Source organism: Streptomyces sp. CNZ301, assembly GCF_004217425.1.
In genome coordinates, this window is the sequence record NZ_SHLG01000001.1 from 4,167,401 (window position 1) to 4,398,086 (window position 230,686).

Below are 230,686 nucleotides of genomic sequence, written 5' to 3' on the forward strand. Positions count from 1 at the left end.
GCTCGAGACGGAAGTTGTGCAGACGCGTTGCCAACTCCTCGTGAACACCGAGGTCGCCGGGATGTTCTATGTGTCCGTCATGGAGATGCTTGGGGAAGACCAGGGGCACCGGGCCCTCTGGCGTGCGTCGCCGCGTGGGTAGCCGGGTATACGAGGGGCCCGCCTGGATCTCACACAGTTGCGATAGCGCCACCCACCCCCCGGCGCGTCCGAGAAGATCAGGATGGCCCTGCTCAACGATGGAGACGGCCGCGTCCGCGGACTCCAGCTCCCCTTTGGCCCGCTGCATGTCTTGCCATGCCCCGGTGAAGGCCTTCATCACTGCCACGGGGTCGTCCTGCGGTGCGCCGAGGTGGTCCAGGGGACTGAGCGAGCAGCCGCGCTCCCGGAGCGTCCGCCGAGAAGCGTGCGTGAACGGCACGCTGGCGTTTGGCGCGGTCGCTCCTCCGGGATCAGCAGCGCGGTAGGCGTCGAGGATGGCGCGAACATCCTCCTCGTTGAGGACACGCTTGCTTCCACGCATGGTGCCCAGACTGCGGGCGTCCACGAAGCGCACTGCCTCGCACGGGGTGTCCGGGTGGCCGAGGAGCCACACCGACACCGGCACCGAAGTGGAGGAGAAGAGACGGTCAGGCAGCGCGATGACACCTTGCACGACGCCCCGGTCGACCATGGCGCTGCGGATCTTGGTCTCTGCGGCGTTTGCCGAGTTACCGGCCTTGACTGGCATCACTACCGCGGCGGTTCCTCCTTCCTCCAGCGATACGAGCGCATGCTGGACCCAGGCGAAATTGTCATTGCCGACCGGCGGGGCCCCATAGGGCCACGTGCCCGCCCGTTGTTCCGCGTCGGCTGAGTCGCTCATGTTGAACGGGGGATTGCACAGCACCCACGTGAAACGGCGGGGGGAGGTTGTCTTGGCATTCCAAGGCGCACCTCGGGTGAGCTGCACGATGGAGCGAGCCCCGTGGAGGGCCAAGTTCATGCTGGCCAACCGCGCGGTGTCATGGGCATTGCTGAACCCGCTGACCTGGATCCCCTCCGCCCCATGGACGTTCACGGCCCCTATCAGGAGCTCGCCGCCCCGCGCGTACGGGTCATAGACCGAGCCGCCGTACCTTTCCCCACGGGCGAGCTCAGCCATGACGCGCGCCACGCCGCGCGGAGTGAAGAACTCTTCGCTCCTCAGGCGTGCGCGCATCTCGTACTCGTCAAGAATGAACCGGAATGCGCCCCGGCCCAGCTCCCCCACCTGCCGCACCACATTCTGAAGATCCTGGTACTTGCGCGGCTCCAGCCGCACCAGCGTCTCCTGCATGCCTGGCCGAGCTCCAAGGCGTTTCAGGCGCTCGTCCACAACCGAACCGATATGCAACAGCAGCTTGCCGGCCCCGTCCGCTCCGGTGCTCCCCTGAGCCTGCCAGAGCACCTCATCCCACTCCTCACGCCCAGCAAGCCGCAGGAAGTGCAAGGAGAGCAGAAGGTTCATGTAGTCGACGACCGAGCCGGCCCCCCGTACCCGGTCTGCCAGTGCCCCCATCAACTCCTGGACACGAGCACGGTCGAGGGCATCTCGCCGGTCGGAACGGAACTGGGACTCGGCAGTAACCGGTGCGGCAGGCACGGCAGCGTCAACAGCGCGGGAAGCTCCGCCGCGGAGGAGCGCCTGGCGCACGCGGTAACCGAAGGTGGCCTCCTCAGGCTCCGTCGCTTTCCGGTGCTGCTGGGGGATACGGCGGGCATCCAACCACGTCAGGACCGCGGCCTGACGGAAGAGCTCTTCGCCCCCGGCCCGCTCCGGAACAGGAAAGTCGGGGGCACGCCCCCAGGCTGTGACAGTCGGCCTGCGGACCTCGGCTAGACGCGCGATCTCCGCTCTGGTGATGAGCGGGTCGGCGGGCGGCGTACGACTCGGCATCTCTCAACTCCCTCGCAGAATGGCTCGGTTGAGCCCTTCTCATGCGCAGGACAATAGAGGTGCACAGGGGTCACGACAAAGTGCGCACTGCCAATGCGCATCTAACCCCTTCGAACCGTTAACCAGGAACACGGATGCTCCGCATTGCCCATCATGCCTGTGTTCATGGGGTTCGATGAGTGAGTCATCGCCGATGGAGACCCCTTGTACAGCCTAATAGGCTTGTCCAATTCTCTCGGAAGTACGCCCAACAGCGTGATCAATTGCGATGGGTTCAGGAGTCAGCGTGATCTTCGATGCGGGACGGGTGTTGCCCAGGCTGGCTGTGGGCGAATCCGGACTAGGGCCGCTCCGCAGCGGGCAACAGGGATCGACTGGTTGGGGTGCCCCGTGGAGGCGCGTGGATCAGAAGCCATGGGCTATCTGTTCGCAAACGAGAGGCGAAACGGCTCCGGGAGCCTTCCAGCACAGCAGCGAAGTACTGCAATCTCATCAACCGGTGAGATTCCGTAGCACACCCCGGCGGTCGCTGCATAGCGAGAATGACCCTCACCGGACCCACCTTGATAGAGCTACCGATCAGGTGGACGCGTGCCACACCCGTGCCCCATCCACCGGGAAGTCACAGGACCACGATCACCGTCGGGCACCACCCACGACAACGGCCCCCGACCAACTTCCCCGGTCGGGGGCCGAGTTGCCTGCTCTCAGCGCGGAGGCGGTGGGATTCGAACCCACGGTGAGGGATCACCTCACGACGGTTTTCAAGAAGGCTGTGGGTCTGATGCCTTTCATGCCTCTGACCTGGTGCTAACGCCTACGCTGCTCTGGCCCATGAGGCTCGTGGTCCAGAGTGGGTCCACTGGCGCCCGAGCGCTACGCCACGGAGTCTTCGATTGTCTCGAAGACGTCAGAGTCCGTCTCCTTCTGCCAGTCCGGTAGGTCTGGCCAGTCGGCAACGTAGGCGGGCTTGGGGTCCCCGAAGTGCTTGTACATCTGGGCCGTCCAACTGATGGCGACGAAGCGGCCCTTCTGCTCGCGGGACAGCCGAGACGCGCTGCCATCGCTCAGGGCAAGCAACTGGCGCACCTGCTCGTATACGGCTTGGGCCGCCTGGCGTTCCCATTCGGGGGTCTCGTCCCACGGCGTCACGTAGCCGGGCTTTGGCTCACCAGGGAAGTGCTTCCGCACGCCGGCGATCCACGCCTCCCGGAACACTCGCGCGCCATCGGTCTGGGACATGCCAGCTCCTTTCAATGGGTCGTGCTCAGCGCGGCGATCTCGTTGCTCAGCTCAGCCACTCGACCATTGCGGCTGACGGGGCCGAGATCGTCTCGTAGCTTCTGGAGTCTACGGGCGACGTATCCGGAGGCGGACTCGCGAGCCAGTTTCACTGCCTCGTACCCATACGTGATCACTTGGTCCGGGTCTTGTCGTTTGGCACCGATCGCTGCCAGGTCGGTCAGGACTGCCCCGCGTCGGCGGTAGGAATGCCCTTGGGCCAGGGCCCCTTGGTTCAAGGCGTCGGTGAGGGCGCGCTCTGCAAGATCCAGTCGGCCGAGCTGTACGTAGCGGGCACCGCGCTCCTCCGCCAGGCGGGAACCGTCGAACCGGAGCCAACCGCCGTTGTGGGCCGAGCTGTCCAGGTGGGCTACTTCTTCGGCCTTGTTGAGTGAGCGCTCGCAGGAGTCCAGATCGTGGAGACCTGCATACGCTTCGGCCTGAACTGAGGCGACCCAGTGGCGTGTTGAGAGCGCACTGTCTCCTCGCCGGGCGACACGCTCCGCTGCGGCCAGTGTGTCAGTAGCCCTCTTCGTACTGGCCGCCAGACATGTCCACGTACGCATGCCGGACCAATGCGCACGCCCAGAGATCGAAGGCGTCTGCATCCTTACTCGCGGAAGCTGCGACGGAGTATGAAGCTGCGGCATCTGTGTAGCGACCGCCATCGAAAGCCAGCTCCCCGGCAAGCTGGAAGAGGTCTCCTGCCGCGTTGCACATCGGCCCGGCTTGCGTGCTGGAGGCGGTGTGCAGTGTACGGCTCAGGGACGAGAGCTGTTCCCTTACGACCGGGTAGACCCTGCTTTTCGTGCGGGCAAGTTGGTAGACCTGCCACAGGTGTTCGTTCATCCGGAGAAAGTCCGTGGAGGCGCCCCGGCATGCTCCTTCGGCCAGTGCTCCGGCCTCTTCCGCAGGCAGGGCGACGAGAGTGCCCGTCACGGCGATAGCGCGAAGGAAGTTGCGTCGGATCATGTCGTCGATGCTCCCCGAGGCGCTGTCGTCGCTGAGCGGTGGGCCCGCGGCCCCCTGGGGGAATGGTTGTGGCTGCATCAACAGGGTGTCGAGCTCAGCAAGAGTGACGTGCAGCACTCCGGCCAGCCTGCGCCGCAGAGGCGGCTGAATCTCTGAATCCCCCCGCTCCCAACGGCCCACGGTGCGCCGATCGACGCCCACCGCATGCGCCAGTTCCTCTTGGCTGTAGCCCCGAGCTTTCCGCGCCTTTGCAAGGCCCATGCAGACCACCTTCCCCGTCGCACCTGCCCCTGCCCAGTCCACATGTCCCAACAATGTCCCAAGCCTGCCCCACGGATGACGTGGTTCGCGCCAGCTCCAGACGGTTCCATGGCTGTTGTCACCGACAGAACGGGGCCTGCAAGTGAGAGGTGCGGCCATGGAGATGCAGAGAGCCAGAAAGAGCGACACTTCTTCGCACATGTCGATCCGGGTGTACGCCCTCGAACCGGCGCTGTTGGATGCGGGTGGATACTGCGATTTCGTGCGCATACCCGCGTACCTCGGTGACCGCGTCCTGGCCGAACTCGCCGACGAATGCGGCGCAGTGATCCGCGACCCGTACGCGCATCTCTTGTATTGGCTGATCCGGCCCGGTGCCGCCGACGACTGGACGTTTCCTGGCGAGGCGCACGTGCGCATTCTCGGCAAAGGTAGTTCCGTCCTTGTGCCGCCGGTGCACTGCGAGCGTTCGGCCGCCGTCTTCTGGGTGCGGCCCGTCGTCGGTGGCCGTGTGCTGACGCGATCGAAGCGGCTGCACGCCGTGATGCGGGCCGTGATCGGTGAGGCGGTGCCGCAGTGAGGGCCGTGAGCGGCGCGTGGCAGAGGGATCTGCGTCTCGCGATCGACGACCAGGTGAGTGCGAACAACGCGGAGAGAGAGCGCCGTGGGTCGCGCAATCGGTAGATGGGCCGGCCCGCTAACGGGACTCATGTTGGCGGGGAGCACTGCCGTGGTCGTTGTGATCTTGTTGTGGCCGCAAGTCGTGCCATGGCCGTAAGCCCCCGACTCCGCACCGGATGCGTGCCGTACTGGGTGATCTCCCGGTACGGAGTCGGGTTTCCAAGAAGATGCGAACGAGGAGTTCTGAATGTCGTGTCTCCAGTTCCAGGCTGCGGAGGAACGATGGCGCAAACCCCCGATGGGCGCCGGATTGAGTGCACCACCTGTGGGCCGGTGACGACTGCTGAGGGGTTGCGCCCGATGGCGAATGCGCCGAGGCACCGCGGCCAACCGATGAAGCGCATTCCCGCTGGCAGTGGCGTGCTCTACAAGTGTCTGCGCTGCCACCGCACCAAGACGGGCCGGAAGTGACGGCCGATCAAGCTCCCGCCCCGGGACTTGTGGGGACATGTCCCCGGGGCGGGTTCAACAGGGCACCATCAACACGAGGGAGGCAAGCATGATTACGTGCACGACTGCCGCAGATGGCGGCAAGCACGGAGGCGGCACGTCCGACAAGCCGTGGACCCCGCCGCCCGAGCCGCCGTCGCCCGACGGCAGCGGCCCCAAATACGCCGCCGGGGCCTGAACATGAACCTTGCCCAAGACCATCCCGGGCACACCGCGCTCGTCCGCCTCCTGGCCGGGCGCGGCCTCCTGGCCCCGGAGTGGCGCAAGGTATGGGAACAGGTGCCGCGCGAGCTGTTCATCCCGCCGCAGATCTGGCGGCAGGGGCCGGAGTGCTGCACCCCGGTACGGTACGAGGCTGAGCGCATGGCTCTGATCTACAGCGATCAGCCGGTGGTGACGCAGATCGACGACGGGCAGGAAGGCGGGCCCGGCGTCGCCACGTCGTCGAACAGCATGCCGTCGATGGTCGCCCGCATGCTCGATCTCCTCGACGTCCACGACGCTGACAGGGTGTTGGAGATCGGCACCGCTACCGGGTATGTGGCGGCGCTGCTGTGCGAACGCCTCGGCGACGAGCAGGTGTTCAGCATCGAGCTTGACCCGAGTCTGGCAGCCGAGGCGCAAGCGCATCTGGCGTTGGCGGGCTACGCGCCCACGCTGCTGTGTAGTGACGGCGAGCAGGGCTGGCCGGAGGCAGCACCGTACGACCGGTTGATTGCCACGTGCGGGCTGCGGCACATTCCGCTGACGCTGGTGAGCCAAGTTCGGCCAGGCGGCGTGCTCGTGGCGCCGATGGTCCGGGAATTCTGGTCCGGCGCCGTGGTGCAACTCAGGGTCCAGGACGACGGCACCGCCTCCGGGCACTTCCGCGGCGGCGCCTCATACATGCCGATGAAGTCGCACCGGGCCCCGGCTGCTGCTCCGGTGGATCAGGACTCGGCACGCGTAAGGGGGTCCGACCTCGACCCGCGCTCGCTGCTGACGCTCGGCTTCGCCCTGTATGGCGGGGCGCGGCTGCCGGATGTGAAACTCGTGCAGGGCGACGGCCAGGACGCCGTGCGTGTGTGGCTCATGGACCGGCACGGTTCCGGCGCTATCGCCGATGTGGGCGAGCCTGTTGTGCAGTACGGGCCCCGCGATCTGTGGTCCGAGGTGGAGGCGGCGCACGCGGAGTATGCCGACCTCGGCAAACCCGACCCGGAGGCTTTCGGACTGACGGTCAGCCCGCAGGGTGAACAGGTCTGGTTCGGCGCGCCGGACGCGGTGGTCCGGCCAGCCACGTAATACCGGCTCCGGTCGTCGCCCCTGGCAGCTCGGCGGCCGGAGTCTTCAGGCCCGGCTGTCCGTCCCTCCCCGTGGCGGACGGCCGGGCCATTCCCATATCAATCTCACCTGGCTGCCACTGTGATGCATGTACTCCGATAATCACAGAATTTACTTCCCATAAACGTGCGCCGTCCTCACACTCCTCATATCCAGTGATTCCTCCGTCTCTTCCAGGGCGAATCTGTCGGCGAACGACGTGACTCGGTACTGTTTCCTCCGGCCAGCATTGGCATCCGTTCCGCCCGAGCAAAGGATTTCCCTCCAGGAGGGCAAGTGCGCAATGTATTGGACAGACGCAGAGGTACGGGAACGGTGAGAAAGGCGAGCCGGTCGATTGCCATGCTCGCCTCAACAGTCATCGTGGCCGCCATCAGCGCCTCAGGCGCCGAGGCACAGGTCCTCCCTGACATCGCCTCCCCACAAACGTGTATCAGTGGCCAGAACGGTGAGGGCAACAAGTTCCAAGGAATCCAGCACAACGACTGCCACCAAACCTCGACAAACGGGATCACCGGAAAATTCTTTGCTCCTCAAACGTGTGTCAGCGGCCAGAACGGTCAGGGCAACAAGTTCCAAGGAATCCAGCACAACGACTGCCACCAAACCTCGACGAGCGGACCACCGACACCACCACCACCGCCGCCCGAGCCCGAGAGCATCTACAACTCGATCCCGGACGAACTGCCCGGGAATGTAGGCTCCCTTGCCTACGAGGCGACCAGAACCAGCGAATTCGGCGATGAAGTGGAGTTCGACTCCGGCACCAACCGTGACCTGAACTCGATGGAAGTCGTGCTGTCGAGCAATGCGTGCCAGACCGGCAGCGGCAACGACACAACCTGCACGACCACACCGGGCGCCACGTTCAACCACCCCATCACGATGAACATCTACGCGGTGAACGACTCCGGCACCGAACCGGCGCCGGGCGCCCTGCTGGCCACCAAGACCGAGAACAGCAGCATCCCTTTCCGTCCCTCGGCGGACACCACGAACTGCGGCAACACCGGCCGGTGGTTCGACGCGGCCAGCAGCACCTGCTTCCGTGGCTTCGCACACCGGCTCAAATTCGACTTCGGAGACAGCATCTCCCTGCCGGACAAGGTCATCTGGACGGTGGCGTACAACACGACGAACGCCGGCGCCAATCCGATCGGTACCGGGGCAGCGTGCTACAGCACGCCGAACGGATGCCCCTACGACGCGCTGAACGTAGGAGCACAGACCTTCCCCGGAGCGCCGTTCGAAGGCATCGACGTCGACCCGGACGCGGTGTTCCTCAACTCGAACAACGGCTCGACCTACTGCGACGGCGGAGCCGGCGGCACCGGAACCCTGCGATTCGACTCGCCCTGCTGGACCGCCAACAAGCCCCTCGCCAAGATCGACGCCACATAGCAGAACCGGGGCATCCCGATCCTGCGTAGGTCAGCACCTGCAACCCGCGAACCTCGCGGCTGGCGACCTGATCCGGTCTCGTATCGAGGGAACTCACCCAGTTCTACAGCTCCTTGGTTCGCTTGGCAGGCGGACGACATGCAGAATGCGCGCTGGAGATATACCTCCCGCTCACGAGTCAGGCCCACGAGATGGACTTCGAGATCCGCAAGGACAGAAGTGGTGGGGCCGGCCGTCGACCTACGGCAGGCCGAAGCCACCGATCTCGGCCGGCTCCCCGGCTGCTGGCCCCTCCCGCTACCTCCGGGAAGCGGACCGCATCCACATCGCCGACCGGCTGCGGGAGAAGGCATCCGTCCGGCAGATCGCCGCTGAGCTGGGCCGCAGCCCCTCGACCATCAGCAGGGAGATACGCCGCAACGGCGCGCTCTGGCGAGGCAAGGACTGGGTCTATCGGCCTCACGCAGCCCATCGCCGGGCCGAACAGCGCCGCCCACGGCCCAAGTTCGGGAAGATCGCCCAGAACACCGAATTGCGGGAGTTCATCCAGCACCACCTGCACCTACGGTGGAGTCCGGAGCAGATCTGCCAGGCTCTGCGGGCCCGCTTTCCCCATCGGCCGGAGATGCACGTGGTCCACGAGACGGTCTACCAGGCCCTCTACGTCCAGGGGCGGGGAGAACTCCGCCGGGATCTGACCCGGGCCCTGCGTACCGGACGCGCCTGCCGCAAACCGCGACGCCAGGCTCAGCAGCGTCAGCCGCGGTTCCCCTCACCGATGGTCATGATCAGCGAACGCCCCGCCGAGGCCGCTGACCGTGCCGTTCCCGGTCACTGGGAGGGCGACCTGATCATCGGCAAGGACAGTCGCTCCGCCATAGGCACCCTGGTGGAGCGGGCCACCCGCTACGTGATGCTCGTGCACCTGCCGAACGGCCGGAACACCGAACTGGTCCGCGACGCGCTCGTGGAGACCGTGAAGACCCTGCCGGCCCACCTGAAGCGGTCCCTGACCTGGGACCAAGGCAGCGAGATGGGCCGCCATCACGAATTCACGCTCGCTACGGACATCCCCGTCTACTTCTGTGATCCGGCCAGCCCCTGGCAACGCGGCTCGAACGAGAACACCAACGGCCTGTTGCGGCAGTACTTCCCCAAAGGCACCGACCTCTCCCGTCACCCGCGCGAGCACCTGGACGCCGTGGCCACCGAACTCAACGGCCGCCCACGCAAAACACTCGGCTGGGAAACCCCAGCCGAGCGCCTCGCTAAGCTCCTGGCAACAGCCAGTTGATCAACTTGTGTTGCAACGACTCCTAGAATCCGCCAACTCACGGCCGGGGGCGCAATGCTGCGTATCGCAGGGCAGTTTCCTCCGAGCGTGGACACTCGGCCGGCCGGAGAGGGTTGGGCCGGTGTCCTGCCCGGGCTGGGGTCGGGCATGGCCAGGGGGCCGTACGCTGCGCTCGCGAATCGGGCTGGCTGCTGCCTGCCCGCGTTTTGGCCCGATTGGCCCCCTGGGCTTGCCCGACGCGGGTCCCGGTCCGGGGAGGTGGCTCAAGCCTCGTAGGCCGGCCCCAGCCATCTGGTCGCCCGGTGCCGTGTCGGCGGGTGGTTCGCGGCCTGGCCGCGATGTGTGCTGCCGCCGTGACGAGCACTCAGTGACGGTCCGGGGCGTTCAACTTCGGTGCGGTGCTGGCTGGTTGCTGGTATGGGCTTCGCGGCGCGAGCGGCGGGGGTGCCGCGAAGTGGGGCGGTAGACAGGAGCAAGCGGCGGCACCGCCGCCGCGCCGCGCGGCCCGCCTTCGGCGGGCCGCCTTGATCCAGTAGGGAAAGTTGTCACAGCACCAGGACCGGAGCTGTTGTCCTGTCCCGGTAGATGCTTGACGCTTCGGTCCCAGCTGATGGTTGACAGTGGCCGTGATCGGTCTTTCTGTGCGCGTCGTTGCGGCGCGTGTGGGGAGGCTGGGATTGGCGCTGGTGGAGTTGTCGGTCGTCGAGCAGAGATACCGGGCTGTCCTGGCCGTGCTGGCGGGCGCGACGGTGACGGAGGTTGCCGCTGGGCTGGGGGTGTCGCGGCAGACGGTCAGCGGCTGGAAGTCGCGTTATGCGGCCGCGGGGTTGGCGGGTTTGGTGGACCGCTCGCGCAAGCCGGTTTCGTGTCCGCATCAGGCTTCCGCGGAGGTGGAGGCGGCGGTGTGTGAGCTGCGGCGCAAGCATCCTCGGTGGGGCCCGGTGCGGATCGCTCATGTGCTGGAGCGGGCCGAAGCGGTGAGCCCGGCGCCGTCGCGGATGACGGTGTATCGGATCTTGCTGCGGCATGGGCTGGTGGAGCCGGGGGCTCGGCGACGGAAGCGGTCGGATTACAAGCGCTGGCAGCGGGATCGTCCGATGCAGTTGTGGCAGATGGACATCGTCGGCGGGGTGATGCTGGTCGACCCGCTCACGGGCGAGTTGTCCGAGGCGAAGGTCGTGACCGGTGTAGATGATCACTCCCGGTACTGCGTGATCGCGTGCGTGGTCGGGCGGGCGACAGGACGGGCGGTCTGCGCGGCCTTCGCTCGGGCATTGCAGAGGTTCGGAGTGCCCGAGGAGGTGCTGACGGACAACGGCAAGCAGTTCACCGACCGATTCGGGCAGGGCGGTGAGGTGCTCTTCGACCGGATCTGCCGGGAGAACGGGATTGCGCACCGGCTCACGCAGCCGGCGTCCCCGACCACAACGGGCAAGGTGGAGCGGTTCCATCAGACGCTGCGGCGTGAACTCCTCGATGACTGTGGCGTGTTCGAGAGCATCGAGTCAGCTCAGATGGCGCTGGATGCGTGGGTGGAGGAGTACAACACTCTCCGGCCGCATCAGGCGTTGGAGATGCAGTCTCCGGCAGACCGGTTCGCTTCGGTTCCCGAGCAGGAGCGGGGTGTCCTGGGAGTGCGGGTGCCGGGCGCGCTTGCACTGGCGCCGCAGCAGCAGTCTGCTCCTGTGATCCCGGATCCGGTGGAGGTGGTGGTGTCGGCGCCGGCCGATCCCCCGGAGACGGCGCCGTGGGAGCACGGTGGTCCCGTGGAGTTCGAGCGGGTGGTGCCTGCGAGCGGGAATCTGCAGGTGGCGGGCAAGCAGTTCTGGCTGGGGCCGGCCCGGTCGGGGCTGACGGTGACGTTCTGGGCCGACACCCAGGTGATCCATCTACTGATCGCCGGGGCGCGGATCAAGACGGTGCGTTCGCACTTGTCGGTGGCCGATCTGGGACAGCTGGCGGCCCGGGGCGGGCGTGCTGCGGGGCCGGCACCGCTTCCGGCTGAGGATGCGGTGGCTTTCGAGGTGGACCGGTTGGTCAACAACAGCGGAGTGGTGAGCCTGGGCGGGCATCAGGTGCTGGCGGCGGAGATTCTGGGTGGTCGGCAGCTGAGCGTGCGGATCGAGGGGGAGACGTTGTCGTTCTTCGATCCGTCCTCGCGGGAGCTGCTGCGGGTGCGGCCCAACCCGCTCAGTCCCGGGGAGGTCCAGCGGCTGCGGGGGCTTCGTCCGGCCGGTCCGCCGCCCCGGCCGCGAGTGGAGCCGGTGCGTGTACAGCGGCGGATCAGCAGCCAGGGCACGATCATGGTCTGCCGTCAGGTGGTCTCCCTGGGACGGACGTATGCAGGGCAGACCGTGACCGTCCATGTGTCGGAGTCCACGATCACTGTTGAGCTGGACGGCCAGGCCCGCGTGATCCGGCGCACCACCGACCTCCCCGTCCGCCACATCAAAGCGGACAAGCCCTACCAAGGCAGTGATGTTGTCTAGGCCCACCGTCAAGCATCACCCGGGATCAGAACGTCGCGCATCACCTGGGACTAGACACAGGACCGGAGCTGTCGAGTCTCAGGTGATGGTTGACGGTTCGGCGTCAGGTGATGCTTGACGTCTGTCCTAGACGATCTTGCGTCGTGTGTGTTCTCCGGAGTTGGTGACGACCACCTCCTTGGTGGTGACGCGGGGGACGGTGGTGATGAGGTCTTCGCCGTGGAAGACGCGGATGACGTCCTCGTCCAGGTGGGCGGTGACGATTCGGCGGGCGAAGGCCTTGCCCGCTTGGATGCGTTGTCCGGCGATGACGAACCCGCCTGCGCTGCTGACGGTGCGCTCGGCGATCTGCGGTGCCGGTGGCGGGATGACCGGCGGCGGGCCGCCGGGGCGGGCGCCTCTCAGGCGTGCGCATCGGGTGGCCGGCAGCGGGCAGGGCAGAGACGCCAGCAGGATTCGTTCGTTGTTGAGGACCTGCATGAGGGTGCCGTCCAGCCGCAGTGTGACCCGCTGGCCGGTGAATGCCCAGCCGATGTTGACCTTGTCGCCGCCCAGGCCGACGTAGCCGACCGGGTTGACGGTGCGGTCCACCTCCACCGCACCGCTGGTCTGGTCGACGGGGCCGGGTTCCTCCGGCCACGGTCCGGCAGGAACGGGTGTGTACAACGAACGGTGGAACTGCCGATCATGGAGTGACACCGGATGACTGATGTTGTGAAGAACGGGGCCGAGGCCGCCGAGGAGCCCGCCAAGCCGTCGGAGCCGGCGGCCGGAGCGGGTGCTGGGGTGGTGGATGAACAGCTGGTCGGGATGCTGGTCGACCGGGCTCGTGCTGAGGGGCTGCAGCTGACCGGTGAGGGCGGGCTGTTGCAGCAGCTGACCAAGCGGGTGCTGGAGTCCTCGCTCGAGGGTGAGATGACCGACCATCTCGGCTATGAGAAGCACGATGCGGCCGGGAAGAACGGAGGCAACTCCCGCAACGGGCGCCGGGCGAAGACGGTCACCACTGACGTCGGTCCCGTGGAGATCAGTGTGCCCCGCGATACCGACGGCAGTTTCGAGCCGGGCATCGTGCGCAAGCGGCAGCGTCGCCTGTCCGGGGTGGATGAGATGGTGCTGTCGCTGTCCGCGAAGGGCCTGACCCACGGGGAGATATCGGCCCACCTGGCCGAGGTCTACGGCGCCAGTGTGTCCCGGCAGACGATCTCCACCATCACCGACTCGGTGATCGACGGCATGTCAGAGTGGCAGAACCGGCCCTTGGACCCGGTCTACCCGGTGGTCTTCGTGGACGCCATCCACGTGAAGATCCGCGAAGGCCAGGTCGCCAACCGCCCCATCTACCTCGCCATGGGCGTCACCGTCGACGGGCACCGCGACATCCTCGGCATCTGGGCCGGCGACGGCGGCGAAGGCGCCAAATACTGGCTGCAGGTCTTCACCGAGATCAAAAACCGCGGCGTCGAGGACATCCTGATGCTCGTCTGCGACGGACTGAAGGGACTGCCGGACGCGGTGGAGACCGTCTGGCCGGCCACGATCGTACAGACCTGCATCATCCACCTCCTGCGCAACAGCTTCCGCTACGCCTCCCGCGCGGACTGGGACAAGATCTCCAAGACGCTCAGGCCCGTCTACACCGCACCGAGCGAGGAGGCCGCCACCGCACGGTTCGGCGAGTTCTCCGAAACCTGGGGGAGGAAGTACCCGGCGATCATCCGGTTGTGGAAGCACTCCTGGGCCGAGTTCGTGCCCTTCCTCGCCTTCGACGTGGAGATCCGCAAGGTCATCTGCTCGACCAACGCGATCGAGTCCGTCAACGCCCGCATCCGCAAGGCGGTGAGGGCTCGTGGGCACTTCCCCAACGAGCAGGCCGCGCTGAAGTGCGTCTACATGGCACTGATGTCTCAGGACCCCACCGGCAAGGGCCGCCGCCGCTGGACCATGCGCTGGAAAGCGCCGCTGAACGCTTTCGAAATCGCCTTCGAAGGCCGGCTCTCCGCAGCCCGCCGCTGACCAACCAACAACCACAGATCAACCGTTCGTTGGACACGCCCCACTGAGGCGAGCCTCTACGATCATGGCCCAGATCGGGCTATTGCGGGCAGGCGAGGAGCCAGCCCGATTCGCGGAAGCGTAAGGGCCATGATCTCTCGCCCCAAGCCAGCTCCACCCCAAAGCCGCTCCGCCGACCTCGACTTCACCTGCGACGCCCCACGTGACACGAGGTTTGCACACGCCGCTTGCGACTGGCCTAGGCAAGTGTATGGTTGAGGAAACACATCCTGGGATATCCCAGAGGCGGAATCGTGGGATTGCAGCCCACGACCCCGCCGATCGCAGGATTGAGTCCGGTCTGGTGACTAGCTGGGCCCTTGCCAGATGGATACGCCAAGGTGGGCCGTACTGAGCGCAATCAGTACATAGCTAGCCCAGCCCGGACCTTCTCTTTTTTTCTGTGTTTGCCGCGTGCCATGCCTCACCCCCTTCCACGGCACGGAAGTTGACCGGGTGATCGCGCATCATCGTACCCGGTAGCGACCACTGTTCGAGTACAAGCGGTTACTCTCATGTGGTCTCGGGAACGACGCCCGTGCCCCTCGCGTGCCCCATCCAGCGGGAAACAGCGGGGACTCACGGTCACCGACGGGCAGCACCCCACGACGACGGCCCCCGACCAACTTCCCTGGTCGGGGGCCGCTTTCACTGCTCAGCGAGCGGAGGCGGTGGGATTTGAACCCACGGAGACATCGCTGCCTCGACGGTTTTCAAGACCGTTCCCTTCGGCCGCTCGGGCACACCTCCCCGCGCCGCCCGTCATGGGTCGGCGCGGGGGTCAGCCTAGCGAATGGCCGGGGCCGTTACTGATCGCCCTTGCGGGAGCCGAGGGTCACCTCGGTCGTGGACTCCTTTCCGTCCCGCTTGTAGGTGATCTCGACCTTCTCGCCCGGGGTGTGCGTCCAGATCGTGCCGATCAGGGTGGGTCCGCTGTCGATCGTCGTGTCGTCGAGTTTGGTGATGACGTCGCCGGGCTTCAGGCCGGCCTTGTCGGCGGGGCCGCCCTTGGTGACCGCGCTCTGGCCGTTCTCGCCGCGGTCGGAGATGACCGCGCCGCCGCCCTTCTGGTCCATGGTGACCGTGGCGCCGATGACCGGGTAGACGGGCGTGCCGGTCTTGATCAGCTGCTGGGCGACCCGCTTGGCCTGGTTGACCGGGATGGCGAAGCCCAGGCCGATGCTGCCGGACTGGCCCTGGCCGAGTCCGCCGTCGCCGCCGCCGGCCGACTGGATGGCGGAGTTGACGCCGATGACCGCGCCCTGAGCGTTCAGCAGGGGGCCGCCGGAGTTGCCGGGGTTGATGGAGGCGTCGGTCTGCAGCGCGTTCATGTAGGAGGCGTTGCTGCCCTGGCCGTCGCTGGAGGCCACCGGGCGGTTCTTGGCGCTCACGATGCCCGTGGTCACGGTCCCGGAGAGGCCGAAGGGCGCACCGATGGCGATGGTGGCGTCGCCGACCTTCACCTCGTTGGACTTGCCGAGCGGCAGCGGTGAGAGCTTGCGGTCGTCGGCGTTCTTCAGCTTGATGACCGCGACGTCGTATCCCTGTGCCTTGCCGACGACCTCGGCCTCGTACTTCTTGCCGTCGGAGAACGTCGCCGAGAGGCCGCCCCCGTCGGCGGAGGAGGCCACGACGTGGTTGTTGGTGAGGATGTGGCCCTGCTTGTCGAAGACGAAGCCGGTGCCGGTGCCTTCCTCGCCGCCGCCCTTGGTCTCGATCGTCACGACGCTGGGGAGGGTTTTGCCGGCTATACCCGCGACGGACTTGGGGGAGCGGTTGAGTGCACTGGAGTCCGAGCCGGAGCTGATCGTCGTGGACGAGCCGTCCTGCTCGTTCGCAACCCACTGGCCGATGCCGCCGCCGATGCCGCCTGCGACGAGAGCACCGACGAGGATCGCTGTGACGAGCCCGGTCGAGACGCGCTTGCCGCCCGGAGGCGGCCCCGGCGGCGCCGGCGGGGCGCCCCAGGGGTACTGCGGTCCGCCGGCGCCCGGGCCGCCCGGGCCGGAGTCGCCCGCCCCGGCACCGCCGTACGGGGAATGGCCGGAAACGCCGCTGCCCCAGGGGCCGCCGGGGGGCTGGGCGCCCTGACCGTGGCCGCCGCCCGGTGTGCCCGCGTCGCCGAAGCCGGCCAGCGGCTGCGTCGGCTGCCCGGAGGGCGCGGGGGAGGCGGGAGGCGTCGGGGGTCCGGCGGGTGCGGACGGTGCAGGCGGAGTGGACTCGGATTTGCTCATGCTCTGCCCCTGACGGTCGGCGGCTTCGGGCTCGGTGGCGCCGGCAGCAGCTCGGTGCGCGTCTCTGTCCTGCACCGTGGGGGGCGTGGGTTCAGGCCCCGCCGCCGACGTGGCGGCAGCGCCCTCGTTCTCGGTGCTCACAGGTATCTCCTCATCAGCTACACGCCGTCGCAAGCCGGGACTGTCCGCATCCCGGCTTCCGTGTCCACAGGCTTTCCCATGGTGCGTCAGACGGGCGTAAGACGCCGCCCGGGCCGGGGAAGCCGTCCCTTACATGCAGACATTACGGGCACACCCTTGGCCAGAGCCCCCCGCGGCCGCCTCTGCCCGGGTGGCACGATAACCCGGTGAGCAATGACAGCAGCCCCGGGTCTCGACTCTCCCCCTCGCGCCCGGTCGCCGTCATCGCGCACCGTGGTGCGTCCGAGGCGGCTCCCGAGCACACGCTTGCCGCCTACCGCAAGGCGATCGAGGCCGGCGCGGACGCCCTGGAGTGCGATGTGCGGCTCACGGCCGACGGTCATCTCGTGTGCGTCCACGACCGCAGGATCAACCGCACCTCCAACGGAAAGGGCGCGGTCTCCGCTCTCGAGCTCGCCGATCTGGCCGCCCTCGACTTCGGCTCGTGGAAGAAGGAAGGTCCGGACGAGGACCCGTACGAGTCTCCGGACCAGGAGACCGGTGACCGTACCTCGGTGCTGACTCTTGAGCGTCTGCTCCAGCTCGTGGCCGAGGCGCCGCAGCCCGTCGGTCTCGCCGTCGAGACCAAACATCCCTCGCGTTGGGCCGGACATGTGGAGACCCGCCTGCTGCAGCTGCTGGAAAAGTACCGGGACGTCGTCCCGTCCGTGCGCGTCATGAGCTTCTCGGCGCGCTCGCTGCATCGCATAAGGGCCACCGCACCGCACATCCCGACCGTCTACCTCATGCAGTTGCTGCTGCCGCGGCACCGTGACGGACGGCTGCCGCCCGGCGTGGGGATCGCCGGGCCGAGCCTGCGCATCCTGCGAGCGCGCCCCGAGTACGTCGAGCGTGCCCACCGGCAGGGCAACGAGGTGCACGTGTGGACGGTGAACGAGCCCGAGGACGTCGAGCTGTGCGTGCGCCTCGGGGTGGACGCCGTGATCACGAACCGGCCACAGGAAGTGCTCTCCCAACTGCGCTGAGGCACCGAATTGTCGTCTTCGTGTTATGTGCGACACACACCGCACTCGGCGGCGGGTGCCCGGCCGGACTCAATTCGCCCTCATTCCATGCCTCTTACCTGCGGCGCACCGGTGCATTCCGCCTGTATTCGATCCCGCGAAATGCGTCAAGCAGCCTTGCGTGGCCGGTTTCCGCCAGACGTTCGGTGGGCATCCATCGAATTGGCGTGGGGCAAAGGAGGTCTCGGGGGTGGCGTTCGTTATGGCACAGAACGTGCCTGCTTCGTCGACGATGGCCGTGCCTCACGGTCCCGCCGGAGTGGGAGCCGCTCGGCGCAGGATGCGCGCCGATCTGCTTGCGAGCGGGGCGGCGGAGTCGGTCGTCGACGATGCGGTCCTTGTCCTCTCAGAACTGCTCAGCAACTCGTGCCGGCACGCGAGGCCGCTGAGTCACGACGATTCCGTACGGGCGAGCTGGAACCACGGCGGCGACGGCGAGTTGACGATTTCCGTCACCGACGGCGGTGGTCCCACCCGGCCTCTTCCCGCGACTCCTTCGGTCAGTGCCCGGGGCGGCCGCGGTCTCGCCATCATCGGCGCTCTCGCACGTGATTGGGGTGTGCGGGAGGAGCGGCACGAATTCGCGGGCGGAATGCGGCAGTCGGAGACCGAACCGTCGAGCGGGGTCACCGTGTGGGTGGTGCTGCCGGCGGGTTCCGGCGTCGGCCGGGGCCTGCTGGAGGAGAGCCTGGCGTTCGACATGGCGGCGGCCGACGAGGTGCGCTGACCGCGACGAGGCGCACCGGGTGCGACGTGCGACCCCTCCGTAGCGATCCCGGCCGTCCGGTCGATCCCGGCCGTCCGGCCGGTCCAGGCGGTCCCGGTGCGGCCTCGTGTCCCGACGGCGGCGCACACAGCACCGACACGCGGAACGCCTTACGCACCGGAGCCCACCGGCTAGGCTCGCGGCGAAAGTTGGCGCACGTCTCCCGCGCGTGCGGGCACCGGTCGCCCGCCACGGCCCCGCGGCCCGGGCACGGACCGGATGCGGACCCGACGCGAGCCGCAGCGAGCCGCGTGCGGAGCGAGAGCGCCGAAAGCACAGACCGAGCAGACCGAGCAGACGAACCGACCCGCAGACCGAGCACCGAGAACCGAGCAGACCGAGCAGCAAGGACACCGGCGCCGAAAGGTCCCCACCGGGCCCGAGGCGGCCCCACCCGACCACCGCAGACCTGGAGAACCGCACGCCATGGCCAAGAAGCGCCGCCCCCAGTCCAAGGCGACAGCACCGCAACTCGTCGACGGGGACGTGCCCGTCGTCGGTGCGCGCGAGCCCTGCCCCTGCGGTTCAGGGCGCCGCTACAAGGCGTGCCACGGGCGCGCCGCCTCGCACGCCGCCACGGAGCTGGTGCAGCGTCCCTTCGAAGGGCTGGCCGGCGAGGCCGACTGGGTCGCGCTGCGCGAGCTCGTGCCCGCGGCCACGGCGCAGCTCACGCTCAAGGGCGGCCTGCCTGAAGGGGTTCCGGCCGTGACGCTGGCGACGGTGCTGCCGATGGCGTGGCCCGCGCTCCGCCGGGACAACGGCGAGGTGCTGCTGGGTCTGCAGAACGACACCTCTTCCGGCGACATCAGCCGCGACCTGGCGGACACTCTCACCCGGGCCTTCGAGGCCGAGCCGGGCTCGCCCGTCGATGCGGGACGGGCCGCCCCGGACGGGCCGCGGCTTCAGGATCTGCTCGATCCCGAGGCCCCCTTCGCACCGGAGGTGCACAGCGGCTTCGAGTTCTGGCTGGGGGACGGCTCGGACAGCGCGGCGGGCGAGGTCGCCGCCTCCCTGGAGCGTGCCAATTCGGCCGCGATCCCGACGGCCCGGCTGTCGGTGGCGCAGGGCGCGTACTGGTGCGAGACGCCGGAGAAGAATCATCTGCGCTGGGTGATGACGCACCCGGAGGAGAAACTGCTCGACGCACTGGCACGTCTGCACGCGGCGGGTGCCTCCTCGCTGGGTGAGGACACGCGTCTCGTCGGCTCCTTCCGCGCGCACGGTCTGATGGTGCCCGTGTGGGACCTGCCGGGCAGCATGACCTCGGAGGACTGCGAGAAGCCGGCGGCCGGGTTCAGCGAGCGGCTGACGGAGGCGCTCTCCAGCGACGCGGCGCTGACCGCGGACGAGCGGCGCGCCCGCAGTGGTCTCATGAACCGGCAGATCACTCTGAGTTGACGGAGGCGACCGTTCCGCAATGAGGTCAGGGAGAAAGTGTGACGTGACACGCGTCACAACTGACTTATGAATGCGCATACCGGCAGGTAAATCGACGTCCGGATCTGCGCGATCGAATTTGCTAACGCCGGATCTCTTGTTACCTTTCTAGGAGCCCGGTCGCTGGTGCATCCCCCGTCGCCAGCGACCGGGTTCTTGCATGTGCGCTTCCGGCGCCGGTGCTCCCGCCTCCCCAACTCGCTCAGCCTGCAACGGGGTTGCTCGCCGAACGCAGCAGCAGCCGGTCCCCGTCGGCGGAGCCCGCCTCGCCGGTCGCGGCGTACGGACGGCCGCCCGCGCGGCTCCGTTCCCGAGGCGTCTCGCACACTCCGGGCCTCCCTCCGGCCGGCATGGCACAGCGGGCACTCAGTGCGCTCCCGTCGGGGCGCGTGAGCGTGAGAGCGGCACTCAGCGGCGAGCCGGTGGAGTTGCGGTAGTACGTCCGCGCCCACGTACGGCCGCCCTCCGACAGGACGCAGGTCTGCGCCGACAGCCTTTCCGGAGTGCTGAGTTCGGGACCGCACGACGCGGACGCCCGGCTCGTGGACTCCCCGGAAGCGGCCTCAACCCGACCTGGTCCGACAGCACGGACGTGGTGCCCCCTACGGCCCCCCAGCAGGGGCCCGCGCGGCGGGGACGCCGCCTGGGTGTGCTCTGCTGCCGCCGGGCCCGCCTCGTCCGGGCCGACGGCGGGCCCGGCGGTGGCCACCGCGACGGGCAGTACGCCGGCGAGCACGACCGCGCAGGCGAGTGCGATCAGGGAGAGGTGCGACGCAGGCGTACGGCACCGCAGCTGCTGCTGAAGCATGGGGGAAGGCTCACTGGCGGGAGAGGAGGGACCGGTGCCGGCCGGAGTGGGCAGGGAGCACCGGAGACGGTGAGGCGAACATATCGGGCGGAAGCGACCCGCTCCCCCGCGTGACCGTCCATTCCCCGTACGGCGTCTGCCAGTTCGTACCCGTACGAGTGAAGCGGACCGGCCGGCCGCACCGCGCTCCGGGGAGCGGGGCGGCCGGCGCCGGCCTCAATACGTAAGGCTCGTCCCGGAATCGGGTGCCGTGGCGCTCGCCTCGACGAGGACGTCGAGCACGCCCTCCATGCGGGGCAGAAACGGAACGGCGGTCGTGAGGCCGCCGCGCCGCGCGGCCCGCGAGCCGCGGAAGGTGCCCCGCCGGGCCGCCTTGCGGACTGCGCCGTCCCGGCCGTCCTTGCCCTCCGCCGCCACGGGCTCCCGCTCCCACCGCACCCGGCCCGCGCCCGTGTGGGACGGCGGCAGCGCGATGTAGCCGCCCTCGCCGTGGAACCGGAGCGAACTCGGCACCCAGTCATGGGCGTAGAGCCGCTCGCCCAGTTCCTCCAGGCCGTACGGCGCGACGAGAAGCGTGAAGCGCGTGGGCGTCGCCACGACCGGTCCGAGCCGCTGCCCGCGCCGGTCGAGCTCGGCGAGCGCGCGGGCGCCCGCGATCGCCGGCAGGCTCAGCGCGGAGGGCGCGCGGCCGCCGGTGGCCAGAATCAGCGGTGCCGCGGGCCTGTTGGTCCACCACCAGTGGATCATCCGCGGGTCCGTGGTCGCGGCGAGGAGCACGGGGTCGAAGGGGTGCGCACCGGGTACGACACAGTCGGCGTCGGGGCACGAGCAGACCGTGGTGAGCGGACGTTTGGAGTGGTGCGCACTGCCGGACGAGGAGGACGAAGCGGAGGAGGGAGGGGTAAGGGTCGCTCCGGGCAGTACGGGCCACTGCCAGTGAGTGGCACAGTGCAGCGCCGCATTGCGCAGCGAAGACCGGTTCATGCGTCGCCTTCCGAGGATCTCGCGCATATGCGCTCGTTCCTTTCCGTGAACGCCAACAGATCGTCCCGACAGAGATCGTTCAGCCCATCACAACACGTCACTCACTACTCACTGCGCGTAGGAAAACCGCGGTCATGCCGTAGTCCGAGCGTGAAACACGGCGGTGGGCGATGCGACGTCCGAGCTCGCGCGCCCTGCCGCCACCTGTGCTGGTGCCCTGGATAACGCTTGGTATTGCGCCTGTGCTGGCCGTGCTGGCTGTGCGTGTCGCCGACCGGAAAGGGGGAGGCCAACTGCCTCGTAAGACGTGCTGCTCCCTCACCGGGTTCCGTACCCGCGACAGCTGTGCCGATGCTCCGGCCTGCGCTTCCTCGGGGTCGTGGAAGCGAGCAGATGTGCGGGGCTGCTCCAGTCGACAGCAAATGCCGTCTCTCACAGGCGATTTTACGCCAACCTCGTGCAACCGCGGCCCGCCCCCCTTAAGTCAACAACGGCAAGCGGACACCATTCGTAGTGCAAGGACGATGCTGGACATCCTGTTATCGCTACGTGTACATCTTGTGCATTGCCAGCGGAGCAGCGTGACATGGGGGTTTGCGATGCAAAGCAGAGAGAGGAACCACTGCGGGAGAACGCACCCATGAGCGCCCCGCAGCGGTCGAAAGTGGCCGGATTCAAACCCGTGATCTCCCCGCCACAGCAAACTGCGCCCCCCGCATCGGACGCGTCGTCGGAGCAGCTCGCCGCCGTCCACGACCGCTTGGCCAGCTGGGTCACTGATCTGACGACTCTTCAGGAACTCGCGGAACGGCTCTCCGGCACCCCCACACTCGACGACGCACTGCGCGAGACTCTCCGCGCCGGAGCAACCCTCGTCGGGGCCCAGCGAGGGCTCGTCGCACTCGATTCCGTCGACAGCGAAAGCCCCGAACGCACCATCGGCCTCGGGCTCGGCCGCGCCGACATCGGAGAGCTGGAGACCGTGCCGCGCAGCTCGTCCTCCTACGCGCGGATCCTCGACGGCCTCCCGTCCCTCCCGGAACCGGCCGACGGCATCCGCGCACGCGACGCGGGCGCCCCCACCGACGACGACGGCGACCCCGTCCCCGACCGCGAGGGGAACAGGGGCTACCCCGAGATCACCCACCCCGACATCGCCACCGACGACACCCTCGACCCCCGTCACCGCGAGGTCGCCGCCCGCCTCGGCTACGCCGCCAGCTACGCGACCCGCATCGCCACCTCCGACGCCCCGCGCATCGGCGCCGCCGTCTGGCTGTACGACGAGCCCGCCGAACCGACCGCGCGCCAGCGCCATCTGCTCGGCCTCTACCTCCGCTGCGCCAGCGAGCAGATCGCCCGGCACCTCGAACTCGCCCGTACGCGCGCGGAACTGACCGCCCTGCGGGAAGGGCTGCTGCCCAGCAGGCTCCCGCGGGTTCCCGGCGTCGCGATGGCCGTCCGGCACTTGACCGGGCCGGGCGGCGGAGGCGACTGGTACGACGCGCTGCCGCTTCCCGAAGGGGCCCTCGGGCTCTCGGTCGGCGGCGTCACGGGCAGCGGCCCCGGCACGGTCGCGGCGATGGGGCGGCTGCGCGCCTCGCTCCGTGCGTACGCGGTGATGGAGGGAGAGGACCCGGTCGCCGTCCTCTCCGACCTGGAGCTGCTCCTGCGCCTGACGGAACCCGCCCGGTCCGCCACGGCGCTCTTCGCCTACGCCGAACCGTCGGTGCGCCGGATCCTGCTCGCCGGCGCCGGCCACTGCCCGCCGCTGATCGTCGGGCAGCACCGCACCGAATACGTCGAGACGACGCTCTCCGCGCCGCTGGGCATGCTGGCCTGCTGGGAGGCACCGAGCGTCGAGCTGTCGCTGTACGAAGGAGAAACGCTGCTGCTGTACAGCGACGGGCTGCTGCACCGCACCGGCGAGGAGATGGACCGGGCGTTCGCGCGGCTGCACTCCGCCGCAGCGTGCGCGCCTCCCGCCGCACGCTCCGACCCCGAGGCACTCGTCGACCACGTCCTGCGCACGGCCCTGCCGGCCGGCGGGACACCGGACTCCGGCGGCACCGCACAGCCGGGCGGGCCCGGCGGCGGGGCCGAGGACGTCGTCCTGCTCGCCGCACGCTTCTGAGACAACGCCCACGCGGACCCACAACCGGCCCGCACAGGGCGCCGGGCGCCTCCCCCGGCCACGCCCTCGGGCCCCCCTGACCAGCTTCCGCGCACCCCCGGGCCCCCATACGATGGAAAGCGGTCGAAACACCGGAATCAGGAGGCAGACGTGGCGGAATCCGCCGACGAGCAGCCGATCAAGCAGCGGAAGAACGGCCTCTACCCGGCCGTATCCGACGAGCTCGCCGAGAACATGAAGAGCGGCTGGGCCGACACCGAGCTGCGCGGGCTCGAACCCGTCCCGCAGGCCGGGCACACGGCGGACCGGCGTGCCCGCCTCTCCGCCCGCTTCCCCGGTGAACGACTGGTGATCCCCGCGGGCAACCTCAAGACCCGCTCCAACGACACCGAGTACCGCTTCCGTGCGTCCGTCGAGTACGCATACCTCACCGGGGACCAGACGGAGGACGGCGTACTCGTCATGGAGCCCGACCCCGCGGGGAGCGGACACCAGTCGACGCTCTACCTGCTTCCACGTTCGGACCGCGAGAACGGCGAGTTCTGGCTCGACGGCCAGGGCGAGCTGTGGGTGGGCCGGCGGCACAGCCTCAGCGAGGCCCAGCAGTTGTACGGGATCCAGTGCGCGGACGTGCGCGAACTGACGGCCGAGCTGCGCACGGCCACGGGCCCCGTGCGGGTGGTGCGCAGCTACGACGCGGCGGTGGAGCAGGCGCTCACCGACAAGGTCACCGCCGAGCGCGACAACGAGCTCCAGATCTTCCTCTCCGAAATGCGCCTGGTGAAGGACGAGTTCGAGATCGGGGAGATGGAGAAGGCCTGCGCGTCGACCGTGCGCGGCTTCGAGGACGTCGTGAAGGCGCTGGACAAGGCGGAGGCGACGTCCGAGCGCTACATCGAGGGCACGTTCTTCCTCCGCGCCCGCGTCGAGGGCAACGACGTCGGCTACGGCTCGATCTGCGCCGCCGGCCCGCACGCCACCACGCTGCACTGGGTGCGCAACGACGGCTCCGTCCGCTCCGGCGAACTGCTGCTGCTGGACGCGGGGGTCGAGACGGACACCCTCTACACCGCCGACGTCACACGGACCCTGCCGATCGGCGGGAGCTTCACTCCGCTCCAGCGGAAGATCTACGACGCGGTCCACGAGGCCCAGGAAGCGGGCATCGCGGCCGTCAAGCCCGGCGCGAAGTACCTCGACTTCCACCTGGCCGCGCAGCGCGTCCTCGCCACGAAGCTCGTGGAATGGGGCCTGCTCGAGGGTCCCGTGGAGCGCGTTCTGGAGCTGGGGCTCCAGCGCCGCTGGACGCTGCACGGCACCGGTCACATGCTCGGCATGGACGTGCACGACTGCGCCACCGCCCGCCGCGAGAGCTACGCCGAGGGCACGCTGGAGCCGGGCATGTGCCTGACTGTGGAGCCCGGCCTGTACTTCCAGCCAGATGACTTGACAGTTCCGGAGGAATACCGCGGAATCGGTGTACGCATCGAGGACGACATCCTCGTCACCGCGGACGGCAGCCGGAACCTCTCGGACGGACTGCCGCGCAGCAGCTCGGACGTGGAGTCCTGGATGTCGCGCCTCAAGAGCTGACCCTCGCCGGGCCGGGGCCGCCGACCGCCGCGCAGCGGCGCCGGAGGCCCGGCGGGCGGCCGGCACAACCGTTTCCGTACCCGGTTCGTCACATAGAGGTCCGGAATCGGGGTCAGATGCCTAATGTTGCACGTGTCGGGCATCCGTCTCGACGGGGGAGGAGAGCTCACGGTGGTCACGCTTCAGTTCCGGCCCCGGCTGCTGGCTGCGCTCCCCTACGTCGCCATGGGGATCGTCGCCGTCATCGACTTCACCTCCGGCCCCGCGGTCGGCTTCCTGCCGATGATGGCGCTGGGGCCGGCGTTCGCGGGGCTCATCGGGAACGTGCGCCGCAGTGTGGTGATCGGCGCGGTCGCGCTGGCCCTGACGCTGATGCTGAGCATCTACAACTCCCAGGTGGACAACCGTCGCGGCTACACGACCCTCATCGCCGTCACGGGGGTCGCCGTCGCCGGTGTCGCCGCGACGTCGATGCGCAAGCGGCGCGAGGCCGAACTGGCCAGCGTGCGCTCCATCGCGGAGGCCGCGCAGCGCGTACTGCTGCGCCCCGTGCCGCGCAACGCCGGTCAGCTGCGCGCCGCCGTCTCCTACACATCGGCGATGGCCGACGCCCGTATCGGCGGTGACCTGTACGAGATGGTGACGTCGCCGACGGGCGTGCGGATCATCGTGGGCGACGTACAGGGCAAGGGCCTGGAGGCCGTGGAGACCGCGGCGGTCGTGGTGGGCGCCTTCCGCGAGGCCGCGTTCGACGAACCGGATCTGATGGCGGTCGGCAAGCGCCTGGAGCGGGCGCTCGCCAGGCACCTGCTCGGCGAGAAGTTCGTGACGGCGGTGCTGGCCGAGGTGCGGGAGAGGGACGGTGCCACCCTCCTCAACTTCGGCCACCCCGCGCCGTTGATCATCCGGGCCGACGGCTCCGTGGACTACGCCGACCCTCCGGAACGTGCCCTGCCGCTCGGTCTGGACCTCGAGGACGGCCCGGCGCCGGTACCCCACGACGTGCCGTTCGTCCCCGGCGACCAGTTGCTCTTCTACACGGACGGAGTGAGCGAGGGCCGCGACCGCGCCAACCGCTTCTACCCGCTCGAGGAGCGCGGCGACCTGCTCAAGGACCCCGATCCGGACGCGGCGTTGACGGCCGTGCGACTGGACCTCGCGGATCACATCGGCGGCCCGCCGCACGACGACGCCGCGATGCTGCTGCTGCGCTACCGGGGCCGGTGACGTCGCCCGGGCACGGTCGCGGTCCCGGGCGTGCCCGAGGCCCTGTCGTTTGGATCTCCGCGGGCCCGCGACGACAGCTACGGCACCTCGCTGCGTTGTCGGGATCGCCCGAGTACGCCCAGTACGAGGACGGTCCTCCGCCTTGCGATGCACCGCATCTGACGCCGTGGGCCGATCCACGAAGATCCAAGCGACAGGACCTACGCGCGCGCCGGTCCGCCCCCGGCCGTCGGTCTCACCCCGCCGCGAGCAGCGGGCTTCCTCCGCTCCCGGCCGCGCGGGCCCCGCTGCCCGGACCTCCGTCAGCGTGCTGCCACTTGAGGGTCTTGTCGAACGTGACGACGGCTCCCCCGCGGCCGGGGCGGTTCCGTACGCGTACGTGGTCGGCGAGGGACGCGATCAGAAACAGCCCGCGGCCGTTCTCGGCGTCCAGGGGCACGCTGGGCGACGGGGCGGAAGTACGGAAACCGGGGCCGGAGTCGGCGACCTCGATGCGGCACCGGTCGCCGTCGAGGTAAGCGGTCACGCAGTAGGCGTCCGAGTGTTCGCCCCGGCCGTGCTCGACGGCGTTGGCACACGCCTCGGAGAGCGCGATCGACAACTCGAACGAAACCTCGCTGTCCACGCCGGCGCTGTCCATGGAATCCAGAAGCAGCCGCCGGGCGAGCGGCACGCTGGCAGCTTCGCGCCTCAATCGGAGACACCACCACATGCTCATGCTCAACCCTCCACAGGCCGAGGCTCGACGGTTCGGCCCCCGAAGAGACCACCCCGGCCATGCGCATACGTATTGCCGGTTGTGCGGGCAGTACGCACCCGTGTCTGCGCATGCCGTTCGTTCGGAGGACGCGAAGCCCTCCGGCTGAGCCGCCGCGCTCCCGCGCGCGGGCGGAAGGCGCACGATTCCGGGCGTTTCGACCCCTGGCGGATGGGGGCGCGGGCACGGTGAGATGATGACGCCGCCATGACTGCCGGGGCGGATCTCAGACTCCTGCGGGCCGCGGTCTTCACCGCGGTCTGCGTGGCGTTGTCCGCGGCCGGTCACTCGCTGACGGGCGGGCACAGCATGCCGCTGTGGTCCCTGGGCCTCGGCTTCGCCGTCGTCTTCGCGGTCGCGGCGCCGCTGGCGGGGAGGGAGCGCTCCCTTCCGGGGATAGCCGCGCTGCTCGCGGCGGGCCAGGTCGCCCTGCACACCCTGTTCGCCTGTGAACGCCCGGTCGCCGGGACCGTCCGGGCTGCTGCCGCCGCGACGCCGCCGGCGCACGGGGCTCACGCGGGCGGTCGGGGAGCCGAGTTGCGCAGCCTCGCGGCGCGGCTGCTGTGCGACGAGCAGTCCGCGGGGCGCTTGAGCGTCTCGCGGGCGCGGCAGATCGTCTCCGAGGCCGGGCTCGACTCCGGCCGGTTCGGGAGTCACGCGGCGCAGGCGGGGCACGCAGGCAGCGCCGGGCACGAGGCGGCCGGCGGCGCCGCCTCGGCCGACAGCCCTCTGGAGTGCCTGCGCACCGCCGCGCACGCCGCCATGAGTCTGATGGACGGCCCGATGCTCCTGGGCCACGTCCTCGCCGCCCTCGCACTCGGCTGGTTCCTGCACCGCGGTGAGGCGGCGCTGTGGCAACTCGTGCGGCTCTCGGCCCGGACGTACCGCACGGCCGTCCGCCACGTGCGGGCGTCGCTCGGTGCCGCGCTCGCGCACGTGCGGGCCCTGCGTGGCGGACCGGTCCCGGAGATGCCGGCCGGGACCGGCCTCCTGGACGCGCACCGACACGGAACGGCTTGTTCCGTTCTGCTTCAGCACTCGGTCAACAGGCGAGGTCCGCCGCGCAGTCCGCAGCAGGAGAACCTCGCACTCGCGGCCTGACGCACGGCGCCCAAGGACGGAACGACGGCGTGCGGCCCTGCCGCGCACCCACTCGTGCGCCCGGATACGTCCGTCACGCGTTCCGTCCTGTCATTCAGGAGCACCCACCATGCAGACCAGTACGCGCCGCCGCCTGACCGCGGCAGGCACCCTCGCAGCCACAACCGTTCTGCTGTGCGCGGGGCCCGCCTTCGCGCACGTGTCGGTCGACCCGGAGACCGCCGCGCCGGGCGGCTACAGCGTCGTGAACTTCAAGGTCCCCAACGAGCGCGACGACGCCTCGACGACGAAGCTCGAAGTCAGCCTCCCCACCGACCACCCGCTCGCGTCCGCGATGCCGCAGCCGGTGCCCGGCTGGGACGCCAAGGTCACCAAGTCCAAGCTGGACAAGCCGATCGAGGTGCACGGCGAGAAGATCGAGGAGGCCGTCACCAAGATCACTTGGACCGGGGGGGAGGTGAAGCCGGGCGAGTTCCAGCAGTTCCCCGTCTCCATGGGCGAACTGCCCGAGGACGCCGACCAGCTCGTCTTCAAGACCCTCCAGACCTACGACAACGACGAGGTCGTGCGCTGGATCGAGGAGCCCAAGGAAGGCGCACCCGAACCGGAGAGCCCGGCTCCGGTGCTGAAGCTGACGTCCGCGGCGGCCGGCGACGCCAAGGGCGGCGACGGCGGAAGCTCGGAGAAGGCCTCGGCGCAGAGCGGTTCGGACGACGAAGCGGCGGCCGGCGGCGGGACGGACACCACCGCCCGCGTGCTCGGCGTCGTCGGCATCGTCGCCGGGGTCGCCGGCGTCGCCTTCGGCGTGCTCGCCGGACGGCGCCGCAGCTCATAGGGCTTCTCCGGCCGGTCTTCGACAACCGGCCCGCGGCGTCGCGGGCTGGGGGACCGGCCAGAGCGGGCCCAACCGGGCCGGTGCGGGTGCCCGTGCCCACGCGGTACGGGCACCCGCCTCACCGGTCGACCGGTCCGTACGGCGAGCTCCCAGGGGCCGCGGCCGTGCGGCGTCAGTGCTGCCAAGCAGCGACAAGTCAGAAAGCCAGTGCTCTATGCGTAACACCACAACCATCGGTGCCGTGGCTCTCGCCGCGGCCGGCGTCCTCGCCCTGGCGGGATGCGGCGGCAGCGCCGAGGAAGGCGGCAACGACAAGGCCGTCGCCTCCGGCGCACCGCAGAAGAAGGGCGGAGTCGTGCTCGACAAGCCCTTCGAGAAGCCTGACCTCACCCTCACCGACACCAAGGGAGAGAAGTACGACCTGGTCGAGGAGACCAAGGGCAGGCCGGTGCTGCTGTACTTCGGCTACACCCACTGCCCGGACATCTGCCCGCTGACGATGAGCAACATCGCCGTGGCCAAGTCCAAGCTGACCGCGGAGCAGAAGAAGAAGCTGCGGGTCGTCTTCGTCACCTCCGATCCCAAGCGGGACACCCCGAAGGAGCTGGGCAGCTGGCTGCGCGGCCAGGACCCCTCCTTCACGGGTCTGACGGGCGACTTCGACACCATCCAGGCAGGGGCGCGCACGGTGGGCGTCAGCATTGAGCCTTCCTACAAGAAGAAGAACGGCGATGTGGTCTCCACCCACGGCGCGCAGCTTCTCGCCTTCTCGCCGAAGGACGACAAGGCGCACGTCCTCTACACCGAGGGCAACACCACGCCGCAGATCCTGGAGAAGGAACTCCCCGCGATCATCAAGGGGGAGAACCCGTGACGCACAGCTCCCGCTGCCGCCTCGCCGCCGTGCTGCCCGTAGCGGCGGGACTGCTCGCGCTCAGCGCCTGCGGCTCAGGCCAGGACCCGGCTTCCGGTTCCGGTTCCGGAGACTCCGGGCCGAAGTTGTCCGTGAGCGGCGCCTACATGCCGGAGCCGGTAACGAAGGACATGGCGGGCGGCTTCCTCACGGTGAAGAACACCGGCGGCACCGCCGACAGGCTGACCTCCGTGAAGAGCGGCGCCTTCGGCGAGGCGCAGTTGCACGAGACCTCCGGTCAGCAGATGCAGCGCGTGAAGTCGCTGAAGGTGCCCGCGGACGGAACGCTGCGGCTGAGCCGGGGCGGAAACCACATCATGTTCCTCAATCCGGAGCGGAAACCGGTGGAGGGCGAGAAGGTGCGGGTGACGCTCCACTTCAGCAAGTCCGGCGACATCGACGTCTCGATGCCGGTCGAGGCGACGAACTTCGTACCGAAGAAATGAGGGACTGACCCGTGCCGCTCACCACCAGGCGTCCCCGCCCGCGTCAGCACGCGGCCGCGCGCCGCGCCACACCCGCCGCGCTGTTCCTCGCGCTGCTGGGCACGGCGCTGTGCGCGCTGCTCACCGTGGTCGTCACCGCCGGTCCGGCAGCGGCCCACGCCGTGCAGACCGGCAGCACGCCGGCGGAGGGCCGGGTGGTGAGCAGCGCCCCCGAGCAGGTCACCGTGACCTTCTCCGAGGGCATCTCGATGTCGGACGGTTCGATACGCGTGCTGGGACCGGACGGCAAGCGCCTCGACACCAACAAGGTCCGCGAGGTGCCCGGCAAGGCGAACACACGCGCCGTCAATCTGAAGCCCGACGGGCCGAAGGGCACCTACACCGTCGCGTGGAAGGCCGTCTCGGACGACAGCCACCCCGTCGCCGGAGCGTTCACATTCTCCGTCGGACACCCGTCGCAGACGTCGGCGAACGTCGCGGACGAGAGTCAGGGGACGGGCGGCGGCCCGGCCGGTGCGCTCTACCAGGTGGGCCGCTACGCCGCGTACGCGGGCTTCATCCTGCTCGTCGGCGGGGCCGCCTTCGTCCTGGTGTGCAGGCCCGGGAAGACCGCGGTGCGGCGGCTGCAACGGCTCGTCGTGACGGGGTGGCTGACGCTCACCGGCGCCACCCTGCTGATGCTCCTGCTGCGCAACGCCTATACGGGCACAGGCCAGTTGAGCGAGGTCTTCGATCTGGGCGGGCTGAAGGACGCGCTCGGTTCGAAGCCCGGAGCCTCTCTCGCCGCCAGGCTGCTGCTGCTGGGGACGGCGGCAGTGATCATCTCGGTGCTCTTCGGCTCGTACGGGTCCGGCAGTGAGGAGCGGACGTCCGGAGGACGCCCCGAGGAGCAGCGCGAGGGACAGCCCGGGGGCGAGCGCGAGGCACGCTCCGAGAAGCGGCGTGAAGAGCAGCACGAAGAGCAGCGCGGGGCGCGGGAGGAGCAGGACCGCGGACGGGACGTCACGCTGGGACTCACCCTCGGCGGCGGCGTCGTCGCCGTCGGGCTCGCGACGACATGGGCCGTCGCCGAGCACGCCTCCACGGGTCTCCAGCCTCAGGTCGCGATGCCCGTGGACGTCGTCCATCTGCTGGCGGTCGCCACGTGGCTGGGCGGGCTGGCCTCCCTGCTGACGGTGCTCCACCGGGGGCCGTCCCCCGAGCGCACCGTCGTGCGGCGCTTCTCGCAGGTCGCGTTCGGCAGCGTGGTGGTGCTGGCGGTGACGGGGCTGTACCAGTCCTGGCGGCAGCTGGGCACCTTCACCGCGCTCACCGGTACGTCGTACGGGCGGCTCCTGCTGGCGAAGGTGGGCCTCGTCGTGGTCCTCGTCGGCCTCGCGTACGTGTCACGGCAGTGGACGTCTCGGCTGGGCGAGGTGCGCGGCGAGACGGGCACGGACGCCGCGGCCGGCGGCGTCGGGGCCGAAGCCGGCGGGGACACCGCCGTACGGGAGGAGGTACGGGCGACCGTCGGCGCGGCGGCGCACAGCACCACCTCCGGCACGCCCCCCAGGACCGGCGCCCGCGAAGAGGCGGACGCAGCCGGTGACGAGCACGGTTCCGGAACGGGTTCCGCCGGTGCCGCGGCGGACGCCGGCCCCGGCGACGCGGCCGAAGAGACGGCCGGAACCGCCGGAACCGCCGCAACCACGGCGTCCACCGATCGTGCCGCCCAACTCGCCCGCCAGCGCGCAGCCGTGGCCCGCGAGCGCCGCAGGAAGGAGCGCGAGGCGGACCCCGAACGTGCCGGTCTGCGCCGCTCCGTACTCGCCGAGGCAGCCGTTGCGGTCGTGCTGCTCGTCGTGACGACGGCCCTGACCGTCACCGAGCCCGGCCGCACGGAAGAACTCACGAAGGCCGGGGGCGCCCCGGGTGCCGGCACCGGGCAGGTGAGGGAAGGCCTCACCCTCAAGCAGAAGATCCCCTTCGACACCGGCGGCCCGAACGGCAAGGGCACGGCTCTGCTGTGGATCACGCCCGGCCAGGCGGGGGGCAACTCCCTGCGGATCATGACGGACGACCCGGACGGGAAGCAGCTGCGCACCGAAGAGGTGAAGGCCTCGCTCACCCTCCCCGAGCAGAACCTCGGCCCGTTCAAGGTCGAGTTCGAGCGGATCAACGACGCGAAGGGCCGCTGGCGTTCGGAGATCGTCCAGCTGCCGGTGGCGGGACGGTGGAAGGCCTCCGTCACCATCCGCACCTCGGACATCGACCAGGTCACCGAGAGCAAGACCGTGCAGCTCGACTGAGGCGGCACCGGACGCCGCCACCCCGACACACACGGACGAACCATGTGAACTCCGGCTGGTTCCGAGATATAGCTGAACATCACGAGCGCGATGTTCAAGGTGCGCGATATCCGAAGTGCGCGATGTTCAGGCGCCGGCCCAGCACGAGGAGAGAAGCAGGTGCACACATGAACAAGCGCGGTCCACGCCCCCCACCCGTACACACCTCCCCCGCACACACGCCGGACGACGACGCCAGGAAGCAGTCATGACACAACACGACCACGAACCTCAGGGCGTCTCGCGCCGCCGGCTCGTCAGCACGGTCGGAGCCGCGGGCGCCACCGGCCTGGCCGTCGGCGCGACAGGCGGCGCGGTCGCACAGGCCGTGGCCCGGGACGCCCGCGCGGCCCCGACACCGCTCACGTCCGTCGGCTCGACGCGCGTGGCCTTCCACGGAAAGCACCAGGCCGGCATCCTCACGCCGCTGCAGTCCATCGGCCATCTGCTCGCCTTCGACCTCGTCGCCGGCGCCGGGCGCAAGCAGGCCGCCGCGCTGCTGAAGCGCTGGTCGAGGACAGCACGCGAACTCATGGCGGACGAGGCGACCGCGAACCCGACGGGCATCTCCTACGACGCCGGGCCCTCCTCGCTCACCATCACGTTCGGCTTCGGCCGCTCCTTCTTCTCCCGCACCGGTCTGGAGAAGCAGCGGCCCCGCGAGCTGGCGCCGCTTCCCGACTTCTCCGGCGACGCCCTCGACAAGACCCGCTCCGACGGCGACCTGTGGGTGCAGATCGGCAGCAACGACCCGCTGGTCGCCTTCGACGCGCTGCGGGAGATCCAGCGTCAGGCCGAGGGAACGGCACGGGTGCGCTGGCAGATGAACGGCTTCACCCGCACTCCCGGAGCCACCCGCCGTCCGATGACCATGCGCAACCTGATGGGTCAGGTCGACGGCACCAACAACCCCAAGCGCTCCGAACCGGACTTCGACAGGCGCATCTTCGTACCGTCCTCGGGGTCCCCGGCGTGGATGGCGAACGGCTCGTACGCCGTCGTGCGCCGCATCCGGATGCTGCTCGACGACTGGGACAAGAAGTCGCGCAAGGAGCAGGAGAAGGTCATCGGCCGTCGCAAGTCCGACGGTTCCCCGCTCAGCGGCGGCACCGAGGACACCGATCCCGATCTCGAGGCGCGGGGCGCCGACGGCAGCCCCGTCATCGCCGCCGACGCCCACGCGCGCGTCGCCGCGCCCGAGACGAACGGGGGAGCGGCCATGCTGCGGCGCCCCTTCTCGTACCACGACGGCTTCCGCGACGACGGCGCGCCGGACGCCGGTCTGCTCTTCATCGCCTGGCAGGCGGACCCGCAGCTGGGCTTCGTGCCCGTGCAGCGGAAACTCGACCGCGGTGACGCGCTGTCGCGGTTCATCCGGCACGAGGCCAGCGGACTGTTCGCCGTCCCGGGCGGCCCCGCCAAGGGCGAGTACGTCGGGGAGCGCCTGCTGGAGGGATGACCGCAGCGCGCCGGGACGGCCTGTCCAGGGTTGCCGTCCCGGCGCGTTGCTCTGCCCGTCCGTCCCGGCGCGTTGCTCTGCCGCTCTGTCCCCGCGCTACGGACCGTGCCGCCCCCGCGGCTGCTCCCGGGCCAGGGGCACGTGGTGGAAGCGGAAGAGGTTCGACGGGTCGGCCGACGCCTTCTGCGCGGTGAGACGCGCGCGGTCGCCCGGCGAGAACGCGGCTGCCGTTCCACCGGGCACGGCCCACGCTGAACGCCCGTAGCGGAAGTTGAGGTTCGAGCCGACCGTCCACGGTGCCACCGCTGCCAGCACCCGCTCCTGGACCCGGCGCAGCTCGCCGGACGGGGAACCGGCCGGGACCGCCAGCACCACCAGCAGATAGCCCGCGTCGCGTCCTCCCACGGCGTTCGGCACCGCGGGCTGCCGCGAGAGGGCGCCGCCCATGTGGCGCAGGCCGAGCACAACCATCGCCGGCGCCTCCGGGCCGGTCGCCTCCAGCACGGAACGCAGTGTCGCCCGGTCCGGCAGCTCCTTCCCGAGCAGCGCGTTGGCGCCCTCGTAGGAGTGCGGCCGGTCCGGTTCTTTGTAGACGCTCCAGGATTCGGTGTACGGCATCGTCCGCAACGTCTCCGCGATGCGCGGGCCGGCCGCGCGCAGCGGTGCGATCAGCCGCTCACCGTCCGCCTCGTCGCCGTCGTACGCGATCTGCACCTGCGCCACGTGTCTGCCGCGCAGATGGCCGGGGAGAACCGGGATGTCCGGGTAGGTCATCACGGTCACCGACGAGGTCAGGCGTTCCGGAACGGTCGCCGTCCACTCCCGCCACGCCTCCATCACGTCCTCCGCCGACCCGCCGTCGAACATCAACTGGCCGCCGTAGAACCGCTCGACGGGTACCAGCCCGATCTCCAGGCCTGTCACGACACCGAAGTTGCCTCCCCCGCCGCGCAGCGACCGGAAGAGTTCCGGATCGCTTTCCGCGGTGACGTGCCGCACCCGCCCGTCGGACGTGACGACCTCGGCGGCGCTCACATGGTCGGCGGCGTACCCGAACTCGCGGGCCAGCAGCCCGACGCCGCCGTGCAGGGTGTACGAGACCGCGCCGACCCCGGGACCGGAGCCGCTCAGCGGGGCGAGCCCGAACCGTCCGGCCTCCTCGACGACTTCGCCCCAGCGCACCCCCGCTCCGATCCACGCGGTGCGGGCACCGGCGTTCACACGCACGTCCGTCATGCGGCGGGTGCTGACCAGCACACCGCCCGGCAGCGGCACGGACAGACCGTGGCCGGTCGCCTGCACGGCCAGAGGCAGCCGGTGCTCGGCCGCGTACTCCACCGCGGCCGAGACATCGGCGGCCTCCGTCGCGCAGACGACCAGGTCCGGGTGGTGCCGGTAACCCGACTGGAAGCCGGAGACCTCGCCGAGGTACCGCTCGTCGGAGGGCAGCAGGAGCGGGCCGCGGACGCGTCCGGCGGGGAACGCGGGAACTGCCGCCCGCGATGCGGCCGTTGGCGAACCGTCACCCACGCGCGCCGTCCTGCCTCTCCTCCGGGGGGACGGCCGGGCCGTCGCCGCCGGTCCTCGCGCCCGCATCCCATTCGCGGCCCAGCCAGGCAGCCAGGCGGCTGTAGTCGTCCGCGTCCTCGGGAACGCTCACCGGAGGCCCGAACGGCACGCCCTCACCGCGCTCCTCCGGGACCGCCCGACGGGCCACGCCCAGCGCGAACGTGCCCAGTGCAGGGTCCAGCAGATCCTGCCGTCCGAGCGCCTGCGCCAGGTCCCAGGAGTGCGTGACGACTTCCATCACGCAGCCCGCCAGCGCGAACCGGCCCGGCATGGTGCCCCACGGGACGGTGACCGGCGCGTCGAGCTTCGCGTCGTCGGCCCAGGCTGCCGCGAACCGCTCGCGGGCCTGCGCGTACGGCTCCCGCCAGCCCTTCTCCGGTACGCCGGAGAGCCCCGAGTCGACCCGGGCGTCCGGGTCGACCTCGCCGGGACCGCCGCCCTCACCGGCCTGTGCGGTGCGGAGCGTGCCTCCCACCACGTGGCTCAGCAGGCTGCCCACATCGAACCCGGCGCACGGGGTGGGAGTGGTGAGGGCTCCGGGCCCGACCGCGTCGAAGAGGCGGGCCATCTGTTCGGCTGCCCGTTCGTGGACGGGCCGGGGATCGATCGCGGGGTCCGGGGTGGCGGCGGACGGATCGGCGTTCATGGGAAGGGCTCCGTTCGGACTCGGGAGGTCAGGCGGCACGGGCAGGCGGACCGGACGCATCAGGTGTGCCGGAAGCCGGGGCACGGACTCGGCCCCCTCCGGTCCCGGGACGCGCAGGCGCACACCACGGGCCCGGGGCGGCCTGCGGTGCCGGCCGTGCCGGCGGCGTGGCCTGCGTACGCAGAGACCTTCCCGCCTTTTCCTGACACCGGCCGTCAGGTTTTCCGGCATGCTGGCGAGTGTGAAGTCGGACCGCCTGCTCTCGATCCTCCTGCTTCTCCAGACCCGTGGCCGCGTGCCCGCCGACGAACTCGCACGCCGCCTGGAGGTCTCCACGCGCACCATCTACCGCGACATCGAGTCCCTCTCCACCGCCGGCGTCCCCGTCTACGCCGAACGCGGCAGGCATGGCGGCATCTCGCTGCTCGCAGGGTTCCGCACCGACGTCACCGGCCTCACCTCGGACGAGGCTCGCGCGCTGTTCGTACTCGCCGCACAGGGCGCACACTCGGCCCTGGGTCTGGACGGCGCACTCGGTTCCGCCCTGCGCAAGGTCATGGCCGCGCTGCCCGCCCCGCACAGGCCCGCCGCGGAACTCACCAGCCGCCGCATCCTCGTCGACCCCGACAGGTGGCTGGCCCGGCCGCGGCCGTCCGTCGACCTCGACACCCTCAACACGGCCGTCTTCACGGACCGGCGAGTGCGCATCCGCTACAGGCACGGCGGCGAGACCACCACGCACACCTACACGGTCGACCCGTACGGACTGGTGGCGAAGGCCGGCACCTGGTACCTCGTGGCGGACCGGCGCGGCCGTGCCCAGCTCTTCCGCGCGGACCGCGTCCTGGACGCGACGGTGACGGAGGCTCCCGTGCAGCGGAGGAAGGGCGTCGAACTCGCCGACGCCTGGGAGGTGTTGCGGCGCCAGGTGGAGGAACGGCCCGCGAAGGTACGGATCGAGGCGCGCGTCCGCCGTCCGCGCCTGGAGATGTTCCGGCGGATCGTCGGCCCGTTCGTGATGGACGTGCACGACCGGGCGGCGGCCGGGGAGGGGGCAGCGGAACCCGGTGACGACGAGTGGGTGCCCGTCGAGATCGCCTACCCGGTGCTCTCCGCCGTCCGCCAGCTACTGCAGTTCGGCGCGGACGTCGAGGTCACCGGACCGGCGGAGGCCCGCACCGAACTCGCCGGCGCCGCAGCGTCCGTCACCGCCCTGTACGGCGGGCCGTGAAGGGACGGCCAGGGCTACCGGTAGGGCACGCCGGGCCCCGCCGGACTCCGGTTCAGGCGGCGAGCAGCCGCTCCAGCAGCACGGCGATGCCGTCCGCCTCGTTGGATTCGGTGATCTCGTCGGCGACGGCGAGGAGCTCGGGGTGCGCGTTGGCCATCGCGACGCCGTGGGCGGCCCACGCCAGCATGGGGAGATCGTTCGGCATGTCGCCGAACGCGATCGTCTCCCGTGCCGGGACGCCCAGCCGCCGCGCCGCGATCGACAGGCCCTTCGCCTTGCTGAGCCCCAGCGGAATCATCTCCACCAGGTCCTCGCCCGACATCGTGATGCTCACGAGGTCGCCCGCCACCATGCTCGCGGCCTTCGCCAGTTCGTCGTCGCCGAGGCCGGGGTGCTGGAGGTACAGCTTGTTCAGCGGCTGCGCCCACAGCTCGTCCCGGTGGGTGCACATGACGACCGGCAGGCCCTTGCCCTGTTCGCGGTAGCCGGGGCCGATCAGCACCTGGCCGTCCATGCCGTCCTGCGATGCGGCCACCGACAGCGGGCCGGTCTCCGCCTCGATCTTGGCGATGGCCAGCTGTGCCAGCCTCCGGTCCAGCGTCACCGACGTCAGTACGCGCTCGGCGCCCGCGTCGTAGACCTGCGCACCCTGTCCGCACACCGCCAGGCCCGTGTAGCCCAGGTCGGCCAGGATGTGCTTCGTCCAGGGCACGGACCGGCCGGTCACCACGATGTGCGCCGCGCCTCGCGCCGCCGCCGCGGCGAGCGCTTCGCGCGTACGGGGCGAGGCCGTCGCGTCGTCCCGGAGCAGGGTGCCGTCGAGGTCGGTCGCGATCAGCCGGTACGGGAACGGACCCTCGGCCCCCGAGCCGCCGGACCGGCTGTGCACGCCCGTCTCCGCGGTCACTCGCTCACCGGCTCCAGCAGCTCCCGCCCGCCCAGATACGGGCGGAGCAGTTCCGGCACCCGGACGGAACCGTCGGCCTGCTGGTGGTTCTCCAGCAGCGCGACGATCGTGCGGGGCACCGCGCAAAGGGTGCCGTTGAGCGTCGCCAGCGGGCGCACCTGCTTGCCGTCGCGCATCCGGACCGACAGCCGCCGGGACTGGAACTCGGTGCAGTCGGAGGTCGAGGTCAGCTCGCGGTACTTGCCCTGGGTCGGGATCCACGCCTCGCAGTCGTACTTGCGGGCCGCGGAGGAGCCGAGGTCGCCCGTCGCCACGTCGATCACCTGGAAGGGCAGCCCGAGCCCGGTCAGCCACTGCTTCTCCCACTCCAGCAGGCGCAGATGCTCGGCCTCGGAGTCCTCGGGCGCGACGTACGAGAACATCTCGACCTTGTCGAACTGATGGACGCGGAAGATGCCGCGGGTGTCCTTCCCGTACGAACCCGCCTCGCGCCGGAAGCAGGGCGAGAAGGCGACGTAGCGCAGCGGCAGCCGCGAGGCCTCGATGATCTCGTCCATGTGGTAGCCGGCGAGGGGGACTTCGGACGTGCCGACCAGGTACAGCTCGTCCTTCTCCAGGTGGTAGACGTCCTGCGCGGCCTGGCCGAGGAAGCCGGTGCCGTCCATGGCCTGCGGCTTGACGAGTGCCGGGGTCAGCATGGGCGTGAAGCCCGCCTCGGTGGCCTGGGCGATCGCGGCGTTGACCAGGGCGAGTTCCAGCAGGGCACCGACGCCGGTGAGGTAGTAGAAGCGCGAGCCGGAGACCTTCGCGCCCCGCTCGACGTCGATCGCGCCGAGCAGCTGCCCGAGTTCGAGGTGGTCCTTCGGCTCGAAGCCCTCCGCGGCGAAGTCGCGGGGCGAGCCGATCGTCTCGCGGACGGTGAAGTCCTCCTCGCCGCCGACCGGCACATCGGGATACACGACGTTGCCGAGCTGGCGCAGCAGGCGCTGGGTCTCCTCGGCGGCCTCGTTCTGCTCGGCGTCGGCGGCCTTCACGGCGGCGGACAACTCGCCTGCCTTCTTGAGCAGTTCGGCCTTCTCGTCGCCGTCCGCCCTGGGGATCAGCTTGCCCAGCTGCTTCTGCTCGGAGCGCAGTTCGTCGAACCTGACACCGGACGACCTTCGCCGTTCGTCGGCGGCGAGGAGGGCGTCGACGATGCCGACGTCCTCTCCACGGGAGCGCTGGGATTCGCGGACGCGGTCGGGGTCGTCGCGGAGGAGTCGGAGGTCAATCACCCCGCCAGAGTACCGGTGGGACCGCGTCGGCTCGACCGAGTACCTGCCCGTGGGATTCGCGGAAACGGGGACGCCGTAGCGGAATCGGGGCGGTGCGCGGGGCGGCCGGCGGCATCGCCGACGGGAGGCGCAGATGACCGTCGCAGGCGCTCCCACCTGCCATCTCACCGCTCCACGAAGGGAGTTGAGGAAGCGTCGGACAACAGCGGGGCGGAGAACTTATCCACAGAGCACGCAACTCCTCGCGTTGTTATCCACAGGAGACGCCGAGGGGTTGTGGATTGCGGAGGAGATCGTTCCTGGGAATCGGCCGCCACCCGGGAGATCCCGGAACAAACCTGTAATAAGCACTCATTCGAGGGGGGTTGACTCACACGGAAGAGGGATCTGAGGGAATTGCAGTGACGAAACCGCACGCCACGCGTTGGGGATGCGTTTGTGGTCTCCATGCGGCTTTGTCCGTAACGCCCGTTTTGCTCCCTCTAGTTGTACACAACCCACCCGAGAGCCTGTGGATAACTTTGGGCGCCGCACCGGATGTCCCTGCACAGCGCCGCACGGCCTCGTTCAGCCCCGCCCGTCCAGGCACCGCGTCAGCCAGTCGGCAGCCTCCACGAACTCGGCGTCCGTCGTCCCCGGACGCTCCGGAGCGTGGCCGCCGTCCGCACGCGGATACGAGCCGAGATAGCGCACCTGTTCGCAAGCGCGCTTCAGGCCCATGAGCACGTCCCCCACCCGGCGGTCCTGCAGATGGCCCTCGCAGTCCACCGAGAAGCAGTAGCGGCCGATCCCCTCGCCCGTCGGCCGCGACTCGATGCGCATCATGTTCACGCCGCGCGACGCGAACTCCTGAAGCACCTCCAGCAGCGCACCGGGATGGTCGTCGCGCAGCCAGAAGACGACCGAGGTCTTGTCCGAGCCGGTCGCGGCCGCCGGCCGCGCCGGGCGTCCCACGAGGACGAAGCGGGTCGCCGCGTTGTCCGCGTCGTGGATGTCCGTCACCAGCGGCTCGAGCCCGTACGTGGCCGCCGCGAACTCACCGGCGAACGCCGCGTCGTAGCGGCCCTCCTGCACCAGCCGCGCACCGTCCGCGTTGGACGCCGCGGACTCCCACAGCGCGTCGGGGATGTGCTCCGCCATCCAGCGCCGGACCTGCGGCTGCGCCACCGGGTGACCCGTCACGGTCTTGATGCTCTCCAGCGGCGTTCCCGGGCGGGCCAGCAGCGCGAAGGCGATGGGCAGCAGGACCTCGCGGTAGATCATCAGCGGGCGGCCGCTCGCCAGCTCGTCGAGCGTCGCGGTGACGCCGCCCTCCACCGAGTTCTCGATCGGGACGAAGGCCGCCGCGGCCTCGCCGTTGCGTACGGCGTCGAGGGCCACGGGCACGGACACCATCGGGATCAGTTCGCGGGTGGCGGCTTCCGGGAGGGTGCGCAGGGCGGCCTCGGTGAAGGTCCCCTCGGGACCGAGGTACGTGTAGCGGCTCGCTGATGACATGAGCCCACGTTAGCCGCGCCGGCGACGGAGCGTTTCCGGCGTCTCATCTGCCGGGCGACCGGCCGGCGCTCGTTGACGCGAGGCGCCCGCGCCGCGACGGCTGCCGCTCGGCGGCCCGTGACGGGGGGAGGCGAACGGGGCCACGGTCGCGTGACCGTGGCCCCGTTCGTCGTTCCGCCGGATGACGCCGGATGACGCCGGCGGGAAGGCGGTCTCACTCCTCCCCGGCGAGGGTGAAGACGCGCAGCCTGCGGGCCGCGTACCAGGCGCCTCCCAGGGTGGCGACGACCAGCAGCGTCACACCCGTGGCCGTGCCGACCTCCGAGGTGATGCCCGCGCCGCTGCCGCCGACCTTCTGCGCCAGCGTCAGGGCCCACTGCTGCACGGACAGCTCACGCGCCCCCGGCACCAGGCTGCCGAAGAGTGCCTCCCAGATCAGCGCGTAGACCAGGCCGAACACCACGGCGTGCCGTGAGACGGTGCCCAGCAGCAGGAACAGCGCGCTGTAGGCGACGGATGCCGCGGCCGCGGCGGCCGCGTAGGCCACGGCGATCTGCTGCCCGTTGCCGTTGAGGATGTAGCCCGCGAGGAACATGGGGACGGCCGAGAAGGCGACCGTCACACCGATCGCGACCAGCAGCTTCGTCACGACGATGCTGGATCGCCTGATCGGTTTGGCCAGCAGGTAGACGACCGAGCCGTCGTCGATCTCCGGGCCGATGGCGCCGGTACCGGCGACGACGCCGATGAGCGGCACGATCGTGGCCATCGCGAAGCCGCCCAGCAGCTGCTTGGTGACGTCGTCGTCCACATCGCCGAGCAGGCGCACCGCCACGGCGACGAGGAGCAGCAGCGCCGGAAGCGCGCAGAGCAGCAGTGCGCGGCGGCGTCCGAGCAGGGCCCTCCAGGTGAGCCGTGCGACTGTCGTGTTGTACATCGAGAGGGCTCCCTTCAGGCCGCGACGAGGTACGAGAAGACGCTCTCCAGGGACTCGTCCGAGGGCGAGACCGTGTAGAGCCGGATGCCGTGCTCGCGGGCGAGCCGGGGAAGGACCTGCGTGAACCGGCCGAAGTCGATGGCCTGGATCTGCAGTGCCTTCTCGTTCCAGTCCAGCTCGATGGCCGCCGTGGAGTCGTCGGCGATGAGGGCCGCCGCGAGGTGCCGGTCGTCGCTGGAGCGTACGAGGTAGCGGTGCGGGCGGTCCGTCATCAGGCGGCGGATCTTGCGGAAGTCGCCGCTGGCCGCGTGCCTGCCGGCGACGACGACCTCGATGTGGGACGCGAGCTGCTCGACCTCCTCCAGGATGTGCGAGGAGAAGAGCACCGTGCGGCCCGCGTCCCCCATCTGCCGCAGCAGCTGCATCAGCTGCATGCGCTGACGCGGGTCCATGCCGTTGAACGGCTCGTCGAGCAGCAGCACCGACGGGTCGTGCACCAGCGCGGACGCCATCTTCACGCGCTGGCGCATGCCCTTGCTGTACGTGGAGATCTTGCGGTCCTGCGCCTGCTCCATCTCGACGGTGGCCAGCGCCCTGCGGGCGGCCGCCGCCGGGTCGGCCAGCTTGTGCAGCTCGGCGTTGGCCAGTACGAAGTCCCAGCCGGTGAGGAAGTCGTACATCCCCTCACGCTCGGGGACGAGGCCGATCTCCTTGTAGGCCGCCTGGTTGCGCCAGATCGGCGCCCCGTCCAGCGTGACGGTCCCCGTCGACGGCGGCAGGAACCCGCCCATCATGTTGATCAGCGTGGACTTGCCCGCACCGTTCGGGCCCAGCAGGCCCGTCACGCCCGGGCCGATGTCCATGGTGATGTCGTTGACGGCGACGACGTTCCCGAACCAGCGGGAGGTGTGGTCGATATGAAGAATGCTCATGGGCGCAGCCCATTCCTTCGAAGGGTGGCGGTGGGTGACGGGAGGGCGGTCACAGCCCGGCCTTTCGGTAGCGGCGCAGCAGCAGGGCGTAGGTGCCGGCGACGAGTACGGCGGTGAGCAAGGCGTACGCGGACGCCTGCGCGTTCGTCAGGTCCGGCGGGCCGCCCGGGAAGGCGTGCGTGCCGTCCAGGAACTTGCTCTGCAGGCCGTCGATGAGCGACCCCGGCGACGCCAGGCCGATCCAGCCGATGGCGGAGGTGTTGTCCTGGGAGGCGCTGATCCCCTGCAGGGCGCTGACGAGCATGTAGGGGATCGTCAGCACGGCGATGATGGCGGCGACCCCGAAGCCGCGCCTCGGTGTCGCCGCGGCCACCGCGAGGGCGAGGCCGGCGTGCAGCACCGAGAAGACGGCGCAGCAGACGAGTCCGTACGCGAAGCCCTTCGTCTCGTCGCCGAAGTCGAGCTTCGCCAGCATCGCCCCGACGTAGAGGATGAGGACGGACGTCGCCGTGAAGACGAAGATCGCGGCGGCGAGCGCGGCGTACTTGGCGCCGACGTAGTCCCCGCGCCGGATGGGACGCGAGAAGTACAGCGGCACGACGCGGAAGCGCAGGTCGAGAGAGACGGCCTGCGGCGCCATGGCGGCGATGTAGACGCCGATGACGGGCTGCATCTGGATGACGTACGCGTTGTAGTCGATCGGCATCTCCTTGGCCTTGGTGAAGACCGTGACGGCGACGACGATCGCGGCGGGCACGCACATGACCGCGAAGAGAATCATGGGCAGCACCTTGGACTTGGCCGACCGGCCGAGTCCGTAGGCGCCGCGCAGCGACTGCGCGAAGAGCGAGGTGCGGGCATAGCCGCGGCCCAGGCGCGGGCCCTCGTAGTTGCGGTAGCCGATGTTGTGGATGACGTCCTCGCCGCGCTGCCCCGGCGGCTTGCCGGCGGTCGCGACGGGCGTGCTGCCGTGAGGCTCAGGCGACATCGCCGCTGCCTCCCTTCTGCGGCTGGAGTTCACGGCCGGCCGCGGGAGCTCCGGAGCCGGCCGCGGCGTCGGCGGAGTGGGCCGAAGCTCCGGCGCCGGGCTCAGAGTTGAAGACCTCCGCGATGTGGTGGCGGCGCTGTTCCATCCGCACCAGGCCGAGGCCGAGTTCTATGACGGTGTCGCGGACGGTGTCGTACGCCGACTCGTCGGTGGCGTCGACCATGAGCACATGTCCCGCGCCGGGCGCGCCCGCCGTGCCGGGGGACTGCGCGGACAGACCGGCGGCGGCGAGCGCGGAGCGCAGGGCCTCCGTCCCGTCCGGGTGGGCGTCGGTGTCGGTCACCTCCACCGCCAGGGACGCGGTGCTCTTGGTGAAGTCGGCCGTGCTGGAGGCACGCAGCAGTTTGCCGCCGTCGATGACGACGACGTGGTCGCAGGTGCGTTCCAGCTCGCCCAGCAGGTGGGACGTGACGAGCACCGAGATGCCGAAGTCCGTGTGGACGCGGCGGATCAGCGCGAGCATCTCGTCGCGGCCGACGGGGTCGAGGCCGTTGGTCGGCTCGTCCAGCAGCACCAGCTTCGGGTCGTGCACGAGAGCCTGCGCGAGCTTGACGCGCTGCTTCATGCCCGTCGAATAGCCGCCCATGGGGCGGTAGCGCTCCTCGTACAGACCGACGTGGCGCAGGGTGTCGGCCGTGCGTTCACGCGCGGCGGTGAAGGGGAGCCCGGACATGCGCGCCATGTGGACGACGAACTCGGTCGCGGAGACGTCGGGCGGCAGGCAGTCGTGCTCGGGCATGTATCCGACGCGCTCGCGGATCGCCTCGCCCTCCTGTGCCACGTCCAGTCCGAGGACGGTCGCGCCGCCCTGGGTCGCGGGGGAGAGACCGAGCAGGATCTTGATGAGGGTCGACTTTCCGGCCCCGTTGGCGCCCACCAGGCCGGTAACACCCGGTGTGATGCCCACGGTCAGCCGGTCCAGCGCGGTCACCCGTGGGTACCGCTTGGTCAGGCTTTCGATAGCAATCACAGTCACCCTCCAGACGCTATGGCCTCAGGGCCGTGTGTCACGTCCCTCTGGGGGGCTGGATGCGACTGGTACCGAAGGGTGATGCTCCCTTAAGGGGGTCGTAGGACAAGGCAGGCGAAAACCCCGTGGGTCAGGCGGTCCGCCCATGGACCACCGCAGTTGTCCACAGGCTTGAGCGGTCTGTTGACTCCGCCATCGTCCGTTGTCACATTGACCGGTGTCGGATACGCGGCGAGGTGGAGACGTGGGTCCTGACCCGCCTCGAAGGGCTGGGGGAACTGTGGGCGAGCGGAACGGCGGCGTGACCGGCGGCGCGGGCGGGGAGCAGGGCGCGGGTCGGCGCCGGAAGCCTTCCCGTGGGCCGGACACGGGTGCGGGTCGGGGCCCGCGTGCGGACGCGGACTCGGGGCTGGAGGGCGCGCGGGAGCGACGTGTGCGCACGCCGGAGGGCGTCGAGCTGTGCGTGGCGGAGCTGGGCGAGCCGGAGGCCCCCACAGTGGTGCTGATCCACGGCTACCCGGACAGCAAGGAGGTCTGGTCGAGGGTCGCCCCGCGGCTGAGTGACCGGTTCCACGTGGTGCTCTACGACGTCCGCGGCTGCGGCCGCTCCTCCGCCCCGAAGCCGCTGCGCGGCGGTTTCACGCTCGAGAAGCTGACGCAGGACTTTTTGACCGTCGCGGGCGCGGTGTCCCCCGGGCGGCCCGTGCACGTGGTGGGGCACGACTGGGGTTCCGTGCAGGGCTGGGAGTTCGCCACCTCGGCAGAGACCAGGGGCCGGATCGCCTCGTTCACCTCGATGTCGGGCCCGTCCCTCGACCACTTCGGCCACTGGATCAGGAAGCGGGTGAGGCGGCCCACGCCGCGGCGGCTCGTGCAGGCCGTCGGCCAGGGTGCCCGCTCCTGGTACATCTACATGCTGCACACCCCGGTGCTGCCGGAACTGGCGTGGCGGGGGCCGCTGTCGCGGGCCTGGCCGAAGCTGCTGCGCAGGGCCGAGAAGCTTCCGGCCGACGACTACCCCACGTCCTCGCTCGCGCGCGACGCCGCGCACGGCGCATGGCTCTACCGCGACAACGTCCGCTTCAGGCTGCGGCACCCCCGCGAGGACTGCCACGCCCATGTGCCCGTCCAGATGATCACCCCGACTCGCGACGCCTTCCTGAGTGAGCGGCTGTACGACGACGTCGAGTCGTGGGCGCCCGGCCTCGTCCGGCGGACCCTGGACGCCAAGCACTGGATCCCGCGCAGCCGGCCCGATCAACTCGCCGTCTGGATCGGCGACTTCGTCGACGCGCAGGAGTCCGGCAGGGCCGCCGGCCCCGACGAGCCCGTGCGCGTGTACGCGGGCGGCGGCCCGTACGCGGAGCGGTTCGGCGGTTCACTCGTGCTGGTCACCGGGGCAGGAAGCGGCATCGGCAGAGCCACGGCCCTCGCTTTCGCCGCTGCCGGTGCGCGGATCGTGGCGGTCGACGTCGACGGCGAACGGGCCGCGCGCACCGCCGAGTCGGCTGAGCGGGCCGGAGCCCCGCGGGCCTGCGCCGAGACGGCCGACGTCAGCGACCAGCACCAGATGGAGAAGCTGGCCGCCAGGGTCGCGGCGGACCACGGGGTCGTCGACGTCCTCGTCAACAACGCCGGCATAGGCGTCTCCGGTCCCTTCCTCGACACCACAGTCGAGGACTGGAAGCGGACGCTGGACGTCAATCTGTGGGGCGTCATCCACGGCTGCCGCCTCTTCGGCAGGCAGATGGCGGACCGGGGCCAGGGCGGGCACATCGTCAACGTCGCCTCGGAGGCGGCCTACCAGCCCACGCGGCTGCTGCCCGCGTACGGCACGTCGAAGGCCGCGGTCCTGATGCTCAGCGAGTGCCTGCGCGCCGAGCTGGCAGGGCGGGGCATCGGTGTCACCGCGGTCTGTCCCGGTCCGGTCGACACCGACATCACCAGGACGGCACGCTTCGTCGGCCTCGACGAGGCGGCGCAGCAACGCCGCCGGGAGCGGGTGGCCCGCCTGTACAAGCTGCGCAACTATCCGCCGGAGAAGGCCGCGAAGGCCATCTTGCGGGCGGTCGTGCGCAACCAGGCGGTGGCCCCGGTGACGCCGGAGGCCCGCGTCGTCCGGGCGCTCTCCCGGGTCGCTCCGCGCGTACTGCGGGGCATCGCGCGGATCGAGCCACCGCTGTGACGGGGGGCCCGAACGACCTCGCCGAACGCAGCACCGGCGGTGAGTACCGTATCGAGGACCTGGCGGGGCACAGCGGGGCCACCGTCCGCACGATCCGCGCCTACCAGGACCGGGGCCTCCTCCCCCGGCCCGGCAGACGCGGGCGGGCCAACGTCTACGACGACACCCACCTGACACGGCTGAGGCAGATATCCGCACTGCTGGAGCGGGGGTACACGCTCGCGTCCATCAAGGAACTGCTGGAGGCGTGGGACGAAGGCCGCGGGCTGAGCGGTGTCCTGGGGCTCGTCTCGGAGGTCGAGGGGCCGTGGACGGACGAGGAGCCGGAGCGCATGACCCGCTCCGGACTGGACGAACTCTTCGGCGAGGGCTCCGGCGACACCGACGGCGCCGTGGCGGAGGCGGTCGAGCTGGGGGTGTTGGTGCCGCTGCCCGAAAGGCCGGGCGAGTATCTTCTCCCCAGCCCGCAGGAGCTTGCCGTGGCCGCCGAACTGCACCGGGCGGGCGTGCCGTTGCTCGCGCTCACCGAGCACCTGCGCGAACTGCGCACCCAGGTGGAGGGCATAGCGGCCCGCTTCATGGAACTCACCGACGAGCACATCTTCCGGCGCTGCCTGCCTCCCCGCCCTTCGGACGAGGACGCCTCGGAGGCGGCCGGTCTCGTACGGCGCCTGCGCCCGCTGGCGAAGAAGACGGTGGACGCCGAACTGGCCCGCGCCATGCGGACGTTCGCCTCCCGCAGCCTTCGCGAACACCTGCGGCGGGCAGCGGACGGCGTGGAGGACGCGGGGTCGGGCGGGGCGGAGTGGGACGGGTGCTGGCCGGAGGACGCGCGGCCCGGCGGGGGAGCCACCGGCCTGCGGGGGCCGGGGGCCCGGCCATGCGGCGCCGACCCGGGTGCGTCGGTCAGAGAAGCGCCGGGCACGGCACCGAGCACGGAAGCACCGGCGAGGCGTGCGACCGCCCCGCGTGCGACCGCCGCAGAAGCGGCAGATGCAGAAGCGGCAGACGCAGAAGCGTCGGTCCCGGAGACGGCAGGCACGGAGACGGCGGACACGCAGACGGCGGACACGGAGGCCCTGGCCGGGGAGCCGGTGCGGGTCCCCGCCGCGACTCTGGCCGCCGTGAGGGAACTGGTCGGCGCCGAGCAGGCCGCCGCCTTCATAGCAGCGGCGGCCGAGCGCGAGGTCCAGGCCCGCGCCATGGACCGCCTCGCGGGCACCGGCGAGGCCCCGGCCGGACGAACGCCGGGCTCTCGATAGCGCCAACCGGCAGCATCGACCGCCCGGACGCGCCGGACGCGCCGGACGCACCGCACCACGCACCCCGACCGAACTCTCGCCCGCACCACCCTCACCGCACCGCACCACGCACCCCGATCGCGCCCTCTCCCGTCCCACTCCACCCCGCGGGGACCCGCGCCCTCACCCTCGGCGTCCCCCGCCCCCGTCCCACTCCACCCGCACCGCACCGCACCACGCACCCGACCGCGCCCTCGCCCGTCCCACTCCACCCCGCGGGGACCCGCGCCCTTACCCTCGGCGTCCCCCCACCCCTGCCAGAGGTTCCCTGCCGTGGGACGCCCCGCCGGAGGCCGTCCCAACGGGAACCCCCCGCACGCCACCCTCCGGTGGCCCGTCCGCGTGTGCGGAGCACGCCGTGCTGCCGCAGTGTGGGTGGATGGCAGATCCAGAGCGCCGCTGGTGTTTCGCGGACCAGTTGGGCCCGCACTTCCTGGACGGGAAGGACCAGCCCGTACTGCTGATCGAGTCGCGCGCGGTGCTGCGCCGGCGCCGCTTCCACCGGCAGAAGGCCCATCTGGTGCTCTCGGCGCTGCGGCACAGGGCGGCGGAGCTGGGCGAGCAGGCGCTCTTCGTCCGGGCCGACACCTACCGGGACGCGCTCACCCGCGTACGAGGACCGCTGACGGTCTGCGGACCCACGTCCCGTGCCGCCGCCGATTTCGTGCGGAGTCTCGACGGAGTGAGGGTCCTCCCGTCACGCGGATTCGCCACCGGCCGCGACCACTTCGAGGAGTGGGCCGCCCGGCGCGGCGACAGCCCGCTGCGTATGGAGGACTTCTACCGCGGCGCCCGCAGAGCGACCGGCCTCCTGATGGACGGCGACGAACCCGCCGGCGGGCGGTGGAACCTCGACAAGGAGAACAGGGAGCCGCCGCCCGCGTCCGGCGAGCTGGCCCTTCCCCCGCCGTACGTCCCGGACGAGGACGACATCGACGCGGAGGTGCGCGCCGACCTCGACGCCGCCGAACGCAGGGGCGAGGTCTGCTTCGTCGGCCGCGACGGACCGCGGCAGTTCCCCGCGACCCGGGGCGAGGCCCGGCGGGCGCTGAGGGACTTCGTCGAGGAGCGCCTGCCCACCTTCGGCCCCTACGAGGACGCCGTTCTCGCGGGCGACCCCGACATGAGCCACAGCAGGCTCTCCGCGGCCCTGAACCTCGGCCTGCTGGACCCGATGGAGTGCGTGCGGGCGGCCGAGAGCGCGTGGCGCGAGGGCAGGGTGCCGCTGCGCAGCGCCGAGGGTTACATCCGCCAGGTCATCGGGTGGCGCGACTACGTGTGGCACACCTACTGGCACTTCGGACGTGGATACGCGCGGCGCAACGCGCTGCGGGCGAGACGGCGCCTGCCGGACTGGTTCGCCGGGCTCGACGCCGAGGACGTGCGGGCCCGCTGTCTGTCCACCGTGCTGCGGGACGTGCGCGACCGGGGCTGGACGCACCACATCCCGCGTCTGATGATCCTCGGCAACTACGGCCTGCAGCGCGGCTGGAACCCCGCCGAGCTCTGCGACTGGTTCCACCGCTGCTTCGTCGACGGCTACGAATGGGTCATGGCCGCCAACGTCATCGGCATGTCCCAGTACGCGGACGGCGGCAGGATCACCACGAAGCCGTACGCGGCGGGCGGCGCCTACATCAACCGGATGAGCGACTTCTGCCACGACTGCGTCTACCGCCCGACGGCTCGCACCGGTGACGAGGCGTGTCCGTACACCGCCGGGTACTGGTGGTTCCTCTCCCGCAACGAGGCCCGGCTGGCGGGCAATTGGCGCCTCGCTCCGCAGCTGCGCAACCTTGACCGCATCGCCGACCTGGACGAGGTGGTGGCGCAAGAACGCGCACGGCGGCGCCCCTGATCCTCTCCGGCCGTGCTGAGCCCGGGCCGCGCGGTCTCGGAATCCTGGTCGCGCGGTCTCGGAATCCCGGCCGAGCGGCCTCGGAATCCCGCCCGGCTCAGAGTCCGGGCGCCCCCCAGACGGGGAACCAGCGCCCGAGGTCCGCTTCGACGGGCAGGTCGTCGGTCAGCAGCCCGCGTATCTGGAGCTCCAGTGCGCTGTCCCGCTTCTCCTTCCGCCCGGCCTGAGGGGCGAACGGATAGAAGGTGCCGCGCTTGTAGAGGTAGACGAGGGCGAGCGAGCGCGCCGCGGCCCCTTCGCTCTCCGTCTCCTCCGCCCCCCGGAAGCCCACGAGCGAACACAGCAGCTGGGGCCCGAACCCGTTCTCTTCGAGCAGGGTGTTCACGGCGTGCAGATCGTTGACGAGCTCGACCGTCTCCTCGGGCTCGTGCCGGGCCACCAGCCAGGTATAGCCGTACTCGTCCCGGCTGAACTCCACGGGGACCCCTCCCACCGGACCTTCGGCCCCGGCCCCTGCCCCTGGGACTCCGGCCCGGGAGGCACCCCGAGCACGGTCGGTGTCGAGCAACTGCCGCACGTCGCGCTGCAACTGCTTGAAGGCGCCGCCCTCCACGCTCGCGAAGCACACCGACCCCAGCCCCGTCGGTACGAGGTCCGCACCGGCCTGAAGGGTGATGGCGGCCGACGGCAGAGCGAAGAGCTGGTCGAGGTCGGGGCGCACGGGTTTGCTGCGGCCCAGAAGCGCGTCGAGAAGGCCCACGGAGTTCACGTCCTCGTACAGGTGCGCGGCGGTTTCGATCACTGTTGCCCGAGCTGCGCCGAGATGCGGCTCAGCTGCTCCAGGCGCCGCTCCAGCGGCGGGTGCGAGGAGAACAGCGTGGCGACGGTCTCGCCGGAGAAGGCGGGTGCGAAGAAGAAGGCGTTGAAGGGCTCGGCCTTCCGCAGGTCGCGGGTCGGGATGCGGGACATCTGGCCCGTGACCTTGGTCAGTGCGGAGGCCAGCGCGGACGGCCGGCCCGTGAGCAGCGCGCCCGCGCGGTCCGCGGACAGTTCGCGGTAGCGCGAGAGCAGCCGGGTCAGCAGGAAGCTGAGGATGTAGACGACGATGCTCACCAGCGGGATCACCAGCAGGATGATCCCGAGGCCGCTCTGGTCGTTGCGTCCGGCACCGCTGAGGCCGCTCCACAGGGCGACCCTGGTCAGCACGCCGGCAAGTACGCCCAGGAACGACGCGATGGTCATCACGGCGACGTCGCGGTGTGCGACGTGCGACAGCTCGTGCGAGAGGACGCCCTCGACCTCCTCCGGTTCGAGGCGCCGCATCAGGCCCGTCGTCGCGCAGACCATCGAGTTGCGCTGACTGCGCCCCGTGGCGAAGGCGTTGGGGACGTCGCTCTCGGCCATGGCCACCTTGGGCTTCGGGACATCGGCGAGCGCACAGAGCCGGTCGACGGCACCGTGCAGCTCGGGTGCCTGTTCCGGGGTCACCTCACGGGCCCCCATGCTGAAGGCCGCGATGCGGTCGCTGAACCAGAACTGGGCGATGAACAGGCCGCCCACCGCGATCACGATCAGCGGCCACGCGTTGCCCAGCAGCGCAATCAGCACGCCCACCAGTAGCACGTACAGCAGCCCGATCAGGAACATCGTGATCACCATGCGGCTGGTCAGTCCACGGTCGGCGACATACCGCCCACGAGCTGCTGCCATGACGGACGCTCCTCCCTCACTCCTGCGGAAGCGCGGCGCCGGTGCCACCGGCGGGTGCCGATCCGGGACGACGCCCGGTGGGCGCGGCTCCACGCGTTCCCTGGGCTGTGCCGTACCGCTCGTTCCGCCTCGGGCCGGGCGCCCGCGACAGGATCGAGCCGCGTTCCAGCACGCCACTTATGAGGCAATTGTCCACTCTTCACCTTCGTTCTGGCGAATGACGGAAAGGAACCGGAATCTGACCCGGCGCTACCGGTCGGCGACCGCCCGCCGTACGCTCGGCGCCATGGCCGATTCCCCTCTCCCCCCGCCCGGACTGCGTCCCCCGCGGACCGGGTCACAGGTCGGGTCCGTCCCGGGACTGAGCACCGTGATCCTTCCCGTCCTGCGCTGGCACGAGGGCGGACACGAGCGGTGGCAGCGTGCCGAGGAGCTGGGCTTCGACACCGCCTACACCTACGACCACCTCTCGTGGCGGGCCAACTTCCGCGACGGACCGTGGTTCGGCGCCCTGCCCACCCTGACCGCCGCCGCGTCGGCCACATCGCGCATGCGCCTGGGCACCCTCGTCACCTCGCCCAACTTCCGGCACCCCGTGACGCTGGCCAAGGAGCTGATGTCCCTGGACGACATCAGCGGCGGCCGCCTCACCCTGGGCATCGGCGCGGGCGGCAACGGCTTCGACGCGACGGCGCTCGGCCAGGAGCCGTGGACGCCGCGGGAGCGCGCGGAGCGCTTCGGGGAGTTCGTGCCGCTGCTGGACAGGCTGCTCCGCGAACCGGTCGTCTCCCACCGGGGCACCTTCTACTCGGCGGAGGGGGTGCGCGGCATCCCCGGCTGTGTGCAGCGCCCCCGCCTGCCCTTCGCGGTGGCCGCCACGGGCCCCCGCGGCATGCTGCTCGCCGCGCGCCACGGCCAGGCCTGGGTGACGACGGGCGATCCGCGCATCGCCGCGACGGGCACCCCCGCCGAGGGGCTCCAGGCCGTGCGCGACCAGATCGCGCGGCTCGGCACGGCCTGCGACCGGGCCGGACGGGACGCGTCGGAGCTGGAGAAGGTCCTGCTCACCGGGTTCGTGCCGGGGACGCCCCTGGACTCCGTGGACGCCTTCGTCGACTTCGCCGGGAAGTACGCGGAGGCGGGCATCACCGAGATCGTGCTGCACTGGCCGATTCCGGACTCGCAGTTCGCCGCCGACGAGAAGGTCTTCGAGCGCATCGCCGCCGAGGGCCCGTCGCAGCTCCGGGGCTCGGCGGCACAGAAGTAGACCGGCAGCGAAGGAGCAGCGCAGGAGCAGTGCGGGCGGCCGGCCGGCCGGGAGGGCGCTCCCGCCGCCTGGGAGGGCACTTGCCCCGTTCACCGCTCATCAGGGGAGCCCTCCGCACTGGTGTGCGTGCATATGCGGAAAGATGGTCGCTGTGACTGAGCCGCCCGCATTCCGCGCACCCAGCGCTCCCCCCGCCGATCCGGCAGCCGGTTCCCCCCTGGCCGCCCGGGTCGGCGCCACCGCTCCGGCGGTCGTGTCCATGGCCGCCCCGGCCCACACCGCACGCCCCCGCCTGATCGCGACCGACCTCGACGGCACGCTGCTGCGTGACGACAAGACCGTCTCCGAACGCACGGTCGCCACCCTCGCCGCCGCCGAGGCCGCAGGGCTCGACGTCTTCTTCGTCACCGGCCGCCCCGCCCGCTGGATGGACGTCGTCAGCGACCACGTCCACGGCCACGGCCTCGCCATCTGTGCGAACGGCGCCGCGGTCGTCGACCTGCACCGCGGACGTCAGGTCGTCGACGTACGGGCGCTGGACCGGTACGACGCGCTCTCGGTCGTCGGAGCGCTGCGCGAGGCGGCTCCCGGCGTGAGCTTCGCCGTCGAACGCGTCGGCGGCCTCCACCTCGACCCGGAGTACCCGGCGCTGCACCCCGACCCCGTGCGGATCGTCGCGCCCGTGGAGAAGCTGCTGGGCCCGGAGCACGAGGAGCCCGTGCTGAAGCTGCTGGCCCACCACCCGGAACTGGAACCGGACGAGTTCCTCGCCCTGGGACGCAAAGTGGCCGGCACGCACGCGCAGTTCACCCGCTCCAGCAAGTCCGCGCTGCTCGAGATCAGCGGTACGGGTGTGAGCAAGGCCAGCACGCTTGCGCGGTGCTGTGCGCAGCGCGGAGTCAGGCCCGAGGAGGTCGTCGCGTTCGGTGACATGCCGAACGACCTGGAGATGCTGAGCTGGGCGGGCACGTCGTACGCGATGGCCAACGCGCATCCCGAGGTGCTTGCCGCCACCACGAACCACACGTCCTCCAACGAGGCCGACGGGGTCGCCGAGGTCATCGAGAACCTGCTGCTCCGGTACGGGCAACGGCGGCCGGACGACGGTCCTCGGGCGACGCGGGGCGGCCTGGGCGGGCACGGTGCGCCGGGGCGCCGCTCGCCGCTTCACGGGCAAGCATCCGGCTGAACGGCCCGCCGGCGGCGGCCAGTTCACCGTACGTGCCGCGTTCGACGGTGCGGCCCGCGTCCAGCACGATCACCTCGTCCACCGCCTCCAGTCCCTTCAGCCGGTGCGTGATCAGGACGGTGGTGCGGCCCTCGGTGGCGGCCAGCAGGTCGGCGGTGAGCGCGTCCGCCGTGGGCAGGTCGAGGTGTTCCGCGGGCTCGTCCAGTACGAGGACGGGGAAGTCCGCGAGCAACGCACGGGCGAGCGCGAGCCGTTGACGCTCCCCGCCGGAGAGGCGGGCACCGTGCTCCCCGACGAGCGTGTCCAGGCCGTCGGGCAGCAGGTCCGTCCAGGAGTCGAGGCGGGCCCTGGCCAGGGCGCTGCGCAGTTCGCCGTCCGTGGCGTCCCTGCGCGCGAGGAGCAGGTTCTCGCGCAGCGAGCTGTCGAAGACGTGGGCGTCCTGGGCGCAGAGACCCACGAAGCGGCGCACCGTGTCCGAGTGGAGCGCGGTGGCCGGTACTCCGCCGTCGGCGGGTGCGCCGCCGAGCGTGTACGAGCCGCTCTCCGCGTCGAGGAAGCGCAGCAGCGTACGGGCGAGCGTGGTCTTGCCGGAGCCCGAGGCGCCGACGACGGCGACGCGATGGCCGGGGGTGAGCTCCAGGTCGAAACCGGAGAGGGGCGGGGGCGGTTGCCGCCTCCCGGCGTCCTGGCACGGAGCATCCGGAGGCAGCGTGCCGGGGCGCTCCGAACGCCACGCGTCCGGGTAGCGCCCCGCGCCCGGGTAGCGCGCCGTGACGGAGCGGAGGACGAGCGGGAACGGCGAATCGGGTGCGGGCCGCGGGTGTTCCGGCTCCCGCACGGGTTCCGGCGCGTCCACGACGTCCCGCACGCGCCGGGCCGAGCGCACGGCGCGCTGCCGGTGACTGACGGCGAGGGGCATTCCGTTGACCGCCTCGAACGCCGCGAGCGGCGTGAGCACGACGGCGGCGAGCCACACCCCGTCGAGGCGTCCCGCGTGCACCGCCGAGGTTCCGGCCCACGCGGCGGCGGTGACCGTGAGGCCGCAGGCGAGGGTCGTCAGACCGGAGCCGAGCGCGGCCGCGGCGGAGGAGCGGGCGGCGATCCGGGTGAGGCGCCGGTCCGCGTCGCGGGCCGCCTCCTTGCGCGCGGGCAGCGCGCCGGCGACGGTCAACTCCCCGGTGCCGGTGAGGAGATCGACCACCTGCGTCGTCAACACGGCCCGTGAGGGGGCGAGTCTGCGCTCCGCGCGACGCGAGACCGCGCCCGTGAGCGCCGGGACGGCGACGCCGGCCACCAGCAGCCCGGCGGCGAGTGCCGCACCGGCCGACGGGAGAAGCGCGCCTGTGAACGCGACGGCCGCCGCTCCCGTGACCGCCGCGACGACGGCCGGCAGCAGCCAGCGCAGGAAGCGGTCCTGGAGGGCGTCGACGTCGCTGACGAGGCGGGTGAGCAGGTCCCCGCGGTGCATGAACCGGAGACCGGCCGGTGCGAGGGGTTCGAGCCTGCGGTAGATGCGGACCCGTACGTCGGCGAGCACGCGGAGCACCGCGTCGTGCGAGACGAGACGCTCGGCGTAGCGGAACACGGCACGTCCGATGCCGAAGGTCCGGGTGGCTGTGACGGCGACCATCAGGTACAGCACGGGCGGGTGCTGAGAGGCGCGGGAGATCAGCCAGCCCGAGGTGGCCATGAGGCCGACGGCGCAGAGCAGGGCGAGCGAACCGAGCACGGCCGCGAGGGTCAGGCGGGGCCCGGGACCGCGCTCACGTGCGGACAGGGGCGGGCCGTGGCCGTCGCCCGTGCCCGGACCGGGGGTCTCGCGGGTGGCGTCCGCCCGTCCGTCCCCTCGTGCGCCAGCCCGTCCGTTCTCCGTGTCAACAGACCGCGTACACAAGTGAGTTGTGCCCACGGATGTCGCATTCGGCAGCCGGACGGCCCTGGACGCGGGGGGCACCGGCGGTGGGAGGGTGACGACCCGGTCCGCCGTGCCGAGCAGGGCCGGGCGGTGCGTAACGAGCAGGACCGTGCGGTCCTCGGAGATGCGGCTCAGCGTCGCGGCGACGGACGACTCGGTCTCCCCGTCGAGGGCCGCCGTCGGCTCGTCGAGCAGGAGGAGCGGCCGGTCGGTGAGGAACGCCCTTGCCAGGGCGACACGTTGGCGCTGCCCCGCGGAGATTCCGGCGCCCGCTTCGCCGACGGCGGTCGCCGGGTCGAGGCCGGCTTCCGCGGCGGTCAGCGCGGCGGTCACCTGCTCGTCGGTCGCGGTGGGCCGTGCCAGGCGGACGTTGTCCGCGACGGTGCCCGCGAACAGGTGCGGGTGCTGGGGCACCCAGGCGATCCGGGCGTGCCAGCCGGCGGGGTCGAGGTCGCGCACGTCGGTGCCGTCGACGCGGACGGCTCCCGAGGCCGGCCGTGCGAAGCCCAGCACCGCCTGGAGCAGCGTCGACTTTCCCGCGCCGGAAGGTCCCGTCAGGGCGACCGTCTCGCCGGGGCGCAGGGTCAGGTCCGTCGGGGGCAGCGAGTCGTGGGCGCGGCCTTCGTGGCGTACGCGGAGCCCGTCGACGGTGAGGGTGGCCGTCCGCAGGTCGGGGGCGGGTACGCCGGAACCGCGCGGGAGCGGTTCGGCGAGGACGTCGAAGACCTCCTCGGCGGCGGACAGCCCTTCGGCGGCCGCGTGGTAATGGGTGCCGACCTGGCGCAGCGGAAGATAGGCCTCCGGGGCGAGCACGAGGACGAGCAGGCCCGTGTACAGGTCGAGTTCGCCGTGCACGAGCCGCATTCCGATGCCGACCGCCACCAGCGCGACCGAGATGGTGGCGAGGAGTTCCAGTACGAGGGACGAGAGGAAGGCGATGCGCAGGGTGCGCAGGGTGGCACGGCGGTAGTCGTCGGTGATGGCGCGGATGTTGCGGGCCTGCGCCTTCGCGCGGCCGAAGATCTTGAGCGTGGGCAGTCCCGACACGACGTCCAGGAAGTGTCCGGACAGCCGGGAGAGCAGGCGCCACCGACGGTCGGTGTGGGCCTGCGTCGCCCAGCCGACGAGGGCCATGAACAGCGGGATCAGCGGAAGGGTGACGAGGATGACCGCCGCGGAGATCCAGTCGGCGCTGACGACGCGGATCAGCACGGCGACGGGCACGACGACGGCCAGGGCGAGTTGGGGAAGGTACCGGGAGAAGTAGCCGTCGAGGGCGTCGATGCCGCGGGTGGCGAGGTTGGCCAGCTCGCCGGTCCGCCGGTCCGGGAGCCCGGACGGGCCGAGGGCGAGGACGTGGTCCAGGAGGCGTGTGCGCAGCTCGGACTTCACGGCCGCGCTCGAGCGGTGTGCCGCGAGTTCGGTGAGCCAGGAGACCAGGGCACGGCCCGCGGTGACGGCGAGGAGCAGCAGGAGCTGGTCGTGCACGCCGGCGCCGTCCTTGAAGGCTCGGACGACGAGGTCCGCGATCAGCACGGCCTGCCCGATGACGAGCAGCGCCGAGACGAGCCCCAGCACCACCGAGGTGGCGAGGAAGACGCGGGTGGCGCGGGCGTGGGCCAGCAGCCGCGGGTCGACGGGCCTCATCGGTGGCCCTCCCTCAGTGGTTCCCGGCGATGTGCCGGGTGCCGATGCGCTTGCGGAAGACCCAGTACGTCCAACCCTGGTAGAGCATCACGACCGGGGTGGCGAACGCCGCGCACCACGTCATGATCTTCAGGGTGTACGGGTTGGAGGCGGCGTTCTCAGCGGTCAGGCTCCAGCGCGGGTCGAGCGAGGAGGGCATGACGTCCGGGAAGAGCGCGAAGAACAGCGCCGCCGTCCACGCGGCCACGGTCACCCCGGACAGGCCGAACGCCCAGCCCTCGCGGGCGGCGCCGTTGGCCACGACGGCCGCGAGGAGGGCGCCCACGGCGACCGCGGCCGCGACGAAGCTCCTGCCGTCGCCGGAGTCCAGCTGCGTCCAGGTGAGGAACCAGGCGGTGAGCACACCGCAGACCGGGCCCGTCACGGTGGCCACGCGCCGCGCGCGGGGGCGGATGTCGCCCGTCGTCTTGAGCGCGGCGAACACCGCCCCGTGGAAGGTGAAGAGGGTGAGCGTCACGAGCCCGCCGAGCAGCGCGTACGGGCCGAGGAGGTCCGCGAGGCTGCCCGCGTAGTTCTTGTCCGCGTCGATGGGAACGCCCCGTACGAGGTTGGCGAAGGCGAGACCCCACAGGAAGGCCGGCAGCAGCGACGTGACGAACAGGGCCCACTCCCAGCGGTCCTGCCACGCCGTCTCCTGGCGCTTGGCGCGGTACTCGAACGCGACTCCGCGCACGATGAGGCAGACCAGGATGACCAGCAGCGGCAGGTAGAAGCCGGAGAAGAGCGTCGCGTACCAGTCGGGGAACGCGGCGAACGTGGCACCGGCGGCCGTGATCAGCCACACCTCGTTGCCGTCCCACACGGGCCCGATGGTGTTGATCAGTACGCGCCGCTCCCCTCGGTCGCGGGCGAGGAGCCGGGTGAGGACTCCGACGCCGAAGTCGAAGCCTTCGAGGAAGAAGTAGCCGGTCCACAGCACGGCGATCACCGCGAACCAGAGGTCGTGAAGCTGCATCGCGTGCTCCTCAGTACGAGAAGGCCATGGGCCGGTCGGGGTCGTCGCTGTCGTGCCCGCCGATCCGAGTGGGCGGGTTGAGGTCGGATTCGGTCAGCTCCGGCGGGCCGGCCTTGACGTACTTCGCCAGCAGCTTGACCTCGATGGCGGCGAGCAGTGCGTACAGGGCGATGAAGACGCTCATGGAGGTGACGACCTCGCCCTGGCTGACGCTGGGAGAGACGCCCGCCGCCGTGGGCAGCACGCCGAAGACGACCCAGGGCTGGCGGCCGGTCTCGGTGAAGATCCAGCCCCAGGAGTTGGCGATCAGCGGGAACGCCAGGGTGTACAGCGCGAGGCGCCAGTACCAGCGGGTGAGGGAGGGGCCGAGTTCGCGGTCGCGGGTGAGGGCGAGGCGCGGAACCTCGTCGTCGGCCGTGCGCAGGCGTGGTGAGAGCCAGAGCCTGCGCCGGGTGAGATACAGCCCTGCCGCGCCGAGCGCGAAGGAGCTCATCCCGAAGCCGATCATCCACCGGAACGACCAGTAGGCGAGCGGGATGTTGGGCCGGAAGTCGTCGATGCCGAGCTTGTCGCCGTACTTCTCGCGCATCGCCGCGTTCGTGTCGTTGATGCCGGGCACGGCCTCGGAGAAGTTGTCGTGCGCGAGGAACGAGAGCAGCCCGGGGATCTCCAGGGCGACCTCGTTGTGGCCCTTCTCCACGTTGCCGTAGGCGAAGAGCGAGAACGGCGCGGGCGCCTGGGTGTCCCAGAGCGCTTCGGCGGAGGCCATCTTCATCGGCTGCTGCTCGTACATGATCTTCGCCAGCCGGTCGCCGGTGACCACCGTGAGCACTCCGGCCACCACCATCACGACCAGTCCGAGCCGCATCGAGGAGCGCATCACGGGCACGTGCCGCCCCCGCATCAGGTGGTACGCGGCGATGCCCACCATGAACGCCCCGCCGGTGAGGAAGGCGGCGACGAGGGTGTGCCCGAACTGCGCCAGCGCCGTGTTCTGCGTGAGCACCCGCATGAAGTCGGTGAGTTCGGCACGTCCGTTCTCGGCGTTCATGCGGTAGCCGACGGGGTGCTGCATCCAGGAGTTGGCGGCCAGGATGAAGTACGCGGACAGAACGGTGCCGAGAGCCACCATCCACATGCACCCCGCGTGGATGTGCTTGGGCAGCTTGTCCCAGCCGAAGATCCACAGGCCGATGAAGGTGGACTCGAAGAAGAACGCGACGAGCGCCTCGAAGGCGAGGGGCGCTCCGAAGACGTCGCCGACGAAACGGGAGTAGTCCGACCAGTTCATGCCGAACTGGAACTCCTGGAGGATGCCGGTCACCACGCCGAGGGCGATGTTGATCAGGAAAAGCTTTCCCCAGAACTTGGTGGACCTGAGGTACATCTCCTTGCCCGTGCGCACCCAGGCCGTCTCCAGGCCGGCGACGAGCGCGGCGAGGGAGATCGTCAGCGGGACGAACAGGAAGTGGTAGACGGTCGTGACGCCGAACTGCCAGCGCGCCAGGGTCTCCGGCGCCAGTGCTGCCATCTCCACGGGCTCTCTCCTTTGCCTCGCGGCTGCGGCCGGTGCCCGGCGAGAGTTTCGTCCGCGTTCGGACAGCTATGACCGGACCGCACAAGGTACTCGTGAATGCGTTCACATTCACAAGACATCGTACGACCGGGCTTTTCGGACACGGCAAGGGGGTCCCCCGGAATGCGGAACGGCCGCCGCACCTGGTGCGGCGGCCGTTCCGCGGGGGCGGAAGCCGTGGGTCAGAACTCGCTCTTGCGGAAGGCCGCGGCGGTCTGCAGGAAGATGTCATTGGCCTCGCTCTCCCCCACCGTGACCCGCACTCCCTCGCCCGGGAACGGCCGGATCATCACGCCCGCCTTCTCGCACGCCCCGGCGAAGGCGGTCGTACGGTCCCCGAGCCGCAGCCACACGAAGTTGGCCTGCGAGGCCGGAACCGTCCAGCCCTGTGCGACCAGTTCGCGCGAGACGCGGGCACGCTCGGCGACGAGCCCCTCGACCCTCTCGAGCAGTTCGTTCTCGCTGCGCAGCGAGGCGACCGCCGCGTCCTGGGCGACCTGGCTGACGCCGAAGGGCACGGCGGTCTTGCGCAGCGCGGCGGCGACCGGCTCGTGCGCGACCGCGAAGCCGACCCGGAGGCCGGCCAGGCCGTACGCCTTGGAGAAGGTGCGCAGCACGCACACGTTGGGACGGTCACGGTAGAGATCCAGGCCGTCGACGACGGTCTCCTCGCGCACGAACTCGCGGTAGGCCTCGTCCAGAACCACCAGGACATCGTCCGGGACCCGGTCGAGGAACCGCTCCAGGGCGTCCCGCGGGATGGCAACGCCCGTCGGGTTGTTGGGGTTGCAGACGAAGATCAGCCGGGTGCGGTCGGTGACGGCGTCGGCCATGGCGTCCAGGTCGTGCTCCTCGCCTTCGGTGAGGGGCACCTGCACCGACGCGGCGCCGGAGATCTGGGTGATGATCGGGTACGCCTCGAACGACCGCCAGGCGTAGATCACTTCGTCACCCGGGCCCGCCGTGCTCTGCAGCAGCTGCTGTGCGACGCCGACCGAGCCGGTGCCGGTGGCCACGTGCTCGACGGGAACGCCGAAGCGGCTCGCGATCGCCTCCATGAGGCCGGTGCAGGCCATGTCCGGGTAGCGGTTGGCCGCGCCGGCGGCGGCGGTCATCGCCTCCAGCACGCCGGGGAGCGGGGGGTAGGGGTTCTCGTTCGAGGACAGCTTGTACGCGGCGGGCCCCGAGGAGGCCGGCCGGCCCGGCTTGTACGTGGGAATGCCTTCGAGCGCGCCGCGCAGCCTGGGCTTGTTCTCACTCACCGCTGACTCCTCCTCGTCCCTGCCGCCTACATCAATGCTGCTAACCCTAAGAGGAATCGGGCAGGGGGCGTACGGGCTTGCACCATGAGCCCTCTCACGCCCTTCCGCGCTGGTGGCTTGAGCCGTGGCGCGCATCACTCATGAAGGTGAGTTGAGACCTCCTCGCAACATGGCCGTGTCCGTCGGCGCAACCGCCCGCCGAGGAGGACAAAGTTCATGATGGGTCGTCAACTTTCATGTATTCCAAGGCAGTTGGCTTCTTCAGCACGTGCAGAATCGTGCCTTCTGGGGTCCCACTGGAGTGTCCGGCACCCCCTCCGCCACGGGCCTACGATCGGGGCGCCATGACAGCAGCAGAGAAGCATCAGGTAAGCCGGACATCGGCCTCGCGCCGGGCACGCGGGGGGAGCCGGCTGAGCGGACGCGCGGGCATCCGCGATGTCGCCGCCGCGGCCGGTGTCTCGATCACGACTGTCTCCGACGCGCTCAACGGCAAGGGCCGCCTCCCCGACGCCACCCGCAGCCACGTGCGCGAGGTCGCCCAGCGCCTGGGCTACCGGCCCTCGGCGGCCGCCCGCACGCTCCGCACCGGAAAGTCCGGCCTGATCGGGCTCACGGTCACCACGTACGGCGAAGAACCGTTCACCTTTACCGAGTTCGCCTACTTCGCCGAGATGGCCAGGGCCGCCACCTCGGCAGCGCTCGCACGGGGATACGCGCTGGTGATTCTTCCCGCCACCTCCCGGCACGACCTGTGGTCGAACGTCGCGCTCGACGGCACCGTCGTCATCGACCCCTCCGACGAGGACCCGGTCGTCACCGAACTCGTCCGCTCGGGTCTGCCCGTCGTCTCCGACGGGCGCCCCGCCGGCTCGCTGCCCGTCACCGCTTGGGTCGACAACGACCACGAGGAGGCCGTCCGCGGCCTCCTCGACCACCTCGCCGAGGCGGGCGCCCGCCGCATCGGACTGCTGACCGGGACCAGCACCGACACCTACACGCGGCTGTCGACCACCGCCTACCTGGACTGGTGCGCCCGCGTCGGGCAGGAACCCGTCTACGAGCACTACCCGGCGCACGACCACTGCGCCGGCGCCGTCGCCGCCGACCGGCTGCTGGCCAGGCCCGACCGCCCCGACGCGGTGTACGGGCTCTTCGACCCCAACGGCACGGACCTGCTGGCGGCGGCACGCCGCTACGGGCTGCGCGTACCCGAGGACCTGCTGCTGGTGTGCTGCAGCGAGTCCAGTGTCTACGCCACGACCGAGCCCCCCATCACCACGCTCTCGCTCAAGCCGGGCCGCATCGGCAACACCGTCATCCAGCTCCTGATCGACGCCATCGAGGGCGTCGGCGGCGACGCGCCGATCCACCATGTGATGCCGACGGACCTCATCGTCCGCACGTCCTCCCAGCGCCGCCCGCCCCGCACCACCGTCAGCGCGCCGCGTTCCCCCGGGAACGGGCCCGGGCCGGCCGGTCCGGCAGACGCCTGACAGGCATTCGGACCATGCGACGAGCCGCGGACGAGAGGGGGATTTGCGGAGGAATGCGCCAGCCACGGGTCCGCGAGCCGCAATTGCCGCCCCCAGGTGCGTCACAAGCCCCCACCGGCGTTCCTATGATGGGGCGCACGACACCGGGACCCGATCCCGACCTGTGCAAGTGTGGACCCCTGGTTCGGCGTGACAGGCGACGGGCGGGAAGCCCCGCCGGAGCAGGCAGGGCGAGGTCCGGACAGGTGCACGGCGGCACGCGATGGTGGAGGGGTCGATGACTCAGGGGGCCGGTCGAGGACCCGCGATGTGGCAGGGCGGCGATGCCGCCGCGCACGGAACCGGGGACCGGGACCGGGGAACACCCGGAACCCTCGCCGCGCGGCCCCCCGCGGCCGGCACCGTCGCTCACGCCGAGCACATGCGCACGCCCACGCCCGCGTGGGAAGAGACTCCCGCTCCGTCGCGGGAGAACCCGCCGGAGAAGGAGCACCCCGGCGAGCCCGACGACGGGTACACCCCCACCGAGCGGGACCTGCCTGTGGTCAACTCCGGTGCGTCGGACGAGGGACACGAGCCGACGCTCGTCGACGTCGCCACCGAGCAAGTGACCGAGGAGGGCTCCGGCCCGCTGTACGTCGTCGGCGACGTGCACGGCTACCTCGACGAGCTGCGCGACGCGCTGCGCGACGCGGGCATCACCGACAAGCACGACAACTGGGCGGCGGGCGACACCCGTCTGTGGTTCCTCGGTGACTTCACCGACCGCGGTCCCGACGGCATCGGCGTCATCGACCTCGTCATGCACCTCTCCGCGCAGGCGGCCGCGGCGGGCGGCTACTGCAAGGCGCTGATGGGCAATCACGAACTCCTGCTCATCGGAGCCAAGAAGTTCGGGGCCACGCCCGTCAACTCCAGTGCGGGGACTGCCTCGTTCCAGGCCGCGTGGCTGCTCAACGGCGGCCAGCAGTCCGACATGGAACGGCTCGAGGACCACCACATCCAGTGGATGTCACGCCTCGACGCGATGGCGCTCGCCGACGGCCATCTCCTGCTCCACTCCGACGCCACCTGCTATCTCGAGTACGGCACGACGATCGAGGCCGTCAACGACGCCGTCACCGAAGCCCTGCAGCGCAACGACGCCGACGAGACCTGGGACCTGTTCCGCAAGTTCACCAAGCGCTTCGCGTTCCGCGAGGAGACCGGTTCACTGGCCGCACGCGAGCTGCTCACGGTCTTCGGCGGGCGCCAGATCGTGCACGGTCACAGCCCCATCCCGTATCTGCTCGGCGAGCCGGCGAGCAACGGCGCCGTCGACACGGGAGAGGGAGCAGAGGCCGAGGAGGACGCACTCCCGGAGGTGACCGGCCCGCACCTGTACGCCGACGGCCTCGCACTCGCCATGGACGGCGGCGTGACGATGGACGGGAAACTCCTCGTCACACAACTGCCGTTGGACGACTGACCGGCCGGATGCTCCCCCTCGCAACCCGCTGGGGGAACCCCACCCCTCACTCTGCCGGGGCCCCGTCCGGGGCGCCGAGCCCGGAGGGCAGCCGGGCGTACGCGGGCTCCGGCAGGCGCACAACGGCGCGGAACGCATTGCCGCGAAGGGTCAATTACCGGAAACTCACCCTCGGGAAGTGCCCGGCTCCCTCTAATATCGGTTCTGCCACTGCGAATTCGCCTATCCTTCGCCGGGGCTGCCCCGCCCTCCCCCTTGGCCCGGCGGCAAGGGGGGCGCCCCCAACCGGCCACCGAAGGCCCTACGGAGCATCGGGGGATGCACATGAACACCGCTCCGCACCTGCTGCCCGAAGACCGGCCCGATTTCGAACGGGCCGTTGACGAGGCTCTGCGTGACGCAGGCCGCCGTCCTGTCCTGGCTGCGGTGGGCGAGCAGATCAGCGCGCAGCAGCTGCGCGTCATGGCTCTCAGCTCAGCGAGCGCGATCGCCGCGGACGCCGCTGAGGAGTACGAGCGGTACGTGGCTCTGCGAACTCGGCTGCGTAGACCCGCAGTCGACGCATCCGGCACCTCGGCGTCCGGCTCCACGTCCGCCTCGGCGTCCGGTCCGTCGTCCTCGGGCCGGCGACCGGACGGTGACGAGAGAGCCGACGACGCCGAACAGCCGGGCGCCGGAGGCGGCTTGAGCCTGGCCGGCGTGAACGCGGGAGTCGGCGAGACGGCGGGCGCAGGCCTGCTCGCCGTGATCTCCGTGCTGGTTCCGCTGCTGGCGGGATCGGCAGCGGTCATCTTCCTGCTGCTGGGAAATCTGCTGCGGGTGCTCTCGCCGGAGCCGTCCATCGCGTCGCCGATGCGCGACGCGGGCTGGGTCTTCGCCGTGCTGGCCGCCGCCGGGATCGTCGTGGCGATGACCGAGCTGTGGCTCACGGCCAGGCGGCACGGGGCGGGCGCCCTCAGGGGCGGGGCCGCAGACGTGGCCGCGGACACGGCCGACGGTACGGACGGCGAGACCCGGCTGGCCGGGGAGGTCTCTGCGGCCCGCTCGGTCTGGCGCGAAGCGCTGCTGGAACGCGGGATAGTGCCCTTCCTCGCCGACGTTCTGGCAGCTCAGCCGGGCGGGGAGCCGACCGGAGCCCGCACCGGCGACGACGGCCGGGGGCGTGCGGACCGCGGCCCCGGTTCCTCGTCTGCGTCCGCGACGGATGCGGCACGCAGCGAGGAGCGCACCCCGCGGCTCGGCTACTCGGGCCCCGACTTCTCCAGCCGCAGTCCGTCGGACGGCAAGGAGAGTCTCCGCCCGCGCTACTCGAGCCCGGACTACTCCAGCCCGGACTACGGCGGCCCCGACCACAAACCGGAGTAGGCACCCACCCTGCGCCGGACGGACCAGCGCAGCGCCCTGCGCAGGGGCGGGACAACCTCCCTGGACATCACAGGGGACGTTCGGCTGCGGCCACGTCCAGGGCGCGGAGCACGTCCGCCGTCAGGTCGTCCGGGTCCTCCACACCGACCGACATCCGCACGAAGCCCTCCGGCACGGCGTCCCCGCCCCACCGTCCGCGCCGCTCGGCCGTGGAGCGCACGCCGCCGAAGCTGGTCGCCTCGTCGACGAGGCGCAGCGCCCCCAGGAACCGTTCCGCGTGCTCCTTGCCGGGCAGCGTGAACGAGACGACGCAGCCGAAGCGCCGCATCTGCCGCACAGCCGTCCCGTGCGCGGGGTCGTCCGGCAGCCCGGGGTGCCGCACGCCGGTGACTTCCGGGCGGTCGAGCAGTGCGCGTGCGACGGCGAGGGCACCGGCCGCCTGCCGGTGGGTGCGCAGGTCGAGCGTCGCCAGTGAGCGGTGCGCGAGCCAGGCCTCCATCGGCCCGGGAATCGCTCCGACCAGCTTGCGCCACTGCCGTACGGAGCCGGCGAGTTCGGCGTCGCGGCAGCTGACGTATCCGAGCAGCACGTCGCCGTGTCCGGTGAGCGCCTTGGTGCCGCTCGCCACGGAGAAGTCGGCGCCGAGTTCGAGGGGGCGCTGGCCGAGCGGAGTGGCGAGAGTGTTGTCGACGGCGACCAGCGCGCCGTGTTCGTGCGCGGCGTCCGCCAGCCGCCGGATGTCGCACACGTCCAGGCCGGGGTTGGACGGCGATTCGATCCACAGCAGCGACGCCCCTTCGAGCAGGCCGAGTTGGGCGTCGCCGGCGGTCGGTGCGGTGCGGACCTCCACGCCGAGTGCGCTGAGACGCTCCCGCATCGGTACGAGGAGGTTGTAGCCGTCGTCGGGCAGTACGACGGCACTGCCGGGGCGGGCGCGGGAGAGCAGTACGGCGGAGACGGCGCCCATGCCGGAGGCGAAGGAGACGGTGTGCACGCCCGTTCCGCCTGCGTGCGGCCCGCCGTCGGGCGCCTCCAGCTCGCCGATGGCTCGTTCGAGGGCGGTCCAGGTGGGGTTGGCGTCCCGGCCGTACGCGTAGGGTGCGTCGCCGATGTCTCCCGGCAGGTGGTAGTGGGCCGCGAAGACGGGCCCGGGCAGCGGGGGTTCGTACGGCTGCTCCTCCGGCAGTCCGGCCCGTACGACCTTGGTGGCGTCGCTGTCACTGGTCATGGTTGTGCTCTCCCGTGATGCGCGGCTGCTGGGCCGGTGCCTGTGTGTTTCCTGGGGCGTCGGTTGCCCGAGGGCGTCCGTTGCTGCCTGGGCGCGTCCGTTGCTGCCTGGAGACGTGCGCCCTGGAGGCGTCCGCTGCTGCCTGCGGACGTCCGGCTGTGGGGCGTGCGCTGCCCGTGTGCGTGCGCTTCCGTCAGCCCAGCGCGGCGCGCGCGGCTTCCCCGCACTTCGCGCCGTAGCCCGGGCCGAAAAGGACAGCGTGCACCAGCAGATGATGGAGCTGGTGGAGAGGGACCCGCTCGGCCCGGCCCTCGATGGGACGTACCTCCTCGTACGCGGCGAGGATACGGGAGAGCTGCGGGCAGCCGAACAGTTCGAGGAAGGCCAGGTCCGTCTCCGGATGCCCGCCCTGCGCGGCCGGGTCGATGAGGCGGGCGCGAGGACCGCCGCCGGTGGCGGGGAGGGCGCCGGGTGCTGCGGCCGTGGTCCAGTGCACGTTGCCGGACCACAGGTCGCCGTGGATGAGCGCCGGAGGCTGCGGCGGTCCGGCGATCCGGTCGATCCGCTCGCACAGTCTCTCCACGTCACGGGCGTCGGCGGGTTCGATGCCGCCGCGGTCGACCGCCTGGCGCAGGAACGGCAGAAGCCGGTACTCGGCGTGGAAGGCCGGCCACTCGGCGGCATCGGTGACGGCCGCGGAGGGAGACGGCAGCGGCAGCGACCCGATGTAGGCGCTGCGGCCGGGGGTTCCGTAGGAGAGCGCACTGGTCCGATGCAGTGCGGCCAGGTCGCGGCCGAGGCTGTGGGCCTGCTCGGGAGTGGGCTCCCCGGGCTCCAGCCATTCCAGTACGAGCAGGTCGTCCTCGACGGCGAGGACGTCCGGCACGGCCACGGTGCCCGTTACGGCGAGGAGGGTGAGCCCGGCGGCCTCCGCGGCGAAGAAGCCGGGCGGGCTGTCGGAGAGGGTCTTCGCGAACACCTTGCGGTGCATTCCGTGACGTCCGCCCCGCAGCATGATGCTCCAGGCGTCGCAGATGTCCCCGCCCTCCACGGGGAACGCCCGTGTGGCCTCGTCGGCACCGGTCAGCTGCGCCACTCGGTCGGCGAGCGCGGGCATCAGGAAGCCTCTTCCCCGTGGTGACCGCCGGCGGCACCCGCGAGCCGTTCCTTCGCGGCCGCGGCCGCCTCGGCGAGCACGCCGGGCACAGCCGCCTCGATGAGACGCAGCACTTCGTCGAAGCCATCCGCCCCGCCGTAGTACGGGTCGGGCACGTCGAAGCCGAAGCGGTCACTCCCCACCCTCGGCCCTGGCGGGCCCGAGGGGACCCCCACCGAGGCGGTCGGGTCGTAGCTGCGCAGCAGGCGCACCTTCGCGACGTCGTCCGGGGTGGGGGCCATGGCGCGCAGTTCGCGCTCGTGCCCCTCGTCCAGCGCGACGACAAGGTCGTGCTCCTCGAACCAGCCCGGCTCGAACTGCCTTGCACGGTGGGCCAGTTCGTACCCGGCGGCCTCCAGCGTCCCGGTGGTGCGCGGATCGGCCGGCTCACCGACGTGCCATCCGCCCGTGCCGGCGCTGCTCACGGTGATCCGGTCCTCCAGGCCCGCCTCCGTCACATGAGCGCGGAGGACCGCCTCGGCCATGGGGGAGCGGCAGATGTTGCCGGTGCAGACGAAACAGACGCGGAAGGTGTCCATGCGCTCTCCGTGTTCGCTGTAGTGCCGGGCGCGGGGCCGGCCCGGTTACCGGGCTCTCGTGCTCGCTCTCCATCCTCGCGCGCCGGGCCGGTCTATCGGTCCCGGTCGGGGAGAACCATGTGCAGGGCCCACGCCACGATCGAGATGATCAGGCCGCCCAGGAACGCCGTTCCGAATCCGTCGACGTGGAAACTCACGTGGAGCCGGGCCGACACCCAAGAGGTGAGCATCAGCATCAGCGCGTTGATGACCAGCGTGAACAGGCCGAGGGTCAGGACCAGAAGCGGCAGGGACACGAACTTCAGCAGCGGCTTGACCACGAAGTTCACGACACCGAAGATCAACGCCACGACTATCAGCGTCAGCGCCTTCGAAGCGGTGTCGGCGCCGGTGAGTTCGATGCCGGACACGAGCCACGTCGCGATCGCGAGCGCACCCGCGTTCGCGACCGTCTTGATGAGGAAATTCGTCATAGTGTGATCGTTGCAGAGGCGGATATCCGGGTCGCACACGGGCCCGCGAGGTATCCGCGAGGCGATGGGCGGGACCGGCGGCGCGCGGGCGCGAGGACGATCGACAAGGGGTGGACGGGGAGATGAAGGAGTTCCGGCTGGAGGAGCTGGAGGCTCAGCGCCTCGTTCACGAGGGCGCATACCTCCAGTTCCTGCGGGAGCGCCACATGTCCGTCGGGCTCTACGCCCTGGACCGGGGCACCAGCGATCCGCAGACGCCGCACAAGCAGGACGAGGTGTACTTCGTCGTCAGCGGCCGCGGAGCGATCACGGTGGGGAACGAGACCACCGCCGTCGCGCGGGGCAGCATCGTCTACGTGCCGGCAGGGGTGCCGCACAAGTTCCACCACATCACCGAGGACCTGCGGGTGATGGTCGTCTTCGCGCCGCCGGAGAGCTGACCCTTCGGGCCGCCCCTCCCGCCCGCACCGCTCAGGGTCGCGGTGGGGGAAGGATCAGGGGAGGGCCGGGGTCCGCGGCACTCCCGGCTCGGCCTCCGGCGCTCTAGCATCGAAAGTGCCGCGATCGAACGAGCAGCGACCGAACGCACGCGATCGACGTGGAGCGGTGGCCGACGGTGCCGCCGCGCAGCAGCCCGTAACGCGCCGGTCCGCCACGAGCGGGACCGGCCCGGCCGACAGGAGCCATGCATGGACGCCAAGGGGATCTTGAGAAGCCTGCCCTGGTGGGTGAAGTGGGTCGCGATCCCGGTCATCGCCGTCGTCGTCTTCGGCGGTCTGATCGCCAGCGTCGTCGGCTTCCTGATCGGTCTCCTCTTCAAGGTGCTGATCTTCGCCGCCCTCGTCGGTGGCCTCATCTACCTGGTGCGGCACTTCACTTCGGCTTCCTCCTCTTCCCGCCGCGACGAGTGGTGACCTCGGGGTCCGTGCGCCCCCGCGGGTACGCGGGCGCAGGCCCGTCGGCGGCCACGGACGTTCCCGTCCGTGCGGCCGCGCCTCCCGGGGCGCCGGCCGCCACCGCCCGCCCCCGGCCGGAGGAGACGACCAGGGCTGCCAGCAGTGTCGTCACCGGCACCGAGGCCACCAGCCCGATCGAGCCGACGAGCGTGCGGACGATCTCCTCCGCCACGACCTCGCTCGTCGCCACAGCCGTCACGCCGCTGCGGGCTATGGAGAACAGCAGCATCAGGGGCAGCGCGGCGCCCGCGTAGGCCAGCACCAGAGTGTTGACCACCGAGGCGATGTGGTCGCGCCCGATGCGCATCGCCGCGCCGTACAGCTTCCGCCAGCCGGCGCCCGGATCGGCCTCCTTCAGCTCCCACACCGCCGAGGTCTGCGTGACCGTCACGTCGTCGAGCACGCCGAGCGAGCCGATCAGCACACCCGCCAGCAGCAGGCCCTGGATGCCGATGCCGGGGAAGAGTCCGTGCACCAGGCCGGTCTGGTCGTCGGTGTTGCCCGTCAGGTGGGCCCAGCCGATGAACAGCGAACCGAGCACGCCGATCAGCAGCAGGGAGATCAGCGTTCCGAGCACGGCCACGGACGTACGGGCGGACAGACCGTGGCACAGATACAGCGTCGCCAGCATGATCGCGCTTCCCCCGACGACGGCCACCACCAGCGGATTCGAACCCTGGAGTATCGCGGGCAGGATGAACAGGCTCAGCACCGCGAAGCTCAGCCCGAGACCCACCAGCGCCCGCACGCCGCGCAGCCGTCCCACCAGGACGACGAAGAGCGCGAAGACGCCCGCGAGGATCACCATCGGCAGCTTGCGGTCGACGTCGATGACGCTGTAGCGCAGTTCCTTCGGCGCCTTCGCCGCGTAGGCGACGACGACGTCCTGTCCGGCGGAGTAGGTGCGGGTGGCGTCGGGGGTGACGACCTCCGTGAACGTGGAGCCCTTGTCCTTTCCTGCGGTGACCTCGACGGTCGCCTTGCGGCACGCGCCGCCGGGCTTCCCGGTGCCGCCCTGGCCGCCGGCGCCCGCGGACTGGCCGGGGGTCTGGCCGGGCTGCTGCTGCCCGCCGGAGGGCTGCGCGTTCACGTCCTCGCAGTCGACGACCTGCACCGCCGTGACACGTGCGGGGAGGGTGGGCCGGTCGAATCCGACGCCGCTGGGCCCGCCCTTCTCGGGCAGCCCGCCGGGCCACAGCAGGACGAGCCCCGCGACGACGGCCACGGCGAAGGGGATCAGAACCGCCGCGATGACCTTGCGCAGATGCCGGGACACGGGAGCCGGGGGGCCGTGGGCGTGCGCGTGGGAGTGCCCGTGCTCGTGCGCACGCCCCTGTCGGCGTTGGTGCGCGAGCGCGGCGCGGCGTTCTTCGTCCCGCTCCTGTTCCGGAACCGGAGCGGGTTCGGGGGAGCCTGCTGCGTGCCGGTCCGTCCCGGACCGCGGAGTAGGAGTCACGCCCCGATCATTGCAAAGCCTCCGTCGAAGGGCGCTCTGTTCATCACCACCGTCATACGGCTAGCGTGGGAGTGCCTTTGCAATCGCGGGAGCTCCGAGCACGGGGCTGAGAGGGCGCTGACCTCCGTTCGACCGGATCAACGGACGACGGAAGCGGCTGCGTCGACCGCCGAACCTGGTACCGGGTAATGCCGGCGTAGGGAGTTGGTCCCATGACCATGCAGGATGCACGTACGCCCGCGGCCGAGGACGCGCCTCGTGAACTCGGCTGGCACAAGGGGTATCTGAGCGGATCACGCACGGACCTGCGGGTCCCGGTCCGCCGTGTGCACCTCACCAACGACCGGGATGTGACGCTTTACGACACATCCGGGCCGTACACCGATCCCGCCATCGAAACCGACGTGCGCCGCGGGCTGTCACCGCTGCGCCAGACCTGGATCATCGAACGCGACGACACGGAGGAGTACGCGGGCCGTGAACTGCGGCCCGAGGACGACGGAATCAAACACACCACGCCACGCGGCGGCGCCCTCGGCCGGAACCGGGGGAACGGCGGCGGCGACGGCACCGGCGGACTCGACGGGCTCGACGCCGTCTTCCCCGGCCGCCCCCGCAGGCCCCGCCGGGGGCGCGAGGGCCCGGACGGCCCTGCGTCCGTCTCCCAACTCGCCTACGCCAAGCGCGGAGTGGTGACCCCGGAGATGGAGTACGTGGCGATCCGGGAGAGCTGTTCGCCCGAGTTCGTACGGGACGAGATCGCGGCGGGCCGGGCCGTACTGCCCGCCAACGTCAACCACCCCGAGACCGAACCGATGATCATCGGCAAGAACTTCCTGGTGAAGGTCAACGCCAACATCGGCAACTCCGCGGTGACTTCGTCCATCGAGGAGGAGGTGGAGAAGATGACGTGGGCGACCCGCTGGGGCGCCGACACCGTCATGGATCTCTCCACCGGACGCAACATCCACACCACTCGCGAGTGGGTGCTGCGCAACTCCCCCGTCCCCATCGGCACGGTGCCGCTCTACCAGGCGCTGGAGAAGGTCGACGGCAAGGCGGAGGAGCTCAGCTGGGAGGTCTACAAGGACACCGTCGTCGAGCAGTGCGAGCAGGGCGTCGACTACATGACGGTGCACGCCGGCGTGCTGCTGCGGTACGTACCGCTGACGGCCCGCCGCAGGACCGGCATCGTCTCGCGCGGCGGCTCGATCATGGCGGCCTGGTGCCTCGCGCACCATGAAGAGAGCTTCCTGTACACGCACTTCGCGGAGCTCTGCGACATCCTGCGCAGCTACGACGTCACCTTCTCCCTCGGGGACGGCCTGCGGCCCGGCTCCGTCTCGGACGCCAACGACGAGGCGCAGATGGCCGAGCTGGACACCCTCGGCGAGCTCAACCGCATCGCCAGGGAGCACGACGTCCAGACGATGATCGAGGGTCCTGGTCACGTCCCGATGCACAAGATCAAGGAGAACGTCGACCGCCAGCAGCGGGTGTGCGACGAGGCGCCCTTTTACACCCTGGGCCCGCTCACCACCGACATCGCACCCGGCTACGACCACATCACCAGCGGCATCGGCGCCGCGATGATCGGCTGGTGGGGCACGGCGATGCTCTGCTACGTCACCCCGAAGGAACATCTGGGGCTGCCGGACCGGGACGACGTCAAGACCGGCGTCATCACGTACAAGATCGCCGCTCATGCCGCCGACGTGGCCAAGGGGCATCCCGCGGCGCAGGAGTGGGACGACGCGCTCTCCGACGCCCGGTTCGAGTTCCGCTGGGAGGACCAGTTCAACCTGGCCCTCGATCCGGACACCGCGCGCGCGTTCCACGACGAGACGCTGCCGGCGGAGCCCGCCAAGACGGCTCACTTCTGCTCTATGTGCGGGCCGAAGTTCTGCTCGATGAAGATCAGTAAAGCGGTGATGGAGAAGTTCGGCCCCGACGGGTCGGACGCGCTCACCGAGGAGGAGGTACAGGAGGGCATGCTCGCCAAGTCCCGCGAGTTCGCCGAGGCGGGCAACCGGGTCTACCTGCCGATCACCGAGTAATCGACCGAGCGTTGCCGAGGAGCCGGCACCGGACCTGTCCCTCTGGTCCGGTGCCGGCTCAGTGACGTGAAGTAGCCGTCTGGCCGAGTTGCCTTGGCCTGCCGCTCTCGTTGTGCCCGGGCAGTTGCCGGGAAGCGGCGGAGGGGAACGGACTCGTGGAGCAGAGTGAAGGGCCGGAGCCCGACCGAGTCGGGGTGGACCTTTCTGAGGGGTTCGGTGAGCGGTTGCTCGGGCAGCTGCTGGACCGGGCTCATAAGATGCCGCCCGGGCTCATGGCGCCACTGGTTGCCGAAGAGATCGCCACTGTCGGTGGCCGGGACGTCTGTATCTACTTGCAGGACTACGAGCAGAAGATGCTGGCGCCGCTACCGGGCCCTGGGCTTGTCGTCGGCGAGGCACAACCCATCGAGGGTTCACACGCGGGTGAGGCTTTTCTCCACAAACGTGTGATCGAAGACCCGCGGGCGGACGGCGTCCGGATGTATCTGCCGCTGCTGGACGGCAGTGACGAGGTGGGCGTCATGCTCGTCACGCTGGACACCGTCGATGACGATGACCGGCGGCTGCTGCGGAGGCTCGCCGGCCTCGTCGCGGACATGGTGGTCACCAAGAGCAAGTACACGGACCAGTTCTTCAAGGTCCGGCGGCGCGGACGACCGATGACCGTGGCCGCTGAGATCCAGTGGTCGCTGCTGCCGCCACTGTCGATGAACACCCCTCAGGTCTCCCTGGCCGGCGTCCTGGAACCGGCTCACGAGATTGCCGGGGACAGCCTCGATTACGCCCTCAACGACAACATCCTGCACCTGGCCATTATCGACGCCATGGGCCACGGGCTGAACGCCGCTGTCCTGGCCACCGTCGCCATCGGCGCCTACCGGCACGCCAGACGCGCGGAGATCGGGCTCGCCGAACTCTATTCCTTCATGGACAGAGCCATCGACAAGCAGTTCGGACCGGACCAGTTCGTGACCGCGCAGATGCTGCGCCTCGATGTCGAGACCGGTCAACTGCAATGGGTCAACGCCGGCCACCCGGCACCGCTCCTCGTCCGAGGGCACCGAGTCATCCAAAGACTGGAGAGCCCGACCACCTTGCCGGTCGGCTTCGGTGGCGCCGTTCCGCAGGTCACCAACGTCCAACTGTCCCAGGACGACCGGGTGATGTTCTACACCGACGGCCTCACCGAGGAACACCGGTTGGGCGGGGAACAGTTCGGCGAGGCACGCATGATCAACGCCATTGAGCACGTCGGTCCGATCAGCGGCGGCGTGTCACAGATGGCACGGGAACTCTCCCAATCCCTCATGCGGGAGCGCGGCGGGGTCACCAGCGACGACGCGACGCTCTTCCTCATCGAATGGCATGGCGGCACCGCCGACCACCTCGCGGTGCCAGATCTTTAGCCTCCTCCACCGCAGCACGCGAAGAGCCATGCGCCCTGCTCGGGCAGGTGATCGGTCGGAGAGAGGCTCTGGGCGGCAGCCGGCATGGGGCAGGCCCCGGAGATCGTCCGGACCGCCGGGTGTACCAACCGCAGGACAAGGCTCAGTTGACCGCTCACGTCTCGCTTCACCGCCCGGGAGAGCGGCGAGGACCGAGGGGAGTCACCGCTGAGGTGCCAGAGGACAGTCGCCTTCGTAGCTCGAGGTGCTTGTCGATCCGCGCCATCAGCGCCTCTGCTCGCCTGTTCAGTTCGTCGGCGGATAGCAGGTCTTCGTCGCAGTCCATGTCTGCCGGGCCTTCTGCAGGGTTTGCTGCCATACCGAATGCCCCTCGCCTGTCAACGGTTTTGACTGTCTTTACTCTGAGTACATCAAGAATCGCTCTCGGCGCGTATGGTCAGAAGACCCAACGGCTTTACGGCCCGATCCGTAAAGAGGGATGTGAACTCATGGCCAACGACCTTGACCCCGCGTCATCGATCGCAGCGGTGTTCGGGACGCGTCTGCGCCGTCTGCGTGTGGGTGCGGGGCTGACGCAGGCCGAATTGGGACGGACCGTTCACGTCGTGGGCGCGCGCATCGCACAGGTTGAGCGCGCAACGGGGCACAAGCCCACAGCGGAGTTGGCACGCTTGTTGGACAAACAACTCGGCGCCGACCACTTGTTCGTGGATCTATGGCCACACCTGAACCGCGAGTCATCTCCGGACTGGTCACGGCGCTTCATGGATCTGTCCGCGCGAGCGACCACGATGCATCAGTACGCTGCGCATGTCGTTCCCGGCCTGCTGCAGACCACCGGCTATGCGCGAGCGCTCCTGGACGTCGGCCGAACGTCGCAGACTTCAGAGCAACTTGAGGAGCGGCTGGCGGCGCGAATGAATCGTCACGGCCAGCTGGACGGCCCCGACGGACTGGATCTGTGGGTGGTGCTGGACGAGTCGGTCCTGCGGCGCAGCATCGGTGGTCCCGCTGCCACGCGCGCGCAGCTGGCGCGACTCCTCGAAACGGTGGCCGGGCAGCAGGTAACCGTGCAGGTGTTACCGTTCAGCAGCGGGGAGCACGCGACCCTCGGAGGTTCGCTCACGATGCTCACCCTCCCGGACAGATCGAAAGTGGCGTACACCGAAGGCGCGGAGTCCGGGCAGTTGGTCGAAGAGCCGGAGGACGTCGAAACCTACGCCGTGACCTACGAGCGCGTCAGGGCACTTGCACTACCCCCGAGAACGTCCGCAGAGCTGATCAGAGCCGCAATGGAGGAAATCGACCATGACTCCCGCAGGCCATCCCGATCTCAGCGCCGCCGTCTGGCACAAGTCCAGTCACAGCAACCAGGAGGGCGGCGACTGCGTGGAGGTGGCGGCGGACGAACTGACGGGCGTCGTGCCCTTGCGTGACAGCAAGTGCCCGAATGGTCCCGCGCTCATGATGCCGGCGCGCGCGTTCAGCACCTTCGTTTCCGCTGTCCGCCATGACCTGTTGACTGGCTGACGTCTTCCTCGCCGAGCCCTTTCCTCTCCTGCCGGCGCTCCTCGACAGGACCCTCCTCGGCGCCCGTGGCGGAGAAGCCCAAGTGGCACCAACCGGCAGCAGCCTGCCCCCGGTTCGGCCCCGTTTTCGCGGGGCCGAACCGGGGGCAGCGCCGTTCGTCCCGCTGCGCGGGGCCGGGACGTAGAGGAGCCGAACGCATGGGGTGGGCGGCACCGCGCGTGTACGGACCGGAGCCGGCACACAGGGCTCGACGGCCGAACCCCCTTACAGGGCGAAGCGGTTCGAGGCTCCCCCCTCATGCCTCGAACCGCTCCGTGGCGGCTCAACGCGCGAAGAACCGTCCATTCCAGATTAGTTGACTCTGCGTCAATGTCCAGTGACAGAGAGGCCATTATCGATATACCACTGTGGAGATATTCGCCATGCCCTGTGCACGTTCCCGGGACGACGGCTCGACGGGGATCGCAGGTACGGATGTCCGTGCACCCGCCGCGAGCGAACAGGGTTTGACACGGCACGCCGCGGGCCAGACGTCTTCCATGACCCATGAACGTCCCGTGGTCAAGCGCACCGCCCGCGCCCTCCTCCTCGACTCGGACGGCACCGGCACACCCCGCCTCGTCCTGATCAAACGCACCAAGCCCGGCCGCGAACCGTACTGGATCACCCCTGGCGGCGGCGTGGAGCCGGGCGTGGACGGCACCGTGATCGACGCGCTGCACCGCGAGGTCGACGAGGAGCTCGGGGCGAAAGTCACGGACGTGGTCCCCGCCTTCGTCGACACGGTCCCCCACACCACCGAGGACGGCGAGGAGGGCGTGAAGGTGCAGCACTTCTTCGTCTGCCGCCTCGAGTCGATGGACCTCTCACGCAGGCACGGCCCCGAAGTGGACGAGCCGTGCGGCCTGTACGAGTTCGTGCGGGTGCCCTTCACGCGGGAGGGCGTCGCGTCCGTCGACGTCGTGCCTCCCGCGCTGAGCGCATACCTCGACAAGAACATCGAAGGCGTACTGGCGCTCCTCGCCCCCGACATGGGATGAGCCGCCGGGGGCGCGCGCCCGGGAAGACCGCGTTGCCGCCGCTCCCCTCAGCCGAACCAGCCCTCGAACGGGCCGGTTCCTCTCACGCCGCGTCGCTGCGCCTCCGCCAGCGCACGCTCAGCCTCCTGACGCCACGCGTCGGGGTCGGAACCGCTCACAGGGGAGCCCGCGGACTGCGCGGCACGGGCGGCGAGCGCTCCGGAGGCCCCGTCCATCGCCGTCGCTCCGGTCTGCTCGCGGGATTCGGCGGAGGCCGCGGCGGCCGGTGAGGGCGACGAGGCCGGCGAAGGCGCCGCCGCCTCGGGCGCCGCCACGTCGGGCGACTCCAGGGCCGGGGAGCGCCGCTGCTCCGGAACGCTGCCGGCCATGAAGGAGAAGCGCTGCTCCGTCACTCCGGCGTCCCGGGGAAAGGAGTCGACCTCCAGCACGTCGCCGGCCGCGCGCGAGGCGGAAGGGGAGACCGCGTCCGCGCGGCCCTCTTCCCGTGCGTGTCCCGGCAGTTCGCCGTGCGGGGACGGGAAGGACGACGACGCCGAGGGGGAGGCGGAAGGCGGCGGCGAGGACGCCGGCCCCGAAGGGGACGACGAGGACGAAGAGGACGAAGGGGAGGACGGGACGAAGAGTGACGGCCCGGCCCCCTCCCCGGCATCCTGCCGCACAGGCGACGGGGGTTCCTGCCGCACCGGCGACGGGGCCTCCTCGCGCCGGGCATGCTCACGCGCCCCGGACTCATCCACCGCGACCCGCTCGCGCGCGTCGCGCGCCGTGCCGAAGAAGTCGCCGCCCTTGCGCTTGTAGTCGTCCGTGCCCCAGTCGCGGGCGGTGCGCCGCGGCGCCTTCTGCATCTGCGGTATGTGCTTCGCGCAGTGGATGTAGGCCTCTTCGACCTCGACCCGCACCCACAGCTGTGCCCGCCTCCCCGGCACGGGGTCCTCGGCCAGGTGCGGATACGAGGCGCGCAGTTCGGCGTCCTCGAAGATGGCGGCCCGGCCGTTGATGTGCAGGCCGATGCCCGCCCGGGTGAAGTCGATCAGCATGATGCCCAGGTGCGGGTTCTCCTGGATGTTGCCGAGGCTGGCGTTCACGCCGTTGCCGCGGTACTCCGGGTAGGCCAGGGTTCGTTCGCCCAGCACCTGGAGGAAGCCGGCCGGACCGGCGCGGAAGCTGCTGTCGCACTCTCCGGAGGCGTCCGCGGTGGCCAGGAAGAACATCTCCTGACGCTCCACGAACTCCCGCATCCGGTCGTTGAGATGGTCGAGGACCTGCTCGTTGTAGAAGCGCTCCGCGCGGTCGGACGTGCCGAGCCGGCGCTGAAGCAGCCGCTCCCCGTCACTGCCCGGCCGGTGCCGTCGTCCCTCGGGTGTCGCCCTGTCGTGTTCGTGCTCGTGCCGCGTCCGTGAGTCCTGCCCGACCCACGGACGTGGCTCCTCCGCCTCAGCCACGCCGCTGACCCCTTCCCCTTCCTCTTTCCTGCTGTCGCTCGCGTTCCTGCTGTCGCTCGCGTTCCTGCTCCCGCCCGCCTTCTCTTTCCAGTGCGCCCGGCGCCGCCCTTCCCGTTACGCCCGGGAGCCTCGCTCATGCCGCAGACGGCGCCGAGCTGCGGGTCCGCCTCCCGCGCACGGCCCGCCGGGACCCGGTCCGTACGGGCTCATCCGGACGTCCGCTCCCCGCTGAGGATCAGCTCCGCCAGCGAGTCGTGCCGTATCCGTTCGGCGGGGACACCCGAGGCCACCAGCGCATCAACACCGCTGCGGATCAGGCCGGGCGGGCCCGAGAGGTAGCCGTCGTACGCGGACCACGGCCCGTGCTGCCGCACGGCGTCCGGGAGTTGACCCGGGAGCGCGTTCGCGAACGCCGACCCCGGCGGGGTGGCGACCACGGGACGCACGGAGAGCCAGCGGTGCTCGCGCTCCAGCCGCATCATCGTGTCCAGGTCGTAGAGATCGTGGTCGCTGCGCGCGCCGTAGAAGACCTCGACGGGTCGTGAACGGCCGTGCTGCGCGACATCCTCCACCAGTGCCCTGATGGGGGCTATCCCTGTGCCGCCGCCGACGCAGAGCATCCCGCTGTCGGTGCCGTGGTCCACGGTCATGTTTCCGGTCGGCGGGCCCAGGCGCAGCACATCGCCGGGGCGGGCCCGGTTCACGAGCGCGCTGGAGACCCACCCCGTGGGGACGGCCTTCACATGGAAGGTGAGCAGGCCGTCGGAGCGCGGCGAGGACGCGAAGGAGTAGTGCCGCCAGACGCGCGGCCACCAGGGCGTCTCGACGCTGGTGTACTGGCCCGCGAGGAACGAGTACGGCTGGTCGGGCCGGAGAGTGATCACGGCGATCTCCGACGTGCGCAGCTCGTGCGAGACGACCTCGGCGTTCCACCAGGCCGGTGCGCGCTGCGCGTCTTCGGCGGCGGCATCGATCATGACCTGCGAGATCGTCGTGTAGGCGCGGACCCAGGCCTGCTCGGTCTCCGGGCTCCAGCTCTTGGGCGCGTACTGGGCGAGGGCGCCCAGCAGGCATTCGCCCACAGCGGGATAGTGCTCGGGGAGCGTTCCGTACTTGCGGTGGCCGCGGCCCAGGCCCGACAGGTATTCGGACAGCGCGTCCGCTTCGTCGGCCAGCCGCACGGCGGTGAGCAGCGCCCTGAAGAGGCGGTCGCGCTGGGAGTCCATCGAGGCCGGGAAGAGGTCGCGAAGTTGGGGCTGCTGGACGAAGAGCAGCGCGTAGAAGTACGCGGTGGCCGCGTCGGCCCGGGGTTCGACCTCTTCGAGCGTCCTGCGTATCAGCTCGGCGTCCTCCGGCCCGGCCGCCTGCGCGGGCTGCGGCGCCGGAGCGGCTTGGTACGGGGCGCTTCGGGGCTGCGGCTGTCTCTCGTCCTGCGGGCGGGAGGCGGGCGGCGTCCGGCCGGGCCCCGGGGGCGGGGACTGGGGCTGGGACTGGGATTGGGGCTGGGGCCGGGATTGGGGCCGGGGGCCGGCCGGCGGGGCGGCGGTCCCGTTGCCGCCGTACTGGGCCGGTGTCGGATGTTCGCGCGGCGCCTCCGGGCCGCCGCCGTACCAGGCGCCGGGTGCCGGCGCTCCCCGCTCCTCCTCGTCGGAGCGGGCCGGGCCGGTGCCGGAATACGGGTCCGCCGGCGCCGGCACCGGCGTCGCGGCCTCTTCGGGCGTCTCGGCCCAGCGCGCCCGGCCGGCTCCGGTGCCGTCGACGACAGGGCTCAGCGGCCGGACGGTCCAGCCCGCTCCGTCGTCCTCCGGGCGCTGGGTGTGTCCGCGCTGCTCGTTCTGCCCACCGGGCTGCCTGTTCTGCTCCGGCCTCTGCTGCGTCCGCTGCCTCTGCTCGTCCTGCTGATCCTGCTGGTCTTTCTCCCGGGACGCCGCGGCTTCCGTGGCAGGCCGTGAGCGGGTGAACCAGCCCCAGCCGCTGTCGTCGTCGCTTCTGCCGTCCCCCGCGGACGGACCGTTTCCGGCCGATGTGGTCGTCATGGTCTGCCTCGCCTCGAACTCGTACGAAGAATCTGCTCAGCACGCTTTCGGAACGCGTTCTGGTGGTGCCGCCCCCTGACACCGACTGCGGAATCTCTGCCGTGCCGCGCGCGATGCGGAGTCGACCATACCGTTATCACTTCGCCACACAAGTCCCATCCGCGCAGGGGGCGAATTACGTGACGTGCACCACTCGCGGGGAACTACCGACTCTTGCGGACAAGTCCGTAGGCCTCACGAAGATCTTTTCCCACGTACTCGGCCGTGGCGAGGTCTCTGACGTGGCTGTCGGCATTCACCGCCACCGACACCGGCACCGCGGCGAACAGCGCCGCGTCCGACATGGAGTCGCCGTACGCCACGCATTCGTTTCTCGGTACACCGAATTCCGCGCAGAGTTCGTCCGCTATCCGTACCTTCGCCTCCGCTGACAGAATCCCGGCCGGATCCGGTTGCCGGCGGAAGGGGACGGCGGGCCAGCGGGAGCCGTACGTGGCGTCCACGCCTCCGCCGGGGGCGCCCCCGTCGTCCGTACTACTGGCCCTCGCACCGGTGCGGAGGGCGCCGGCCGGATCACCCGGTGAAGTACTCGGAGCATGCGGAAGCTCCGGGGGACGCGAGGGCGGAGCCCGGTGAAGCAGTCTGCTGACGAAGAAATCCGGCGAGAGCGATATCACGGCGGAGCGCTCGCCACGCTCCCGGATCTCCGCCCACACTTCGCGAATTCCCGAAAGCCACGGGGCTCCCATGAAAGCCGCGGTTATGTGATCCTCCGTCAGTTCCGACCACAGCGCGCAGGCGCGGCCGGCGAAATCCGGCGGCGTCATTCCCCCTGCCGCAAAGGCCAGTTCGAGCTCGCGAATCTCCGCGTCGAGGCCGAGCTGATGTGAAATCTCCACCGCCGCCGAAGAACCGTGGATCAACGTCCCGTCGAGATCGAAGAGATGAAGCCTGGGCGGACACCCTGACGACCGGGAGAGCGAAGAGGCCATACCGCAGATCGTAGTGCGAACCCGCGAACCGGCCGAGGCCGCTGCGAGGTACGTCCCGCGAGGGCATCGGATCTGGCCGCGGTGCGGGCACTCGACGCCCGCGCCTTCGGCGCCGACCGCGGACCGCTGCTGGACCGGCTCCCCCGGTTCGCGGACCGCTTCGTCGTCGCGGACGCGGACGACGGCTCTCTTTGCGGTTTCGCGGCCGCCTGGCCGAACGGCCCCGGTGGCACCGTGCTCGGGCCCGTCGTCGCACTCGGCACGAGGACCGCCCGGGCCCTCGTCCGCGACCTGTGCGAACACACCGCCGGAATCGTCCGCCTCGACATCGAGGCCCGCCACGAGGACCTGGAGAGATGGGCCCGCCGCCACGGCCTGGACGGCGGCCCGCTGTGCACCCTCATGGTCCGCGGCTCGGGCTCCCGCCCTCCGGGCGACGTCTCCCGCCGCTTCGCGCCCTACTCCGTCGCGCTCGGCTGAACGACGCGGGCACGGGGCGGTGTTGCTCCCGCCACCACCCGCGGTGAAGCGGCCACCGCAGGGTCCTGGGCGGCGGCACGGCGTTCGAGCAGCGCCGACAGCACGGCCAGCGCCAGGGCCGACGCGGCGAGCAGCGCCCCCACCCAGTTCGGCGAGGTGAGACCGGCACCGGCGTCGAGGACGAGTCCGCCGAGCCACGCCGCGAGGGCGTTGCCCAGGTTGAAGGCGCCGATGTTGACGGCGGAGGCCAGGGTGGGCGCGTCCGCGGTCTGGTCGAGCACCCTCTTCTGCAGCGGCGGCACGGTCGCGAAGCCGAAAGCCCCGACCAGCGGGAGCGTCACGGCCGCGGCCGCCTTGTCGTAGGCGGTGAAGGCGAACAGCGCCAGGACCACCGCAAGCGCCGTCAGCGCGGTGAAGAGCAGCGGCATCAACGCGCGGTCCGCCAGCCGTCCCCCGACGAGGTTGCCCGCCACCATGCCGAGTCCGAACAGCACCAGAAGCCACGTGACGGACGAACTCGCGTAGCCGGCGGCACCGGTCATCATCGGCGCGACGTAGGTGATGGCGGCGAAGACGCCGCCGAAGCCGAGCACCGTCATCCCCATCGCCAGCAGCACCTGCACGTTCCGGAAGGCGGCCAGCTCACCGCGCACGCGGGAGCCGCCCCTGCGCCCCGCCGGCGCCTCCGGGCCGCCTGCCGGCCCCGCGGGTACGAGCGCCGCGATGCCCAGCAGTCCGAGCACCCCCAGCCCGGCGACCGCGGCGAACGTGACGCGCCAGCCCAGCTCCTGGCCCAGCATCGTGCCCGCCGGTACGCCCACCACGTTGGCGACCGTCAGTCCGGTGAACATCATCGAGATGGCAGCCGCCTTGCGCTGCGGCGCCACCAGCCCCGCGGCGACGATCGACCCGATGCCGAAGAAGGTGCCGTGGGCGAGCGACGCGATGACCCGGCCGGCGAGCATCACTCCGAAGGCGGGAGCCGCGGCCGAGACCACGTTGCCGACGACGAAGAGCCCCATCAGCAGCATCAGCATCCGCTTGCGCGGGACGCGCGCGCCGAGCACGGCGAGCAGCGGGGCGCCGACGACGACTCCTAGGGCGTAGCCGGTGGTCAGGTAGCCGGCCGTGGGGACGGAGACCCCGAACTCGTCCGCGACCTCGGGGAGCAACCCCATGATCACGAACTCGGTGGTCCCGATTCCGAAGGCGCCGAGGGCCAGCGCGAGTAGAGCGAGCGGCATGGTGAGCCCTTCACTGTTGCGTGCGTACGTCGTTAACCGGCGTAGACAATAATTGCGTACGCTTGTTATTTGCAAGCGCGGGATATTTCACGAGTGGACTACCCTGGACGACCGGAGACCGAGGAGGCGCGAGGAGACGGACCAGGCGCGAGGGGATCCGGGGCAACCCGGAACGGCAAGCCGCTGCCCCTGCCGTCCGCACACCCGCCCGACGAGGAAGCAGAGGAGCCATGACACGACCGGACCCCGGCCTGGCCCAGGGCTGGTGCGCACTGTCCGCACTGCACGGCCGCATCGAGGCCCGCATCGAGCGCGCACTGCAGGCCGAACACGAGTTGAGCGTCCGGGAGTTCTCCGTCCTCGACGTCCTGAGCGAGCAACACGACGGCGAGGGCGGCCACTTCCGCATGAACCAGCTCGCGGACGCCGTCGTCCTCAGCCAGAGCGCCACCACCCGGCTCGTCAACCGGCTCGAGGAACGAGGCCTGCTCACCCGCTACCTCTGTCCCGACGACCGCCGCGGCATCTACACCGACGTCACCGAGGCGGGCCACGCCCTGCTCAAGGCAGCGCGGCCCACCAACGACGCCGCTCTGCGCGAAGCCCTCGACGCGGCGGAGGAACGCAGCGAACTGGCGCCCCTCGTACGGGCCGTTCGGGCGCTCCGGCCTGCCACGTGACGCCCTGGCGGGGCGGGCAGCGGTGAGCACGGAGCGACGTGCCGCGTCGCACCGCCCCGGAAGCAAGAAGCGTGCGGTCAGGGCGAGTTCACCGCGAGACCCGGGCGAGAGCGCCACGAAAACCGGCCCCAACACCGCAGAGCCCGCAGACGTTGCACACAAGCCCGGTTGCGCACTTTCCGACCGAGTCCAACCTCTGGCCAATACCGGGGCGTAAGCTGCGATCATGAGCACCGGGACCCCATCCACGCCGTCACCGCCGTCGTCACCGGCAGCGGCACCGTCACCGGCGTCGACGTCCATCACCATGCGGCGCGCGACGGCCGACGACGTACCGGCCCTCGTCTCCATGCTTGCCGACGACCACCTCGGCGCCCAGCGGGAGAGTCCCGACGAACCCGCCGTCTACCGCGAGGCGTTCGACCGCATCGCGGCGGACCCGCACCAGCACCTCGTCGTCGCGGAACGCGAGGGCCATCCCGTCGGCACTCTCCAACTCACCGTCATTCCCGGCCTGTCCAGGAAGGGGTCGAGCCGCGCCCTCATCGAGGGGGTCCGCGTCCGCGCGGACGTACGTGGTGACGGCCTCGGCAGCAGACTGATCCAGTGGGCCGTCGACGAGGCCCGCCGCCAGGGCTGCGCCATTGTGCAGCTCACCTCCGACGCCACGCGCATCGAAGCCCACCGCTTCTACGAACGGCTCGGCTTCGAAGCGTCCCACCTGGGCTTCAAGATGCAGCTCTGACGCAAGAGGCAGCTCTGACGCGGCGGATCCGGTTGCCGGGCGTCAGCCCGCGGGCGGACGTCGGCCCGGAGCGGGAGCTCAGCGCTGGCGGGATGAGCAGCTTGCCGGCCGCGCTCAAGTCCCCTCTGATCCACCGGTCTCCGGCAGTGCCGCGTCACCGGCTCCCGCTCTCCCCGCAGGATGTGCACACGATCCCGGCGTCCAGCTGCCCGCCGCAGCCGTGGGTGAAGACCGTCGGACCCGCCGGAGCACCGGGCACCCACCGCATGCCCCAGCGCATGAGGCCGAGCATCGCCGGCGCGAGCTCCCGGCCGGCCCGGGTGAGGTGGTATTCGTCGCGCGGCGGACGCTCGGAGTACCGCACCCTCCTCAGGACGCCGCCCTCGACGAGCGTGCGCAGCCGGGTGGCCAGCACGTCGCGTGGCGCACCCGTGTTGCGGACGATGCCGTCGAAGCGGTGCACGCCGTAGAACACCTCGCGCAGTGCCAGCAGCGACCACTTCTCGCCGACGACGTTCAGCGCCGAAGCCAGCGAGCACTCCCGCGGGTTCACCTCTCTCCTCGCCATGCGGTCATCCAACCAGGCACACGGTTGGAAAACCAAACCCTCGTGCTAGGGTCCACGGGCCAGTTGGTTGTGAAATCCAACTCACCACGTCCCGGGAGGACTTCGTGCACAGCGCCGCTCTCGCGCTCACCGCCCTCGTCGCCGCTCTCCACCTCGGCTTTCTGATACTGGAGATGTTCCTGTGGCGCACACCCCGCGGCCGGGCCGTCTTCGGCACCACGGCCGAGTTCGCCGAGCAATCGGCCCCGCTCGCGGCCAACCAGGGCCTCTACAACGGCTTCCTGGCCGCAGGGCTGGCGTGGGGTCTCGTCGCACAGGAGCCGACCGGCCCCCAGGCACGGATCTTCTTCCTGTGCTGCGTCGTGGCCGCGGGTCTCTACGGCGCCCTGACCGTCAGCCGCCGCATCCTCTACGTCCAGGCCCTTCCGGCTGCCGCGGCTCTGGCCCTGACACTCGCCGCCTGAGGCGAGGAGAGGCGAGGAGAGGCGAGGAGAGGCGAGGAGCGGCGAGGAGAGGCGAGGAGCGGCGAGGAGCGGCGAGGAGCGGCGACGGACTGGTCTCACACTGCACGCTCCGCCGGGAATTCGAGAAGCACTTCGGCCGTACCCCGCGGATCGTCCTCGGCGAGGAAGCGTCCCGCTCCTTCCAACCGCGCCCGGCGCGGACCAGGGATGGCTGCCGCGAGCTCGTCCTCAGAACCGCCACAACGTCCGGGAAGGCTGCAGGACTTGAGCGTCGCGGAGAGGCTCGCAGAGGGTGCGGAGCGGCGCCTGCCAGAAGCGGCGCAGGGCCTTGACGGCCAGGAGTCTGGACTCGAAGTCCAGAGACCCGGCCGCGGACGCGGCGGCACGGAGGCCGTTCGACTGCAGGACTTCGACAAGGTGATGGAGGGTGCCTCCGCAGATGGCGGTCACAGCCGGCGTATCGGTGACGCTCGAGAGCGTGCCGCCGGTCGCCCGGGCGCTGGCTTCCATCGCGGCCACCAGTCGCACGAGATGGACGGGCCCGTCGTGGGGGTCCTGGACCACTTCGCGCGACAGCGCTTCGAGTTGGTCACCGCCGGTCCCCGACCAGGCGGCGAGGAGCCGGGTCAGCGGTGCGGGGTCGATCAGCCGGTCCTCGGTGCTGCCGTAGTCGGTCGCCTTCACCCACAGAATCGACAGGTGGCGTGCGGGGTCCTCGCGAGAGCTCGTACGGGACATGCACCCCCCGTTTCGCTGCTCGCGCGCGGTCTCACCGGAACGTCGCAGGCGCCCGTCCCTGTTGCAGTCTCGGCTTCAGGAGGTCCGGCTCGCATTGCCGACTTCCGGCAGTCTTCACCGGCCGTTGGCTTCCGCATCGCTGTGCGCAGATGCCACCGGGCAGTCAGATTGCAGGCCCCGCGCCTCGCTCGATTCTCCGAGGTGCCCTACGTCCCTCTCCCACCGGATCGAGCACCGCGTCATGGAGCGGGGGAGCCGGCCTGCGCGTCTCGTCGGGCCCGCACGAGCAGCGCCGCCACCGGAGTCGTGACCAGGAAGATCACGACGAGGGTGTCGACGACGGGGTTCTCGCTCACGATCCCGAGGCACAGCGCCCCGAGCCAGATCAGAACCGCCGGCTGCGCCGGCGCACCGTGCCAACGGCGCCTCGGCCGGGGACAGTCCCCGGTGAACTGGCGGGCCCACCGCGGGTCGCCCACGGCGAGCGCAGCCTCCATGACCTCGAGCACTTCCCTGTCTCGCTTCGACAGCACGACGACTCCACCTGGGCGCACGGATGACTCGCTTGCGGCCCGCCGCAGCTCGTCTGCCACCGCCCCGAGGAGAGCATGCGTTCGGGCGCTGCCATCGTGCTCCTGCCGGGAGGCGTGGGCAAGCATCCCTGCACCCCCACGTCCCACGGCCGAGGCCGCAGGGGTGCCCGGTCGGCACCCCGCGGCGATCAGGCCAGGGCGAAGTAGCGCAGCCAGACGTATGCCCCCGCCAGGGACACCGTCACCGCGGTCACGATGAGGCCGTACTTGGTGAACTGCCAGAAGGAGATGGGCTGGCGGTTGGATTCGGCGATCCCCAGGACGACGACGTTGGCCGAAGCACCGACGGCGGTGGCGTTGCCGCCCAGGTCGGCACCGAGCGCCAGCGCCCACCACAGCACGTGCGGACCGTTGCCCCCCATGTCGCGCACCAGGTCCGCGGTGATGGGAGCCATCGTCGCGACGTACGGGATGTTGTCGACGATGCCCGACAGACCTGCCGATCCGAACAGCAGGAGCATCGACGCGAGCAGCGGCTCTCCCCCGGTGGCCGCCGCCAGTGACTTGGACAGCTCGCCGATGACGCCGGTCTCGATCAACGCGCCGACCATGACGAACAGTCCGGCGAAGAAGGCCAGCGTGGGCCACTCCACTTCCTTGAGCACTCTCCCCGTCTCGGCCGTGGAGATGGCGATCAGCAGCCCCGCGCCGAGCAGCGCCACGACGCTCGGCTCGAAGTGCAGCACCGGATGCAGCACGAACCCGGCGACGACGAGGACGAGGACCAGGAGCGACTGGTACAGCAGCCGCCGGTTGTGAATGGCGTCGCGTTCCTCCAGCGCCATGACTTCCTTGGTGCGCTCCTCGTCGTAGACGAAGCTCCGGCGGAACATGACCCGGCAGAGCAGCACCAGGACAGCCGTCAGCACGACGGCGATGGGCAGCATGTGCACGAGGAAGTCGTTGAACGTGAGCCCGCCCCGGCTGGCGATGATGATGTTCGGCGGGTCACCGACCAGAGTGGCGGCTCCGCCGATGTTGGACGCGAGGACTTCGGCGATCAGGTAGGGGGCGGACCGCAGCCCGAGCCGCTCGCAGACCAGCAGCGTCACGGGAGCCACGAGCAGCACCGTGGTGACGTTGTCCAGCAGGGCGGAGGCCGCTGCGGTGATCACTATCAGCATCGTCATGACCCTGAAGGGCCGCCCGCGGGCGCGCTTGACCGACCAGATCGCCAAGTACTCGAAGACGCCGGTCTGCCGCAGCACGCCGACGATCACCATCATGCCCAGCAGCAGGAAGACGACGTTCCAGTCGACGCCCGAACGTTCGCTGTAGAAGGCCGCCTTGTCGTCGGTGGCGCCGATCGCGAGCATGACCGCCGCGCCGCCGAGCGCGGCGGCCGTGCGGTGGACCCGTTCGGTGACGATCAGCACGTACGCGGCGACGAACGCCACGATCGCCGCCCAGCCGTGCCAGTCGTTCACGTTGCTCCCAACAGTCGGTCCAGCAGGTGCGGCGCCGTGATCACGCCGAGCATCCGGGGCGGCTCGCCCCTGGCAGGTGAACCTTCCGCCTGCCCTTCCATGACCGCGACCAGCGGGCTGTGCTCACGGGCCATGAGGGCGGCGACTTCCAGGGCGGTGTCCTCCGCATCGGCCAGCGGCGGCTTGTGCCGGTCACGCGCGGGTGGAAGTGCCTCGGAGACGGGCCTTCCGGCGAGGGCTTCGCACACCCGGTCGGCATGCGCCTCGTCGACGACCCCGGCCAACGCCGGGTCCTCGATCACATACTGGGGCACAAGCAGGCTGACCAGCTGTGAGGCCGGCAGTACAGCGACCGGGCGGTCGCGCTCGTCCACCACCACCAGTCCCGGCAGACGCTGTCCGGCCAGCATCCGTGCCGCGTCCAGGATGTCGCTGCCGAGGGTCACGGAGGGGTAATCCTCGGCCAGGTCACGTGCTCGCATTGCCGTTCTCCTTCACTGTTCCGCCGCCGCCCTGAGCATCCCTCCCCACCACGGAGCCCGTCTCATGGCTGCTCGCGTCCGCGTCGTCCGGGATGCCGACCAGTTCCTCGAGGTGGAAGAGGCGGGCGATCGGAACGTCGGTGCTGCTGTGCGCCACGATGGAGAAAGCGATGCACACCGCTACGAGCGTGAACGCGTCCTGCCCGTGCGGGACACCGGATTGCAGCACCAGCAGCCCGTAGACGACCGAAGCGAAACCCTTCGGCCCGAACCAGGCAGCCGTGAGCCGTTCCCGTCTGTCGAAATGCGTGCCGATCAGCGACAACAGTAGCGACGCGGGCCGGATGAGCAAGATCGTCACGATGACCGCCGCGTACCCGCCCCAGGACAGCCCACCGAAGAGGGACGGAGTCAGCAGGGCGCCGAAGACGAGCAGGGCCGCGAACTTGGCCAGTTCGGCGACCGTCTCGCCCAGGGGCTCGAACGCCCGCTTGCCCTCCGGGGAGACGGAGGCCAGCACGGCGCCGGCGCCGAACGCCGCCAAGTAGGCGTTGGCGTGCGTCAGATGACAGGCCGCGTAGAGGATCACGCCGACCGACAGCGGCAACAGCGGCTGCAGCTTGGGCTCGGCACCCAGAAGCGGCAGGCGCGTGATCCAGTGGACGGCGAGCGGAAGCACGATCCCCAGTGCCAAGCCCGTGACCAGCTCCAGGAGAACCGCGGCCGGCGACGCGGTGAAAGTCTGCGCCGAAGGCCCCGCCGCCGCCACGAGCATCAGCACGACGGGCAGGGCGAGACCGTCGTTGATGCCGCTCTCCACGTTCAGCAACTGCCGCAGCCGGGCGGGCACTTCCTTGCGGCCGACGATCGCGGAGGCGAAAACGGGGTCTGTGGGCGACAGCACCGCCCCGATCAGGAACGACGTCGTCCAGTCGAGACCGGCGAGGAAGTGCGCTGCCGCCGCAACACCGACGAATGCCAACGGCATCCCCAGCACGAGCGCCCTGGCGGGAGAGCGCCACGCGCGGCGAAGGCTCGGGAACGAGACGTGCATTCCGTCTGTGAACAGCACCGCGAACAACGCCAGATCCGCCGTGACGGCGACAACATCGCTGTCCGGGGTGATGTGGATCCACCCGAGGAAACCGTCACCGACGAGAGCTCCGCCGACGAGGAACAGCAGGGAGGTGGAGAGCACCGACCGGGCCGCCAGACCCGAGAACAGCACCGCGACAAGCAGCGCCGCACCGAAGACCACTACGAGCACCACTGGAAGCCCCACCGATCGGAAAAGAGAGTCGCCTCTTAATCGCCGACCAGGCTTCCCGGCACACCGGCAGGCACCATACACGGCCCGCAGCGCCTCACGACAGGTCATCGTTGCCCCGGGCGACCTGCAACGCACCCCGACGCGTTCCCCCCGGGCACCGGTAACCGCCTATGCGCCGCACGCTCGATGCCGGTGCGGTACGGGCCCGGCCCGGCTTGTCCGCCGAACCGGCCCCCCCTCCGTGCAGGAGGATCGTCAAGTCACGCCGGAAACACCCCCTTCCGGGACCCGAGCCCGGGCAGGCACGTTCCGCGCCCGGGCTCCGGGCCTCCGGAACTCGGCCCGGAGCCCGTGGGCGAGCCTCGTCACCCCTGCCGCCTCCTGCGCACAGCGAGCGCCGACCCGCCGACGGCCAGCACGGCGGCCGCCGCCATGACCACGAGCGCCACGGTGCGGTCGACCCCCAGAATCGTCTCGCCCTTCTCCGGCTTCACTTCGGCGACGGGTTCCGCCAGCTTCCGCTCCCGACAGGCGTCCGGAGCGGCAGCGGCGCGTGCGCCGTCGGCGACCTCGAACTGGAAGGAGCTGGTCTGGCGGTCCCCGTCAGCAGCCGTCACGCGGTAGGTGAGTGTCGTCACCCCCGCGTGCAGGGGGCCGACGGCGGCGCAGACGACGGAGTCGTCGGCCACCACGGGCTTACCCACGGGCACGGAAGCGCCGTCGGCTTGAGTCACGGTGACCTTCGGCGTGGTGCCGGAGGCCAGTGAGGGGAACGTCAGGGAAATGACGCTCGTACCGGTTCCGACCCTGGAACCGGGAGCCGGCGTCGATTCCTCCAACGGGCTGTGGGCCTGTGCGGGGCCGCCGAGCAGCACAAGCCCGCACAGGCACCCCGGCAGAGCCGCCGCTGTCGTCAGAAGTCGAAGTCGGCGCATGCGATCCGGTTGTCCTGAGCGTCATGAGGGTGGACGACGAGAGCGACCGCTTCCTTGCCGGTCTTCTTCTTGTTGCTCACCGTCGTCATGCCCTTGCCGGCCTTGTCCGCCTTGAACATCAGATGGATCTCGTTCGGGGGCGCGGCCGGACCTCCCTTCTTGAACTGGAAGTGTTCACCACCGTTGTCGGCGGAGCAGCGCTGTGCGTGGAGGTGTGCCATGTAGGTGTCTCCCGGCTTCAGACCTGTCAGGGAGACGGTCACCGTGGTGCCCTTCGGCCCCTGCGCCTGCCAGGCCGTGCCCTTCACGTCGTCCATGCCGGGCGGGCGCGTGTCCAGCAGCTTGAAGGAACCCTCGACCGCTTCGGCGTCGGGGATCTTGTTCGCAGGTGTGGCGGAGGGATCCCCCATCGCCTTGCCGTGCATCCCGTCCATGCTCTTGGACGGGGCCGCGGAGCCGGCCGACTTCTTCGAAGAGCTGCCGGAGGAGTCGCTTCCGCAGCCGGACAGCAGGGCCGTCGCCGCAGCCACGGCGGTGCAGCAGACCGCGACCCGGAGACGGGCCGGACGCGGAGCCGGGCCCCGCACGGACAGCGTGGGCCGTGCCGCTGACGTGGTGTCAGTCAGTGGCACATGACCAATCGTGTGGTGGTTCATGGAAACTCCCGGTCGATGACGGAGGCCGGGGCCGTCCCGAACGCCTCATGGCACACCGCTGCGGCGCACCGCGCGGTAGGGATGCGGCCCATGGCCAGGTGAACGGTCCGACGCGCGCAGGGGCTCGCCGGACGGTCGCCTGTCGCACCCGGCAGCGTTCACCGCCGGTCACCGGGCAGATGTCACTGCCCGACGGCGTGCGGCACCCCGGGAGACAGGCGACTTGCTGCGCCGCCGCCACGTGGTGGCCCTCTGCGGATGACGACGTGTTTCAGTGCCGTGAGGGTGGGCTGCCAGTGCTCCCCGCCGTGGACGACCGTCCGCCACGACGGGGCTCCGCCACCGCTCCGCGCATGCGAGAGGGCCCGGAAGACACGGCGCAGCGGGGCGAACAGGACAGCTCCCAGCGCCCGGCCGATGCGATGGACCGCGGCTTCGCCGCGCCACAGCCACAGCCCGCACATGACGGCGGCCAGCAGATGCGCCAGGAGCATCCCGGCGGAACCCCCGTGCGTGACGACGGAGACGAAGGACGAGCCGGTGGATCCCGTGGACGCCGCGCCGCTCATGGACTCCCCGTGGTGCATTGCCATGCCCGCGTGGGACACCGTCATCGCATGCGAGTGGGAGCCGTGATGAGCGCTCACCGCGGCATGCGCCGTGCCCGTGGGGCCCGTTGCCCAGGGCGCGAAGGTGAAGAGCAGATGCAGCAGCGCCTGGGTCAGGACCGTGGTGCCGATGACCGCGGGGGCGCCCCGCTCCCGGCCGGTCAGCCACCACCCGCCCAGGACGCCGCCGGCGAAGGCGATGCCCACTGCCCACCAGGGCAGGACCTCGCGGGACATCAAGGCGTGTCCCCACGCCGTGGTCACCACGCAGACGGCTGCGAAGAGCGCAGAACGCGCCAGGCGCACGATGTCGGCGACCGGGCCGGCGGCACCGTCCTCGCCGCGATCCCGGCTCCCTCCGCCACAGTGGCGACGCGTCCGGGACGACATGGGACAACTCCTCGCAGCCCAACGGGCTCTCTGCCTCTTCACGGGTGCCGGGCGAGGGCGTTCGTCCGGTCGTTCCCGGGGCGTTCCCCGGGTCACGCGCGGACCGTACCGGATGCCGAGGTGGCGGGGGCGGCTTCTGGCACGGAAGGCGAATCAGGCGTTCGGTGCCGGCTGGTGGCACGCGCGGTGCGTGCCGGTTCCGGTCGCTTCGTCCCCGTACGGCTCAGCACGTCCTTTCCTCGAGCGCCCGACCGCCGTCTCGTTGTCCCCCCTCGCTACTGCGGAGCCTGGCATCTCTCTCGACGTGCTGGTCGTCCGGACGTGCAGGTGCCCTTCTTCAAGGAACGCAGGTGGGTGGGGCGGGAGTACGGAGCTCAAGGGGTAGCCGCACTTGTCTGCCACCCGGCAGGATGCGCGGTTGGTCAGTGCGTGGATGAGGTCGAGACGTTCGAGAGCCAGGGGGCTCTGTGAGCCGAGTGCCCATCGCGACACGGCTTCCAGGGCTCGCGGCGCAATTCCCCGTCCTCTGGCGGTTGCCGATACCCAATAGCCCACCTCCGCTGCGGGGACATCGGTGTCGGTCAGCGGTTTGACGACTACCTGGCCTATCGGGAGGTCCGTGTCGCATTGTGTGGACTCGTGCTCCAGCACCGCGAAACTGAACCGTTCACCGGTGGACCACCCTTCGCTCTGCTTGTCGATCCAGCGACGGGCGCCTGCGGTGCTGGTCACCGTGGTGGTCAGCCGGCGGCGCATTTCCGGGTCACGGTGGGCCCTCACGAGCGCTTCCGCATCGTTGATCTTCCATGGCCGCAGCTGCAACGCGGGTGCGGTGGCGGTTGGTTCTGCCGTCAGGATGACGGTCATCAGTCGAGGTCCGTGGGTCCGTAGGGGGCGGCTGCCGCTCCGGTCGCGAGAGCCCAGTAGCGGTCTCCGTATGACCAGTGCCACCACTCGGTGGGGTAGTTGACCAGCCCGGCAGCGGTCAGCGCGGCGCCCAGGAGACGCCGGTGATCCCGGGCCTCCTCGCTGATGTTCTCCGCCTGCGTGTAGCAGGCCCCCGAACTCTCCTCCGGACTGGCATTCACGCGAGTGCCCATGTCGAGTTCGCGGCCGCCGTCATCGGCGAGCGTCAAGTCAACGGCTGCCCCGGCGCTGTGCGGTGCGATCTCAGGAGGGGACACGTAACGGCTCGCTGCTGAGCGAACCTGCTCGGCGGACCATTCCGGATGATCGGCCCGCAGGTGGGCTGCGTACTCGTCGTAGTAGTGGCGCTGAAGGGACGGTGGGCGATACCCCTCGACGAACAGCAGCCGCATCCCTTGAGGAAGCTGTGCGTGTGCCTTGAGGAGGCGGTCGAGCACTCCTTCCCGCAGGTAGGCGAAGGCACCGGCGGAATCCTGCAACTTCCGCTCGTCGACCGGCAAGTGGCTGTCTCGGCGCACATCCACGAGCAGCTCACCGCACTCCTGGACAGGCACCGCTGCAACCCTCGGGTCGGACATCAGGACGATCTCGGTCATGACGCGATCATCTCGCGGGCCCGCCTCATTCGGGCCGGCTTCTGACCACATGGTGCAGCGGAGGGGCTGGGTCCTTTGCCGCCCCTCCGTCACGACGGCGAACGCTGACCGTGACAGCAGAACTGTCCGTGACGTACCCCCGACCCGAGCGGCGCCCCTACGTCTGCGCCATGTCCACGAACCGGGAGTAGTGCCCCTGAAAGGCGACCGTGATCGTCGCCGTCGGGCCGTTACGGTGCTTCGCCACGATCAGGTCCGCCTCGCCCGCGCGCGGCGACTCCTTCTCGTACGCGTCCTCACGGTGCAGCAGCACAACCATGTCGGCGTCCTGTTCGATGCTGTTGTGCGCGACGATGCCGTCCGCGACGAAGTTGTGGGTGCCCTTGACTGTGGCATCGAAGACCGGCTGTTCACCGAGCGGTTCGATCTCCACCACCCGGTCCCAGAAGACATCGTCATCGGCGATGGCTCGCAGCTTTTCCGAGTTCAGGGCGTCAGCACAGCGGATCATGCGTTCTCGTGACGCGCCCCTCTCGTAGAGGGTCGATCCGCAGTACTGCGTTCCGATGGCAGCTTGGAACCGGCGTTCTGTGAGGCCCGCGGCGAGACGTTCCCCCTTGACCACGCTCCACGCTTCAGGGGGGAGGCTGTCGGCGTTGGTGTTCGTCGCCCGCCCGTCGAGACGGGTCAGGAGCTCGGCGATCCTCTCTCCGCGTCGACCGTGAACTCCGATCCTCCGGCAGAACGTGCGCAGCCCGGGACCGTCGGCGATCGTGACGTGGTACCCGGGCCTGTAGCCCGCCTTCGTCACCTTCGTGATCCGCGCGATGATCCCGAACCGGGAGAGCAGACGCGCCACTCCGTCGGCGAGTGCGCGGCTTGAGGTCGAGTAGTGGACCTTCGGGGCGCTCGTCCGACCTGGCTTCGCAGAGGAGACCGAACCGTCGGTCGCCCACAGGTGCCGGAGGAAGACGGCCACTTCGTGATCGGTGGCGGAGTACAGCACCTTCGGGAGGTGCTTCTCATGGGACCGCAGGTCTTCGATGCCCAGCTCCCGGAACCAGGTCTGCAGAGGGTTGTAGCGGCCGTGAGTGCATCGGTGAGGCGCCGGCAGATAGCTGTGCCACCACGTTCCCTGTCGGACGCGCCGCGGTGTGATGCCGAACTCGGCGGCTGCCGCCTCTTCTACGAACGCGAGATTCTCCTCGTCGTTCGACGTGTAGTGGACGGGCTGCTTCCGCAGGACACAGCCGTCTCCGATGAGGTGTGCGAGCAGGCCGAGGCGGTGTTCCGGCCAGTCGAGGCCCGGGGCGACGGCTTCAGGGGTGTGCCGTGGCACAGCGATCCGGCTGCCGGCTTCGAGGTCTCCGAGGGGTGCCCATCCGTCGAAGGTGAGGAACCGGTGGTTCGCAGTCGCCTTGACTTCCCGTCCCGAAGCGAGCCGGAGGCGATGGACGGGCTTGGTGCCGGACGAGAACACATTGGTGACCGGGGCCGGGACCAGCCGGCGATGTTCGTCCAGGGACCACACCAGGACACCGTCGGACCCGTTCTCCATCAGCTCGGCGAAGGTGACCGGCGCACCCGTGTCCGCTCGGAGCAGGGTGGTGTCAGCGGTGAGGCAGCCCGACTCACGAAGGTCGGAGACCATCGGCTTCTTGTCCGTGCGCTGCTCCGGACCACGGTTGAGCTGTGACAGCGCGATCACCGGAACCTCAAGCTCCTTCGCGAGGAGCTTGAGGTTCCGGGACATCTCCGAGACCTCCTGCTGACGGCTCTCCGGGCGCCGGGAGCTGCCCGTCTGCATCAGCTGGAGGTAGTCGATCACCACGAGCTTGAGGTCGTTGCGCTGCTTGAGACGGCGGCACTTGGCGCGGATCTCCATCATCGACAGGTTCGGGGAGTCGTCGATGTACAGCGGCGCCTCGGTCACGCCCGGCATCTGGCGGGCCAGCCGCGTCCAGTCCTCGTCCGTCATCGAACCGGAGCGCATGTGGTGCAGCGCGACCCGGGCCTCGGCGGACAGCAGACGCATCGCGATCTCGTTGCGCCCCATCTCCAGCGAGAAGATCACGCTCGGCATGTTGTGCCTGATCGAGCATGCGCGTGCGAAGTCCAGTGCGAGCGTGGAGTTGTGCACGACGACGCCGTCCGCGACGAAGTTGTGCGTCTCCTCCACCGTCAGGTCGTAGACGTCCGTCTCGCCGTCCGGCACGACCGAATCGACCGCATCCCACCACACGTCCGATTCGGCGATGTCCGTCAACTGCCGTGAGTCCAGGGCCTTGCCCAGCTCCAGCAGCCGGTGCCTGCTGATCTCCCGGCCCACGCACCAGTCGTGATCACGCGGCAGGCCCGCGCGGACGGCGACCTCGGCCCAGCTCGGCGCGCCCTTCTCCGCCTGGACCAACTCCCAGACGGCGGCGGGAATCAGCTCCGCGTCCGGCAGGCCTTGCGCCCGCCGGCCGGAGCCACCCAGGCCGTCGGCCACGGCGATACGGTCGCCCGGACGCAACTCCTCCAGCGGGACCCAGCCGCGCAGCGTGCGGAACGGATGCCGCGCCGTCGCCGAGACCGTACGGCCCAGTCGCGTCGTCAGCCGGAGCACCGCACGACGGCCGTTGTGCAGGAAGTCCGACGGCCGCACGGCGCTCAGCTTCCAGTCGTCGGTGAGGGTGTACACCTCCAGCGGTTCGCCGGCCCGGCCCCGGCGGACGAAGTCCTCGACGCGGACGCGCTCCCCGCTGCCGGCCTCCACCAACTCGGTGCCGGCGGCGATGCACTTGCCCATGGCCGGCCTGGCCGCGATGACGATCATCTGGCCCGGATGCAGCCCGTTCGTCAGCGAGTCGAGATCGGTGAAGCCGGTGGGCACGCCCGTCATCTGGCCGCTGCGTGAGCCGATCGCCTCGATCTCGTCGAGGGCGCCCTCCATGATGTCGCCGAGGGGAAGGTAGTCCTCCGAGGTGCGCTGCTCGGTGACCGAATAGATCTCCGCCTGGGCGGAGTTGACGATGTCGTCGACGTCGCCGTCGGCCGCGTATCCCATCTGCGTGATCCGGGTGCCCGCCTCGACGAGCCGCCGCAGCACCGCCCGCTCGTGGACGATCTCCGCGTAGTACTCGGCGTTGGCCGCGGTCGGAACCGTCTGCACGAGGGAGTGGACGTAGCCGGGGCCGCCGACGCGGCTGATCTCGCCGCGCCGGGTGAGTTCGGCGGTGACGGTGATCGGGTCGGCAGGCTCGCCCTTCGCGTAGAGGTCGAGGATCGCCTCGTAGACCGTCTCGTGGGCGGGCCGGTAGAAATCATGGCCCTTGAGGACTTCGACGACGTCGGCGATGGCGTCCTTGGAGAGCATCATGCCGCCGAGCACGGACTGTTCGGCCTCGAGATCCTGCGGCGGGACGCGCTCGAAGGAGACCGCCGCGGGTGCCGGGCCGTGTCCGTCGGGCCCCCGGTCGTGCCGCTCGGGGTGGCCGTTGCCGCGCCCGCCGGAGCCGTTGTGGCCGCCCTGCCCGTGCTGACGGCTGCGGGCCGCGGGGAGGCGGTCGTCGGGGGCGGGCCGCGCGGCACCGTGGACAGCGGAATCCGATGCCCAAGGGTCGTCGACGTGTTCCGGCTGCTGAGTCACGCGTTCACCTCCTCCCCGTCCGGTGATCACGCACGACCGGACCTGACCGCAGTGCCCCTCTTTCTTACGGCACGGCTCTGACAATGGGCGCCCGGCTCCGCATCGGCGCGTCGGGCCAACGGAGTTGACGAGGGGATTGTGGGGCGGGCGAGGGCCCACGTTATGGGGACAAGGAGGCGTCAGCCAATCTTGTTATCCACAGGGTGATGTGGACGGTGGACAACTTTCTGTGGAGAAGGCCGCGAAAGCTGTGTACGGCACGGGGGACAGACCTGTGGAGAAGTCGGACGCGACCCACGTCGACCACTCCTGACCTGTGACGACGACGTCCACCGCCTGTGCGGGGAAAAAAGTCGGCACCAGAGTGGGGATCGTTACGCAGCCTGGGCACACAGTTGCCGCACACGCACGCGAGCCCCACACGAGTAATGGTCAGCATCACCTTGCAACCATTACTTGTGGATGCTTGGATCGAACCCATGAGCGACCCTGCCGCCAGGCGCGCCACCATGCGGCGCCACGACCGCGAAATCGTCGCGCTCGCCCTCCCCGCGTTCGGCGCCCTCGTCGCCGAGCCGCTCTTCCTCATGGTGGACAGCGCCATCGTGGGGCACTTGGGCACTCCGCAGCTCGCGGGCCTCGGCGTGGCGGCGGCCCTGCTGCAGACCGGGGTGAACGTCTTCGTCTTCCTTGCCTACGCCACCACCGCCGCCGTGGCCCGCCGCGTCGGTGCCGGAAATCTGCCGGCGGCCATCCGCCAGGGCATGGACGGCATCTGGCTCGCTCTGCTGCTCGGCCTGGCCGTGGTCGTCGTGGTGCTGCCGGGGGCTCCGCTGCTCGTGGACCTCTTCGGTGCCTCGGCCACCGCGGCCCCGCACGGGTCGACCTATCTGCGCATCAGTTCGCTCGGCATTCCCGCGATGCTCGTGGTCCTCGCCGCGACCGGTGTGCTGAGGGGCCTTCAGGACACAAGGACGCCCCTGTACGTGGCGGTGGGAGGCTTCTCCGCGAACGGCGCCCTGAACGTGCTGCTCGTCTACGGGTTCGGGCTCGGCATCGCGGGCTCCGCCTGGGGAACGGTGCTGGCGCAGTGGGCGATGGCCGCGGTGTACCTGTTCGTGGTCGTACGGGGCGCGCGACGGCACGGGGCGTCCCTGCGTCCCGATCCGGCCGGGGTACGGGCGTGCGCCCGGGCGGGCGCACCGTTGCTGATCCGCACGCTCTCGCTGCGTGCCGTCCTGATGATCGCGACGGCGGTGGCGGCCCGGCTCGGCGACGCGGACATCGCGGCGCATCAAATCGCCCTGACACTTTGGTCGTTGCTGGCCTTCGCGCTGGACGCGATCGCGATCGCGGGACAGGCGATCATCGGCCGGTACCTGGGCGCGGGCGACGAGGCGGGTGCCCGGGCGGCGTGCCGCCGGATGGTGCAGTGGGGCGTCGTCACGGGTGTGGTGCTGGGTCTGCTGGTCGCGGCGGCGCGGCCGTTGTTCATGCCGCTGTTCACGTCGGACGGTGCTGTGATCGGCGAGTTGACGCCCGCGTTGCTGGTGGTCGCGGTGACGCAGCCGATCGCGGGCGTGGTGTTCGTGCTGGACGGTGTGCTGATGGGTGCGGGCGACGGCGCGTATCTGGCGTCGGCGATGCTCGTGACCCTTGCGGTGTTCGCGCCGGTGGCGCTGCTGGTCCCGGTGATGGGGGGCGGCCTGACTGCGCTGTGGTGGGCCATCGCCGGCGTGATGATGGGGGTGCGGCTGGTGACGCTGTGGGTGCGCGCCCGCTCCGGCCGGTGGGTGGTGACGGGCGCCGTACGTGCCTGATCCCGCGCCCGACCACCCCCTGCCCGCCGTCGCGCCGATACCGGTGCGGGCCGCCGGCGCACCTGCACGCACAAGGCGGTCGGCGAACGTGAACGGAGGGCCGCGTCCCCTGAGTTCAGGGGACGCGGCCCTCCGTTGTCGCCGTTGCCGACGGGGGCACGCAGCCGTTCCGTTCAGCCGTGGCGGCTGATCAGGCGGCGACGACCTCGATGTCGGTCTTGGCGACCACATCGGCGTGCAGTCGCACCGAGATCTGGTGGGAGCCCAGGGTCTTGATGGGCGCACCCACCTCGATGCGGCGCTTGTCGATCTCCGGCCCGCCGGCCTCCTTGACGGCACCGGCGATGTCGGCCGGGGTCACGGAGCCGAAGAGCCGGCCCTGGTCGCCGGCCCGGACCTTCAGACGCACGTTGACGGCCTCGATGCGGGCCTTGACCTCGTTGGCCTGCTCGATCGTGGCGATCTCGTGGATCTTGCGGGCGCGGCGGATCTGCTCGACGTCCTTCTCCCCGCCCTTCGTCCACCGGATGGCGACGCGGCGCGGGATCAGGTAGTTGCGGGCGTAGCCGTCACGGACCTCGACGACGTCGCCCGCGGCACCGAGGCCGGACACCTCATTGGTCAGGATGATCTTCATCTGTCGGTCACCCTTCCCTTATCGAGCGGTCGAGGTGTAGGGCAGCAGCGCCATCTCACGGCTGTTCTTCACGGCCGTGGCGACGTCGCGCTGGTGCTGGGTGCAGTTGCCGGTGACTCGGCGGGCACGGATCTTGCCGCGGTCGGAAATAAACTTCCGCAGCAGGTTCGTGTCCTTGTAGTCGACGTAGTTGATCTTCTCCTTGCAGAACACGCAAACCTTCTTCTTGGGCTTGCGAGCAGGCGGCTTCGCCATGTCTCTCTCCGTTGAAATTCAAGAAGTGTGCAGCTGACTGGCCCTGCCCTGACCGGCCACGGGTGCTCCGCGGCGGTCGTCCTGGCCGGTACGCGCGAGTGCGCTCCCGGTCAGAAGGGGGGCTCCTCCGAGTAGCCGCCGCCGGAGCCTCCGCCCCAGCCGCCTCCGCCGCCCTGGCCTCCGCCGGCCGGTGCGCCGGTGGCCCACGGGTCGCCCGCGGGTGCGCCGCCGCCCTGCTGGCCGCCGCCCTGGCCGCCGCCCCAGCCGCCGCCCTGGGCGCCTCGGCCGCTGGTCTTGGTGATCTTGGCGGTGGCATTGCGGAGGCTGGCGCCGACCTCGTCGACGTCCAGCTCGTAGACCGTGCGCTTGATGCCCTCGCGGTCCTCGTACGAACGCTGCTTGAGGCGGCCCTGTACGACGACGCGCGTGCCCTTCGTGAGGGACTCGGCGACGTTCTCCGCCGCCTGCCGCCAGACCGAGCAGGTCAGGAAGAGGCTTTCGCCGTCCTTCCACTCGTTGGTCTGACGGTCGAAGGTCCGGGGGGTGGACGCGACACGGAACTTCGCGACCGCCGCACCGGAAGGGGTGAAGCGCAGCTCGGGGTCGTCGACAAGATTGCCGACGACCGTGATGACGGTCTCGCCTGCCATGGGGAACCTCTCGGCGGGGTGCTGCTGGCTGCTTGTGGCTTCTGTGGCTCGTGCTGTGGCTCGGTGCTACTCGGTGTGCGGTGCTGTGCCCGTCCGTGGTGCCCTGTGTGCCGTGCGGCTCAGTGGGCGGCGGGGCGCAGGACCTTGGTCCGCAGAACCGACTCGTTCAGATTCATCTGGCGGTCGAGTTCCTTGACGGTCGCAGGCTCGGCCTGCACGTCGATGACCGAGTAGATGCCCTCGGGCTTCTTGTTGATCTCGTAGGAGAGCCGGCGACGGCCCCAGGTGTCGACCTTCTCGACCTTGCCCTTTGCGTCGCGGACGACGGACAGGAAGTTCTCGATCAGCGGCGAGATTGCGCGCTCCTCGAGATCGGGGTCGAGGATCACCATCACCTCGTAGTGACGCATGTGGAACCCACCTCCTTCGGACTCGCGGCCACGGTCGTTCCGTGGCAGGAGGTTCGTGATGCGTTCCGCACCGGCCGCCCGCCTCAGATCGGGGGCGGTGGGTGCAGACCGTTCAGAGTACCCGGCTTGAGCCTTCCGGTTGAAATCCGGGGGCAAGTCGCCGCAACCTGGACGCAACGGTGTGAGCGGCGTCACGAGGGCGCCGCCGTCGCCGGCCTCTGTCAGGAGGTGCCGCATGGCACAGGCAGTACGGCACAACCCGGTTTCCATCCTCCTCGACGACGGCAGGGCCCACCCGCTGGAGAGCTCGCTCGCGGCGGTGACGGTCGCTCTCGGCCTGGTCGCGTTCCTGACGGCGCTGGTGTGGCCGGGGCTGCACGTGGTCAGCGCCTGGACGGGTCTGGCCGGCATCGCCACGGGTGCTTGGGGGCAGTTCATCTCCGCCACGACGGGTGAGCGCTTCGCGCTGATCATCGGCTTGGGCGGGGCGGCCTTCGGCTTCTATCTGGGCATGGCGCACGGCGGCCTGCTCGGCTGAGCGCCGCCGCGACCGCCGCCGCGACCGCCGCCGCGACCGCCGCCCCGACCGGGGCTCCCGCACGGCACACGGCCGCTGCGGCCGCGGGCTCGCCGTTCGCACGACGGCGTCCCGTGCCGTACCGGCCGTCGGGCTGCCCGCCCTCCGTCCGTAATGCAGGGAATGCCGGGAATGCGCACCTTGCTTACGCTGACGGATGTAGGGCCGCGGGTCACCGGCGTCCAGCCATCAGCCGAACGTGTGACGGCTGAGCCATGACTGCCGGCTGATGACGCTCGTGCCCCCGCCCGGGCCAGCGAGAGGAGACCGCACATGTCACAGCAGGACGGAATCCCCGGCATCGATCCCTCGGCGCCGCCGAGCGGCAACGGGTGTGTCGAGTGCTCGGCGGGCGACGGCCCCGGGTGGTGGTTCCATCTGCGGCGCTGCGCGGCGTGCGGGCACATCGGGTGCTGCGACTCCTCCCCCGGGCAGCACGCCACGATGCACGCCCGGCAGGCCGGGCATCCGTTCCTGACCAGCTTCGAGCCGGGTGAGGACTGGTTCTGGAACGCGGACACCGAGCAGATCTACGAGGGCCCGCGGCTGGCCCCGCCCACCTCGCATCCCCGGTCGCAGCCGACCCCCGGCCCGGAGGGCAAGGTCCCCTCGGACTGGCAGCGGCAGCTGCACTGAGCGGGCCGGTCTTCGCGCACCGGCCCCGGGCCGGCGTGCGGCGTGCGGCGTGCGGCGTGCGGCGTGCGGCGTGCGGCGTGCCCGACTGCCCGGAGCCGGTCGCGGTACCGGCCCCGTCCGTGCGGGCCTCTCCCGACAGGGCCGGTACCGACCGGCCCCGTCGGTCGGGACCTCCCCGGCGGGCGGTCTCAGCGGCCGTGTCCGACCAGCTGCTGGTCCGTGATGCCGTGCGGGCTCGTGAACGCCTCGATGTCCCAGTCGGCACGCGCGGCCGCAGCCCGGTAGGCGCTCTCGTAGAAGTCGAGCACCGCCGAGCGGGGCTCGTCGAAGGCGCGCGCGTCGTCGTAGCGCAGCAGCGCGAGATGGCTGCCGTTCTGCGCCACCCATCGCGCGGACTCCGGACGGAGCGGCTCCGCCTCCAGGTCCGCGGGTTCGGGAGCGGCGTAGGCGTAGAAGGCGGGTTCGGCGAAGGAGTCGTCGCCGAACCAGAAGCCGAAGCTGATCACCTCGCGTGAGTACGCCTCGCGGGTCACCGGGTCCGTCCGCGGCGGCTGTTCGACGTGCCGGCCGGAGAACCGGGTGTGCGCCAGGTCGAAGGTGTGCCAGAAGTGGTGCACCGGGCTGCTCTTGCCGGAGAAGCGTCCGGCGAACTCCTCCAGCACCAGCCCGACCTGACTGAGAATCCGCCAATAGCGGTTGGCGTGCTCGGGGTTGTATGTGGCGTGCTCCGTGTCCTGCGAGAACGGCCTGGAGGAGTCGGGCAGGTCGAACGGCTCGGGGTGGGGGATTTCGGCGTGGATGCCCAGGTCCGTGAGGGCCTCGAGGGTCAGCCGGCGGAACGAGGCCACGGACTGGCCCATCAGCGGAAAGGAGATCTCCGTTCCGTCGAGCGCCGCGACGACGAGCTGGTGATCGACGAAGTCGAAGTCGATCGTGAAGACAGGGTTGCCGTCGGACTGGCCCATCGGGCGAGTGGTGATGCCGCGACCAGTGATGTGGAACGGTACGTTCCACCAGTGGTTCTGGCGGCTGCTCGATGTGAGCCGGATCTTGCCGACGAGCTGCTCGAAGCGGTGCAGGGTCTCCTTCGTGTCCCGCCACTCGGTGAGAGGCAGGGGCGGGAAGAGCTCCATGGCGTCGTTCCCCCTTCCTGCTGTGGTGCTTCCTGCCCTCCTGCTCCGGCACGGATCCGCGCCGCACCGGCGGGGCCTGGCGCTTCCCATGATGACGAGATCGGCGGTGTCCGGCATGTGCGCGCCGAGGGGCGCCGTACGGCCGTGAGCAGCGGGCCCGGCCGGCGGCGACGGCGAACCTCACGCGTGCGCGTGGAGCGGCACCGATCCCGGGTGCGGGCAGCAGGATGGACGCCATGACATCTGCGCGCGCGGGCGAGGTGACCATGTCCGGCGCCACCGGCCGCTGGGTGCTCTTCGCCACGGTCCTGGGCTCGAGCATGGTGCTGCTGGACGGCACGGCTGTGAACGTGGCCCTGCCGCGCATCGGTGAGGACCTGGGCGCGAGCCTCGCCGGGCTCCAGTGGGCCGTCAACGCCTACCTCCTGACGCTCTCCGGGCTGATCCTGCTCGGCGGCTCCCTCGGGGACCGGTACGGGCGCCGGAAGATCTTCGTCATCGGCGTGCTGTGGTTCGCCGTCTCCTCGGCCATGTGCGGGCTCGCTCCGAACGCGCCCCTGCTGGTCGGCGCGCGAGGCCTGCAGGGGGTGGGAGGCGCGCTGCTGACACCGGGGTCGCTCGCGATCATTCAGGCGGTCTTCCGCCCCCGGGACCGTGCCGCCGCCGTGGGGATGTGGGCCGGGCTGGGCGGGGTGGCCGGAGCGGTGGGGCCGCTGCTGGGGGGCTGGCTGGCGGGCGGGCCGGGATGGCGCTGGGTGTTCCTGATCAACCTGCCGCTCGCCGTCCTGACCGCGGTCGTCGCCGTGCGCCGCGTACCGGAGACACGGGACGAGGCGGCCGGCGGGCGCTTCGACATTCCCGGGGCCGTGCTCGCCGCGCTGGCGCTGTGCTCGCTGACCTACGCGCTGACGGTCGCCTCCACGCACCCCTTCCAGTCGGTCGTGGCGGGCGCGGCGGCCGTCCTGCTCGGAGCGGCGTTCATCGTGGCGGAGAGCCGTTCGCCGCGTCCGATGGTGCCGCTCGGGCTCTTCTCGGTCCGCTTGTTCACGTATACGAATGTCGTGACCCTGCTGATCTACGGGGCGCTGGGCGCCGTGTCCTTCTTCCTCGTGCTTCAGCTCCAGACCACCGCCGGGTTCCCGCCGCTGCTGGCCGGGCTCGCACTGCTGCCGCTGACGCTGCTGATGCTGGCCTTCTCCAGCCGGGCCGCGCGCCTGGGCAAGCGCATCGGGCCCCACGTGCCGCTCACGGCGGGGCCGGTCCTGGCCTGTGCCGGCGTGCTGCTGATGCTCCGGATCGGACCGGACGCCTCGTACTTCGCCGACGTGCTGCCGGCCGGGACCGGACTGGGGGCGGGCATGACGCTGCTGGTCGCCCCGCTCACGGCGACCGTGCTGGAGTCGGTGGACGTGGAGAGGTCGGGGACCGCGAGCGGCATCAACAACGCCGCGGCGCGCACGGGCGGCCTGATCTCCGTGGCGGCCATTCCCGCCATCGTCGGCCTGTCCGGGGACGAGTACCGCTCGCCCGCCGATGTCGACGCCGCCTTCCACGGCGCGATGATCACCTGTGCGGGGCTGCTCGCGGCCGCGGGCGTGACAGCCTGGCTGTTCGTACGGCCCGCCGTGCCGGCGCAGGAGACTGTGGACGCGGTGTGCAGGTCGTGTTCGCTGTCCGCGCCGCCTCCCGCGGCCGAGCGGGAGAAGCCCGGCGGCGGGACGTGACGCGGCCCGGACGCACAGTAGGCTTCCCGGCGAGTCACCCACCTGCGCCGGAGGAGCGTCCCGCAATGAGTCTGACCCTGAGGACCATCAGCCGTGAGCAGCATCTGGCGTACATCCGCGGCCTGCCCTCGGCCAGCCACTGCCAGGTGCCCGCCTGGGCCGACGTGAAGGGCGAGTGGCGCTCGGAGAACCTGGGCTGGTTCGACGGTGACGGAGAGCTCGTCGGCGTTGGCCTCGTGCTCTACCGGCAGCTGCCGAAGGTCAAGCGGTATCTGGCGTACCTGCCGGAGGGCCCGGTCATCGACTGGTTCTCGCCGCAACTGGAGGAGTGGATGCGGCCGATGCTGGCCCATCTCAAGCAGCAGGGCGCCTTCTCGGTGAAGATGGGCCCGCCGGTGGTGATCCGGCGGTGGGACGCCTCCGCGATCAAGCGCGGCATCCAGGACCCGGACGTGAAGCGGCTGAGGGATGTGAAGGCGACGCAGATCGAGCCTCACGCCTTCGAGGTCGCCGACAGGCTGCGCCGGATGGGCTGGCAGCAGGGCGAGGACGGCGGCGCCGGATTCGGTGACGTGCAGCCGCGTTACGTCTTCCAAGTCCCCCTTGAGGGACGGTCGTTGGAAGAGGTGCACAAGGGCTTCAACCAGCTGTGGCGGCGCAACATCAAGAAGGCCGACAAGGCCGGCGTCGAAGTTGTGCAGGGCGGCGTGGAGGACCTCGACGACTGGCAGCGGCTCTACGAGATCACCGCGGAGCGCGACAAGTTCCGTCCACGGCCCAAGGCTTACTTCGAGCGGATGTGGAAAGTCCTCAACGCCGAGGACCCGAACCGCATGCGGCTGTACTTCGCCGAACACGAGAGTGAGCGGATCGCTGCCGCCACCATGCTGATCGTGGGCGGCCATGTGTGGTACTCGTACGGTGCCTCCGCCAACCACAAGCGTGAGGTGAGGCCTTCGAACGCGATGCAGTGGCGGATGCTTCAGGATGCGTACGCGCTGGGCGCGAGCGTCTACGACCTTCGCGGTATCAGCGATTCGCTGGACGAGACCGACCATCTCTTCGGTCTGATCCAGTTCAAGGTGGGCACAGGGGGAGAGGCCGCGGAGTATCTCGGCGAGTGGGACTTCCCGCTCAATAAGCTGCTGCACAAGGCCCTCGACATCTACATGTCGCGACGCTGACGGCGCTTTGGGGGGCGCGCTGCAGGACAGGTCGCGATCAGACCGAGACGAGAGACGGAAGAAAGGTTCCCAACCGGCCATGGCGCTCACCCTGTACGTCGACACCGATCGCTGGCGGGCGCACCAGCAGTCGGTGATCCAGCAGTACCCGGGCCTCGTTCCGGTCTGCAAGGGCAATGGCTACGGCTTCGGTCATGAGCGACTGGCCGACGAGGCCACGCGTTTCGGCAGCGACATCCTGGCTGTCGGCACGACCTACGAGGCCGCCCGCATGAAGGACTTCTTCGGCGGTGACCTGCTGGTGCTCACCCCCTTCCGCAAGGACGAGGAACCGGTGCCGCTGCCCGACCGCGCGATCCGCTCGGTCTCCTCGGTGGAGGGGGTCGGCCTGATGCGCGGCGCACGGGTCGTCATCGAGGTGATGAGCAGCATGAAGCGGCACGGCGTCACCGAGGAGGACCTGCCGAAGCTGCACGCCGCGATCGACGAGGTGCGGCTGGAGGGCTTCGCGATCCACCTGCCTCTGGACCGGACGGACGGTTCGGACGCGGTGGAGGAAGTCATCGGCTGGATGGACCGGTTGCGTGCGGCGAGGCTTCCGCTGGAGACGATGTTCGTCTCGCACCTGGGGCCGGACGAGTTCGCGCGGCTCCAGCAGCAGTTCCCCCGCACGCGTTTCAGGGCGCGCATCGGTACGCGGCTGTGGCTGGGGGACCACACGGCCACGGAGTACCGGGGTTCGATCCTGGACGTGACCCGCGTCGCCAAGGGCGACCGGTTCGGTTACCGGCAGCAGAAGGCTCCGGGCGACGGGTGGCTCGTTGTGGTGGCCGGCGGCACGTCGCACGGCGTGGGACTGGAGTCGCCGAAGGCGCTTCAGGGGATGACGTCGCGGGCGAAGGGCGTGGCCCGCGCGGGACTCGCGACGGTGAACCGGAATCTCTCGCCATTCCTCTGGGACGGCAAGCAGCGGTGGTTCGCGGAGCCGCCGCACATGCAGATGTCGATCCTGTTCGTACCGGCCGAGGCCGGGGAGCCCAAGGTCGGCGAGGAGCTGACGGCCCAGCTTCGTCACACGACGACGATGGTGGACCGCACCGTCGACCGCTGAGGCGGCGCACGCACCGGAGCGGCGCCGCGTCCGCGACCGGGGTGGGCGCGGCGCGCCTTGCGGGGGAGGTCTCGGCGGTCGAGCGGAGACCTCGTGAACCCGGGTCTGGTGAACCCGGGTCCCGTGAACCCGGGTCCCGTGAAGCGTCCGGCGGAACAGGCCCCGCCCGCCCCGGAGGCGGCGGGACCCCGGTCCGCCGGACACGGCTGCGGCGGACCGGAGGCGCGGCCGACCGCCTCCGGGAGCCACCGGCTGCCGGAGAGCCCCTAGCGCTCCGTCTTCCCCTCGATGAACGCCTGCACCAGCTCCCGTGCCTCGTCGTCGTAGTACTGCACCGGCGGGGACTTCATGAAGTACGAGGAGGCCGAGAGGAGCGGCCCGCCGATGCCCCGGTCCTTCGCGATCTTCGCCGCGCGCAGCGCGTCGATGATGACGCCGGCGGAGTTGGGCGAGTCCCAGACCTCCAGCTTGTACTCCAGGTTGAGCGGCACGTCGCCGAACGCCCGCCCCTCCAGCCGTACGTAGGCCCACTTGCGGTCGTCCAGCCACGCGACGTAGTCGGACGGGCCGATGTGCACGTTGCCCTCGCCCAGTTCGCGGTCGCGGATCTGGGACGTCACGGCCTGGGTCTTGGAGATCTTCTTCGACTCCAGCCGGTCGCGCTCCAGCATGTTCTTGAAGTCCATGTTGCCGCCGACGTTCAGCTGCATCGTGCGGTCGAGGATGACGCCGCGGTCCTCGAAGAGCTTCGCCATGACGCGGTGCGTGATGGTCGCGCCCACCTGGGACTTGATGTCGTCACCGACGATCGGCACGCCTGCCTCGGTGAACTTCTCCGCCCACTCCTTGGTGCCGGCGATGAAGACGGGCAGCGCGTTGACGAAGGCCACGCCCGCGTCGATGGCGCACTGCGCGTAGAACTCCACGGCGGTCTGGGACCCCACGGGCAGGTAGCAGACCAGCACGTCGGCCTCGGCGTCCCGCAGAGCACGCACGACGTCGGCCGGCTCCGCGTCGGACTCCTCGATCGTCTCCCGGTAGTACCTGCCGAGCCCGTCCAGCGTGTGCCCGCGCTGCACCGTCACGCCGGAGGGCGGGACGTCGCAGAGCTTGATGGTGTTGTTCTCGCTCGCGCCGATCGCGTCGGACAGGTCGAGGCCGACCTTCTTGCCGTCGACGTCGAAGGCCGCGACGAACTCCACGTCGCGCACGTGGTATTCGCCGAACTGGACGTGCATCAGGCCCGGCACCTTGGTGCCCGGGTCGGCGTCCTTGTAGTACTCGACGCCCTGCACCAGCGAGGCGGCGCAGTTGCCCACGCCTGCGATGGCTACACGAACCGAACCCATTCCGGTTGCTCCCTGTGTCTGGTCGGTGAGACCGCGTTCGTACGAGGCCTCATGCGGTGTCCGCGGACGGATCCGGCGGGGTGCCATCCCCGGGCCGGCGCCCGCTTCCCGCGTCTCCTTGCCGGCGCGGGGGGAGTTCGGGATCGCTCCCCGACTCCCTGTCGCGCCCGGTCCGCTCGCTCTCGATCAGTTCGGTGAGCCAGCGGACTTCGCGCTCCACGGATTCCATTCCGTGGCGCTGCAGTTCGAGGGTGTAGGTGTCGAGCCGTTCGCGTGTGCGGGCGAGCGAGGCGCGCATCTTCGCGAGGCGTTCCTCCAGGCGACTGCGGCGCCCTTCGAGCACGCGCATCCGCACGTCCCGCGAGGTCTGCCCGAAAAAGGCGAAACGGACACCGAAGTGTTCGTCTTCCCACGCGTCCGGTCCGGTCTGTGAAAGAAGCTCCTCGAAGTGTTCTTTTCCGGCCGCTGTGAGTCTGTAGACGATTTTTGCCCGGCGTCCGGTGAGCGACGCCGAGAGTGCTTCCCGATCCGTGCGTTCGCTCTCCGGCGGCGGGATGGACGGCTCGTGCTCCTCGCTCAACCATCCGCGCTGCAACAGGGTCTTGAGGCACGGGTAGAGCGACCCGTAGCTGAAGGCGCGGAAGACACCAAGTGAGGTGTTGAGCCGTTTTCGCAGCTCGTAGCCGTGCATGGGCGATTCGCGAAGCAGGCCGAGTACGGCGAACTCAAGGATCCCCGAGCGTCGGCTCATGCTGCACCGCCCCCCTCAACCCCTCGCGCCGGTCGTGGACTTGTGTCGTGCTGATGTATCGATTCGATACATCAGCACGATAGAGCGCAGGCTCCAGGCCGACAAGTGGGCCTCGGGTGAAGGGACTCACATCCCTGATTAGTTGAAAGCAACTTGCCTTGATTGAGACGAATGCTCGGTAACGGGCGTTTTGGATCTGCGTAGTCTGTGCGCGTGCAGACCACCACCGGGAACCAGAAGACGCTCGATCGCGTCATCGTCCTGGGTGCAGTGCGACCGGCGGACCGTGTGTCCGGGGGCCGCACTCGGGGGGACCAGACGTCAACTGCCACCTTCAGGCGCGAGCGCCTGCCCGAGGAGTAGCTGTTCCATGAGCGAGCACCGTCGAAAGCCGCCACAGGGGCGCGGCCGGCGCGCAGCGCAGCCGCAGCCGCCGTCCGGCACCGGCCGCCGTTCCACGCCGCCGCCCAGGTCGGGCGGAAGCCCTTACGGCGGTCGCGCCGAGGCCCGGAGAGGGGCACCGCGCGGAGGGGGCGGCGGCGGTCGCCGACGCGCTGCCGGAGCGGGCGCCGCTACCGGCGCCGGGATGGCGGCGGGCGGCCTCGGCGGAGGCGGCCGCGCGCGCGCAGCCGGTGCGTACGGCAGGGCCCGCGGTCGTTTCCAACCGCCGCCGAAGAAGCGGTTCGTGGACTATCCGCGGTGGAACAAGACAGGCGTGCGCCGCTGGGTGCCGTCCTGGAAGCTGGTGCTGGGTTCCTTCGCCGGGTTCCTCGGCCTGATCATCGGCCTGTCCGGCATCGCCCTGGCGATGGTGGGCACTCCGAGCGTCAACGAGGCGACCAAGCAGCAGAAGAACGTCTACTACTGGGCCAACGGCAAGCAGATGGTCGTCGCGGGCGGCGGCGAGCAGAACCGGCAGATCGTGCCGCTGGCCCAGATCCCCTCGCCGATGCAGAACGCGGTGATCGCCGCCGAGAACGAGTCCTTCTACCAGGACCCGGGCATCGACCCGGTCGGCATCGTCCGCGCCATCGGCAGGATGGCGCTCGGTGGCGACACGCAGTCGGGTTCCACGATCACGCAGCAGTACGTGAAGAACGCCTACCTCGACCAGTCGCAGACGCTGACGCGTAAGGCCAAGGAGCTGTTCATCTCCATCAAGGTCGGCGCGACGGTGGAGAAGCGGAAGATCCTCGAGGGCTACCTGAACACCGGCTACTACGGGCGCGGCGCGTACGGCATCCAGGCCGCGGCGCAGGCGTACTACCGCAAGGACGCCAAGAACCTGACGGCCAGCGAGTGCGCGTTCCTCTCGGCGACGCTCAACGGCCCCAACCTCTACGACCCGGCCGGCGGCATCGGCTCCGCGGCCACGCAGGAGAAGAACCTCAAGAGGGCCACGGACCGCTGGTCGTGGACGCTGGACCGGATGGTCAAGACGAAGAGGCTGTCGGCGGAGAACCGGGCGAAGTACCAGAAGTTCCCGATGCCGAAGCAGCCGAGGAAGTCGACCGAACTCAAGGGCCAGAAGGGCTACATGGTTGAGACGGTCAACAACTACATCACGGCCAACAGCAACATCTCGGACCGCAGGCTCAAGAAGGGCGGCCTGCGCATCCACACCACCTTCGACAAGAAGAAGATGGACGAGATGGAGGCCGCGGTCGAGCGGGTGCGCAAGGCGAACATCGACCCGAAGAAGCGCAAGGTCGACAAGTACGTTCAGTTCGGCGGCGCTTCGGTGAAGCCGAACGACGGCGCGATCGTGGCGATGTACGGCGGCGAGGACGCCACCACTCACTTCACCAACAACGCCGACTACACCGGTGTCCAGGTCGGCTCCACGTTCAAACCGTTCGTCCTGGCCTCCGCGATGCGCGACGGCGTCCGTGACCCCAAGGGTCCGGAGGTGCAGGGTGCGGACGCTCGCACTCCGGTCTCGCCGAAGAGCGTCTACGACGGCGACAACAGGATCAAACTGCGCAACTACGACCGCACGATCTGGAGGAACGAGGAGGGCAAGGAGTGGCGTCAGCGCAACGACGGCAATGAGGACCGGGGCAGGGTCTCGTTGCGCGAGGCCATGCAGTACTCGGTCAACACGCCCTTCATCCAGCTGGGCATGGACGTCGGCGTCGACAAGGTGCGGCAGGCGGCGATCGACGCCGGCCTCAACGACGACAGCCTCGCCCGCAACACTCCGACGCTGTCGCTGGGCACTTCGGCTCCGAGCGCCATCCGCATGGCCAACGCCTACGGAACCTTCGCCAGCAGCGGCAACAAGGCCGAGCCGTACTCCGTCACACGTGTGGAGGAGGACGGCGTGAACATCTACACGCACCAGAAGAACGTCAAGAGCAAGTTCGAGGCCCGCGTCGCCGACAACGTCACCAACGTGCTGGAGACGGTCGTCCAGGACGGCACCGGCTCGGCTGCGAAGGCGCTGGGCCGCCCGGCGGCGGGCAAGACCGGTACCACGGACGACAACAAGTCGGCCTGGTTCACCGGTTACACGCCGCAGCTGTCGACGTCGATCGGCATGTGGCGGGTCAACGACAAGGCGAAGGTGCAGAGGTTCCAGAAGATGTACGGGGTGGGCGGCCAGGAGTCGATCCACGGTGCGTCCTTCCCCGCGGAGATCTGGACGAAGTACATGACGGGCGCTCTGAAGGGCACGTACGCCAAGCCCTTCCCGACGCCCGAGCCGATCGGTGACCGGGTCTTCGGAGTGGGGGCGAGCCCGTCCCCGACACCGACCCCGAGCGACGTGCCGTCGGACGACCCGTCGCAGTCGCAGTCGCCCTCGCAGTCGCCCTCGCCGACGGAAAGCTGCAACGGCCTCTTCTGCAACAACCAGGGCCAGGACGGCGGCAACGACCAGGGTCAGGACGGCGGTACCGACCAGGGTCAGGACGGCGGCGCCACCAGCGGAGACACCGGAGGAGACACCGGCGGCACTACCGGCGGAGACACCGGCGGCAATGACAGCGGCGGCCTGTTCGGCGGACCGACGGGAGGCCGGGAAAGGGACTAGGGACCGAAAGGCCCCCACTTCCTGCCCGCAGCACAGCGGGACTTCGCAGCCCCGTCACGGGTCTCTCCGTGACGGGGCTGCTTGCGTCAGCGGCCGTACGGCAGGATGTGCCCCATGACCCGCGCCCACCTCTCGGACCGCCCCGACCGGAACGCCGCCCCCGCCCGTGTCCACCCGACGGAACAGGACGAGGTCGCCGCCGCCGGCAGCGAACTCATCGGGGGCCCGGTCGGCCGCCGGGTCGCATCGGACGCGGGCGGCTGGTGGGCGCCGGTTCGCGTGGTGGCGCTGCTGGGGCTGGGCATGTTCGTGCTGGGCATGGTGCAGAAGGCGCCTTGCTTCAACGGTGCCTGGTTCTCCGGCCAGACCAGTCAATACGTACACGCGTGCTATTCCGATATCCCGCACCTCTTCGTCGGCCGGGGCTTCGCCGACGGGCTCGTCCCGTACTTCGACCGCATCCCCGACCGCGTCTCCGGCGGCATGGCATATCTCGAATACCCGGTGCTGACAGGCGTGTTCATGGAGGTCGCCTCGTGGCTGACGCCGGGAGGCGGTGACCTCCAGCACCGCGAGCAGCTCTACTGGATGGTCAACAGCGGCATGCTGATGGTCTGCGCGGCAGTGCTCTTCGTCTGTGCGACCCGCACCCACCGCGGCCGCCCCTGGGACGGCCTTCACGTCGCCCTCGCCCCCGCTCTCGCCCTGACCGCCACCATCAACTGGGACCTGCTGGCCGTGGCGCTCACAGCCGCGGCGCTGCTGATGTGGTCCAGGAGCCGCCCGCTCGCCGCGGGCGTGCTGATCGGTCTCGCGACGGCCGCCAAGCTCTATCCGGTGCTGCTGCTGGGCCCGTTGCTGGTGCTGTGCTTGCGCGCGGGGCATCTGCGGGCGTTTGCCAAGGCACTTGGCGGCGCGGCGGCGTCGTGGCTCTGCGTCAATCTCCCCGTGATGCTGCTCGCGCCGCAGGGCTGGTCGAAGTTCTACAGCTTCAGCCAGGAACGCCCGGTCGACTTCGGCTCGATCTGGCTGATCATCTCCCAGCGGACCGGCGACCCCGTCTCGGACGCCAACCTCTACGCGACGGCGCTGATGGCCCTCGGCTGCGCGGGCATCACTCTGCTGGCCCTGCGGTCGCCGCGCAGGCCGCGCCTGGCGCAGCTGTCGCTGCTCGTGGTGGCGCTCTTCATCCTGACCAACAAGGTCTATTCGCCGCAGTACGTGGTGTGGCTGATCCCGCTCGCCGCCCTCGCCCGCCCCAAATGGCGGGACTTCCTGATCTGGCAGGCCTGCGAGGTGGTGTACTTCGTCGGCATCTGGCTCTACCTCGCCTACACGGGCAGCGGGGACAAGCATCATGGCCTGCCCCCCGAGGGTTACCAGCTGGTAATCCTCGTCCACCTGCTCGGCACGATCTACCTGTGCGCTGTGGTGGTTCGGGACCTGCTGACGCCGGAGCGGGACGTCGTACGGCGGAACGGCTCGGACGACCCCGGTGGCGGGGTGCTGGACCGGGCTCCGGACGTCTTCACGCTCGGCGCAGGCGGACACCGGGCACCGCGGACGAAGCCGGTGCCGTTCGACGACCCGCAAGTGCGCTGGGGTACTACGACCACGCCCCGCTGAGAGCCGGGGCCGGGCCGATCGGGTCCCGGGCGTGCGGGCCCGGCCGGTTCGGGCCGGGCCTGAGCCAGGCCGGCCCGGCCCGGGCACAGGCGCACCGGGCGTCTCCCTCGGTGTTTCACGTGAAACATGGCAGCGCCCCGGGACCCGATCGGGCCCGAGTCCGCACCCTCCGGATCGGGACGCGCCCGCACCCCGGCGTATGTGAAGCTGGGGCCATGAGTGTCGTCGGAGATCTGCGCAGCCTGCTGCACTTCCCCGACTTCCGGCGACTCCTGGCAGTGCGTCTGCTCTCCCAACTCGCCGATGGCATATATCAGGTCGCCCTCGCGGCCTACGTCGTCTTCTCCCCCGAGAATGAGACCTCACCGGCGGCCATCGCCTCTGCGATGGCCGTTCTGCTGCTCCCCTACTCACTCCTCGGCCCGTTCGCCGGCGTCCTGCTGGACCGGTGGCGCAGGCGGCAGGTCCTGCTCTACGGAAACCTCCTGCGGGCGGTGCTCGCCGCCGGTACCGCGGCGCTGGTGCTGGGCGCCACTCCGACTTGGCTGTTCTACCTATCGGCCCTCTCGGTCACCGCCGTGAACCGCTTCATACTCGCCGGGCTCTCCGCGGCATTGCCCCGCGTCGTGGACGAGGAACGTCTCGTCATGGCCAACTCCCTCTCCCCGACCGCCGGAACGCTCGCCGCGACGGCCGGGGGTGGCATCGCCTTCGCCATCAGGCTGGCCACACCCGACGGCGATCGCACAGCGAACGCCTGGGTGGTCCTCGCCGGGGCCGTGGTCTACCTCCTCGCCGGCGCCGCCGCCCTGCGGTTGGGCCGCGACCGTCTCGGCCCCGGCACCGACGCCGCCCAGGTGCCGCTGCGGCTGCTGACGACACTGGCCACCACCACGCGCGGTCTCGTCGACGGACTGCGGCATCTCCGGGAACGGCGCACCGCCGCGTACGCACTCACCGCAATGACCTTGATGCGATTCTGCTACGGCGCGCTGACCGTCATGGTGCTGATGCTGTGCCGGTACGCGTGGGGCACCGACGGCAAGGTGGGGGACGCGGTTGAAGCGGTGGATGTCGGCGCCGGTCTCAAGCTGCTTGGGCTCGCGGTGGCAGCGTCGGGCCTCGGCTACTTCGCCGCCGCTGTCGTCACTCCCTGGGGCGTCGCACGGTCCGGCCGCTTCGGCTGGCTGGCGCTTTGCGCCGCGGCGGCGGCCGTACTGGAGCCGGCACTCGGTCTGAGCTTCGCGCCGCTACCCATCCTGCTGTTGGCGTTCGTACTCGGACTTGTCACACAGGCCTCGAAGATCACCGCTGACACGGCCGTGCAGTCGACGGTGGACGACGCCTATCGCGGCCGGGTCTTCTCCCTCTACGACATGCTCTTCAACGTCGCTTTCGTCAGTGCCGCCGGAGTGGCCGCGCTGATACTCCCGCCGGACGGGCGCTCGGTCGTACTCGTCATAGGGGTCGCCGTGCTGTACGCCGGGGTCGCCGCGCTGATGTTTCACGTGAAACGCTCGCAGCCGATCCGGAGCTCCGCCTCGTCCTCGGCGCCGCCCCCTTCGTCACCGGGCGCTATCTGACTCCGCGTCCTGACCCTGCTCGGACCACCACTCCTTGAGGGCGGCGACCGCCTCGTCGTGGTCCATCGGCCCGTACTCGAGCCGGAGTTCCAGCATGTGCTTGTACGCCTTGCCGACCAGCGGTCCCGGCCCCACGCCGAGGATGGACATGATCTCGTTTCCGTCGACGTCGGGGCGGATGGCGTCCAGTTCCTCCTGCGCCTGCAACTCGGTGATCCGCTTCTCCAGGCTGTCGTAGGCACGCGAAAGCGCGGCGGCCTTGCGCTTGTTCCGAGTCGTGCAGTCCGAACGCGTCAGCTTGTGCAGCCGGGAGAGGAGAGGACCCGCGTCCCGTACATACCGGCGCACGGCGGAGTCGGTCCACTCGCCCGTTCCGTACCCGTGGAAGCGCAGGTGCAGTTCCACGAGCCGCGAGACGTCCTTGATCACTTCGTTGGGGTACTTGAGCGCGGTCAATCGCTTCTTGCTCATCTTGCCGCCCACCACTTCGTGGTGATGGAAGGAGACCCGCCCGTCGGGCTCGAACCGCCGCGTCCTCGGCTTGCCGATGTCGTGCAGCAGCGCCGCGAGCCGCAGCGTCAGGTCGGGACCGTTCTCCTCCAGGTCGATGGCCTGCTCCAGGACCGTCAGCGAGTGTTCGTAGACGTCCTTGTGACGGTGGTGCTCGTCCCGCTCCAGCCGCATCGCCGGAATCTCGGGCACAGCCTGGTCGGCAAGCCCCGTCTCGACCAGCAGCCGGATCCCCTCGACCGGCCGGCCGGAGAGCAGAAGCTTGTTCAACTCGTCCCGTACCCGCTCCGCCGAGACGATGGAGAGCCGTTCCGCCATCGACTTCATCGCCGCGAGCACGTCGTCGGCCACGGCGAAGCCGAGCTGCGCCGCGAAACGTGCCGCACGCATCATCCGCAGCGGGTCGTCGGAGAACGACGACTCGGGGGCTGCCGGGGTGCGCAGGACGCGGCGCGCCAGATCCTCCAGCCCCCCGTGGGGGTCGATGAAGTTCTTCTCCGGCAGCGCCACGGCCATCGCGTTCACGGTGAAGTCACGGCGGACGAGGTCCTCTTCGATCGAGTCGCCGTAGGAGACCACCGGCTTGCGCGAGGTCCGGTCGTAGGCCTCCGAGCGGTAAGTGGTGATCTCGACCTGGTAAGTGCGCGTCTCCCCGTCCTCGTTCGACTTCTTCTGGCAGCCCACCGTGCCGAAGGCGATGCCGACCTCCCACACCGCGTCTGCCCACGGCCGGACGATGCGCAGCACATCCTCGGGACGGGCGTCGGTGGTGAAGTCCAGATCGTTGCCGAGCCGCCCGAGGAGCGCGTCCCGCACCGTGCCCCCGACCAGCGCGAGCCGGAAACCCGCGTCCCGGAAGCGCCGGGCCAGGTCGTCGGCGACGGGGGAGACCCGCAGCAGCTCGCTCACGGCACGGCGCTGCGCTTCGTTGAGCTGCTCCCTGGCGGGAGGGGCGGGCGGTGTCGGCTGGATGTCATCATTGGCGTTCGGCACGACAGCACAGGGTACGTTGCCACCCCCAGGCCCCGCCCCGCCCCTGGTCGCAAACGGCGGGCGATCAAGTGACGCAGACCGCGGCGCGAGCCCGCCGGGGGCATCGTTACCATCAGACCAACGAGACGCATCCACGACGACACAAGGACGGACGAGCGCGTGGCCGAGGCGGCTGAGAACCAGGGCACCCCGACCGCTCCCGCCCGCCGGTGGCTGCGACGTACCGCCGTCGTCCTGCTGACCACGGGGCCCCTCATCGGCGGCCTGCTGCCCGGCCCGGCGGCGGCCGCGGAAACCACCGGCACGCCCGCCGCCGCAAGCGCGTCCGCCGCTCGGAGTCAGGCCCGGTCCGCGGCAAACGCGCCCTCCGCGGACCGCACCGGCAGCGGCTCCCGCACCGCCGACATCTCCATCAACACCCTCTCTCCCGCGACGCCGCAGAAGGGCGACACGCTCAGCGTCACCGGCACCGTCACCAACGAGGGACGCTCACCCATCACCGACGGCCGCATCGGCCTGCGCATCGGCCCGGGTGAGAACAGCCGCGGTGCGCTCGACCAGAACGCGGCCCGCAAGGACTACCTGCCCGGCGCCGACGGCAAGAAGGTCGAAGGGAAACGCGCGACGACCAAGGTCGGCAGCATGCGCCCCGGCATCCGCCGCTCCTTCACGCTCAAGCTGCCCGTCAGCGCGCTCAAGATGCGCTCGGCGGGCGTTTACCAGCTGGGCGTCACGCTCACCGGGCAGTCTCGGGAACGTCCTTACGACCAGATCCTCGGCATCGAGCGGAGCTTCCTGCCCTGGCAGACCTCCGACTCGGAGAACAAGACTGAACTTGCCTACCTCTGGCCGCTGATCTCCTCCTCGCATCTGACTGCGCGCACGCAGTCCGACGAGGAGCAGACCCCCGTCTTCCGCAACGACGACCTCGCCGAGGAACTGGCCCCCGGCGGCCGGCTCCAGCAGCTGGTCCACCTCGGCAAGGACCTGCCGATCACGTGGATGATCGACCCCGACCTGCTGGCCACCGTCAACGCGATGACCGAGAGGTACCGCGTACAGAGGAAGGGCGGCGGCACGGTCGCCGGCAAGGGCCAGGCGTACGCGAAGCAGTGGCTCATGGACCTGCAGGGCGCCGTTAAGGGTGAGGAGGTCGCGACGCTGCCCTTCGCAGATCCGGATGTCGCCTCGCTCGCGCACCGCGGCAGGAACGTCCCCGGCGCGCTCGGCGACCTGGACTCCGCCACCAAGCGGGCCATCCCCACGGTCGAGTCGATCCTGCACACCAAGCCCAGCACCGACTACGCCTGGCCGGTGGAAGGCGCCGTCGACCCGAGCATCGTGGACGTGGCGACGTCCGCCGGAGCCCGCACCGTCATCGCGCGCAGCGACAGCTTCCGCGACACGGCCCTTTCCTACACGCCGACCTCCGCCCGTCCCATTGGGGGCGGCAACACCGCCCTGGTCGCCGACGCGCGCCTGTCCAAGGCGTTCGAGGGCGACATGACCCGTCACGGTGCCACGTCCAAGGCGGTGCAGCGCTTCCTCGGTGAGACCCAGGCCCTCAACGCCCAGGTGCCGGGCAAGCAGCGCAGCATCCTCGTAGCGCCCCAGCGGACGCCGAGCGCCGATCAGGCGCAGGCGATGGCGCTGGCACTCAGCTCCCTCCAGAAGGACGGCCGCTGGGCCGAGGGCAGCGACCTGTCGGAGGCGGCCAAGGCGAAGCCCGACCCGGGCGCAAACCGGCGTGTGCCCTCCGGCAGCCAGTACCCGGCTTCGCTCCGCAAGCAGGAGCTGTCCGGTGACGCGTACCGGCACATGCAGAAGACCAGCCGTCTCGTCGGCGACTTCAAGAAGATCCTCACCCGTGAGGACCGCGTGGTGACCCCGTTCGGGAGCGCGGTGGAGCGGGGCGAGTCCACGTCCTGGCGCGGGGACCCGAAGGGGGCCGCGAACTACCGGGACGGCGTGCGGGACTACCTTGTGGGACTCACGAAGGAGGTCCACCTGATCCAGAAGTCGCCCATCACCCTCTCCGGCCGCAGCGCCACGATCCCGGTGACGGTGCAGAACAACCTGGTGCAGGGGGTCGACGACCTGGAGCTGCGACTGAAGTCCAGGCGCCGCATCGGACTCGACGTCGGTGAGCCACAGGCCGTCAAGATCGACGGTGAGCACAGCCAGTCCGTGAAGTTCTCCACGACGTCGAAGGCCAACGGGCGAGCCTTCGTTGAGGCCCAGCTGTACACGAAGGACGGCAAGCCCTACGGGAAGAGAATGGTCTTCCAGGTGAACGTCACTTCGATCACCTCGACGGTGCTCCTCGTGATCGCGGGCGGAGTGCTGCTCGTCGTGCTCGCAGGGGTGCGGATGTACACAACGCGGAAGCGGAACGGCGGCGCGGCGTCCGGACCGGACTCCTCCGGCCCGGACGGCGCCGGTGGAGACGCGGTGGAGCCCGACCCCGAGCCGGACGCCGGTGCGGAGTCCCACTCGGCCACCGACGACTCGGCCTCCGGCTCGGGCACCGAGGAGCACGGCGAGGGCGGCACGTCCGACGCCCGGAACACGGCGAACGGCCCGGGAGAACCGGGCGAGGCGGCCCCGGCGTCTCCGGCAACCGGGACCGGCGGAGCGAACGGCGGGCACTCTCCGGCCACGCCCGCGCCCGTCGACACCGGTAAGGGAAGCGGAACCGTTCCCGGCACTGGTGAGAAAGTGGAGCGTTGAGTCAGCTTGCGAGCAGGGGCAGGGGTAGGTAGCGATGAATGCGCCGCACGACGGTGACCGGGGCAGCCAGGCCGCCGGTGACGGCTCGCAGCCGCCGGAGGACCCGTACGTACGGGACGCCTACGCGCGCGACCCGTACGGGGACCGCGACCCGGCCGTAAAGGACCCGGTGAGCGAAGCCCTCGACGACCGCGCGGCGGATCCCCCGCCTCCGCCCGGCACGGTCCCCGACCCGCAGGCGCTCTACGAACAGCCCGAGCCCGGACCCCACGCGCCCGACCCGCGGCGCTGGGCCGCCACCCCCGCACCCGAGCCCGACGGCCCTTCCCGGCGGCTGCCCTACGGCGACGACCCCGCATCCGTCCGCTACACGGGAGTGGACGGGCTCCTCAGCCATTCCCGCGAGGACGACGAGGGCGCCCCCCGCGCGAACCGCCCCGACCCGTCCGGCGCGCGGTCTCCGGAACCGGCCCGGCAGGAGCAGGCGCCGGAGACACCGCAGGTGAGCACCGAGGGTCGCGATCCCGAGGACGCCTTCGCCCACCTCTTCCGCGACCAGGGCCGCGGCCACGCCGGGCACGGAGCCGCGTCGCCGCCGCAGCCGCGCTCCGAGAGCATGCCTCCGCATGCACCGCACACGTCCGCCTCAGGGCCGTCCGGCGGGAGCCCGTCCGGCAGGGGCCGTCCGCTGCCGGCCGAGGAGCCCGCAGGCCCGGGCCAGGGCCCCGGTTTCGAGGCTTCTCACGCCGCGCCCGCCGAAGCGACGCCGCCGCCCCCGGAACCGGACGCGCCCCCGACGGCAGCCGCGCAGGAAGCCGCCCGGGAGGCGGCGGCAGCGGGCGGCGGCGGCGGCAAAGCCGGGGGACTGCTGCGCTCCAGCGCGATCATGGCGGCCGGCACGATGGTCTCCCGCCTCACGGGCTTCATCCGCTCGGCGATGGTCGTCGCCGCCATCGGCGCCGCCGTGCTCGGCGACACCTACCAACTGGCCATCACGCTGCCGACGATGCTCTACATCCTCACCGTCGGCGGTGGCCTCAACTCCGTCTTCGTTCCGCAGCTCGTGCGCGCCATGAAGGAGGACGGCGACGGCGGCGAGGCGTACGCGAACCGCCTGCTGACCCTCGTCACCGTGATCCTCGGCTCGCTGACCGTGCTCGCGGTCTTCGCGGCTCCGCTGCTGGTACGGGTCATGTCCGTTCGCCTCGCGGAGAACCCCCAGGCGAACGAGGTCACCGTCACGTTCGTCCGGTACTGCCTGCCGTCCATCTTCTTCATGGGCATCCACGTGGTGATGGGTCAGATCCTCAACGCCCGCAACCGTTTCGGCGCCATGATGTGGACCCCGGTCCTGAACAACATCGTCATCATGGCCACCGTCGGCGCGTTCCTGTGGGTCTACGGCACCGCTGACGACTCCGGCCTGACGGTGAGCAGCATTCCGCCGGAGGGCGTGCGGCTGCTGGGTATCGGCACCCTGCTCGGGCTCGTCGTGCAGGCGCTCGCGATGATCCCGTACCTGCGAGCCTCCGGATTCCGCATCCGGCCCCGCTTCGACTGGCGCGGCCACGGCCTCGGCAAGGCCGCCAAGCTCGCCAAGTGGACGATCCTTTTCGTCCTCGCCAACCAGGCCGGCGTCCTCGTCGTGACTCAACTCTCCACGTGGGCACAGGAGACGGCCGCCGCCGAGGGCCACGCCGGAGCGGGCTGGACGGCCTACTCCCAGGCCCAGCTGATCTGGAACATGCCGCAGGCCATCATCACCGTCTCCGTGATGGCCGCCCTGCTGCCGCGCCTCTCGCGCGCAGCCAGCGACGGAGACACCGGCGCCGTCCGCGACGACATCTCTCAGGGACTGCGCAACTCGGCGGTCGCGATCGTCCCCATCGCCTTCGGGTTCCTCGCCCTCGGCATCCCCATGTGCACCCTGATCTACGGGCCCTCCGGCATCGAAGCGGCCCGTTCCATGGGTTACGCGCTGATGGCGTTCGGCGTCGGGCTCATCCCCTTCTCCGTGCAGTACGTGGTGCTGCGGGCCTTCTACGCGTACGAGGACACCCGCACGCCGTTCTTCAACACCGTCGTCGTCGCCATCGCCAACGCGGTGGCCTCGGCCGGATGCTTCCTGCTGCTGCCCGCCCGCTGGGCGGTCGTGGGCATGGCCGCCTCCTACGGCCTTGCCTACGCCGTCGGCGTCGGCATCGCGTGGCGGCGCCTACGTCTGCGGCTGGGCGGCGACCTGGACACCGCGCACGTGCTGCGTACGTACATCCGGCTCGCCGGTGCCGCCGTACCCGCCACTGCCGCCGCCGGTGCCGCCGTCTACGGCGTAACCGTCGCGCTCGGAAGCGGGACGCTCGGTTCCCTGGCCTCGCTGATCGCCGGAGGGATCGCATTGGCCGCGGTTTTCGTCCTAGCCGCGAAGAGGATGCGGATCGAAGAGATGACGGCCATGGTCGGTATGGTGCGTGCCCGACTCGGGCGCTGACCGTACAACCATCCACGGCCACTGCGTGTCGTGCATAGCGGCGGACTGTGGGCACAATTGTCGAGCCGTTTCACAGAGTGGCTGCAATGAATTGGGGAGGCAGGAACGACGGTGGCGGAACGGAGCACAGCCGCCGTCGGCGTGGCTGAGAACAGCGGTGACGAGCGAACACTCGCCGCCCGGGCGGACAAGGCCAGCGTCGACAGCGCGATGGACGGACAGAGCGGCAGCGACCGGCCCCCGGAGGACACCAGACAGGACGCCACGTCCCACAGCGCTCAGGACGGCGACAGCGCCGTCAGCGGGAACGGAGAAGGCGCCCCTGGCGGCCGTCACGCCGCCGGGCCCGCAGAAGCGCGGCAGCAGGACCGATCGGGTGTGCAGCAGCCCGGCACCGAGGAGGGCCTCGGCGACGGCCCGGAAGCCGTCTCCCCCGGCACGGCGGAGACGCCCGCGCCTCCGGAGCTGCACAGCGGCCACAAGCTCGCACGCCGGTATCGTCTGGAGGAGTGCGTCACCCGTCTGGACGGATTCAGCAGCTGGCGTGCAGTCGACGAGAAGCTGCGCCGAGCAGTCGGCGTCCACATCCTCCCCTCGGGCCACCCCCGGGCCCGCACGGTGCTCTCCGCCGCCCGCTCCTCGGCCCTCCTCGGCGACCCCCGTTTCGTCCAGGTCCTCGATGCCGTGGAGGACCACGATCTCGTCTACGTCGTCCACGAGTGGCTTCCCGACGCGACTCCCCTCAGCAACATCCTCGTCGCCGGTGCCCTGGAACCGCACGAGGCCCATCAGCTGGTCACCCAGCTCTCCCAGGCGATGGCAGCCGCGCACCGCGAAGGGCTCGCACATCTCCGGCTGACGCCGGGCACCGTTCTGCGCACCGGCTCCGGGCAGTACCGCATCCGCGGGCTGGCCGTGAGCGCGGCGCTGCGCGGCATCAGCAGCGACGCCCCTCAGCGCACTGACACCGAGGGCATCGGAGCGCTTCTCTACGCGGCGCTGACCCAGCGCTGGCCGTACGAGGAGGACGCGTACGGGCTGACCGGGGTCGGCTCCCTCGCCAAGCGCACGCTCGTCGCGCCCGACCAGGTGCGTGCCGGTGTGCACCGCGGGCTCTCCCAGCTCGCGATGCGGGCCCTCGTCAACGACGGCGCCACGGCTTCCAGCCAGGAGCAGCCCTGCGCCACCCCCGAGGAACTGGCGAAGGCCGCCTCCGCCCTGCCGAGGATCCCTCCGCCGGAGACCGGCTTCGGCTCCAGGCACCCGTACCAGCGGCCCGGCTTCCAGCAGGGCGCGTACGGACAGGGCGCCCACGCCCGTCCGGCTGCCGGGATGGGAGGCCCCCCGGCACCTGCCGGCGCCGCGGCACCGCTCGCCCTCCCGGGCCGTACGGGCAAGATCCTCAAGTGGGGCGTCTCCGCGCTGCTGATCGCGGCCCTCGGCCTGGGCAGCTGGCAGGTCGCCGACACCCTTCTCAAGGGCGACGCCCCTCCCGAGCAGGGCGTCGGGCAGGCGCAGGGCAACGACGAGACGGGCTCCGCCGGCAAGCCGGTGAAGATCGTCGACGCCAAGGACTTCGACCCGCCACCCGGCGGCAACGGCAGCGAGAACCCCGCGAAGGTTCCCGACGCCTACGACGGTGCTCCCAACACATACTGGCTGACGCAGAAGTACTACGGCCGCCCCGACTTCGGAAACCTCAAGCCGGGCGTCGGGCTGGTGCTCGACCTCGGCAAGCCGCAGCAGGTGAGCTCGGTCAAGGTCGATTTCATGGGCCCCACCACGGCCCACTTCCTCGCCGCGCCCAAGGGCACCACCTCCATGCCCGGCTCCCTGGCGGGGTTCAGCAAGGTCAGCGGCGGAACCGGTGAGCATCTGACCCTGAAGGCCAAGAAGCCCATCAGGACTCAATACGTATTGGTATGGCTCACCAAGCTCCCGCTCTCGGACGACGGCAACTACCGTGGCCGGATCACAGAGATCCAGGTATCGAGCTGATCCCTCGGCACTGAGGCACGACACGGCCGGCGGGCGAGGATGACGGGAGGCGTCCGACGGTGAGCGAAGACAGCGGCGGCAAGCGGATACGCCGCCGCGCCAAACATGGGCGAGGCGGGGCAGGCGCGCGCGAGAGACGTGGACAGCCGCCCGTACCCGCGCAGGATCGCGGCCCCGACGGACCGGACGACAAGGAACTCCTCGCCCGGCACGTCGACGGCGACACCGAAGCCTTCGGCGAGCTCGTGCGCCGCCACCGCGACCGCCTCTGGGCGGTGGCGATACGGACCCTCGGCGACCGGGAAGAGGCGGCCGACGCCGTGCAGGATGCCCTCATCTCCGCCTACCGGGCAGCCCACACTTTCCGCGGCCAGTCCGCCGTCACCACCTGGCTGCACCGCATCACCGTCAACGCCTGTCTGGACCGGGCACGCAAGGCCGCGTCCCGCCGCACTCAACTCACCGACGACACCGAGCGCCTGGACCTGCTCCTCGAGCCGCACGAGTCCGCGGCCCTGCCTGCCGAGCGGCAGGATCTCAACCGGCAGCTCGTCGAAGCGCTCTCCCAGCTCCCCGCCGAACAGCGCGCCGCTCTCGTTCTCGTGGACATGCAGGGGTATCCGGTCGCCGAGGCTGCCGAAGTCCTTGGCATCGCGGTCGGCACTGTGAAGAGCCGCTGTGCCCGTGGACGGGCCAGGCTGCTGCCCCTCATCACCCACCTGCGACCGGAGGGCGCCGAGCGAGGCAAGCCGCAGCGGGAGGGGAGAAGGAACCGGACCCGCGAGCCATCCGTCCCACCCTCGGAAGGCGTCACGCAACGACCCGGAGCCGTGAAGGGAGGAGGAGAGCACACATGACATCCACCCCTTTCACGTCCGGCTCGCGCAGCACCGACGCCCACCCGGACATCGCCGAGATTTCCGCGTTCAATGAGGACCTGCTGTCTCCGAACCGATCGTCGGGACTGCGAGCGCACCTGGCCGGCTGCCGTCTGTGTGCGGATGTACTGGTCTCACTCAGGGAGATCCGTGACTCGCTCGCCGTGCTGCCGGATGCGTCTCCCATGCCGGACGACGTCGCTGGACGAATCGACGCGGCCCTCGCCGGCGAAGCCATACTCGCCTCTCCGCGTGGCGACGGAGCCGCGGTTTCACGTGAAACCGATGAGGCTTCCCACGGCAGCGCCCCGTATGGAAATCGCCCTCAGCGCGAAGCACCGGACCATCGGCACGCCGCGGGCGCCGTTTCACGTGAAACAAGCGCTTCGCGCCGTCCCGCCGACCGTCCGGCAGGACGCCCCACGGTCGGCAGCAGCGGGCCCGGGCGTCACAGGCCGGCCCGCCGTGTGCGTCGGTGGCGGTCAGCCATCCTCGCGGGGGCGGGCGCGGTCGTCGCTCTCGGGCTCGGCGGTCTCGCCGTGCAGTCCATGAATGACTCCGCACCGCCGACCGCCGGGTCGGGCCCTGAGGCAAGCAACAGTGCCCAGGCCGGAAGCACCCTCGAGAAGCATGTCCATGGTCTACTCGCGAAGCGTGAGTCCGGTGAGTCCTCTGAAGGGGCAGGCAACTCGCCGTCCCGCGACTTCAAGACCAAGGAGAGCGAGGGGAACACGCCGCTCGCGGGAGGCACAACGTCGCTGCCTTCCTGCGTGCGCGCCGGCATCGGCCGCACAGGGACGGCACCACTCGCGGTCGACCAGCACGCACCGTACAAGGGGGGTACCGCCATTCTCGTCGTTCTCCCGAACGAGGACGACCCGAAGCGCGTGGATGCCTACGTCGTCGACCCGTCCTGTGTCCGGGACGAGGGCAGCGGCCCGGGAGAGGTGCTCACCAGGCACAGCTACACCCGCCGCTGACACACTTGGGCCCGAGGCCTTACAGGCGCCACGGCGGGAATGTCTGCCCTCTAGGATCCGTTGGGTGGGGTGAGATCCTCACAGACGGAAAGCAGTCGGCAGACAAGGAATACACCCGTGAGCGACGTCCGTAACGTGATCATCATCGGCTCGGGGCCCGCCGGCTACACCGCCGCGCTCTACACCGCGCGGGCTTCGCTGAAGCCGCTGGTCTTCGAGGGGTCCGTGACAGCGGGCGGTGCGCTGATGAACACCACCGAGGTCGAGAACTACCCGGGCTTCACCGACGGGATCATGGGCCCGGAACTCATGGACCAGATGCGCGGCCAGGCCGAGCGCTTCGGCGCCGAGCTGATCCCGGACGATGTGACCGCCGTCGACTTCTCCGGCCCGGTCAAGACCGTCACCGACTCGGCCGGCACGGTGCACCGCGCCCACACGGTGATCGTCTCCACCGGCTCCGCGTACCGCTCGCTCGGGCTGCCCCGCGAGGAGGAGCTGTCCGGCCGCGGCGTCTCCTACTGCGCCACCTGTGACGGCTTCTTCTTCCGCAACCAGCACATCGCCGTCGTCGGCGGCGGGGACACGGCAATGGAAGAGGCCACGTTCCTCTCCCGCTTCGCCGACTCCGTCACCGTCGTCCACCGCCGCGACACCCTCCGCGCCTCCAAGGCGATGCAGGAACGCGCCTTCGCAGACCCGAAGATCACCTTCGCCTGGAACAGCGAGGTCGCCACGATCCACGAGAAGGACGGCAAGCTCGCCGGCCTGACCCTGAGGGACACCAAGACCGGCGAGACCTCCGAGCTCCCCGTGACAGGCCTCTTCGTCGCCATCGGCCACGACCCCCGCGTGGAGCTGTTCAAAGACGTCCTCACCCTGGACGAAGAGGGCTACATCACCGTCGACTCCCCCTCCACCCGCACCAACATCCCCGGAGTCTTCGCCGCCGGCGACGTCGTCGACCACACCTACCGGCAAGCCGTCACCGCCGCCGGCACCGGATGCTCCGCCGCCCTCGACGCCGAACGCCACCTCGCCGCCCAACTCGACGGCACCCACAGCGACCACCTCCCCGAACCCGAAAAGGCCGAAGAAGCCCAGGAGGCAGCGGAGGCAGAGGCCGCGGCGCTCTAGCCGGCCGCCAGCCAACGCAGACATCAGCGCAACACGCACCATCACGAGAAACGAGGAGAACCACAATGGCCGGTGCCACCGTGACCGCGACCGACGCCGACTTCGACGAGGTCGTGCTCAAGAGCGACAAGCCTGTGCTCGTCGACTTCTGGGCCGCCTGGTGCGGTCCGTGCCGTCAGATCGCCCCCTCCCTGGAGGCGATCGCGGAGGAGAACAGCGACAAGCTCACCGTCGTGAAGCTCAACATCGATGAGAACCCGGCTGTCGCCGCCAAGTACGGGATCATGTCGATCCCGACGATGAACGTCTACAAGGGCGGCGAGGTCGTGAAGACCATCGTCGGTGCGAAGCCGCGCGCGGCGATCGAAAAGGACCTCGCCGAGTTCATCGGCTGAGCGAGCGCGGCCGCCGTCCTGACACACGTGAAACGGCCCGGCGTACATCGCCGGGCCGTTTCACGTGAAACCGACGCGAGTGAATCACCGCCCAAGGACTGCCACTCCACGTACGCCGTTCCTCGCGGTGCCGCGTTGCCCGGCGGCGCTTCTGTTGGCAGCCGCCTCCGGGCTCAGTCACAGGGGGCGGAGAATCCGGTCCTTCTGCACCGCCCCGAGCAATTGGTCGAGCGCGCGCTCCATGTCCTCACGCCAGGACACCGTCGAACGCAACTCGAGTCGCATCCTCGGAAACCTGGGATGGGGTCGGACGGTCTTGAAGCCGACCGCCAGCAGATGGTCCGCAGGGACCACACACTCCGGCTCCGTCCAGCGTGAATCCCCGAACGCCTCGATGGCCTTGAAGCCTCTCCGCAGCAGATCCTTGGCCACGGTCTGAACGATGACGCGCCCCAGTCCCTGCCCCTGGTACTCCGGCATGAGCGAGGCCGTCATCAACTGCACGGCATCAGGGGAGACCGGGCTCGTCGGAAACGCGAACGACCGGGGGACGTACGCCGGAGGCGCGTACAGAACGAAACCGGCCGGCTTCTCGTCCACATAGACCACGCGCCCGCAGGACCCCCACTCCAGCAACACCGCGGAGATCCATGACTCCTTCTCAACCTCCGGCCGACCGGTTCGTACCGCGGCCTCACCGCTGACGGGATCAAGCTCCCAGAACACGCAGGCGCGGCAACGCCCGGGAAGATCCGTGAGGTTGTCCAGTGTGAGCGGAACGAGCTGTCGCCCCATGGATCCATCGTATCCATGGGGCGACGTTCGAACCGGTTCTTGCGGGCTGGTATCGGAGCATCCGAAGCCCACCGCTCGCGTGGGCCGCGCGCACAGCGTCAGTCGTTGCTCTCCTCCGCCTCGGCCTCCTCCGACTCCGCGGTCAGTTGCTGTCCCAGCACGCGGCCCTCGCCCGGGGCCAGTTGTCCCAGGATGCGCTCAAGGTCATCGACGGACGCGAATTCGACGACGATCTTCCCCTTCTTCTGGCCGAGGTCGACCTTCACGCGGGTCTCGAAGCGGTCCGAGAGCCGGCCGGCCAATTCGTCCAGCGCGGGGGAGACCCGCTTCCCGGCACGAGGGCCCTTCGACTTCGACGCACTCTTCGCGGTGGAGCCGCTCGCCATTGTGACGATCTCCTCCACCGCACGCACGGAGAGCCCTTCGGCAACGATGCGGTGAGCGAGGCGGTCCTGCTCGCCACCGTCCTCCACCGACAGCAACGCACGAGCGTGCCCGGCCGAGAGCACCCCGGCGGCCACCCGCCGCTGCACCGACGGTGAAAGCCGCAGCAGCCGCAGGGTGTTGGAGACCTGAGGACGGGAGCGACCGATGCGGTCGGCAAGCTGGTCGTGCGTGCAGTTGAAGTCCTTCAGAAGCTGGTCGTAGGCGGCGGCTTCCTCAAGCGGGTTCAGCTGCGCCCTGTGGAGGTTCTCCAGGAGCGCGTCAAGAAGCAGCTTCTCGTCGTCGGTCGCCCGGACGATAGCGGGGATCCGCTCCAGCTCCGCCTCACGGCAGGCCCGCCAGCGGCGCTCACCCATGATGAGCTCATACCGCTCCGGCCCCAACTGACGCACGACGACCGGCTGGAGGAGACCGACCTCTTTGATGGAGGTGACCAGCTCGCTCAGTGCGTCCTCGTCGAAGACCTCACGAGGCTGACGAGGGTTGGGGGTGATGGCCTCCAGCGGAATCTCCGCGAAGTGCGCTCCGGCCGGCACGACTTCATTCGTCGCGGTTTCACCGTCCGACCCCGGCGTTTCACGTGGAACGTCGTCGTGCGCCTCGCTGTCCGGCAACGCGGTCACCTTGGCCGCCGCCACGCCACGATCCGGTGGGATCACGGGGACGGCGCTCGGTGAGGTGGCCCCGTTGGCGTCAACCGTCGGGCTCCCCTCATCTCCGGACGCCGGCGCTGCCGGGATCAGCGCACCCAGACCCCGGCCCAGCCCCCTACGTCGATCACTCACTGCGTCCCCTTCGGCATGGTGCTGTTCTGCTGTTGCTGCAACTGCTGTACCGACTCCTCGTGCCGCTGCTGAACGTTCGGATCCCGCAGCGCGATCTCACGAGCAGCCTCCAAGTAGGACAGCGAACCGCTCGATCCAGGATCGTAGGTCAGGACCGTCTGGCCATAACTGGGGGCCTCCGAGATGCGCACCGAGCGCGGAATGTTCGTCCTCAGCACCTCTGCGCTGAAGTGGCTGCGTACTTCATCCGCGACCTGTGAGGCGAGCCGGGTCCGGCCGTCGTACATGGTGAGGATGATCGTCGAGACATGCAGTCGCGTGTTGAGGTGGCCCTTGACAAGATCGACGTTCCGAAGCAGCTGTCCCAACCCCTCCAGGGCGTAGTACTCGCACTGGATCGGGATGAGCACCTCGGCACCGGCAACCAAGGCATTGACCGTCAGTAGGCCGAGGGACGGGGGGCAGTCGATCAGGACGTAGTCCAGCGGCTGCTCATATGCGCTGAGTGCGCGTTGGAGACGGCTCTCCCGTGCGACCAGCGACACCAATTCGATCTCCGCACCGGCGAGATCGATGGTGGCGGGTGCACAGAAGAGCCCCTCCACGTCCGGTACGGGCTTGACGACGTCGGCTAGCGGCATGCTCTCGACCAGGACGTCGTAGATCGACGGCACTTCCGAATGATGGTCGACCCCAAGGGCCGTGGACGCGTTCCCCTGAGGGTCAAGGTCGATCACGAGGACTCGGGCACCGTGCAGAGCCAGGGAGGCGGCCAGGTTCACGGTGGTAGTGGTCTTCCCGACTCCGCCCTTCTGGTTGGCCACGACCATGACCCGTGTCTGCTCAGGCCTCGGAAGACCCTCGCCGGCACGGTTCATCGCCTCTACCGCCTGCTGGGCGGCGCGACCGATCGGCGTATCGTCCATCGGAGGCGGCGTTTCACGTGAAACCTCCACCGATTCTGAACGGGGGCCGGGGACCGGGTCGGCCATCGGTCCCGCGGTATTGGCGTCGGACCGCAACGGTTCACTCTCCTCGACATAAGGCTCGTGCTGAACAGAGCCTGCCATGTTTTCGGTGTCATGAACCAGCGAGCCCCGCTCAGTTGTGGATGAATCCACCGAGGAGCGGGGCCTGGACGAGGATTTCCGGTCGCGCTGCGCGGCTTGAGCGCGACCGCGGCTGATGATTCCTTGCAAGAGAGAGCGGCGTTTCACGTGAAACACGATGCACACTCGTGCACCGCACACCAGGACGACACACCGTAACGCATAGTCTTAAGAGCTTTTTTGGAGTAAGCGGACATCCCGTTCTGCGGGATACTCAGCGCCTGCGCCGCCCACCTCGTGCCGCACGCCCCCGTGCCTTCTGAGCCTTCGCCCGACGCGCGGCGAAGCGCACTCCGCCGGGGCTCTCCCCGACTTCCGCCCGCACGACCGTCGACAGGGGATCGACCACGCCGGCACCCACCTGGACCACCGAGGTCTCCACGACGCCGAGCTTGTGCAGCGCGTCGCGGGCGCCCCTCAGCTCCTCCTCGGCAGTGTCGCCCTTGATCGCCAGCATCTCTCCGTACGGGCGGAGCAGCGGAATGCCCCAGCTCGCCAACCGGTCCAGCGGAGCGACCGCCCGAGCAGTCACGACATGCACCGGCTGAAGCGCCCCGAGCATCTCCTCGGCACGGCCGCGCGCCACCGAGACGTGTTCCAGACCCAGCAGCTCGACCACCTCCTCGAGGAAGGTCGTGCGCCGCAACAGAGGCTCCAGCAGGGTGATCTCGAGATCCGGGCGTACGAGGGCCAGAGGAATTCCGGGCAGGCCAGCGCCTGAACCCACGTCACAGACCGTCACGCCCTCCGGCACGATCTCCGAGAGAACCGCGCAGTTCAGGAGGTGCCGCTCCCACAGTCGCGGCACTTCCCTCGGCCCGATAAGGCCACGGCGCACGCCTACGTCCGCAAGCAGCTCCGCATAGCGCTGCACGTCCGGGAGCTGGTCGCCGAAGAGCTTCCTTGCCGCCTCCGGCGGCCCCGCGAGCTCCGACAGCTCGCTGAATTCCGCCGGGCCCCCCTCGGGCGGCCCGGCCTGCCCCACCGACCCGTCGGTCACGGCAGCACGACCACGCAGCGCTGCGGCTCCTCGCCCTCGGACTCGCTGCGCAGCCCCGCTTCCTTCACCGCGTCATGGACGACCTTGCGCTCGAAGGGCGTCATCGGCCGCAGCTTCACGGGCTCCCCAGAGCCCTTCGCGTCCTGCGCCGCCTTGGCCCCCAGCTCTGCGAGCTCCTCGCGCTTACGGGCCCGGAAGCCGGCGATGTCCAGCATCAACCTGCTGCGGTCGCCCATCTCGCGGTGTACCGCGAGGCGCGTCAGCTCCTGCAGTGCCTCCAGGACCTCACCCTCGCGCCCCACCAGCTTCTGAAGATCACGACTGGACCCGTCGTTGATGATCGACACCGCGGCGCGGTCGGCCTCGACGTCCATGTCGATGTCACCGTCGAGGTCGGCGATGTCGAGAAGGCCCTCGAGGTAGTCCGCCGCGATCTCGCCCTCCTGCTCCAGGTGGGAGAGGGTGTCCCCCTCGTCCTGGGCGGTCGTACCAGTGGTGTCCGTGGTCTCCGTCACGCCGTGGGCTCCTTCTCGCTACTTCTTGGAGGGGTGCTTGGGGCGCTGCGCTCCACCCTTGCGCTGCTGCCCCGACTTCTTCTGTCCCGGCTTCTGCCCGGCCTTCTTGGGCTGCTGGCCGGCCGCCGCGCCACCGGAGCTTCCCGTGGAAGCCTGGTCGCCGGAATCCTGCTTCTCCAGCGAAGTCGGTTCACCCGAGCCGCCGGGCTTGTTTCCCTGCTGACGCTGGGACTTGCTCTGCCGCTTGGGCTGCTGACGCCGTGCGCGTGCCGCTTCAACGGCTTCCCGCGTCTCGACCTCCTTCGGGTCCTCCTTCAGCTTGCCCGCGGCCCGCAGCTTCTCCTGACGCTGCTGGAAGGCAAGGGAGCCCGGCGTGGGATTGCGCTTGATGACGAACATCTGCTGCCCGAGCGTCCAGACGTTGGTCGTGAGCCAGTAGATGAGCACACCCACGGGGAAGTTGATCCCGAAGACGGCGAACATGATGGGGAAGACGTACATCAGCATCTTCTGCTGCTGCATGAACGGCGTCTTCACCGTCAGGTCGACGTTCTTCGTCATCAGCTGGCGCTGTGTGTAGAACTGCGACGCCGACATCAGAACGATCATGATCACGGTGACGACGCGCACATCCGTCAGCGCGGCGCCCAGCTCGGCGACCTTGTCCGCACTGTCCAGGAACTTCGCCGCGATCGGGGCACCGAAGACCGACGCGTTACGGGCGCTGTCCACCTGTTCCGCGGTGAGGACGCCCACGGGCCGGTTGTTCGCGATGTGGTTCAGCACCTGGAAGAGCGCGATGAAGAACGGCGACTGCGCGAGGATCGGAAGGCAGCTGGAGAGCGGGTTCGTACCCGTCTCCTTGTACAGCTTCATCATCTCTTCGGACTGACGCTGCTTGTCGCTCTTGTAGCGCTCCTGGATCGCCTTCATCTTCGGCTGGAGCGCCTGCATGTTCCGGGTCGACTTGATCTGCTTCACGAAGAGCGGGATCAGGCAGATCCGGATCAGCACCACCAGGAAGAAAATGGACAGACCCCAGGCCCATCCGCTGCTCTGGTCGAAGACCATGCTGAACAGCGAGTGGAACTGGACAATGATCCAGGAGACAGCGGTATAGAGAGGACTCAGGATCGTGTCCAGGAAGTTCATCAGGCTCCTTGGGCGTTGGACTGGGTCCGGTACTGCTGCCAGCGGTAACGCAGCCGCTGGTGCCAAACCGGATGCTTCCGGACGGGGACGTGGTCGACGCCACCGGGGGACCAGGGATTACAGCGCAGAATGCGCCAGGCCGTCAGTGCCGTACCTTTCACGGCGCCGTGCCGCTCGATGGCCGCGTAGCCATAGTGCGAACACGACGGGTAGTACCGGCACACCGGCCCGAGCATCGGGCTGATGGTCCACTGATACAACTTGATCAACCACAGCAGGGGGTACTTCATGACGGAGGCCTTCCAAGCAGCCGCTTCAAAGCGGCGTCCAGGTCGCGCACCAACTCGTCATGGTCTGCTTCACCCGCGCCCGGCAACGCCCGTACGACAACCAGGCTACCTGGCGGCAACTCGTCCATTCGGTCGCGCGCCAGGTGCCGCAGCCGTCGCTTGACGCGGTTGCGCACCACCGCGTTGCCGACTGCCTTGCTCACGACGAAACCCGCACGCGCCGGGGGAGCGTCTCCCCCCGCCTCGTGCGGGTCCGATGAGTTGCTGTTGCTGCGAAGGTGGACGACGAGAAGCGGGCGGCCCGCCCGGCGTCCTCGGCGAACCGCGGCCGCGAAGTCCTCGCGCCGCCTCAGCCGGTTCTCGGTAGGCAGCACGTCATGGACCGGTGGTCAGGCGTTCAGGCCGACAGGCGGCCGCGACCCTTGCTGCGGCGGTTCGCGATGATCGCGCGGCCGGCACGGGTACGCATGCGCAGCCGGAAGCCGTGGGTCTTCGCGCGGCGGCGGTTGTTCGGCTGGAAGGTGCGCTTGCTCACTCGGGGGCTCCAGGAAAGCTTCGTGTCCCGCGGCGGCCGCGGGAGATGGGCGTGTGTGGCGTCGACAGGCTGTCACCGTGCGCCCACGAGTAGCTCGCAACGCCCGAGTGTGCACCGCTTCATGATCCGTGAAGAGTCTCATGGATCCTGCCCATCGGAGGCATGCGGCAGCAGCCGTCGACAACTCGACCTCGTTACGGTACGCGGGGCTACGCCATTCGGTCAAACCACCGAGGGCCCGTTCCGGGGCCCCGGCCGGGGTCCGCACGCCACTCGTGCACAGCCTGTGGACAACGACTTGAATGGTGCGCGTCGCCCTGACTACCGTGATTGAACTCCCATCCCTCCCGACCGTCCGCAGAACCACACATTCGTGGGATCTGGCCGGCTTCACCGAAGCATCACACCCAGCGAGTGAGAGAAGCGTGACCCGTGGCTGACCTGCCTGCCGATCTTGCCGCAGTGTGGCCACGAGTACTGGAGCAGCTCCTCTCGGAGGGCCAGGGCGTCGAAGCCAAGGACCAGCGGTGGCTCCGCGAGGCCCAGCCGCTCGTCCTCGTGTCGGGCACTGCTCTCCTCGGCGTCCCGAACGAGTACGCGAAGGGTGTTCTCGAGGGCCGTCTCTCGCCGGTGATCAGCGACGCCCTCAGCCGCGAGTGCCGGCAGCCCATCAGGCTCGCGATCACCGTCACCGGGCCCGCGCCGGAGTCGTCCGCCCAGGCCGCCACCAGCGACGCCGGCAGCGACACCGCGGCCGCCGCAGCAGCCTCGGCCGGAGCGGATTCGCAGCCCGCCGCACCGTCCGTACCGGCTCAGCACACCCCGGCCCCGCACGAGGGCGCCGGCCCCGGCGGCCAGGAACGCGGTGGCGGCGGATACGACGGCAGTGGGTACGAGGGCGGCGGATACGACAACGGCGGCGGATACAGGGGCAACAGGTACGAAGGCTACGAGGCCCGCGACCTGCCCAGCCCCCGCCCCGCCTACCCGGACTACCCGGAGGCGCCGCGGCAGGCCGGTGCCTGGCCGCAGCACCATCGCGACCAGTACGCGCCACAGAACCAGCAGCCGCATCACGCGCAGCAGCAGGCGCACCCACAGCAGACACAGCAGCAGCACCAGCCGCAGTCGTACGAACAGCACTACGACCAGCACCGGGCGCCACACCAGCAGCAGTACGAGCGGCACCAGCCGTCGTACGAGTCCTACGAGCACCAGCGCCGCGCGCAGCAGCAACTGCCGCCTCCCCAGGGTCAGATGCAGCAGGCGCAGGTTCCTCCCCAGGGTCAGCCTCCCGCGCCGCGCTACGACGGACCGTCTCAACTCCCGGCCTCCAGCGGCGCTCCGGGGCCTCTCGCCGCGCAGCCCGCGCCGGCCACGGGTCCCGGTGAGCCGACGGCCCGGCTGAATCCGAAGTACCTCTTCGACACGTTCGTCATCGGGGCCTCCAACCGCTTCGCGCACGCTGCTGCGGTCGCCGTCGCCGAGGCGCCGGCCAAGGCGTACAACCCGCTCTTCATCTACGGGGAATCGGGCCTCGGCAAGACGCACCTGCTGCATGCGATCGGCCACTACGCGCGAAGCCTCTATCCGGGGACACGGGTGCGCTATGTGAGCTCGGAGGAGTTCACCAACGAGTTCATCAACTCCATCCGCGACGGCAAGGCGGACGCGTTCCGCAAGCGCTACCGCGACATGGACATCCTGCTCGTGGACGACATCCAGTTCCTGGCCGACAAGGAGTCGACGCAGGAGGAGTTCTTCCACACCTTCAACACGCTGCACAACGCGAACAAGCAGATCGTCCTCTCCAGCGACCGGCCTCCGAAGGCGCTCGTCACACTGGAGGACCGGCTCCGCAACCGCTTCGAGTGGGGTCTGATCACGGACGTGCAGCCGCCGGAGCTGGAGACGCGCATCGCGATCCTCCGCAAGAAGGCGGTGCAGGAGCAGCTCAACGCACCTCCCGAGGTCCTGGAGTTCATCGCGTCGCGGATCTCGCGCAACATCCGCGAACTCGAGGGTGCTCTCATCCGGGTCACCGCGTTCGCCTCGCTCAACAGGCAGCCCGTCGACCTCGGTCTGACCGAGATCGTCCTCAAGGACCTGATTCCCGGCGGTGAGGACGCCACCCCGGAGATCACCGCGTCGGCCATCATGGCGGCCACCGCCGACTACTTCGGCCTCACCGTGGACGATCTGTGCGGCTCCTCCCGCAGCCGGGTCCTCGTCACCGCGCGGCAGATCGCCATGTACCTGTGCCGCGAGCTCACTGACCTGTCACTGCCGAAGATCGGCAGTCAGTTCGGTGGTCGCGACCACACGACGGTCATGCACGCGGACCGCAAGATCCGGGCGCTGATGGCTGAGAGGCGCTCCATCTACAACCAGGTCACCGAGCTGACCAACCGCATCAAGAACGCCTGAGCGCGCCGCTCACTGCGCGGCGCGCTGTCATGAGCCCCCTGGGAGCCAACTCCTCGGGGGCTCTTCGCTGTTCGAATCCAGGGGCCGGGGAGGGCCGACTCCACAGGCAATGGACGAATGAGGAGTCCACACCCTGTGGGCAGGAGAAGTTGTCCCGATCGCATCCACAGAAGAGGTCTGTGATCACTGATACGTAGAGGTCACCAGGGTGTGGATTTGTGAGCAACCCGCTCCACAGGGTGTGGACCTGGAATCGCGCGTCCGGGACGAGGAGAGCTCTGTCCACCGGCCGCCCACAGCCTGAGCGGTCTTGTCCCCAGCTTCTCCACAGGGCTGTCCACTGTTCGGCAACTCAACGCGCCTGCTCACTGGTTCGAGTGAAAGGCGTCACATCCGACCCCCGATCCACCCTGTGGGAAAGGTGGGGAAAACTCTGGATCCCGCTGTGGGGAAGTGGCCCGGGGCTGTGAACCGGGTGTGCAGAACTTTCGGCTGTCCACAGAAACGGCTGTCCGTCCACCGGTCGCGCCCACAGGGGCGGTGGACAGAATTCGCGTACTGAGCTGGGAAAACGGAGTTTTCCACGGTTTCCACAAGCCCTACTACTACGACCACGGATATATAGCGCGGAATCTGTTTCGAAGTGGGGGCTGTGCACAACGTTCGCCGGACCTCACCTACCCACCCCGCAACGACTTGACCCACACCCACGCCGACTGTCGGCAGCGTGCGTCAGACTGGTCCCCGGCAACGAGCCGACGAGAACAGGCGGCAGGGCGAGCAGCCAGCAACAGCAGGAGGCGGCTGAAGGTGAAGATCCGGGTAGAGCGCGATGTACTCGCGGAGGCGGTGGCCTGGGCGGCGAAGAGCCTCCCCGCCCGTCCGCCCGTGCCTGTCCTTGCGGGCCTGCTGCTGAAGGCGGAGGACGGTTCCCTGAGCCTCTCCGGCTTCGACTACGAGGTCTCGGCCCGCGTCTCGGTCGAGGGCGAGGTCGAGGAGGAGGGCACGGTTCTCGTCTCGGGCCGCCTGCTCGCCGACATCTGCCGCTCACTCCCCAACCGCCCCGTGGAGATTTCCACAGACGGTGTACGGGCGACGGTCTCCTGCGGCTCGTCCCGCTTCACCCTGCACACACTGCCTGTGGAGGAGTACCCGGCGCTCCCCGAGATGCCCACCGCCACCGGCACGGTGCCCGGCGAGGTCTTCGCCTCCGCGGTCGCCCAGGTCGCGATCGCCGCCGGCCGTGACGACACGCTGCCGGTGCTGACGGGTGTGCGGATCGAGATCGAGGGCGACACCGTCACCCTGGCCTCGACGGACCGGTACCGCTTCGCCGTACGTGAGTTCCTGTGGAAGCCGGAGACGCCCGACGTGTCCTCGGTGGCGCTCGTACCGGCCAAGACGCTGCTGGAGACGGCCAAGTCCCTCAGCGGCGGCGACAACGTCTCGCTGGCTCTGTCGGGTTCGGGCTCCGGCGAGGGGCTCATCGGCTTCGAGGGCGCGGGCCGGCGTACGACGACCAGGCTGCTGGAGGGCGATCTGCCCAAGTACCGCACGCTGTTCCCGACGGAGTTCAACTCCGTCGCGGTGATCGAGACCGCGCCTTTCGTCGAGGCCGTCAAGCGCGTCGCCCTGGTCGCCGAGCGGAACACCCCGGTGAGGCTGAGCTTCGAGCAGGGCGTTCTGACCCTGGAGGCGGGGTCGAGCGACGATGCACAGGCTGTGGAACGTGTGGACGCCGAGCTGGAGGGCGACGACGTCTCGATCGCCTTCAACCCCGGCTTCCTGCTGGAGGGACTGAGCGCGATCGACTCCCCCGTGGCCCAGCTCTCGTTCACCACGTCCACGAAGCCGGCGCTGCTGAGCGGCAAGCCCGCGAAGGACGCCGAGGCCGACGATGCGTACAAGTACCTGATCATGCCTGTGCGGTTGTCGGGCTGAAGCCCCTCCCTCGGTGCCCGGCCGTCGCCCCTGGTCAGCAACGTCTGAGCGGCCCCCGTCCACAGGTGTGCGCAACCCCTGTGGGCGTAGGCTCGGGCCCAGGTACGAATCGTGAAAGAAGGGGCACTGATGGAGCTCGGTCTCATCGGTCTCGGCAGGATGGGCGGCAACATGCGCGAGCGCATCCGCCGGGCCGGCCACACCGTCATCGGCTACGACCGCAATCCCGACGTCGCGGATGTGCGGAGCATCGAGGAGCTGGTGGCGAAGCTCGCGGGACCGCGCGTGGTGTGGGTGATGGTCCCTGCAGGGGAGGCCACGCAGTCGACCATCGACCAGCTGGCAGAGCTGCTTTCACCCGGCGACGTCGTCGTCGACGGTGGCAACTCCCGCTGGACGGAGGACGAGCAACACGCGGAGGAGCTCGCCGCGAAGGGCATCGGATTCGTCGACTGCGGTGTCTCCGGCGGCATTTGGGGCCTGGAGAACGGCTATGCGCTGATGTACGGCGGCGACGCCGGCCATGTGGCCCGTGTGCAGCCCGTCTTCGACGCCCTCAAGCCGGAGGGCGAGTTCGGCTCCGTACACGCCGGCAAGGTCGGTGCGGGGCACTTCGCGAAGATGGTCCACAACGGCATCGAGTACGCGATGATGCAGGCCTTCGCCGAGGGCTGGGAGCTTCTGGAGGCCGTCGACTCGGTCACCGACGTGCGTGAGGTCTTCCGCTCCTGGCAGGAGGGCACCGTCATCCGTTCGTGGCTGCTGGACCTCGCGGTCAAGGCGCTGGACTCGGACGAGCATCTGGCCGAACTGCGCGGCTACGCCGCCGATTCGGGCGAGGGACGCTGGACGGTCGATGCGGCGATCGACCACGCGGTCCCGCTGCCGGCGATCACCGCGTCGCTCTTCGCCCGCTTCTCGTCCAGGCAGAAGGACTCGCCGCAGATGAAGATGGTCGCTGCGCTGCGGAACCAGTTCGGCGGCCACGCCGTCTCGGCGAGCGGTGCCCCTGTGGACGGTGACACCCCGGGCGCCGACGTCCTTCCGCCTGTGGGTGGTTGACGGTTCCGATGCACGTCACGCATCTGTCGCTCGCCGACTTCCGGTCGTACGCCCGGGCCGAGGTGCCCCTCGGTCCGGGCGTGACGACGTTCGTGGGGCCGAACGGGCAGGGCAAGACGAACCTGGTGGAGGCCGTCGGCTATCTCGCGTCGCTCGGCAGCCACCGGGTCTCGTCGGACGCCCCGCTGGTGCGGATGGGTGCGCAGCGTGCCGTCGTACGGGCGGTGGTCCGGCAGGGGGACCGGCAGCAGCTGGTCGAGCTGGAGCTGAACCCGGGCAAGGCCAACCGTGCGCGGATCAACAGGTCCTCGCAGGTCAAGCCACGCGACGTGCTGGGGATCGTGCGCACCGTGCTGTTCGCACCGGAGGACCTGTCGCTGGTGAAGGGCGACCCGGGTGAACGCCGGGGCTTCCTCGACGAGCTGGTCACGGCCCGTTCGCCGCGCATGGCCGGGGTGCGTTCCGACTACGACCGGGTGCTCAAGCAGCGCAACTCGCTGCTGAAGTCGGCGGTGATGGCACGGCGGCACGGCGGCCGTGACGTGGACACCTCGACGCTCGACGTGTGGGACGAGCATCTGGCGCGCGTGGGCGCCGAGTTGCTGGCGCGGCGGCTGGAGCTGATATCGGCGCTGCGGCCGCTGGCCGACAAGGCGTACGAGCGACTGGCGCCCGGTGGCGGCCCGGTGGGCCTGGAGTACAAGGGGGCGCCGGCGGACGGAAACCGGGGCGGTGGCGACGCAGACGGCCGGGGCGCCGCCGTCTCTCCCGCGGAGCTGTACGACGGGCTGCTCGCGTCGCTGCGGGATTCGCGCCGCGCGGAGATGGAGCGCGGCGTGACGCTGGTGGGCCCGCACCGGGACGATCTGGTGCTGAAGTTGGGGGAGCTGCCCGCCAAGGGATATGCCAGCCACGGTGAGTCGTGGTCGCTGGCCCTGTCGCTGCGGCTGGCGTCGTACGAACTGCTCAAGAGCGAGGGCAACGAGCCGGTGCTGGTGCTGGACGATGTCTTCGCCGAGCTGGATGTGCAGCGGCGGGCACGGCTGGCGGAGCTGGTCGCGTCCGGTGAGCAGGTCCTGGTGACGGCGGCGGTGCCGGAGGACGTGCCGGAGGTGCTGGCGGGCGCCCGGTTTACCGTCGCCGGCGGGGAGGTCGTTTCGGAATGAGCGACGAGTCTGCTTCCGGGACGCCTCCCGAGGAGGCACAAGGACCGGCCGATGCCCAGGCGCCGCCGGGCGCGGAGCGTCCACAGCCCGCCGAACCGACGGGTGTGGATCTGGCACGGGTGGCGCTGCGCGCGGCGAAGGAGCAGGCGCGGGCGCGCGGTGCGGCGGCGCAGCAGAAGAAGGACGTGCGGCGGGGGCGGGTGCCGCGCTCAGGTGCCGGGCGCGACGGGCGTGACCCGCTGCCGTTGGGGACCGCGGTGCGCGGCTTGATCACGGAGCGGGGCTGGGAGGTTCCGGCCGCCGTGGGGGGCGTGATGGGCCGCTGGCCGCAGCTGGTCGGACCGGAGGTGGCTCAGCACTGCGAGCCGCAGCGGTTCGACGAGGAGGAGCGGGTGCTCACCGTGCGGTGCGACTCCACGGCGTGGGCGACGCAGTTGAGGCTGCTGGCGCCGAGGCTCGTCGCGCGCCTGAACGAGGACCTCGGCGACGGGACGGTGGCGTTCCTGAAGGTGCGTGGCCCGCAGGCGCCCGGCACGCGCAGTGGCCCCTTGCGTGCACCGGGTAGCAAGGGCCCGGGGGACACCTACGGGTGATTCGTGACGGCGCTCACGGTGATCGAGCGTTGACAGGTCGAAGCGCTGAGCGCCCCTGTGAGCGTTCTGGCCCCCCGGTGTGCATATGGGGAGTCGGTGGACGCCAGTTCAGGTCGGCACATGCGGACTCAGGCGCCCGCAAACCCCCATTCGCTCCGCCGCCACCGGTACACTGATGCAGAACCCGCCCCGTTGCGGAACATGTCGAACGACGCAGCCGCTCCACGCACCCCGGAGTCGGTCTGTGCTGTGCCAGAAAGGGCGCTTCGTGGCCGATTCCGGCGATCTCAACGAGTACGAGAACAACCCCACTGACACCGGTGCCCCGCTCGTCGACGGCGCCGGCGCCGAGGTTCCCCCCGTGGGCCCCCCGGTGTCGCCGGTGTCCGCGGTTGCGGAACCGTCGTACGACGCGAGCGCGATCACGGTCCTCGAGGGCCTGGAGGCGGTGCGCAAGCGCCCTGGCATGTACATCGGGTCGACCGGTGAACGTGGTCTGCATCACCTCGTCCAGGAAGTCGTGGACAACGCCGTGGACGAGGCCATGGCCGGTCACGCGGACACGATCGACGTGACGCTGCTCGAGGACGGCGGAGTCCGGGTCGTCGACAACGGCCGCGGGATTCCGGTGGGCATCGTGCCGTCCGAGGGGAAGCCGGCGGTCGAGGTCGTGCTCACGGTGCTGCACGCGGGCGGCAAATTCGGCGGCGGGGGCTACGCGGTCTCCGGCGGTCTGCACGGCGTCGGCGTCTCCGTGGTGAACGCGCTGTCGCAGCGCGTGGCGGTGGAGATCAGGACTGACGGCTACCGCTGGACGCAGGACTACAAGCTGGGAGTCCCCACGGCGCCGCTGAAGCGCAACGAGCCCACGGACGAGACGGGCACCAGCGTGACGTTCTGGGCGGACCCGGAGGTCTTCGAGAGTACGGAGTACTCGTTCGAGACGCTCTCGCGCCGCTTCCAGGAGATGGCGTTCCTCAACAAGGGCCTCTTGATCGAGCTGACGGACGAGCGTCCCGAGCATGTGGACGAGGACGGCAACCAGCTCAAGGTCCGCTACCACTACGAGGGCGGCATCTCCGACTTCGTGCGCTATCTCAACTCCCGCAAGGGCGAGTTGGTCCACCCGACGGTGATCGACGTCGAGGCCGAGGACAAGGACCGGATGATCTCGGTCGAGATCGCGATGCAGTGGAACAACCAGTACAGCGAGGGCGTGTACTCCTTCGCCAACACGATCCACACGCACGAGGGCGGTACGCACGAGGAGGGATTCCGTGCGGCGCTGACGGGGCTGATCAACCGTTACGCGCGCGACAAGCGCCTGCTGCGCGACAAGGACGACAACCTCACGGGCGAGGACATCAGGGAAGGCCTGACGGCGATCATCTCCGTCAAGCTGTCGGAACCGCAGTTCGAGGGTCAGACGAAGACGAAGCTGGGCAACACGGAGGCGAAGACCTTCGTGCAGAAGATCACCCACGAGCACCTGAGCGACTGGCTGGACCGCAACCCGAACGAGGCCGCCGACATCATCCGCAAGGGCATCCAGGCGGCGACGGCGCGCGTGGCCGCGCGGAAGGCGCGCGATCTCACCCGCCGCAAGGGCCTGTTGGAGACGGCGTCGCTGCCGGGCAAGCTGAGCGACTGCCAGTCGAACGACCCGGCGAAGTGCGAGATCTTCATCGTGGAGGGCGACTCGGCGGGTGGTTCGGCCAAGTCCGGCCGCAACCCCGAGTTCCAGGCGATCCTCCCGATCCGCGGCAAGATCCTGAACGTGGAGAAGGCGCGCATCGACAAGGTGCTGCAGAACGCCGAGGTGCAGGCGCTGATCTCGGCGTTCGGCACCGGCATCCACGAGGACTTCGACATCGCGAAGCTGCGCTACCAGAAGATCATTCTGATGGCGGACGCCGACGTCGACGGCCAGCACATCAACACGCTGCTGCTGACGCTGCTGTTCCGCTTCATGCGGCCGCTGGTGGAGGCGGGCCACGTCTTCCTCTCGCAGCCGCCGCTGTACAAGATCAAGTGGGGCCGTGACGAGCATCAGTACGCCTACTCCGACCGTGAGCGGGACAGCCTCATCCAGCTCGGCCGTGAGCAGGGCAAGCGGATGAGGGACGACTCGATCCAGCGGTTCAAGGGTCTGGGCGAGATGAACGCCGAGGAGCTGCGCATCACCACCATGGACTCCGATCACCGGGTGCTGCGCCAGGTGACGCTGGACGACGCCGCGGCGGCGGACGACCTGTTCTCGATCCTCATGGGCGAGGACGTGGAAGCCAGGCGCTCGTTCATCCAGCGCAACGCCAAGGACGTCCGGTTCCTGGACATCTGAGCCTCGACATCCGAGCCCGTCGCACCTAGTGGCGCCCGCAGGCACGCACTCCGTCGCCGGAGTCCGGTGCGCCGCACACACACTGAAGGACTTGAGCTGAGCAATGGCCGACGAGATTTCCCCCACCCCTGAGGTCCCCGAGGGCGACGGCGTCGAACCGGTGGTCCCCGGCGACCCCGCGCCGGTGCAGATCGAGGGCACGGCCTCGCGCGTCGATCCCGTGAGCCTCGAGACCGAGATGCAGCGCTCGTATCTCGACTACGCGATGAGCGTGATCGTCTCGCGCGCGCTGCCGGACATCCGCGACGGTCTGAAGCCGGTGCACCGGCGGGTGCTGTACGCGATGTACGACGGCGGCTACCGGCCGGAGAAGGGCTTCTACAAGTGCGCCCGTGTCGTCGGCGACGTCATGGGCACTTACCACCCGCACGGCGACTCCTCGATCTACGACGCGCTGGTGCGCCTCGCCCAGACCTGGTCGATGCGCATGCCGCTGGTGGACTCGAACGGCAACTTCGGTTCGCCGGGCAACGACCCGGCGGCGGCCATGCGGTACACCGAGTGCAAGATGACGCAGCTGTCGATGGAGATGCTGCGTGACATCGACGAGCAGACGGTCGACTTCCAGGACAACTACGACGGCCGCAACCAGGAGCCGACGGTCCTGCCGGCACGCTTCCCGAACCTGCTGATCAACGGCAGCGCGGGCATCGCGGTCGGCATGGCGACGAACATCCCGCCGCACAATCTGCGTGAGGTGGCCTCCGGCGCCCAGTGGTACCTGGAGCACCCGGACGCTTCCAACGAGGAACTGCTCGATGCGCTCATGGAGCGCATCAAGGGCCCGGACTTCCCCACGGGCGCGCTGATCGTCGGACGCAAGGGCATCGAGGAGGCCTACCGCACCGGGCGCGGCTCCATCACGATGCGCGCGGTGGTGGAGGTCGAGGAGATCCAGGGCCGCCAGTGCCTGGTGGTGACCGAGCTTCCGTACCAGGTCAACCCGGACAACCTCGCCCTGAAGATCGCGGAGTTGGTGAAGGACGGCCGGGTCGGCGGCATCGCCGACGTACGGGACGAGACGTCCTCGCGCACGGGGCAGCGGCTGGTGATCGTCCTCAAGCGGGACGCGGTCGCGAAGGTCGTGCTGAACAACCTCTACAAGCACACCGACCTGCAGACGAACTTCGGCGCGAACATGCTGGCGCTGGTGGAGGGCGTGCCGCGCACGCTGTCGCTGGACGCCTTCATCCGGCACTGGGTGACGCACCAGATCGACGTCGTCGTCCGAAGGACGCGTTTCCGGCTGCGCAAGGCCGAGGAGCGGGCGCACATTCTGCGCGGGCTGCTGAAGGCGCTCGACGCCATCGACGAGGTCATCGCGCTGATCCGGCGCAGCCAGACCGTCGAGGACGCGCGCGGCGGACTGATGGGGCTGCTGGAGATCGACGAGATCCAGGCCAACGCGATCCTCGAGATGCAGCTGCGGCGGCTTGCGGCCCTGGAGCGTCAGAAGATCACCGCCGAGCACGACGAACTGCAGGCGAAGATCAACGAGTACAAGGCGATCCTGGCCTCGCCCGAACGTCAGCGGCAGATCATCGGCGAGGAACTCGGCGCGCTGGTGGACAAGTTCGGTGATGAACGCCGCACGAAGCTGATCCCCTTCGAGGGCGACATGTCCATCGAGGACCTGATCGCGGAGGAGGACATCGTCGTCACGATCACGCGTGGCGGCTACGTGAAGCGGACGAAGACCGGCGACTACCGGGCGCAGAAGCGCGGCGGCAAGGGCGTGCGGGGCACGAAGCTCAAAGAGGACGACATCGTCGACCACTTCTTCGTCTCGACGACGCACCACTGGCTGCTGTTCTTCACGAACAAGGGCCGTGTCTACCGGGCGAAGGCTTACGAACTCCCCGACGCCGGACGGGACGCGCGCGGTCAGCACGTGGCGAATCTGCTGGCGTTCCAGCCGGACGAGCAGATCGCCGAGATGATCGCGATCCGCGACTACGAGGCGGTGCCCTACCTGGTTCTCGCCACCAAGTCGGGTCTGGTGAAAAAGACTTCGCTGAAGGACTACGACTCCCCGCGTTCCGGCGGAGTCATCGCGATCAACCTCCGGCAGATGGACGACGGACGTGACGACGAGCTGATCGGCGCCGAGTTGGTCTCCTCCGAGGACGATCTGCTGCTGGTGAGCCGCAAGGCCCAGTCGATCCGCTTCACCGCCACCGACGAGGCCCTGAGGCCCATGGGACGTGCGACTTCTGGTGTGAAGGGCATGAGTTTCCGTGAAGGTGACGAACTGCTCTCGATGAACGTCGTTCGTGCGGGTACGTTCGTATTCACCGCCACGGACGGCGGTTATGCGAAGCGCACCAACGTCGACGAGTACCGCGTGCAGGGCCGGGGCGGTCTGGGAATCAAGGCCGCGAAGATCGTGGAGGACCGGGGTTCGCTGGTGGGGGCGCTGGTGGTCGAGGCGAACGACGAGATCCTCGCCATCACGCTCGGTGGCGGTGTGATTCGTACACGCGTGAGCGAAGTCAGGGAGACGGGCCGTGACACGATGGGCGTCCAACTGATCAACCTGGGCAAGCGGGATGCGGTCGTCGGTGTTGCCCGCAACGCCGAAGCCGGCCGCGAGGCCGAGGAAGTGGAGGCGGCTGTCGAGCCCGGCGGGTTGCTGGGCGAGGAGCCGGCGGCCACGTCGAGCGAGCCGGACGACGAGGAGTAAGGCGTGAGTGGTGCTCAGCCGCAGCCCCATGCGCATCAGGAGGCCGAGCCGCGACAGCAGCCGCCTCAGGAGGCGCAGCCCCTGCCTCAGGCGCAGCCGCACCGTCCGCCGCAGGCGTACCCGGCTCCGCCGGTGACCCCGCCGACGGCGGGCACGACTGCGGGACCGGCTCCGGCCGCGACGGGGGCCTCGACAGCGGGGCCGGCTGCTGGCGGGCACCAGTACGGTGCGGGCACCGCCACGGAGACGGGCACCGGCTCGGGCGTCGGTCTGGGCGCGTCGGCGAGCGCCGTGCGCAAGCCCCGAACCGGAGCCCGTACGGTGCCGCGCACGCGCAAGGCGAGGCTGCGCGTGGCCAAGGCCGACCCGTGGTCCGTGATGAAGGTCAGCTTCCTGCTGTCGATAGCGCTGGGCGTGTGCACCGTCGTGGCGGTGGCGGTGCTGTGGATGGTGATGAACGCAATGGGCGTCTTCTCCGCCATCTCCGGCACGGTCAGTCAGGCGACGCAGTCCGGCGACGGCGGCTTCGACCTGGAGGCGTTCCTGTCGCTGCCGCGTGTGCTGCTTTTCACGACGGTGGTCGCTGTCATCGACGTGGTCCTGGCCACGGCTCTGGCGACGCTGGGTGCCTTCATCTACAACCTGTCGGCGGGCTTCGTCGGCGGCGTCGAGGTCACCCTCGCAGAGGACGAATGAGCAGCAGGATCAGGCCCCTGGACGGATTTGGGCACGTGGATGAAGTGCGCTAACCTTTCGGTGCAGCGCGGGGCTATAGCTCAGATGGTTAGAGCGCATCCCTGATAAGGATGAGGCCGGAGGTTCAAGTCCTCCTAGCCCCACAGAAGATGAGCAGGTGGAGAGGGCGTTTTCCCAGCTGGGAGCGCCCTCTTGGCGTTTCTGAGGATTTCCGAGGCGTTGGTCTGCGTTGGCATCACAGGGTCAGCTTTGGCCCTTTCGAGCTTGATCATCTCCCAGACTTCTCCCAAGCGCCCCGCCCGTGAAGCGCAGCTCAGCACACTCCCGGCAGCCGAACCTGGAGCAGGGGATCTTGCTGTAGAACGAGGAGTGGTAGCCGCGGGCCTCGGCGACCTTGGTTTCCCACGTCGTGTACGGCGCGAACCTCGGGAGATCGCCGCCGAACAACGCCGTCAGGGACTCCTTGAGCCGTGTGTACCGCTCCGACGAACGCTCTCATCTGCGACGATCCTTGATCGAAATGATCCAGAGGCATCCCGGGCAGCAGCCCAACCCGGGCCGCAGCTCGACTATCACAATTACCTTCCGCAATGGGGCTGGCCGGCCTCTGAACATCCGCCCCCTTGGCGCACCATCCCCGCAGCCTCGGGTTGAGCTGTTGCGGCAGGTTCGGCAGCGGCTGTTGCAGGACCGCGAAGAACATAACGGGGGTGCCGCTTCGGCCTCCCTGGCAACTCGAACCGCCTCTTCACCCCAGCCCACTGTCCGCCCCGGCAAGGTCTGCAGACAGCAGGAGCAGGGCGAGTTCGGCGCGTAACCGGTGCAGGGGGTGTTCGAGGTCGAGCCCCGTCAGCACGCGGATGCAGCGCAGCCGATAGGTGACGGTGTGGCGGTGGACGTACAGGCTGCGCGCAGCCCGGGTCGTCTGCAGGCCGTGAGTCAGGTAGGCACGCAGGGTCTCGAGGAGGTGGCGGTGCCTGTCGCTCTTACGAAGCGGACCCAGACAAGAGTCGATGAACGCCTCGTGCCGTTGCGGGTCCTGCTCCAGGGCGTCGATGATGGGCAGGATCTGATGGGCCTTGACGTGGTCGAGTCCGTAGTGACGAGCCATTCCCGCGGCGCCGACGGCGTGCCGCGCGGTGCGGGCGTCGTCGTGGTCGACGACGGCGACTCCGTGAGTGGGAAAGCCCTCCGGGACGATGGGGCGGTCACGTGTGTAGCAGATCACCCGGGAATCGGTCACTGCGGCGAGCGCGTGCGGGTTGCAGCGGCGGAAGCGGCGCAGCGCCGCCTCCGCATCGGCGAGCGGCACGCTGGCCAGACACCAGCGCAGTGGGGTGTCGACGTGTTGGGGCACGTCCACCGTGCCGACGCTGTGACCTCGCCCGCCGGTCAGGGTTCTCACCATCTGCTCGACGTCGTCCACCGTGGGGGCTTCGAGGTGGGGATCTCGATAGCCGGCGGCGATCGCGCTGGTGGCCGTGGCCAGGATGCGGGTGAATTTCCCTTGCCAGTCGTCGACTTCGCGGCCGACCATGTCGCCATTGCGAGAGTCTTGCTCGTACCTGTGCAGGCCGTATCCGGCCCGGGAGGCCCTGGCGTTCTTGTGCTCGTGGAAGACCTTGGTGGCGATGGCATCGTCGAGCAGTTGTGCACAGACGTGCTGGAGCAGGACGGCCTCCTCCAGCGGTACGGCCCGGTCGGCGTGTGTGCGCCCGCAGCCGCGGAAGCGAAGGGCGATGTCGGTGCCGGTGACGTCGCCGGCGAGTACGGACAGCCACAGGGTGACGTCCTCCGTCACCTCATGCGCGTCCAAGCGCCCGGTGATGGGCGACAGGTGGGGGCAGGTGAGTACCTGCCGTGCCAGATTGGCGGCATCACGTTGCAGCTTGCGCACCACCCGCACTCGCGCGATAGAGGTGCGGTCCTCCAGGCGAACGGGCACGGGATTCAAGGCGGCCAAGGCGGCGGCTCCTTGTATGAGTTGCTTTGGACGGACGGCAGAGCGAGTTCGCGCCAATAGATGCTTCGGGCGACGGGCGGGTCGGGCTCGTGTGAGTGCATCTTGAACTGGACTCTATGAACGCCGCCTTGGCCTTGTCAGAGCCGATCGGGTGAAGCTCCAGAAGTTAGATGATCTTGCTGTGTCGGACTGCCGCGAAGGCGGCGCAGCGTCAGGCTCTGCAACCGACCGGCACCGCGCCTCGGCGCCGGGCCTCGGCGCCGGGTGGATGGGAACGTCAGGACCACGAGACGTCATTCCCGATAAATGAAATCAAGTCGCGGTGGCCAGGCCCGGAATGATCGTCGCCCTGATGAAGAGCTTGATGAATGCCGTAAGTTGTCCTGGCTGTACCAACCTTGATCACCACCCCACCCCACCCCATCGCGGTAAGAGACATGAAGACGATCCGATCGAGCGGGCCATAATCCAAGAAGCCGCGCCTTCTGCGCCCCGTGCGAGTGCACGACACAGCGAGGGCGATTTTCTACAGGGCGGCCAATATGACGGTGCTCTCCGACTGGTGAAAGTCCTTCGTGCACATCCTGAAGGCAGGTGCGAGAGAAATCATCGGTGGGAAGGCCCTGCCGGCACCGCACCGCGTGGGTCAAAGGAGGCTCTCATGAGGATCGTTACGAGCCAGCCCTGGCGAGCGGGGATGCGCCGAGGGGGTGCCAGGGCAGGTATCACTGCGGCGGTGGTTTTGACCGCGATTGCTGCCTGCGGTGGGCAGGCGGCGTCCGCCGCTGACGCGCCGCCCCACCCCGGCACAGCGCCCAGCGCTTCCGAAGCCGACATTTCCGTTCAGGGAGTGCCGTTCAGGAACGCGGTTCCCGGACAGAACGGATTCCCGGCAGTCAAGGTCACGAACACCGGCGACACCAACGTCCAGTCGGTTCCGATCAACGTGACGCTGGACTCCGAGAGCCTGTCATGGCCGTATACGGAGGTCTATACGGATAGCGGAAAAAGGGTGGCACAGTGTCATCTCGACAAGATCAACAGGAAAATGATGCGTTGTGACACGGCGGAGTTGCACCTCCAACCTGGTAAGTCGGTGACACTGCGCACCGAAGTCACGACCGACGAGAATCTGAGCCCCGGAGAATTGCCGCGGACCGTTTGGAAGGTGGACGGCCACAGTGAAGTCGTCGCCGAGGTGACAATGGTGCACGGCGACGCTGCTCGCTGAACCTGGGTCCGGCCCCGAACCACGGGCGCCGACAGGGGAGATGACGGGTGCCCTGGCCGCCGTGGGGCTGTCTGCACGGTGAGAGTCATCGATATACGAGGGGGTCGATCGGGGTCAGCGTCGACCCCCTCGTGCTGAACGTGAATGTCTATGTTGTCCAGGTGCCCCGGTCGGCCGCTGCCGGCTGCAAAAAAGGAGGGCCGCGTCGTAGGAGGCCCATTTCCATCCGTTCCAGATGGTGCATGCCGGTTACAGGTTCAGTACGGATGCTGGCATCAGCCGGAGAAGAAGAGCAGCCACCGTGGCCATAGATGCGGACCTGCCATTGATCGTCTCTCTCCCCGCTCGCTGGGATGTAGCCCAGCCGATGTGCACCGGAGGGGTGGACGACGATGAACCTACACAGCGCCTTGCCTGCCGCCGAGAACTGGCGTGGGCGCCACGTGGTGGTGTGCGACCGACGCGAGGAGTACCGACCGGCAATTGGCGAGAGCGAGTTCCACAGTACCGAGACCGCGAGGGAACTCCGTCGTGCTGGAGTACGCGTCACCTACCTGACGGCCCGTGCTCGCGGCGCGGCCCGTCGCGAGGCCGCCCCTTACGGAACGGTGGTGCGCCGCGGTGGCCGTTTCACCGCCTGGCTGTTCGTGTTGCTGTGGCTGGCGAGGCACCGTCGCTCCACAGACGCGGTCGTCGACGTGGGGGACGGGGTGCCCTTCTGCAGCCCCCTCGTGCTGCCGCGCCGCACCCCGGTTGTGCTGCTCGTACCTCGAGTGCACCGGCAGCGGTCCACCGGCCGGCTTCCACGCTTCGTGGCCGGCCTCGGGCGCCGATCGGGGTCAGGAGCGGTCCGGCTGATCTACGGGCAGCGCGCACTGTGCACCGTCTCGCCTTGCTCCCGCGCCGGGATCCGCGAGAGGTATGGCTGGCGCGGGCCGGTGTACCTGACGCCGCCGGGAGTGCCGCCCAAGGCGCCCTGGTCAGAGGGCCGGCGGGCGGAGAAGCCCCGAATCGTAAGCGTCGGGCCGCTCGTACCGCACCAGCGCCTCGATCACCTGGTGCGCGCTGTCGCCACTCTGCGGCATCAACTGCCGTCCGTAGAGCTTCACTTGATCGGCGACGGCCCCGCTCGTCCCACCCTCGAGAAAATCGTCGCTGCCGAGGGAGCCAGCGATGTCGTCACCCTGCACGGGAAGCTCCCCGAGGCTGAGACGGACGCTCTGATCACCAGCGCGTGGATCACCGCCCGGGTCACCGAGCACGAGGACTGGAGTACGTCCGTCATGGAGGCCGCGGCAGCCGGAGTCCCGGCTCTCGGGTATGACGTACCGGGCCTGCGGGAGACCGTACTGGACGGCCGCACCGGCTGGTTGCTGAAACCGGGAGGGTGTCTTGCTACCGCCCTGGCCCATTCTCTGCGCACCGTGTGGGCCGAGAGGAGCGCCGCGGTCTGGGGCGCACGGTGCCAGGCGTGGGCCAGCCGTTTCACCTGGACGGCGAACGCCGCTCACCTCCTGGCCGCGCTGACGGCGGAGCACCACCGGCTGCACGGCTCCGTGGCTCAACCCACCGGCGACGCGGGCACGTTGGTCACGTTGCCCCGTACGGCACTTGAGGAGGCGGACCTGACAGCCCTGCGCGTCACCGACCTCGTTGACGTTTCGGCGCCCCGCTCCGCACTGTTCCTCGCGGGAACCGACGAACACGGCGCTGATGCGGTCCTGGAGCGCATCGGGATCGCCCCGGCCACCAAGCACGTCAGCGTCCGTGCCGCCCGCGACGGCGATGCCCTCGGCTGGCAGCACCATGCCCCGGTGCGCACGCCGCTCGCCGCACCCCCTCAGCGCAGATGCCGGACGTGGGCCGTGCGAACGGTGATCGGGCTCGCCGCCCTCTGCATCCTCGCGTTCGCCCTGCGATTGATCGCCATCGACAGCGCCTACGACCTCCACGTCGACGAGTGCTATTACGTCGAGGTCAGCCGCAGCATCGCACGCGGGGACGGACCCACCTACCACGGTGGGTACTTCGCCCTGCACCCTCCCGCCTTCTTCGTCCTGCTGGCCGGCGTCCTCCAAATCACCGGCGAAGGCGGCGACTTGATGACCCTCGTGCTCGGCCTCAGACCGGTCAGCGCCGTCCTCGGCACTCTCATGGTGCTCGCCGCGACCGTCCTACTACGCCGGGCGGCGAGTCCCGCGGTCGCATGGACCGTCGGGTTCCTCCTCGCCCTCGACCCTTTCCTCAACCGCTTCGATAGCCGCGCCATGCTGGAAGCCCAGGCCATGGCCGCCACCGTTGTGGGCCTGCTGATCCTCGCCCGCACTCCGGTCGGCAGTCGCGGCAGGGCTGCGACGGCCGTTGCGGCCGGTCTGGCGTTCGCCGTCGCCATCACCACAAAGGACTGGTACTCCCTGATCACAGTCCTGCCGGTCTGCATCCTCGGGCTGCTTTCCACCGGCGCGGTACGCCGGATGCGGCTGACGGTCGCCGCGGTCGCCGCTGTCGCCTATGGGGGCTATGTCGCCGCGACCGCCGCGACCGGAGGCTGGGAGGCGTGGCGGGCACAGAAACTCGACGGGATCCTCCGCGCATTGGGCGTCAGACAGATCACCGGATTCAGCAGCCCGCACAACACCACGGACCTCTCCGGCCGGCTGTTCGCGCACCTCGTCGACTACCTCGTCCCGTACACCTTGATCGGGCTCGGCGCCTGCGCCACCACCTGGCTGCTGTGGTGCCTCCGCCGTCACCCAGCCCTGTTCGCCGGCTGCTCTGCACGCACGCTGATCACCATCACGGCGGCGTGTTCCTTCCCCGCCGATGCCTACGCCGTCATCTGGGGCACCACCGAGGAGCAGATGTTCTACCCGACGGTCGTCCTCAGCTCCCTCGCGACCGGCCTCGCCGTCCACCTCTTCCCGCAAGCCCGACCCCGATGCGCCGTCCGCACCCGCAAGGGCCGCATCGCCGCGGCACTGCCGCTGCTCCTCGCCGCGCTCGCCCTCACCCTTGACGCCCGCGCCTGGATCGAGATCCACACGAGCTCCGACGACGCGCAGCGGCGCACCCGCGACTGGGTGGACACCCACGTCCCCGGTAACGCGACGATCGCCGCAACCGACGACACCGTGCCACAAGCCATCCCCCGCGCTTCCCAGCGCACCTTCAACAGCCCGGAGGACCTGGCCCGCCTTCGCCCCGACTACCTTGTGGTCTCCAAGGAGCTGATCCGCCAGGGCTACACCACCATCACCCCGGGCCTGTACGCCGAACTCGAACGGTACGCCCGCCTCGTGCATCGCGAACCCGGCGCCACAGCCGAGGCGTTGGAGATCTACAAGCTGGCCCACTCCGCCACGGCACCGACGCCGAAGGACCGGCGATGATCACCGGCGAATGAGCCCGTGATTCCGTCACCGCAGCCGGCCGCGTTCACACGGACTGGTCGCCACGGGCTCTCAGATCCCCTGTACGGCGTGCGGGTTGCAGCTTCGACGGGATCGGCCCCGGTGCCAAGTTCATCGCACGTGGAAGCGGGAGATGCGGGCGGCCTCGTCTCGGAGCCGGACTCGCCCAGGGGCAGTGGCGTTCCTGGGCCGTGCCTGCGACAGATCTACGAGCCGCTTCAATTCGGCAGTCCGGAGGCTGCGTTCGTCAGCCCCGAGGCGTCAGCCTCGACTCAGCTGCCCGGTGCCGTACACGCTCTCAGTGCCATTTCCCATACGTTGCCGGTGGCCGTGTGCACCGGCTCGTGGTCGTTCGGCGTGGAGCCGGTGTCGTACGGGCTCAAGTGCATGTCTCCGACTGTCCGTTGGCACGCGCCGGGATCTCCTTTGAAGTGGCCCGTCCCGTCATCGGGCTCGCTCCTCCCTCTGCCCCCAGCCGACAGCGCGTTCGTAGAGGGCGAGTTGAGAGCGAGCGACGGTGTCCCAGTCCAGGTGGGCGACTGCTGCGGGGCCGGCGTTCCCGAGGCGGCGACAGCGGACCGGGTCGGTGGTGAGGTCGGCCAGCGCGTCTCCGTACGCGCGGACGTCCTCCGGCGGTACGCGTACGCCGACGGCGTCGCTGACGAGATCGCGCAGGTTGGGAATGTCGAAGGCCAGGACGGGCGTGCGGGTGGCGAGAGCCTCGGCGGCGACGAGGCCGAAGGTCTCATAGCGGCTGGGAACACAGACCAGGCGGGCACCGGCGAGGAGGGCGTATCGGGTGGTTCCTTCGATGCGTCCGAGCCAGCGGATCCGCCCGTTGATGCCCAGCTTGCCGGCGAGGGAGCGGGCCGCATCGGTGTCCGGTCCGTCTCCGGCGATCAGGAGATCGGAGGTGGTGCGCGGAGCGGCCAGAGCGTAGGCGCGCAGGAGCAGGTCCAGCCCTTTTGAGCTGGTCTCCAAACGTCCGAGGTACAAGACGTGTTCGCGGGCTGCGGCCGGGGCGGCGGTGAGGGCGGCGCGGTCGATTCCATTGGGCAGGGCCGTGACGCGGGCGGCGGGGTGGCGGCGGTGCACTTCGGCGGCGAGACCGTCGCTGACGGCGATGAGCGTGCCGTGGGAGCTCAGTCCGATACGTTCGACGAGGTGGAAGGGGAGGTGGTACTGCGCCGCCTTCTCGGCGGCGGAGAGCCACTGCACCACGCCGACGACCGGGCGCCGGGTCAGGTGCGGGACGCAGACCGAGGAGAACGGGGCGGCGAAGTCCTCGACCACGAGGTCGGGGTCGGTGCGGCGGACCATCCACCACAGTCCCGCCACGATGGCGCAGAAGTAGGCGAGTTGGCAGGCCGTCCTGCTGCGCACGACTGAGCCGAGCCGTCGCGGCACCGGGGCGTAGGACACGCCGTCCCGCACCGTCGGGGTGCAGCCTGGCCAGGGTGCGCAGAGCGCGGTCACTTCGACCCCGTACGCGGCCAGACGCCGGTTCACCTCGTGCGTACGCACCGAACCGCCGCCGGCTCCCGGCCGCCGCGGGTCCTCGAATGCGAGGTGCAGCACCCTCAACGGCCCCGGCGCCCGGGCCCGTTCGCGATTCCGTACGGTGAACAGGGCGGTGGCCGCGAAAGCCAGGACAGCGAGGCACCAGAGTGCCGGCAGCCCGCGCAGTGCGTACAGGACGCAGGCCCCTGCGGAAGCTGTGGCGCACGATGCGGTGGCGGTTTTCCACAGAGGTGACGCGATCCGGCGTCCCGCCAGGACGAGCGAGGTGGCGGCGGTGCCTGTGGTGAGGGCTGCGGCGCTCCAGGCGAGGTGGGCAGGGTGGCTCGCGGTGGCCACGTACAGCAGAGCGCCGAGCGGGCAGGCTACGGTCAGCAGCCAAATCTGCTGCCGCAACGGTCCCCAGGCGAGGAAGACCGTCGCGGTCACAGTGAGGGTGGCGACAGCCAGTCCGGCGATTCCCAGAGGCAGCAGCAGCGGTGCGAAGTGGGTGTAGGAACTGGGCACGACCAGTGCCAGCAGCGGTCGGGGACAGGTGATGACGGCGACGGTGATGGTGAGGGTGGCGGCCAAGTGCATCCGCATGGTTCTGCGCACGGGCCCGTCGGTGCGTTCACGGGCGGGGAGTGTGGTGGCCAACTGGGGCAGTAGTACGGCTGCCAGCGCGGTCGCTGCGTAGAGCGGGACGCGAGTGAGGATCAACAGGGCCTGGTAGGGAGCGAGTTCGGGACTTCCGGCGCGTACCGCGGTCGCTACGACGACGTCCAGGGACGGCAGTAGACACATCAGTGCCTGGGCGTATCCGATGGACGCGGCCCGACGCCACGGGGTGGATCCCGTCGTCCGGGCGCGCGGTTCCACCGAGGGCCGCTGGGGTGGAAGGGGGCGCCGGTCGGACAGGAAGGCCGCACCGGCGGTGGCCGCGGCGCCGACTGCCATGCCGCCGATGGCACCGGCGCTGTGCCAGCCCGCCAGGAGGAAGGCGAGCGAGGCGATGGCGCGGACGGCCGCCTCGGCGGGCCAGAGAGCTGCCAGACGTGCGAAGTCCTGGCGGCTTTGCAGACAACCGGCGCCCGTGGCGTTGGCCCACAGTAGGACGGCGGCGGTACTGACCGCGGCCATCAGCGCGGGGGTGGCGTAGGTGGCACAGGCTGCGCAGGCTCCGGCGGCGCAGATCAAGGCGTAGGCCCCGCCCGTAACCAGGCAGCGCCGTACCCCGCGTGCCCGTTCGCCGGTGTCGTGAGGCCGGTCGGCCAGCTCCCGGGTCACCAGGGCCGGCATCGTGGCTCCGGCGAATGTGCCGACCGCGAGCAGGACGTTGGAAGCGCTGGAGTAGCGGACGAACTCCGCCGGGGACAGCATGTGGACCATGAGCAGGGACAGCCCGTAGTTGCCGGCACCGGCCAGCAAGGTGGCACCGGTGAGCGCGGCAGCCGCACGTGAAGTCCGGTGTGGTGGTGAGGAGTCGGCGGTCGTTGACGCGGCGGACGTGGTCACCTTGCCGGCCTTTCGGGGCGCTCGGGCAGCGACGACACGTCGTAGCGGCGGAGGGAACCGGCCGTCGTCGCACGCGTGCCGGAGCCAGTCGCCGCCGCCGGCTCGTCGCGCACCAGCGGTGTGTGAGGGGTGACGGTGGTCCTGGCTGTGGTTTGCGCACCGGAGCCGGGAACGAGGACGGCCGGATTCGCTCCGGTGGGCTGGGGGTGCGGGCGGGCGCTGGCCCCGGAGGGCCGGCAGTCCGGGGCCGGGGTGATGCCGGTCCACGGATGGCGCCGCCAGCCCAACAAGTCCCGGTGGCGGGCCAATCGCACATCGATTCTGGCGTGGTGCGGGTTCAGTCCCATCCGGGCGAGCGCTGTATGAGCATCCTGCTCATCGGCTCCCGTGAGGAGCACGGCCGCCTGCTCGTCGCTCAGTTCCGTCTGGTCGGTCACCCGCAGGACGCTCGGGTCGGCCATGTCGAACAGCCGCCGGGGCAGGGTGACCACGGTGCAGGCGTCGCTGACGGGCTGCCGGGTGGCGTCATCGTGCAGGCGCAGGTGCTCGGCGGTCAGGGCGGACAGGAGGTGCGCAGAGGTCGCCGTCCATGTGAACCTGGCGCTCCACTCGCGGCAGGCCGCGAAGATGACGGCGTTCCGATCCGGGTCGCGCAGGGATTGCAGGGCCTGGCTGAGGGCTTGGACAAGCTGCTCCTGGTCGCCCTCGACCAGCCAGCCGGTGCGGCCGGGTCGGACGGTGTCCCGCAAGCCGGGTACGTCGTACGTGACGGCGGGCACGCCGAGGGCCGCCGCCTCCATGACCGACAGCCCCCAGCCTTCGCGTGGTGAGGGAAGGGCTGTGAGCCACGCCGATGCGACCAGTGCATCGCGGGCCCGCGTCGGCAGCCGTCCGTGGAAGAACACAGCCCGTTGGACGTCGAACTGAACGGCGAGCCGCTGGAGCTCCGGCAGGGCCTCCCCGTCTCCGACGATGTGCAGTTCTGTTTCGGGGTGCAGCCGCAGCAGGGGTGGCATGGCGCGGATCAGGTGGTCCAGGCGCTTTTGACGCACCAGCCTGCTGACGCACACGATCCGTGGCCGTTCGACCCGGAGGCCAGGACTCGCAGGTGTCAGCCCCGGGGGCGAGAGATACACCGGCCCCCGCAGACCCAACTGCGAGCGGATCTCCGCCCGTGAGGACGGGGATACGGCACAGACGGTCCCCCGCCCGTAGACCAGGCGAGTGCCGGCGGCTTCCAGCCACCGCCCCAACACCGCGAGGGGTAATGGGAGCAGCGCGAACTGCTGCTGATGCACGTGGTGAACGAGCAGCACCACAGGTGTCCGTCGGGACAGCACCAGGGGCGAAAAGAACGGGATGCCGTTCTGGGAGTCGATGACGCCGTCCACGCGGCGGCGATGCAGCAACAGCCACAGCAGGACGAACGGATAGACCGTGTAGCGTCCACCGCCACGGATCACCGTGCCGTGGGGCGTCCCTTCGCGCCGCGCGCAGCCCCGGGACCGAGCGGTCAAGTAGGTGACGACGACTCCGGCTTCGCGCAGTTCGCGGGCGACCCGTTCGCAGTAGAGCTCCGCACCGCCCGCCCGAGGATGGCGGCCATCACGCCAGTTGGCGATCACCACATGGCGATCACGCCACCGATCAATTCCGGGAAAGCTCTCCCGCAGGCGGCTCACGAGGTCCACCCCTTCGATGCGCGGGCATCGGGGCCGGGAAGGCGATGACGCAGCCGCCACAGATCCACTGCGGCGCGGCAGCCGTCGCTCACCAGCCGGAAGGTCGACCCCCGCTGGTCGCTCCAAGCCACCGGGAACTCGACCGTGCTGAGCCCGAGTGCCCGGGCCCGGGCCAGCACTTCCAGGTCGAAGGCGAAGCGGGTACAGGTGACGTCGGCGAACAACGGCAGCACCGCAGCCGTGGCGAAGAATTTGAACCCGCACTGTGTGTCCGCTACCGGCCCGGACAGCCCGCGGGCCAGCAAGCGGAACGCGCTGCCCCCCACCCGTCGCGACCAGGGCTGGCGCACGACCATACGGGCCCCCGCACAGCGACGCGAGGCGACGACCACCTGCCAGCCGTCGCGCAGCAGCGTCAGGGCGTCGTCCAACGCATGGGCCGGCGTGGCCAAATCGGCGTCGCAGAAGCCCGTCCAGCGTGCCTTGGAGGTGAGCACACCTCGAGTAACGGCAGCACCCTTTCCGGGGCTCGCGCAACCGGTCACGGTGACCGGCAGTCCCGAGGCGGCCAGCCGATCGACGCGTTCGGCTGTGCGGTCACTGCTCCCGTTGTCGACCACGCGGACGCAGCTGCTCAGCGGCAGGCTGCGAAGGTGGCCGGTGAGAGCCCGTATCGTCGCCTCGATTCGGTGCTCTTCGTTGTAGGCGGGAACGATGACTTCGAGATCGAGCAGGTCCCCTGGCTCGGTCGGCCGAGCCGGCGGCTCGCTCGCGTCCCGGAAACACGGCCGTGACATGTTGGGCGTCGTTCCTTGCTTCGCGGCGCAACCGGTTTCGGCCGCAGCGAATTCGGTCCGGTGAAGCCCTTGATCCCGTTGCACGGCGCACCCACAGCCGACCTCACGCGAAAGCGCGCTGGAGGGGGTCGGTGTGAGGGGTGCACCGGCGTATTCGGGACCCGGGTGGTGTCGAAGACTTTCCATACTGGGACAGAACGATGTGTTCACGATAAGCACCTGATCGCCAATAAGAATTCGGGTATGCAGCGGAGAAACTTATGGCTCTCCGCTGCTTCCCACGACATCCTGGAATCGGCGGTTTCGAAAGGTGCGGGCCGCTTTTCCGGCCACGTTGCACAAATGCGTCCCCGAAGCGCGCGCAGAGCAGTCCGACCGCTGCAAGAAGACATGCGCAACAGGGATAACGTCGTCGCAGTGGTAAGTGACTCGCCCTGCGGATGACGCCGGAGAACCTCGGCCCGTCGTGGCTGCCGAGGATTCCCAAATCGCCGCACCCTACACCATCTACGCCCTCGACTTCACATCGGCACGGCAATCTTTATCCATCATGGCGGACGTGACCTCGGAGACGCGGCCGACTTTATGCACGTTGTCGATTGTCGGCAAGAACACGCCACTCCCACGCTTGTAACAAGGCCCGGCAGCGCTAGCGGAATGAGGTGCGCTGACCGCGGCGTCGACCACAGTCAGGAGTGTTCGTGCACCGACCCGCCATCTCTGAAATCCCATGCCCTCCGGTTCGTCTCATCGCGCCTCGTTGTGCCGTGGACGACGGGCATGAACAAGCGGAACCATTGGCTCGCCGACTTTTGGCAGAGCCTTTCGTTCAGCAGCTATTCGCCGACCGACTGAGCCTTCCGGTGGCTGTGGAGGACATGACCCTGTGGCTCACGATCGCTCGCGGGGGCGAATCCGCGACGGCGCTGCACTCGAGGTTCAAGGAGCGCTTCGCCGCTCACCGAGCGGTCGGCCTGTCGGCGGAGGAGAGTCTGCTGCTGCATCGCGCGTACCTCCGGACACTGGAGGGGGCCAGACCCGCCGCCGTGTCCTCGCAGTCCACGGCGCATGCATTGAGATGGGGGATCGAAGCTGCCGCAGCAGCGAGCGTTGTCGCTCCCGGCGGCACAGCCGTACTCGGGGGTGCGGTGGGCAAGGAGACTGAGTTTCCGCGGAAGTCCCCCAATCAGGCACCATCACCGCCGTCCGCCGGCCGGCAACCGACGCCCCGATGGTGCTTGGCCGTGATCCTCTCGCGAGACGGCGAAAGGGAGTCCTTGCGCCAATTCCGTGCCGCGAATCCTGAGGCGCTGATCACGGTGACCGGAACCCATGTATGCGCCTTCACGCAGGAACGGCCAGACCTGCCCGAAGTCCTGGGAACGTACGCACTGATGCTGGTGGAGGACGGCGACACCACGCGCACTGCACGACGGGCCGCCCTGGCCGCCGTCATCGCACGCCACTACGGGACCCCGTTCGACACCCGACAGGGACTCCCGCTGATCGCGGCCCTCGACATGACTCCCGACGAACGGGAGGCATTCGTCAACGCCTGTCTCGGCCCGCTGGCGACCGAGAGCGCCCACCGCCACCTGCTGGATACCCTGGCCGCCTTCTTGGCCCACAATCTCTGCGTTACTGCGACAGCCCGCAGCATGTATGTACATCGGCACACCTGCACCTACCGGCTGCGGGCAATCCGGAAGTTGACAGGGCTCGACCCGCACAATCCCTTCGACCGGATGCGGGCGGAGTTCGCGCTGATCCTGAGCCGCGTGGATTCCCCATGGGCAACGCCCAGGAGGCGCGGCGCCTGAGATCCCGGGACGTCCCCGAGCGCCACCTCTCCGCTGAAGCCTTCGAAAACCGGGAGGCATCCTCAACCGTCCGTACGGGGCGCATCGACGACGAGCCTTAGCCCGCGCTTCCGACGCCCCGGGCCGCGAAAGGAGAGCGGCCGGGCAGGCGCTGGTGCGGCACCCATGGTGGCGTGCCGCACCAGCGTCGGCGCGTGTAGCGGGGTTCGGTCAGGGAGCGACGACCCCGAGGCTTCGTGCCTTGAGGTCGTTCTGCGCCCCTGGCTGCAACAGGGCGGGCTGACCGGTGCAGTTCGGCTCCGGGTACACCTTGACCGTCCCCGACGTCAGCTCGTTGACGGCGGAGGTGAGGTCACCGGGGCGAGGGCCCCGGCAGCGGCCGGCAGAGCCCCGCAGGTGGCGATGCGTCGCATGTGTCGTTCTCCTCGTCCGGGTGCCGGTCGCCGTGCTTTGCGGTCGTGAAAGAGATTGGCGCCCAGTGAGGGACGTAGTCCGTCGCCGGCGGAGGGTGCTCCACAGTGTCCCTGCCCTTCGACAACGTGGCCAAAGAACCGTCGAAGCACACATCAATCGCCCGCCGCCGGTGAATTGCTGTGAAGAGCGCGGAGCCGAATCGGGCCCCGTGCACGACCGAGAAGGCACTCACAGGGAAAGACGGCATTCATGGAAACCATCGATCACGGGCGGCGGACGAAGAGCAGAACAGGACGCCGAGCGCCGGCCCGTACGGCAGTGGCCTCTCTCGCAGTGGCCACGACCGTGCTCGGCACACTGGCCGTCGGGAGCGCCCCGGCTGCCGCGGATAGTTCAGGGAATTCCAGCGGAGAGCTCACCAACGTGGCCAGCGGGCAAAAGATGGCGGCGTACCTCGATCGGCCCGACGTCGGCGAGGCGGGGATCACGATCGATCAGCGGTGGTATCCCCAATTCAAGAACATCAATTGGACCCTGGAACCGCAGGAGGATGGAAAGCTCTACCACCTCAAGCTCGCGAGCCAGAACATGTGCCTGCAGGACGTCCCCAGCCGCCGCGGGACTCCCACCAGCTTCGGTAAGTGCGGAAATCACGAGAGCCAGGACTGGACCGTCGAGCCAGCGGCCAAAGGCAGCAAGGCCGTGATCATCAGCCCCCGCAACACCCCGAACAGGCATCTCGCACCCACTGCATGGCCGGACCCGACGGCCAAATGGCTCGGGCTGACGTCCGCCAACGACGCCGACTCCAGGTGGGAGTTCTCCGGTGAGCTCAAGCCTCCGCCCCCGCCCCCGGTGGTCAAGCCCACGGTGAAACCTGTCGTCCCGTACTCGGCGAAGGTCAACGGCCCCGCTCGACCCGCTGTCGACGTCGTCAACACGACCGGCGGGCACGTCGGGAAGCTGTCCGTGACCCTCAAGCCGGGGCCTAAGGGGGTGAAGTTCTACAAGGATCAAAAGGTCGACGTTCAGCGCGAAGACGGATCGACAGTGCCGTACCCCTGCGAAGTCAAACAGGTCTCCAACACGGCTGTCTGCGAGGTCGATCTCGATCTCGGCCCCAACGAATCGGCCCGGGTCGTTGCTCCCGTGTACACCGAGGGCCTCAAGGTGGGCGAAATTCCGCGCCTGGGATTCACCGTCGGAGGCGCCGATCCCGCCAGGGTCGATTTCAGAATGACGGAGTAGCAAGGGCGGGCGGAACTCTCCGCTCGCTGCGCTTTCCGTGGCGATGCAGGTAGTCCCGCGCAACGCAGTGGAGGGGTCGCGATAAGCGGCCCCTCCACTTGGCGTGGAGGGGTGGTCGGTGGGGTTTCCTGTTCCGTTGCCGGCCCACCACATAGGGCTTACAAAGGGGCGGCGCCCGGGATCGCGTCGCGGGTCCCCGCAGCAGTTGCCGTCTGGTACGACGGAGATCCCGACCGCGCGATGGCAGCGGCCGTCTACATGCGAGGACGGTCGTCCGAGGAGACAGCAGCGCACTGGCGCCGCTCGCACTTCGGCGCTCGCCTCTTCCACCCGGCTGCCACCGGAAAGTACAGAAAGAAGGAGGGCACGGACGAGGGCACCTCTGTACCGATACTCGCCGACCCGTGCATGCCCGGCACGCTGGTTAAGGGGAGAGGTGCCGCCGCACGGGCAACCGCCTGTTGGGTGCCGGTCGCCCAGGGGTTCACACCCCACGGATTGCGGCACACGCACCGTACACACATGGAAGACCTGGGCACGGCGAAGACCTTGATGGACGAGCGCATGGGCCACGAGGACGGGTCGATCTCGGCCCGGTACGCCCACGTGACGGACGACATGCGCCTGCGTCTGATGGAGAGGCTTACCCGCAAACTGGCTGGCCTCCCTCGATGCCCGGTTGGCGATGTCTCCACGCTGTTCCGTGCCAGTGCTTGATGCACTGCTCGATGCACGGGCAGCAGAGATCGTCTGCCGATCCTCTCCCGGATGATCTCCATCGAATGCACGAGAAACGCTCTCATCTGCGACGATCCTTGATCGAAATGATCCAGAGGCATCCCTGATAAGGATGAGGCCGGAGGTTCAAGTCCTCCTAGCCCCACCAGCGAAAAGGCCAGTGTTGGATTCCAGCACTGGCCTTTTGACATCCACGGCTGACACCAGCGGCGAGATCAGCCGACGAGTGGATCTTGCCGTGGCGCGGCGACTTCGAGGGCCCGCGTACGCCGCGGCAGGCGGCCCGCCGACCCCGGGCCGCCCCGGCTCAGCCCAGCGCGTCCATCAGGGCGGTGACGTAGGCATCCAGTCGCTCCTCCACGGCTCGAGTCGTCAGCTCTGTCCGCCCTGCCTCCCGCCATGGCTGCGCCACCGACTGCACTTCCTCGGAGAAAGCCAGCCCGTCCCGCACCTGCCAGTACAGCCGTTCGCTCGGGGTCGCGGCCAGCGCCCCGCCTGCCTCCTCGTACGCCTCAGCGAACCGCAGACCCCATGCGGGGCCGTGGAGCAGCGCGAGATTGGTGGAGCAGTGTGCGACATCGAGGTCCGCCGGCCCCCCAGGAGGCTCCTGCCCAGTCGACGACGCCGGTGATCCGGGGACCTGCCGGGCCTGGGGGCGGCACGTCGAACAGCACGTTGCCGGGGTGGAAGTCCCGGTGCAGAAACCGCCCTTCATAGGGCGGCGCGGGCTCGCGGATCACGTCGATCGCTGCCGCCCATGCCGCCGCGTCGGCGCCCTTCGGAACCACGACGGTGTCGGCGGTCGTCAACGCCACATACTCCCGGGGCCGCCAGTGGGGTCTCCCCTGCTCGAGCGGGGTCGGGAGCTCGGGGAAGGGCCGCAATGCGTGGATCGCGACGAGTTGACGGGCCAGCACAGGGACGCGCGCCCCCAATCCCTCGTCGTCGAGGACCGTGCGGCCCGCCAGATGTGTCATCAGGAGGGACGGATACTCACAATGCGCGGCGGTCGGATCGACCGCGACCAGTCCAGGAGCCGGCACGCCGGTCCCTGTGAGCAGGGTCAGGGCGCCGGCCTCCCTGTTCAGCGAGTCCTCGGCGTGCTCCACGAAGAACGGGGTGACGAAGCTCCGCAGCACCAGGTCGCGGGTGACTCCGTCCCGCGTGCCGATGGTCAGCCGCCGCATTTCGGCGGTGATGCCGCCGTGCAGTGCCTCGGTTTCGACGATCCGTTCGCCGGCCTCCAGGTGCCGGTTCACCCAGGCCAGGGTCAACGGCCGGACCGTCGCCGCACCATCGTGGTTCGTCACCGTGCCACGCCATCATCCGGACGCCGCCCCGCGCAAAGGCTTTAGCCGGAGGCGACGGCTGCGCTGCCCCGTCAGAGACTCCACCGGCACGAGGGCGGACCGTGGCCGGCGCCGATGCCCGCCGGCGCGGCGACCTTTCCGCGGCTGGGCCCCTGGGCGTCGGATGCGCCCGCCAGTTGAGAGTTCGGACGATGTCTCCCGGTCAGGGGCGCCTGCGGCTTCGCCGCTGCGCGACGGGCTTCGCCCCCCGGACCGCCCGTCCCGCTCCTGTGCGGGCCCGCTGCCGGGCGGAGCCGCGGCAGTGGAGACGGGGATCAAGGCCAATTATCTTGTCTGATGGAAGGAGTTCGAGAGTCTCGGCTCCACCGGCGCGTTGATGGGAAGGGTGCAGGGATGGACTGGGAGCTGTTCGCCGCCCGTATGGGTGCGATGGCGCGGGACCTCCTGGAGCAGGATTCCGTCGACACGACACTGGAGCGGATCACGGCTTCCGCGACGGAGACCATCGAAGGGTGTGACGCCGCAGGGATTCTGATCCGCAAGGGCGCCCGGGTTCACACCCTGGCTCCCACGGGCGGTCTCGTGGTGCTCAGTCACGAGCTCCAAGAACGTATGGGGGAAGGGCCCTGCTTCGAGGCTGCCAGGCCCGGGAACACCGACCGTGTCCATCGGATCGAGGACTTGACCGCGTATCAGGACCGGTGGCCCCGCTATGCGCCCGAAGCCCACCGACTCGGCATCGGCAGCATGATGGGGTTCCTGCTCTATACCGAGAATGAGGAGCTCGGTGCCCTCAACCTCTACTCACGCCGCAAGGGCGCCTTCACGGCCCTGAGTGAGGACGCAGGCCTGCTCCTTGCCTCCCACGCCGCGGTCGCCTTCTCAAGCGCACGCAACGCCGAACAGCTCCACCGAGCCCTGAGCACCCGGCACACGATCGGCGAAGCCATGGGAATGATCATCGAACGCCACGGTCTCAGCGAGGACGAAGCCTTCGGCGTACTCCGCAGACTGTCCCAGGAGCGCAACATCAAGCTCTACGAGATCGCCCGGGACGTCTGCGAATCCGGCGGCATCAATCCCTGAGACCGAGACCTCGTGATGAACCTCCTGGTGGACGCGGACTCAACGAGGCGAGCCGCGCGTACGCCCGGCGGTACTTGCCGAGAGCTCAGCGTCGCCGCATCCCTCTGATCTTCGTTCACGACGTGCGCGCAGACGTCCATGGTCATGCTGATCCGACTGTGCCGCAGGATCACTTGGGGCACCTCGAAACGGACCTTCAGGAGGCGAGCAGGGGCCCGTCGCGCGCGCACGAGTCTCAGAGGCCGCGGGGCCTGTCTCCGTGGTCTCCCCCGTCTCCCCCGTCTCCCTCGTCTCCCCCGTCTCCGGTGGTCGCCGCGTCGGTCGACGCGCTGTCGATGACGGAGCGGGCGCCGTGACGGAGCAGTTCCGCGCAGACGCGCGCGCCCAGGCCGGCCGCATGCGCGGCGGAGGGGGCCTCCTGGCGGGCGCGGACGGTGTGTGTGCCGTCGAGGGTGAAGACCCTTGCGCGCAGGCTGAGTCGGCCGTCCTCGGCGGTCACGCAGTGCGCGGCCACGGGTGAGTTGCAGTGGCCGCTCAGGCCGCTGAGCACGGAGCGTTCGGCTGTCGCTTCCGCGTGCGTACGTGGGTCGTCGATGCGGCTGAGCAGCGCGGCGACGTCTTCGTCCTTCTGGCGGCAAAGCAGGGCCAGTACGCCCGCGCCGGCCGCCGGCAGGACTTCGTCGAGCGGGAAGCGGCAGATGATGCGGCCGGTGAGTCCGAGCCGTTCGAGTCCCGCTTCCGCCAGCACCATCGCGTCCGCTTCGAGTCCGCCGCGCAGCCCGTCCAGCTTCTCCAGCCGTGTGGCGACCGCGCCCCGGACGTCGACCATGCGCAGATCGGGCCGCAGAGTGAGGAGTTGGGCCCTGCGGCGTACGGCGCTGGTGGCGACGGTGGCGCCGTCGGGCAGGTCCGCGAGGGAGGTCACCGGTGAGCCGGCGGGCACGAGCAGCACGTCGTGCACATCTGCGCGTGGAGGCGTCGCGGCGATGACGAGTCCCCTCGGCAGGGGCTGGTCCCCCGGGACGTCCTTGAGGCAGTGGACGGCCACATCGATCTCGCCCCGCTGCAGTTGCCGGTCGATGGCTTTGACGAACATGCCTTTGCCGCCTGCCTGCGTGAGCGAGCCGGGCCAGGTGTCGCCGGGCGTGGTGGTCGGCACGGTACGTGTGAGCAGGCCCGGGACGGCGCGCCGGAGGCGGTCCGCGACGTGGCCGGCCTGAACGAGCGCCATGGGCGAGCTGCGTGTGCCGATCAGCAGCGGCCGGCCGGGGAAGCCGGGAATGCCGGACAGGGCGGGGACATCGGTCACGGTGGCGGTCCTCTCGGCGTTCGGCTCTCAACGTAGGGCGCCGGGCGCCGCCATCGGCCCTTATGTCTTTGTGTGTTGGAGTGCACACTGTGAGTGACAGGTTCGAGATGCGGCGGCTGCGGAACCGTCGCACTCTTTTGGCTATGACTGCGTCGATCGTCGTGCATCCGCCCGCGTCCATGGGTGGGCGCCGTGTAACCGCTGACCGAGCCGACGGGGAGGATCTCGGATTCGCCCGCGGCATCGCGGACCTGGTCGGGATCCTGCGCGAGGCGGGGCTCGACCCCGACCAGGTGCGGCTCGACGACCCTGCGCTGATCGAATGGCGGGGCGGGAAGGCCGACGTGTGGGAATGACACCTCCGCCGCGCTTGAGTTCGCGCCGGCGCCGGTCCGTGCGGGGATGTCCCGACCGGCGGAAGGAGATCGCCCCTCCGCCGGGGCGGACTCCGCGGTGGCGGGAGCCGGTTGGGTATCATCGGCGGCCAGATGGTCCCAACGTCTCTCAGAAGGACGAGGTAGCGCGGTGAAGAAGCTTCTCCTGGTCGCACTGGCCGCCATCGGCGGGCTCCTCGTGTACCGCCAGATCCAGGCGGACCGCGCCGAGCAGGATCTGTGGACGGAGGCGACCGACTCCGTGCCCGCAGGTTCGGATGTGTGAACCCAAGACTTCGCGCAGAGGGGCCCCGATCGCTCAGGCGGTCGGGGCCCCTTCGTGTGTGCGGGCGTTACGGCGGGAGCAGGACGGGTCCGCCTGCGGGGCAGGGCCGGACGGCGTTGCCGTTCTGTGACGGACCACCCCTTGCAGTGTGCTTAAGCAAAGCAATAGTGTCTCGCGCAAAGACATGGAGCGCGCGTCCGCGTGCGAGGGGGTCGGGGGACACATGGGATCACGGTGGGGCGCCGGCCGGACGCGGCGCGCGAAGGCCCTGGCAATGGGTGGCCCGGCGATCGGCGTGCTCTTCGCCCTGACCGTCGCCGCTCCGGCGGCCGCTGCGTCACCGGATGCAGTTGCAAGCGTTGCAGACGACAACAGTTCCATGGTGATGCTGCTGGATTCGTCGGGGTCGATGGCGAAGCGGGACGCCTCGGGAAGCACACGCATCGCCTCCGCGCGCAAGGCCGTCGGCACCGTCGTCGACAGCCTGCCGGACGGCTATCCGACGGGCCTGCGGCTCTACGGTTCGCAGGAGCAGAAGGGCTGCACGGACTCCCGGCTCGCCCAGCCCGTGCGTCCGCTGGACCGGGCCGGGATCAAGGACGCGGTGGCGAAGGTGCGGCCCAAGGGGGACACCCCCATCGGCCATTCGCTCCGCAAGGCCGCCGAGGACCTTCCCGGGGTTTTCGGCGGTGCGACGGGCCGGCGCACGATCGTGCTGATCTCGGACGGGGAGGACAACTGCGGCGACCCCGAACCGTGCCAGGTGGCACGGGAGTTGGGCAAGCAGGGCATCGGCCTGCGGATCGACGCGATCGGTTTCGAGGTGCGCGGCAAGGCCCGCGAGCAGCTGGAGTGCGTGGCCCGCGCGGGGAACGGGACGTACTACGACGCACCGGACGCCGACGCTCTCGCCCGCCAGTTGCAGCGCGCGGGGCGGCTCTCGGTGGACGGGTACCGCCTCAAGGGCAAGAAGACCGAGGGCGGAGCGGAGCAGGGAGAGGCCGCCGAACTCGGCAGTGCCTCCGGTCAGTACCTGGACACCATCGGTCCTGGCGAGAAGCGCTGGTACGCGGTGCGGATGGACGGCGTCAGCACTGCCGACCTCGCCGCCACCGCCGTGCCCGAGCCCGGTTCCAGGGTAGACGAACTGGACGGCCTGCACGTCGAGTTGACCGCGCCGGGGCCGTCCCGGAGCAGCTGTGCGTCGAGCACCGAGCACTTCGGCCAGGACGAGGGCGGGGTGCCGCTGGTCGCCGGGGTGAGCCGCATCCCCGGCAGCGCAGGGTCGACCGGACGGTGCGACCGTGGGCCGGGACGCCATCTGCTGTCGGTGGAGAGGGTGAGCGGCGACGGCACGTCCGGCGCCGCGCGCTGGCCGCTGGAGCTGACGTACTCGGTGGAGAAGCCGCTGAAGAAGGGCACCACGCCCGCGCAGTCGGAGCCCGATCACGGCGCAGGCGGGCAGGACGCGAAGCTGCCCAGGGGAAGCGCGAAGACGGTCGGCGGCGGCACGGGCTTCAACGACGCGGCCAGGATCGGCAAGGGCGTCTGGCGGGACAAGGTGCTGCCGTCGCAGACGCTCTGGTACCGCGTGCCGGTCGGCTGGGGGCAACAGCTGCGCTACGACGTGGAGTTCAGCAACGAGCCGACGGTGAAGGAGCACAACACAGAGTTCTCCTTCGGCCGCGCCGACACCTACTCGCCCCACCGGCAGCCCGTCACCGGCGCCGGCCGGCTGACCACCCGGTCGTCCTACGACGGCGATCCGGGCAAGGTCTCGGGCGGCACGGTGCCGGTTTCGTGGACCAACCGCTTCGAGAGCGGTACACACGTGATCCCCGTCCACACCGACGGCGACTACTACATCGCGGTCACGCTCGGCGCCGACGCGGCGCGCATCGCGGAGAATCCCGACATCGGGGTGACGCTCCGCGTCGACGTCAAGGGCGAGGCCAAGGCGGGACCGCAGCACAACGCCCCGGCGTTGAAGGCCTCTCCGGCGGACCTGACGTCCGGCGGCAAGGCCGGCGGCAAGGCCGGCGGGGAGGACGGTGCCGCGAAGGACGGTACGGAATCAGGCGGCGCGCCGGTCGTGGCGGCGGTCTCCGGCGGCGTGGGGCTGCTGCTTCTGGCCGGTCTCGCCGGGTGGTACGTCACCTCGCGGCGCGCGACCGCGGACGGCGGCGGACAGGACGGGACCGGTGCGATGAGGGGGGACGCGTGGTGACGCGGCGTACAGGACGCATGAGCGGTACCGGCACGAAGGGGCGGAGGGCGGCCGCCCTGGCGGCGGCCCTGACCGCGGCGCTCTGCCTGCCGGCGGTGCTGCCCGGCCGGGCGGCGGCCGCCCCCTCGGACGGCACCGGGGACGTCCCGGCGTACCGGCACGCCGGTGACGCCAAGAAGATCAAGGGCACGGCCGGCAGCGGCGACGCGCCAGAGATCGAACCGGCGACGTACACCGACTCCATAGGCCGGGGCGAGAAGAGGTACTACCGCGTCGAACTCGACGCGAAATCCAGTGCCTTCATCTCCGCGGTCGCCGCGCCCGAACCGGGCGCACGAGTGAAGGACATCGGTGAGGGACTGAAGATCGGGCTGGAGAACGTCGACGGAAGTGCCTGCAACGGCGCGACCCGGCCGCAGTTCAGCGCCGAGGGCGCGGCCTACCCGATCGCGGACTACGCGACGCGCATCATCGGCGCCAACGACCAGTGCCAGAAGGCCGGTCCCTATCTCTTCTCCGTGGAACGGGAGGGCCCGGCGACCTCCGATCCGGCGCGCTGGCCGCTGGAGATCCGCTTCATGGCGGAACCCGGCCTGAAGGGCGGCCCCGAAGCCCTGCCGAGCGCCCCGGACACCGGCACGGGGCGGTCGGAGGAGACGCCGCAGCCCGTCACCGGCGACGAGAAGAAGCGCGCCCACGGCGGCAGCGGCTTCAACGACGCCGGTGCCCTCACGAAGGGGCTGTGGAAGGACCGCGTACGGCCCGGTGAGACCCGCTTCTACCGGGTGCCCGTCGACTGGGGGCAGCGCCTGAACGCGGCCGTGGAGCTGGGCAGTTCGGGTTCGCCCGGGGAGTACCCGCCGACGATCTACGACGGGCTGGGGGTCACGGCCTACAACCCGGCGCGAGGGCAGTTCGACGAGGACCGATTCGTCCCGTACACCCCGGACAAGCCGGCGCAGGCCGCGGTCTACACACAGCCTGTGGACTACGGGCGCCGCTTCGCGTACTCCGGGAACACGCCGTGCGTGGCCGGTTGGCACTATCTGGCGGTGACGGTCTCCCCGAAGCTGTCCCGGTACTTCAAGTCGACCGCGCCGCTGACCTTGCGCGTCGACGTCACCGGCAAGGCCGAGGACGGCCCCCGTTACGCAGGGGACGCCCATGCCGCCGGGTTCGGCGTGAGCGAGGACGACAAGGAACAGGCGGAGAAGGGCCAGAGCGCGCCGGACGCCGAGCGCAGCGGCACTCTCCGGCTCGTGGCGTACGCGGGCATCGGCACCGGTGCCGTGCTGATCCTCGTGCTGGTGGTGTGGACCCTGGCGGCACGACGGCGCCCGGCCCCGGGTGCCGGCGCTGCTCCGCCGGCACCCGGGGCGCCCGGCGGAACCCCCGGTCAGGGAGGGCACTCGGGGACGGTGCCTCTCCGGCCGCGGCAGCAGGACCAGGGACGCGCTCCCGGCCAGGGCCAGGGACTCGGCCAGGGCCAGGGTCACGGCCAGGGCCAGGGTCACGGCCAGGGTCCTGGATAGGGCGAGGGTCCTGGACAGGTACGCGCTCCGACAGGGGCCAGGGTCCGGTCCCGCGCCAGGGTCAGGCGGCCAGCAGCGCCCAGACGCCGATCGCCAGACAGATCAGCGCGACGGCAAGGACCGGGATCGCCACTTTCGGCGGCGGTCCCGGCCTGCGCGCGGCCGCACCGACCGGCACCGCGGCCGGCCCGAGCGGGGCCGCACTCGCCGCCTGCTGCGGCACGGCACCGTAAGACACGGGAGCGTTGCCGTAAGGAGCGGCGAGGGGGTGTGCGGACGCCGCCGGTGAGGGCGGCTGCGTGGGCGCATGGACCGGAGCCGACGGCGTGACGGCCTGGTCAGGAATTCCGAACGCGCCCTGCGGCGGCGCGAGATGGAAGCTGCCGGTGGCCGACGGAGAAACCGCGGCCGCCGCCTGCGCCGCAGCACCGGGAGAGTCCGAAGCGCCGCCGGGGCTCGCCCGGTTGCCCGCGGCGCCGCCGACGGCACGCGCCGCACCGCCGCCCGGCGCCGGTCCGTCCGGCCCGAAGCCCTCCGGCAGCGGCCCGAGTTGGTCGAAGACCTCGACGACCTCCTGCTCGGCCGTCGCGTCGGGAGCGAGCAACTCCGCCGCGCCCGCGAGGGCCTTGCGTACGCCCGTCGCCGTACGGAAACGATGCCGCGGGTCAGGCTGGAGGAGCTGGCCCAGCACCTGCCACAGCGGCTCCGGGACCCGCTCCGGTGCGTGCGGCACGCCCTGCTCGTAACGCGCCACCATCTCCATCGAGTCGGGCTTCCGCCCGGTCAGCAGGAACAGCCCGACGAGCCCCACCGCATACAGGTCGGCCGTGAAGTCCGGCTCCGCGCCCATCAGTTGCTCCGGCGCGAAGTAACCCGGCGTGCCCACCACGAAATTGGTCTCCGTGAGCCTCGGCTCACCCTTGCGCATGGAGATGCCGAAGTCCGACAGGCGCAGATGGGGGCGTCCCCTGCCAGTGGGCTCCAGCAGGATGTTGGCGGGCTTGATGTCGCGGTGCACCACGTCCTCGGCGTGCACCGCCGTCAGCCCCGCGAGCAGCTGGTCCAGCAGAGTGCACACGAAACTCGGCGGCAACGGGCCGTAGTCGCCGATGAGATGGGACAGCGACCCTCCCGCGACGAGATCCATCGTGAACAGGACCTTGTCGTCGTCGGCAGCCCAGCTGGCCGGTGCCAGCACGTGCGGATGGTCGATGCGCAGGGCCTGTTCGCGCACGAACCGAAGCAGGGAATGGGCGTCGCTCTGCTGGAGCACCTTCGCGGCGACGTAGCGCCTGCGGCGCCGGTCCCAGGCGCGCCACACCGCGCCTGCCCCGCCGCGCCCGATCGGGTCGGCCAGCTCGTACCGTCCGGCGAAGACCTCACCCATGACGCCGTGTCCCCCTGTGCCTCTGCCCGTGCCCCACCCCGCGCCGCTTCCCTGCGCCGCGCGGATCAGCTCTGATGCGACTCGTAGTGCTTGACGGCGTCCGAGGTGCGCCCCGCCCCGTACACCCTGAGGAACTCTGCCAGCTCCGGATGCGTGGGGGCGAGGGCGGAGGAGGCGTCCAGGATGTCCGCCGCGTCGGAGACGGAACGCAGCAGAGCCTGAATCTCACGCACCACCCGCTTCACGGGAGTCTGCGACGCCGTGCCCGAAGAGCCCGCCTGCGACTGGCTGTTGAGGACGCTGCCGCCCGCGCTGCGCCGGATCTCCTCCATCCGCTGAGTCGCGTCGGCCGCGCTCACGTCCCCCCGGGCGACCTCGGCGGCGAGCTCCTGAAGGGCCTGCACGCGCTGCACGACGGCAGGATTGCCGATCTTCGCGCGCTGGCCGCTCATCAGCTGCGACAGCATGGGCGCCGACAGGCCCAGCACGGTGGCCAGCCGGGCCTGGTTGAGGCCGAGATCGTCGATGAGCCGGCGGAAGAGAGTACCCAGCGGCTCGCCATACCACTGACTTTGCAGCTCACGCGCTCTGGCAGTGGATTCCTGCTGTGCTGCGTCCATCACGTCTCCCCTGGACTCCCCTGGCGCTTCGCTGACGCGAACTTGCGGAGCATCCTACGGAGGGGGGAGGACGCCCGGCGATACCCGGTCGGAATTCGCTCCGGGGAGCCGGTATTCTTGTGCGCGCGGGGCCTTAGCTCAGTTGGTAGAGCGCTGTCTTTGCATGGCAGATGTCAGGGGTTCGACTCCCCTAGGCTCCACGAGTGCGAGGGCGAACTGTGTCCGCGGAATGTGCGGCCCGGTTCGCCCTCGTTGTTTGTGCTCGGCTTCGCCTCGCGGGGCGGGGGCTTCGCCACCCGCACCCCCGGCGTGGGGGCTGTGTCCGCGGAATGCGCGGCCCGGTTCGCCCTCGTCGTTTGTGCTCGGCTTCGCCTCGCGGGGCGGGGGCTTCGCCACCCGCACCCCCGCCCGCACCCCCGCCGTGGAGGCACGAGGCACACCCCCGCAGTGGGGCTGTTCACGGAGAACCCCTCCCGGCCCTGCCCCGCCTCGTGGCTGCACGGACTGCCGCAAGCGCGAACTGTGCCGGGACGCCGGCGGCGTTCACCGGGCGTGTGCCACCCGTGCGTTGCCCGGCCGGAGGGACGAACGTACGGGCGCGGCCCGCCGTGCGGTACATCACACGCCACGACCGGTGACGAGCCCTCCTCTTCACCCGCGCGAAGTCACCCGCGCGAAGTCACCGGCGCGAAACCCGGGCCCCGCGAAGTCACCGCGAAGCCGCCCCCGCGAGACCCGGCCCCCGGCCTCGGCCCCCGCCTTCCGCTGCGCCGCCGCGAGCATCGCCCCGTACGTGTGAGCACGGTCACCGATTCCGTGCCCGCAGGAAGCGTTCCGCACCGTCCGACAGGTCCACCAGCGGCTCGGGATAGTCCAGATCCGCCCGCGCCCGTGCGGGCAGTTTCCACGGCCGGTGCACGGCGGGCCCTTCGACACCGGCGAGTTCGGGAACCCAGCGGCGCACGTAGTCCCCGCGCGGGTCGAAGCGCTTGGCCTGTGTGAGCGGGTTCAGCACGCGGTTCGGCCGGGTGTCGTTGCCCGTGCCGGCCACCCACTGCCAGTTGAGCTGGTTGTTCGCCACGTCGCCGTCCACGAGCAGGTCGAGGAAGTGGCGCGCGCCGATCCGCCAGTCCGTGTAGAGCGTCTTGGTGAGGAAGCTCGCCGTCAGCATCCGCGCCCTGTTGTGCATCCACCCCTCGTGGAGGAGCTGCCGCATCGCCGCGTCCACGAGCGGGTAGCCGGTGCGTCCCTCCCGCCAGGCCGCGATCTCCTCCTCGTCGTGCCGCCACCTGTCGCCGCGGGGCCGGTAGTCCTCCCGGGAGGCGTGGGGACGGGCCGCGAGGACCTGATGGTGGAAGTCCCGCCAGGCCAGCTGACGTACGAAGGCGTCAGGGCCCGCGCCGCTCTGCTCCCCGGCCCTGTGGACGACCTCCACCGCCGAGAGCGTCCCGAAGTGCAGATGCGGCGACAGCCGCGAGGTGGCGTCCCCGGCCAGGTCGTCGTGGTTCTCGGCGTACGCCTTCATCCCCGACTTCCGCCATGACTCGAAACGTGCGCGGCCCTCGCGCTCACCGCCGGCGGCCAGGCCCGGCGACACCCCCTTCACCTTCGAACGTGAGGGCAGGGCGGCGGACCCGGGTCCTTCCGGAACTCGCACCGTCCGGGGCGCGCGCAGCACCGGCCGCAGCCTGTCCGCCGCCCACTGCCGGAAGTAGGGCGTGAAGACCGCGAAGTGGTCCCGGCCCTGGGGCGTCACCTCGCCGGGCGGAAGGGCGGTGACGACGGCGTCGTGAACGCGCAACTCACGGCCGTCCGACGCCAGAAGGCGCCGGAGCCGCTCCTCGCGGCGCTGTGCGTAGGCGCTGACGTCGCCCGCCATATGGACCTGCCGTGCCCCGCACTCCGACGCGGCCGCGCAGGTCTCCTCGGCGACGTCGCCGGACCGCAGCACCAGCCGGCCCCCGCGTTCCCGCAGGGCGGCGTCGAGGTCGGCGAGGCTGTCCGCGAGGAACGCGTGCCGGTTGGGTACGTCGAAGCCGGCTGCCCGTACGCCGTCGTCGAGGACGAACAGCGGCACGACTTCGTCCGCGCCGTCGAGCGCGGCGCGCAGCACCGGGTTGTCGTGGACCCGCAGATCAGCGGTGAACAAGGCTACGGAAGCGCTCATGCTCGGTGGTCCTTCCTGCGGCGCGTGGCGGTGCGGCCGGTGCGGTCCGGTGCGGGGTCCGGGTGCCCCGAACATCCCGGGACGACCTGATGTGTCCCGCACCGGCTCAGCCCACCATGCGCGCCCGCGGCCCGCTCAGCCGCGACGGCGCAGCGCCCCCGGCCACCACACCGCCGGGCCGATGTCGCGAGCGAGGGCGGGCACCAGCAGTGAGCGGACGACCAGCGTGTCCAGCAGCACCCCGAACGCGACGATGAAGGCGATCTGGACCAGGAAGGAGAGCGGGATGACCACCAGTGCCGCGAACGTCGCGGCGAGCACCACGCCGGCCGAGGTGATGACGCCTCCGGTGGCGGTCAGGCCCCGGCGGATGCCGGCCCGTGTGCCGTGCAGCTGGGCCTCCTCCCGTACGCGGGTGAGAAGGAAGATGTTGTAGTCCACGCCCAGGGCGACGAGGAAGACGAAGCCGTAGAGCGGCACGGAGGCGTCGGTGCCGGTGAAGTCGAGGAGATGCTCGAAGACCAGCGCCGCGACTCCCAGTGTGGCGAGGAAGTTGAGCGCGACGGTGGCCACGAGCACCACCGGGATGACCAGCGCCCGCAGCAGCACGATGAGGATCGCGAAGATGATCAGCAGCACGACGGGGACGATGATCGCGCGGTCTTCTTCGGCGGTCGTCTGGATGTCCTGCTGCTGCGCCGTGTAGCCGCCGACCAGGGCGTCCGCTCCCGGCACGGCGTGCACGGACGTACGCAGCCTTTCCACCGTCTGCTTGGCCTCGTCGCTGGAGGCGCCCGCCTCGAGCGTGGCGTTGATGAGCACCCGGCCGTCTGCCACGAGCGGCCTGCCCTGCCCCGGGCGGCCCGACTCCGTGAGCGGCGCGGCTGTCGCGACACCGTCCGTGCCGGCCGCGGCGCGGGTCACTTCGCGTGCCTTGCCGGCGTCGGCGACGACGACGGCCGGGTTGCCCGAACCGCCGGGGAAGTGCTCGCTGAGCGTGCGCTGCCCCACGACGGAGGGAACGTCCTTCACAAAGGTCTCGTCGACGGGGACGCCGTGCGCGTTCAACTGCGGGGAGAACGCGGCGCAGGCGATGAGCGCCACCAGCGTGCTCGCCCAGATGCGGCGCGGCATGCGGTCGACACGGGCGGCGATACGGGCCCACACGCTGTGCCCGGCGGCCACGTCGGCGTCACCGTCGGCTCCGGCGTTCGCACCGTCCCGGCCGGTGGCGCCGCCGTCCTCGCCGGTGGCGGGCCCGGTGGCGGGCCCGGTGGCGTGCCGGGGCTTCGCGGGCCAGTAGGCGGCACGGCCCACGAGCACGAGCGTCGCAGGGAGGAACGTGAGTGCGCTGACGACGGCGCAGACGATGCCGATGGCGCCGACCGGGCCGAGCGCCTGGTTGTTCGTCAGGTCGCTCAGGAGCAGGGCGAGCAGCCCGAGTGCGACGGTGGCGGCGCTGGCCGTGATCGCCCCGAAGGAGCGGCGCAGCGCGGAGCGCATGGCGGCGATGCGGTCGTCGCGTTCGGCGAGTTCCTCGCGGAAGCGTGCGGAGAGCAGCAGCGCGTAGTCGGTGGCCGCGCCGATGACGAGGATGGACAGGATGCCCTGCACCTGCCCGTCGACGCTGACGACGCCCTCCCGGGCCAGCTCGTACACCACGGCGGACGCGAGGGAGAGCGCGAAGACGGCCCCGAGGATGATGATGAGCGGCAGCAGGACGCTCCGGTAGACCAGTAGCAGGATCAGCAGCACGACGACGAGCGCGACGACGAGCAGGATGCCGTCGATCCCGGCGAACGCGTCGGAAAGGTCGGCCTGGGTCGCCGCCGGTCCCGTGATCTGCGCCTTCGTCCCCTGGACGCGCTTCGCCTCGTCGCGTACGTCGTCGAGCACCCCGGGCAGGGCCTTGTCGAGGTCGGACCGGATCTGCACGGCGCCCTGCAGCGCTTGTCCGTCCTTGCTGGGGACGGCGGGCGAGGGCGTGCCGACGATTCCGTGGCTGCCCTTGAGGGCGGCGAGGGAGCGGGTCGCGGCCTCGCGCTGCTGCGGCTCGATCTTGCCTTCCTGCGCCGTCCAGACGACGACCGCCGGCACCGTCTTGTCCTGATCGAAGCTCTTCTGCGCGTCGATGACACGGGTGGACTCGGCGCTCTGCGGCAGGAACGAGGCCTGGTCGTTGTCGGCCACTTCACCGAGCTTGCCGGCGTACGGGCCGAGCAGGCCGCCGAGCACGAGCCAGACGACGAGCATGAGAACCGGAGTGATCCAGCGTGTGGCGCGCTGTGCTGACGGCATCTGTCGTTCCTCGCTGGCCGGGCCTGGACGGTGGTGGGGGGCGCCGAGCGGTGACGGTCCATCGGTGAACGGGGAAGCCGCCGACGTTCTGCGAGCTTACGCACCGCCGCCCGAACCGCTCCCGGCCGCCCCTGCCTGCCCGTCCGGGTCAAGTGCTGCCGCACCATTGGCTGTTGCTGTGTGCCCCTCGCCGTGCCCCGTACACATCACTCGTACCGGTAACCCGGAAGCGTCCCGACCGGACGCACGCGGGCCGGCGGGCATCCGTTCTGCCCGCCGGCCCGCGCGCGTGTCGCGACCGGCCGTCTCCTCGGCCCTTCGTTCGCCTAGCAGCCGCCGTCTAGCGGCCGCGCTTCCTGGCGTTCGCCTCCGCGTCCTTGGCCTCCTTGGCCTCCTTGGCCTTCGCCTCGACCTCGGGGTCGAGCTGCCCGTCACCGGCGCGGCGCTCGGCCGCCCCGCCCACCGACGACAGCGGAGCCCGGTCGCCGACCTCCGTGGCCTCCGGCGGCTCGACGAGCCAGTCGGGGTTGGCCTGCTTGTCCCACCAGCGCCACGCGGCGTAGGCGCCCCCCGCGATCAGGCCCAGCAGCCCGAGCCGCCTGGCCAGGCGTCCTCGGCGCGCACGCTTCTCACGCCTGCGCACGAGCTTCTCGATCTCCTTGGCCGACACCTGCCCTCTCAGGGCGGCGAAGGCGGCGGCGCTGCGGGACGCGGCCTCTTCCCGCACCGGCCCCGAGGCGCTGCGGGCGTCCGCGACGGCGCTCTCGATGCGCGGTGCGGCGTAGCCGGTGGCCTTGCGGGCGGCCCGGCGGGTGCGCTTGGCGGCCTTGGTCGCGGCCTTGTCGAGTTCGGGCGGCAGGTTCTTACGGGCCTTGGCGACACGGGGCACGACGAGTTGGTCGTAGCCGTCGCGAGCCGAGGTCCGGGCCTGCCGCGCGGCGTACGAGACCTTCGGTCCCAGCCGCTCACCCGCCTCGTGCGCGTACTGCACTGCGGCGTCCCTGGCACTCTCTGCGTAGGGTGCCATGACCTCCGCGGCGTGCCGCACGCTGTCCTTGGTGTTCTCGGTCGCGGCGCGCACGGTGTCCATGCGGGTCACAGGTACCTCCTCCTCGGTGGCGTGTCACGGGCTGGTGGGTCCTCCCCCGGGACACAGTGTCGTTTTCCACCCGTTTCGAAGATCATGCCTGGCTGCGTCCACTCAAGCGCGTTGCATGCGGGCATCCGGGTCACCCGCACGTGCTCACGGCCGACCGGGTACGTGGCAGGATCGGACGGGTCAACGCAGACAGATGGAAGGTAGATCGTGGCCGAGCAGCTCTACGCCACCCTGAAGACCAATCACGGCGACATCGAGGTACAGCTCTTCCCGAACCACGCGCCGAAGACGGTCAAGAACTTCGTCGAGCTCGCAGAGGGCTCGCGTGAATGGACCCATCCGGAGACCGGCCAGAAGACGACCGACAGGCTCTACGACGGCACCGTCTTCCACCGCGTGATCAGCGGATTCATGATCCAGGGCGGTGACCCGCTGGGCAACGGCACCGGCGGCCCCGGGTACGAGTTCGGGGACGAGATCCACCCCGACCTCGCGTTCAACAAGCCCTACCTGCTCGCCATGGCGAACGCCGGCCCGGGCACGAACGGTTCGCAGTTCTTCGTCACCGTCGGCGCCACCGCCTGGCTCACCGGCAAGCACACCATCTTCGGCGAGGTCACGGACGCCGCCTCCCAGAAGGTCGTGGACGGCATCGCGGGCACCCAGACCAACCCGCGCACCGACCGGCCCGTGCAGGACGTCGTCCTGGAGTCGGTCACCATCGAGCGCCGCTGAGTCGCGCGCTTCGCCGGCGAGGGTCTGTCGTTCGGGCCCTGGGGGCGCGGCCCCGCCGGGAGCCGGGAACTGTTCCGCCCCGCCTGACCGTAGGAGAAGACGAGGCGGAACAGTTCCGTACGACGTGAGACCGGGACGAGGGGGAGAGAGGGCCATGGAGGAGCAGCACCGGGCGGAACCGCGGGTGACGTACTGCTACCGGCACCCCGACCGGGAGACCGGCATCAGCTGCGTCCGCTGTGAGCGCCCGATATGTCCAGATTGCATGGTCCCGGCCTCCGTGGGATTCCAGTGCCCCGAGTGCGTGAAGTCGGGCTCCGGCACGGGCCACGCGCCGTCCGCGAGCACGCCGCGCACGATAGCGGGCGGTGTGATCGCCGCCGACCGCCGCCTGATCACCAAGGTCCTCCTCGGCGTCAACGTGGCCGTCTTCGTCGCGGTGCTCGTCGCCGGCGACCGGCTGGTGAATGGTCTTCTGCTGTTCGGCCAGGCGGTCACCGAGCCGTACGGGCCGGTCGAGGGCGTCGCGCAGGGGCAGTGGTACCGCCTGCTCACCTCGATGTTCCTGCACCAGGAGATCTGGCACATCGCGATGAACATGCTGGGCCTCTGGTTCCTGGGCCCGCCCCTCGAAGCGGCCCTCGGACGCCTGCGTTTCAGCGCCCTCTATCTGCTCGCCGGGCTCGGGGGCAGCGCCCTGACCTTCCTCGTCTCCGCTCCGGGGCAGGCGTCGCTCGGCGCCTCCGGCGCGATCTTCGGGCTCTTCGGCGCCACGGCAGTGCTCATGCGCCGCATGAATCACGACATGCGGCCGATCCTGATCCTGCTCGGCATCAACCTGGTCTTCACCTTCACCTGGCAGGGCATCTCCTGGCAGGCGCACATCGGCGGGCTGGTGGTCGGTGCGCTGATCGCGTACGCCATGGTGCACGCGCCCCGGAAGAACCGGCGGCTGGTGCAGTTCGGCTCGTGTGCCGTGATGGCGGCGCTGATCGTGGCGGCCTGCGTCGTACGGACGCTCCAGCTGCTGCCCTGAGTGTTTCCGCCTCCGGCGCACCCGCTCTGACCGGGCGTTTCGACTCGTTGTCCACAGCGAGTTCCGGATCTTGTGCATGGCGTACGGAACGGCTGTCCAGACTCGCTCACAGGTACGTTTTCCCTGCACAGAAGGGTCGCAGGCAGTTGAGCTGCCGAAAGTACCGATACTACGGGCGTCAACTCACTCAGAGTTATCCACAGATCTTGTGAAAGTTATCCAGCCCTGTGGATCAGCCTGTGGATAACTCGTCGTGTGAGCGGCAGCGCCCCACGTGGGCACGCCCTTCGTGCCGTGCGACCCGCGGCTCGTCGACCGCCGAGGGGCCCGGCACTCAGGGCAAGTCCCAGGAGCGGACCGCTACTTCCACTGCGTGGAGACGACGAACCCCGCAGCGATGAAGCCGAAGCCGACCACGATGTTCCAGCTGCCGAGCGACTCGACGGGCAGCTTGCTCTGCGTCACGTAGAACACCACGATCCACGCGAGGCCGATGAGGAACATCGCCAGCATCAGCGGTGCCACCCACCTGCCACCGGAGGTGCCGAGGCTGATCTCGGTCGCCTTCTTCTCCGGGGGAGGTGTGAACTCTTCCTTCTTGCGGATCCGTGACTTCGGCACGAGAGTCTCTCCTGTCGACGGCTTCCCTTACCGCGATGGGCCCTTCGGAACGGGCCCGAGGGGGATGTGACGCTGTGGTGGTCCGTTAGCGTAGTGCTTCCCCGCGGTGGAGGGAGACGAGGGTAGTGACCAGATTCCGAATCCGTCCTGCACGGCTGGCCACCCTGGGGGTCTTCGCCCTCGCCGGTCTCATCTTCTGGATCAGTTTCAACACAGCACATGGTACCGATCTGCGTTCGGACTCCTCCATGCTGCGTCTGTCCGACCTGATCCAGGAGCGGAGCCGCAAGAACGCCGAACTCGACGCCTCCTCCGCCGCCGTGCGCAGCCAGGTCGACCGCCTCGCACAGCGCGACAGCCGAAGCAGCGGCGAGGAGAACCGGAAGCTGTCCGGCCTGGAGGAGGACGCCGGAACCAAGAAGGTCTCCGGGGCGGGGCTGACCGTCACCCTCGACGACGCCCCTCCGAACGCCACCGCGCAGATTCCCGGAGTGCCCGAGCCGCAGTCCAACGACCTCGTCATCCACCAGCAGGACCTCCAGGCGGTCGTCAACGCGCTCTGGAAGGGCGGCGCCGAGGGCATCAAGATCATGGACCAGCGGCTGATCTCGACGAGCGCCGTTCGCTGTGTCGGCAACACCCTGATCCTTCAGGGCCGCGTCTACTCACCGCCGTACAAGGTGACCGCCGTCGGCGACCGGGCGCGGCTGCAGAAGGCCCTGGACGGCTCGCCCGCGATCCAGAACTACCTTCAGTACGTCGACGCGTACGACCTGGGCTGGAAGGTCGACGAGCGCAAGTCCGTGACGCTCCCCGGCTATTCCGGCACCGTCGACCTCCGCTACGCGAAGCCGAGCGGGTGAAGCGGCCGCACGCCCGGGACGCTCTTGACCGACTGGCCCACTCGGCCATGGCGGCCCCGTACTCTGGTGTGCGCGTCCGGAAGGCGACGACCGACTGTGAGGAAGGACGGCACGCAGGGATGTACGGCTGGATCTGGCGGCATCTGCCTGGCAACACATGGGTGCGGGCGCTCTGCTCGCTCGTGCTGGCCCTCGGGGTCGTTTTTCTGCTCTTCCAGTACATCTTCCCGTGGGCGGAGCCGCTGCTGCCGTTCAACGACGTGACCGTCGACGGCGGTGGGAGCTGATGGGCGCCACCCGCATCCTCGTCGTCGACAACTACGACAGCTTCGTCTTCAACCTCGTCCAGTACCTGTACCAGTTGGGCGCCGAGTGCGAGGTCGTACGGAACGACGAGACCGAACTGCGCCACGCGGACGACGGGTTCGACGGCGTGCTGCTCTCGCCGGGGCCCGGCACACCCGAAGAGGCCGGTGTGTGCGTGGAGATGGTGCGGCACTGCGCTGCGAACGGTGTGCCGGTCTTCGGTGTCTGCCTGGGGATGCAGTCGATGGCCGTCGCGTACGGCGGGACCGTGGGGCGTGCCCCCGAGCTGCTGCACGGCAAGACGTCGCAGGTGCTGCACGAGGGTGCCGGCGTCTTCGCCGGTCTGCCCTCCCCCTTCACCGCCACGCGCTACCACTCGCTGGGCGTCGACGGCGATGGTGTCCCGGAAGGGCTGGAGGTGACGGCGCGTACGGCGGGTGGCCTCGTGATGGGGCTGCGCCATCGTGAACTGCCGGTCGAGGGAGTGCAGTTCCACCCCGAGTCGGTCCTGACCGAGTGGGGCCACCTGATGCTCGCCAACTGGCTTGCCGAGTGCGGCGACGCGGGTGCCGTTGAGCGTGCCGGCGGGTTGTCCGGGGTGCGGCCCGCCGCCGCCGGGAGCGCGGTCGCGGGGGGCAGGTGAGGGGGATGCCCCCCGAGGGGGAGAACGCCTACGGGCGGCCGTACGGCAGTCCTTACGGAGACGCGTACGGCGATCCCTACGGTGAGCGGGACGACGACGACCCGTACAGTTCGCGGACTTCACCGGGTACCCGGGCTTCCCATGTGCCCTCGGGCGAGTGGGCCCACGGGCAGGGTGAGGACTTCCAGCGCGCCGTGGACGCGCTCGACGACCCGCTGAGCGACCCGCTTCCGGGGCAGAGCCCCCGGCGTGTGGGCGGGGACCACGCACAGGGCGGGAGCCGGCCGGGCCAGGGGTATACCGGGCAGAGCCAGTCCGTGCAGGGGTACCAGGCGCAGGACCAGCCGGGGCAGGGGTACCAGGCGCAGGACCAGCCGGGGCAGGGGTACCAGGCGCAGGGCTACGGCTCGCAGGGCTACGCGTCCCAGGACCACACCTCGCAGGGGTACGCATCCCAGGGGTACGGCGCACAGGGGTACGGCTCCCAGGGCTACGGCGCACAGGGCCATGTACCGGGGGCGTACGAAGACCAGGGGCGCCACCAAGGGCAGCAGGGGCAGCAGGGGCAGCAGTCCGGGCAGGCGGAGCAGGAGCCGGAGGGTGTCTCGGCCTGGTTCCGTCCTCATCGCGAACCGGAGCCGGCAGCGGGGACGGGCGAGCCCGTACACCTGACGCAGGGGCAGCAGCCCGGCGCCCCCGTCTCCTCCCCGCGGCAGGACTACGGCGGCGGGCGCCAAGTGCCGTACGGCGGTGGGCAGTCGGCGACGCCGGGGCAGTGGCAGGACCAGAGCCGGGGACAAGGACAGAACCAGCAACAGCAAGGACAGCAAGGACAGCAAGGACAGCAGGGCCGGCAGGCACAACAGGGACAGGGGCGGGGCCAGGACGGGACACACGGCTGGCAGGCCGGGGCGGGAACGCCCGCCGGGCCGCCCGTCACAAGGCGGCTTGGCCGCCCGGACGTCGGGAACCACCCCGGGCCGGCGCCCGCTCCCGGTCCTCAGTCGCCGCCGGGTGCCGGGCGCCCGGAGCAGGGGGCGGACGCGTCCGCTCCCGTGCCTCCGCGCCGTCGCGACGCGCGGCTGTCCGAGACCTCGCCGCTGCCCGTCGTCGACGAGCCCGGCAGTGCGCACCGCTCGGCCCGGGGATCCTCGACCGGGCTCTCGGCGGAGCGTTCGGCGCGCAGCGACGGCGACGATGACGAGCTGACGAACACGCGCACCGTCGGCCTTGTCCGGCCCGGGTCGGAGGAGCTGGCGGGACGTGCGGCCCGCCGCCGTGCGGCCCAGCACCGCGGCCGGGGCGGCAGCGCGCCACCGCCGCTGCCGCGGACGGCCGGCACCCGGCTGGAGGCCAGGCGCGCGGAGCGTGCACGCCGTGAGGGCCCCGCGATCATCGCCAGCCGGTTCCTGGGCGAGGTGTTCATATCGGCCGGTGTCCTGATGCTGTTGTTCGTCGCGTACCAGCTGTGGTGGACGAACGTACTGGCCGGCCAGGAGGCCGGCGGCGCCGCGCAGAGCCTCCAGGACCAGTGGAAGGGCGGCAAGAAGGGGCTCGACCCCGAGCGCAGGACCGGCAGTTTCGCGCCGGGCGAGGGCTTCGCGATCCTCTACCTGCCCAAGCTGGACGTCAGGGTCCCCATCGCACAGGGGATCTCGAAACCGGCGGTGCTCGACAAGGGTCTCGTCGGGCACTACGACAAGCAGCCGTTCAGCACAGCGATGCCCTGGGACAAGAAGGGCAACTTCGCTCTGGCGGGCCACCGCAACACCCATGGCGAGCCGTTCCGTTACATCAACCGCCTCGTCGCGGGGGACGACATCGTGGTGGAGACAGCCACCAAGTTCTACACGTACAAGATGGCCAGCCGGCTGCCTTCCACTTCGCCTTCGAACACCCGGGTGATCGAGCCTGTTCCGCAGGGGTCGGGTTTCGAACGACCGGGCCGGTACGTCACGTTGACCACGTGCACGCCCGAATTCACTTCGAAATACAGGCTCATTGTCTGGGGCAAAATGGTCGAGGAGCGTCCGCGGAGCAAGGGCAAACCGGACGCCCTGGTCGGGTAGGGGACAGCAGAAACGGGCGGTAGCGGTGTCACAGACCAAACACGTCAGGGGCCGGGGGCCCGGCTCGTCGTCGTCCTCCCCGCCGCCCCATCCCGCGTCCGAGCGTGGACGCCGGGCCACGCGCCGTCGTCGCCTGTCGGCGACGGTCGGGTGCGTTGGCGAACTTCTGATCACGGCCGGCGTCGTGCTCGCGCTGTTCGTCGCGTACTCGCTGTGGTGGACGAATGTGCTGGCCGAGCGCGACTCCAAGAGCGCCGGCAACAAGGTCCGTCAGAGCTGGCTCCACGACCGCACCCCCGGCGCCCTCGACACCAAGGACGGCATCGGCTTCCTGCACGTGCCCGCCATGTCGCGCGAGGAGGTGCTCGTGATGAAGGGCACCGACGCGAAGGAGCTCAACAAGGGAGCGGCGGGCTACTACACAAAACCCGTCAAGTCGGGGATGCCGCAGGACCAGTCGGGCAACTTCTCGCTGGCGGCCCACCGTGACGGGCACGGCGCGAAGTTCCACAAGATCGACAAAATCGAGAAGGGCGACGCGGTCGTCTTCGAGACGAAGAACACCTGGTTCGTCTACAAGGTCTACTCGATCCTGCCGCGCACCAGCAAGTACAACGTCGACGTGCTGGACGCGGTGCCGAAGGAGTCGGGCAAGAAGACCGAGGGGCGGTACATCACGCTCACCACCTGCACCCCGGTCTTCACCTCCAAGTACCGCTACGTGGTGTGGGGCGAGCTGGAGCGCACGGAGGACGTCGACGCGAAGCGGACTCCGCCGAAGGAACTCCGCTGACGCTGCGGCCTGTTGGCAGAACCAGAAAGGCCGTCCCGCACGAGGCCCGTTCCCTTCTCGCTCCGCCGCGGTGGCGGCCGCCCCGACACGAACGCGTCCCCGCGGCGATGCCGCGGGGACGCGTTCACGTGTGCGCCGAGGAACCGGCGCCCTGCGTCAGGACTGGCCCTTCCTGTCCGGCAGTCCGGCGGGGCCTCCGAAGAAGCCGCCGTCGTCGCCGCCTCCACCGTCCTCACCCGGCTTTCCCTGGCGGGCGAGGATGGTGACCGTGTCGCCCTTCTTGCCCTGGGTGTTGGCCGGCGGGTTGGTGGTGATCACGGTGGCGTTGTTCTCGTCGGGCGCCCCCTGCACCTGGACCTGGAAGCCCGCCTGCTCCAGCGTCTTCCGGGCGTCCTTGACCAACTGGTCCGTGACGTCGGGGACGGTGGCGGGCTGGTCGTCGGGCGCCTTGGCGATGGTCAGGGTCACCTGGGAGCCGGCCTTGGCCTCCTGGTTGGCCGCCGGGTCCTGCGCGAGAACCTCGCCCGCGGCCTTGTCGGGGGCGTCCTGCTCCTTGCTGGCCACCTCGAAGCCGGCGGCCTCCAGCTGCGTCTTCGCCGCGTCGAACTGCTGGCCGACGACGTTGGGCACCTGCCGGGTCTGCTCCTGCGCGACGGTCAGAACTATGGTCGAGTTCTTCGGCGCCTTGCCGCCGCCGTTCGGGTCCTGCGTCAGCACGGTGCCCGGCGTCTCGTCGGACTGCTGGAACTTCCGCTTGACCTGGAATCCCGCGCTGCGCAGCTCCTGCTTGGCGTTGGCGTAGGACTTGCCCTCGACGTCGGGGATCTCCACCGGTGCCGGACCCTTGGACATCGCCAGGGTGACCGTGTCGCCCCGCTTGATCTCCGTGCCCTTTGCCGGGTCCGACGAGCAGACCGTGTTCTTCTTCTGGTCGCAGAACTTGCTCTCGCCCTTGGTGACTTCGAAGCCGCCGTTGCTGGCGAGCTCCTTGGCCTGGCTGTAGCTCTGGCCGGTGAGCGCGGGCACTTCGACGGTGTCCCCCGGCCCGCCGCCGAAGAGCGTCTTACCGATGAAGATCGCGCCGACGAGGATGAAGACCGCCGCGAGGACGAGCAGGACGGTCGAGGCCCTGCTCCGGCTCGGACCGCGGCGCCTGCCGCGTCCGTCGTCGTAGTAGCCCCCGTTGTCGTCGCCGACCGGCGGCATCATCGAGGTCTGGGCGTCCTGCGCCCGGAGCGCCGTGGTGGGCTGGTCGTCGGGGTAGCCGCCGTAGCCGACCGCACCCATGGCCGCGGTGGCCGCGACCGGCTGACCGTCGAGGCACGCTTCTATGTCGGCGCGCATCTCATCGGCGCTCTGGTATCGGTAGTCCGGGTCCTTGACCAGCGCCTTCAGGACGATCGCTTCCATGTCGGGAGAGATCTCGGGGTCGAAGACCGTCGGTGGCTGCGGATCTTCCCGTACGTGCTGATAGGCGACCGCGACTGGAGAGTCGCCGACGAACGGCGGGCGGTTGGTGAGCAGTTCGTAGACCAGGCAGCCCGTGGAGTACAGGTCCGAGCGGGAGTCGACCTGCTCGCCCTTGGCCTGCTCCGGGGAGAGGTACTGGGCGGTGCCGATGACGGCGGCGGTCTGCGTCATGGTCATGCCGGAGTCGCCCATGGCCCGGGCGATGCCGAAGTCCATGACCTTGACCTGGCCGTTGCGGGTGAGCATGACGTTCGCCGGCTTGATGTCGCGGTGGACGATGCCGCTGCGGTGCGAGTACTCCAGCGCCTGGAGAATCCCGACGCACATCTCCATCGCGCGCTCCGGCAGCAGCTTGCGTCCGGAGTGCAGGAGCTCGCGGAGGGTGGATCCGTCCACGTACTCCATCACGATGTACGGGATGGAGACGCCGTCCACATAGTCCTCGCCGGTGTCGTAGACAGCGACGATCGCGGGGTGGTTCAGCGAAGCGGCCGACTGGGCCTCGCGGCGGAACCGGGCCTGGAACGACGGGTCACGAGCCAGGTCTACGCGGAGCGTCTTGACCGCGACGGTCCTGCCCAGGCGCGTGTCATGGGCGAGGTACACCTCGGCCATGCCGCCGCGGCCGAGCACTGAGCCCAGCTCGTACCGGCCGCCGAGGCGACGCGGCTCTTCCATAGTCTCCAGCCCTCTCCGTTCGTCCGGGCCCGTATCTGATATACGGCACGGCGGTGTGCTGCTCGGGATACGGTACCCGCCCACTCGCGCGGGTCGGTCGTGACTGTGGTGACTGGCGTCACCTCTTGCGGTGCCGCCGGGGTGGTTTCGGTCACGTTCCCCGAACCCGCCGGGCGAACTGCCGTATCCCGGTGGATCTTGGCGGCGCGGCCCGAGCACGTCATTGCTTGCCCTCGAGCACTGCCTTCATCACGCCCTTGGCGACCGGAGCGGCGAGCTTACCGCCCGCGATGTCGCTGCGGAGTGTGTCCGAACCCTCGATGACGACGGCCACCGCGACGGGTACGGAACCGTCCTGATCCTTCGCGTATGAGATGAACCACGCATAGGGGTTCTCGCTGTTGTTCTCACCGCGCTGGGCGGTGCCGGTCTTGCCTCCGACTGTGACGCCCGGGAGCTGCGCACTGGTTCCCGTGCCCTTCTGGACCACGGTCTCCATGCCCTGCTGAAGCTTCTGCGCGTTCTCGGACGACAGCGGCCGGCTCATCTCCGTCGGCTTGTGCTGCTCGACGACGTTCAGGTTCGGCGCGACCAGCTGGTCCACCATGTAGGGCTTCATCAGGGCGCCGTTGTTGGCCACCGAGGAGGCGACCATCGCCATCTGCAGCGGCGTCGCGCGGTTGCTCGCCTGCCCGATGCCGGCCATGGCGTTCTGCGGCCTGTTGTCCTTCGGGTAGACGCTCTCGGCGGCGCGGACCGGGGTGTCCAGCTCCTTGTCGTTGAAGCCGAACTTCTCCGCCGTCTCCATCATCTTCTCGTTGCCGACGCGGTTGCTCATCTGCGCGAAGACGGTGTTGCAGGAGTAGCGCAGCGCGTTGCGCACCGTGGCGTTCTCGCAGGGGATGTTGCCGTCGTTGCCGAGCTTGGTCTGCGAATCGGGCAGCTTGTACGGGTCCGGGCTGTCGGTCGCCTTGTCCAGGTCGTACTCGCCGCTCTCCAGGCCCGCCGCCGCCGTGACGACCTTGAACGTCGAACCGGGCGGGTAGGTCTGCCGCAGCGCCCTGTTGAGCATGGGCTCCTCGTCGTTCTGCTCCTTCTGCAGCTTCGACCACTCGGCGGTGTCGGACTTGCCGTTCCCGGCGAAGCTGGACGGGTCGTACGAGGGGGTGCTCGCCAGGGCGAGGATGGCGCCGGTCTTCGGGTTTATCGCCGCGACCGCGCCCTTCTTGTCGCCCAGCCCGTCGAAGGCCGCCTTCTGCGCCTTGGCGTTGAGCGTCGTGACGACGTTCCCGCCCTTCTGCGGCTTGCCCGTGAGCATGTCGATCGTGCGGTTGAAGAAGAGCCGGTCGTCGTTGCCGGTGAGGATGCCGTCGTTGAGGGCCTCCAGCTGGTTCGCGCCGAAGGCCTGCGAGGCGTAGCCCGTCACGGGCGACCACATCGGGCCGTTCTTGTACGTGCGCTTGTAGCGGAAGTCGCCGCTCTTGGTGTCCGTGGAGCCGGTGATCGCCTTGCCGTCGACGATGATGTTGCCGCGCGGCTGCGAGTAGCGCGCGATGGCGACCCGCCGGTTCTTCGGATCGGTCTTGAGCTCGTCGGCCTGTACGAGCTGGATCCAGTTGTCGCGTGCCAGCAGGGCGAGCACAAGCAGGCCGATGAAGATCGCGATCCGGCGCAGTGGCTTGTTCACTGTGCATCACCTCTCACGAGTAGCCGGGTCACGTGTGCGTTCGTCGTCATGGGCGGACCACCTGCGTCATCTCGGCGTCCGGTGACGGCGCCGGGGCAGGGGCGGGCCTGCGCGCCGTATCGCTGATCTTGAGGAGGATCGCCACCAGCGCCCAGTTGGCGATCACGGACGAACCGCCCTGTGCGAGGAAGGGCATCGTCATACCGGTGAGGGGGATGAGCCCCATCACGCCGCCGGCGACGACGAAGACCTGGATGCCGAACGCGGCGGAGAGGCCGACGGCGAGCAGCTTGCCGAAGGGGTCGCGGGCCGCGAGAGAGGTGCGGATACCGCGCTCCACGAGCAGCCCGTACAGGAGCAGCATCGCCATGACACCGGTGAGGCCCAGCTCCTCGCCGACGGTGGCGAAGATGTAGTCGCTCTTGGCGGCGAAGCCGATGAGCCGCGAGAAACCCTGCCCGAGCCCGGAGCCGAGGACCCCGCCGGAGCCGAAGGCCCACAGCGCCTGCGCGGGCTGCTCGGAGCCGTCCTTGAAGGCCTGCATCGGGTCGAGCCAGTCGTCGACGCGGCCCTGCACGTGCGGCTCGAAGCTTGCGACTGCCACGGCGCCGACGACGGTCAGCGCGAGCCCGAAGACGATCCAGCTGGTGCGCTCCGTGGCGACGTACAGCATGACCACGAAGAGCCCGAAGAAGAGCAGCGAGGTGCCCAGGTCCGTCTCGAAGACGAGGATGAGGACCGAGAGCCCCCAGATGACGAGAATGGGGCCCAGGTCGCGGCCGCGGGGCAGGTAGAGGCCCATGAAGCGGCGGCTGGCGAGGGCGAGCGCGTCACGCTTGACCATCAGGTAGCCGGCGAAGAACACCGCGATGATGATCTTCGCGAACTCTCCGGGCTGGAGCGAGCCGACGCCGGGGATCGTGATCCAGATACGGGCACCGAAGCGAGGCGGGAAGAACACCGGGAGGATCAGCAGGATCAGCGCCGTCACCATCGAGATGTAGGTGTAGCGCTGGAGCACCCGGTGGTCCTTGAGGAAGACCAGGACGGCGACGAAGAGGCCGACGCCGAGCGTGGACCACATCAGCTGCGTGGGGGCGGCGGCGCCCCCGGGCAGCGGTTCGAGGTCGAGCCTGTAGATGAGCACGAGGCCCATGCCGTTGAGGAGCGTGGCGATGGGCAGCATCAGCGGGTCCGCGTACGGGGCCCAGCGCCGCACGACCATGTGCGCGACTCCGGCGAGCAGGCACAGGCCGAGGCCGTAGCCGAGCATGCCCGCGGGGAGCGCGCCGTCCTTCGCCAGGCCGACGTTGGCGTAGGCGAAGACCGGGATGAGCACGGCGAACACGAGCATCGACAGCTCTGTGTTGCGGCGGCTCGGCAGGCCTCCCGGGGAGACCGTCGTGTTGCTGCCGGTGTTGGTCATGACGTTGCTGCTCATCACTGCCGGAGCCCCCTTACGGTGCGGTGCACTGCCTGGCGAGCTGCTGCTGCTTCTCCGACAGCTTCGGGCTCTGCGAGGGCGACGGAGAATCGCTGGGGTCCTTGTTCTCGGCGGAGTTCTTGTCCGCGTCCGCGGAGTTCTTCTCCGCGTCCCCCTGCTTGCTCTGCTCGTCCTTCTTCTCGTTCTTGTCGGCCGGGGGCTCGGCGGGCTGCTCGGCGATGATCCGGCAGACCTTGGCCTGCTCCTCCAACTCGTCGGCCTTGTCGCGTGCTTCGCCGATGCTGCTGGATGCGATGGTCTCGCGGACCTGGTTGCGCTGGTAGCCGGGCAGGTACTTGAGTTCGACGCCGGGGCGGTCCTGGTAGACCTCGTTGAGGCTGAGGCCCGCAAGCTCCTGGCTGATGCCGCGGTAGAGCGCGATGTGGTCGTCGTTGGCGCCGACGTAGTACTGGGTCTGGGTCCAGCGGTAGCCGCCGTACAGTCCGCCGCCGACGATGATGAGGATCATCGTGAGCCACAGGGACCGGCGCAGCCACCTTCTGCCGCCCCGGCGCTTGACGAAGTCGTCCTCGGTGTATCTGCCGAAGCCGCCGTCCGGACCGTCGCCCATGTTGCCGCTCCCGGGGGGACCGAAGCCCTCGCCCGGGTTCTGCGAAGGCACGGACTGGCCCGCGCTGCGCCCGAGTTCGGCTGCGCGGGCCGCCGGAGTCCGCGCGGCGCCGAGGTCGCCGCCGAGCGGCGTCTGCGACTCCGCGACGGCGCCGACGACGACGGGGGTGTCGTTCAACTGCTGCCCGAGGGCGTCGTTCTCGTCGACGTCGACGACGTCGGCGACGATGCACGTGATGTTGTCGGGCCCGCCGCCGCGCAGCGCGAGCTGGATCAGCTCCTGCACCGTCTCCTGCGGGCCCTGGTAGCTGGCGAGGGCTTCCTCGATGGTCTGCGGGCTGACGACGGTCGGAAGGCCGTCGGAGCAGATGAGGTAGCGGTCGCCGGCGCGTACTTCCCTGATGGACAGGTCGGGTTCGACGTGGTCGCCGCTGCCCAGCGCGCGCATCAGCAGGGAGCGCTGCGGGTGGGTGGTGGCTTCCTCCTCGGTGATGCGCCCCTCGTCGACCAGCTTCTGCACCCAGGTGTGGTCCTGGGTGATCTGCGTGAGCTGTCCGTCACGCAGCAGGTACGCACGGGAGTCGCCGACGTGTACGAGGCCGAGCCGACGGCCCGTCCACAGCAGGGCGGTGAGCGTCGTGCCCATGCCTTCCAGCTGCGGGTCCTCCTCGACCATGCCGCGCAACTGGTCGTTGGCGCGCTGCACGGCGACGCCGAGGGAGGTGAGGAGGTCGGAACCCGGGATGTCCTCGTCGAGCTGGACGATCGTGGAGATCACCTCGGAACTGGCGACCTCGCCCGCGGCCTGGCCGCCCATGCCGTCGGCGACCGCGAGCAGGCGCGGGCCGGCGTATCCGGAGTCCTCGTTGTGGTCCCGGATCATGCCGTCGTGAGATCCGGCGGCGAAGCGCAGTGACAGACTCATGCGCACCTCGCCCGTCGGCTCCGGATACATCCGCACGGTGCCCACCCTCCGGTCGTCATGATCTGTACTACTTCCGCAGCTCGATGACCGTCTTGCCGATGCGGATCGGCGCTCCGGGCTGGATCGGCGTCGGAGTGGTGAGTCGGGTCCGGTCGAGATAGGTGCCGTTGGTGGACCCGAGATCCTCGACGATCCACTGGCCGTCACGGTCCGGGTAGATCCTGGCATGCCTGCTGGAGGCGTAGTCGTCATCCAGCACAATCGTGGAATCGTGCGCGCGGCCGAGCGTGATCGTCTGACCCTGCAGTGCCACCGTCGTACCGGTCAGCGACCCTTCGGTCACCACCAGTTTGCTCGGTGCGCTCCGCCGGCCACCGCCGCCGCGGCGGCCGCTCTGCTGGCGCGGGGGCTGCTGGCGCTGCTGCGGCCGTTGCCCTTCGGCACGGCGAGCGGCGCGCTGCGTCACGCGCGTGCCGAACAGATCGCTGCGGATGACCTGCACGGCCACGATGACGAACAGCCACAGTACGGCGAGAAAACCCAGCCGCATGACCGTGAGGGTCAGCTCTGACATGCCCCCGCTTCACCCTTCGGCTTGCCGGTAAATGATCGTGGTGCTGCCCACGACGATGCGTGAACCGTCGCGGAGCGTAGCGCGAGTGGTGTGCTGTCCGTCCACCACGATGCCGTTAGTCGATCCGAGATCCTGGATCGAAGCCGGGTCTCCCGCGCGGATCTCGCAGTGCCGCCGCGAGACCCCGGGGTCGTCGATGCGCACGTCGGCCTCTGTGCTGCGGCCCAGAACGAGGGTGGGGCGGGAGATCTGGTGGCGGTTGCCGTTGATCTCGATCCAGCGCCTCGTCTCGGCGCGCGGCATGGAACCTCCGCCGCCGCCGGGCGCGTAGCCGGGCGGCGGGCCCGCCGGCATGGGCGGTGCACCGGCCGGGCCGGCGCCGGGCGGGTAACCGCCTTGACCGCCATAGGCGTTGTTCGGTGCGCCTGAAGCGCGCTGCGGCTGCTGCGAGGCGCTGGAGGCGAGGGTACGGCTGCGTACGCGGTAGAGACCGGTGTCGAGTTCGTCGGCCTTCTCGAGATGGACCTTGACCGATCCCATGAAGGTGTACCGCTGCTGTTTTGCGTAGTCTCGTACCATTCCGCCCAGTTCGTCACCCAGCTGACCCGAGTACGGGCTGAGGCGCTCGTAGTCGGGTGCGCTCAGCTCGACGATGAAGTCGTTGGGCACGACCGTCCGGTCCCGGTTCCAGATCGTCGCGTTGTTGTCGCATTCACGCTGGAGGGCGCCCGCGATCTCCACAGGCTGTACCTCGGACTTGAACACCTTCGCGAAGGTGCCGTTGACCAGGCCCTCAAGTCGCTGCTCGAAGCGCTTCAGAACTCCCACGTTGCACCTCCTTCCCAGATGCCCTCGGCCTTAGTGCGTCCTCCGGTCTCACCCGGGGGCGCGCAAGCTGTGTTCGTACGTCGGTCCGGTACTGCTCAGGCCCGGTACTGCTTACTGATCGTATCCACGCGCGAGGGGAACGGGTGGTTCCCCTGGGGCGCCCGACGGAGGAGTGTCACCTCTCACACCTCACACCCTCGCGCTCCCTGACCCTCGCCGTCACACCCTCGCATGGATCGCGCCGTCCTCGAAGCCAGTGTCCCGTAGTCGTACGGGCACCGGCCGGGGCGGACCGGGATGTGAAGCCACCGCTGCCAGCGTGCTAATCTTTTGGACGTCGGAAGGCCCCTGAAGGAAGCCCTCCGGCCGTCTCCTCGCTCAGAGCGAGGGACACCCGATGCGCGGGTGGCGGAATAGGCAGACGCGCTGGATTCAGGTTCCAGTGTCCGAAAGGACGTGGGGGTTCAACTCCCCCCTCGCGCACACAGAGACACCGACGAAACGGGTCTCCGCAGGTGACGAAAGTCGCGGCGGGGGCCCTTTCTCGTTGGCCCGACTTCAAGCGCCCTCTTGAGGCGCTTGATCCACGGATATGAGCACTGTTTCTACGTGCAAAGGCCCACACCAGGACGATCTTCCCGATTGCGGGCCCTAGTTGGTGATCTTCAGTTGCGGTGACCAGAGTTGATCAAGCGGTGGTCAGTGCCAGATGGCCCGTGGGCGGCCAGACAGCCGGTGGGAGTCCAGCTGCCCAGCGGCTTGGTGCGTCGCCGATGTGAGTTCTACGGCGCGGGCGTTGCCCGGCCAGGGCAATGGTGTCCACCCAGTTCTTGATCTTTCTGCGGGGTGGGCCCTGAACTATTTTTCCGAGTCATTGACGAAAATGCCCCGGGTCAGCATGCTGTGCGCCATGGAGTCCCACGACGGTCCCCTGACCCGGCTGCGGCGGGGCCACGAGGAATTGGTGCTGGACCTCTTGCGCAAGCACGGCCGGCTGAGCCGGGGCGAGCTGGGCAAGCTCAGCGGGCTGTCCCGCACGACGCTCTACGACATCGTCGGCGGACTGCTGGCCAGTGGTGCTGTGGTCGCCTCCGCTCCCGGCGCCGGGCCGCGCAAGCGGGGCCGGCCGGTGGAGACGCTGACCCTCAACCCCGAGGCGGGGCAGGCGATCGGGATCGACTTCGCTCGACGTGCGGTGCACGTGGCCGCCGCCAATGTCGCGCACGAGATCGTCGGATCCGCGAGCGAGTCGCATGCGGGGGATCTGTCCTGGGTGGAGCGGACCGATCTCGCGCAGCGTCTGGTCCGCTCGCTGACCGGAGGGACGCTGGAGTTCGGTGCCCTCAGCGCCGTCGGCGTGGGCGTCGTCGGGCCGGTCGCCGAACCGGGCGGCGAGAGCGCGCATGCCCGCGGTGTCGATGGCCTGCCGGAGCTGCTCCATAAGCGCTTCGGGGCGCCGGTACTGGTGGACAACAACACGAGGCTCGCGGCGCTGGCCGAATCGGTATGGGGTGCCGCGGCAGGCGATGAGGACGTGCTCTATCTCCGGCTGTCGCACGGTGTCGGCGGTGGCCTCGTGGTGGGTGGTTCACTTCACCGCGGTGCGTACGGGCTTTCGGGCGAGTTCGGGCACATCACGGTCGAGGGGGCCGGGATGCGCTGTGAATGCGGCGGGGTCGGCTGCCTGGAGACCGTGGCCTCGGTGGGGGGCGTGCTCGACTCTTATCGCGCCGCCGGCGGATGCGCCGAGAACGTCTCCGCGTTGGTGGCGGCGCTCGACTCGGGCGACGAGGCGGCGCGGGACGTGCTGCGCGCGGCGGGTTCCCAGGTCGGCACCGTGCTCGCGGCGGTGTGCAACGCGGTCGGGCCCGGCGTGATCGTGATCGGCGGTGAACTGGCCGCGGCCGGGGACGCGTTGACCGAGCCGGTCGAGGAGGCGCTGAGCGCGCACGTCCTGCCGCTCTCGCGGCACCGGCTCGAGGTACGCAGGGCGGCGCTCGGCGAGGTCGGCGGCGCCCTCGGCGGCATCGGGCTGGTGCTGCGCGAATCTTCCCTGCTCTCCCGCTACCCGACGGGGCACCGCCCGGACCGCGAGGCCCAGGGGGAGCGACCGGATGCCGAGGAGGACCGATGAAACGGGTGAGGCACCCATGGCCGTGATCACCACACCTGAGAGGAAACTCGAGCCCGCAACCGAGCGGCGCGTCCCACGGCGAGCAGGACGGCCGTTGGTTCTCAATCTGGTCGCGCTCGCGATCGGCCTGACCGTGTGGGCGCTGGCGTCCCTCGGGGTGGAGAACCTTCCCGGGCCGGTCAGCGTGGCGGAGCGCGGGGGCGAGATGATCGCCGACGGTTCGCTCCTCGGCGACACGCTGGCCAGCCTGCGCCGGGTCTTCACGGGCTTTGCCCTGGGCACCGTGGTGGCCGTCCCGGTCGGCTTCCTCATGGGCTGGTACCCGCTGGCCCGGGGACTGATCGAGCCCTTCGTCCAGTTCTTCCGCACGATCCCGCCGCTGGCACTGATTCCGCTGGCGATCGTGCTGATGGGTATCGGAGAGACGCCGAAGGTGTTCGTGATCTTTCTGGCGGCGTTCATGTCCTGTGTGGTGGCGGCCTTCCAGGGTGTCGTGGACGTGGACCGGACACTGATCAACGCCGCGCGCGTACTGGGGGCTTCGGACCGGACCATCTTCGTCAAGGTCGTCGTCCCGGCTTCCACTCCGTTCATCCTCGTCGGGATGCGGATCGGACTCGGCGCGTCCTGGGCGACCCTGGTGGCCGCCGAACTGGTCGGCGCACAGGAGGGGTTGGGCTTCCGTATGCAGAAGGCCTCGACCTGGTACGAGATCCCCACGATCTTCGCGGCGCTGATCACCATCGGCGTGCTCGGCCTGGCCATGGACCGGCTGCTGCTGCTCGTCGAACGACGGCTCACCGGTTGGCAGGAGCGCCGATGACAAACAAGATCTCTTTTCAGGACGTGGTCAAGACCTTCCCGATGAAGGACACCACCTTCGTCGCGCTCGACCACGTGTCACTGGACATCGCCGACCGGGAGTTCGTGACGGTCGTCGGCCCGTCCGGCTGCGGCAAGAGCACCCTGATGAGCATGGCGGCGGGACTGGTCACGCCCACGGCGGGCCAGGTCCTGGTGGACGGTGCGCCGGTCACCGGGCCGGGACCGGACCGCGGTGTGATCTTCCAGCAGTACGCCCTCTTCCCCTGGCTGACGGTTCGTCACAACGTGGAGTTCGGTCTGAAGCTGGCGGCGCTGCCCGCCGCGGAGCGCAAGCGGCGCGCCGACCACGCCATCGATCTGGTCGGGCTCGGGGACTTCGCCGACGCGCTCCCCAAGACGCTGTCCGGCGGCATGAAGCAGCGGTGCGCGATCGCCCGCGCGTACGCGGTGAATCCCCAAGTGCTGCTGATGGATGAGCCGTTCGGAGCGCTCGACGCACTGTCCCGGGTGCAGTTGCAGGACCAGCTCCTGGGCACCTGGCGGCAGGAGCAGCGCACCGTCCTGTTCGTCACGCACGACGTCGACGAGGCGGTCTACCTGGCCGGCCGGGTGGTCGTGATGGCCGCCCGGCCCGGCCGTGTCCAGCAGGTCCTGGAAGTGGACCTCCCGTATCCGCGTACCGAGGAGATCCGGCTCTCCGCCGAGTTCCGGCAGATCCGGAACGAGGTCTGGCACGCCGTCTACCACCAGCCGCAGGCCGCACCCGCTGCCTGACCCCCCACTTCTGCCGAGTTGTTCCCCGAGAGGACTGTCTCATCGTGCGTAGAAGCAGTATTCGGCGTGCCCTGGCGGCCGCCTCAGCAGTAACCATGCTGGCGCTCCCCGTAAGCGCGTGTGCGGACGACACCGCCAACGACTCGACGGTCAACTTCGGGTACATCGGCGACTACAACGGCGTCAGCCTGCTGGCGGTCGCCGAGAAGCAAGGACTGTGGAAGGAGGCGGGTCTCACTCCCGAGGTGAAGGCTTTCAACAACGGTCCGGTCCAGATCCAGGCGCTCGGAGCCGGCAACCTCGACTTCGGATACATCGGCCCCGGCGCCATGTGGCTGCCCGCATCCGGCAAGTCCAAGGTCGTCGCGGTCAACACGCTCGCCTACGCGGACCGCGTCATCGCGCAGCCCGGCATCACCTCGATGAAGGACCTCAAGGGCAAGAGGGTCGGTGTCCCCGAGGGCACCTCCGGCGACATGGCGCTCAACCTTGCGCTCGAGAAAGCGGGGATGACCACCAAGGACGTCGAGAAGGTGCCGTTGGACCCCTCGACGGTCGTCTCCGCCTTCTCCTCCGGGAAGATCGACGGCGCGGGAATCTGGTACCCGCTCATAGACACCATCAAGAAGAAGGTGCCGGACCTCGAAGAGGTCGCCAGCACCCGCGACATGGGCACGTCCTTCCCGACCGCCTTCGTCGCGGCCAACAAGGTGAAGCCCGAACTCACCAGCAAGGTGATCAAGGTGCTCCAGAAGGCCAACGACTGGCGGGCCAGGCATCCCGAGGAAGCCATCAGCGAGTCCGCCAAGATGCTCAAGCTCGACGAGAGCAAGGTCAAGGCCGACGCCGCGAACGTGGAGACCCTCACGACTGCCGATCTCGTCGCCAAGACCAAGAACGGCACCGTCGATGCGTGGCTGAACAACCTGGGTCACTTCTTCGTCCGTGCGGGCCAGCTCAAGTCCACGCCGAAGCCCTCCAGTTACTACACCGGCGACCTCTACACGAAGGCGTACGCCAAGTGAACCTGCTGTTCCTGATGACCGATCAGCACCGCGTCGACACGCTGGGCTGTTACGGCAACCCGCACGCCGCCACCCCCCACCTCGACGGCCTGGCCGCGACCGGCACGCGGTTCGAGCGGTGCTACACGCCCACAGCCATCTGCACGCCGGCCCGGGCCAGCCTGCTCACCGGCCAGGCGCCGTTCCGCCACCGGCTGCTGGCCAACTACGAACGCAACGTGGGCTATCTGGAGGACCTGCGCGAAGACGCGTTCACCTTCGCGGGCGCGCTGCAGGAGAGGGGCTACCAGCTGGGCCTGATCGGCAAGTGGCACGGGGGCACGCACCGCAACGCCGCCTCGTACGGATTCGACGGGCCGGACCTGCCCGGCTGGCACAACCCCGTCGACCACCCCGACTACCTGGCCTACCTGGAGGAACGGGGCCTGCCGCCGTACCGGATCTCCGACCACGTGCGCGGAACCGCACCCAACGGCAACCCCGGCAACCTGCTCGCCGCACGCCTGCACCAGCCGGTCGAGGCGACCTTCGAGCACTACCTCGCCACCCGCGCCATCGAACAGCTCGACCAATACGCCGCCGACGGCCGCCCGTTCTTCCTGGCCACCCACTTCTTCGGGCCCCACCTGCCCTACCTGCTGCCCGACACGTACTTCGACCGCTACGACCCGGACCTCGTGGAAATGCCCGCGTCGATCGCCGAGACCTTCGAGGGCAAACCGCCGGTGCAACGCAACTACAGCGAGCACTGGACGTTCGACACCATGCCGATCGAGGTCACCCGCAAACTCATCGCCGTCTACTGGGGCTACGTCACGCTGATCGACGAGCAGATCGGCCGCATCCTGACCCGGCTCGACGAACTCGGCCTGAGCGACGACACCTCGGTCTTCTTCACCGCCGACCACGGCGAGTTCACGGGCGCCCACCGGCTGCACGACAAGGGCCCGGCCATGTACGAGGACATCTACCGCATCCCCGGCATCGTCCGCATCCCCGGGGCCGCCCCGCAGGTCAGGCCCGAACTCGTCACGCTCACAGACTGCACGGCGACCATCCTGGACCTCGCCGGCTGCGATCCCGAGCCCGCCGTCGACAGCCGCAGCCTCGTACCACTGGTGCGCGGAGAACACCCGGTCTGGGCCACCGACGTGGTCGCCGAATTCCACGGCCACCACTTCCCCTACCCGCAGCGGATGCTCCGCGACGAGCGCTACAAACTCGTCGTCAATCCCGAGTCCGTCAACGAGCTGTACGACCTCGTCGAGGACCCCAGCGAGCTCCACAACCGGTATCAGCACCCCGAGTTCGAGCCCGTACGCCGCCGCATGCTGCGCCGGCTCTACGACCTGCTGCGCGAGCGGGGCGACAATTTCTACCACTGGATGACACCGATGTACGACATCGGTGCCTCCGACCACGACCCCAGCCTCAGCTCGTTCGAGCTGGAGGGCACCGACTGACCGCGGTCCGCCGACCTGGCCTCTCTGTACGCGGCGGGAGCCGTCGCGCGGTTCGACCACCCGCCTGCGTACCAGCTGACAGTGGGCCGGCCCGCCCGCCCCCTGCGCTGGAGAAGGGAAAGCAGTCACATGTCTGTGCGTTCGCGGCAGCACCTGTCCCTGCCCGAGGAGTTCGTCCTGCTCTCACACCTGAGCAACGGCAAGGTGCATGGCTCCGCCCGGGCGGTGATCGGATGCGCGGCGGCCGAGCTGGGCGAACTGGCGCTGCGCCGCAAGCTACTGGTCCGTTCCGGGAAGTCGAAGTGGTTCGGCTACGACGTCCTCCGCCTGCACAGCGTCGAGATCGAACTGCTCGACACCCGCCCCACCGGTCTCGCCTGGGCCGACACGTTACTGGCCGAGCTGCATCAGCACGCTTCCGCTTCCAAACGCGGGCGCGTCCGCCTCCACTGGTGGTTCCGGCGGCACCAGCAGGCGTTCTCACTGCACCGCGCCGCGCTCGCCGAGCGCGGCGTACTGCGACCCCGGCACGGCGGTCAGACCGGTCTCGTCCGCGCGAGGCAACGCCTGTACGCCCACGAGGAGTTGCGCGACGCGCTCATCGCGGAGGTCCGTGCCGCCGTCAACGGGCAGAGCCACATGGACGAACACATGCTGTTCCTGTGCGACCTTGTGGAGACCGTGAGGTTGAGCAGGGACTTGGGTGCCGAGATGAGCCTGCGCCAGAGGCTGGACCGCGCTCGTGGCGTCGGTGCGGCGGAGTCGCTCCCCGAAGAGCTACGAGACACCAGTTCGGCGCTCATCGCGCTGGTGCCGACGCAGGACAGCGACGTGCGGTACGGCCGTCGCCTCCGAGTCTGACGTACCGCTTCGGTGTGAACGGCGGAATGCCGGTCGTCCCTCAGGCAGGACGCCCCGGCCGCACGGCGGGTCTTCAGCCGGACAGGGACGCGAGCCAGGCGGTCAGGATCTGGTTGACCTCGTCCGGGCGTTCCTGCTGGATCCAGTGGCCGCAGCCGTCGAGGAGGTGTGAGGAGACCAGGCCGGGCAGGGTGGTGGGGTACGCCTCGATCGCGTCCGCCAGCCAGGTTGTGGACGCGTCGAGAGTGCCGCCGATGAACAGGGAAGGCTGAGTGACTGGGGCGCCGTCGAATTCGGCGAGGTCTTCCCAGTCGCGGTCCATGTTCCGGTAGCGATTGAGCGCCCCGCTCATGCCCGTCCGCTCGAACTCCGCTGCGTAGACGTCGAGGTCGTCCTCGCTGAGCCAGGCCGGCCGGCCCGCTGGGAACCGCTCGCGCAGCGTCCCGCCCCGGCTCACGAAGTGCGGGTCAGGGGCATCGGCGGCGGGCATGGTGTCGGCGGAGAAAGCGGCGTAGAAGCCGGAGAGCCAGCCGCGGACGTCCGGTTCGATCTCGGCCTCGGCCCGTCCGGGTTCCTGGAAGTAGCTGACGTAGAACTCCTCGTCGCCGCCCATCCGCGCGAAGATGTCGCTGGGCCGGGGGCCGCCGCGCGGGGCATAGGGCACGCTAAGGAGCGCGACCGCGTGGAAGACGTCGGGACTGATCAGGGCGGCGTTGGCGGCGATGGCCGAGCCCCAGTCGTGGCCCACGATCACAGCCGACTCCTCGCCCAGGGCATGCACCACGGCAACGCTGTCCTCGACCAGTGCGGGCATCCGGTACGCGGCCACATCATCGGGCTTGGAGGAACGGCCGTAGCCGCGGACGTCGACCGCGACTGCTCGGTACCCGGCCTCGGCCAGCACCGGAAGTTGGTAGCGCCAGGAGTACCAGGACTCTGGAAATCCGTGCACCAGCAGCACCAGCGGACCGGTTCCCTGCTCCACCAGGTGGATCTTGCCGGCTGGTGACGAGATCAGGTGATGTGTGCCTTGCCTGTAGGGGGCCGGCTGGGACATGAGTCCTCCAAGGCTTTCGAGGTGCCTGTGCTGAGAGCGGTCACGTGCGGACGGCGGCGCCGCCGCGAGTCTTCGCGTCGTTCCGGCGACGGGTTCCGCCCGCGTGCGACGGGCACTCGTCGTTCTCCGGGACGCAGTTGGTCAGTGGTAGCGGTTGCCCGCGAAGTTGTGCAGCGCCGTCTCGAGGCTCTGCGCGCGGGTGCGGTTGTCCCTCTTCCAAGGGGAGGCGATCGTGCACTTCAGGACGCCTGCGCCGGCACGCAGCGGGGGCGGGATCTCGGTATTCGCCTTCGCCTTGAGCGCCGCCGTCAAGGTGAGTGCCCGCTCGTTCCTCTTCCTGTCGAACTCGAGGGACGCGATGTCCCGCCAGGGCACGGTCAGAGTGTGCGGGCCGTGGCGCACCGCGAGCCCGTCAGGTCCTACGTGCAGCGCCCTGGCCCGAAGGAGCGGCAACGAGACCCTCAGTCCTTGGAGCACGAAAAGCAGCGTGATCACCAGCGCGTACGCCAACATGACCGGGACCTTGTCGAACAAGAGCGCCATCGACAGGAGCAGGCCGTCAACCGTCAACGCGAGCCCGATCGGCCGTCGCATACGACGCCAGAACACATCCGGGCCCCACTGCTCCGCCGCGAACGAGTTGCCGGACGGCGAGCCCCTGGTCTGCAAGCCGACCCGCGCATTCCACGGGTCCCTCGCGGATGGCCTGATCGCGGCAGTCGAGGTGGCTGAACTCCGTTGCTGCGGACCGCTGGTCGCCAGCGTGTCCACCTGTGGAGCGCCCTTCCTCCCGTCCATCCACGGGTCCGCCTCGATGTCGCTCGGCACAGGGCGCGGAGCGGCGACCGCCGGCTGCTGGTGTGCGAGGCGGGAGACGAGTTCAGCGGCGGCGGGGCGGTCCTCCGGTGCCTTGCGCAGGCAGTCCTGCGTCAACTCCCGCAGGCCGCAAGGCATTGCGCCGAGATCGGGTGCCTCGTACACGACGCGGAACAGCAGGGCGTGAGAAGGCCCGTCGCCGAAGGGTCCGGTGCCCGTGGCCGCGTGGACGAGCAGCGAGCCGAGGGAGAAGACGTCCGCCGGCGGTCCTGCCGGCTGCCCCAGTGCCTGTTCGGGCGACATGAAACCCGGCGTACCGAGGATCGTTCCTGCCCTGGTCAGATCGGTGCTTCCGGCTGTCTCCAAGGTCTCCAGCGCCTTGGAGATGCCGAAGTCGATGACCCTCGGACCGTCGTCCACGAGCAGGACGTTGGAGGGCTTGAGGTCGCGGTGCACAAGGCCCGTCTTGTGGAACGACGCGAGCGCCTCGGCCAGTCCACCGGCGAGCCTGCGCACCTCCCCCTCGTCCAACGGGCCGTGCCGGGAGACACGTTCGGCGAGCGAAGGGCCGTCAACGTACTGACTCGCGATCCACGGCATGGCGGCGTCCGGGTCGGCGTCGACAACCTGCGCGGCCCAGAATCCGCCCGCACGCATGGCGAGCTCGGCCTCCCGCCGGAAGCGTTCGCGGAAACCGGGAGAGCACGCCAGGTCCTCCCGCACCACCTTCACGGCAACCCGTCGCCCGCCGGGGGACTCACCCAGGAACACCCGGCCCATCCCGCCCGAGCCGAGGCGGAAGGTCAACCGGTACGCGCCTACGGCCCGCGGGTCCCCGGCTTCCAGCGGCTGCATCAGATCCCCCCAAGTCGACCGTGACCCCACAGCCTGTGTGTTCCGCGCTCACGTCAGTGATGTCGCCTCTGACGGCTCATTGGTTCCCTCTACCGGCTCGACGGGCCGGACGAACGAGCGGGCAATCCTGCCCGGTTCGCCCTGCCTGCGGCGTCCACCGGAGGGCCGCTGCCGGCGGAGCATGGCGTACGTCTGTCCTGCAGACCACGTCCGTCCTGCAGACCACGTCTGTCCTGCAGACCACGTCCGTCCTGCAGACCATGGTGATCCGCGGCGCTGTCTCGGGTCGGTCGGCCACCGTCTTCCGGGAGTCGACGAACGGTCCGTGGGCGGTCTTGATCCGGACGCCGACCGGGAGTTCCGAGCACTCGTTCTCGCCGTTGGACTCCCGGTTGGGGTCAAGGGGTCGTCGTGAGACCGCATGCCGCACAGCATGGCGGCCCTCCATTTTTTCGTCAATGGTTCGGAAAAAATGACGAGGGATACCAGCCATCCCTGTGCTGCGCCTCCCGAACGGGAGGTCTTCGACGCGGCGAGGCCGCCCCTTCCTCGCTATGTCGCCGTCGACGGCACGACCGGCGAAGTACCGAGCTGGGCGTCTGGGCGGGCGGGTACCGGTGGGCGTCCAACTGCTCAGGCGTTTGGTTCGTCGCCGGTGCTGAGTTCGCCGACGGGTGCGTCGACGAGTGAGAGTCGAAGTCTCGACGGGCGATCACCGCGGGCGGCGGCATCCTCCTGGCCGAGGGGTGTCGGTCGTCCGTACGGCCCCAGGCGGACGATCTCGGATCGTCTCGGAAGATACCGGCACATAGCGTGACAATAGCCATCGCCAGTTCGCCGTCGTGCACTACAGGAGGTCGTCGTGTCGGATATCGAGGAGCACAGAGCACCAGAACGGGGAAACGCCGGGAGACGTCATGGCGGTGATCGCTCGTGGTGGCCGGTGGTGCGGGCCTGGGTGGCGGGACTGGCTGTACTGGCGGGCCTGACGGTCCCCCTTGCCGCGGCAACGCCCGCCGCCGCGGGCGACGACCACAGCCGCGCCTACGTCACCAACTTCGACAGCGACACCGCGTCGGTGATCAACACCAGGACCAACACCGTCGACACCACCATCCCCGTCGGCGACAGGCCGACCTACGTGGCCATCACCCCGGACGGCCGCCGCGCCTACATCAGCAACAACAACGTCGACACGGTGACTGTGGTCGACACGAAGAGCAACAAGGTCATCGACACCATCCGCGCCGGCGACGCGCCCTTCGAGGTGGCCTTCACCCCGGACGGCCGCCGCGCCTACGTCGCCAACTTCCTCGGCGACAACGTGTCGGTGATCAATACCAAGACCAACAAAATCATCGCCACCATCCCCGCCGGTGATGGCCCCGCCGGCGTGGCCATCACCCCGGACGGCCGCCGTGCCTACGTCACCAACGAGAACTCCGACAACGTGTCGGTGATCGACACGAAGACCAACCGTGTCATCGCCACCACCCCCGTCGGTAACGGTCCCGTCGGCGTTGCTACCACCCCGGACGGCCGCCGTGCCTACGTCACCAATCTCCTGGGCGACACCGTGTCGGTGATCAACACCAGGACCAACACCGTCACCGCCACCATCCCCGTCGGCAACGGGCCCGCCGGCGTGGCCATCACCCCGGACGGCCGCCGTGCCTACGTCACCAACCGCGACGACGACACCGTGTCGGTGATCAACACCAGGACCAACACCGTCACCACCATCATCCCCGTCGGTAACGGTCCCGTCGGCGTTGCTACCACCCCGGACGGCCGCCGTGCCTACGTCGCCAACGAGAATTCTGACAACGTGTCGGTGATCAACACCAAGATCAAGGAAGTCACCACCACCATCGGCGTCGGCGACAGGCCCTTCGACGTGGCCATCACCCCGCAACGGCCACGTGGGTGACCAGGGCTCTGAGGATGTGCCGGTGATCAGCGCCAGGACCGGCATCGTCACCATCGCGCTCCGGGCGACCCGCAGTAGGTGGCAGTGCCCCCCTCGGGGAGTGCACGTTCATGCAGTCGCCCACGCCCCCCGCTGATCAAGGCGAACACTCTGCTCCCCCGTCGTGGCCTTGCCGTCGCGTAGTTCGTATATCCCAGGCCGTTGCTCTCCTTCGTCCGTGGAACCCCGGTGCTGTCGGTCGCGCCGGGGTTCCACGTGTCTCACAGCCGGGTGGGCCGGGCCCTTGCCGGCGGTGCGCAAGAAGGATGCCGGCGGGGGCGGGTTGGGTGTGCGAGGGCCGGAGCCGTTCGGCGGTAGGCCAGGTGAAGCCAGGCCCGTCCGCGGCTACGCGTGGAACGTCATCTCGTCATTCCGGTTCACCAGCATCGCCGCTGGCGCCGGTGACGTGCCGTTTCACTCTCCAACGCCAAGGAAGGCGTAGCCATGAAGATCATCTTGCGGTCCGGTGCCGTGAGCGCCGCGGTCGGTGTGGGGCTGTCCCTCTCGATCCTGCCGGCTCTCCCGGCCAACGCGGCCGGGGGGACCAACGTGGGGTGCAATGACATCCCCGCGCTCAAGGCCGCGATCACCTTCGCCAACACCCACCCCAACACCGGCATCAACCTCGCGCCCCACTGCACCTACACCCTCACCGCGCCCGACAACGCGGACGACGGGCTTCCGGAGATCACCGGGGATGTGACCATCTCCGGCCGTGACACCACCATCCGGCGCGCGCCGAGCGCGACGCAGGACTTCCGCATCTTCCACGTCGTCTCCGGCGGCAACCTCACTCTGAACTCACTCTCCGTCAGCGGCGGACGTCTCTCGGCCGCCGACTCCATGGGCGGCGGCGTCGCGAACACCAACGGCACGCTGAACTTGAACCGCTCCGTCATCAAGGGCAACGAGGCTTCGCAAGGTGGCGGCGTCCACAACTTCGGCGGACGCCTCAACCTCAACCGCACCACCGTCGAGCGCAACACCAACACCACAGTGGGCGCCACCGCTGGCGGCGGCGTCTTCAACACGGACAGCGGCACGATGACGATGAAGGGCGGGTCCCTGGTCAACAACCGGTCCCCGATCGGCAATGGCGGCGGTCTGGAGAACATCCGCAACGCCACCGCTCACCTGTACTCCGTGTCGATCAGGGGGAACACCGCCCTTCTGGGCGGCGGCATCCGTCAGACCCAAAACGGCGTCCTGCGTCTCACGTCCACCACAGTCCGCGACAACATCGCCGTGTCAGGCGCGGGCCTCTCGAACCTCGACTCCACAGCAACTCTGGTTCGAAGCCTGGTCACGCGGAACACGGCCATCGCCAACGGTGGAGGCATCGACAACCCGGCCCCCAGCCAGGTCACCCTCATCGACAGCAAGGTCATCCGCAACGCCCCGGACAACTGCACGCCCGCAGGCAGCGTCCCCGGATGCACCAACCCCGCCGGCACCATCGCACCGCCGAGCACGCCTGCGCCCCCGGCCGGCGGAGACAGCAAGACCCGCCTGTGAACTGCCGAGGCTGAAACCCACGAGCGGCTGAACTGCAGCACGGGGCGAGGCCCACTGGCTCGTCGCGCACAGGTGAATGACGAAGAAGGGCGGGACCCATGCCCTGGGTCCCGCCCTCGGCTGGACGAGCTCCAGCTCGTCGACGTCGCTGCGGCCGTGCGCGGCTCACCACCACCGCTCTCCCGATCGCAAAGCGCCGCGGCCTCACGCGGTACGGGTGGCGTGCAGCAGGAGAGCCGAGGGCCGAAGCGCTTCGATGACCTGCCCGTGGACGCAGCAGCCGGAGTTTGAGGGCGGCTCACTCCGCGGACGCGCGTCCGATGACGCACGGAGAGGACGGATTGAGGCGGCCGTTGATGGCGAAATCGAAGTGGTGCACCGTCTCGATGGCCAGCCCGTTCCGTACCAGGGCCGATTCCGGGTCGCGGCTGAGATGGCAATTACCGCCCAGCCTCGGCCAGATGAGGTCCAGGGCGCGCTGCATCCTCGCGAACCGCCGCCGGCCGGAGCGGATGTGCTCGTAGAAGCGCAGCTGCCCGTCCGGCCGCAGCACGCGACGGATTTCAGTGACGGCGCGGTTCACGTCTCGCACGGAGCACAGCACGAGGGAAACGATCACAGTGTCGAACGCATCGTCCGGAAACGGGAGTTGCTCGGCCCTGCCGGATACTACCTCCACCGGGAAGGGGGCCTCCTCGGAGGCCCGCCGTGCACGCGCGCGCAGCCGCGGCTCTGGTTCGACGGCGACGAGACTCTCGACGGTGGGAGGGTAGAAGGGAATGTTCGCACCGGTGCCGGCGCCGATCTCCAGAATCCGGCCTCCGACACCGTCGAGCAGTTCTTCTCGGTGAGCCGCGGCTCCATGTGCCTGCGCGAACCGCTCGATCCGCGGGTAGATGCGTGCGAATACGGGGTGGGAGATGTCCTTGGGCATGCGTGCTCCTTGCTTCACGGTTTGCTCGGCCGGCCTCCGGCGAGGCTCGGAGGCCGGGTTGCTGTGGCGTGACTGCGCCTGGGTCGCAGAGCTGAACGGGTTCGCGGTCCGCTCGTGAATCGCTGATGAAGCTCCCTCCTGGGTGCCTGGTGTGCGTCGCTGCGTTTCCGCGTCCGCCCTGGCCCGGGTCAGTGGTCGTGCCCGTCGTCGGTGGGAGTCTCCCCTCGCGCAGCCGTCGACGGCTCGCCATCCGCGCCGACGGTGAAGGCGGCGGTGCGCACCTTCCCTTCGTGCTTGAAGTCCAGGAAGAGCCGATATGTTCCGTCGCTGGGGGCGGTGGCAGTAAAGGACACGGTGGGTCCGGGCTTCGTGCCGCCGTCGCCCGGTTCGCCGTTGGGGTGAACGTGGAGGTACGCGAGGTCGCCGGAGCGCAGAGCCACCAGGTGCCCGAACGCGCCGAGGTGGGGCTGAAGGTCGGTGACCTCCCTGCCGTCCTTGCTGACCTCGAATCGCAGCTCTTGTGCGGCTCCGGGGCGCAGCCGGCCCTTGAGGGCCACGGTGTACCCGTCGACCGTGGCGGTACGGGCTGGGCGCGGCGGTGCGCTCGGTTCGTAGTCGCCGGAGGCGGACAGGTCCGCGCCGAGGGTGAGATTGCCCGCCCCCTTCCTGGCGGGGGTGAAGTCGGCGAAGAGCCGGTAGTCGCCCGCCTCGGGCAGGTCGGCGGGCGTGCTCCAAGTGCCGTCCGGTGCCCGTTCCGGGTGCAGGTGCCGGTAGGTGCTGAGATCGCGGGAGGCGAGGATCAGGTGCAGCTCCTTGTCGTGCTTCCGTCTGAAGTCCTTGACCGCACGGCCCTCGCTGTCCCGTACGACGAAGCGCAGGTCGCTGCGGCGTTCGGCTTCGAGGCGGGGGGTTTCGAGATCGAGCGTGTATCCGCTCTCGGAGATCCGCAGCCCGCCGGCCGGGTCGTCCGATCCCTCCCTGTCCGTCGAATCCGAGGTGCCTTCCTGGTGGCCGGCGTGCGCTGTCGTCGGCTCGGAGCGGGAGGCGACGGGCTCCATGCCCGCTCCGACGAAGTAGGCGGTAGCGAACGAGGCCGCCAGGGCGGCGGTGAAGGCGGTGATTCTCGCTCCGGTGTTCATGGCGGCTCCTGGGTGACCGGCTTGCTCATCGATAGGGGGTGGGGGTATATGTGAGAACGTACAGCAAATACCCCTGAGGGGTATAGCCGAGTCCCGCTCCGACACCTGAGGGAGATCCCATGTCGTCCTGCTGCACCCCAGACGGCAGCTGCCACACCGACGGCACCACCACCGTGTACAACGTGTCCGGCATGACCTGCGCCCACTGCCGCGCCGCGGTCACCGAGGCCATCGGCGGACTGGACACGGTGCGGTCGGTGACCGTCGACGTGGACGCGGGTCGCGTCACCGTCACCACCGGCGGCGAACCCGACGACGCGCTGATCGCCAAAGCCGTCGATGACGCCGGATACGAACTCACCGGCCGAGCAGCCACCGCCTGACCGCCGGCCACCGGGGCGCGTGCACTCGCCGCGCCCCGGCGCCGCCCGTCCAGTTCGAGGAGCAGTGATGACAACCACGGTCCCTGAAACAGCCGGGGTCGAACTCGCCATCGGCGGGATGACCTGCGCCTCGTGCGCCGCCCGGATCGAGAAGAAGCTCAACCGCATGGACGGTGTGGAGGCCACCGTCAACTACGCGACGGAGAAAGCCAAGGTCACCTACGGCGAGGGCGTCGCCGTGGAAGATCTGATCGCCACGGTCGAAGCGACCGGCTACACGGCCGCTCTGCCCGCGCCCGTACCGACCGACACGGCGACCGCCGACGACGGAGTCAGATCAGAGCCGGAAGAGGCCGGGGAGCTGCGCTCTCTGCGCCATCGCCTCCTGACCTCCGTCGTCCTGGCCACCCCCGTCGTCACGGTGGCGATGGTCCCGGCGTGGCAATTCCAGTACTGGCAGTGGCTCTCCCTCACGCTCGCGGCGCCCGTCGTCACCTATGCCGCCTGGCCCTTCCACCGCGCGGCATGGACGAACGCACGTCACGGCGCGGCCACCATGGACACCCTGATCTCCGTCGGTACCTCGGCGGCGTTTCTCTGGTCCCTGTGGGCGCTCTTCTTCGGCACCGCCGGTGTACCCGGCATGACGCACCCCTTCGAGTTGACCGTCGCCCGCACCGACGGCGCCGGGAACATCTACCTCGAGGCCGCCGCCGGCGTCACCGCCTTCATCCTCGCCGGGCGTTACTTCGAGGCTCGTTCCAAGCGCAAGGCCGGTGCGGCCCTCAGGGCGCTGCTCGAGCTGGGCGCCAAAGAAGTCACCGTGCTGCGAGCAGGCAATGAACAGACCGTGGCCATCGAAGAGTTGGTGGTCGGCGACCGGTTCCTGGTCCGTCCGGGGGAGAAGATCGCCACGGACGGCACGGTCGTCGAAGGCGCCTCAGCGGTCGACACCTCGATGCTGACCGGCGAATCCGTCCCCCTCGACGTCACCACCGGCGACAACGTGACCGGGGCCACCATCAACGCCGGCGGGCGGCTGATCGTCGAGGCCACCCGTGTCGGTACGGACACCCAGCTCGCGCGAATGGCCAAGCTGGTCGAGGACGCGCAGAACGGCAAGGCCGCCGCACAGCGCCTCGCCGACAGGATCTCCGCGGTGTTCGTCCCCGTCGTCATCACACTGGCCATGGGCACGCTCGGCTTCTGGCTGGGGAACGGTGCTGGGCTGACTTCCGCGTTCACGGCGGCCGTCGCGGTGCTGATCATCGCCTGTCCCTGCGCCCTCGGCCTGGCGACACCGACAGCCTTGCTGGTGGGGACCGGACGCGGCGCTCAGCTCGGCATCCTCATCAAGGGCCCCGAGGTCCTGGAGAACACCCGCAGAGCCGACACCGTGGTCCTGGACAAGACCGGAACCGTCACCACCGGTGTGATGACACTGCTGGCGGTGCACACGGCCGACGGCACCACCCAGGACGAGGCGCTGCGCCTGGCGGGGGCGCTGGAGCACTCGTCCGAGCACCCCATCGGCCGCGCCGTGGCCGTCGGCGCCACCGCGGAAGGCAGCGCGCTTCCCGTACCCGAGGACTTCGCCAATGTCCCCGGACTCGGCGTTCAGGGCATCGTCGAGGGACACGAAGTCCTCGTCGGCCGCGTCAAGCTCCTTGCCGACCGGAGGATCGAGCTGCCGACCGTGCTGGAACGAGCCGTCGTGGACGCCCGGGCCGCCGGGCATACGGCCGTCACCGTGGCCTGGGACGGCGAGGCCCGTGCTGTCTTCGAAGTCGCGGACGCCGTCAAGACGACCAGCCCCGAGGGGGTCCGCCGGCTGCGCGCCCTGGGACTCACCCCGGTCCTGCTGACCGGCGACAACGAGGCGGTTGCCCGCGCCGTGGCGGCTGACGTCGGGATCGACGAAGTGATCGCGGAGGTGATGCCGCAGGAGAAGGTCGATGTCATCAAGAGGCTCCAGGGCGAAGGCCGTTCGGTCGCCATGGTCGGCGACGGCGTGAACGATGCGGCGGCCCTGGCCCAGGCCGACCTGGGGCTGGCGATGGGCACCGGCACCGACGCCGCCATCGAGGCCGGAGATCTGACTCTGGTGCGCGGGGACCTGCGGGCGGCGGCGGACGCCATCCGACTGGCCCGCAGCACGCTCGGCACCATCAAGTCCAACCTCTTCTGGGCCTTCGCCTACAACGTCGCGGCACTGCCGCTCGCGGCCGCCGGCCTGCTGAACCCCATGATCGCGGGGGCGGCCATGGCCTTCTCCTCGGTCTTCGTCGTCAGCAACAGCCTGCGCCTGCGGCGATTCCGGGCAGCCACCTGACGGCCCGGACAACGTCACATCACGCCCGATCCAGTCCGATGACGGGCACTGCACAGCGACCCCGCTCGATCGGCAAGGAGTACTTCATGAATCACACTTCCCACCAGGCCGGCGCGGCCGGCGAGAGCGGACAGTCGCAGGGCCACGCGCCATGGGGCACCGCCGCCAAGGCGACCCTGCACTGCCTGAGCGGCTGCGTCGTGGGCGAGATCCTGGGCATGGCCATCGGCACGGCGCTGCTGTGGAACAACATCCCCACGATGATCCTGGCAATCGCGCTGGCCTTCCTCTTCGGCTATTCCTTCACGATGTACGCGGTGCGCAAGGCGGGTCTCCGCCTCAAGGCCGCGATCCGCGTCGCCCTCGCCGCCGACACCGTGTCCATCGCCGTCATGGAGCTGGTGGACAACGTCATCATCGCCATGACCCCGGGAGCGATGGACGCCGAGCTGTCCGAGAGTCTTTTCTGGTCCGCGCTGCTGGGCGGCTTCGCCGTTGCCTTCCTGATCACCACACCCGTGAACAAGTGGATGATCGGGCGCGGCAAGGGGCACGCCGTTGTGCACGCCTATCACTGACGTGCGGAGCGGCACATTCCTTGCCGCAGCCGACGCGGCGAACCTGCGTGACGACGAACGCGGTCGTACGCCGTCCCGTCAGTCCCGCCCGCAGACAGTTCCGGTACTCCCGGCGGTCACGCGGAGAGCCTTCCCTCTCGCCTCGTCCCTGCACAGGTATGGCGCCGCAGGCCGACGAGCGCGAAGGGATCGGAGCTGAGTCTGCACCCCGGGGGGGCGCGCCGAGCGACGCCCCCCGGGGGCTCCGGGTCGACTGTCAGGCGGTCGCCGGCTCCGACTCCGGCCGCCGCGCGGGCGTTGCCAGGCGCCCGGAGCGGTGCAGCCCGTAGAGAGAGGCGGCGCAGACGGTGCCGAGTGCGCACAGGCAGAGCCACGGCAACGCGGGAACGCCGGCCGCACGCGCCGCGTCCAGGGACGCGCCGGTCAGCAGGTTTCCGAGGGTGATACCGATGCCGCAGATGGTGTTGTACAGCCCGTAGTGGGTGGCCACCAGCCGATCACCCGAGAGCCGCACGATGGTGTCCATCTCGAACGGGTAGGCCGTCATCTGTCCCAGGGCCAACAGCAGCGCTGCCAGGGTCGGCGGCAGCGCCGCCACCAGCCACAGCCCCACGCCCCCGTCCGGTACGGGCACGGCCATGGCCAGCAGCAGCGGCACGAACGCCAGCCCCATCAGCGAGAGTCCCCAGGCGAGTGCTTGCCCGGGCTCCATCCGGGCCTTGCACCACGCCGTCAGCTTCGTCTGACCGAGGATCGTGCTCAGCCCGGAGACGGCGAAGAGCAGCGCGACCCCCGAGGTGCCGAAGGCTCCCTCGCCCGCCAGCCGCCGTACTTCCAAGGGGAGGGCGAGATACACCTGGAAGGACAGGACGTATGCGCCGATCATCGCGACGGAGAACAGCAGGAACGGGCGGTTGGATAGGATCCCGCGCCACTGCGCGAACACGCCGTCTCGTCCCCCGGACCGGCTGCTCCCGGTGTCCTTGGCCCGGCGGGCGGGCAGCGCACGGATCTGCACGATGCTCAGGACCGCGAAGATGCCGGCCGAAACCAGGCAGGTGACGCGGAAGTTCACGCCTGTCAGCAGCATGCCCACCACCGGGCCGAGAAGGATCCCCGCCTGGTAGAAGACGTTGAACAGCGCGAACGCCTCCACACGGCGCTCTCCGGTGTCCGCTGCCAGATAGGCCCGTACCGCGGGATTGAACAGTGCCCCGGCCAGGCCCGTCGCTGCGGACGCGGCAAGGAGTGCGGGCAGTGAATCGACGAGCCCGAGCGTGGCGAAACCGACGGTACGGAGCACGCAGCCGGCCACGATCATCGGCTTGTAGCCGAGCCGGTCGGCCAACGTGCCTCCGACCAGGAACATGCCCTGCTGGCTGAAGTTGCGTACTCCCAGGACGAGTCCGACCAGCCAGCCGGCCAGCCCGAGGGTTCCGGAGAGGTGCTGTGCGAGATAGGGCATCAGCATGTAGAAGCCGAAGTTGATGGTGAACTGATTCACCATCAGCAGCTGCACACTGCGCTCGTAGGAACGCAGTTGCGTGAGAGTGCTCTTCACTGTGCCTCCCCGCCGACGTCGGAGACCCTGGCACGGGAGGCGAGCGGGTCTGCAACGGTGGTGCACCGGGTCCAGCGGTGGATCTCCTTTTCATCGGGGCGGCCCAACACCTCCGGCGCGACCGCGGGTGGCGCCTCGAGCAGTCCGTGTGCCGCGCAGTAGGTGTCGTCGTAGACCGTCTCCAGATATCGCTGAGGGCCGTCGGGGAAGACGGCGGCGATGCGCGTGCCCGCAGGGAGAGTACGGGCAAACCAGCCGGCGACGAGGGCCACGGCGCCGACGCTCCATCCGCCGGTGGCGTAGTGCGAGGACGCCAGCTGCCGACAGGTCCACACCGCTTCGGAAGGGGCGACCCAGTGAACCTCGTTGAACTGCTCGTAGGCGATGTTGCGGGGATAGATGCTGGAACCCAGGCCACGCATGAGCCTCGGGCGAGCAGGCTGGCCGAAGATGGTCGATCCGATGGTGTCGACGCCGACGAGCCGAAGCTGCGGATAGAACTGGCGCAGCACGTGCGAAATGCCGGCCGAGTGACCGCCGGTGCCCACGCTGCACACCAAGACGTCGATGTGGTCCAGCTGGGAGGCGAGTTCGAGAGCCAGCGGGAGGTAGGCGCTGATGTTGTCGGGGTTGTGGTACTGGTCGGGACACCATGATCCGGGGTGCTCCTCCAGGATTTGGGCGACCCGGTCTCGTCGGGCCTGCTGCCAGCCGCCGGTCGGATGGGGTTCGGCGACGACATCGACGCAGGCGCCGTAGGCCGTGAGCAGCCGGGTCATGGACGACTCCAGGCCGGGGTCGGTGACCAGGGTGACGGGGTGCCCGTGCACCAGTCCGGCCAGGGCAAGTCCCAGTCCGAGGGTGCCGCTGGTGGATTCGACGATTCTGCCGCCGGGAAGCAGTTCGCCGCGGGCACGTGCCCGTTCGACCATGTGCAGGCCGGGGCGGTCCTTGATCCCCCCGGGGTTGAAGCCCTCCAGTTTCGCCCAGAAGCCACGATGTCCGACGGGGGAGAGTGGTTCCGACACCCAGAGGACGGGGGTGTTGCCTACGAGCGCGCCCAGGGCCGGGCGCGTGGGGGTGACGGCAGTAGTGGTCAGTGACTGCATTCGTTTCGCTCTCATTCGATGGCGCGCAGTGCGGGTAGGCGGATTCACCTCGCGCGCCGTCACCGCGGAGCGGGCATGGGCAATCCCCGCTGCGGTACGGCACGCGGCAGCCGGTGAGCCGGCTGCGAGGGGAGATCTAGATGCGCCAGAGGCAGACGTCTGCGAGCAGTGACCGGCCCGACCGAGGTACCGGCCGTCCGGCTCCCCCGGTGGCTGACGGTGTCTGCGAGAGTGCCGGAAAGGCAGCCACGCTGAGTGTCGTGGTGGTCTTCGCGAGCGCCGGCGCCTTGTCCACCGGCTGGACGGGCCGGTAGAGCGCGCTGGCGACGCAGTTTCCGGCGTGATGCTCCTCCTGCGGGGCGTCCGTTCCCGCGGTGGCTGTCACTGAGGCAGCGGCAGACGCCCTCGGCGGGTGATGGTGTGCACCATCGGGCTGACCCTGCGACGCGCAGCAGCACATGAGCAGCGAGACCAGCACGCAGCCCAGCAGCAGCGGAATCAGCCGCGGCAGAGAATGCGGGCGCGGAATCGCCGCGCCGACACGGCCGGACGGTAGGGGGTGAAGCCTCATCGGCCCTCCAGCCGCCGTCACACGCTGCCACACGGGGGCGACGACAGTACGAGATGAGCAGGTGGTTACAGAGCTCACCGCGAGTCAGAGCCGGACCGGGACAGCCGAGACCGCACTCGGACCCATCGCGGCAGTTGGAGATCCCCCGGTGTGAGCACTATCGGTGTTCAATCCATAGCCCTGAGTGACGGCGAGGGGGAGCCGAATCCTAGACCTGCTGAACCACGGAACACTTCGAAGTCGCCGGGTTGATGGCCGGACCCGGGCCCGGCACGGGGTCCTTCGCGGCAGCGCCCGTGCAATGCGAGCCCCAAGCGAGAGGCGCAAGGCAAGGAGCGTCCAAGGCGGGTTCCTGCTGTGGCTGGCCGGACACACACTCTTCCCCGGCATGGCCCGGATCGTGGTCGTGGCCGTGGCCGTTGGTGTCTTTTGCACCGAGCTGGGCCGACGACTCCGCAGCGGCAGTGCCGTGTCCATCATGAGGAGCTGCCGCCGGGGACGCTGCGAAAGCGCTGGCCTTCCCATGGCCTTCGGCGCTGTCAACGCTCAACCCGTGGGTGATCACGAGCGAGAAGAGCAGCATGGCCAGCCACAACAGACGTGACGGGCCCGCAGATGCGGGGGCCCGCTGCACGCGGGGTGGTGGCCAGGCCGTAACCATGCCGTGATCCTAACGGGTTCTCAGCGGTGAGCTCTCACACTCCTCTTGAACGTTCCGTTAATGACAAACGACGTGACAGGCGGGCGGGGCTCGCCTGTGTCGTCGCGGAGGCACCCCTCCTGGTGCGACAGCTCCTGCTTGAAGATCTCCGGTTGTGGCGGGCGGGGTTGATCGCGCTGGGAGCAGGCAGATCGTCCCGGTGGCGGTGCCTGGTCCCTGCGGGAGCCACGCAGTCCTCGACAGGGCCGGCAAGGGCACCCGGGTGCAGGTCGGGAGCGGACGTGGAGTGCATCAACTGCCGGTGAATTCCGAGCGCTTCGGAGAGCAGGCTTGCAACGGCCCTGCGGAGAAGCGGAGTACGAGCCCGCTCAAGGCAACCCGCGGAGCCCGCTCAAGGCAACCCGCGGAGCCCGCGAAGCCCGCGGAGTCAGTCGGAGTCGGAGTCGGAGATGGAATCGGAGTCGGAGTCGGCCATCTCGTCGTGTCACCGCACGCACGGTGGACCGGCCTCGGGCGCCCGTGGAGTTCCACCGAGCGCCAGTACGGCACTGAGTACCGAGACGGCGGCCAGGGTGAGGAAGAGTGCCGGGTATCCGCCCAGGGGGCCGGCGAGGGCGGCGCCGGCGAAGGGAGCGAGGCCGGTGGCGACGGTGACGGGGGCGGTGAGGATGCCGCTGAGCTTGCCGTAGTGCCGGGTGCCCCAGCGGTCGGTGACGGCGGTGGCGTGCAGGAGCGTGAGGTTGCCGCGGACCATGCCGACGCCGACGGCGAGGGCGATCAGGAGGGTCACCGGTCCGGGGACGACGGCGAGCGTCGCGGTGGTGACACCCCCGGCCGCGATGAGGACGCTGGTGCGGGTGGTGACACCGGTACGGCGCGCGAAGGGCGCGTAGAAGATGCGGCCCAGGGTCTGGCCGAGGCCGCCGAGCCCGAGTGCCCATGCCGCCTGCGTGGACGTGGCGCCGCGTTCGTTCAGCAGGGGGACGATGCCGATCACGACGGCGAACGACGAGCACGCGGAGAGCGTCAGTGCGACGGTCAGCAGTACGAAAGGCCGGGTGCGGGCGACCGGCCTTCTGGGCTTCGCCTTCGGGTCGGGCTGCTGTGTCGCCTGCGGGGCGTCGGGCGCGGGAGGCCAGGGGGCGCGCAGGGCGAGCGCGTGGGCGGGGACGGTGACCGCGGCGAGGATCACGGCCAGAGTGGCGTACGCGGCGCGCCAGCTCATGTGCTCGACGAGCGCGGCAGTGATCGGAGCGAAGACGGTGCTGGCCAGCCCGCCGGCGAGGGTCAGGATCGTCAGCCCCCGGACGTGGTCGGGGCCCCACCAGCGGGTGACGGCGGCGAAGGCGGGAGGGTAGAGCGTCCCGGCCATGGCGACTCCGGCGCACAGCCAAGCCCCGGCGAATACGCGGAAGTCGGGGGCTGCGGCGACGGCCAGTACCGATGCCGTGCCGAGGACGGAACCGGCTGTCATCACGGTGCGTGGGCCGCGCCGGTCCAGCACGCGTCCCACGGGGATTCCCACGACAGCGCTGACGAGCAGGGCGGCGGAGAAGGCGCCCGTGGCTGCGGTGCCGGACCAGCCTGTCTCGGCCGTCAGGTGGGGCAGGAGTACGGGGAAGGCGTAGTAGAGGACGCCCCAGCTGGTGATCTGGGTGACGCACAGAGCGGGCAGGGCGAAGCGGGGCTGCGGCCGGTCCCCCGTACCGGTCGCGGCCCCGCTTGTGCTGCCGCTGGTGTGAAAGCCGGTCACCCGGGCGTCAGCAGCAGCCGGAGGTGACGGCAGCACGGTCGGAGGCGGTGTTGCCGTCCGCACAACACGTGCTGTCCTCCTGCTTGGTGAGGGATTCGGCATCCGCCTTGACGACGTAGACCTCCCAGGGCTCCTTGCCGGGCCCGTGGACCCAGACCTTGTCCTGGAGGGCGTAGCAACAGGTTGTGTCGCTCTCCTCCGTTGTGGCCAGTCCCGCCTCGCTCAGCCGGGCGGTGGCGGCGTTGACGGCCTCGGAGGACTCGACCTCGACTCCCAGGTGGTCCATGCGGGTCTCCTCCCCGGCCCGTCCCTCGATGAGGACGAGCTTGAGCGGGGGCTCGGTGAGCGCGAAGTTGGCGTATCCGTCGCGGAGTTTCGCGGGCTCCGAGCCGAAGAGCCTGCTGTAGAAGGCCACGGACGCCTCCAGGTCGGGGACGCGGAGCGCGAGTTGTACGCGTGACATGCTGCACCTCCTTGGATTCAGCGGCCGCTGGTCGCGGCCGGGGGTTCGAGATCTGCGGTCTGCACGGTGGCCGGCGCTGCGCAGCAGCCACCTCCTTCGCCTTCGGCTTCTCCCTGTCGGGCCTCCGGCTCGTCGAAGAGTCCGGCGCCGCCGCACACTCCCGTCTCCGGCAGCGTCAACTCGACGCGCTCGGCGGCCTCCTGGTCTCCGGCGAGTGCTGCCGCGACGGATCGGACCTGTTCGTAACCGGTCATCGCGAGGAAAGTCGGAGCGCGGCCGTAGCTCTTCATGCCGGCGAGGTAGAAGTCCGGCTCGGGGTGGGCCAGTTCGCTCGCCCCATGGGGGTACACGGTGCCGCAGGAGTGGACGTTGGGGTCGATCAGCGGCGCCAGCTCCACCGGAGCCTGGAGGCGTTCGTCCAGGCCGAGACGCACCTCGTCGAGGAAGGACAGGTCGGGGCGGAGGCCGGTCAGCACGATGACCTCGTCGACGGGTTCGAGACGGTGGCCGTCGTCGGCGACGAGCACGATGCGCCCGTTCTCCCTCTCGACTCCCGACGTACGAAATCCGGTGACCGCCTCGGCGTACCCGTCCTCGACTGCGGCCTTGGCGCGCAGGCCGAGCGCGCCGCGGGCGGGAAGCTGGTCGGCCTCGCCGCCGCCGAAGGTGCCCTCGCCGACACCTCGCCGCAGGACCCAGGCGGTGCGGGTGCCCGGGTGTTCCCTTGCGAGATCGGCGAGACCTGCGAGCGCGGTGAAAGCGGAGGCACCGGAGCCGATCACGGCCGTGCGCTTTCCCGCGTAACGGGCCCGTACGGCAGGGTCGTTGAAGTCGGGGATGCGGTAGGTGATCCGGTCGGCGGCGGCGTGCTCACCGAGAGCGGGCAGACCGTCGCCGCCGAGAGGGCTCGGGGTCGCCCACGTGCCGGACGCGTCGATGACGGCGCGTGCTGTCACACGCTCTTCGCGGCCGTCGGCCGTGACGAGGTGGACGGTGAAGGGCCGCTCCTCCCGGTCGGCGTCGACGACGCGGTCCCGTCCGCTGCGGGAGATTCCGGTGACGCGGGCCCCGTAGCGGACGCGGTCCCCGAGTGCGTCGGCCAGCGGCTGAAGGTAGCGCTCGGCCCAGTCGCCGCCGGAGGGATAGGCGGAGCCGTCGGGGCGGACCCAGCCGGTGGGAGCGAGGAGCTTCTCGGCGGCCGTGTCGACGACCTCGGCCCAGGGCGAGAACAGCCGCACATGGCTCCACTCCCGCACGGCGGTACCCGCACTGGGGCCGGCCTCCAGGACCAGCGGATTCTGGTCCCGCGCGACGAGGTGAGCCGCGGCGGCCAGGCCGGTCGGCCCGGCTCCGATCACCACGGTGGGCAGAGCGGCGGTGGGCTCGTTCACGGCGACTCCCCAACTTGCTTCGACGTTTGTCTATGGCTTGCCCTGTCAGCATCACACCTGTTTCGATGTCTGTCAACATAGACATTCATCGAAACAAGCACTCAGTGAACCAAGGATGGACGATGGAGAACTTCGACGTGGTGATCATCGGCGGTGGGCAGTCCGGCCTGGCCGCGGCTCATGCCCTGCGGCAACGCGGGCTGCTGCCGGTCGTGCTGGAGGCGTCCAAGCAGGCGGCCGGGTCCTGGCCGCGCTACTACGACAGCCTCACACTCTTCTCCCCGGCTCGGTACAGCTCGCTGCCGGGGTTGCCCTTCGGCGGTGACCCGGACCGCTATCCCCACCGGGACGAGGTGATCGCCTACCTCCTGCGCTATGCGGACCGGCTGGACGTGGAAATCCGCACCGGTCGGCGCGTGGGAAGCGTCCACCGCGACGGCGAGGGATTCACCGTTCACCTCGACGGCGGAAGACGGCTCGGTGCGCGGGCCGTCGTCGCCGCCACTGGCAGTTTCGGCCGTCCCTGCCGCCCCGGTCTGCCGGGCCTGGACTCCTTCACCGGAGCCCTGCTGCACGTCGCGGACTACCGCACCCCCGAACCGTTCGCGGGGCAGCGAGTCGTCGTGGTCGGCGCCGGCAACTCCGCCGTGCAAGTAGGGGCGGAACTCGCCGAGCGCGCCCGGGTCACCCTTGCGAGCCGAGCCCCTGTGCGCTGGGCCAAGCAGCGGCCCTTCGGCGGCCGTGACCTGCACTTCTGGCTCACCGCCAGCGGCCTGGACACGGCACCCCTGGGACGCTTCATACGCAACCCGCCCACCCAGATGGTCATCGACGACGGCCGCTATCGGGCAGCGCTCGAGGCCGCCGCCCCCGACCGCCGCCCGATGTTCAGCAGGATCGAGGGCTCCAAGGTCACCTGGAGCGACGGAAGCGCCGAGGATGTCGACACCCTCCTGCTTGCCACCGGGTACCGTCCCGACCTCGGCTGTCTGGCACCGCTGGGGGTCCTCGGCGAGCAGGGGCTCCCGCTGCAACGCGATGGCGCTTCCCTCGTCGATCCGGCTGTGGCGTACGTGGGCCTGGAGTGGCAGCGCAGCCTGGCGTCGGCCTCGCTTCGCGGTGTCGGACGGGACGCCCGGCGCATGGCACGGCGTCTCTCGGCGCATCTCGCCGGGACGTAGAGCCAGGACCCGTCTGTTCGATGCGTGTCAAAATAGACGTATGTCGAATGCGAAGGCGTTGCCGCTGATACGGACAGACGTGGAGCCGTGCTGTCCGCCGCTGGACGAGCGGCCGTTGACACCTGAGGAGGCGGAGCGGGCGGCCGCGATGTTCAAGGCGCTCGGCGACCCGGTGCGGCTGCGGCTCTTCTCCCAGATCGCCTCGCACGCCGGCGGTGAGGCGTGTGTGTGCGACATCTCCGACGTAGGCGTCTCGCAGCCCACCGTCAGCCATCACCTGAAGAAGCTTCGTGAGGCCGGGCTCCTGACCTCGGAGAGGCGGGGTACGTGGGTGTACTACCGAGTCGCTCCGAGTGTGATGGCGTCCATGGCGCGGAGTTTCTCCGCCTCCGGCTGATCAGCGCCCGATCGGCACCGTGAGGCGGTTCAGCGCGCGGATGCCGTGCCCGGTCGCGGCGCCATCCACAGTTCCGGGCATTTACGTCCGAGTCTTCATCGTTTATCGTCGATAAACGATGAAGACCATTCGGCCTCTCGACCGCGGCACCGCCCAGGAGTACGCCTCCTGGTTCAAGGTGCTGGCCGATGCGACCCGGGTCCAGATCGTCTCGCTGCTGGCTCGTCGCGGGCAGCCGATGAGTGTCGGCGCGATCGTCGACGCCGTGCACGTGGGGCAGTCCACCGTCTCAGCCCACCTGAAGCAGCTCGCCGAGGTCGGCTTCGTCCTCGTCGAGAACGCCGGAACGGCCAGCTACTACCGGATCAACGACGAGTGCGTGACCTGCTTCCCCTCGGCCGCCGACGTCGTCATGGGGCGTCCCGCACCCGGTTCGCTGCCCGGCACGAGTGAGGAGTGACCGTCATGTCCGGCTCGCAGCAGGCACCAGCCGGTGACCGGCTGGAGGATGTCACCAGCCGCTACGGAGCTCTCGCGCGCGCCGCCGCGGCGGGGGAGCGGATCGTCGACTGCGGAGAGGACGCCTTCGCCGAAGGGTGCTTCGGAGCTGCCGGATACGCACAGTCCACAGACCTGCCGGAAGGCGCGCTACGGGCCAGCCTCGGTTGCGGCAATCCCGTCGCCGTCGCTCCCCTCGCTCCCGGCGACTGCGTGCTGGACCTCGGATCGGGCGGGGGCATCGACGTACTGCTCTCCGCCCGGCGCGTCGCACCTGACGGCACGGCATACGGCCTCGACGCCACCGCAGAGATGGTCTCCCTCGCCCGCGCCAACGCCCGGCAGGCGGGCGTGGAGAACGTGGAGTTCCTGCACGGCAGGATCGAGGAGATCCCGCTGCCGGACGCGCATGTGGAGGCGGTCATCTCCAACTGCGTGATCAACCTGTCCGCGGACAAGCCCCGAGTGCTGGCGGAGGCCTACCGGGTGCTTTGGCCGGGCGGTCATTTCGGCGTCAGCGACGTCCTCGCCCACCCGGGACTCAGTGCGGCTCAACGTGCCGAGGCCGAGCGGGTCACCGGCTGCGCCACCACGCTCACGGCCGAGGAGTACCGGGAGTTGCTGCTGGCCGCGGGGTTCACCTGCATCGATATCGTCCCGACGGCGGATGCGGGAGTGGGTGTGTATTCGGCCATCGTGAAGGCCCGCAAGCCGGCTGCCCCCGAGGGCGTCGTCCTGCGGCCCATGCGCGCAGGGGATGCCGAAGCGGTGCTGACGCTCTACCAGGCCGGGATCGATGAGGGGAACGCGACGTTCGAGACCGCCGCCCCCACCTGGGAGGCCTTCGACGCGGCGAAGCTGCCCCTGCACCGCTACGTCGCCGTCGACGACGCGACCGGCGAAGCACTGGGCTGGGCCGCCGCCGCCCCGACCTCACCACGGCAGGCATACGCGGGGGTGGTCGAGCACTCCGTCTACGTACATCCCACCGCACGCGGCCGCGGCATCGCCCGCGCTCTGCTGGACGCGCTGGTCGCCTCGGCGGACAGCGCCGGCGTATGGACCGTCCAGTCCGGCATCTTCCCCGAGAACACCGCCAGCCTCGCCCTCCACCGCAGCGCCGGCTTCCGCGTCATCGGCACCCGCGAACGCGTCGGACGGCATCACGGGGGGTGGCGTGACGTCGTACTGGTCGAGCGCCGCAGCCCCGCGGTCAGCTGAGTTGCCGTGCGATCTCCCGTGCGGCGTCCCGGGCGGGGCGGCCGACGCCGATGAGGGTGGCGGAGGCGGGGCCCGTCCAGTCGCCGTAGCCGAGCAGGTGCAGTCGGGGTTCGCCGAGGGCACGGGTGCCGTCGGTGGGGATGTGGCCACGCCGGTCGCGTAGGCCGAGCGGGGACAGGTGTGAGAGCGCAGGGCGAAATCCGGTGCACCAGATGACGGCGTCCGCTGGGGCGCTCGTTCCGTCGGCCCAGACCGGGCCGTGCCCATCGAGGCGGGTGAACATGGGCCGGGCCTTCAGAAAGCCCGTATCGCGGGCTTCCCGTACCGCTTGTGTCGCGACGATGTCGCCCAGGGAGGCGACGCCTCCGGTGTCGGTGTCGCCGTGGTCGAGGGCGCGGCGGCGGGCGGATGCGGCGTCGAACAATGCCCGGCCGTCGATGTCGTCGGCCAGAAAGCGCGGTGGCCGCCGGGTGACCCAGGTCAGGTCCGCGTGCCCGGCGAGGTCCGCGGCGATCTGCGCGCCGGAGTTCCCGCCGCCCACCACGACCACATGCTCGCCTGTGAAGTCTTCGGGGCGGCGGTAGTCGACCGTGTGCAGCTGACGGCCGGTGAAGATCTCACTTCCGGGGACGGCGGGCAGGAACGGTCTCCACCAGGTACCGGTCGCGCTGATCACGAACCGCGCGTGCCAGCCGCCGGTGTCGCTCTCCGCCCACAGGCGGCCGCTGTCCCTGTGTACGCCCGTGACTGTCACCGGCCGGACCACGCGCAGGTCGTAGCGCCGTTCGTAGTCGGCCAGGTAGGCCACGACGTGCTCGGTGTCCGGGTAGGTCCGGCCCTCCTGGGGCGGCATGAGGCGGCCGGGCAGCGAGGAATAGGCGGCGGGGGAGAACAGACGCAGCGACTCCCACATGTGAGGCCACGCCCCGCCCGGCGCGTGCTGTGAGTCGAGGACGACGAAATCGACGCCCGCGCGACGCAGGTGGTAGCCGGCGGCGAGCCCTGCCTGGCCGCCGCCGACCACCACCACATCGACGGTCCTACCGGTCACGCGCGAAAGCCCCGGGCTCTGCAACGGAGCTGAGACGGTGCATCAGCTCTCCCGCGCCCGCGTGTTCACGACCGGTGCAGCGAACTTCCGCCGCCAGGCCAGCGATACGTACACCAGGGCCACCAGGACCGGCACCTCGATCAGCGGGCCGACGACGCCGGAGAGTGCCTGGCCGGAGGTGACGCCGAAGGTTGCGATGGCGACGGCGATGGCGAGTTCGAAGTTGTTGCCCGCGGCGGTGAAGGCGAGGGTGGTGGTGCGGTCGTAGGGGATGCCGAGGCTCTTGCCGAGGGCGAAGGAGCCGAACCACATCAGTGCGAAGTAGGCGAGCAGCGGCAGGGCGATGCGGGCGACGTCCAGCGGCTGGGAGGTGATCGTCTTTCCCTGCAGTGCGAAGAGGATGACGATGGTGAAGAGCAGCCCGTACAGGGCGAACGGCCCGATCTTCGGCAGGAACCGGTTCTCGTAGGACTCCCGGCCCATCTTCCTCTCGCCGATGCGGCGGGTGAGGAACCCGGCCAGCAGCGGAATGCCGAGGAAGATGACGACGTTCCAGGCGATCGTCCACATGGAGATGTCGAGCTGCTCTGCGCCTGCGAGGCCGAGCCAGCCGGGCAGCAGGTCCAGGTAGAGCCAGCCGAGCAGGCCGAAGGCCAGGACCTGGAAGAGGGAGTTGAGGGCGACCAGGACGGCCGCGGCCTCACGGTCGCCGCAGGCGAGGTCGTTCCAGATGATGACCATGGCGATGCAGCGGGCGAGGCCGACGATGATCAATCCGGTGCGGTACTCGGGCAGGTCCGGCAGGAAGATCCAGGCGAGGGCGAACATCACCGCAGGTCCCAGGATCCAGTTGATGACCAGGGAGGAGAGCATGAGCTTCCGGTCGCCGGTGACCGCGTCCAGCTTGTCGTAGCGGACCTTGGCCAGCACCGGATACATCATGATCAGCAGCCCGACGGCGATGGGCAGCGAGATGCCGCCGATCTCGACCTTGCTGAGAGCGTCGTTCAGGCCGGGGATCACACGCCCCAGGCCCAGCCCCAGGCCCATTGCGATGAGGATCCATACCGCCAGGAAGCGGTCCAGCGTGGACAGGCCGGCGACGACCCCGGGCGCAGGCTCCGGGGTCGTGGTCGTGGACGGTTCGGTGCGGGTCACGGACAGGCCCTCTTCTTGTCGGTTGCAGCAGTGGCACGGGCGGTGGCGGCGAGTTCCGAGAAGGAGCCGGCCACGGCCTCGATGACGTCGGGCCGCAGCTTGTAGTACGTGAAGCGGCCGCACGGTTCGGTATCCACGACCCCGGCCTCCCGCAGCACCCTCAGGTGGTTGGAGAGGTTCGTCTGCCGCGCACCGGTTTCCTCCACCAGATGCGTGGTGCAGAGGGTCTCGTGGGCCAGCAGGGTCACGATCCGAAGCCTGAGGGGGTCCGCGAGGACCCGGATCAGGTCAGTGTCGACTGACGTCATCATGGGCTGATACTGTCACATCAGTGGTGGCTGACGCCACTGGGCACTGATGTCAGTGCGCCTGAACCGTCGTGAGACAAGAGAGCCCTGATGCCCGAGAAGCCTTCCGTGCTGTTCGTCTGCGTCCACAACGCCGGCCGGTCCCAGATGGCCGCCGCGTGGCTGGCCCATCTGGCGGGCGACCGCGTCGAGATCCGCTCCGCCGGGTCGGCGCCGGCCGAGACCGTCAATCCCGCCGTCGTCGAGGCCATGCGGGAGGTCGGCATCGACATCGCCGCCGAGACCCCCAAGATCCTGACCGTGGACGCCGTCAAAGCCTCCGATGTGTGCATCACGATGGGCTGCGGCGACGCCTGCCCCGTCTTCCCCGGCAAGCGCTACCTCGACTGGACGCTGGAGGACCCGGCAGGCCAGGGCGTCGAAGCCGTCCGTCCCATCCGCGACGAGATCAGGACCCGCATCGAGGGCCTGATCGCCGAGATCGCCCCGGAGGCCGCGAAGTGAGCGACGTCCGTAACGTGATCATCATCGGCTCGGGGCCCGCCGGCTACACCGCCGCGCTCTACACCGCGCGGGCTTCGCTGAAGCCGCTGGTCTTCGAGGGGTCCGTGACAGCGGGCGGTGCGCTGATGAACACCACCGAGGTCGAGAACTACCCGGGCTTCACCGACGGGATCATGGGCCCGGAACTCATGGACCAGATGCGCGGCCAGGCCGAGCGCTTCGGCGCCGAGCTGATCCCGGACGATGTGACCGCCGTCGACTTCTCCGGCCCGGTCAAGACCGTCACCGACTCGGCCGGCACGGTGCACCGCGCCCACACGGTGATCGTCTCCACCGGCTCCGCGTACCGCTCGCTCGGGCTGCCCCGCGAGGAGGAGCTGTCCGGCCGCGGCGTCTCCTACTGCGCCACCTGTGACGGCTTCTTCTTCCGCAACCAGCACATCGCCGTCGTCGGCGGCGGGGACACGGCAATGGAAGAGGCCACGTTCCTCTCCCGCTTCGCCGACTCCGTCACCGTCGTCCACCGCCGCGACACCCTCCGCGCCTCCAAGGCGATGCAGGAACGCGCCTTCGCAGACCCGAAGATCACCTTCGCCTGGAACAGCGAGGTCGCCACGATCCACGAGAAGGACGGCAAGCTCGCCGGCCTGACCCTGAGGGACACCAAGACCGGCGAGACCTCCGAGCTCCCCGTGACAGGCCTCTTCGTCGCCATCGGCCACGACCCCCGCGTGGAGCTGTTCAAAGACGTCCTCACCCTGGACGAAGAGGGCTACATCACCGTCGACTCCCCCTCCACCCGCACCAACATCCCCGGAGTCTTCGCCGCCGGCGACGTCGTCGACCACACCTACCGGCAAGCCGTCACCGCCGCCGGCACCGGATGCTCCGCCGCCCTCGATGCCGAACGCCACCTCGCCGCCCAACTCGACGGCACCCACAGCGACCACCTCCCCGAACCCGAAAAGGCCGTGACCGCCGCGCATTGATTCGCCCTGATCCACGGCCCCGGGACGGCATCCCCTGATGGGTCGCCTCCGGCGATGGGCTCCTTCCACGAATGGCTCGCTCTCGGATACCGGCACCCGCTGTCGTCTTCCGTCATCCGTGCGAGGCGGCTGCGGGAGGCATCCGGTGAAGTTCGCTGCGGGGCGTAGGATCGGTTCCCGATATCGGTTCCGTCACTGCCCGGAGGTGGCCACGGTGCGGGAGTTCCAACGGGGCGCGGTGCGGCTGCACATCCTGCATCACGCGGCCGAGGAGGAGATCCACGGTGCGTGGATGACCGAGGAACTGGCCGGCCACGGCCACCGGATCAGCCCCGGCACCCTGTACCCGACGCTGCACCGGCTGGAGGCGGA

General features: G+C 69.8%; 185 protein-coding genes, 4 tRNA genes and 6 pseudogenes (2 of these 195 cut by a window edge). 102 read left to right on the forward strand and 93 right to left on the reverse strand.

Annotated features, from left to right (window positions below; translation table 11 throughout):
* From EV375_RS18010 to EV375_RS29750, 4 genes are all read right to left on the reverse strand, one after another.
* Positions 1–1,918 carry the 5' portion of a type I restriction-modification system subunit M/S gene (locus tag EV375_RS18010; protein WP_130300338.1) on the reverse strand. It extends 401 nt beyond the left edge of the window, so only the first 1,918 of its 2,319 coding nucleotides appear in the window; it begins with the start codon at positions 1,916–1,918; its stop codon lies beyond the left edge, outside the window.
* Between the two features lie 876 nt (positions 1,919–2,794).
* Complete coding sequence (locus tag EV375_RS18015; RefSeq protein WP_130300339.1) at positions 2,795–3,160, reverse strand: hypothetical protein; 366 nt, start codon at positions 3,158–3,160, stop codon at positions 2,795–2,797.
* Between the two features lie 11 nt (positions 3,161–3,171).
* Positions 3,172–3,336, reverse strand: a complete 165-nt coding sequence (locus EV375_RS29745; protein ID WP_486588554.1) for a hypothetical protein — start codon at positions 3,334–3,336, stop codon at positions 3,172–3,174.
* 382 nt (positions 3,337–3,718) lie between these two features.
* Positions 3,719–4,432, reverse strand: coding sequence for a helix-turn-helix domain-containing protein (locus tag EV375_RS29750; RefSeq protein WP_486588555.1), 714 nt, complete (start codon positions 4,430–4,432; stop codon positions 3,719–3,721).
* A gap of 157 nt (positions 4,433–4,589) precedes the next feature.
* Here EV375_RS29750 and EV375_RS18025 point away from each other — a divergent pair, with 157 nt between their 5' ends.
* From EV375_RS18025 to EV375_RS18045, 6 genes and pseudogenes are all read left to right on the forward strand, one after another.
* Positions 4,590–5,012 (forward strand): hypothetical protein, encoded by a 423-nt coding sequence (locus EV375_RS18025; protein ID WP_130300340.1) that lies wholly within the window; start codon positions 4,590–4,592, stop codon positions 5,010–5,012.
* 600 nt (positions 5,013–5,612) lie between these two features.
* On the forward strand, positions 5,613–5,741 hold the full coding sequence (locus EV375_RS29755) for a hypothetical protein (RefSeq protein ID WP_486588556.1): 129 nt from the start codon (positions 5,613–5,615) through the stop codon (positions 5,739–5,741).
* A 185-nt stretch (positions 5,742–5,926) separates the two neighbouring features.
* On the forward strand, positions 5,927–6,847 hold the full coding sequence (locus EV375_RS18030) for a methyltransferase domain-containing protein (RefSeq protein WP_486588557.1): 921 nt from the start codon (positions 5,927–5,929) through the stop codon (positions 6,845–6,847).
* 354 nt (positions 6,848–7,201) lie between these two features.
* Positions 7,202–8,287, forward strand: a complete 1,086-nt coding sequence (locus EV375_RS18035; RefSeq protein ID WP_130300341.1) for a hypothetical protein — start codon at positions 7,202–7,204, stop codon at positions 8,285–8,287.
* 138 nt (positions 8,288–8,425) lie between these two features.
* Positions 8,426–9,581, forward strand: a pseudogene (locus tag EV375_RS18040) (IS30 family transposase).
* 662 nt (positions 9,582–10,243) lie between these two features.
* A complete protein-coding gene (locus EV375_RS18045; RefSeq protein WP_486588746.1) occupies positions 10,244–12,070 on the forward strand; it encodes an IS481 family transposase in 1,827 nt (608 codons plus the stop codon).
* Between the two features lie 126 nt (positions 12,071–12,196).
* Here EV375_RS18045 and EV375_RS18050 read toward each other — a convergent pair.
* Positions 12,197–12,721, reverse strand: a pseudogene (locus tag EV375_RS18050) (IS481 family transposase); the annotation flags it as partial.
* 159 nt (positions 12,722–12,880) lie between these two features.
* Between EV375_RS18050 and EV375_RS18055 the strand changes: the two are divergent.
* On the forward strand, positions 12,881–14,086 hold the full coding sequence (locus EV375_RS18055; RefSeq protein WP_486588749.1) for an IS256 family transposase: 1,206 nt from the start codon (positions 12,881–12,883) through the stop codon (positions 14,084–14,086).
* A gap of 702 nt (positions 14,087–14,788) precedes the next feature.
* On the opposite strand, the gene EV375_RS18060 is transcribed toward EV375_RS18055, so the two are convergent.
* Both EV375_RS18060 and EV375_RS18065 read right to left on the reverse strand, forming a co-directional pair.
* Positions 14,789–14,875 (reverse strand) — tRNA-Ser (locus EV375_RS18060).
* A 56-nt stretch (positions 14,876–14,931) separates the two neighbouring features.
* Positions 14,932–16,500 (reverse strand): trypsin-like peptidase domain-containing protein, encoded by a 1,569-nt coding sequence (locus tag EV375_RS18065; RefSeq protein ID WP_130300343.1) that lies wholly within the window; start codon positions 16,498–16,500, stop codon positions 14,932–14,934.
* Between the two features lie 206 nt (positions 16,501–16,706).
* Here EV375_RS18065 and EV375_RS18070 point away from each other — a divergent pair, with 206 nt between their 5' ends.
* From EV375_RS18070 to EV375_RS18080, 3 genes are all read left to right on the forward strand, one after another.
* The gene (locus tag EV375_RS18070) at positions 16,707–17,525 is read left to right on the forward strand and encodes a glycerophosphodiester phosphodiesterase family protein (protein ID WP_130300344.1); all 819 of its coding nucleotides are present in this window, start codon (positions 16,707–16,709) and stop codon (positions 17,523–17,525) included.
* Between the two features lie 229 nt (positions 17,526–17,754).
* Positions 17,755–18,291, forward strand: a complete 537-nt coding sequence (locus EV375_RS18075; RefSeq protein WP_130300345.1) for an ATP-binding protein — start codon at positions 17,755–17,757, stop codon at positions 18,289–18,291.
* A gap of 465 nt (positions 18,292–18,756) precedes the next feature.
* Entirely contained in the window at positions 18,757–19,728 is a 972-nt protein-coding gene (locus tag EV375_RS18080; protein WP_130300346.1) for a DUF5926 family protein, read from the forward strand.
* Positions 19,729–19,969: 241 nt separating this feature from the next.
* Here the strand turns inward: EV375_RS18080 and EV375_RS18085 are convergent, their stop codons facing one another.
* Together EV375_RS18085 and EV375_RS18090 are read right to left on the reverse strand one after the other, a co-directional pair.
* Positions 19,970–20,575 carry a hypothetical protein gene (locus tag EV375_RS18085; protein ID WP_486588558.1) on the reverse strand — a complete coding sequence of 202 codons (606 nt, stop codon included), beginning with the start codon at positions 20,573–20,575 and terminating at the stop codon, positions 19,970–19,972.
* A 216-nt stretch (positions 20,576–20,791) separates the two neighbouring features.
* Positions 20,792–21,586 carry a bifunctional DNA primase/polymerase gene (locus EV375_RS18090; protein WP_130300347.1) on the reverse strand — a complete coding sequence of 265 codons (795 nt, stop codon included), beginning with the start codon at positions 21,584–21,586 and terminating at the stop codon, positions 20,792–20,794.
* 613 nt (positions 21,587–22,199) lie between these two features.
* Here EV375_RS18090 and EV375_RS18095 point away from each other — a divergent pair.
* From EV375_RS18095 to EV375_RS18105, 3 genes are all read left to right on the forward strand, one after another.
* A complete protein-coding gene (locus EV375_RS18095; protein WP_486588559.1) occupies positions 22,200–23,693 on the forward strand; it encodes a PP2C family protein-serine/threonine phosphatase in 1,494 nt (497 codons plus the stop codon).
* A gap of 150 nt (positions 23,694–23,843) precedes the next feature.
* On the forward strand, positions 23,844–25,286 hold the full coding sequence (locus tag EV375_RS18100) for an aminopeptidase P family protein (protein WP_130300349.1): 1,443 nt from the start codon (positions 23,844–23,846) through the stop codon (positions 25,284–25,286).
* A 225-nt stretch (positions 25,287–25,511) separates the two neighbouring features.
* Positions 25,512–26,513, forward strand: coding sequence for a PP2C family protein-serine/threonine phosphatase (locus EV375_RS18105; protein WP_486588750.1), 1,002 nt, complete (start codon positions 25,512–25,514; stop codon positions 26,511–26,513).
* Positions 26,514–26,748: 235 nt separating this feature from the next.
* Here EV375_RS18105 and EV375_RS18110 read toward each other — a convergent pair whose 3' ends face one another.
* Positions 26,749–27,231, reverse strand: coding sequence for an ATP-binding protein (locus tag EV375_RS18110; protein ID WP_130300351.1), 483 nt, complete (start codon positions 27,229–27,231; stop codon positions 26,749–26,751).
* Positions 27,232–27,477: 246 nt separating this feature from the next.
* Between EV375_RS18110 and EV375_RS18115 the strand changes: the two genes are divergently transcribed.
* The 6 genes from EV375_RS18115 (at position 27,478) to efeB (ending at position 34,351) form a co-directional block, all read left to right on the forward strand.
* Positions 27,478–28,371: a hypothetical protein gene (locus tag EV375_RS18115; RefSeq protein WP_130300352.1), complete on the forward strand. Its 894-nt coding sequence runs from the start codon at positions 27,478–27,480 to the stop codon at positions 28,369–28,371.
* Positions 28,372–28,480: 109 nt separating this feature from the next.
* Positions 28,481–29,206 (forward strand): YcnI family protein, encoded by a 726-nt coding sequence (locus tag EV375_RS18120; RefSeq protein ID WP_130300353.1) that lies wholly within the window; start codon positions 28,481–28,483, stop codon positions 29,204–29,206.
* 214 nt (positions 29,207–29,420) lie between these two features.
* Complete coding sequence (locus tag EV375_RS18125) at positions 29,421–30,080, forward strand: SCO family protein (RefSeq protein WP_130300354.1); 660 nt, start codon at positions 29,421–29,423, stop codon at positions 30,078–30,080.
* Complete coding sequence (locus tag EV375_RS18130; protein WP_486588560.1) at positions 30,077–30,565, forward strand: copper chaperone PCu(A)C; 489 nt, start codon at positions 30,077–30,079, stop codon at positions 30,563–30,565. Before EV375_RS18125 ends, EV375_RS18130 begins: the two co-directional genes overlap by 4 nt.
* 11 nt (positions 30,566–30,576) lie before the next feature.
* Positions 30,577–32,853: a copper resistance protein CopC gene (locus tag EV375_RS18135; protein WP_130300355.1), complete on the forward strand. Its 2,277-nt coding sequence runs from the start codon at positions 30,577–30,579 to the stop codon at positions 32,851–32,853.
* Positions 32,854–33,100: 247 nt separating this feature from the next.
* Positions 33,101–34,351, forward strand: a complete 1,251-nt coding sequence (gene efeB, locus EV375_RS18140; protein WP_130300356.1) for an iron uptake transporter deferrochelatase/peroxidase subunit — start codon at positions 33,101–33,103, stop codon at positions 34,349–34,351.
* Between the two features lie 96 nt (positions 34,352–34,447).
* Here the strand turns inward: efeB and EV375_RS18145 are convergent, their stop codons facing one another.
* Positions 34,448–35,881, reverse strand: a complete 1,434-nt coding sequence (locus tag EV375_RS18145) for an FAD-binding oxidoreductase (RefSeq protein ID WP_486588561.1) — start codon at positions 35,879–35,881, stop codon at positions 34,448–34,450.
* Complete coding sequence (locus EV375_RS18150; RefSeq protein WP_130300358.1) at positions 35,874–36,566, reverse strand: TIGR03086 family metal-binding protein; 693 nt, start codon at positions 36,564–36,566, stop codon at positions 35,874–35,876. The genes EV375_RS18145 and EV375_RS18150 overlap by 8 nt, the downstream gene beginning before the upstream one ends.
* Before the next feature lie 241 nt (positions 36,567–36,807).
* On the opposite strand from EV375_RS18150, the gene EV375_RS18155 reads away from it, so the two are divergent.
* On the forward strand, positions 36,808–37,797 hold the full coding sequence (locus EV375_RS18155) for a helix-turn-helix transcriptional regulator (protein WP_130301935.1): 990 nt from the start codon (positions 36,808–36,810) through the stop codon (positions 37,795–37,797).
* A 52-nt stretch (positions 37,798–37,849) separates the two neighbouring features.
* On the opposite strand, the gene EV375_RS18160 is transcribed toward EV375_RS18155, so the two are convergent.
* The 7 genes from EV375_RS18160 to EV375_RS18190 form a co-directional block, all read right to left on the reverse strand.
* Positions 37,850–38,704, reverse strand: coding sequence for an HAD family hydrolase (locus tag EV375_RS18160; protein WP_486588562.1), 855 nt, complete (start codon positions 38,702–38,704; stop codon positions 37,850–37,852).
* Complete coding sequence (gene serS, locus EV375_RS18165; RefSeq protein WP_130300359.1) at positions 38,701–39,978, reverse strand: serine--tRNA ligase; 1,278 nt, start codon at positions 39,976–39,978, stop codon at positions 38,701–38,703. The genes EV375_RS18160 and serS overlap by 4 nt, the downstream gene beginning before the upstream one ends.
* A 567-nt stretch (positions 39,979–40,545) precedes the next feature.
* Positions 40,546–41,475, reverse strand: a complete 930-nt coding sequence (gene pheA, locus EV375_RS18170; RefSeq protein WP_055484653.1) for a prephenate dehydratase — start codon at positions 41,473–41,475, stop codon at positions 40,546–40,548.
* A gap of 214 nt (positions 41,476–41,689) precedes the next feature.
* Positions 41,690–42,412: an ABC transporter permease subunit gene (locus EV375_RS18175; RefSeq protein WP_130300360.1), complete on the reverse strand. Its 723-nt coding sequence runs from the start codon at positions 42,410–42,412 to the stop codon at positions 41,690–41,692.
* Between the two features lie 14 nt (positions 42,413–42,426).
* Positions 42,427–43,344, reverse strand: coding sequence for an ABC transporter ATP-binding protein (locus EV375_RS18180; RefSeq protein ID WP_130300361.1), 918 nt, complete (start codon positions 43,342–43,344; stop codon positions 42,427–42,429).
* A gap of 49 nt (positions 43,345–43,393) precedes the next feature.
* The gene (locus EV375_RS18185) at positions 43,394–44,332 is read right to left on the reverse strand and encodes an ABC transporter permease subunit (protein ID WP_130300362.1); all 939 of its coding nucleotides are present in this window, start codon (positions 44,330–44,332) and stop codon (positions 43,394–43,396) included.
* Entirely contained in the window at positions 44,322–45,362 is a 1,041-nt protein-coding gene (locus EV375_RS18190) for an ABC transporter ATP-binding protein (RefSeq protein WP_130301937.1), read from the reverse strand. Before EV375_RS18190 ends, EV375_RS18185 begins: the two co-directional genes overlap by 11 nt.
* Before the next feature lie 433 nt (positions 45,363–45,795).
* Here EV375_RS18190 and EV375_RS18195 point away from each other — a divergent pair, with 433 nt between their 5' ends.
* The 3 genes from EV375_RS18195 (at position 45,796) to EV375_RS18205 (ending at position 50,706) form a co-directional block, all read left to right on the forward strand.
* The gene (locus EV375_RS18195; protein ID WP_486588563.1) at positions 45,796–47,547 is read left to right on the forward strand and encodes an SDR family oxidoreductase; all 1,752 of its coding nucleotides are present in this window, start codon (positions 45,796–45,798) and stop codon (positions 47,545–47,547) included.
* On the forward strand, positions 47,544–48,809 hold the full coding sequence (locus EV375_RS18200) for a MerR family transcriptional regulator (protein ID WP_130300363.1): 1,266 nt from the start codon (positions 47,544–47,546) through the stop codon (positions 48,807–48,809). Before EV375_RS18195 ends, EV375_RS18200 begins: the two co-directional genes overlap by 4 nt.
* Positions 48,810–49,227: 418 nt before the next feature.
* Positions 49,228–50,706 (forward strand): cryptochrome/photolyase family protein, encoded by a 1,479-nt coding sequence (locus EV375_RS18205; RefSeq protein ID WP_130300364.1) that lies wholly within the window; start codon positions 49,228–49,230, stop codon positions 50,704–50,706.
* Positions 50,707–50,803: 97 nt separating this feature from the next.
* On the opposite strand, the gene pspAB is transcribed toward EV375_RS18205, so the two are convergent.
* A complete protein-coding gene (gene pspAB, locus EV375_RS18210; RefSeq protein WP_130301939.1) occupies positions 50,804–51,466 on the reverse strand; it encodes a PspA-associated protein PspAB in 663 nt (220 codons plus the stop codon).
* 38 nt (positions 51,467–51,504) lie between these two features.
* Positions 51,505–52,416, reverse strand: a complete 912-nt coding sequence (htpX, locus tag EV375_RS18215; RefSeq protein ID WP_130300365.1) for a zinc metalloprotease HtpX — start codon at positions 52,414–52,416, stop codon at positions 51,505–51,507.
* Between the two features lie 286 nt (positions 52,417–52,702).
* On the opposite strand from htpX, the gene EV375_RS18220 reads away from it, so the two are divergent.
* Together EV375_RS18220 and EV375_RS29760 are read left to right on the forward strand one after the other, a co-directional pair.
* Positions 52,703–53,683: an LLM class flavin-dependent oxidoreductase gene (locus tag EV375_RS18220; protein WP_130300366.1), complete on the forward strand. Its 981-nt coding sequence runs from the start codon at positions 52,703–52,705 to the stop codon at positions 53,681–53,683.
* 259 nt (positions 53,684–53,942) lie between these two features.
* Positions 53,943–54,758, forward strand: a pseudogene (locus EV375_RS29760) (HAD family hydrolase); the annotation flags it as partial.
* On the opposite strand, the gene cydD reads toward EV375_RS29760, so the two are convergent.
* The 4 genes from cydD to hisC form a co-directional block, all read right to left on the reverse strand.
* Positions 54,742–58,434, reverse strand: coding sequence for a thiol reductant ABC exporter subunit CydD (cydD, locus tag EV375_RS18230; RefSeq protein WP_130300367.1), 3,693 nt, complete (start codon positions 58,432–58,434; stop codon positions 54,742–54,744). The pseudogene EV375_RS29760 and the gene cydD overlap by 17 nt on opposite strands.
* Positions 58,435–58,447: 13 nt before the next feature.
* Positions 58,448–59,449: a cytochrome d ubiquinol oxidase subunit II gene (cydB, locus tag EV375_RS18235; RefSeq protein ID WP_130300368.1), complete on the reverse strand. Its 1,002-nt coding sequence runs from the start codon at positions 59,447–59,449 to the stop codon at positions 58,448–58,450.
* Between the two features lie 10 nt (positions 59,450–59,459).
* Entirely contained in the window at positions 59,460–60,980 is a 1,521-nt protein-coding gene (locus EV375_RS18240) for a cytochrome ubiquinol oxidase subunit I (RefSeq protein ID WP_130301941.1), read from the reverse strand.
* 227 nt (positions 60,981–61,207) lie between these two features.
* A complete protein-coding gene (hisC, locus tag EV375_RS18245; RefSeq protein WP_130300369.1) occupies positions 61,208–62,287 on the reverse strand; it encodes a histidinol-phosphate transaminase in 1,080 nt (359 codons plus the stop codon).
* A 344-nt stretch (positions 62,288–62,631) separates the two neighbouring features.
* Between hisC and EV375_RS18250 the strand changes: the two genes are divergently transcribed.
* The 3 genes from EV375_RS18250 (at position 62,632) to EV375_RS18260 (ending at position 66,616) form a co-directional block, all read left to right on the forward strand.
* Positions 62,632–63,783, forward strand: a complete 1,152-nt coding sequence (locus EV375_RS18250; protein WP_130300370.1) for a LacI family DNA-binding transcriptional regulator — start codon at positions 62,632–62,634, stop codon at positions 63,781–63,783.
* A gap of 262 nt (positions 63,784–64,045) precedes the next feature.
* A complete protein-coding gene (locus EV375_RS18255) occupies positions 64,046–65,251 on the forward strand; it encodes a metallophosphoesterase (protein ID WP_130300371.1) in 1,206 nt (401 codons plus the stop codon).
* A gap of 318 nt (positions 65,252–65,569) precedes the next feature.
* Positions 65,570–66,616 (forward strand): hypothetical protein, encoded by a 1,047-nt coding sequence (locus tag EV375_RS18260; protein ID WP_207228167.1) that lies wholly within the window; start codon positions 65,570–65,572, stop codon positions 66,614–66,616.
* Between the two features lie 67 nt (positions 66,617–66,683).
* Here the strand turns inward: EV375_RS18260 and EV375_RS18265 are convergent, their stop codons facing one another.
* From EV375_RS18265 to EV375_RS18280, 4 genes are all read right to left on the reverse strand, one after another.
* Positions 66,684–67,844: a cystathionine gamma-lyase gene (locus EV375_RS18265; RefSeq protein WP_130300372.1), complete on the reverse strand. Its 1,161-nt coding sequence runs from the start codon at positions 67,842–67,844 to the stop codon at positions 66,684–66,686.
* Positions 67,845–68,037: 193 nt separating this feature from the next.
* Positions 68,038–68,961: a fructosamine kinase family protein gene (locus tag EV375_RS18270; RefSeq protein ID WP_130300373.1), complete on the reverse strand. Its 924-nt coding sequence runs from the start codon at positions 68,959–68,961 to the stop codon at positions 68,038–68,040.
* Complete coding sequence (locus EV375_RS18275; RefSeq protein ID WP_130300374.1) at positions 68,961–69,539, reverse strand: low molecular weight protein-tyrosine-phosphatase; 579 nt, start codon at positions 69,537–69,539, stop codon at positions 68,961–68,963. The genes EV375_RS18270 and EV375_RS18275 overlap by 1 nt, the downstream gene beginning before the upstream one ends.
* A 92-nt stretch (positions 69,540–69,631) precedes the next feature.
* Entirely contained in the window at positions 69,632–70,012 is a 381-nt protein-coding gene (locus tag EV375_RS18280; RefSeq protein WP_130300375.1) for a phage holin family protein, read from the reverse strand.
* A gap of 122 nt (positions 70,013–70,134) precedes the next feature.
* Between EV375_RS18280 and EV375_RS18285 the strand changes: the two genes are divergently transcribed.
* Both EV375_RS18285 and EV375_RS18290 read left to right on the forward strand, forming a co-directional pair.
* On the forward strand, positions 70,135–70,452 hold the full coding sequence (locus tag EV375_RS18285; protein WP_055484911.1) for a cupin domain-containing protein: 318 nt from the start codon (positions 70,135–70,137) through the stop codon (positions 70,450–70,452).
* 249 nt (positions 70,453–70,701) lie between these two features.
* Positions 70,702–70,926, forward strand: coding sequence for a DUF5326 family protein (locus EV375_RS18290; protein ID WP_055484669.1), 225 nt, complete (start codon positions 70,702–70,704; stop codon positions 70,924–70,926).
* On the opposite strand, the gene EV375_RS18295 is transcribed toward EV375_RS18290, so the two are convergent.
* Positions 70,886–72,424 (reverse strand): YibE/F family protein, encoded by a 1,539-nt coding sequence (locus EV375_RS18295; RefSeq protein WP_130300376.1) that lies wholly within the window; start codon positions 72,422–72,424, stop codon positions 70,886–70,888. The genes EV375_RS18290 and EV375_RS18295 overlap by 41 nt on opposite strands.
* 212 nt (positions 72,425–72,636) lie before the next feature.
* On the opposite strand from EV375_RS18295, the gene thiC reads away from it, so the two are divergent.
* From thiC to EV375_RS18320, 5 genes are all read left to right on the forward strand, one after another.
* A complete protein-coding gene (thiC, locus tag EV375_RS18300) occupies positions 72,637–74,481 on the forward strand; it encodes a phosphomethylpyrimidine synthase ThiC (RefSeq protein WP_130300377.1) in 1,845 nt (614 codons plus the stop codon).
* Between the two features lie 155 nt (positions 74,482–74,636).
* Entirely contained in the window at positions 74,637–75,887 is a 1,251-nt protein-coding gene (locus tag EV375_RS18305; protein WP_486588564.1) for a PP2C family protein-serine/threonine phosphatase, read from the forward strand.
* Between the two features lie 488 nt (positions 75,888–76,375).
* A complete protein-coding gene (locus EV375_RS18310) occupies positions 76,376–77,323 on the forward strand; it encodes a helix-turn-helix domain-containing protein (protein WP_486588565.1) in 948 nt (315 codons plus the stop codon).
* Complete coding sequence (locus EV375_RS29765; RefSeq protein WP_486588751.1) at positions 77,283–77,417, forward strand: DUF397 domain-containing protein; 135 nt, start codon at positions 77,283–77,285, stop codon at positions 77,415–77,417. Before EV375_RS18310 ends, EV375_RS29765 begins: the two co-directional genes overlap by 41 nt.
* Positions 77,418–77,956: 539 nt before the next feature.
* Positions 77,957–78,457: an NUDIX hydrolase gene (locus EV375_RS18320; RefSeq protein ID WP_130300379.1), complete on the forward strand. Its 501-nt coding sequence runs from the start codon at positions 77,957–77,959 to the stop codon at positions 78,455–78,457.
* 743 nt (positions 78,458–79,200) lie between these two features.
* Here the strand turns inward: EV375_RS18320 and EV375_RS29770 are convergent.
* The 3 genes and pseudogenes from EV375_RS29770 to EV375_RS18335 all read right to left on the reverse strand — a co-directional run.
* Positions 79,201–79,776, reverse strand: a pseudogene (locus EV375_RS29770) (pyridoxamine 5'-phosphate oxidase family protein); the annotation flags it as partial.
* A gap of 329 nt (positions 79,777–80,105) precedes the next feature.
* Positions 80,106–81,935 (reverse strand): globin domain-containing protein, encoded by a 1,830-nt coding sequence (locus EV375_RS18330; protein ID WP_130300381.1) that lies wholly within the window; start codon positions 81,933–81,935, stop codon positions 80,106–80,108.
* Positions 81,936–82,138: 203 nt separating this feature from the next.
* Positions 82,139–82,927 (reverse strand): HAD hydrolase family protein, encoded by a 789-nt coding sequence (locus EV375_RS18335; protein WP_130300382.1) that lies wholly within the window; start codon positions 82,925–82,927, stop codon positions 82,139–82,141.
* An 81-nt stretch (positions 82,928–83,008) separates the two neighbouring features.
* Here EV375_RS18335 and EV375_RS18340 point away from each other — a divergent pair, with 81 nt between their 5' ends.
* Complete coding sequence (locus EV375_RS18340) at positions 83,009–83,407, forward strand: GNAT family N-acetyltransferase (RefSeq protein ID WP_130300383.1); 399 nt, start codon at positions 83,009–83,011, stop codon at positions 83,405–83,407.
* On the opposite strand, the gene EV375_RS18345 is transcribed toward EV375_RS18340, so the two are convergent.
* On the reverse strand, positions 83,386–84,651 hold the full coding sequence (locus EV375_RS18345) for an MFS transporter (protein WP_130300384.1): 1,266 nt from the start codon (positions 84,649–84,651) through the stop codon (positions 83,386–83,388). The genes EV375_RS18340 and EV375_RS18345 overlap by 22 nt on opposite strands.
* A gap of 230 nt (positions 84,652–84,881) precedes the next feature.
* Here EV375_RS18345 and EV375_RS18350 point away from each other — a divergent pair, with 230 nt between their 5' ends.
* Positions 84,882–85,331: a MarR family transcriptional regulator gene (locus EV375_RS18350; RefSeq protein WP_130300385.1), complete on the forward strand. Its 450-nt coding sequence runs from the start codon at positions 84,882–84,884 to the stop codon at positions 85,329–85,331.
* Between the two features lie 307 nt (positions 85,332–85,638).
* Positions 85,639–86,076, forward strand: a complete 438-nt coding sequence (locus EV375_RS18355) for a GNAT family N-acetyltransferase (protein ID WP_486588752.1) — start codon at positions 85,639–85,641, stop codon at positions 86,074–86,076.
* 154 nt (positions 86,077–86,230) lie between these two features.
* Here the strand turns inward: EV375_RS18355 and EV375_RS18360 are convergent, their stop codons facing one another.
* Positions 86,231–86,644: a winged helix-turn-helix transcriptional regulator gene (locus EV375_RS18360; protein ID WP_130300387.1), complete on the reverse strand. Its 414-nt coding sequence runs from the start codon at positions 86,642–86,644 to the stop codon at positions 86,231–86,233.
* 104 nt (positions 86,645–86,748) lie between these two features.
* On the opposite strand from EV375_RS18360, the gene EV375_RS18365 reads away from it, so the two are divergent.
* Positions 86,749–87,108: a DUF1304 domain-containing protein gene (locus tag EV375_RS18365; RefSeq protein ID WP_130300388.1), complete on the forward strand. Its 360-nt coding sequence runs from the start codon at positions 86,749–86,751 to the stop codon at positions 87,106–87,108.
* 228 nt (positions 87,109–87,336) lie between these two features.
* Here the strand turns inward: EV375_RS18365 and EV375_RS18370 are convergent, their stop codons facing one another.
* The 11 genes from EV375_RS18370 to EV375_RS18420 all read right to left on the reverse strand — a co-directional run bounded on the left by EV375_RS18370 (position 87,337) and on the right by EV375_RS18420 (position 99,361).
* Entirely contained in the window at positions 87,337–87,846 is a 510-nt protein-coding gene (locus EV375_RS18370) for a hypothetical protein (protein ID WP_130300389.1), read from the reverse strand.
* A gap of 239 nt (positions 87,847–88,085) precedes the next feature.
* Complete coding sequence (locus EV375_RS18375) at positions 88,086–88,379, reverse strand: DUF3040 domain-containing protein (protein ID WP_165434769.1); 294 nt, start codon at positions 88,377–88,379, stop codon at positions 88,086–88,088.
* 188 nt (positions 88,380–88,567) lie between these two features.
* The gene (locus EV375_RS18380; RefSeq protein ID WP_130300391.1) at positions 88,568–89,866 is read right to left on the reverse strand and encodes an ArsB/NhaD family transporter; all 1,299 of its coding nucleotides are present in this window, start codon (positions 89,864–89,866) and stop codon (positions 88,568–88,570) included.
* Complete coding sequence (locus EV375_RS18385) at positions 89,863–90,348, reverse strand: CBS domain-containing protein (protein WP_130300392.1); 486 nt, start codon at positions 90,346–90,348, stop codon at positions 89,863–89,865. The genes EV375_RS18380 and EV375_RS18385 overlap by 4 nt, the downstream gene beginning before the upstream one ends.
* A complete protein-coding gene (locus EV375_RS18390) occupies positions 90,335–91,618 on the reverse strand; it encodes a cation:proton antiporter domain-containing protein (protein ID WP_130300393.1) in 1,284 nt (427 codons plus the stop codon). Before EV375_RS18390 ends, EV375_RS18385 begins: the two co-directional genes overlap by 14 nt.
* A 365-nt stretch (positions 91,619–91,983) precedes the next feature.
* Complete coding sequence (locus EV375_RS18395) at positions 91,984–92,553, reverse strand: copper resistance CopC family protein (RefSeq protein WP_130300394.1); 570 nt, start codon at positions 92,551–92,553, stop codon at positions 91,984–91,986.
* Positions 92,532–93,185, reverse strand: a complete 654-nt coding sequence (locus EV375_RS18400; protein ID WP_486588566.1) for a superoxide dismutase family protein — start codon at positions 93,183–93,185, stop codon at positions 92,532–92,534. Before EV375_RS18400 ends, EV375_RS18395 begins: the two co-directional genes overlap by 22 nt.
* 206 nt (positions 93,186–93,391) lie before the next feature.
* Positions 93,392–94,207, reverse strand: coding sequence for a hypothetical protein (locus tag EV375_RS18405; protein ID WP_486588567.1), 816 nt, complete (start codon positions 94,205–94,207; stop codon positions 93,392–93,394).
* Positions 94,208–94,360: 153 nt separating this feature from the next.
* On the reverse strand, positions 94,361–95,074 hold the full coding sequence (locus tag EV375_RS18410; RefSeq protein WP_130300396.1) for a GNAT family N-acetyltransferase: 714 nt from the start codon (positions 95,072–95,074) through the stop codon (positions 94,361–94,363).
* Positions 95,074–95,730, reverse strand: a complete 657-nt coding sequence (locus EV375_RS18415; protein WP_130300397.1) for a M15 family metallopeptidase — start codon at positions 95,728–95,730, stop codon at positions 95,074–95,076. The genes EV375_RS18410 and EV375_RS18415 overlap by 1 nt, the downstream gene beginning before the upstream one ends.
* 157 nt (positions 95,731–95,887) lie before the next feature.
* Positions 95,888–99,361 (reverse strand): replicative DNA helicase, encoded by a 3,474-nt coding sequence (locus EV375_RS18420; RefSeq protein WP_486588568.1) that lies wholly within the window; start codon positions 99,359–99,361, stop codon positions 95,888–95,890.
* A gap of 479 nt (positions 99,362–99,840) precedes the next feature.
* Here EV375_RS18420 and EV375_RS18425 point away from each other — a divergent pair, with 479 nt between their 5' ends.
* A complete protein-coding gene (locus EV375_RS18425) occupies positions 99,841–101,181 on the forward strand; it encodes an MATE family efflux transporter (protein ID WP_130300398.1) in 1,341 nt (446 codons plus the stop codon).
* Positions 101,182–101,371: 190 nt separating this feature from the next.
* Here EV375_RS18425 and rplI read toward each other — a convergent pair whose 3' ends face one another.
* The 4 genes from rplI to rpsF all read right to left on the reverse strand — a co-directional run bounded on the left by rplI (position 101,372) and on the right by rpsF (position 103,133).
* Entirely contained in the window at positions 101,372–101,818 is a 447-nt protein-coding gene (gene rplI, locus EV375_RS18430; protein WP_130300399.1) for a 50S ribosomal protein L9, read from the reverse strand.
* Positions 101,819–101,836: 18 nt separating this feature from the next.
* Complete coding sequence (gene rpsR / locus EV375_RS18435) at positions 101,837–102,073, reverse strand: 30S ribosomal protein S18 (RefSeq protein ID WP_028438380.1); 237 nt, start codon at positions 102,071–102,073, stop codon at positions 101,837–101,839.
* 110 nt (positions 102,074–102,183) lie between these two features.
* Entirely contained in the window at positions 102,184–102,723 is a 540-nt protein-coding gene (locus EV375_RS18440) for a single-stranded DNA-binding protein (RefSeq protein ID WP_130300400.1), read from the reverse strand.
* A gap of 119 nt (positions 102,724–102,842) precedes the next feature.
* Entirely contained in the window at positions 102,843–103,133 is a 291-nt protein-coding gene (gene rpsF, locus EV375_RS18445; protein ID WP_130300401.1) for a 30S ribosomal protein S6, read from the reverse strand.
* Between the two features lie 235 nt (positions 103,134–103,368).
* Between rpsF and EV375_RS18450 the strand changes: the two genes are divergently transcribed.
* On the forward strand, positions 103,369–103,671 hold the full coding sequence (locus EV375_RS18450; protein WP_130300402.1) for a hypothetical protein: 303 nt from the start codon (positions 103,369–103,371) through the stop codon (positions 103,669–103,671).
* Between the two features lie 312 nt (positions 103,672–103,983).
* Complete coding sequence (locus EV375_RS18455) at positions 103,984–104,346, forward strand: UBP-type zinc finger domain-containing protein (RefSeq protein WP_130300403.1); 363 nt, start codon at positions 103,984–103,986, stop codon at positions 104,344–104,346.
* Positions 104,347–104,534: 188 nt separating this feature from the next.
* Here the strand turns inward: EV375_RS18455 and EV375_RS18460 are convergent, their stop codons facing one another.
* Complete coding sequence (locus tag EV375_RS18460; protein ID WP_130300404.1) at positions 104,535–105,479, reverse strand: DUF5996 family protein; 945 nt, start codon at positions 105,477–105,479, stop codon at positions 104,535–104,537.
* 236 nt (positions 105,480–105,715) lie between these two features.
* Here EV375_RS18460 and EV375_RS18465 point away from each other — a divergent pair, with 236 nt between their 5' ends.
* The 3 genes from EV375_RS18465 (at position 105,716) to EV375_RS18475 (ending at position 109,498) form a co-directional block, all read left to right on the forward strand.
* Positions 105,716–107,203: an MFS transporter gene (locus EV375_RS18465; protein WP_130300405.1), complete on the forward strand. Its 1,488-nt coding sequence runs from the start codon at positions 105,716–105,718 to the stop codon at positions 107,201–107,203.
* Between the two features lie 65 nt (positions 107,204–107,268).
* On the forward strand, positions 107,269–108,387 hold the full coding sequence (locus tag EV375_RS18470; RefSeq protein ID WP_130300406.1) for a peptidoglycan bridge formation glycyltransferase FemA/FemB family protein: 1,119 nt from the start codon (positions 107,269–107,271) through the stop codon (positions 108,385–108,387).
* 79 nt (positions 108,388–108,466) lie between these two features.
* Positions 108,467–109,498, forward strand: coding sequence for an alanine racemase (locus EV375_RS18475; RefSeq protein WP_055484690.1), 1,032 nt, complete (start codon positions 108,467–108,469; stop codon positions 109,496–109,498).
* A gap of 266 nt (positions 109,499–109,764) precedes the next feature.
* Here EV375_RS18475 and EV375_RS18480 read toward each other — a convergent pair whose 3' ends face one another.
* Both EV375_RS18480 and EV375_RS18485 read right to left on the reverse strand, forming a co-directional pair.
* Complete coding sequence (locus EV375_RS18480) at positions 109,765–110,847, reverse strand: inositol-3-phosphate synthase (RefSeq protein WP_130300407.1); 1,083 nt, start codon at positions 110,845–110,847, stop codon at positions 109,765–109,767.
* 49 nt (positions 110,848–110,896) lie between these two features.
* Entirely contained in the window at positions 110,897–111,598 is a 702-nt protein-coding gene (locus EV375_RS18485) for a PadR family transcriptional regulator (RefSeq protein WP_130300408.1), read from the reverse strand.
* A 370-nt stretch (positions 111,599–111,968) separates the two neighbouring features.
* On the opposite strand from EV375_RS18485, the gene EV375_RS18490 reads away from it, so the two are divergent.
* The 3 genes from EV375_RS18490 (at position 111,969) to EV375_RS18500 (ending at position 117,841) form a co-directional block, all read left to right on the forward strand.
* Entirely contained in the window at positions 111,969–114,632 is a 2,664-nt protein-coding gene (locus EV375_RS18490; protein WP_130300409.1) for a transglycosylase domain-containing protein, read from the forward strand.
* Positions 114,633–114,737: 105 nt separating this feature from the next.
* A complete protein-coding gene (locus EV375_RS18495) occupies positions 114,738–116,258 on the forward strand; it encodes a glycosyltransferase family 87 protein (protein WP_486588753.1) in 1,521 nt (506 codons plus the stop codon).
* A gap of 215 nt (positions 116,259–116,473) precedes the next feature.
* Positions 116,474–117,841 carry an MFS transporter gene (locus tag EV375_RS18500; RefSeq protein WP_130300411.1) on the forward strand — a complete coding sequence of 456 codons (1,368 nt, stop codon included), beginning with the start codon at positions 116,474–116,476 and terminating at the stop codon, positions 117,839–117,841.
* Here the strand turns inward: EV375_RS18500 and EV375_RS18505 are convergent.
* Complete coding sequence (locus EV375_RS18505) at positions 117,824–119,344, reverse strand: CCA tRNA nucleotidyltransferase (protein ID WP_130300412.1); 1,521 nt, start codon at positions 119,342–119,344, stop codon at positions 117,824–117,826. The genes EV375_RS18500 and EV375_RS18505 overlap by 18 nt on opposite strands.
* A gap of 159 nt (positions 119,345–119,503) precedes the next feature.
* Between EV375_RS18505 and EV375_RS18510 the strand changes: the two genes are divergently transcribed.
* The 7 genes from EV375_RS18510 to trxA all read left to right on the forward strand — a co-directional run bounded on the left by EV375_RS18510 (position 119,504) and on the right by trxA (position 129,950).
* The gene (locus tag EV375_RS18510) at positions 119,504–122,074 is read left to right on the forward strand and encodes a DUF6049 family protein (RefSeq protein ID WP_130300413.1); all 2,571 of its coding nucleotides are present in this window, start codon (positions 119,504–119,506) and stop codon (positions 122,072–122,074) included.
* A 34-nt stretch (positions 122,075–122,108) separates the two neighbouring features.
* Complete coding sequence (murJ, locus tag EV375_RS18515) at positions 122,109–124,562, forward strand: murein biosynthesis integral membrane protein MurJ (RefSeq protein ID WP_130300414.1); 2,454 nt, start codon at positions 122,109–122,111, stop codon at positions 124,560–124,562.
* Positions 124,563–124,673: 111 nt separating this feature from the next.
* Positions 124,674–126,560 (forward strand): protein kinase family protein, encoded by a 1,887-nt coding sequence (locus EV375_RS18520; protein WP_130300415.1) that lies wholly within the window; start codon positions 124,674–124,676, stop codon positions 126,558–126,560.
* A gap of 59 nt (positions 126,561–126,619) precedes the next feature.
* Entirely contained in the window at positions 126,620–127,417 is a 798-nt protein-coding gene (gene sigM, locus EV375_RS18525; RefSeq protein ID WP_486588569.1) for an ECF RNA polymerase sigma factor SigM, read from the forward strand.
* 569 nt (positions 127,418–127,986) lie between these two features.
* Complete coding sequence (locus EV375_RS29775) at positions 127,987–128,418, forward strand: hypothetical protein (RefSeq protein WP_486588570.1); 432 nt, start codon at positions 127,987–127,989, stop codon at positions 128,416–128,418.
* 117 nt (positions 128,419–128,535) lie between these two features.
* Complete coding sequence (trxB, locus tag EV375_RS18535; protein WP_130300417.1) at positions 128,536–129,555, forward strand: thioredoxin-disulfide reductase; 1,020 nt, start codon at positions 128,536–128,538, stop codon at positions 129,553–129,555.
* A 65-nt stretch (positions 129,556–129,620) separates the two neighbouring features.
* A complete protein-coding gene (gene trxA, locus EV375_RS18540) occupies positions 129,621–129,950 on the forward strand; it encodes a thioredoxin (RefSeq protein WP_130300418.1) in 330 nt (109 codons plus the stop codon).
* A 177-nt stretch (positions 129,951–130,127) separates the two neighbouring features.
* Here the strand turns inward: trxA and EV375_RS18545 are convergent, their stop codons facing one another.
* The 9 genes from EV375_RS18545 to rpmH form a co-directional block, all read right to left on the reverse strand.
* On the reverse strand, positions 130,128–130,745 hold the full coding sequence (locus EV375_RS18545) for a GNAT family N-acetyltransferase (RefSeq protein ID WP_130300419.1): 618 nt from the start codon (positions 130,743–130,745) through the stop codon (positions 130,128–130,130).
* Between the two features lie 98 nt (positions 130,746–130,843).
* A complete protein-coding gene (locus EV375_RS18550; protein ID WP_130300420.1) occupies positions 130,844–131,974 on the reverse strand; it encodes a ParB/RepB/Spo0J family partition protein in 1,131 nt (376 codons plus the stop codon).
* On the reverse strand, positions 131,971–133,044 hold the full coding sequence (locus tag EV375_RS18555; protein WP_486588754.1) for a ParA family protein: 1,074 nt from the start codon (positions 133,042–133,044) through the stop codon (positions 131,971–131,973). The genes EV375_RS18550 and EV375_RS18555 overlap by 4 nt, the downstream gene beginning before the upstream one ends.
* Before the next feature lie 253 nt (positions 133,045–133,297).
* Positions 133,298–134,020, reverse strand: coding sequence for a 16S rRNA (guanine(527)-N(7))-methyltransferase RsmG (gene rsmG, locus EV375_RS18560; RefSeq protein ID WP_486588755.1), 723 nt, complete (start codon positions 134,018–134,020; stop codon positions 133,298–133,300).
* Between the two features lie 59 nt (positions 134,021–134,079).
* Complete coding sequence (locus tag EV375_RS18565; protein WP_130300422.1) at positions 134,080–134,598, reverse strand: R3H domain-containing nucleic acid-binding protein; 519 nt, start codon at positions 134,596–134,598, stop codon at positions 134,080–134,082.
* A gap of 18 nt (positions 134,599–134,616) precedes the next feature.
* Entirely contained in the window at positions 134,617–135,741 is a 1,125-nt protein-coding gene (gene yidC / locus EV375_RS18570) for a membrane protein insertase YidC (protein ID WP_130301948.1), read from the reverse strand.
* A gap of 8 nt (positions 135,742–135,749) precedes the next feature.
* Complete coding sequence (gene yidD / locus EV375_RS18575; protein WP_130300423.1) at positions 135,750–136,040, reverse strand: membrane protein insertion efficiency factor YidD; 291 nt, start codon at positions 136,038–136,040, stop codon at positions 135,750–135,752.
* Positions 136,037–136,414 carry a ribonuclease P protein component gene (rnpA, locus tag EV375_RS18580; RefSeq protein ID WP_130300424.1) on the reverse strand — a complete coding sequence of 126 codons (378 nt, stop codon included), beginning with the start codon at positions 136,412–136,414 and terminating at the stop codon, positions 136,037–136,039. The genes yidD and rnpA overlap by 4 nt, the downstream gene beginning before the upstream one ends.
* Before the next feature lie 23 nt (positions 136,415–136,437).
* Positions 136,438–136,575 (reverse strand): 50S ribosomal protein L34, encoded by a 138-nt coding sequence (rpmH, locus tag EV375_RS18585; protein WP_028438354.1) that lies wholly within the window; start codon positions 136,573–136,575, stop codon positions 136,438–136,440.
* A 432-nt stretch (positions 136,576–137,007) separates the two neighbouring features.
* Between rpmH and dnaA the strand changes: the two genes are divergently transcribed.
* The 9 genes from dnaA (at position 137,008) to EV375_RS18630 (ending at position 149,687) form a co-directional block, all read left to right on the forward strand.
* Positions 137,008–139,002 (forward strand): chromosomal replication initiator protein DnaA, encoded by a 1,995-nt coding sequence (dnaA, locus tag EV375_RS18590; protein ID WP_130300425.1) that lies wholly within the window; start codon positions 137,008–137,010, stop codon positions 139,000–139,002.
* A gap of 810 nt (positions 139,003–139,812) precedes the next feature.
* A complete protein-coding gene (dnaN, locus tag EV375_RS18595; RefSeq protein WP_130300426.1) occupies positions 139,813–140,943 on the forward strand; it encodes a DNA polymerase III subunit beta in 1,131 nt (376 codons plus the stop codon).
* Between the two features lie 129 nt (positions 140,944–141,072).
* A complete protein-coding gene (gnd, locus tag EV375_RS18600; protein ID WP_130300427.1) occupies positions 141,073–142,005 on the forward strand; it encodes a phosphogluconate dehydrogenase (NAD(+)-dependent, decarboxylating) in 933 nt (310 codons plus the stop codon).
* 8 nt (positions 142,006–142,013) lie between these two features.
* Positions 142,014–143,171: a DNA replication/repair protein RecF gene (gene recF, locus EV375_RS18605; protein ID WP_130300428.1), complete on the forward strand. Its 1,158-nt coding sequence runs from the start codon at positions 142,014–142,016 to the stop codon at positions 143,169–143,171.
* A complete protein-coding gene (locus tag EV375_RS18610) occupies positions 143,168–143,764 on the forward strand; it encodes a DciA family protein (RefSeq protein ID WP_130300429.1) in 597 nt (198 codons plus the stop codon). Before recF ends, EV375_RS18610 begins: the two co-directional genes overlap by 4 nt.
* A gap of 244 nt (positions 143,765–144,008) precedes the next feature.
* Positions 144,009–146,105, forward strand: coding sequence for a DNA topoisomerase (ATP-hydrolyzing) subunit B (gene gyrB, locus EV375_RS18615; protein ID WP_130300430.1), 2,097 nt, complete (start codon positions 144,009–144,011; stop codon positions 146,103–146,105).
* A gap of 103 nt (positions 146,106–146,208) precedes the next feature.
* On the forward strand, positions 146,209–148,848 hold the full coding sequence (gene gyrA / locus EV375_RS18620; RefSeq protein ID WP_130300431.1) for a DNA gyrase subunit A: 2,640 nt from the start codon (positions 146,209–146,211) through the stop codon (positions 148,846–148,848).
* Positions 148,849–148,851: 3 nt separating this feature from the next.
* Complete coding sequence (locus tag EV375_RS18625) at positions 148,852–149,544, forward strand: DUF3566 domain-containing protein (RefSeq protein WP_130300432.1); 693 nt, start codon at positions 148,852–148,854, stop codon at positions 149,542–149,544.
* Positions 149,545–149,613: 69 nt separating this feature from the next.
* A tRNA-Ile gene (locus EV375_RS18630) sits at positions 149,614–149,687 on the forward strand.
* A gap of 605 nt (positions 149,688–150,292) precedes the next feature.
* Here the strand turns inward: EV375_RS18630 and EV375_RS18635 are convergent.
* Positions 150,293–151,507, reverse strand: a complete 1,215-nt coding sequence (locus EV375_RS18635) for a helix-turn-helix domain-containing protein (protein WP_130300433.1) — start codon at positions 151,505–151,507, stop codon at positions 150,293–150,295.
* A gap of 661 nt (positions 151,508–152,168) precedes the next feature.
* On the opposite strand from EV375_RS18635, the gene EV375_RS18640 reads away from it, so the two are divergent.
* Positions 152,169–152,738 carry a hypothetical protein gene (locus EV375_RS18640; protein WP_130300434.1) on the forward strand — a complete coding sequence of 190 codons (570 nt, stop codon included), beginning with the start codon at positions 152,169–152,171 and terminating at the stop codon, positions 152,736–152,738.
* A 392-nt stretch (positions 152,739–153,130) separates the two neighbouring features.
* Entirely contained in the window at positions 153,131–156,127 is a 2,997-nt protein-coding gene (locus EV375_RS18645; RefSeq protein WP_130300435.1) for a glycosyltransferase, read from the forward strand.
* Positions 156,128–156,592: 465 nt separating this feature from the next.
* On the opposite strand, the gene EV375_RS18650 is transcribed toward EV375_RS18645, so the two are convergent.
* Genes EV375_RS18650 through EV375_RS18660 form a run of 3 tightly spaced genes read right to left on the reverse strand, consistent with a single transcriptional unit; the run spans position 156,593 to position 161,642 of the window.
* Positions 156,593–159,163: a glycosyltransferase gene (locus tag EV375_RS18650; RefSeq protein ID WP_130300436.1), complete on the reverse strand. Its 2,571-nt coding sequence runs from the start codon at positions 159,161–159,163 to the stop codon at positions 156,593–156,595.
* Entirely contained in the window at positions 159,160–160,845 is a 1,686-nt protein-coding gene (locus EV375_RS18655) for a glycosyltransferase family 4 protein (protein ID WP_207228171.1), read from the reverse strand. Before EV375_RS18655 ends, EV375_RS18650 begins: the two co-directional genes overlap by 4 nt.
* On the reverse strand, positions 160,842–161,642 hold the full coding sequence (locus tag EV375_RS18660) for a glycosyltransferase (protein ID WP_130300437.1): 801 nt from the start codon (positions 161,640–161,642) through the stop codon (positions 160,842–160,844). The genes EV375_RS18655 and EV375_RS18660 overlap by 4 nt, the downstream gene beginning before the upstream one ends.
* 1,244 nt (positions 161,643–162,886) lie before the next feature.
* Here EV375_RS18660 and EV375_RS29190 point away from each other — a divergent pair.
* From EV375_RS29190 to EV375_RS29780, 3 genes are all read left to right on the forward strand, one after another.
* Positions 162,887–163,462: a helix-turn-helix domain-containing protein gene (locus EV375_RS29190; protein ID WP_165434770.1), complete on the forward strand. Its 576-nt coding sequence runs from the start codon at positions 162,887–162,889 to the stop codon at positions 163,460–163,462.
* A gap of 747 nt (positions 163,463–164,209) precedes the next feature.
* Entirely contained in the window at positions 164,210–165,124 is a 915-nt protein-coding gene (locus EV375_RS18670) for an RICIN domain-containing protein (protein ID WP_130300439.1), read from the forward strand.
* 522 nt (positions 165,125–165,646) lie between these two features.
* Positions 165,647–165,841: a hypothetical protein gene (locus EV375_RS29780; RefSeq protein WP_486588571.1), complete on the forward strand. Its 195-nt coding sequence runs from the start codon at positions 165,647–165,649 to the stop codon at positions 165,839–165,841.
* Positions 165,842–166,169: 328 nt separating this feature from the next.
* Here the strand turns inward: EV375_RS29780 and EV375_RS18680 are convergent.
* Positions 166,170–167,172: pseudogene (locus EV375_RS18680) on the reverse strand (phosphotransferase family protein).
* 393 nt (positions 167,173–167,565) lie between these two features.
* Here EV375_RS18680 and EV375_RS18685 point away from each other — a divergent pair.
* Positions 167,566–168,258, forward strand: a complete 693-nt coding sequence (locus EV375_RS18685) for a GAF and ANTAR domain-containing protein (protein ID WP_130300440.1) — start codon at positions 167,566–167,568, stop codon at positions 168,256–168,258.
* A gap of 235 nt (positions 168,259–168,493) precedes the next feature.
* Here the strand turns inward: EV375_RS18685 and hemC are convergent, their stop codons facing one another.
* Positions 168,494–169,567 carry a hydroxymethylbilane synthase gene (gene hemC / locus EV375_RS18690; RefSeq protein ID WP_486588572.1) on the reverse strand — a complete coding sequence of 358 codons (1,074 nt, stop codon included), beginning with the start codon at positions 169,565–169,567 and terminating at the stop codon, positions 168,494–168,496.
* 143 nt (positions 169,568–169,710) lie between these two features.
* On the opposite strand from hemC, the gene EV375_RS18695 reads away from it, so the two are divergent.
* From EV375_RS18695 to EV375_RS18710, 4 genes are all read left to right on the forward strand, one after another.
* Positions 169,711–169,923 (forward strand): hypothetical protein, encoded by a 213-nt coding sequence (locus tag EV375_RS18695; RefSeq protein ID WP_130300441.1) that lies wholly within the window; start codon positions 169,711–169,713, stop codon positions 169,921–169,923.
* A gap of 169 nt (positions 169,924–170,092) precedes the next feature.
* Positions 170,093–170,227, forward strand: coding sequence for a DLW-39 family protein (locus EV375_RS18700; protein ID WP_217628745.1), 135 nt, complete (start codon positions 170,093–170,095; stop codon positions 170,225–170,227).
* A 223-nt stretch (positions 170,228–170,450) separates the two neighbouring features.
* Entirely contained in the window at positions 170,451–172,454 is a 2,004-nt protein-coding gene (locus EV375_RS18705; protein WP_486588573.1) for a vWA domain-containing protein, read from the forward strand.
* Between the two features lie 17 nt (positions 172,455–172,471).
* Positions 172,472–173,986, forward strand: a complete 1,515-nt coding sequence (locus EV375_RS18710) for a hypothetical protein (RefSeq protein ID WP_130300442.1) — start codon at positions 172,472–172,474, stop codon at positions 173,984–173,986.
* A gap of 61 nt (positions 173,987–174,047) precedes the next feature.
* On the opposite strand, the gene EV375_RS18715 is transcribed toward EV375_RS18710, so the two are convergent.
* Both EV375_RS18715 and EV375_RS18720 read right to left on the reverse strand, forming a co-directional pair.
* On the reverse strand, positions 174,048–175,373 hold the full coding sequence (locus tag EV375_RS18715) for a serine/threonine-protein kinase (protein ID WP_130300443.1): 1,326 nt from the start codon (positions 175,371–175,373) through the stop codon (positions 174,048–174,050).
* A 65-nt stretch (positions 175,374–175,438) separates the two neighbouring features.
* On the reverse strand, positions 175,439–175,993 hold the full coding sequence (locus EV375_RS18720; RefSeq protein ID WP_130300444.1) for a DNA-binding protein: 555 nt from the start codon (positions 175,991–175,993) through the stop codon (positions 175,439–175,441).
* A gap of 127 nt (positions 175,994–176,120) precedes the next feature.
* On the opposite strand from EV375_RS18720, the gene EV375_RS18725 reads away from it, so the two are divergent.
* Positions 176,121–176,193: transfer RNA gene (locus tag EV375_RS18725), tRNA-Ala, on the forward strand.
* 605 nt (positions 176,194–176,798) lie between these two features.
* Here the strand turns inward: EV375_RS18725 and EV375_RS18730 are convergent.
* From EV375_RS18730 to EV375_RS18740, 3 genes are all read right to left on the reverse strand, one after another.
* Positions 176,799–178,160, reverse strand: a complete 1,362-nt coding sequence (locus EV375_RS18730) for a cryptochrome/photolyase family protein (protein ID WP_130300445.1) — start codon at positions 178,158–178,160, stop codon at positions 176,799–176,801.
* 135 nt (positions 178,161–178,295) lie between these two features.
* On the reverse strand, positions 178,296–180,458 hold the full coding sequence (locus tag EV375_RS18735; protein WP_130300446.1) for an MMPL family transporter: 2,163 nt from the start codon (positions 180,456–180,458) through the stop codon (positions 178,296–178,298).
* A gap of 340 nt (positions 180,459–180,798) precedes the next feature.
* Positions 180,799–181,557 carry a DUF5324 family protein gene (locus EV375_RS18740; RefSeq protein ID WP_130300447.1) on the reverse strand — a complete coding sequence of 253 codons (759 nt, stop codon included), beginning with the start codon at positions 181,555–181,557 and terminating at the stop codon, positions 180,799–180,801.
* A gap of 207 nt (positions 181,558–181,764) precedes the next feature.
* Between EV375_RS18740 and EV375_RS18745 the strand changes: the two genes are divergently transcribed.
* Both EV375_RS18745 and EV375_RS18750 read left to right on the forward strand, forming a co-directional pair.
* On the forward strand, positions 181,765–182,292 hold the full coding sequence (locus EV375_RS18745) for a peptidylprolyl isomerase (protein ID WP_130300448.1): 528 nt from the start codon (positions 181,765–181,767) through the stop codon (positions 182,290–182,292).
* A 154-nt stretch (positions 182,293–182,446) separates the two neighbouring features.
* Positions 182,447–183,328: a rhomboid family intramembrane serine protease gene (locus EV375_RS18750; protein WP_130300449.1), complete on the forward strand. Its 882-nt coding sequence runs from the start codon at positions 182,447–182,449 to the stop codon at positions 183,326–183,328.
* 360 nt (positions 183,329–183,688) lie between these two features.
* Here the strand turns inward: EV375_RS18750 and crgA are convergent, their stop codons facing one another.
* Complete coding sequence (crgA, locus tag EV375_RS18755) at positions 183,689–183,949, reverse strand: cell division protein CrgA (protein WP_130300450.1); 261 nt, start codon at positions 183,947–183,949, stop codon at positions 183,689–183,691.
* Positions 183,950–184,074: 125 nt separating this feature from the next.
* Here crgA and EV375_RS18760 point away from each other — a divergent pair, with 125 nt between their 5' ends.
* From EV375_RS18760 to EV375_RS18775, 5 genes are all read left to right on the forward strand, one after another.
* Positions 184,075–184,812 carry a DUF881 domain-containing protein gene (locus EV375_RS18760; RefSeq protein WP_130300451.1) on the forward strand — a complete coding sequence of 246 codons (738 nt, stop codon included), beginning with the start codon at positions 184,075–184,077 and terminating at the stop codon, positions 184,810–184,812.
* A gap of 119 nt (positions 184,813–184,931) precedes the next feature.
* Positions 184,932–185,099, forward strand: coding sequence for a hypothetical protein (locus tag EV375_RS29195; RefSeq protein WP_165434771.1), 168 nt, complete (start codon positions 184,932–184,934; stop codon positions 185,097–185,099).
* A complete protein-coding gene (locus EV375_RS18765) occupies positions 185,099–185,761 on the forward strand; it encodes an aminodeoxychorismate/anthranilate synthase component II (protein ID WP_130300452.1) in 663 nt (220 codons plus the stop codon). Before EV375_RS29195 ends, EV375_RS18765 begins: the two co-directional genes overlap by 1 nt.
* A gap of 737 nt (positions 185,762–186,498) precedes the next feature.
* Positions 186,499–187,830, forward strand: coding sequence for a class E sortase (locus EV375_RS29785; RefSeq protein ID WP_130301952.1), 1,332 nt, complete (start codon positions 186,499–186,501; stop codon positions 187,828–187,830).
* Between the two features lie 25 nt (positions 187,831–187,855).
* A complete protein-coding gene (locus tag EV375_RS18775) occupies positions 187,856–188,623 on the forward strand; it encodes a class E sortase (protein ID WP_130300453.1) in 768 nt (255 codons plus the stop codon).
* Between the two features lie 156 nt (positions 188,624–188,779).
* Here EV375_RS18775 and pknB read toward each other — a convergent pair whose 3' ends face one another.
* From pknB to EV375_RS18805, 6 genes are all read right to left on the reverse strand, one after another.
* Complete coding sequence (gene pknB, locus EV375_RS18780) at positions 188,780–190,771, reverse strand: Stk1 family PASTA domain-containing Ser/Thr kinase (protein WP_130300454.1); 1,992 nt, start codon at positions 190,769–190,771, stop codon at positions 188,780–188,782.
* A 220-nt stretch (positions 190,772–190,991) separates the two neighbouring features.
* Complete coding sequence (locus EV375_RS18785) at positions 190,992–192,458, reverse strand: peptidoglycan D,D-transpeptidase FtsI family protein (protein WP_130300455.1); 1,467 nt, start codon at positions 192,456–192,458, stop codon at positions 190,992–190,994.
* A gap of 46 nt (positions 192,459–192,504) precedes the next feature.
* A complete protein-coding gene (locus EV375_RS18790; RefSeq protein ID WP_055484731.1) occupies positions 192,505–193,899 on the reverse strand; it encodes an FtsW/RodA/SpoVE family cell cycle protein in 1,395 nt (464 codons plus the stop codon).
* 16 nt (positions 193,900–193,915) lie between these two features.
* A complete protein-coding gene (locus tag EV375_RS18795; protein ID WP_130300456.1) occupies positions 193,916–195,481 on the reverse strand; it encodes a Stp1/IreP family PP2C-type Ser/Thr phosphatase in 1,566 nt (521 codons plus the stop codon).
* Positions 195,482–195,503: 22 nt separating this feature from the next.
* Positions 195,504–196,010: an FHA domain-containing protein FhaB/FipA gene (locus EV375_RS18800; RefSeq protein WP_055484733.1), complete on the reverse strand. Its 507-nt coding sequence runs from the start codon at positions 196,008–196,010 to the stop codon at positions 195,504–195,506.
* 9 nt (positions 196,011–196,019) lie between these two features.
* Positions 196,020–196,838 carry a DUF3662 and FHA domain-containing protein gene (locus tag EV375_RS18805; protein ID WP_130300457.1) on the reverse strand — a complete coding sequence of 273 codons (819 nt, stop codon included), beginning with the start codon at positions 196,836–196,838 and terminating at the stop codon, positions 196,020–196,022.
* Positions 196,839–197,237: 399 nt separating this feature from the next.
* Here EV375_RS18805 and EV375_RS18810 point away from each other — a divergent pair.
* The 7 genes from EV375_RS18810 to EV375_RS18840 all read left to right on the forward strand — a co-directional run bounded on the left by EV375_RS18810 (position 197,238) and on the right by EV375_RS18840 (position 203,920).
* Positions 197,238–197,321, forward strand: a tRNA-Leu gene (locus tag EV375_RS18810).
* A 415-nt stretch (positions 197,322–197,736) separates the two neighbouring features.
* A complete protein-coding gene (locus EV375_RS18815) occupies positions 197,737–198,972 on the forward strand; it encodes an ROK family protein (RefSeq protein ID WP_130301953.1) in 1,236 nt (411 codons plus the stop codon).
* 16 nt (positions 198,973–198,988) lie between these two features.
* Positions 198,989–199,795, forward strand: coding sequence for an ABC transporter permease (locus tag EV375_RS18820; protein WP_130300458.1), 807 nt, complete (start codon positions 198,989–198,991; stop codon positions 199,793–199,795).
* The gene (locus EV375_RS18825; RefSeq protein ID WP_130300459.1) at positions 199,792–200,571 is read left to right on the forward strand and encodes an ABC transporter ATP-binding protein; all 780 of its coding nucleotides are present in this window, start codon (positions 199,792–199,794) and stop codon (positions 200,569–200,571) included. Before EV375_RS18820 ends, EV375_RS18825 begins: the two co-directional genes overlap by 4 nt.
* Positions 200,572–200,666: 95 nt before the next feature.
* A complete protein-coding gene (locus tag EV375_RS18830; protein ID WP_130300460.1) occupies positions 200,667–201,596 on the forward strand; it encodes an aliphatic sulfonate ABC transporter substrate-binding protein in 930 nt (309 codons plus the stop codon).
* The gene (locus EV375_RS18835; protein WP_130300461.1) at positions 201,593–203,059 is read left to right on the forward strand and encodes a sulfatase family protein; all 1,467 of its coding nucleotides are present in this window, start codon (positions 201,593–201,595) and stop codon (positions 203,057–203,059) included. Before EV375_RS18830 ends, EV375_RS18835 begins: the two co-directional genes overlap by 4 nt.
* Before the next feature lie 129 nt (positions 203,060–203,188).
* Complete coding sequence (locus EV375_RS18840) at positions 203,189–203,920, forward strand: GOLPH3/VPS74 family protein (protein ID WP_130300462.1); 732 nt, start codon at positions 203,189–203,191, stop codon at positions 203,918–203,920.
* A gap of 73 nt (positions 203,921–203,993) precedes the next feature.
* Here the strand turns inward: EV375_RS18840 and EV375_RS18845 are convergent, their stop codons facing one another.
* Both EV375_RS18845 and EV375_RS18850 read right to left on the reverse strand, forming a co-directional pair.
* Positions 203,994–204,977 carry an alpha/beta fold hydrolase gene (locus EV375_RS18845; RefSeq protein ID WP_130300463.1) on the reverse strand — a complete coding sequence of 328 codons (984 nt, stop codon included), beginning with the start codon at positions 204,975–204,977 and terminating at the stop codon, positions 203,994–203,996.
* A 141-nt stretch (positions 204,978–205,118) separates the two neighbouring features.
* Complete coding sequence (locus EV375_RS18850; RefSeq protein ID WP_130300464.1) at positions 205,119–206,648, reverse strand: serine/threonine-protein kinase; 1,530 nt, start codon at positions 206,646–206,648, stop codon at positions 205,119–205,121.
* 862 nt (positions 206,649–207,510) lie between these two features.
* Here EV375_RS18850 and EV375_RS18855 point away from each other — a divergent pair.
* A complete protein-coding gene (locus tag EV375_RS18855) occupies positions 207,511–208,578 on the forward strand; it encodes a YVTN family beta-propeller repeat protein (protein WP_130300465.1) in 1,068 nt (355 codons plus the stop codon).
* A gap of 483 nt (positions 208,579–209,061) precedes the next feature.
* Positions 209,062–210,132, forward strand: coding sequence for a hypothetical protein (locus EV375_RS29200; protein WP_165434772.1), 1,071 nt, complete (start codon positions 209,062–209,064; stop codon positions 210,130–210,132).
* A 298-nt stretch (positions 210,133–210,430) separates the two neighbouring features.
* On the opposite strand, the gene EV375_RS18870 is transcribed toward EV375_RS29200, so the two are convergent.
* Both EV375_RS18870 and EV375_RS18875 read right to left on the reverse strand, forming a co-directional pair.
* Positions 210,431–211,066 (reverse strand): class I SAM-dependent methyltransferase, encoded by a 636-nt coding sequence (locus tag EV375_RS18870; protein ID WP_130300468.1) that lies wholly within the window; start codon positions 211,064–211,066, stop codon positions 210,431–210,433.
* Between the two features lie 188 nt (positions 211,067–211,254).
* Positions 211,255–212,205, reverse strand: a complete 951-nt coding sequence (locus EV375_RS18875; RefSeq protein WP_130300469.1) for a hypothetical protein — start codon at positions 212,203–212,205, stop codon at positions 211,255–211,257.
* Positions 212,206–212,324: 119 nt separating this feature from the next.
* Between EV375_RS18875 and EV375_RS18880 the strand changes: the two genes are divergently transcribed.
* The 3 genes from EV375_RS18880 (at position 212,325) to EV375_RS18890 (ending at position 215,498) form a co-directional block, all read left to right on the forward strand.
* The gene (locus tag EV375_RS18880; RefSeq protein WP_130300470.1) at positions 212,325–212,588 is read left to right on the forward strand and encodes a heavy-metal-associated domain-containing protein; all 264 of its coding nucleotides are present in this window, start codon (positions 212,325–212,327) and stop codon (positions 212,586–212,588) included.
* Between the two features lie 67 nt (positions 212,589–212,655).
* Entirely contained in the window at positions 212,656–214,920 is a 2,265-nt protein-coding gene (locus tag EV375_RS18885; RefSeq protein ID WP_130300471.1) for a heavy metal translocating P-type ATPase, read from the forward strand.
* Between the two features lie 86 nt (positions 214,921–215,006).
* A complete protein-coding gene (locus EV375_RS18890) occupies positions 215,007–215,498 on the forward strand; it encodes a DUF4396 domain-containing protein (protein WP_130300472.1) in 492 nt (163 codons plus the stop codon).
* 256 nt (positions 215,499–215,754) lie between these two features.
* Here EV375_RS18890 and EV375_RS18895 read toward each other — a convergent pair whose 3' ends face one another.
* The 5 genes from EV375_RS18895 to EV375_RS18915 all read right to left on the reverse strand — a co-directional run bounded on the left by EV375_RS18895 (position 215,755) and on the right by EV375_RS18915 (position 223,007).
* A complete protein-coding gene (locus tag EV375_RS18895; protein WP_130300473.1) occupies positions 215,755–217,059 on the reverse strand; it encodes an MFS transporter in 1,305 nt (434 codons plus the stop codon).
* Entirely contained in the window at positions 217,056–218,168 is a 1,113-nt protein-coding gene (locus tag EV375_RS18900) for a PLP-dependent cysteine synthase family protein (protein WP_130300474.1), read from the reverse strand. Before EV375_RS18900 ends, EV375_RS18895 begins: the two co-directional genes overlap by 4 nt.
* A gap of 1,716 nt (positions 218,169–219,884) precedes the next feature.
* Positions 219,885–221,153, reverse strand: a complete 1,269-nt coding sequence (locus tag EV375_RS18905; protein ID WP_486588574.1) for an MFS transporter — start codon at positions 221,151–221,153, stop codon at positions 219,885–219,887.
* A gap of 7 nt (positions 221,154–221,160) precedes the next feature.
* Complete coding sequence (locus tag EV375_RS18910; protein ID WP_130300476.1) at positions 221,161–221,616, reverse strand: ArsI/CadI family heavy metal resistance metalloenzyme; 456 nt, start codon at positions 221,614–221,616, stop codon at positions 221,161–221,163.
* A 17-nt stretch (positions 221,617–221,633) separates the two neighbouring features.
* Positions 221,634–223,007 carry an NAD(P)-binding domain-containing protein gene (locus tag EV375_RS18915; protein ID WP_130300477.1) on the reverse strand — a complete coding sequence of 458 codons (1,374 nt, stop codon included), beginning with the start codon at positions 223,005–223,007 and terminating at the stop codon, positions 221,634–221,636.
* Positions 223,008–223,129: 122 nt separating this feature from the next.
* Here EV375_RS18915 and EV375_RS18920 point away from each other — a divergent pair, with 122 nt between their 5' ends.
* The 5 genes and pseudogenes from EV375_RS18920 (at position 223,130) to EV375_RS29795 (ending at position 226,304) form a co-directional block, all read left to right on the forward strand.
* Positions 223,130–224,188 carry a flavin-containing monooxygenase gene (locus EV375_RS18920; RefSeq protein WP_130300478.1) on the forward strand — a complete coding sequence of 353 codons (1,059 nt, stop codon included), beginning with the start codon at positions 223,130–223,132 and terminating at the stop codon, positions 224,186–224,188.
* 40 nt (positions 224,189–224,228) lie between these two features.
* Positions 224,229–224,585, forward strand: a complete 357-nt coding sequence (locus tag EV375_RS18925) for a metalloregulator ArsR/SmtB family transcription factor (RefSeq protein ID WP_130300479.1) — start codon at positions 224,229–224,231, stop codon at positions 224,583–224,585.
* Positions 224,586–224,703: 118 nt separating this feature from the next.
* Positions 224,704–225,045 (forward strand): metalloregulator ArsR/SmtB family transcription factor, encoded by a 342-nt coding sequence (locus EV375_RS18930; protein WP_130300480.1) that lies wholly within the window; start codon positions 224,704–224,706, stop codon positions 225,043–225,045.
* Positions 225,046–225,050: 5 nt separating this feature from the next.
* Positions 225,051–225,719: pseudogene (locus tag EV375_RS29790) on the forward strand (methyltransferase domain-containing protein); the annotation flags it as partial.
* A gap of 108 nt (positions 225,720–225,827) precedes the next feature.
* Positions 225,828–226,304 (forward strand): GNAT family N-acetyltransferase, encoded by a 477-nt coding sequence (locus EV375_RS29795; RefSeq protein WP_486588756.1) that lies wholly within the window; start codon positions 225,828–225,830, stop codon positions 226,302–226,304.
* Here EV375_RS29795 and EV375_RS18940 read toward each other — a convergent pair.
* Genes EV375_RS18940 through EV375_RS18950 form a run of 3 tightly spaced genes read right to left on the reverse strand, consistent with a single transcriptional unit; the run spans position 226,297 to position 228,824 of the window.
* The gene (locus EV375_RS18940; RefSeq protein ID WP_130300482.1) at positions 226,297–227,355 is read right to left on the reverse strand and encodes an ArsO family NAD(P)H-dependent flavin-containing monooxygenase; all 1,059 of its coding nucleotides are present in this window, start codon (positions 227,353–227,355) and stop codon (positions 226,297–226,299) included. The two genes, EV375_RS29795 and EV375_RS18940, sit on opposite strands and share 8 nt — an antisense overlap.
* 42 nt (positions 227,356–227,397) lie before the next feature.
* Positions 227,398–228,513, reverse strand: coding sequence for an ACR3 family arsenite efflux transporter (gene arsB / locus EV375_RS18945; RefSeq protein ID WP_130300483.1), 1,116 nt, complete (start codon positions 228,511–228,513; stop codon positions 227,398–227,400).
* A complete protein-coding gene (locus EV375_RS18950) occupies positions 228,510–228,824 on the reverse strand; it encodes an ArsR/SmtB family transcription factor (RefSeq protein ID WP_055484760.1) in 315 nt (104 codons plus the stop codon). Before EV375_RS18950 ends, arsB begins: the two co-directional genes overlap by 4 nt.
* 87 nt (positions 228,825–228,911) lie before the next feature.
* Between EV375_RS18950 and EV375_RS18955 the strand changes: the two genes are divergently transcribed.
* The 3 genes from EV375_RS18955 to EV375_RS18965 form a co-directional block, all read left to right on the forward strand.
* Positions 228,912–229,325: an arsenate reductase ArsC gene (locus EV375_RS18955; protein WP_130300484.1), complete on the forward strand. Its 414-nt coding sequence runs from the start codon at positions 228,912–228,914 to the stop codon at positions 229,323–229,325.
* Positions 229,322–230,314 carry a thioredoxin-disulfide reductase gene (gene trxB / locus EV375_RS18960; protein WP_130300485.1) on the forward strand — a complete coding sequence of 331 codons (993 nt, stop codon included), beginning with the start codon at positions 229,322–229,324 and terminating at the stop codon, positions 230,312–230,314. Before EV375_RS18955 ends, trxB (EV375_RS18960) begins: the two co-directional genes overlap by 4 nt.
* Positions 230,315–230,528: 214 nt before the next feature.
* Positions 230,529–230,686 carry the 5' portion of an Rv3488 family transcriptional regulator gene (locus EV375_RS18965; RefSeq protein WP_130300486.1) on the forward strand. 148 nt of this gene lie beyond the right edge of the window, so only the first 158 of its 306 coding nucleotides appear in the window; the start codon lies at positions 230,529–230,531; its stop codon lies off the right edge, out of view.

Bases quoted from the DNA above. Each gene is read 5' to 3' on its own strand.
- EV375_RS18015 (WP_130300339.1), bottom strand. From the start codon at position 3,160: ATGTCCCAGACCGATGGCGCGCGAGTGTTCCGGGAGGCGTGGATCGCC.
- EV375_RS29750 (WP_486588555.1), bottom strand. From the start codon at position 4,432: ATGGGCCTTGCAAAGGCGCGGAAAGCTCGGGGCTACAGCCAAGAGGAA.
- EV375_RS18025 (WP_130300340.1), top strand. From the start codon at position 4,590: ATGGAGATGCAGAGAGCCAGAAAGAGCGACACTTCTTCGCACATGTCG.
- EV375_RS29755 (WP_486588556.1), top strand. From the start codon at position 5,613: ATGATTACGTGCACGACTGCCGCAGATGGCGGCAAGCACGGAGGCGGC.
- EV375_RS18030 (WP_486588557.1), top strand. From the start codon at position 5,927: ATGGCTCTGATCTACAGCGATCAGCCGGTGGTGACGCAGATCGACGAC.
- EV375_RS18055 (WP_486588749.1), top strand. From the start codon at position 12,881: ATGCTGGTCGACCGGGCTCGTGCTGAGGGGCTGCAGCTGACCGGTGAG.
- EV375_RS18080 (WP_130300346.1), top strand. From the start codon at position 18,757: ATGGCCAAGAAGCGCCGCCCCCAGTCCAAGGCGACAGCACCGCAACTC.
- EV375_RS18085 (WP_486588558.1), bottom strand. From the start codon at position 20,575: ATGCTTCAGCAGCAGCTGCGGTGCCGTACGCCTGCGTCGCACCTCTCC.
- EV375_RS18090 (WP_130300347.1), bottom strand. From the start codon at position 21,586: ATGCGCGAGATCCTCGGAAGGCGACGCATGAACCGGTCTTCGCTGCGC.
- EV375_RS18095 (WP_486588559.1), top strand. From the start codon at position 22,200: ATGAGCGCCCCGCAGCGGTCGAAAGTGGCCGGATTCAAACCCGTGATC.
- EV375_RS18105 (WP_486588750.1), top strand. From the start codon at position 25,512: ATGGGGATCGTCGCCGTCATCGACTTCACCTCCGGCCCCGCGGTCGGC.
- EV375_RS18110 (WP_130300351.1), bottom strand. From the start codon at position 27,231: ATGAGCATGTGGTGGTGTCTCCGATTGAGGCGCGAAGCTGCCAGCGTG.
- EV375_RS18115 (WP_130300352.1), top strand. From the start codon at position 27,478: ATGACTGCCGGGGCGGATCTCAGACTCCTGCGGGCCGCGGTCTTCACC.
- EV375_RS18120 (WP_130300353.1), top strand. From the start codon at position 28,481: ATGCAGACCAGTACGCGCCGCCGCCTGACCGCGGCAGGCACCCTCGCA.
- EV375_RS18125 (WP_130300354.1), top strand. From the start codon at position 29,421: ATGCGTAACACCACAACCATCGGTGCCGTGGCTCTCGCCGCGGCCGGC.
- efeB (WP_130300356.1), top strand. From the start codon at position 33,101: ATGACACAACACGACCACGAACCTCAGGGCGTCTCGCGCCGCCGGCTC.
- EV375_RS18150 (WP_130300358.1), bottom strand. From the start codon at position 36,566: ATGAACGCCGATCCGTCCGCCGCCACCCCGGACCCCGCGATCGATCCC.
- pheA (WP_055484653.1), bottom strand. From the start codon at position 41,475: ATGTCATCAGCGAGCCGCTACACGTACCTCGGTCCCGAGGGGACCTTC.
- EV375_RS18175 (WP_130300360.1), bottom strand. From the start codon at position 42,412: ATGTACAACACGACAGTCGCACGGCTCACCTGGAGGGCCCTGCTCGGA.
- EV375_RS18180 (WP_130300361.1), bottom strand. From the start codon at position 43,344: ATGAGCATTCTTCATATCGACCACACCTCCCGCTGGTTCGGGAACGTC.
- EV375_RS18185 (WP_130300362.1), bottom strand. From the start codon at position 44,332: ATGTCGCCTGAGCCTCACGGCAGCACGCCCGTCGCGACCGCCGGCAAG.
- EV375_RS18205 (WP_130300364.1), top strand. From the start codon at position 49,228: ATGGCAGATCCAGAGCGCCGCTGGTGTTTCGCGGACCAGTTGGGCCCG.
- htpX (WP_130300365.1), bottom strand. From the start codon at position 52,416: ATGGCAGCAGCTCGTGGGCGGTATGTCGCCGACCGTGGACTGACCAGC.
- EV375_RS18220 (WP_130300366.1), top strand. From the start codon at position 52,703: ATGGCCGATTCCCCTCTCCCCCCGCCCGGACTGCGTCCCCCGCGGACC.
- cydD (WP_130300367.1), bottom strand. From the start codon at position 58,434: ATGAGGCCCGTCGACCCGCGGCTGCTGGCCCACGCCCGCGCCACCCGC.
- cydB (WP_130300368.1), bottom strand. From the start codon at position 59,449: ATGCAGCTTCACGACCTCTGGTTCGCGGTGATCGCCGTGCTGTGGACC.
- EV375_RS18240 (WP_130301941.1), bottom strand. From the start codon at position 60,980: ATGGCAGCACTGGCGCCGGAGACCCTGGCGCGCTGGCAGTTCGGCGTC.
- EV375_RS18250 (WP_130300370.1), top strand. From the start codon at position 62,632: ATGACAGCAGCAGAGAAGCATCAGGTAAGCCGGACATCGGCCTCGCGC.
- EV375_RS18255 (WP_130300371.1), top strand. From the start codon at position 64,046: ATGGTGGAGGGGTCGATGACTCAGGGGGCCGGTCGAGGACCCGCGATG.
- EV375_RS18260 (WP_207228167.1), top strand. From the start codon at position 65,570: ATGCACATGAACACCGCTCCGCACCTGCTGCCCGAAGACCGGCCCGAT.
- EV375_RS18265 (WP_130300372.1), bottom strand. From the start codon at position 67,844: ATGACCAGTGACAGCGACGCCACCAAGGTCGTACGGGCCGGACTGCCG.
- EV375_RS18270 (WP_130300373.1), bottom strand. From the start codon at position 68,961: ATGCCCGCGCTCGCCGACCGAGTGGCGCAGCTGACCGGTGCCGACGAG.
- EV375_RS18275 (WP_130300374.1), bottom strand. From the start codon at position 69,539: ATGGACACCTTCCGCGTCTGTTTCGTCTGCACCGGCAACATCTGCCGC.
- EV375_RS18280 (WP_130300375.1), bottom strand. From the start codon at position 70,012: ATGACGAATTTCCTCATCAAGACGGTCGCGAACGCGGGTGCGCTCGCG.
- EV375_RS18285 (WP_055484911.1), top strand. From the start codon at position 70,135: ATGAAGGAGTTCCGGCTGGAGGAGCTGGAGGCTCAGCGCCTCGTTCAC.
- EV375_RS18290 (WP_055484669.1), top strand. From the start codon at position 70,702: ATGGACGCCAAGGGGATCTTGAGAAGCCTGCCCTGGTGGGTGAAGTGG.
- thiC (WP_130300377.1), top strand. From the start codon at position 72,637: ATGACCATGCAGGATGCACGTACGCCCGCGGCCGAGGACGCGCCTCGT.
- EV375_RS18310 (WP_486588565.1), top strand. From the start codon at position 76,376: ATGGCCAACGACCTTGACCCCGCGTCATCGATCGCAGCGGTGTTCGGG.
- EV375_RS18320 (WP_130300379.1), top strand. From the start codon at position 77,957: ATGACCCATGAACGTCCCGTGGTCAAGCGCACCGCCCGCGCCCTCCTC.
- EV375_RS18330 (WP_130300381.1), bottom strand. From the start codon at position 81,935: ATGACGACCACATCGGCCGGAAACGGTCCGTCCGCGGGGGACGGCAGA.
- EV375_RS18335 (WP_130300382.1), bottom strand. From the start codon at position 82,927: ATGGCCTCTTCGCTCTCCCGGTCGTCAGGGTGTCCGCCCAGGCTTCAT.
- EV375_RS18345 (WP_130300384.1), bottom strand. From the start codon at position 84,651: ATGCCGCTCGCTCTACTCGCGCTGGCCCTCGGCGCCTTCGGAATCGGG.
- EV375_RS18350 (WP_130300385.1), top strand. From the start codon at position 84,882: ATGACACGACCGGACCCCGGCCTGGCCCAGGGCTGGTGCGCACTGTCC.
- EV375_RS18355 (WP_486588752.1), top strand. From the start codon at position 85,639: ATGCGGCGCGCGACGGCCGACGACGTACCGGCCCTCGTCTCCATGCTT.
- EV375_RS18360 (WP_130300387.1), bottom strand. From the start codon at position 86,644: ATGGCGAGGAGAGAGGTGAACCCGCGGGAGTGCTCGCTGGCTTCGGCG.
- EV375_RS18370 (WP_130300389.1), bottom strand. From the start codon at position 87,846: ATGTCCCGTACGAGCTCTCGCGAGGACCCCGCACGCCACCTGTCGATT.
- EV375_RS18385 (WP_130300392.1), bottom strand. From the start codon at position 90,348: ATGCGAGCACGTGACCTGGCCGAGGATTACCCCTCCGTGACCCTCGGC.
- EV375_RS18395 (WP_130300394.1), bottom strand. From the start codon at position 92,553: ATGCGCCGACTTCGACTTCTGACGACAGCGGCGGCTCTGCCGGGGTGC.
- EV375_RS18405 (WP_486588567.1), bottom strand. From the start codon at position 94,207: ATGTCGTCCCGGACGCGTCGCCACTGTGGCGGAGGGAGCCGGGATCGC.
- EV375_RS18410 (WP_130300396.1), bottom strand. From the start codon at position 95,074: ATGACCGTCATCCTGACGGCAGAACCAACCGCCACCGCACCCGCGTTG.
- EV375_RS18415 (WP_130300397.1), bottom strand. From the start codon at position 95,730: ATGACCGAGATCGTCCTGATGTCCGACCCGAGGGTTGCAGCGGTGCCT.
- EV375_RS18425 (WP_130300398.1), top strand. From the start codon at position 99,841: ATGAGCGACCCTGCCGCCAGGCGCGCCACCATGCGGCGCCACGACCGC.
- rplI (WP_130300399.1), bottom strand. From the start codon at position 101,818: ATGAAGATCATCCTGACCAATGAGGTGTCCGGCCTCGGTGCCGCGGGC.
- rpsR (WP_028438380.1), bottom strand. From the start codon at position 102,073: ATGGCGAAGCCGCCTGCTCGCAAGCCCAAGAAGAAGGTTTGCGTGTTC.
- EV375_RS18440 (WP_130300400.1), bottom strand. From the start codon at position 102,723: ATGGCAGGCGAGACCGTCATCACGGTCGTCGGCAATCTTGTCGACGAC.
- rpsF (WP_130300401.1), bottom strand. From the start codon at position 103,133: ATGCGTCACTACGAGGTGATGGTGATCCTCGACCCCGATCTCGAGGAG.
- EV375_RS18450 (WP_130300402.1), top strand. From the start codon at position 103,369: ATGGCACAGGCAGTACGGCACAACCCGGTTTCCATCCTCCTCGACGAC.
- EV375_RS18455 (WP_130300403.1), top strand. From the start codon at position 103,984: ATGTCACAGCAGGACGGAATCCCCGGCATCGATCCCTCGGCGCCGCCG.
- EV375_RS18460 (WP_130300404.1), bottom strand. From the start codon at position 105,479: ATGGAGCTCTTCCCGCCCCTGCCTCTCACCGAGTGGCGGGACACGAAG.
- EV375_RS18465 (WP_130300405.1), top strand. From the start codon at position 105,716: ATGACATCTGCGCGCGCGGGCGAGGTGACCATGTCCGGCGCCACCGGC.
- EV375_RS18470 (WP_130300406.1), top strand. From the start codon at position 107,269: ATGAGTCTGACCCTGAGGACCATCAGCCGTGAGCAGCATCTGGCGTAC.
- EV375_RS18475 (WP_055484690.1), top strand. From the start codon at position 108,467: ATGGCGCTCACCCTGTACGTCGACACCGATCGCTGGCGGGCGCACCAG.
- EV375_RS18480 (WP_130300407.1), bottom strand. From the start codon at position 110,847: ATGGGTTCGGTTCGTGTAGCCATCGCAGGCGTGGGCAACTGCGCCGCC.
- EV375_RS18485 (WP_130300408.1), bottom strand. From the start codon at position 111,598: ATGAGCCGACGCTCGGGGATCCTTGAGTTCGCCGTACTCGGCCTGCTT.
- EV375_RS18490 (WP_130300409.1), top strand. From the start codon at position 111,969: ATGAGCGAGCACCGTCGAAAGCCGCCACAGGGGCGCGGCCGGCGCGCA.
- EV375_RS18495 (WP_486588753.1), top strand. From the start codon at position 114,738: ATGTGCCCCATGACCCGCGCCCACCTCTCGGACCGCCCCGACCGGAAC.
- EV375_RS18500 (WP_130300411.1), top strand. From the start codon at position 116,474: ATGAGTGTCGTCGGAGATCTGCGCAGCCTGCTGCACTTCCCCGACTTC.
- murJ (WP_130300414.1), top strand. From the start codon at position 122,109: ATGAATGCGCCGCACGACGGTGACCGGGGCAGCCAGGCCGCCGGTGAC.
- EV375_RS29775 (WP_486588570.1), top strand. From the start codon at position 127,987: ATGAATGACTCCGCACCGCCGACCGCCGGGTCGGGCCCTGAGGCAAGC.
- trxA (WP_130300418.1), top strand. From the start codon at position 129,621: ATGGCCGGTGCCACCGTGACCGCGACCGACGCCGACTTCGACGAGGTC.
- EV375_RS18545 (WP_130300419.1), bottom strand. From the start codon at position 130,745: ATGGGGCGACAGCTCGTTCCGCTCACACTGGACAACCTCACGGATCTT.
- EV375_RS18555 (WP_486588754.1), bottom strand. From the start codon at position 133,044: ATGGCAGGCTCTGTTCAGCACGAGCCTTATGTCGAGGAGAGTGAACCG.
- yidD (WP_130300423.1), bottom strand. From the start codon at position 136,040: ATGAAGTACCCCCTGCTGTGGTTGATCAAGTTGTATCAGTGGACCATC.
- gnd (WP_130300427.1), top strand. From the start codon at position 141,073: ATGGAGCTCGGTCTCATCGGTCTCGGCAGGATGGGCGGCAACATGCGC.
- recF (WP_130300428.1), top strand. From the start codon at position 142,014: ATGCACGTCACGCATCTGTCGCTCGCCGACTTCCGGTCGTACGCCCGG.
- EV375_RS18610 (WP_130300429.1), top strand. From the start codon at position 143,168: ATGAGCGACGAGTCTGCTTCCGGGACGCCTCCCGAGGAGGCACAAGGA.
- gyrA (WP_130300431.1), top strand. From the start codon at position 146,209: ATGGCCGACGAGATTTCCCCCACCCCTGAGGTCCCCGAGGGCGACGGC.
- EV375_RS18640 (WP_130300434.1), top strand. From the start codon at position 152,169: ATGAGGATCGTTACGAGCCAGCCCTGGCGAGCGGGGATGCGCCGAGGG.
- EV375_RS18645 (WP_130300435.1), top strand. From the start codon at position 153,131: ATGAACCTACACAGCGCCTTGCCTGCCGCCGAGAACTGGCGTGGGCGC.
- EV375_RS18660 (WP_130300437.1), bottom strand. From the start codon at position 161,642: ATGTCACGGCCGTGTTTCCGGGACGCGAGCGAGCCGCCGGCTCGGCCG.
- EV375_RS29780 (WP_486588571.1), top strand. From the start codon at position 165,647: ATGGAAGACCTGGGCACGGCGAAGACCTTGATGGACGAGCGCATGGGC.
- EV375_RS18685 (WP_130300440.1), top strand. From the start codon at position 167,566: ATGGACTGGGAGCTGTTCGCCGCCCGTATGGGTGCGATGGCGCGGGAC.
- EV375_RS18695 (WP_130300441.1), top strand. From the start codon at position 169,711: ATGACTGCGTCGATCGTCGTGCATCCGCCCGCGTCCATGGGTGGGCGC.
- EV375_RS18705 (WP_486588573.1), top strand. From the start codon at position 170,451: ATGGGATCACGGTGGGGCGCCGGCCGGACGCGGCGCGCGAAGGCCCTG.
- EV375_RS18710 (WP_130300442.1), top strand. From the start codon at position 172,472: ATGAGCGGTACCGGCACGAAGGGGCGGAGGGCGGCCGCCCTGGCGGCG.
- EV375_RS18715 (WP_130300443.1), bottom strand. From the start codon at position 175,373: ATGGGTGAGGTCTTCGCCGGACGGTACGAGCTGGCCGACCCGATCGGG.
- EV375_RS18720 (WP_130300444.1), bottom strand. From the start codon at position 175,993: ATGGACGCAGCACAGCAGGAATCCACTGCCAGAGCGCGTGAGCTGCAA.
- EV375_RS18730 (WP_130300445.1), bottom strand. From the start codon at position 178,160: ATGAGCGCTTCCGTAGCCTTGTTCACCGCTGATCTGCGGGTCCACGAC.
- EV375_RS18735 (WP_130300446.1), bottom strand. From the start codon at position 180,458: ATGCCGTCAGCACAGCGCGCCACACGCTGGATCACTCCGGTTCTCATG.
- EV375_RS18750 (WP_130300449.1), top strand. From the start codon at position 182,447: ATGGAGGAGCAGCACCGGGCGGAACCGCGGGTGACGTACTGCTACCGG.
- EV375_RS29195 (WP_165434771.1), top strand. From the start codon at position 184,932: ATGTACGGCTGGATCTGGCGGCATCTGCCTGGCAACACATGGGTGCGG.
- EV375_RS18765 (WP_130300452.1), top strand. From the start codon at position 185,099: ATGGGCGCCACCCGCATCCTCGTCGTCGACAACTACGACAGCTTCGTC.
- pknB (WP_130300454.1), bottom strand. From the start codon at position 190,771: ATGGAAGAGCCGCGTCGCCTCGGCGGCCGGTACGAGCTGGGCTCAGTG.
- EV375_RS18790 (WP_055484731.1), bottom strand. From the start codon at position 193,899: ATGAGCAGCAACGTCATGACCAACACCGGCAGCAACACGACGGTCTCC.
- EV375_RS18800 (WP_055484733.1), bottom strand. From the start codon at position 196,010: ATGTCAGAGCTGACCCTCACGGTCATGCGGCTGGGTTTTCTCGCCGTA.
- EV375_RS18815 (WP_130301953.1), top strand. From the start codon at position 197,737: ATGCTGTGCGCCATGGAGTCCCACGACGGTCCCCTGACCCGGCTGCGG.
- EV375_RS18820 (WP_130300458.1), top strand. From the start codon at position 198,989: ATGGCCGTGATCACCACACCTGAGAGGAAACTCGAGCCCGCAACCGAG.
- EV375_RS18825 (WP_130300459.1), top strand. From the start codon at position 199,792: ATGACAAACAAGATCTCTTTTCAGGACGTGGTCAAGACCTTCCCGATG.
- EV375_RS18830 (WP_130300460.1), top strand. From the start codon at position 200,667: ATGCTGGCGCTCCCCGTAAGCGCGTGTGCGGACGACACCGCCAACGAC.
- EV375_RS18840 (WP_130300462.1), top strand. From the start codon at position 203,189: ATGTCTGTGCGTTCGCGGCAGCACCTGTCCCTGCCCGAGGAGTTCGTC.
- EV375_RS18845 (WP_130300463.1), bottom strand. From the start codon at position 204,977: ATGTCCCAGCCGGCCCCCTACAGGCAAGGCACACATCACCTGATCTCG.
- EV375_RS18850 (WP_130300464.1), bottom strand. From the start codon at position 206,648: ATGCAGCCGCTGGAAGCCGGGGACCCGCGGGCCGTAGGCGCGTACCGG.
- EV375_RS29200 (WP_165434772.1), top strand. From the start codon at position 209,062: ATGAAGATCATCTTGCGGTCCGGTGCCGTGAGCGCCGCGGTCGGTGTG.
- EV375_RS18870 (WP_130300468.1), bottom strand. From the start codon at position 211,066: ATGCCCAAGGACATCTCCCACCCCGTATTCGCACGCATCTACCCGCGG.
- EV375_RS18875 (WP_130300469.1), bottom strand. From the start codon at position 212,205: ATGAACACCGGAGCGAGAATCACCGCCTTCACCGCCGCCCTGGCGGCC.
- EV375_RS18880 (WP_130300470.1), top strand. From the start codon at position 212,325: ATGTCGTCCTGCTGCACCCCAGACGGCAGCTGCCACACCGACGGCACC.
- EV375_RS18885 (WP_130300471.1), top strand. From the start codon at position 212,656: ATGACAACCACGGTCCCTGAAACAGCCGGGGTCGAACTCGCCATCGGC.
- EV375_RS18890 (WP_130300472.1), top strand. From the start codon at position 215,007: ATGAATCACACTTCCCACCAGGCCGGCGCGGCCGGCGAGAGCGGACAG.
- EV375_RS18900 (WP_130300474.1), bottom strand. From the start codon at position 218,168: ATGCAGTCACTGACCACTACTGCCGTCACCCCCACGCGCCCGGCCCTG.
- EV375_RS18910 (WP_130300476.1), bottom strand. From the start codon at position 221,616: ATGTCACGCGTACAACTCGCGCTCCGCGTCCCCGACCTGGAGGCGTCC.
- EV375_RS18920 (WP_130300478.1), top strand. From the start codon at position 223,130: ATGGAGAACTTCGACGTGGTGATCATCGGCGGTGGGCAGTCCGGCCTG.
- EV375_RS18925 (WP_130300479.1), top strand. From the start codon at position 224,229: ATGTCGAATGCGAAGGCGTTGCCGCTGATACGGACAGACGTGGAGCCG.
- EV375_RS18930 (WP_130300480.1), top strand. From the start codon at position 224,704: ATGAAGACCATTCGGCCTCTCGACCGCGGCACCGCCCAGGAGTACGCC.
- EV375_RS29795 (WP_486588756.1), top strand. From the start codon at position 225,828: ATGCGCGCAGGGGATGCCGAAGCGGTGCTGACGCTCTACCAGGCCGGG.
- EV375_RS18950 (WP_055484760.1), bottom strand. From the start codon at position 228,824: ATGATGACGTCAGTCGACACTGACCTGATCCGGGTCCTCGCGGACCCC.
- EV375_RS18955 (WP_130300484.1), top strand. From the start codon at position 228,912: ATGCCCGAGAAGCCTTCCGTGCTGTTCGTCTGCGTCCACAACGCCGGC.